The sequence below is a fragment of the Chitinophaga sp. YR573 genome (assembly GCF_900110995.1).
Taxonomy (GTDB): Bacteria; Bacteroidota; Bacteroidia; order Chitinophagales; family Chitinophagaceae; genus Chitinophaga.
In genome coordinates this window covers 4,298,888-4,529,573 of the sequence record NZ_FOJF01000001.1, presented here as the reverse complement: position 1 = coordinate 4,529,573, position 230,686 = coordinate 4,298,888, and the positions used below count along the sequence as shown (strand labels likewise).

General features: G+C 42.2%; 188 protein-coding genes and 1 pseudogene (2 of these 189 cut by a window edge). 73 read left to right on the top strand and 116 right to left on the bottom strand.

From position 1 onward, the window contains the following. The 11 genes from BMW86_RS18915 to BMW86_RS18865 all read right to left on the bottom strand — a co-directional run. Window positions 1-1,479, bottom strand: the 5' portion of a protein-coding gene (locus tag BMW86_RS18915) for an oligosaccharide flippase family protein (RefSeq protein WP_089783273.1). It extends 12 nt beyond the left edge of the window; 1,479 of the gene's 1,491 nt are visible here — the first part of the coding sequence; its start codon is at window positions 1,477-1,479; its stop codon lies beyond the left edge, outside the window. A gap of 11 nt (window positions 1,480-1,490) precedes the next feature. Next, window positions 1,491-2,495: a polysaccharide pyruvyl transferase family protein gene (locus BMW86_RS18910; RefSeq protein ID WP_089783272.1), complete on the bottom strand. Its 1,005-nt coding sequence runs from the start codon at window positions 2,493-2,495 to the stop codon at window positions 1,491-1,493. A 13-nt stretch (window positions 2,496-2,508) separates the two neighbouring features. Further along, a complete protein-coding gene (locus tag BMW86_RS18905) occupies window positions 2,509-3,690 on the bottom strand; it encodes an acyltransferase family protein (protein WP_089783271.1) in 1,182 nt (393 codons plus the stop codon). Next, on the bottom strand, window positions 3,690-4,787 hold the full coding sequence (gmd, locus tag BMW86_RS18900; RefSeq protein ID WP_089783270.1) for a GDP-mannose 4,6-dehydratase: 1,098 nt from the start codon (window positions 4,785-4,787) through the stop codon (window positions 3,690-3,692). The genes BMW86_RS18905 and gmd overlap by 1 nt, the downstream gene beginning before the upstream one ends. Before the next feature lie 33 nt (window positions 4,788-4,820). After that, window positions 4,821-6,170 carry a UDP-glucose dehydrogenase family protein gene (locus BMW86_RS18895; RefSeq protein ID WP_089783269.1) on the bottom strand — a complete coding sequence of 450 codons (1,350 nt, stop codon included), beginning with the start codon at window positions 6,168-6,170 and terminating at the stop codon, window positions 4,821-4,823. Between the two features lie 9 nt (window positions 6,171-6,179). Continuing rightward, on the bottom strand, window positions 6,180-7,121 hold the full coding sequence (locus BMW86_RS18890; protein ID WP_089783268.1) for a GDP-L-fucose synthase: 942 nt from the start codon (window positions 7,119-7,121) through the stop codon (window positions 6,180-6,182). 9 nt (window positions 7,122-7,130) lie between these two features. Next, a complete protein-coding gene (locus BMW86_RS18885) occupies window positions 7,131-8,150 on the bottom strand; it encodes a mannose-1-phosphate guanylyltransferase (protein ID WP_089783267.1) in 1,020 nt (339 codons plus the stop codon). Between the two features lie 36 nt (window positions 8,151-8,186). Beyond that, the gene (locus BMW86_RS18880; RefSeq protein ID WP_089783730.1) at window positions 8,187-8,723 is read right to left on the bottom strand and encodes a UpxY family transcription antiterminator; all 537 of its coding nucleotides are present in this window, start codon (window positions 8,721-8,723) and stop codon (window positions 8,187-8,189) included. Window positions 8,724-8,883: 160 nt separating this feature from the next. Then, window positions 8,884-11,268 (bottom strand): GumC family protein, encoded by a 2,385-nt coding sequence (locus BMW86_RS18875; protein WP_089783266.1) that lies wholly within the window; start codon window positions 11,266-11,268, stop codon window positions 8,884-8,886. Between the two features lie 45 nt (window positions 11,269-11,313). Then, window positions 11,314-12,111: a polysaccharide biosynthesis/export family protein gene (locus BMW86_RS18870; RefSeq protein WP_255372947.1), complete on the bottom strand. Its 798-nt coding sequence runs from the start codon at window positions 12,109-12,111 to the stop codon at window positions 11,314-11,316. Between the two features lie 165 nt (window positions 12,112-12,276). Further along, window positions 12,277-12,957, bottom strand: coding sequence for a response regulator (locus tag BMW86_RS18865; protein ID WP_089783264.1), 681 nt, complete (start codon window positions 12,955-12,957; stop codon window positions 12,277-12,279). A 433-nt stretch (window positions 12,958-13,390) separates the two neighbouring features. On the opposite strand from BMW86_RS18865, the gene BMW86_RS18860 reads away from it, so the two are divergent. Then, complete coding sequence (locus BMW86_RS18860; RefSeq protein WP_089783263.1) at window positions 13,391-14,128, top strand: sensor histidine kinase; 738 nt, start codon at window positions 13,391-13,393, stop codon at window positions 14,126-14,128. A gap of 10 nt (window positions 14,129-14,138) precedes the next feature. Continuing rightward, a complete protein-coding gene (locus BMW86_RS18855; protein WP_089783262.1) occupies window positions 14,139-14,504 on the top strand; it encodes a response regulator in 366 nt (121 codons plus the stop codon). Here BMW86_RS18855 and BMW86_RS18850 read toward each other — a convergent pair. After that, window positions 14,497-16,056 carry a T9SS type B sorting domain-containing protein gene (locus BMW86_RS18850; protein WP_177189307.1) on the bottom strand — a complete coding sequence of 520 codons (1,560 nt, stop codon included), beginning with the start codon at window positions 16,054-16,056 and terminating at the stop codon, window positions 14,497-14,499. The genes BMW86_RS18855 and BMW86_RS18850 overlap by 8 nt on opposite strands. Window positions 16,057-16,460: 404 nt before the next feature. On the opposite strand from BMW86_RS18850, the gene BMW86_RS18845 reads away from it, so the two are divergent. Continuing rightward, window positions 16,461-17,189 carry a hypothetical protein gene (locus BMW86_RS18845; RefSeq protein ID WP_089783260.1) on the top strand — a complete coding sequence of 243 codons (729 nt, stop codon included), beginning with the start codon at window positions 16,461-16,463 and terminating at the stop codon, window positions 17,187-17,189. 32 nt (window positions 17,190-17,221) lie between these two features. Here BMW86_RS18845 and BMW86_RS18840 read toward each other — a convergent pair whose 3' ends face one another. Further along, window positions 17,222-17,860: a class I SAM-dependent methyltransferase gene (locus tag BMW86_RS18840; protein WP_089783259.1), complete on the bottom strand. Its 639-nt coding sequence runs from the start codon at window positions 17,858-17,860 to the stop codon at window positions 17,222-17,224. 156 nt (window positions 17,861-18,016) lie between these two features. Next, window positions 18,017-19,000 (bottom strand): LuxE/PaaK family acyltransferase, encoded by a 984-nt coding sequence (locus tag BMW86_RS18835; RefSeq protein WP_089783258.1) that lies wholly within the window; start codon window positions 18,998-19,000, stop codon window positions 18,017-18,019. Between the two features lie 150 nt (window positions 19,001-19,150). On the opposite strand from BMW86_RS18835, the gene BMW86_RS18830 reads away from it, so the two are divergent. The 5 genes from BMW86_RS18830 to bioB all read left to right on the top strand — a co-directional run bounded on the left by BMW86_RS18830 (window position 19,151) and on the right by bioB (window position 24,258). Further along, a complete protein-coding gene (locus BMW86_RS18830) occupies window positions 19,151-19,591 on the top strand; it encodes a hypothetical protein (RefSeq protein ID WP_089783257.1) in 441 nt (146 codons plus the stop codon). Between the two features lie 84 nt (window positions 19,592-19,675). Then, window positions 19,676-21,214 carry an acyl-CoA carboxylase subunit beta gene (locus tag BMW86_RS18825; RefSeq protein ID WP_089783256.1) on the top strand — a complete coding sequence of 513 codons (1,539 nt, stop codon included), beginning with the start codon at window positions 19,676-19,678 and terminating at the stop codon, window positions 21,212-21,214. A gap of 3 nt (window positions 21,215-21,217) precedes the next feature. Continuing rightward, window positions 21,218-22,096, top strand: coding sequence for a UbiA prenyltransferase family protein (locus tag BMW86_RS18820; protein WP_089783255.1), 879 nt, complete (start codon window positions 21,218-21,220; stop codon window positions 22,094-22,096). Then, window positions 22,089-23,189 (top strand): M42 family metallopeptidase, encoded by a 1,101-nt coding sequence (locus BMW86_RS18815; RefSeq protein WP_089783254.1) that lies wholly within the window; start codon window positions 22,089-22,091, stop codon window positions 23,187-23,189. Before BMW86_RS18820 ends, BMW86_RS18815 begins: the two co-directional genes overlap by 8 nt. A gap of 70 nt (window positions 23,190-23,259) precedes the next feature. After that, window positions 23,260-24,258: a biotin synthase BioB gene (gene bioB / locus BMW86_RS18810; protein WP_089783253.1), complete on the top strand. Its 999-nt coding sequence runs from the start codon at window positions 23,260-23,262 to the stop codon at window positions 24,256-24,258. A gap of 92 nt (window positions 24,259-24,350) precedes the next feature. Here bioB and BMW86_RS18805 read toward each other — a convergent pair whose 3' ends face one another. From BMW86_RS18805 to BMW86_RS18790, 5 genes are read right to left on the bottom strand one after another with little or no spacing between them, the layout of a single operon-like run. Then, a complete protein-coding gene (locus BMW86_RS18805; protein ID WP_177189306.1) occupies window positions 24,351-25,139 on the bottom strand; it encodes an ABC transporter ATP-binding protein in 789 nt (262 codons plus the stop codon). Beyond that, on the bottom strand, window positions 25,136-25,909 hold the full coding sequence (locus BMW86_RS32570) for an ABC transporter permease (RefSeq protein ID WP_143056620.1): 774 nt from the start codon (window positions 25,907-25,909) through the stop codon (window positions 25,136-25,138). Before BMW86_RS32570 ends, BMW86_RS18805 begins: the two co-directional genes overlap by 4 nt. 55 nt (window positions 25,910-25,964) lie before the next feature. Further along, window positions 25,965-27,731 carry an OmpA family protein gene (locus BMW86_RS18800; protein ID WP_089783251.1) on the bottom strand — a complete coding sequence of 589 codons (1,767 nt, stop codon included), beginning with the start codon at window positions 27,729-27,731 and terminating at the stop codon, window positions 25,965-25,967. Between the two features lie 36 nt (window positions 27,732-27,767). Further along, window positions 27,768-28,745, bottom strand: a complete 978-nt coding sequence (locus BMW86_RS18795) for a hypothetical protein (protein WP_089783250.1) — start codon at window positions 28,743-28,745, stop codon at window positions 27,768-27,770. A gap of 10 nt (window positions 28,746-28,755) precedes the next feature. Further along, window positions 28,756-29,373 carry a hypothetical protein gene (locus BMW86_RS18790; protein ID WP_089783249.1) on the bottom strand — a complete coding sequence of 206 codons (618 nt, stop codon included), beginning with the start codon at window positions 29,371-29,373 and terminating at the stop codon, window positions 28,756-28,758. A 639-nt stretch (window positions 29,374-30,012) separates the two neighbouring features. On the opposite strand from BMW86_RS18790, the gene BMW86_RS18785 reads away from it, so the two are divergent. Next, window positions 30,013-30,708, top strand: coding sequence for a DUF3800 domain-containing protein (locus tag BMW86_RS18785; protein WP_089783248.1), 696 nt, complete (start codon window positions 30,013-30,015; stop codon window positions 30,706-30,708). Between the two features lie 29 nt (window positions 30,709-30,737). After that, a complete protein-coding gene (locus BMW86_RS18780) occupies window positions 30,738-31,160 on the top strand; it encodes a hypothetical protein (protein WP_143056619.1) in 423 nt (140 codons plus the stop codon). A gap of 97 nt (window positions 31,161-31,257) precedes the next feature. Here BMW86_RS18780 and aroQ read toward each other — a convergent pair whose 3' ends face one another. The 3 genes from aroQ to ytxJ form a co-directional block, all read right to left on the bottom strand. After that, the gene (aroQ, locus tag BMW86_RS18775; protein WP_089783246.1) at window positions 31,258-31,671 is read right to left on the bottom strand and encodes a type II 3-dehydroquinate dehydratase; all 414 of its coding nucleotides are present in this window, start codon (window positions 31,669-31,671) and stop codon (window positions 31,258-31,260) included. Window positions 31,672-31,680: 9 nt separating this feature from the next. Continuing rightward, window positions 31,681-32,244, bottom strand: a complete 564-nt coding sequence (locus BMW86_RS18770) for a UbiX family flavin prenyltransferase (protein ID WP_089783245.1) — start codon at window positions 32,242-32,244, stop codon at window positions 31,681-31,683. Window positions 32,245-32,337: 93 nt separating this feature from the next. Beyond that, complete coding sequence (gene ytxJ, locus BMW86_RS18765) at window positions 32,338-32,667, bottom strand: bacillithiol system redox-active protein YtxJ (protein WP_089783244.1); 330 nt, start codon at window positions 32,665-32,667, stop codon at window positions 32,338-32,340. Between the two features lie 325 nt (window positions 32,668-32,992). On the opposite strand from ytxJ, the gene BMW86_RS18755 reads away from it, so the two are divergent. The 5 genes from BMW86_RS18755 to BMW86_RS18735 all read left to right on the top strand — a co-directional run bounded on the left by BMW86_RS18755 (window position 32,993) and on the right by BMW86_RS18735 (window position 37,431). Continuing rightward, entirely contained in the window at window positions 32,993-34,345 is a 1,353-nt protein-coding gene (locus BMW86_RS18755) for a UDP-N-acetylmuramate--L-alanine ligase (RefSeq protein ID WP_089783242.1), read from the top strand. 9 nt (window positions 34,346-34,354) lie between these two features. Continuing rightward, on the top strand, window positions 34,355-35,128 hold the full coding sequence (locus BMW86_RS18750; protein ID WP_089783241.1) for a 3'-5' exonuclease: 774 nt from the start codon (window positions 34,355-34,357) through the stop codon (window positions 35,126-35,128). Window positions 35,129-35,196: 68 nt separating this feature from the next. Further along, window positions 35,197-35,943, top strand: coding sequence for a polyprenol monophosphomannose synthase (locus BMW86_RS18745; RefSeq protein ID WP_089783240.1), 747 nt, complete (start codon window positions 35,197-35,199; stop codon window positions 35,941-35,943). Between the two features lie 3 nt (window positions 35,944-35,946). Beyond that, entirely contained in the window at window positions 35,947-36,813 is an 867-nt protein-coding gene (locus BMW86_RS18740; protein ID WP_089783239.1) for a DMT family transporter, read from the top strand. Between the two features lie 18 nt (window positions 36,814-36,831). Then, window positions 36,832-37,431, top strand: a complete 600-nt coding sequence (locus BMW86_RS18735) for a GNAT family N-acetyltransferase (protein WP_089783238.1) — start codon at window positions 36,832-36,834, stop codon at window positions 37,429-37,431. 56 nt (window positions 37,432-37,487) lie between these two features. On the opposite strand, the gene BMW86_RS18730 is transcribed toward BMW86_RS18735, so the two are convergent. The 3 genes from BMW86_RS18730 to BMW86_RS18720 are packed head-to-tail and all read right to left on the bottom strand — an operon-like array spanning window position 37,488 to window position 39,660. Then, on the bottom strand, window positions 37,488-38,750 hold the full coding sequence (locus BMW86_RS18730; protein ID WP_089783237.1) for an MFS transporter: 1,263 nt from the start codon (window positions 38,748-38,750) through the stop codon (window positions 37,488-37,490). A 48-nt stretch (window positions 38,751-38,798) separates the two neighbouring features. After that, window positions 38,799-39,032 (bottom strand): hypothetical protein, encoded by a 234-nt coding sequence (locus tag BMW86_RS18725; RefSeq protein WP_089783236.1) that lies wholly within the window; start codon window positions 39,030-39,032, stop codon window positions 38,799-38,801. Window positions 39,033-39,069: 37 nt separating this feature from the next. Beyond that, window positions 39,070-39,660, bottom strand: coding sequence for a TetR/AcrR family transcriptional regulator (locus BMW86_RS18720; protein ID WP_089783235.1), 591 nt, complete (start codon window positions 39,658-39,660; stop codon window positions 39,070-39,072). A gap of 201 nt (window positions 39,661-39,861) precedes the next feature. Between BMW86_RS18720 and BMW86_RS18715 the strand changes: the two genes are divergently transcribed. Further along, the gene (locus tag BMW86_RS18715) at window positions 39,862-42,294 is read left to right on the top strand and encodes an ABC transporter permease (RefSeq protein ID WP_089783234.1); all 2,433 of its coding nucleotides are present in this window, start codon (window positions 39,862-39,864) and stop codon (window positions 42,292-42,294) included. A 40-nt stretch (window positions 42,295-42,334) separates the two neighbouring features. Here the strand turns inward: BMW86_RS18715 and BMW86_RS18710 are convergent, their stop codons facing one another. Genes BMW86_RS18710 through BMW86_RS18700 form a run of 3 tightly spaced genes read right to left on the bottom strand, consistent with a single transcriptional unit; the run spans window position 42,335 to window position 43,653 of the window. After that, window positions 42,335-42,628 (bottom strand): hypothetical protein, encoded by a 294-nt coding sequence (locus BMW86_RS18710; protein WP_089783233.1) that lies wholly within the window; start codon window positions 42,626-42,628, stop codon window positions 42,335-42,337. Between the two features lie 12 nt (window positions 42,629-42,640). Next, the gene (locus BMW86_RS18705) at window positions 42,641-42,874 is read right to left on the bottom strand and encodes a hypothetical protein (protein WP_218149163.1); all 234 of its coding nucleotides are present in this window, start codon (window positions 42,872-42,874) and stop codon (window positions 42,641-42,643) included. Continuing rightward, window positions 42,871-43,653, bottom strand: coding sequence for a toxin-antitoxin system YwqK family antitoxin (locus BMW86_RS18700; RefSeq protein ID WP_089783232.1), 783 nt, complete (start codon window positions 43,651-43,653; stop codon window positions 42,871-42,873). The genes BMW86_RS18705 and BMW86_RS18700 overlap by 4 nt, the downstream gene beginning before the upstream one ends. A 149-nt stretch (window positions 43,654-43,802) precedes the next feature. Here BMW86_RS18700 and BMW86_RS18695 point away from each other — a divergent pair, with 149 nt between their 5' ends. Then, on the top strand, window positions 43,803-44,612 hold the full coding sequence (locus BMW86_RS18695; RefSeq protein ID WP_089783231.1) for an acetolactate decarboxylase: 810 nt from the start codon (window positions 43,803-43,805) through the stop codon (window positions 44,610-44,612). Window positions 44,613-44,717: 105 nt separating this feature from the next. Here BMW86_RS18695 and BMW86_RS18690 read toward each other — a convergent pair whose 3' ends face one another. After that, on the bottom strand, window positions 44,718-45,539 hold the full coding sequence (locus tag BMW86_RS18690) for an alpha/beta fold hydrolase (protein ID WP_218149162.1): 822 nt from the start codon (window positions 45,537-45,539) through the stop codon (window positions 44,718-44,720). 85 nt (window positions 45,540-45,624) lie between these two features. Here BMW86_RS18690 and BMW86_RS18685 point away from each other — a divergent pair, with 85 nt between their 5' ends. Beyond that, complete coding sequence (locus BMW86_RS18685; RefSeq protein ID WP_089783230.1) at window positions 45,625-46,443, top strand: AraC family transcriptional regulator; 819 nt, start codon at window positions 45,625-45,627, stop codon at window positions 46,441-46,443. Window positions 46,444-46,449: 6 nt separating this feature from the next. Continuing rightward, complete coding sequence (locus tag BMW86_RS18680) at window positions 46,450-46,974, top strand: DUF4269 domain-containing protein (protein WP_089783229.1); 525 nt, start codon at window positions 46,450-46,452, stop codon at window positions 46,972-46,974. Window positions 46,975-47,034: 60 nt separating this feature from the next. Here the strand turns inward: BMW86_RS18680 and BMW86_RS18675 are convergent, their stop codons facing one another. Further along, window positions 47,035-48,528 carry a hypothetical protein gene (locus BMW86_RS18675; RefSeq protein WP_177189305.1) on the bottom strand — a complete coding sequence of 498 codons (1,494 nt, stop codon included), beginning with the start codon at window positions 48,526-48,528 and terminating at the stop codon, window positions 47,035-47,037. 117 nt (window positions 48,529-48,645) lie between these two features. Then, a complete protein-coding gene (locus tag BMW86_RS18670) occupies window positions 48,646-48,972 on the bottom strand; it encodes a hypothetical protein (RefSeq protein ID WP_089783227.1) in 327 nt (108 codons plus the stop codon). Between the two features lie 298 nt (window positions 48,973-49,270). Between BMW86_RS18670 and BMW86_RS18665 the strand changes: the two genes are divergently transcribed. Together BMW86_RS18665 and BMW86_RS18660 are read left to right on the top strand one after the other, a co-directional pair. Then, on the top strand, window positions 49,271-49,858 hold the full coding sequence (locus tag BMW86_RS18665) for a DUF6088 family protein (RefSeq protein ID WP_089783226.1): 588 nt from the start codon (window positions 49,271-49,273) through the stop codon (window positions 49,856-49,858). Window position 49,859: 1 nt separating this feature from the next. After that, complete coding sequence (locus BMW86_RS18660; RefSeq protein WP_089783225.1) at window positions 49,860-50,816, top strand: nucleotidyl transferase AbiEii/AbiGii toxin family protein; 957 nt, start codon at window positions 49,860-49,862, stop codon at window positions 50,814-50,816. Between the two features lie 36 nt (window positions 50,817-50,852). Here BMW86_RS18660 and BMW86_RS18655 read toward each other — a convergent pair whose 3' ends face one another. Further along, entirely contained in the window at window positions 50,853-51,146 is a 294-nt protein-coding gene (locus BMW86_RS18655; RefSeq protein WP_089783224.1) for a helix-turn-helix domain-containing protein, read from the bottom strand. A gap of 361 nt (window positions 51,147-51,507) precedes the next feature. On the opposite strand from BMW86_RS18655, the gene BMW86_RS18650 reads away from it, so the two are divergent. The 5 genes from BMW86_RS18650 to BMW86_RS18630 all read left to right on the top strand — a co-directional run bounded on the left by BMW86_RS18650 (window position 51,508) and on the right by BMW86_RS18630 (window position 57,043). Beyond that, on the top strand, window positions 51,508-52,071 hold the full coding sequence (locus tag BMW86_RS18650) for a hypothetical protein (protein ID WP_089783223.1): 564 nt from the start codon (window positions 51,508-51,510) through the stop codon (window positions 52,069-52,071). 53 nt (window positions 52,072-52,124) lie between these two features. Beyond that, window positions 52,125-54,734: an alpha/beta hydrolase family protein gene (locus BMW86_RS18645; RefSeq protein ID WP_089783222.1), complete on the top strand. Its 2,610-nt coding sequence runs from the start codon at window positions 52,125-52,127 to the stop codon at window positions 54,732-54,734. Between the two features lie 258 nt (window positions 54,735-54,992). After that, window positions 54,993-55,808 (top strand): DUF6597 domain-containing transcriptional factor, encoded by an 816-nt coding sequence (locus tag BMW86_RS18640; RefSeq protein WP_089783221.1) that lies wholly within the window; start codon window positions 54,993-54,995, stop codon window positions 55,806-55,808. A 69-nt stretch (window positions 55,809-55,877) separates the two neighbouring features. Further along, the gene (locus tag BMW86_RS18635; RefSeq protein ID WP_089783220.1) at window positions 55,878-56,363 is read left to right on the top strand and encodes a cupin domain-containing protein; all 486 of its coding nucleotides are present in this window, start codon (window positions 55,878-55,880) and stop codon (window positions 56,361-56,363) included. A gap of 65 nt (window positions 56,364-56,428) precedes the next feature. After that, on the top strand, window positions 56,429-57,043 hold the full coding sequence (locus BMW86_RS18630) for a DUF4230 domain-containing protein (protein ID WP_089783219.1): 615 nt from the start codon (window positions 56,429-56,431) through the stop codon (window positions 57,041-57,043). Between the two features lie 6 nt (window positions 57,044-57,049). Here the strand turns inward: BMW86_RS18630 and BMW86_RS18625 are convergent, their stop codons facing one another. Beyond that, window positions 57,050-57,769 carry a hypothetical protein gene (locus tag BMW86_RS18625; RefSeq protein ID WP_089783218.1) on the bottom strand — a complete coding sequence of 240 codons (720 nt, stop codon included), beginning with the start codon at window positions 57,767-57,769 and terminating at the stop codon, window positions 57,050-57,052. A 247-nt stretch (window positions 57,770-58,016) separates the two neighbouring features. On the opposite strand from BMW86_RS18625, the gene BMW86_RS18620 reads away from it, so the two are divergent. Further along, entirely contained in the window at window positions 58,017-58,349 is a 333-nt protein-coding gene (locus BMW86_RS18620) for an RNA recognition motif domain-containing protein (protein WP_089783217.1), read from the top strand. 519 nt (window positions 58,350-58,868) lie between these two features. Then, window positions 58,869-60,050 carry an ATP-binding protein gene (locus tag BMW86_RS18615; RefSeq protein WP_089783216.1) on the top strand — a complete coding sequence of 394 codons (1,182 nt, stop codon included), beginning with the start codon at window positions 58,869-58,871 and terminating at the stop codon, window positions 60,048-60,050. Between the two features lie 50 nt (window positions 60,051-60,100). Here BMW86_RS18615 and BMW86_RS18610 read toward each other — a convergent pair whose 3' ends face one another. The 6 genes from BMW86_RS18610 to BMW86_RS18585 all read right to left on the bottom strand — a co-directional run bounded on the left by BMW86_RS18610 (window position 60,101) and on the right by BMW86_RS18585 (window position 71,376). Beyond that, entirely contained in the window at window positions 60,101-61,462 is a 1,362-nt protein-coding gene (locus BMW86_RS18610) for a dihydrolipoamide acetyltransferase family protein (RefSeq protein WP_089783215.1), read from the bottom strand. Between the two features lie 41 nt (window positions 61,463-61,503). Continuing rightward, window positions 61,504-62,760, bottom strand: a complete 1,257-nt coding sequence (locus tag BMW86_RS18605) for a CinA family nicotinamide mononucleotide deamidase-related protein (protein WP_089783214.1) — start codon at window positions 62,758-62,760, stop codon at window positions 61,504-61,506. An 11-nt stretch (window positions 62,761-62,771) separates the two neighbouring features. Continuing rightward, window positions 62,772-63,185, bottom strand: coding sequence for an acyl-CoA thioesterase (locus BMW86_RS18600; RefSeq protein WP_089783213.1), 414 nt, complete (start codon window positions 63,183-63,185; stop codon window positions 62,772-62,774). Window positions 63,186-63,375: 190 nt separating this feature from the next. Next, a complete protein-coding gene (locus tag BMW86_RS18595; protein ID WP_089783212.1) occupies window positions 63,376-65,370 on the bottom strand; it encodes an OmpA family protein in 1,995 nt (664 codons plus the stop codon). A gap of 39 nt (window positions 65,371-65,409) precedes the next feature. Continuing rightward, window positions 65,410-66,387: a PorP/SprF family type IX secretion system membrane protein gene (locus BMW86_RS18590; protein ID WP_089783211.1), complete on the bottom strand. Its 978-nt coding sequence runs from the start codon at window positions 66,385-66,387 to the stop codon at window positions 65,410-65,412. A gap of 66 nt (window positions 66,388-66,453) precedes the next feature. After that, entirely contained in the window at window positions 66,454-71,376 is a 4,923-nt protein-coding gene (locus tag BMW86_RS18585; RefSeq protein ID WP_089783210.1) for an Ig-like domain-containing protein, read from the bottom strand. Between the two features lie 349 nt (window positions 71,377-71,725). Here BMW86_RS18585 and BMW86_RS18580 point away from each other — a divergent pair, with 349 nt between their 5' ends. Further along, window positions 71,726-72,391 carry a response regulator gene (locus BMW86_RS18580; RefSeq protein ID WP_143056618.1) on the top strand — a complete coding sequence of 222 codons (666 nt, stop codon included), beginning with the start codon at window positions 71,726-71,728 and terminating at the stop codon, window positions 72,389-72,391. Here the strand turns inward: BMW86_RS18580 and BMW86_RS18575 are convergent. Both BMW86_RS18575 and BMW86_RS18570 read right to left on the bottom strand, forming a co-directional pair. After that, window positions 72,384-75,437, bottom strand: coding sequence for an ATP-binding protein (locus BMW86_RS18575; protein WP_089783208.1), 3,054 nt, complete (start codon window positions 75,435-75,437; stop codon window positions 72,384-72,386). The genes BMW86_RS18580 and BMW86_RS18575 overlap by 8 nt on opposite strands. Before the next feature lie 45 nt (window positions 75,438-75,482). Further along, window positions 75,483-75,893 carry a DoxX family protein gene (locus BMW86_RS18570; protein WP_089783207.1) on the bottom strand — a complete coding sequence of 137 codons (411 nt, stop codon included), beginning with the start codon at window positions 75,891-75,893 and terminating at the stop codon, window positions 75,483-75,485. 425 nt (window positions 75,894-76,318) lie between these two features. Between BMW86_RS18570 and BMW86_RS18565 the strand changes: the two genes are divergently transcribed. After that, the gene (locus BMW86_RS18565) at window positions 76,319-77,251 is read left to right on the top strand and encodes a hypothetical protein (RefSeq protein WP_089783206.1); all 933 of its coding nucleotides are present in this window, start codon (window positions 76,319-76,321) and stop codon (window positions 77,249-77,251) included. Between the two features lie 87 nt (window positions 77,252-77,338). Here the strand turns inward: BMW86_RS18565 and BMW86_RS18560 are convergent, their stop codons facing one another. The 3 genes from BMW86_RS18560 to BMW86_RS32565 form a co-directional block, all read right to left on the bottom strand. Then, window positions 77,339-78,781: a hypothetical protein gene (locus BMW86_RS18560; protein ID WP_089783205.1), complete on the bottom strand. Its 1,443-nt coding sequence runs from the start codon at window positions 78,779-78,781 to the stop codon at window positions 77,339-77,341. A 37-nt stretch (window positions 78,782-78,818) separates the two neighbouring features. Beyond that, window positions 78,819-79,340, bottom strand: coding sequence for an RNA polymerase sigma factor (locus BMW86_RS18555; RefSeq protein WP_410492560.1), 522 nt, complete (start codon window positions 79,338-79,340; stop codon window positions 78,819-78,821). Window positions 79,341-79,510: 170 nt separating this feature from the next. Then, on the bottom strand, window positions 79,511-79,876 hold the full coding sequence (locus BMW86_RS32565; RefSeq protein WP_143056617.1) for a hypothetical protein: 366 nt from the start codon (window positions 79,874-79,876) through the stop codon (window positions 79,511-79,513). A gap of 279 nt (window positions 79,877-80,155) precedes the next feature. On the opposite strand from BMW86_RS32565, the gene BMW86_RS18550 reads away from it, so the two are divergent. From BMW86_RS18550 to BMW86_RS18540, 3 genes are all read left to right on the top strand, one after another. Beyond that, on the top strand, window positions 80,156-83,227 hold the full coding sequence (locus tag BMW86_RS18550) for a tetratricopeptide repeat protein (RefSeq protein ID WP_089783204.1): 3,072 nt from the start codon (window positions 80,156-80,158) through the stop codon (window positions 83,225-83,227). Window positions 83,228-83,247: 20 nt separating this feature from the next. Then, window positions 83,248-84,882: a TonB-dependent receptor gene (locus BMW86_RS18545; RefSeq protein WP_089783203.1), complete on the top strand. Its 1,635-nt coding sequence runs from the start codon at window positions 83,248-83,250 to the stop codon at window positions 84,880-84,882. A 102-nt stretch (window positions 84,883-84,984) separates the two neighbouring features. Then, window positions 84,985-85,947: an HU domain-containing protein gene (locus BMW86_RS18540; protein ID WP_143056616.1), complete on the top strand. Its 963-nt coding sequence runs from the start codon at window positions 84,985-84,987 to the stop codon at window positions 85,945-85,947. A gap of 55 nt (window positions 85,948-86,002) precedes the next feature. Here BMW86_RS18540 and BMW86_RS18535 read toward each other — a convergent pair whose 3' ends face one another. Further along, window positions 86,003-86,896 (bottom strand): SDR family oxidoreductase, encoded by an 894-nt coding sequence (locus BMW86_RS18535; RefSeq protein WP_089783201.1) that lies wholly within the window; start codon window positions 86,894-86,896, stop codon window positions 86,003-86,005. Between the two features lie 129 nt (window positions 86,897-87,025). After that, window positions 87,026-89,089 carry a prolyl oligopeptidase family serine peptidase gene (locus BMW86_RS18530; protein ID WP_089783726.1) on the bottom strand — a complete coding sequence of 688 codons (2,064 nt, stop codon included), beginning with the start codon at window positions 89,087-89,089 and terminating at the stop codon, window positions 87,026-87,028. Window positions 89,090-89,484: 395 nt separating this feature from the next. On the opposite strand from BMW86_RS18530, the gene pfkA reads away from it, so the two are divergent. Beyond that, window positions 89,485-90,465, top strand: a complete 981-nt coding sequence (gene pfkA / locus BMW86_RS18525; protein ID WP_089783200.1) for a 6-phosphofructokinase — start codon at window positions 89,485-89,487, stop codon at window positions 90,463-90,465. Between the two features lie 11 nt (window positions 90,466-90,476). Further along, on the top strand, window positions 90,477-91,967 hold the full coding sequence (gene pyk, locus BMW86_RS18520) for a pyruvate kinase (protein WP_177189304.1): 1,491 nt from the start codon (window positions 90,477-90,479) through the stop codon (window positions 91,965-91,967). A gap of 144 nt (window positions 91,968-92,111) precedes the next feature. On the opposite strand, the gene BMW86_RS18515 is transcribed toward pyk, so the two are convergent. Further along, window positions 92,112-94,940 carry a TonB-dependent receptor gene (locus BMW86_RS18515; protein ID WP_177189303.1) on the bottom strand — a complete coding sequence of 943 codons (2,829 nt, stop codon included), beginning with the start codon at window positions 94,938-94,940 and terminating at the stop codon, window positions 92,112-92,114. A 139-nt stretch (window positions 94,941-95,079) separates the two neighbouring features. Between BMW86_RS18515 and BMW86_RS18510 the strand changes: the two genes are divergently transcribed. From BMW86_RS18510 to BMW86_RS18500, 3 genes are all read left to right on the top strand, one after another. Next, window positions 95,080-96,438 (top strand): NAD-dependent succinate-semialdehyde dehydrogenase, encoded by a 1,359-nt coding sequence (locus BMW86_RS18510; RefSeq protein WP_089783724.1) that lies wholly within the window; start codon window positions 95,080-95,082, stop codon window positions 96,436-96,438. A 96-nt stretch (window positions 96,439-96,534) separates the two neighbouring features. Further along, the gene (coaA, locus tag BMW86_RS18505) at window positions 96,535-97,482 is read left to right on the top strand and encodes a type I pantothenate kinase (protein ID WP_089783198.1); all 948 of its coding nucleotides are present in this window, start codon (window positions 96,535-96,537) and stop codon (window positions 97,480-97,482) included. Beyond that, a complete protein-coding gene (locus tag BMW86_RS18500) occupies window positions 97,482-98,048 on the top strand; it encodes a Crp/Fnr family transcriptional regulator (RefSeq protein WP_089783197.1) in 567 nt (188 codons plus the stop codon). Before coaA ends, BMW86_RS18500 begins: the two co-directional genes overlap by 1 nt. Here the strand turns inward: BMW86_RS18500 and BMW86_RS18495 are convergent. Next, the gene (locus BMW86_RS18495) at window positions 98,037-98,480 is read right to left on the bottom strand and encodes a DoxX family protein (protein WP_089783723.1); all 444 of its coding nucleotides are present in this window, start codon (window positions 98,478-98,480) and stop codon (window positions 98,037-98,039) included. The two genes, BMW86_RS18500 and BMW86_RS18495, sit on opposite strands and share 12 nt — an antisense overlap. A gap of 149 nt (window positions 98,481-98,629) precedes the next feature. Here BMW86_RS18495 and BMW86_RS18490 point away from each other — a divergent pair, with 149 nt between their 5' ends. Further along, the gene (locus tag BMW86_RS18490) at window positions 98,630-99,160 is read left to right on the top strand and encodes a YceI family protein (protein ID WP_089783196.1); all 531 of its coding nucleotides are present in this window, start codon (window positions 98,630-98,632) and stop codon (window positions 99,158-99,160) included. Window positions 99,161-99,245: 85 nt separating this feature from the next. Here the strand turns inward: BMW86_RS18490 and tssD (BMW86_RS18485) are convergent, their stop codons facing one another. The 5 genes from tssD (BMW86_RS18485) to BMW86_RS18465 form a co-directional block, all read right to left on the bottom strand. Next, complete coding sequence (tssD, locus tag BMW86_RS18485; protein WP_089783195.1) at window positions 99,246-99,635, bottom strand: type VI secretion system tube protein TssD; 390 nt, start codon at window positions 99,633-99,635, stop codon at window positions 99,246-99,248. Between the two features lie 229 nt (window positions 99,636-99,864). Beyond that, window positions 99,865-100,377 carry a type VI secretion system TssO gene (gene tssO / locus BMW86_RS18480; RefSeq protein ID WP_089783194.1) on the bottom strand — a complete coding sequence of 171 codons (513 nt, stop codon included), beginning with the start codon at window positions 100,375-100,377 and terminating at the stop codon, window positions 99,865-99,867. A gap of 33 nt (window positions 100,378-100,410) precedes the next feature. Continuing rightward, window positions 100,411-101,586 carry a hypothetical protein gene (locus tag BMW86_RS18475; protein ID WP_089783193.1) on the bottom strand — a complete coding sequence of 392 codons (1,176 nt, stop codon included), beginning with the start codon at window positions 101,584-101,586 and terminating at the stop codon, window positions 100,411-100,413. A 10-nt stretch (window positions 101,587-101,596) separates the two neighbouring features. Then, entirely contained in the window at window positions 101,597-102,451 is an 855-nt protein-coding gene (locus BMW86_RS18470; RefSeq protein ID WP_089783192.1) for a TssN family type VI secretion system protein, read from the bottom strand. A 57-nt stretch (window positions 102,452-102,508) separates the two neighbouring features. Further along, window positions 102,509-103,465 (bottom strand): type VI secretion system baseplate subunit TssG, encoded by a 957-nt coding sequence (locus BMW86_RS18465; RefSeq protein WP_089783191.1) that lies wholly within the window; start codon window positions 103,463-103,465, stop codon window positions 102,509-102,511. A 150-nt stretch (window positions 103,466-103,615) separates the two neighbouring features. Between BMW86_RS18465 and BMW86_RS18460 the strand changes: the two genes are divergently transcribed. From BMW86_RS18460 to BMW86_RS18450, 3 genes are read left to right on the top strand one after another with little or no spacing between them, the layout of a single operon-like run. Next, a complete protein-coding gene (locus BMW86_RS18460) occupies window positions 103,616-104,683 on the top strand; it encodes a PKD domain-containing protein (RefSeq protein ID WP_089783190.1) in 1,068 nt (355 codons plus the stop codon). Window positions 104,684-104,688: 5 nt separating this feature from the next. Then, entirely contained in the window at window positions 104,689-105,117 is a 429-nt protein-coding gene (locus tag BMW86_RS18455) for a GPW/gp25 family protein (RefSeq protein ID WP_177189302.1), read from the top strand. A gap of 10 nt (window positions 105,118-105,127) precedes the next feature. After that, entirely contained in the window at window positions 105,128-106,960 is a 1,833-nt protein-coding gene (locus BMW86_RS18450; RefSeq protein WP_089783188.1) for a type VI secretion system baseplate subunit TssF, read from the top strand. 1 nt (window position 106,961) lies between these two features. Here the strand turns inward: BMW86_RS18450 and BMW86_RS18445 are convergent, their stop codons facing one another. From BMW86_RS18445 to BMW86_RS18425, 5 genes are all read right to left on the bottom strand, one after another. After that, the gene (locus BMW86_RS18445) at window positions 106,962-107,990 is read right to left on the bottom strand and encodes a lytic transglycosylase domain-containing protein (protein ID WP_089783187.1); all 1,029 of its coding nucleotides are present in this window, start codon (window positions 107,988-107,990) and stop codon (window positions 106,962-106,964) included. Between the two features lie 3 nt (window positions 107,991-107,993). Then, complete coding sequence (locus tag BMW86_RS18440; protein WP_089783186.1) at window positions 107,994-108,854, bottom strand: hypothetical protein; 861 nt, start codon at window positions 108,852-108,854, stop codon at window positions 107,994-107,996. 259 nt (window positions 108,855-109,113) lie between these two features. Further along, window positions 109,114-110,490 carry a DUF5458 family protein gene (locus BMW86_RS18435; protein ID WP_089783185.1) on the bottom strand — a complete coding sequence of 459 codons (1,377 nt, stop codon included), beginning with the start codon at window positions 110,488-110,490 and terminating at the stop codon, window positions 109,114-109,116. Window positions 110,491-110,508: 18 nt separating this feature from the next. Further along, on the bottom strand, window positions 110,509-110,958 hold the full coding sequence (locus tag BMW86_RS18430; protein ID WP_089783184.1) for a hypothetical protein: 450 nt from the start codon (window positions 110,956-110,958) through the stop codon (window positions 110,509-110,511). A gap of 39 nt (window positions 110,959-110,997) precedes the next feature. Beyond that, window positions 110,998-113,445 carry an AAA family ATPase gene (locus BMW86_RS18425; RefSeq protein ID WP_089783183.1) on the bottom strand — a complete coding sequence of 816 codons (2,448 nt, stop codon included), beginning with the start codon at window positions 113,443-113,445 and terminating at the stop codon, window positions 110,998-111,000. A gap of 425 nt (window positions 113,446-113,870) precedes the next feature. Between BMW86_RS18425 and tssD (BMW86_RS18420) the strand changes: the two genes are divergently transcribed. The 8 genes from tssD (BMW86_RS18420) to BMW86_RS18385 are packed head-to-tail and all read left to right on the top strand — an operon-like array spanning window position 113,871 to window position 124,078. After that, window positions 113,871-114,263, top strand: a complete 393-nt coding sequence (gene tssD, locus BMW86_RS18420) for a type VI secretion system tube protein TssD (RefSeq protein WP_089783182.1) — start codon at window positions 113,871-113,873, stop codon at window positions 114,261-114,263. A gap of 11 nt (window positions 114,264-114,274) precedes the next feature. Beyond that, on the top strand, window positions 114,275-114,772 hold the full coding sequence (locus BMW86_RS18415; protein WP_089783181.1) for a type VI secretion system amidase effector protein Tae4: 498 nt from the start codon (window positions 114,275-114,277) through the stop codon (window positions 114,770-114,772). A gap of 5 nt (window positions 114,773-114,777) precedes the next feature. After that, window positions 114,778-115,551: a hypothetical protein gene (locus BMW86_RS18410; RefSeq protein WP_089783180.1), complete on the top strand. Its 774-nt coding sequence runs from the start codon at window positions 114,778-114,780 to the stop codon at window positions 115,549-115,551. Window positions 115,552-115,563: 12 nt separating this feature from the next. Continuing rightward, window positions 115,564-117,411, top strand: a complete 1,848-nt coding sequence (locus tag BMW86_RS18405; protein WP_089783179.1) for a type VI secretion system Vgr family protein — start codon at window positions 115,564-115,566, stop codon at window positions 117,409-117,411. Between the two features lie 8 nt (window positions 117,412-117,419). Beyond that, window positions 117,420-118,760 carry a hypothetical protein gene (locus BMW86_RS18400; RefSeq protein WP_089783178.1) on the top strand — a complete coding sequence of 447 codons (1,341 nt, stop codon included), beginning with the start codon at window positions 117,420-117,422 and terminating at the stop codon, window positions 118,758-118,760. Window positions 118,761-118,770: 10 nt separating this feature from the next. After that, complete coding sequence (locus BMW86_RS18395) at window positions 118,771-122,913, top strand: RHS repeat-associated core domain-containing protein (RefSeq protein ID WP_089783177.1); 4,143 nt, start codon at window positions 118,771-118,773, stop codon at window positions 122,911-122,913. A gap of 21 nt (window positions 122,914-122,934) precedes the next feature. Beyond that, the gene (locus BMW86_RS18390) at window positions 122,935-123,501 is read left to right on the top strand and encodes a hypothetical protein (RefSeq protein WP_089783176.1); all 567 of its coding nucleotides are present in this window, start codon (window positions 122,935-122,937) and stop codon (window positions 123,499-123,501) included. A 13-nt stretch (window positions 123,502-123,514) separates the two neighbouring features. Next, complete coding sequence (locus BMW86_RS18385; RefSeq protein WP_089783175.1) at window positions 123,515-124,078, top strand: DUF416 family protein; 564 nt, start codon at window positions 123,515-123,517, stop codon at window positions 124,076-124,078. A gap of 67 nt (window positions 124,079-124,145) precedes the next feature. Here the strand turns inward: BMW86_RS18385 and BMW86_RS18380 are convergent, their stop codons facing one another. After that, a complete protein-coding gene (locus BMW86_RS18380; RefSeq protein ID WP_089783174.1) occupies window positions 124,146-124,991 on the bottom strand; it encodes a DUF1266 domain-containing protein in 846 nt (281 codons plus the stop codon). A 285-nt stretch (window positions 124,992-125,276) separates the two neighbouring features. On the opposite strand from BMW86_RS18380, the gene BMW86_RS18375 reads away from it, so the two are divergent. After that, window positions 125,277-125,912: a redoxin domain-containing protein gene (locus BMW86_RS18375; RefSeq protein WP_089783173.1), complete on the top strand. Its 636-nt coding sequence runs from the start codon at window positions 125,277-125,279 to the stop codon at window positions 125,910-125,912. 64 nt (window positions 125,913-125,976) lie between these two features. Continuing rightward, window positions 125,977-126,240, top strand: coding sequence for a hypothetical protein (locus BMW86_RS18370; RefSeq protein ID WP_089783172.1), 264 nt, complete (start codon window positions 125,977-125,979; stop codon window positions 126,238-126,240). Here the strand turns inward: BMW86_RS18370 and BMW86_RS18365 are convergent. From BMW86_RS18365 to dnaK, 3 genes are all read right to left on the bottom strand, one after another. Next, window positions 126,224-127,447, bottom strand: a complete 1,224-nt coding sequence (locus tag BMW86_RS18365; RefSeq protein WP_089783171.1) for a DUF6807 domain-containing protein — start codon at window positions 127,445-127,447, stop codon at window positions 126,224-126,226. The two genes, BMW86_RS18370 and BMW86_RS18365, sit on opposite strands and share 17 nt — an antisense overlap. Before the next feature lie 17 nt (window positions 127,448-127,464). Beyond that, on the bottom strand, window positions 127,465-128,478 hold the full coding sequence (locus BMW86_RS18360; RefSeq protein WP_089783170.1) for a dipeptide epimerase: 1,014 nt from the start codon (window positions 128,476-128,478) through the stop codon (window positions 127,465-127,467). Between the two features lie 90 nt (window positions 128,479-128,568). Further along, the gene (gene dnaK / locus BMW86_RS18355; protein ID WP_089783169.1) at window positions 128,569-130,473 is read right to left on the bottom strand and encodes a molecular chaperone DnaK; all 1,905 of its coding nucleotides are present in this window, start codon (window positions 130,471-130,473) and stop codon (window positions 128,569-128,571) included. A 179-nt stretch (window positions 130,474-130,652) separates the two neighbouring features. On the opposite strand from dnaK, the gene BMW86_RS18350 reads away from it, so the two are divergent. The 3 genes from BMW86_RS18350 (at window position 130,653) to BMW86_RS18340 (ending at window position 134,728) form a co-directional block, all read left to right on the top strand. Further along, the gene (locus BMW86_RS18350; RefSeq protein ID WP_089783168.1) at window positions 130,653-131,993 is read left to right on the top strand and encodes an OmpA family protein; all 1,341 of its coding nucleotides are present in this window, start codon (window positions 130,653-130,655) and stop codon (window positions 131,991-131,993) included. 74 nt (window positions 131,994-132,067) lie between these two features. Further along, window positions 132,068-132,685 carry a porin family protein gene (locus tag BMW86_RS18345; RefSeq protein WP_177189301.1) on the top strand — a complete coding sequence of 206 codons (618 nt, stop codon included), beginning with the start codon at window positions 132,068-132,070 and terminating at the stop codon, window positions 132,683-132,685. Between the two features lie 114 nt (window positions 132,686-132,799). After that, a complete protein-coding gene (locus BMW86_RS18340; RefSeq protein ID WP_089783166.1) occupies window positions 132,800-134,728 on the top strand; it encodes an arginine--tRNA ligase in 1,929 nt (642 codons plus the stop codon). Window positions 134,729-134,832: 104 nt separating this feature from the next. Here the strand turns inward: BMW86_RS18340 and BMW86_RS18335 are convergent, their stop codons facing one another. The 6 genes from BMW86_RS18335 to BMW86_RS18310 form a co-directional block, all read right to left on the bottom strand. Next, window positions 134,833-135,744, bottom strand: a complete 912-nt coding sequence (locus tag BMW86_RS18335; RefSeq protein ID WP_089783165.1) for a tetratricopeptide repeat protein — start codon at window positions 135,742-135,744, stop codon at window positions 134,833-134,835. 47 nt (window positions 135,745-135,791) lie between these two features. Further along, entirely contained in the window at window positions 135,792-136,280 is a 489-nt protein-coding gene (locus BMW86_RS18330) for a cytidine deaminase (RefSeq protein WP_089783164.1), read from the bottom strand. A 67-nt stretch (window positions 136,281-136,347) separates the two neighbouring features. Next, the gene (gene lepB, locus BMW86_RS18325) at window positions 136,348-137,529 is read right to left on the bottom strand and encodes a signal peptidase I (RefSeq protein WP_089783163.1); all 1,182 of its coding nucleotides are present in this window, start codon (window positions 137,527-137,529) and stop codon (window positions 136,348-136,350) included. 106 nt (window positions 137,530-137,635) lie between these two features. Then, window positions 137,636-137,854, bottom strand: coding sequence for a hypothetical protein (locus BMW86_RS18320; protein WP_089783162.1), 219 nt, complete (start codon window positions 137,852-137,854; stop codon window positions 137,636-137,638). 94 nt (window positions 137,855-137,948) lie between these two features. Continuing rightward, the gene (locus BMW86_RS18315; protein ID WP_089783161.1) at window positions 137,949-138,608 is read right to left on the bottom strand and encodes an alpha/beta fold hydrolase; all 660 of its coding nucleotides are present in this window, start codon (window positions 138,606-138,608) and stop codon (window positions 137,949-137,951) included. After that, window positions 138,601-139,785, bottom strand: coding sequence for a sigma-54-dependent transcriptional regulator (locus tag BMW86_RS18310; protein WP_089783160.1), 1,185 nt, complete (start codon window positions 139,783-139,785; stop codon window positions 138,601-138,603). The genes BMW86_RS18315 and BMW86_RS18310 overlap by 8 nt, the downstream gene beginning before the upstream one ends. 153 nt (window positions 139,786-139,938) lie before the next feature. Here BMW86_RS18310 and BMW86_RS18305 point away from each other — a divergent pair, with 153 nt between their 5' ends. Both BMW86_RS18305 and cysM read left to right on the top strand, forming a co-directional pair. Further along, on the top strand, window positions 139,939-140,754 hold the full coding sequence (locus BMW86_RS18305; RefSeq protein ID WP_089783159.1) for a serine O-acetyltransferase: 816 nt from the start codon (window positions 139,939-139,941) through the stop codon (window positions 140,752-140,754). 6 nt (window positions 140,755-140,760) lie between these two features. Continuing rightward, window positions 140,761-141,642: a cysteine synthase CysM gene (cysM, locus tag BMW86_RS18300; RefSeq protein ID WP_089783158.1), complete on the top strand. Its 882-nt coding sequence runs from the start codon at window positions 140,761-140,763 to the stop codon at window positions 141,640-141,642. 134 nt (window positions 141,643-141,776) lie between these two features. Here the strand turns inward: cysM and BMW86_RS18295 are convergent, their stop codons facing one another. Then, window positions 141,777-142,760, bottom strand: a complete 984-nt coding sequence (locus BMW86_RS18295) for a pyruvate dehydrogenase complex E1 component subunit beta (RefSeq protein ID WP_089783157.1) — start codon at window positions 142,758-142,760, stop codon at window positions 141,777-141,779. Window positions 142,761-143,036: 276 nt separating this feature from the next. Between BMW86_RS18295 and BMW86_RS18290 the strand changes: the two genes are divergently transcribed. Then, a complete protein-coding gene (locus BMW86_RS18290; RefSeq protein ID WP_143056614.1) occupies window positions 143,037-143,672 on the top strand; it encodes a hypothetical protein in 636 nt (211 codons plus the stop codon). A 4-nt stretch (window positions 143,673-143,676) separates the two neighbouring features. On the opposite strand, the gene BMW86_RS18285 is transcribed toward BMW86_RS18290, so the two are convergent. The 6 genes from BMW86_RS18285 to BMW86_RS18260 all read right to left on the bottom strand — a co-directional run bounded on the left by BMW86_RS18285 (window position 143,677) and on the right by BMW86_RS18260 (window position 153,246). Next, window positions 143,677-144,849, bottom strand: coding sequence for an acetyl-CoA C-acyltransferase (locus tag BMW86_RS18285; RefSeq protein WP_089783155.1), 1,173 nt, complete (start codon window positions 144,847-144,849; stop codon window positions 143,677-143,679). Window positions 144,850-145,031: 182 nt separating this feature from the next. Further along, window positions 145,032-146,495: an RICIN domain-containing protein gene (locus tag BMW86_RS18280; RefSeq protein ID WP_089783154.1), complete on the bottom strand. Its 1,464-nt coding sequence runs from the start codon at window positions 146,493-146,495 to the stop codon at window positions 145,032-145,034. A gap of 153 nt (window positions 146,496-146,648) precedes the next feature. Continuing rightward, window positions 146,649-148,202, bottom strand: a complete 1,554-nt coding sequence (locus BMW86_RS18275; RefSeq protein WP_089783153.1) for a RagB/SusD family nutrient uptake outer membrane protein — start codon at window positions 148,200-148,202, stop codon at window positions 146,649-146,651. 10 nt (window positions 148,203-148,212) lie between these two features. Then, window positions 148,213-151,566 carry a SusC/RagA family TonB-linked outer membrane protein gene (locus BMW86_RS18270; RefSeq protein ID WP_177189300.1) on the bottom strand — a complete coding sequence of 1,118 codons (3,354 nt, stop codon included), beginning with the start codon at window positions 151,564-151,566 and terminating at the stop codon, window positions 148,213-148,215. A gap of 28 nt (window positions 151,567-151,594) precedes the next feature. Further along, window positions 151,595-152,626 (bottom strand): FecR family protein, encoded by a 1,032-nt coding sequence (locus tag BMW86_RS18265; RefSeq protein WP_089783151.1) that lies wholly within the window; start codon window positions 152,624-152,626, stop codon window positions 151,595-151,597. 65 nt (window positions 152,627-152,691) lie between these two features. Next, complete coding sequence (locus BMW86_RS18260; RefSeq protein ID WP_143056613.1) at window positions 152,692-153,246, bottom strand: RNA polymerase sigma factor; 555 nt, start codon at window positions 153,244-153,246, stop codon at window positions 152,692-152,694. 388 nt (window positions 153,247-153,634) lie between these two features. On the opposite strand from BMW86_RS18260, the gene BMW86_RS18255 reads away from it, so the two are divergent. From BMW86_RS18255 to BMW86_RS18235, 5 genes are all read left to right on the top strand, one after another. After that, window positions 153,635-154,231, top strand: coding sequence for an RNA polymerase sigma factor (locus BMW86_RS18255; RefSeq protein WP_089783149.1), 597 nt, complete (start codon window positions 153,635-153,637; stop codon window positions 154,229-154,231). An 88-nt stretch (window positions 154,232-154,319) separates the two neighbouring features. Next, on the top strand, window positions 154,320-155,459 hold the full coding sequence (locus tag BMW86_RS18250) for a FecR family protein (RefSeq protein WP_089783148.1): 1,140 nt from the start codon (window positions 154,320-154,322) through the stop codon (window positions 155,457-155,459). A gap of 147 nt (window positions 155,460-155,606) precedes the next feature. Beyond that, window positions 155,607-159,020, top strand: a complete 3,414-nt coding sequence (locus tag BMW86_RS18245; protein WP_089783147.1) for a SusC/RagA family TonB-linked outer membrane protein — start codon at window positions 155,607-155,609, stop codon at window positions 159,018-159,020. Between the two features lie 24 nt (window positions 159,021-159,044). Beyond that, window positions 159,045-160,511, top strand: coding sequence for a RagB/SusD family nutrient uptake outer membrane protein (locus tag BMW86_RS18240; protein ID WP_089783146.1), 1,467 nt, complete (start codon window positions 159,045-159,047; stop codon window positions 160,509-160,511). Between the two features lie 101 nt (window positions 160,512-160,612). After that, window positions 160,613-161,917 carry a tetratricopeptide repeat protein gene (locus BMW86_RS18235; RefSeq protein ID WP_089783145.1) on the top strand — a complete coding sequence of 435 codons (1,305 nt, stop codon included), beginning with the start codon at window positions 160,613-160,615 and terminating at the stop codon, window positions 161,915-161,917. A gap of 414 nt (window positions 161,918-162,331) precedes the next feature. On the opposite strand, the gene BMW86_RS18225 is transcribed toward BMW86_RS18235, so the two are convergent. Beyond that, a complete protein-coding gene (locus BMW86_RS18225) occupies window positions 162,332-162,580 on the bottom strand; it encodes a hypothetical protein (protein ID WP_089783143.1) in 249 nt (82 codons plus the stop codon). An 882-nt stretch (window positions 162,581-163,462) separates the two neighbouring features. On the opposite strand from BMW86_RS18225, the gene BMW86_RS18220 reads away from it, so the two are divergent. Continuing rightward, window positions 163,463-163,720, top strand: coding sequence for a hypothetical protein (locus tag BMW86_RS18220; RefSeq protein WP_089783142.1), 258 nt, complete (start codon window positions 163,463-163,465; stop codon window positions 163,718-163,720). A gap of 36 nt (window positions 163,721-163,756) precedes the next feature. On the opposite strand, the gene BMW86_RS18215 is transcribed toward BMW86_RS18220, so the two are convergent. From BMW86_RS18215 to BMW86_RS18205, 3 genes are all read right to left on the bottom strand, one after another. Next, on the bottom strand, window positions 163,757-166,384 hold the full coding sequence (locus BMW86_RS18215; protein WP_089783141.1) for an alpha/beta hydrolase family protein: 2,628 nt from the start codon (window positions 166,382-166,384) through the stop codon (window positions 163,757-163,759). Window positions 166,385-166,993: 609 nt separating this feature from the next. Beyond that, the gene (locus tag BMW86_RS18210; protein ID WP_089783140.1) at window positions 166,994-167,245 is read right to left on the bottom strand and encodes a hypothetical protein; all 252 of its coding nucleotides are present in this window, start codon (window positions 167,243-167,245) and stop codon (window positions 166,994-166,996) included. 144 nt (window positions 167,246-167,389) lie between these two features. Further along, entirely contained in the window at window positions 167,390-170,017 is a 2,628-nt protein-coding gene (locus tag BMW86_RS18205; protein ID WP_089783139.1) for an alpha/beta hydrolase family protein, read from the bottom strand. 504 nt (window positions 170,018-170,521) lie between these two features. On the opposite strand from BMW86_RS18205, the gene BMW86_RS18200 reads away from it, so the two are divergent. Then, window positions 170,522-170,860, top strand: coding sequence for a hypothetical protein (locus BMW86_RS18200; protein WP_143056612.1), 339 nt, complete (start codon window positions 170,522-170,524; stop codon window positions 170,858-170,860). A gap of 71 nt (window positions 170,861-170,931) precedes the next feature. Here BMW86_RS18200 and BMW86_RS18195 read toward each other — a convergent pair whose 3' ends face one another. Next, window positions 170,932-171,618: a DUF3575 domain-containing protein gene (locus BMW86_RS18195; protein ID WP_089783137.1), complete on the bottom strand. Its 687-nt coding sequence runs from the start codon at window positions 171,616-171,618 to the stop codon at window positions 170,932-170,934. Between the two features lie 185 nt (window positions 171,619-171,803). Here BMW86_RS18195 and dnaG point away from each other — a divergent pair, with 185 nt between their 5' ends. Beyond that, the gene (dnaG, locus tag BMW86_RS18190; protein WP_089783136.1) at window positions 171,804-173,780 is read left to right on the top strand and encodes a DNA primase; all 1,977 of its coding nucleotides are present in this window, start codon (window positions 171,804-171,806) and stop codon (window positions 173,778-173,780) included. Here dnaG and BMW86_RS18185 read toward each other — a convergent pair. The 5 genes from BMW86_RS18185 to BMW86_RS18165 all read right to left on the bottom strand — a co-directional run bounded on the left by BMW86_RS18185 (window position 173,767) and on the right by BMW86_RS18165 (window position 177,266). Beyond that, window positions 173,767-174,276 carry a dihydrofolate reductase gene (locus BMW86_RS18185; RefSeq protein ID WP_089783135.1) on the bottom strand — a complete coding sequence of 170 codons (510 nt, stop codon included), beginning with the start codon at window positions 174,274-174,276 and terminating at the stop codon, window positions 173,767-173,769. The genes dnaG and BMW86_RS18185 overlap by 14 nt on opposite strands. A 25-nt stretch (window positions 174,277-174,301) precedes the next feature. Then, window positions 174,302-175,096 carry a thymidylate synthase gene (locus tag BMW86_RS18180; RefSeq protein WP_089783134.1) on the bottom strand — a complete coding sequence of 265 codons (795 nt, stop codon included), beginning with the start codon at window positions 175,094-175,096 and terminating at the stop codon, window positions 174,302-174,304. Window positions 175,097-175,119: 23 nt separating this feature from the next. Next, a complete protein-coding gene (locus tag BMW86_RS18175; protein ID WP_143056611.1) occupies window positions 175,120-175,524 on the bottom strand; it encodes a hypothetical protein in 405 nt (134 codons plus the stop codon). A gap of 75 nt (window positions 175,525-175,599) precedes the next feature. Further along, a complete protein-coding gene (locus BMW86_RS18170) occupies window positions 175,600-176,040 on the bottom strand; it encodes a hypothetical protein (RefSeq protein ID WP_089783132.1) in 441 nt (146 codons plus the stop codon). Between the two features lie 47 nt (window positions 176,041-176,087). Next, window positions 176,088-177,266, bottom strand: coding sequence for a proline dehydrogenase family protein (locus tag BMW86_RS18165; RefSeq protein WP_089783131.1), 1,179 nt, complete (start codon window positions 177,264-177,266; stop codon window positions 176,088-176,090). A 159-nt stretch (window positions 177,267-177,425) separates the two neighbouring features. Here BMW86_RS18165 and BMW86_RS18160 point away from each other — a divergent pair, with 159 nt between their 5' ends. Beyond that, window positions 177,426-178,220 (top strand): FecR family protein, encoded by a 795-nt coding sequence (locus BMW86_RS18160; protein WP_089783130.1) that lies wholly within the window; start codon window positions 177,426-177,428, stop codon window positions 178,218-178,220. A gap of 88 nt (window positions 178,221-178,308) precedes the next feature. On the opposite strand, the gene BMW86_RS18155 is transcribed toward BMW86_RS18160, so the two are convergent. The 15 genes and pseudogenes from BMW86_RS18155 to BMW86_RS18085 form a co-directional block, all read right to left on the bottom strand. Then, window positions 178,309-179,340, bottom strand: coding sequence for a sugar phosphate isomerase/epimerase family protein (locus BMW86_RS18155; protein WP_089783129.1), 1,032 nt, complete (start codon window positions 179,338-179,340; stop codon window positions 178,309-178,311). Between the two features lie 238 nt (window positions 179,341-179,578). Further along, complete coding sequence (locus BMW86_RS18150; protein WP_089783128.1) at window positions 179,579-180,427, bottom strand: hypothetical protein; 849 nt, start codon at window positions 180,425-180,427, stop codon at window positions 179,579-179,581. Window positions 180,428-180,789: 362 nt separating this feature from the next. Continuing rightward, window positions 180,790-182,166 carry an IPT/TIG domain-containing protein gene (locus tag BMW86_RS18145; protein ID WP_177189299.1) on the bottom strand — a complete coding sequence of 459 codons (1,377 nt, stop codon included), beginning with the start codon at window positions 182,164-182,166 and terminating at the stop codon, window positions 180,790-180,792. 170 nt (window positions 182,167-182,336) lie between these two features. After that, window positions 182,337-182,495: pseudogene (locus BMW86_RS33360) on the bottom strand (glycoside hydrolase family 99-like domain-containing protein); the annotation flags it as partial. 24 nt (window positions 182,496-182,519) lie between these two features. After that, on the bottom strand, window positions 182,520-183,527 hold the full coding sequence (locus BMW86_RS18135) for a bile acid:sodium symporter family protein (RefSeq protein WP_089783126.1): 1,008 nt from the start codon (window positions 183,525-183,527) through the stop codon (window positions 182,520-182,522). A 26-nt stretch (window positions 183,528-183,553) separates the two neighbouring features. Beyond that, window positions 183,554-184,471, bottom strand: coding sequence for an RraA family protein (locus BMW86_RS18130; RefSeq protein ID WP_089783125.1), 918 nt, complete (start codon window positions 184,469-184,471; stop codon window positions 183,554-183,556). A gap of 78 nt (window positions 184,472-184,549) precedes the next feature. Next, on the bottom strand, window positions 184,550-185,791 hold the full coding sequence (locus BMW86_RS18125) for an amidohydrolase/deacetylase family metallohydrolase (protein WP_089783124.1): 1,242 nt from the start codon (window positions 185,789-185,791) through the stop codon (window positions 184,550-184,552). Between the two features lie 110 nt (window positions 185,792-185,901). Beyond that, entirely contained in the window at window positions 185,902-187,125 is a 1,224-nt protein-coding gene (locus BMW86_RS18120) for an aminotransferase class V-fold PLP-dependent enzyme (protein ID WP_089783123.1), read from the bottom strand. A gap of 12 nt (window positions 187,126-187,137) precedes the next feature. Next, the gene (locus BMW86_RS18115; protein WP_089783122.1) at window positions 187,138-187,593 is read right to left on the bottom strand and encodes a RidA family protein; all 456 of its coding nucleotides are present in this window, start codon (window positions 187,591-187,593) and stop codon (window positions 187,138-187,140) included. 197 nt (window positions 187,594-187,790) lie between these two features. Then, the gene (locus BMW86_RS18110; protein WP_255372945.1) at window positions 187,791-189,275 is read right to left on the bottom strand and encodes a SusD/RagB family nutrient-binding outer membrane lipoprotein; all 1,485 of its coding nucleotides are present in this window, start codon (window positions 189,273-189,275) and stop codon (window positions 187,791-187,793) included. Between the two features lie 56 nt (window positions 189,276-189,331). Then, on the bottom strand, window positions 189,332-192,772 hold the full coding sequence (locus tag BMW86_RS18105) for a SusC/RagA family TonB-linked outer membrane protein (protein WP_089783120.1): 3,441 nt from the start codon (window positions 192,770-192,772) through the stop codon (window positions 189,332-189,334). 33 nt (window positions 192,773-192,805) lie between these two features. After that, window positions 192,806-193,825 (bottom strand): FecR family protein, encoded by a 1,020-nt coding sequence (locus BMW86_RS18100; protein ID WP_089783119.1) that lies wholly within the window; start codon window positions 193,823-193,825, stop codon window positions 192,806-192,808. Window positions 193,826-193,870: 45 nt separating this feature from the next. Beyond that, on the bottom strand, window positions 193,871-194,491 hold the full coding sequence (locus BMW86_RS18095; RefSeq protein WP_255372944.1) for an RNA polymerase sigma factor: 621 nt from the start codon (window positions 194,489-194,491) through the stop codon (window positions 193,871-193,873). Window positions 194,492-194,647: 156 nt separating this feature from the next. Beyond that, window positions 194,648-195,715 carry an acyltransferase family protein gene (locus BMW86_RS18090; protein WP_089783118.1) on the bottom strand — a complete coding sequence of 356 codons (1,068 nt, stop codon included), beginning with the start codon at window positions 195,713-195,715 and terminating at the stop codon, window positions 194,648-194,650. A gap of 229 nt (window positions 195,716-195,944) precedes the next feature. After that, window positions 195,945-198,353, bottom strand: a complete 2,409-nt coding sequence (locus BMW86_RS18085; protein WP_089783117.1) for a TonB-dependent receptor — start codon at window positions 198,351-198,353, stop codon at window positions 195,945-195,947. A 219-nt stretch (window positions 198,354-198,572) separates the two neighbouring features. Between BMW86_RS18085 and BMW86_RS18080 the strand changes: the two genes are divergently transcribed. Then, window positions 198,573-198,935 (top strand): hypothetical protein, encoded by a 363-nt coding sequence (locus tag BMW86_RS18080; RefSeq protein ID WP_089783116.1) that lies wholly within the window; start codon window positions 198,573-198,575, stop codon window positions 198,933-198,935. Window positions 198,936-198,986: 51 nt separating this feature from the next. Here BMW86_RS18080 and BMW86_RS18075 read toward each other — a convergent pair whose 3' ends face one another. From BMW86_RS18075 to BMW86_RS18050, 6 genes are all read right to left on the bottom strand, one after another. Then, window positions 198,987-200,258 (bottom strand): calcium-binding protein, encoded by a 1,272-nt coding sequence (locus tag BMW86_RS18075; RefSeq protein WP_089783115.1) that lies wholly within the window; start codon window positions 200,256-200,258, stop codon window positions 198,987-198,989. Between the two features lies 1 nt (window position 200,259). Continuing rightward, window positions 200,260-200,799 (bottom strand): redoxin domain-containing protein, encoded by a 540-nt coding sequence (locus tag BMW86_RS18070; RefSeq protein ID WP_177189298.1) that lies wholly within the window; start codon window positions 200,797-200,799, stop codon window positions 200,260-200,262. 89 nt (window positions 200,800-200,888) lie between these two features. Next, window positions 200,889-202,565 carry a SusD/RagB family nutrient-binding outer membrane lipoprotein gene (locus tag BMW86_RS18065; protein WP_089783113.1) on the bottom strand — a complete coding sequence of 559 codons (1,677 nt, stop codon included), beginning with the start codon at window positions 202,563-202,565 and terminating at the stop codon, window positions 200,889-200,891. Between the two features lie 12 nt (window positions 202,566-202,577). After that, window positions 202,578-206,186 carry a SusC/RagA family TonB-linked outer membrane protein gene (locus BMW86_RS18060; RefSeq protein WP_218149161.1) on the bottom strand — a complete coding sequence of 1,203 codons (3,609 nt, stop codon included), beginning with the start codon at window positions 206,184-206,186 and terminating at the stop codon, window positions 202,578-202,580. Between the two features lie 111 nt (window positions 206,187-206,297). Then, complete coding sequence (locus BMW86_RS18055) at window positions 206,298-207,425, bottom strand: FecR family protein (protein ID WP_089783112.1); 1,128 nt, start codon at window positions 207,423-207,425, stop codon at window positions 206,298-206,300. Between the two features lie 44 nt (window positions 207,426-207,469). Further along, window positions 207,470-208,042, bottom strand: coding sequence for an RNA polymerase sigma factor (locus tag BMW86_RS18050; RefSeq protein ID WP_089783111.1), 573 nt, complete (start codon window positions 208,040-208,042; stop codon window positions 207,470-207,472). 259 nt (window positions 208,043-208,301) lie between these two features. On the opposite strand from BMW86_RS18050, the gene BMW86_RS18045 reads away from it, so the two are divergent. Beyond that, window positions 208,302-209,177, top strand: coding sequence for a CPBP family intramembrane glutamic endopeptidase (locus BMW86_RS18045; protein WP_089783110.1), 876 nt, complete (start codon window positions 208,302-208,304; stop codon window positions 209,175-209,177). Window positions 209,178-209,203: 26 nt separating this feature from the next. After that, window positions 209,204-209,620, top strand: coding sequence for a hypothetical protein (locus BMW86_RS18040; protein ID WP_089783109.1), 417 nt, complete (start codon window positions 209,204-209,206; stop codon window positions 209,618-209,620). Window positions 209,621-209,654: 34 nt separating this feature from the next. On the opposite strand, the gene BMW86_RS18035 is transcribed toward BMW86_RS18040, so the two are convergent. Together BMW86_RS18035 and BMW86_RS18030 are read right to left on the bottom strand one after the other, a co-directional pair. After that, on the bottom strand, window positions 209,655-211,115 hold the full coding sequence (locus BMW86_RS18035) for a RagB/SusD family nutrient uptake outer membrane protein (RefSeq protein ID WP_089783108.1): 1,461 nt from the start codon (window positions 211,113-211,115) through the stop codon (window positions 209,655-209,657). Window positions 211,116-211,132: 17 nt separating this feature from the next. Continuing rightward, window positions 211,133-214,372, bottom strand: coding sequence for a SusC/RagA family TonB-linked outer membrane protein (locus BMW86_RS18030; RefSeq protein WP_089783107.1), 3,240 nt, complete (start codon window positions 214,370-214,372; stop codon window positions 211,133-211,135). 297 nt (window positions 214,373-214,669) lie between these two features. Here BMW86_RS18030 and BMW86_RS18020 point away from each other — a divergent pair, with 297 nt between their 5' ends. Continuing rightward, window positions 214,670-216,001, top strand: a complete 1,332-nt coding sequence (locus BMW86_RS18020) for a hypothetical protein (protein ID WP_143056610.1) — start codon at window positions 214,670-214,672, stop codon at window positions 215,999-216,001. Between the two features lie 42 nt (window positions 216,002-216,043). Here BMW86_RS18020 and BMW86_RS18015 read toward each other — a convergent pair whose 3' ends face one another. Then, window positions 216,044-217,444, bottom strand: coding sequence for an alpha-L-fucosidase (locus BMW86_RS18015; protein WP_089783104.1), 1,401 nt, complete (start codon window positions 217,442-217,444; stop codon window positions 216,044-216,046). Between the two features lie 231 nt (window positions 217,445-217,675). Between BMW86_RS18015 and BMW86_RS18010 the strand changes: the two genes are divergently transcribed. After that, window positions 217,676-218,530 (top strand): OmpA/MotB family protein, encoded by an 855-nt coding sequence (locus tag BMW86_RS18010; protein WP_089783103.1) that lies wholly within the window; start codon window positions 217,676-217,678, stop codon window positions 218,528-218,530. Between the two features lie 236 nt (window positions 218,531-218,766). On the opposite strand, the gene BMW86_RS18005 is transcribed toward BMW86_RS18010, so the two are convergent. Further along, window positions 218,767-221,388, bottom strand: coding sequence for a TonB-dependent receptor (locus BMW86_RS18005; protein ID WP_089783102.1), 2,622 nt, complete (start codon window positions 221,386-221,388; stop codon window positions 218,767-218,769). 393 nt (window positions 221,389-221,781) lie between these two features. Here BMW86_RS18005 and BMW86_RS18000 point away from each other — a divergent pair, with 393 nt between their 5' ends. Continuing rightward, a complete protein-coding gene (locus BMW86_RS18000; RefSeq protein ID WP_089783101.1) occupies window positions 221,782-223,881 on the top strand; it encodes an ATP-binding protein in 2,100 nt (699 codons plus the stop codon). A gap of 3 nt (window positions 223,882-223,884) precedes the next feature. On the opposite strand, the gene BMW86_RS17995 is transcribed toward BMW86_RS18000, so the two are convergent. From BMW86_RS17995 to BMW86_RS17970, 6 genes are all read right to left on the bottom strand, one after another. Continuing rightward, window positions 223,885-224,472 carry a sigma-70 family RNA polymerase sigma factor gene (locus tag BMW86_RS17995; RefSeq protein WP_089783100.1) on the bottom strand — a complete coding sequence of 196 codons (588 nt, stop codon included), beginning with the start codon at window positions 224,470-224,472 and terminating at the stop codon, window positions 223,885-223,887. 102 nt (window positions 224,473-224,574) lie between these two features. Beyond that, window positions 224,575-225,138: a hypothetical protein gene (locus BMW86_RS17990; protein WP_143056609.1), complete on the bottom strand. Its 564-nt coding sequence runs from the start codon at window positions 225,136-225,138 to the stop codon at window positions 224,575-224,577. A 64-nt stretch (window positions 225,139-225,202) separates the two neighbouring features. Continuing rightward, window positions 225,203-226,234, bottom strand: a complete 1,032-nt coding sequence (locus BMW86_RS17985) for a PorP/SprF family type IX secretion system membrane protein (protein WP_089783721.1) — start codon at window positions 226,232-226,234, stop codon at window positions 225,203-225,205. Between the two features lie 10 nt (window positions 226,235-226,244). Next, complete coding sequence (locus BMW86_RS17980) at window positions 226,245-228,017, bottom strand: OmpA family protein (protein ID WP_089783098.1); 1,773 nt, start codon at window positions 228,015-228,017, stop codon at window positions 226,245-226,247. Between the two features lie 25 nt (window positions 228,018-228,042). Beyond that, window positions 228,043-229,050: a PorP/SprF family type IX secretion system membrane protein gene (locus BMW86_RS17975; protein ID WP_089783097.1), complete on the bottom strand. Its 1,008-nt coding sequence runs from the start codon at window positions 229,048-229,050 to the stop codon at window positions 228,043-228,045. Window positions 229,051-229,071: 21 nt separating this feature from the next. Next, on the bottom strand, window positions 229,072-230,686 hold the final stretch of the coding sequence (locus tag BMW86_RS17970) for a PKD domain-containing protein (RefSeq protein WP_089783096.1). Its footprint extends 2,540 nt past the window's final position; only the last 1,615 of its 4,155 coding nucleotides appear in the window; its start codon lies beyond the right edge, outside the window; it ends in the stop codon at window positions 229,072-229,074.

The window sequence follows — 230,686 nt, the reverse complement described above, 5'->3', positions numbered from 1 at the left end:
TAATAATTTTCTGACGCCGCTGTTAACCGGTAATCTGTCCAGTATTAACCGGCGGATCTCCTGGAAGGTATCCTGCATGAATACATACACACCTAATCCATACAGCGTACTGCCCACCAGTGAAATGATGATCATCACCGGTATAGGACTCAATCCTTCATACATAAACCGGAAGAAGTACCAGCAACTGCCATAACTGAGTAAGGCCAGCGGAATAGGTATCACAAACATCTGCAGGGTTTCCTGCAAGGTTCCGCCCAATAACTTGAATCCTTTATACAACCAGTAAGGACTGATAATCACATAGTATAAAGAAACAGCGGTAGCAGTGCCGTATACGCCCCATTTAAATGTACCTGCTACTATCAGCACTATCATAAATAACAAAGAGTAAAACGACTGTTTCGCCATATCAGCAAACTTCCCTTTCAAACGGAACGGTGTAGACCATAACCAGGCTACTGCCCGGAATGCCATCCCTATAGATAAGATTTCTACAAGCGCAGTTGTGTCTACCCATTTTGATGAAAGAAATACTCTTACTATCCAGAAAGCGGTGGCACCCTGCCATATTGCAAAGGCTGCGCCAAACACTGAGAGATAAGTAACACTCCTCTTGTACATATCTTTCGCACGCTTACTATCCTGTATGGAAGCCAGACTGGGAAACAATACCGAAGGCAGGTTATTGGCTACGAAACCTATCACCTGTATGGATAAACTGAATGCCATGTAATAGATCCCTACTACCGACTTGCTTACCCATATCCCCAGTGTGATATAATCTGCCTGGTCCATGATACGCTGTACCACAGAATGTACCAGCGACCAGGAACTGCTTACTGTTAAATACTTCCAGCGTTTCAGATGAATCTTAAACAGGATATTCAGATGAGTAACCCTGTATTTCACAATCAGCGACACCGCAGAGACGATCAATGGTGGTATTACAAAGCTGTACACCCCAAAGCCCATAAAGGCCAGTATCACCGTCATCACCATCGTCATCACGGTTTCCATTACACGTATCAGCGACAATGTCTTGAAGTCCAGGTCTATCCGCATCTTGGTCAGTGGTATCACACTCAGCGCATCCATCGGCGTGGTGAATGCATAAAAAGACACCAGGATAAAAATGTTATGATCATGATATACTTTGCTACCAACAAATCCCAGTATCAGCAACAGGAAAAAAGAAATGATACCAAAGATCCAGGAGATACCGTAAGACAAAGGCAGCCAGTTGTGAAAACTCTTCTGCCTTCTTACCAGTACATCATTTAAGCCAAACTGTTGTATGATCAAACCAATGCTGGTAACTGTATACACAAGGCTGATCAATCCAAACTGTTCTGGTACCAGTAACCAGGCCAATACAATCTGTCCTAAAATGCTCGTCAGCTTCGTAGCGCCTGTCTGTAACAGCATCCAGCTGATACTGTTAAAGACATGCTTACCTGAAATATTATTCTTACTCAAGACTTTGTTTCTTAGAATGCCGACTTAATAAATGAAGACAGTTTCTCTGCTTCTGTATCAATGATCTCCATGTTAGGATACATGATACCATTGTCTTTTTTATGATCAAATCCCAGCCTGTTAAAGATGCCTGCTCTTGGGCTGTTGGTAAACAGACGCGCAGGTTTTCCAAAGGCCAGGCTTACTGCACATGAGTGCACCCTGTCTGAGATAGTAAAGGCAGCAGACTTATACAATGCCAGGTAAGACAACAGGTTAAAACTCACAAAAGAGTTAGGCTGTGCAAACGTAATATGATTGAACTTGGTAGATACTTCCTGTTGTACTCTCACGATCTTATGCCCGTTCACCATATCCTGTTTAGGACGCAGACTGTTAAAGTGTCTTGAAAAGCGATGATCAATACCAAAGAAATTCTTCTTACGCTCCAGCTCTATATTGGTAATATCTACCTCTCCTTTTACTTTATATACAGGTTCCAGCTCTCTGTAAAAACTGCTGATAAAGAATTTAAAATCTTCATCCAGCTGATCTACCGGTAACATTTTATTTACCAGGAAGGCAGTACAGATACCATTGTAACTGTTCTTCACATAGTCTTTGAACTTCTTATAAGTCTCCTCATCACGGGAGGATAAGAACAGCGGAGGGAACTTCTGGAAGAACTCACCGGTTTCCTTACGCAGCTCTTCTGATATACCTGCTGAAGAGGCACTGATCAATGCATACTGCTGACCGGCAGCTTTCAGATCAATGATCTTCTGCCTGTAGTTAGTCAGGATCTGACGGATCATTGGTCCGGAGAAGATGTGCAGGTCGGCCGACTGGTAATTCATCAGGTGCAGGGCATTCTGCTTCTGCTTTAAAGATTTCGGACGGAATGCTCTGTAAATAGGGCCTTCTTCCATTAACACGGTCGCCTCAGGATACAGTTGTTTGATCAGGACGAATAACGCGCTCTGGTAAAAGCCATCTCCGATGTTATTCCAGGTGGAGTTCTCTACTAATATTTTCATTTTTTGATAAGATTTATTTTACCATAGCCGGCACTACGTCCGGTTGTTTTAATGGAACTCTTTTAGCAGCAGATACAAATGGTTTTTCAACTATAAAATGTAATCCGTATGCTATTATCACTACGCCAATCACTGCCAGCCATACATATACAAATGACTTCGGCATTACGTTATTTGTTGCTTTCAATAATATACCATTTGCAAGAATCAGCAGCGGTGCATGAATGAGGTACAATGTGTAGGAGCAGTCACCCAGCCACTTCAGTTTACCGAAAGACTGTACAATCCTTTTATCCCTGTAATCCAGCAACAATACCAGCAATCCTGTAAATCCAAAAGCAACGATCTGGTCTTTTAACAGGTTATTGATACCTGATGTATGGATGAGAGGAATCAGAGGAATGATAACAGCCAGCGGATAAAGGAAATACCGTTTGATCTGTACCCTGCCGTTATAAATATCCGCGACAAAACCACCTACCCACCAGGAAAGTAAACAGGCTACTACCTGGTCGAACAAAACAAATCCTGTATGAAATCCAATTAAATAAATCAGGAAGATCCCACTAAGACCGATTAATGTAAACCAGGGACTTTTCCGGTTAAAGAAAAGTAATACGGGATACAACATATAAAAGTACCACTCGTATTTAAGCGACCAGATACTGCCATTAGACCCAAACACCGGCACATAAGCATCCTGCAGAAAGAATATATTACCAATCAGTGAAGACCATGAATGCACAAACACGATGTTCTGATTAACCAGTGGAAGCGGTGTTGTATGCGTATAAATCGAGTATTGATTATGCGCAACAATGCTGTCACAGATGAAAGTCAATGCAAAAACAAAGAGATATGGAGGCATGATCCTCTTTAATCTTTTAAAAAAGTAAGACCCGAAAGAAAAGGGTGCTTCTTCTCCTTTACTCAACTGTAAAGAATATCTCAGATGAATGACAAAACCCGATAACACAAAAAAGAATAACACCATTTCATGTCCGTATTTGAATACAGACATGCCTATTGCCAGCATTTTTCCGGCGGTTGAATAGGTATGTGATAACTGTTTGAAATTATCACCTCCTTCCCATAACAGCCAGCGGGCATGCCCGGTAGCTACGTACAAGGCAGCAAGCCCACGTAACCCATCGAGAAAAGAAAGCGATTTTTTAACGGGTAGTTTCATGATCATTATCCTATCAGGTGTTCAAGTTGTGTTACATTTCTTTTGCGGAATAATTCCACATCAGACAACATCATCTCTCTTACCAGTTCTGCCAGGTCGTACTTAGGTTCCCAGCCCAGTTTTGTTTTCGCTTTTGTAGGATCACCTATCAGCAATTCCACTTCTGTAGGACGGAAATAAGCAGCATCTACAGCTACCACTTCTTTACCTATTGGCAGAATGAAATCTTTGTTACGGCAGGCAGTTACTACGGCTACTTCTTCTGCACCCTTACCGGTAAATTCCAGTTCTATACCCAGTTCATCAAATGCCATTCTTACAAAGTCGCGCACCGGTGTAGTGATACCAGTAGCAATCACATAATCTTCTGCCACATCCTGTTGCAGGATACGCCACATAGCCTCTACATAATCTTTAGCATGTCCCCAGTCGCGGCGTGCATCCAGGTTACCCAGGTATAATTTTTCCTGCAGGCCCAGTGCAATAGCAGCGGCACCACGGGTGATTTTACGGGTAACAAATGTTTCACCACGCAGCGGACTTTCATGATTAAACAGGATACCGTTGCAGGCATACATACCATATGCTTCGCGGTAGTTTACTGTAATCCAGTAACCATATAATTTAGCTACTGCATATGGGCTACGTGGGTAGAAAGGAGTCGTTTCCCTTTGAGGCACTTCCTGTACCAGACCATATAACTCAGAAGTACTGGCCTGATAGATACGTGTTTTATTTTCCAGCTTTAATATGCGGATTGCTTCCAGCAAACGCAGGGTACCAATACCATCTGCATTGGCAGTATATTCAGGTGTATCGAAGCTCACTTTCACATGGCTCATCGCGGCCAGGTTATAAATTTCATCAGGTTGTGTTTCCTGGATGATACGAATCAGGTTGGTGCTGTCGGTCATATCGCCATAATGCAGTTTGAAACGAACATCCGGGCTGTGAGGGTCCTGATACAGATGATCTATTCTTTCTGTATTGATCAGGGATGCACGACGTTTAACACCGTGTACCATATATCCTTTTTCAAGCAGCAGTTCTGCCAGGTAGGCACCGTCTTGTCCGTTTACACCAGTAATTAAGGCAACTTTCATACAATTATATTTTAGAGAGGTGATGGTTAAATATTAATACTGTTTTATAGTACTCATTATTGAGCGGGGAGAAATACCGATTCCATAACTGCTGAAGCCATTCTTCTGCAGGAAGTTGAGGTCATAAATATTTCTGCCATCAAATACTACAGGGGCATTGAGTAAGTTTTTTACGCGGGGCCAGTCGGGCAAACGGAATTCATTCCATTCTGTGATGAGTATTACTGCATCTGCACCAGTGGCAGCAGCATACATATCTGTACACCATTCTACCTCATTACCCAGTTCCCTGCGGGCTTCCGGCATAGCCACCGGATCAAACACCTGCACTTTGGCGCCTGCCTCTAATAAAGAGGCGATCAGTACCAGGCTGGATGCTTCCCTCATATCGTCTGTGTTAGGCTTAAATGAGAGGCCCCAGATGCCGAATACCTTACCGGCCAACTGACCTTCGAAATGCCGCCGGATCTTCTCAAACATCACTTTCTTCTGATCATCGTTCACGGCTTCCACCGCTTCCAGAATGCGCAGTTTATGCCCATACTCTTTGCCGGTCTGCGCCAGTGCCTTTACATCTTTGGGAAAGCAGGAGCCACCATACCCGATACCAGGGTAGATGAAACTATGTCCGATGCGGGGATCAGTACCGATACCCTTACGCACCATATTCACATCTGCACCTACCAGATCGCAGAGGTTGGCGATATCATTGATGAAAGAAATTTTAGTAGCCAGTAAAGCATTGGCAGCGTATTTCGTCATTTCAGCGGAAGCAATATCCATGAATACGATAGGCCGCCCATTTAACAGGAACGGATGATACAACTGTTCCAGTACACTCTTTGCACGTTCGGAGTTAATACCTATTACAATACGGTCGGGTTTCAGGAAGTCCTGCACGGCAGCACCCTCTTTCAGGAACTCAGGATTAGACGCTACATCATAATCCATCAGTGCATCGCGGGACATCATCGCTTCTTTGATAGTCCTGTTTACTTTCACCGCAGTGCCTACAGGCACTGTGCTTTTAGTCACTACCACCAGGTAATCAGTCATGGAATCACCTATATCTTTTGCTACCTGCAATACGTATTTCAGGTCGGCACTACCATCTTCACCCGGAGGAGTTCCTACAGCAATAAATGCTACCGCAGCTCCTGCAATGACAGATGCCAGATCCGTACTGAAAGACAAGCGTCCGTTTTCATAATTGCGGGTTACAATCTCTTCAAGGCCTGGTTCATAAATGGGCAGAATACCCTTTTGCAGGTTGACGATCTTTTCAGCATTTACATCCACACAAACCACCTCAGTACCTACTTCTGCGAGGCAGGCACCTGTAACCAGACCAACATACCCTGTACCTATTACTACTACTTTCATAATTAAGTATTAACTGATTACCAAATGACGTTTGCGTAAGAAATCTGCATATGCCTGTACCAGTCCTTCTTTCAGCTCTACACTATGATTCCATCCAAGGCTATGTAGTTTTGAAACATCCATTAATTTTCTTGGTGTGCCATCGGGTTTGGAAGGATCGAATACCAGTTTGCCTTCATAACAAACTACCTCTTTCACTGTCTCTGCCAGTTCACGGATACTCAGATCTTCTCCCGTACCAATGTTCACCAGTTCTTTCTCATCATAATGCAGCATCAGGTATACACAGGCATCTGCCAGGTCATCTGCGAACATGAATTCACGGCGTGGTGTACCAGTACCCCAAACGGTTACACTGGGTTTCCCCGCTTCTTTTGCTTCATGAAAACGCCTGATCAGTGCAGGTAATACATGAGAGTTTTCAGGATGGTAATTATCGCCTATGCCATACAGATTGGTAGGCATTACACTGATGAAATTACATCCGTACTGATCACGGTAAGCTTCGCATAATTTGATACCTGCAATCTTTGCAACAGCATAAGGTTCGTTGGTAGGTTCCAGCGGACCTGTTAACAGACTGTTTTCCTGTAGTGGCTGTGGCGCCATTTTAGGATAGATGCAGGAGCTACCCAGGAACATCAGTTTTTTTACCCCATGTTTCCAGGATGCATGAATGATATTCGCTTCTATCATCAGGTTCTCATACAGGAACTCTGCACGGTAAGTATTGTTGGCATGAATCCCTCCTACTTTAGCAGCAGCAAGAAATACATAATCCGGTTGTTCCAGTGCAAAGAAATTTCCTACTTCCGCCTGTGAACGGAGATCCAGCTCAGCTGAACTCCTTGTTACAATATTTTTATATCCCAATAATTCCAGCCTTCTTTTTATAGCGCTGCCTACCATTCCACGGTGACCAGCTATATATATTTTATCATTCAGTTGCATAAGTTGATTTTATAGTAATTCAGGTCTGTTTTCTTTTACCCACTGATGAAGTTGTTTCACATCCTGGCCATTGCCTTTCTGTAAGATCAGCAGTACCTCAGGTGTATTCACTACTACTACATTCTCCACGCCCACCAGTGCTACCAGTTTATCTTTTCCTATTACAATGCTATTCACAGGATCGCTTTCTATAAACACTGCCTGGTGATTGCTGTAACGGTAATGATTGGCCAGCGCATGCGCCAGTGCTTCATAACCGCCAACATCACTCCAGTCCATGGCACTGGGCACCACCTTCACGATATCACTCTTTTCCAGTACGGCATAATCAATACTATCCGAAGGAATTGCTTCCATTACAGACAACGGGATCGCTCCTGTTTCCAGCCATGCTGCTGCGGCAACTGCGGCAGCAGCATAAATCGCGGGTGCATGTAAGGACAACTGTTCCAGCAATACACCAGCCTTACCACAAAAGATACCGCTGTTCCACAGGTAGTCACCGCTTTCAAGCATAGCAGCAGCAGTAACAGCATCCGGTTTTTCGGTAAAGCGTATCACATCGTGATCTGCATACTGAATATAACCGTACCCTGTTTCAGCGTAAGTGGGCTGTAATCCTATGGTTACAAGATGCCCGGCGGCAGCCAGCTTTTCGGCAGTAAAAATGGTGTGTGAATACAGATCCGGAGTTCCGATGAGGTGATCTGCGGGTGTAATGAGCAGTATAGTATCCGGTGAAGTGGTAAAGGCGGCCAATGCAATGGCAGCAGCGGTATTCCGGCCTATAGGCTCTGCTATCAGCGATACTGATAAGGCGCCTGAATCAGCCAGTTGTTCCGCTACTACATCAGCCTGTTGTTCATTCACAATAGCCACTACGCTGTCACATGCAAAACGATTACGTAACCAGGTGAGTTGTAATAAACTTTGCCCGTCAAACAGGGGTAACAGCTGTTTGGGTGTCTGCCGGTTTGATAACGGCCAGAGACGGGTTCCTGATCCGCCGCATAGTATAATATGTTGCATGGTAGATAGAAAGTATTTATGAATAGGAGGAAGCGCTTACATAGAAGCATTCACCGGAGCAATCACCTGACTGTTGATCAGCATCATTTCGCTTTTCTTCACAGTGGCAGTCAATGCAAAACCCATGCTGTACAACACTACTTTCACAGTGTTCTTGGCAGCTTCGATTACTCTTCCACGCTGATACATCAGCGGACCGGAAGTAATCTGGATGAGATCATTCTCATGAATGGGAAAGCTTTCAACTTCTACATCCTGGTATTCCTGCAAAAAGCTCCTGATCTGTTGAATCTCATGATCAGGAATACGGGCAGGTTTACCCAGCCAATAAACGAAGTTGACAATACCACTTGTTTCGCGAATGGTCGTTTTCAGTGATTCAGGAATACGTACGAATACGTATGATTTGAAAAGAGGTTCTTCGACAATCTTTTTACGGTCGCTCCACTGGTGCGTGACCCTGTTAATGGGGCAATAAGTTTCAACCTGTTTACGAATTAGGGCATCTGCCACTTTCTTTTCCCATCTGGGTTTGGTATACACCGCATACCAGTTGTTTGGACTTAGTTCCATGGGCATGATTTAAATGGTTAATTAATCGCAATAGTCTGATATGGAATTTATAAAGGCAAGAGGGTGGAATGGGTTAACCGGGAGCATAGCTTCGCCTCCTCAGTCACATGAGTGCCTTTTTAATGCATAGATGGTTCTTCAATTTTAAGATATGGTTTGATCAGGATTTGGCATTAAAGAGCTTGTTAAAGCGCTTTTTCCTGATGTTGCCATTTTTATGTTCGTCTGTATATCCGTAGCCGTAACCAAGTCCGTTTCCGTAACCATAGCCATTGCTATAGCCCGATGCGTAACCGGCCAGACCACGGGATTTGATCCCGTTAAAAACGATGTTCAGTTTACCCAGGTCCTGCTGTTCATACAACTCATCAATCATCTTCAGGTAGAACTTAGGTGTGCGCTGATGGCGTACCACATACAGGGTTGCATCAGCAAACGGAGCCAGTAAGCGGGCGTCTGTAACCGGGCCTACCGGAGCTGTATCTATGATGATATAATCAAAAGTAGCTCTCAGTGTGGTCAGCAGGTGTTCCAGTCTACCATTCAATACCAGCTCTGTTGGATTGGGTGGTATCACCCCGCAGGATAAAAGGTGAAAATAATCATTGCCTTCTATCGGTTTCTTCAGGATGTCTCCCAGTACTGCATGCCCTGCCAGGTAATTACTGATCCCCGGCTGAACAGATACGTTCAGCATCTTACTCACTTTAGGCTTGCGAAGGTCAAACTCCAGCAATACTACTTTCTTCTTCATTAAAGAAAGACTGATAGCCAGGTTGATGGCGATAAAGCTTTTTCCTTCCCCGGAAATGGAAGAGGTAATCAGCAGCGTTTTATGCTCTTCGTTCACTCCTATGTAAGACAGGGCGGTACGTAATGCCCTGAATTGCTCTGCAACAGGGGTACGTTTGCCTTCTGTGATCGCAATGGGGTGTGCCTCCTCATCCTGCATGATCTCCGCCAGAATCGGCGCAGAAGTGCCTTTTTCGATATCCGCCCGGAACATCACCTCACTGTTAAACATTTCCTTGACGGTGATAAACCCAGCTACCAGTGCCAGGCCCCCCAGTAAGGATAAACCCAGTATCATGGATCTGCGTGGGCTAAAAGGGAAAGAATCCGCTTCTGCCACATCTACCACCCTGCTGTCTGAAATAGCTGCTGCATATTGCAAAGCCGTTTCCTCCCGCTTCTCCAATAAGAAAGTATAAATATTATTCTTGATGGCCTGTTGCCTGCTTACTTCCAGTAATGCTTTTTCTTTTCCGGGTACACTTTGGAGAACGCCCATATACTTACCATTCTCTGCCGTCAGTTTCTCTTTCCCGGCTTTCAGGTTAGAACGTAAGTTGCGCACATTTTGCACTACAGCAGGAGCTAAGCGGCTGGCCTGGCTGGTCAGACTAGCCAGCAGCGGACTGTTTTCCCCTGTTGTTTTGCGAAGCCGTGCCAGTTCCATTTCTGTTTCAGATAGTTTACTCACCAGCTCCAGTAACACGGGATCTGTTAATCCCAATGTAGCCGGCACCATGCTCTCCCCCTCTTTCCTGCCTGATACATAATTCTCTATGGAATCAAGTACAGACAGTTGCATATTCACTTCATTCAGTTTACTATCATTCTCCTTTACACTTTCCAGGAATAACTTACCCTGTTCACTCAGGTCTACGATACCTTCTTTTGTTTTAAATTTCGCCATTTCAGATTCTACCTGTCCCAGTTCCCCTGTCACTATACGCAGACGTCCTTCCACAAAATCCATTGTTTTGGTCGCCGTCTTATTCTTATCATCGATAGCGGCCGCATCATACACCCGCATCAGTTCATTCAATATCGCTTCTCCCCTGGATGGCACCACATCATTGTATTCCAGTCCTATTACATTTGCCAGTTTGTTGATCTGCGATACTTTCAGGTTGCCTGCAAACTGTACTGCCAGTAATTTCTCACCGGAGATATGCAGGAAGTAATCATGTTTCCCTGTAAAAACATTACCTGGCAAGAACACCATTTTCCCCCAGGGAGTAGACACCGTATCGTTTAAAGGATATGGTTTACCATCTACAAACACGCGCCGGTTAGCTACATCATATTTCAGCGGTACCAGTTTATTCATCAGCGGACCAATCATTTCAGGCTGCAGGAATACCGGCTTAACGGGTATTGTTTTATAGAGTACCACATCTTTTATCTGTCCATGTTCAATGACTTCTCCATACATGTTCAGATTTCTGATCACTTCTCTTGCCAGTGTTTTTGATTTCAGTATTTCGATTTCATTATCTATCTGTTTACTGGAACCAAAGAGGTCAAGTGTTTCTATCATGGAAGATCCCATTCCTTTCTGATCATCTTTAATCAGTAAAGAAGCAGCGATCCTGTACATCGGAGTAGTATAGCGCAGGTACACAAACGCACCTGCAACGGCCAGTGCGCCTATCAGTATGAACAGGGGCCAATAAGGCAGGTACCTGTTTTTTACCAGTTCAAACAGGTCTGTTTGGTCATCCTGTTGCTTCCGTATATCTGTTTTCTTTCTTTGCATGTAATTACGGGGCAAGGTTTAAAAAGATTGGTTAAAACTCAGGGGCTAATTAAGTATCAGCCTGTCCAGGATAATCACCAGTAATGATAAACTACTGAGGACGATCGGTATTACTTGTTTAGCTCTGTCTGAACCGCCAACCTTTGCCTTGTTGGGTTCTACGTATACAACATCATTAGAGCGCAGATAATAATAGGGAGATGAAAATATTTCCTTATTATTCAGATTCAGCCTTTTTATTGTCCGCACTCCATCTGTTTCACGTATTAATAGTACATTATCTTTCTTTCCAAAAACGGTGATATCACCAGCGAGGCCCAGTGCCTCCATAATGGTTATTTTCTCATTCCCCACATTTACAACTGTTGGTTTCCCCACCTCTCCCAGCACCGTTACACGATAGTTCAGGAAACGGATACTCACTACCGGATCTACCAGTAATTTTTTCTGTTCAAGCTGATCATGCAGATACCTGGTCAATTCACTTTTCGTAAGGCCATCAGCCTTCACCTGTCCTAATACCGGGTACTGTATAAATCCCTGTTCACTAACGAGGAAACCTACGGCCTGTGGGCCACTGGTGGCTGCGCCGCCAATGTTGGCCATACTGGGTGTATTATATATTACTGCATCATCAACATTCATGCTGCTCACTGTAATCTGCAGTATATCATTCTTCTGGATCACTGGTTCGAAATTGCCTGCAACCGGTGCGATAACTGTATCCGGAAGATCCCTGAAATAAACCGAACTCTTAGTACTGACACATGACGAAAACAAACAGCAAATAACGATCGGCACAATAATGATAAGGTTTGAATAAGCCTTTCTTAAAAACATCATTCCAATTTAAAGTTGAAGGTTAGCGTCCGCGCTTTTCCAGCATTACAATATTAGTACAACAATGATGCGCGAAGTATTACTCACTAGAGTATAAATGCTTCTTATAACACGAATGTGCTTACTAACTATAGTAGTACCTTTTTAATCGTCGCGGTCGGCGTATAATTAAAGTATATCTAAACAATTATTAACAAAAGCACTGATTAGTAACAAACTAACCAAACTATTGGACCATATTTTGGAAATAAGCTCTGATTTGGTGGCAACATTCAGCTTTTGATATACTTTTTTAAGATGTTGATTTACAGTAAAAACTGTTACGAACAACTTATCCGCCATCTCCTTATATGAGTAGCCTTCTTTTAACAATGCCAGCAGCTCATACTCCCTTTTGGTGAGTTTGTGCCTGATATCTTCTAATGGATCTTTATTAATATGGCTGATTAACAAATGTGCTGCTTTGGGTGACAATGTACCTCCTTCACTGATCGTGTCTAAGATAGAATGATAGATCTCCATCAGACGACTGGTCTTTATTATATAACCATTGGCGCCCTGACGTATAGATTCAATCACATAGTGTTTTCCATCATGACCGGAAAGCACAATGATCTTGGACTCAGGATAGATGCGTTTTAACTCCTGCATCCCCTGTATGCCTGATTCTCCGGGTAATGAAATGTCTAATAAAATCACATTTACATCTTCACCTTTAAACGGCAGCTCTCTAAATTCTTCCATCGATTTACATGCAAATACAACTTTGCATTCCTGAAAATCTTCCAGAAACTCTCTGTAATTATTCAGCTGGAAATAGTTATCCTCTATTATTCCAATGTTGATCATAGGGTCAATGTTAGCAAAAGGTTCGGTTCAATAATTATATGGCACAAGTCGACAATCAGTAATCAAAAATGGTTCCAAAAATGGTCTGGTCCCTACTAAAAGAAATAACTACTTATTTTAATAATGATTACATATTACCTTAAAAGCATCTATAGTTATACGGCTCTTATTATGATAAATTCTATGTAACAACTTGGGTAGGGTCTATGGGATAAGATAGCAACAAACGCTTATTCTCGCATAAATGTAAAACAAATATTATAAACTATTGACTAGATAATTATCTAACAATTAGCTATATTGTCGTGAGCAAATATAAAAAAAGACCAAGTCATTAAAACTGGGGTGTGGAATTTTAAGATAAAGTTAATGTGAACAAATTTCTACATGCACCAATATAACATATGCCATAAAAATGCGTTAACCACTGGATATGCCGAACCTTAAGACAGTGAATGACAACAATAATACCGAAGACACTTCCTCTTTGCTGGACAACACCAGCAATCTTATTGCTATTATTTCTCATGAATTCAAAACACCATTAACAGCTATTTCATCTGCCGCAGATCTCATTGCAGCAAAACTGCATATAGATAATTATATGGACCCGTTCTATAAAAAGAACATATCCAAAATAACGACAGAGATCTTTAAATTAAACAGCATACTGGATGAAATCCTTACCATGAGTAATATCATTTCAAACAGTATAGAGATAAAAAAAGAATTAACAGACGTTCACGAAATACTACAGGAATTAAAAGCACAATACTTCACCGACAGGAAAGATGCCCGGACATTCAAGATTAAAGTGTCTGGTACACACGTTAAAATACATGCAGATAAAAAACAATTATCTACCATATTTTCCAATCTCCTGAATAATGCACTGAAGTTTTCCCATAAAAAAATGCCGGTTGTAGAATTGAAGTATGAGGAACATGCTGTCATTATTATTATAGAAGATGATGGCATCGGCATCCCTGCTGCTGATATTCCTCACCTGTTCCAGCCATTTTACAGAGGCAGTAATGTAGACAGCATAGAAGGCACAGGCCTGGGACTACATATCGTAAGGAACTTTGTTACCGCTAATAATGGAAAGATTTTTGTTACCAGTGAGCTGGATCAAGGAACTATATTCACATTAGAATTTCCATACCCCTGATATTCCCGTTATGAGTAGCACAATATTATTGATTGAAGATAAACCTGGATTACTTGATACAGTACAGAGTTTACTGGAACTCCACGATTATGCAGTGATCACTGCTACTAACGGACAGGAAGGCGTAGATCTTGCCCGCACTCATCATCCGGACCTCGTCATTAGTGATATCTATATGCCAATACTAAATGGCTATCAACTGCTGGAACAATTTCAACAGGACGAACAACTACATAAAATACCGGTGATCATACTCAGTGCTAAAACTGCAGAAGAAGAAATGAATCTGGCTTATCAGAAAGGCGCTGCGGGTTACATCACCAAACCATTCCTCTTTACCAGTCTGCACGAGAACATAAAAAAACTGCTTACCTGAGCAACATCAGACTACCGGTAAACTCTTTCTTCTCATTATTCCTGTCATTAAATGTGCATACATAAATAAATGCCTGTGGCTGATTATTAGCCCCATCCCATCCTGCATTAGGATCAGAAGTACGGAATACCAGTCCGCCCCAGCGGTTATATACACTCATCTCATAGTTCTTCACCGCATCATAAATCTTTGGTTTGAACACATCATTATTCCCGTCTCCATTCGGACTAAATGCTGAAGGTATTACCACCAGGCAATTCTGCCAGGGTGAAGTGATACTGGCATTACCATCCAGGTTACATCCATTGGCATCCTTTACTTCATACTGGTAATAACCGGCCTTCAGATTAGTAAGGGTACTCTCCTCTTTCCAGTCCTCATTATATAAACGGTATTTGTAAGGCGCCGTGCCTCCTTCTACCTTTAAAACAATCTTACCATCATTGGTTTCACTACAGCTACAGGATACAGTAGATGCCTTTGTCAGTTGTAATGGCGCAGGTTCTTTCACTGTTACATGAAAACTGTCCCAGCATTCTTCATCTTTTACCGTCACAGTATAATCTCCCGGATATACATTCGTAAAAACGGAATTGTCCAGTCCTTTTACTTCATCCATGTAAAAATGGTAAGGCGGCACACCACCGGTTACATCCAGTTTAATCTCGTTAGTATTATCGCCGTTGCAGGCAGAAGTAGTAACATTCACTTTAGCAGTGAGATCGGATTCAGGAACAATTACCTGTCCGCTTCCACTGATACCATTCGCGGCTGTGATAGCCACTGTATATGTACCGGCAGCCAGGTTTTGTACCTGTGCAGTAGTGTAGTTACCAGGTGTCCACAGATATGTAAAAGGCGCCTGCCCGCTGTTTACTTTCACTGCAACAGTTCCGGTGCTCACACGTTTACAACTGGAAGATGCGGAGAGTTCAGTTTTGAGTATTTCTCTGATAGTAGAAAAATTATCCATCAGCACGGCAGAACCGAAAGTACTTTTATCACAGTCTTCTGTAGGGTCTGCCCAGCAGGAGAGATAAGTATAATTTTTAGAAGGCATCAGCACAGCTTTATAATGCTTCCAGGTAGTGTCTGTAAACACACCCGATCTCCATAGTACTTCAGCAGTATCTCCGGGCGTATTTCCACCGTAAATCACGAGGCTGCCGTAACATGCCTTATATAAGTAACTAGGTGCGTAAGCAAGGTCTAATGACAGCGAATACGCCATACCTCCCAGCAGTTCTCCCGGTAATTGTTGAGCCAGCCCTTCCCTGTAATTGGGGCCGCTATGCAGTCCTGCATAAGTTTTACCTTCTGATGCAGGGAGTTTAATATTAAAAACACCGGGTAATATATCAGGTGTATTGGAAGCTGCACACCAGCCTGCTGGTATGGAATCCCTTCCGGGATTACCTTCAAATGACGGGTTCTTTAAAATGATATTCTGGGCATAAATAGTATTACAGAAAACAATGCAACTGAAAAGTATAAAGTAATAACATGCCCTTCCCCATATCTGTATGGATACAGGTTTACACTTGCGGCTCATAGGATACATAAGTCTAAAAAATAAGTATGAATTGCCTTTCGATCAATGTCTGACTTGCGGACACAGATATATCATGTCCTCATAGGATCCGTTCTTTCACAGGTATATAAAGGAATATTGGCTATTCCTTCATAAATGGTTTTGGTAATTGCATTCCCAGGAATAATATAAAGATACAATATATTTTTATATAATATATGGATAATGAGAATTTAACGTATCTGAAATGTAAATGTTCTCTTAAAATTTAACATACGTCCGCAGTACGTTGCCTTCCTCCTGTTTTTTTTGGGATTTTAATACTATATTGTACCAAAGGAAATTTGCGCTACCTATGCCCATACTACTAATTATAACAGGTGTGCCAGTGATATATGTAATTTTTAATGATAAAAGCCTGTAGAATGAAAAATGAATCACCGTCCGTTACATCCACTTACTTCATTGAGTTAATCAAAGCTTATTTACAAGGAACAAAAACAAGGAAAGAGATTCTGGAAGAGACTACTGAAGTATTAGAATTTGATAGTTTTCTGTTGATGGAAGATGGTATTGATGTTACCTATCTTTTAACGGAAGCTGCCCGTGATATGAGCGAAACTTTCTATCTGGATATTGTCAATAATATCAATCATTCTACGGATACAGTACCTACCCGTGCGGGTGTTATTCATCATTTGCAGGCTTTGTTACAGGGAGGAATTTCTAAACAGGATCTGCTGGAATGGGCTACCTGGTACAGTATAGATGAAGACCAGCTGAGTGCCGGTATCTTTGATGATTTTACTGTTGAATTTTTCTGTCTCGATTTTCTGCCTGCTTATTTTGCAGAACTGAGCAACAAAAATTTCAGACAGGTACTGCAGCTGTTTACGATGAATGTGAATGATCCACTGAAAGAAAAAATAGCGATCCTACTTTTACTGGAAAAAGAAAGACAGCCTTTTCTTTTCTTCCTGCGTAATTATATTCAAAGCTCAAATTCTATTGATACGCTGGACCTTTACCTGATGAAAAAGTTTGGGATGGATCATCAGAGTTTTCCCTATATGCAGGAATTAACGGAGCTAAAAGGACATCCGGAAAAACTGGAAGTTTTACTGGAAAAAGTGATGCTACAAACAGAACATTAAATAAATAACGGACTGTTTGTAGCCCCATAATATTATTTGATTGCTTCTAACGCAACTGCATTTTCAAACCTGCCCTGAGACTCTACAAGTTTAAACATCTCATCTTCAGAATCATTAAACTTTGCAGGCCTTACTCTACTGAATCCTACTTTATATAATATATTACTGAGAGATAGTGTATCCCACATATACAGGTGGTCACTATTCCCCATCGTATTCTGTAACAGACCGGCCAGTCCGCGTTTCCGTTGTTTTTTACCCAGTCTTGTTTTCTCCAGGAACTTTGTATTTGCCTCATCATCATTGTTAGACAAATCCTGTACATATTCCCTGGCTGCCTTTTCCAGATCAGGCACTACACAACGGAAAATCCCTCCTGGTTTTAAATAACGGAATGTGTAGTTTACTGCCGTCATGAAATCTTCATAAGATAAATGTTCCAGTACATGAGAGCAGTAAACACCATCGCAGGAATTATCTGCAATACCGGGTAATCCTTTCAGAATATCTCCCTGCAATACGTTGTCAGGAAAAGTAACATGCATACGATGTTTTAATAAATTGCCAATCAGGGGTAATTGTTGGATACGGAGGGTGGGTGACGCATCAAAGTTTTTCCATCCTTGGGGTGATGAGAAACCACAGCCATATTGTACGTACAAGCTACTCATGGAATTATGGAATTATAAATTAGAGAAATGTGTGGGGGTCTTTCAGTTTTGTCAACCAGTGCTGATGATTCTTATAACGTCGAATATACACCAATTTAGAACATATTGGCTATCAAGGGTATTATTTATATGAGTAGATTATAAAAATAACAAATACTATCCTACCATCAGACTACAACCTCTCAAAGCTGAATTATCCAGCCTGCCCAGTACTTCAAATGTACCATGATCATGTAAACGGCCGATATCTTCTGTAGCAATGAACGCACAGGAATCCAGGTTAGCGAGGTCCACCACGTTAATTACTCCGGCGGCCTGTTCTTCATATAACTGGAAAGGATCATTTTCATCCCGCACCAGCACTTTCATCCAGGGTGGACAGTGAAAAAATCCCTGTTCATAGGAATATGCCTGAGACAGCAACTCCGTCATGCCATACTCTGCATGGATGGCCTTACATCCCAGCCTTTCCTGTAAAAATGCATGTACCTGCTGCCTTGTCCATTCTTCCCGGCGGCCTTTCATCCCCCCGGTCTCCATTACAATCGTATTTTCCAGGCGCAGGGCATATTGTTCGGCAAAGTCCAGCAAGCCGAAGGTCACTCCTATCAGCAATGTTTTCTGTCCGCGGGATTCCAGCTCCTGTAACTTCTGAGATAACTTATCGTGTTCATACAGGTAAAAGCCACTGGCTTCATGCCGGCTGCGTTTCACCATGTTCTGCACCATATATACCAGGGAAGAATGTTTTCGTTCCAGGTAGGAAGGCAGCAATCCCAGGATCACGAAATCTTCCACAGGACCGTAAAACCTTTCGAAAGTGGCGATAAAACTCTTTTCGTATAGGCCAGCGTCCTTTACCAGGTGACGGCTGTTAACCGTTTGCGTAGTCCCGCTGCTTTCAAACACCAGCTCCGGCTCAAACGTTCCGCAGGTAACGCTATGTGTTTTAAAGAACTGTATAGGCAGAAAGGGGATCTGATGTAAAGTCTTTACAGACTCCGGTTTTATATGCAGGGCATCAGTATAGGCCTGGTACAGGGCATTTTCCCGGTACTGATAACGAAATACTTCCAGGGCTGCCGCTTCTAGGCCCTGCTCCTGTAGTGAAAATATAGATGCTGTATTAATGCCGCTCATAGTCGCCTTCTTTAAAACCGCACAAATTTAGGTTATATCTTTAATTAGGCCGCTAACGTAACAAACAAGACATAAATTACGTTATTATACAGTGGCCGGGGTTAGCCTTGCATATTAGCTATAATTAAAAATTTAATGTAGGTTTGTTATATGAAGAAAATGCTTTTTTTATCCCTGTTTGCTTTGACGGCTATCACCGCCTGTAAGAAGGATTCACTGGGTACTAAACCTGTAATTACCTTCAAATCTTACTCTTCCGTGCCCATAAGTTCCTCTTATGGACTGGATATTACTTTCGAGGTAAAAGACGGGGACGGGGATATTGAAAACAGCTTCAACTTTGCAGCTATCTACGATACCCAACCAACGGATACTGCTTTTGAAAGTCGTCCCATGCCGGAACTGGATGCCCACAAAGGCACCAAACTTACCGCGGAAGTAGTGCTACACCTGGTAGGAACAGACTTTCCCCAAACGGGAGCCAATCCGATTCCTAAAGACAGTGTTCACTACCTCGTATATATAGTGGATGATGCAAACAATCATAGTGACACCATCGTTACTCCTAAAGTAGAAGTACAATACCAATAAATATTCTTAGGTTTGAAAGCCTGATAATTGAAATTAAACCTTCAATTATCAGGCTTTCAGTCTTTAACACCTCAAAGCGATTCCATGGACAAAATTGAAGAACTGCAGCAACGCATCGCTGCCGCCTCCCTCGGTGGTGGTGAAGCAAGGATATCCTCCCAGCATAAAAAGGGCAAACTGACCGCCCGCGAAAGACTTACCCTGCTCATGGATGAAGGCTCCTTTGAAGAGCTGGACATGTTTGTACATAACCGTAACCGCGGACTTACCACCGACCAGGAACAGTTTCCCGGAGATGGGGTGGTAACCGGCTATGGTACTATCAATGGCCGCCTCACCTACGTATTCTCACAGGACTTTACCGTATATGGTGGCAGCCTCTCCGAACCGCATGCCCGTAAAATATGCAAGATCATGGACCTTGCCATGCAGAACGGCGCTCCCGTAGTAGGACTCAATGACAGCGGCGGTGCCCGTATTCAGGAAGGTGTGGTAAGCCTGGGTGGATATGCAGACATCTTCTACCGCAATACCCGCGCTTCCGGTGTTATCCCACAGATTTCCGCCGTAATGGGCCCCTGTGCCGGTGGTGCTGTATACTCCCCTGCCATTACAGACTTCATCCTGATGGTGGAAGAAACTTCCTATATGTTCGTAACCGGCCCTAACGTCGTTAAGACCGTTACCCATGAAGAAGTAACTTCCGAAGAACTGGGCGGTGCACATACCCATGCTTCTAAAAGCGGGGTTACCCACTTCGCCTGTGCCAATGAAGTGGAATGCATCCAGAATATCCGTCAGTTACTCAGTTATGTGCCACAGAACTGTGAAGAAGATGCACCCGTATACCCTTACACCCCTTCCGACGAAACAAGGACCACACTCAATACCCTGATCCCTGAGAGCTCCAATCAGCCTTATGATATGAAGGAAGTGATTGCCCAGGTGACAGATACCGATAGCTTCTTTGAAGTACACCGCGATTATGCAGAGAACATCCTGGTGGGCTTTGCCCGTATAGCCGGCCGCAGCATTGGCATCGTAGCCAATCAGCCGGGACACCTGGCAGGTGTGCTGGATATAAAGGCTTCCGTGAAAGGCGCCCGCTTTACCCGTTTCTGCGATGCATTCAATGTGCCCCTGCTGGTACTGGTAGACGTACCGGGCTTCTTACCGGGTACCGACCAGGAATGGAACGGCATCATCACCAACGGGGCTAAACTCCTGTTTGCGCTTAGTGAGGCCACTGTTCCCAAAATCACCGTTACCACCCGTAAAGCCTATGGGGGCGCTTACTGTGTAATGAACTCCAAACACATCGGTGCCGATCTCAATTTTGCTTTCCCTCAGGCGGAAATTGCCGTAATGGGACCTAAAGGCGCAGTAGAGATCATCTATAAAAAAGAAATTGATGCTGCGGAAGATCCTGAAGCACGCATGAATGAACTGGTGGCTGAATACACGGAACGCTTTGCCAATCCTTACCTGGCGGCTGAAAAAGGATATATTGATGAGGTTATAATACCAGATCAGATGCGTATTAAACTGATCAAAGGCTTTGCAATGCTGGAAAATAAAGTTGTAACATTGCCCCGGAAAAAACATGGGAATATCCCGTTATAAATTATGTTCCGGGCGCTGTTAAACTTTATCATCTTCTCTTCCATATATGTTGCATGTTGTGCCGTACTCATGATATGGCAAACCAATACATTGTTTCATATCAGGGATGTAAATGACGACTTCTACATCTTCGTATTCTTTGCGACCATCTGTAGTTATAACTTCCACTGGTACCTGACTCCGGCAGACTATTCCGCCTCAGAGAGGATCCTCTGGGGTGCCAGGCATAAGGCCCTACAGTTATCGCTTTGCGCAGTGGGTGGTATAGGTGCGGCCTATAGCTTCTGGTTCTTAAAGGCCCATTGGCTGCCTTTGGGCGGTGCTGCCATCCTTACCTTTCTGTATTCTGCCCCTAAGCTACCACAGCGGGCTTTTGTATGGCTGCGTAAGATAGCTATCGGTAAAACGGTGTTCCTTTCTTTTGTATGGACTTACGTGACCACATTGCTACCTGTATTCATTGCAGGACAGTCTGTTACGCTTTCTTTAACGGCCTATACCCTTCACCGGTTCTTCCTGGTATACGCCATCTGTATGCTCTTCGATTACCGGGATCTTGATGCAGATAAGAGGGAAGGGATCCGTTCGCTGATCACCTACCTCAGCAAGCCCAACCTCAAACGTTTATATTATTGCTCATTGATATGCTCGGCAGTTTTTGCCTTTTGTTTCCCTTTACCGTTGATGTTGTTCCTGCTCGCGCCGGTGCTGATAACCGCGCTGCTTACACGTTACACGATGCACACACGTTCTGATCTCTTTTATTATAGTGTGCTGGATGGCATGGTAATGTTATCTGCACTGCTACATATCCTGGCAGTTAAAAGCTGCTGGCTAATTCCTTACTTTTGCACAATCATTAACAACAACAGCAATGTCTAAGAAGCAAAAATCTATACTTAGCAAGGAAGCGCTTACGTTCCTGCGCAACTACCTTAATAACCCTTCTCCTACCGGTTTTGAAAAGGAAGGACAAAGACTGTGGCTGGAATATTTACAGCCCTATATTGATGAACATTATGTAGATGCTTATGGGTCGGCAGTAGGTATCATCAATCCCAAAGCTCCTTTTAAAGTAGTGATAGAAGCGCATGCTGATGAAATATCCTGGTTCGTAAATTATATATCTCCGGAAGGACTTATCTATGTTATCCGCAATGGTGGCTCCGATCAGCAGATCGCGCCGTCCAAACGCGTAAATATCCATACAGCGAATGGTTCCGTGAAGGCCGTATTTGGCTGGCCGGCTATCCATACCCGTATGCGTGGCGGAGAAGGTAAAGAACCCCAGCCTAAGGTAGATAACATCTTCCTGGACTGTGGCGCCCGCTCCCGTAAGGAAGTAGACGACCTGGGTATCCATGTGGGCTGTGTGGTTACTTTTGAGGATGGTTTTGAAGAACTGGCGCACGACTACTACGTATGCCGCGCTATCGATAACCGCATTGGCGGATTTATGATCGCTGAAGTGGCCCGTATGCTGAAAGAGAAAAAACAGTCCCTCCCTTTTGGCCTGTATATCGTGAATGCGGTACAGGAAGAAGTAGGGCTGCGTGGGGCTGAAATGATTGCTAAACGCATCAAAGCTGATGTAGCTATCATTACCGATGTGACCCATGATACCACCACTCCTATGATCAATAAGAATATTGAAGGGGAGATCAAGTGTGGCGGCGGACCCAGTATCACTTACGGCCCTGCTGTACATAATATCCTCAGGGACCTTATTATCAAGACGGCTAAAAAGAACGATATTCCTCACCAGCTGCATGCGGTTAGCCGCAGCACCGGTACAGATACGGATGCTTTTGCTTACTCAAATGACGGTACTCCGTCTGCGCTTATCAGCCTGCCACTGCGGTATATGCATACCACAGTAGAAATGGTAAAAAAGGATGATATAGAGAACACTATTCACCTGATTTATCAGACTTTGCTGAATATTACGCCTAAAACGAACTTTAAGTACCTCTAAGACAACACTTTGAGGCATTAAACTTTTTTAATACTTTTTTTTGTAGGTTTGCTATTCAAATTAGATTATTATGCAAGATGTGCAGATCCGTCACGACTGGACCATTGAAGAAATAAGAGAAATCTATAATACACCATTGCTGGAGCTCGTGTTCCGTGCTGCTTCTGTTCACAGACAAACACAGGATACCGCAGAAGTACAGGTTTGTACCCTGCTTTCCATCAAAACCGGCGGTTGCTCCGAAGATTGTTCCTACTGCCCACAGGCAGCCCGTTATAATACAGATATCAACGTTCACGGCCTTCTGCAGAAAGATGCAGTACTGGCATACGCGCAGAAAGCCCGCGAAGCAGGCTCTACCCGCTTCTGTATGGGTGCTGCCTGGAGAGAAGTACGCGATAACCGCGACTTTGACCGCGTGCTGGACATGGTAAAAGGTGTAAACGAAATGGGTATGGAAGTTTGCTGTACGCTGGGTATGCTTACAGAAAACCAGGCACAGAAACTGGCTGATGCCGGTCTGTATGCTTACAACCACAACCTGGATACCTCCGGCGAATACTACGAACAAATCATCACTACCCGTACATACGACGACCGCTTACGTACCCTTGAAAACGTACAGAAAGCAGGTGTTAGCGTATGCTGCGGTGGTATCATCGGCCTCGGTGAATCTCACGAAGACCGCATAGGTATGCTGCATACTCTCAGCAACCTGGCTAAACATCCGGATTCCGTGCCCATCAACGCATTGACCCGCGTAAAAGGTACGCCACTGGAAAACATGCCTAAAGTAGCCTTCTGGGATATGGTACGCATGATCGCTACTACCCGCCTGGTAATACCTAAGGCAATGGTACGCCTCAGTGCTGGTCGTGCTGAAATGAGCATTGCTGAACAGGCAATGTGTTTCATGGCAGGCGCCAACTCCATCTTCACCGGTGAGAAACTTTTAACTACAGACAACCCTTCCTTTGAAGAAGATCATATGATGTTCGAACTGCTGGGCCTGAAAGCAAGAGCTGCTTTCAAAGACCACGAAGTACAGGAAGCAATTACCTTATCATAAGAAGTAATTACGTATAATGAAAAGGCCCCGCAGAATCTGCGGGGCTTTTTCATTATGCAAATGTGCCTTTATCTTCCAGGCTGATATTTACTTTACAAACTAGCCTTTATCTCATCCAGTGTATCTGCAAACGCCTTATGTCTGCGTACATCCTTATGCCAGGCAAGATCCCTCTCAATCAAATCTATCTCCTTTTTAATCGTAGATCCTCCTTCTTCTTTACCCAGTATATACACCGTATCAGATATCGCTACACTTGTCTCAATATCATGAGAAACAATAATCAGCGTATTCAATTCATCTGCCACTGATACCTGTAACAACATATCCACTACTTTATCCAATACACAAACATCCAACCCTGAAAACGGCTCATCAAACAATAAGAACTTAGACCCTTTCAACAACTGCTGCATAATACTGGCCCGCTGACGCTGCCCACCAGATAACTGCTGAGGATATTTATGCAGACAGGCAGTAATATCAAATGCTGCTGCCCACTTCTCTATCGCTTCCTTTTCATTCCCTTTTAAAACAGGGTTCTGACTGGTAGCCATTCTAAGCGACTGATAAATAGTCTTCCACTCAAACAGGTAATAATGCTGAAACACTACCCCCATATCCCCTGCCTGCACCTGTTTATTACCATCAATGATAATACTACCGGATGTCGGTTGCTGCAAGCCCGCCAGTAAGCGGAACAACTGCGTTTTACCTACCCCGCTCCTGCCTAATAAAGACACTACCTGTCCCTGTTCCACACCAGGACGCATAATGTTTTTAATAGTGAAATTGATATCGTGTAACACAGGAGTATCTCTATAATTCAGGCAAACATCTGTAGCCTGTAAGAGTACCTGTTGTTTAGTATATGCTGTCATTTTGTTGCTAATGTAGTGTAAGGAAATAACCATCTGCGCATGATAGTAAGTAAGGCATCGAAGAATAATCCCAGTAAGAAAATAACCAGTTGCAGTGCCAGTACATTCGTTAAATCATTGTACTTATTATACTTGATCAATAAAGCGCCAATCCCACCTTCACTCATATTCAACCCTTCTACCATTGTAATCATCAACCATGCAATGGCAAAGTTCTGTTGTAATATCTCCAGTACTTTATCTGCCTTCCCCACAATAATCACTTCGTATAAAGTACGCCAGTTACTATAACCAAGTGTTTTGCATAAGTCATATTCCTGCTGATGAATATGCACTATCACTGATAAAAAAGAAGTAACGAAAAAAGGGACAATACCAAAGATCAGTAACCAGAGCTTTAATGCGCTACCGTTTTGTGTAAGCAATGTAAACACGAATATCAATCCGGCTAAGGTGAGATAACGGCACTTCACTATAAACTCCGCAATACTTCTGAAAAATGGCAACACAGATAAATAAGCAAAAAACAACGTGATGATAATGGCATAGAGCATTGCTTTTAAAGTAAGCACCAGACTTACCAGCACATTATCTATCAGCAATTTTGTAGTGGATAAATGTACCAGCGCAGCAGCTACTTTACCAGGCTGCGGCATTAATCCGTTAGAAGTAGTATGCCACAATACCAGCGCCAGCACTACCTGTAACAACGCCATGATTATAAACGTCTGACTATTGATTACAGCAAAAGGTTGAAATATCTTTTTCATATAAATAATTAGGGAAGAATAGCCACTGCGTAATGCAGTGGCTATATAATAATGATTACTCACCCAGCACTATTTCCACTCTTCTGTTCTGACTCCTGCCAGCCTCTGTAGCATTAGATACCAGTGGTTTTGCAGCACCATATCCTTTCGCTTCCAGACGGTTTTCTGTAAGACCTTTCTTCAGCAGATAATCTTTTACAGCAGCCGCACGTTTCTCAGACAAAGGCACATTCACCGCATCTGAACCACTATTATCTGTATGACCATACACACCTACTTTCAACCCTTCAGCTACTACAGCTGATTCAAAAATTTCATCCAGTAATTTGTAAGAAGAAGACCTGATTACAGCAGAACCGGTTTCAAACTCGATACTGTAAGATTTAGAGGATACTTCAGAAGTGATTTCAGAAGCATACTTCGTCTCGATCGCTTTACCTTCCAGCAATTCAGGGTGATTAGAGATCACAGAGAACAGGAAAGATTTGTCTACCGCTTTTTCGTAAGGCATGAATGAAGGCATTAATGCAGGATACATTTTCACCATCAGGCTACCAAAGGTGTTGTACACCGCTTTATACCTGTCTATCTTATCATTACCTAATCCATATGTATTGGCCATATCCTGTAAGTTAAATACCGCTGAACCACCTAACGTTACTTTCAATCCCTGTATATCCTTTTCTTCTACACCATTGAAGTATTTCAACCAGTAAGCAGCATCCTGCTCGTTATACACTTCAGCACTTACCTTAGCAGCAAACTCTTTTGCATCATTAAAAGAACGTACCTGGTCACCAGCCTGTGCCAGTGCGATGATGATGTTTTCAACGTCTGTCCTGTGATCATTCGCCCATTTCTTAATGGTGATCGTCTGATTAGACATCTGTGAAGCATACTGTCTGGTGCTGGCAATTGTTACCAGTCCGCCTTTTTTAACAGATACGTTCACATCACCGGGAGTCCAGGTGGCTACTGCATCCACACCTACAGTGGTATCTTTACCGGTAGTTTTACCATTGGCTACTATCTTACGGCTTTCGGTATAACTAGCAATATATTTATTAGGTGCATCCAGGAAGTCATTCGCAGCAATGATGTTGATAGCAGCAGCATCGTAGGTAGTTTCATCAGGGTTTACCTTTAAACCATTATCACCGGCCCATTTCAGGAGTATATTAATATCCCCGTCACGTAACACACCGGCCACACATTTACCGATAGCTGACTTAGGGTCAACCTTCCATTGCTGAGGACCCATTACCTGGTCTTCACCATATGATTTACCATGTGTTACAGGGATAATCACAGGCTGATATTCCGCACCCAGCGTTTCCAGTTCTTTAGACAATGAAGTCATGAAAGCTGGCATACCATCTCCCATGAATGTAATCATCACACCAGCAGTAGAAGGATTGCTTTTATAGTCCTGTGCAAATTTTACTAAATCTGCCATTTGCTTATTACAATCATCCTGACGGGTATAAGTGATATCGAGTTTCATCTTATCAAATAAAGAACCCGTTGTAGTACGTGTACCACCGTTAGCGTACATGGCAGAGAACTGGCTGTTCCAGGCCATACGTAACCAGGTGATCTGTGTTCCGCCATTTGCAGATGGGGTATTGCCTGGTAAAGCTAATTTAACAGCATTGCTACTTAAGGATGCTTCAGGCGCATCGGGCAATACTACTTTACCGAGTTCCAGCGATTCGCTCACCTGTTTGGGACGACCCTGGTACCATCTTACAGTTACTATTCCAATTGCTACTACTGCAACGATAATGAATATCTTTCCGGCGGGTTTTAATTTAAGTGTCATTGGTATTTGGATTTAATTATGTTTTAAAAAAATTGTTTAGTCTAATAAACCGCGATATCTGTCGGGTACATTTACTCCTTTCAATCTTCCGCTATCACTGTTTTTATCCAGTGCAGATTGCGTGTAATTAAAATCGGACTGCATGTTGAAACTGCTGATCAGTTCTATTGCCTGTGCGGATTTCGCTTTATCTTCCAGCACTTTATCATCCATAAAGCGGGAGGTTACATCTATCGCAGATTTGATGTGACCAATCTTTTCACCTATCCGTACTTTCAGTATGGCCAGCGCTTTTTCAGCATCTCTGTTTAAGGCATCATCACCTTTGAATGCTTTCATCGCACTGCTTACGGCAGATAAGCCGGTGGTAACAGAGTAGTACAGATCTTTCTTTGCTTCAAGGTCAAGTTTCGCATCTTCCAGCATGATACCACTCTCTTCATAAGCGGCATCAGCAAAGGAAACCAGCTTGTTCAGGTCACCTACTATCGGCGTTACATTGTCTATATATTCCCTGCAACGGATCACGTTGTTGGCATACAGATCTATGTGCCTGCTGTTGGTATTTTCCTGCTGCAGAATCTTTACCTTTTGTACATTCAGTTGCAGCTCTTTTTCCTTTTCTTTCAGCTTATCCATCAATTCACTTTGTTTACCTTTTAATCTTCCTGTTTGTTTGAACAGGGTGTTCCTGTCTTCATATCCCTGATCGATCTTTGCCTGTAAAATGGCGAAGGGATTCAGTTCTATAGCCAGACCAATAGAATAATTGGCAATGAATTCTGATAAATATTTCAATGCTCTCCAAAACTTTTTATTGGTAAACAGCATTAACAGAAAGGCCAGTATTACGCCACCTACTATGAGGTTGATCAGGTTCCAGGTAACGTTTACCAGCCATGGTAATACATAGGTTGTGAACGCATATCCTAAACTTGCAAAGAGCGAGATACCTATAACGGTGGTGGCCACATTTTTTGGCTCAGATAACCAGTTTGTTTTTAATTCAGTCATTGTGTAGGTTTTAAAGTATGTGTAACTTGATCTTTTCTATATCCTGCAATAATTTCTGTTTACTGCTTTCCAGTGCGGCGCTGTAACCTGCAGCACTGTTTCCGATCTTCGTTTCATTCTCTTCAATTTCCCTGGTCAATAGTTCCATCTGTTGTTGCAGATTGACTATCTCCTGTGATAATTTCTGAATACGGTCACGGGCTTCTTCCATCTCCTTTTTCCTGCTTTGTACTTTTTCAGCTAAAGCAGCATCTATGGTGTTATGAAAGGCTACCCCATCTGCATCCAGTATCTGCACGTATTCCAGTGCAGAGGATAACAGTTTCCCTTTGTTAAGACCTTGTACCTGCAAGCCTGCAAAAGCGGCGCAATAGCGGGCTTTTTCATCTGCAATTACCTGCATGGCTTCTGTCATTTTCGAGAACTCGTAATAATCAGGACCGGGAAGGTTTGCGTCAGCAAACAACTTGTTAAAGTAGTCGCTGAATTTGTTACCTGCGTCTGTGGGAGTGTGCACTGCTGCATTGTTTTCAGCAGTATGCACAGGAACCTGCGTTTCTGTTTTAGTTGCATCCGTGTCGGACAGCTCTACAAAAGCAGACAGGATTTTTTTACCAAATGAAGGCATAGTGTTGGGTTTATGAGAGGTGATTAAATACAAGCAGGCATAGCTCTCCCATCACAACTTTTCGTTGTTTATTTTTTAATATAAAAGGGCATGAAGATGCAGGAATAGCAACCTATACAGCCGATCTTATGTTAGTAAAAAAGATGGAGAGATTTGTAGTTTAGCTACTGATGGAGAACTTAATTAAATCTTGTAGGAAGTTCTTGTAATTATAACCCTCTTGAGAAACCGGGCTATTAATTGTTTTCATTTTTCGTTGGAGACTAGCTCCGTTTTAGTTTGATCTAGTAAAGGTATATACTAGTTAGCATTTCCTTAACAAATACCAATATGAGTGGTAGAAATACACATATAGATGGTAAATTTACTGGTACAAATGGTAATATAGAGGTATAAGAGGAAATATAGCTGGATAAACGGACATATAGTCTATAAACCTGATGTTATAAAGAAGTGCTTTCAAATCAACCAATTAAACAAAACTTAGTACGATTATCAGTTTGATAATCGTCAAACAATTCTATTTCTTTCATCAAAAGTTAATCTGTTTTTTTAAGTATTTTACATAGTCTTAGACAACCTTTTCAAATTTGCTTTTAAGATTATGTTGTTAAAGGTTAAAGTATAAACGAAAATGATATGGAATTTGAAGTTTATTGTGATGAAAGTGGGTTAGAGGCCTTATCAAATAAGGAGGCTCATAAATATACTGCCATTGGAAGTATTTGGCTTCCTGCTGAATATAGGGCAGAATTCAAGGCTTGTTTAAGTGAAGTAAAAAATAAATACAATATAAAAGGAGAATTAAAATGGAATAAAATTTCTCCATCTTATTTGCCTGCTTATGAGGAGGTAATCAATTACTTCTTCGAGGCAGACTATTTACGTTTCAGAGTTATTTTAATTGAATCAAGTAAGGCCGATGCCTTGACTTTCCATAATGGAGATATAGAATTAGGGTTTTACAAATTTTACTATCAATTATTACATCATTGGTTATTTGATAATAACAATTACAATATTTTTATTGATCTAAAAGTTAACCGAAACAAAGGCAGGTTAAAAGAATTAAAAAAATTACTGCACGAAAGCAATAGGACTTCCACCGTAGTTCAGGTCCAGGCACTACCTTCAGAACAATCATCAGGAATACAACTGGCAGATATTCTAACAGGTCTTGTATCTGCAAAGTTTAGACAGGAAATTACCAGTGAAGCCAAGAAGAAATTGGTATCTATAGTAGAACAAAATCACTTACATAAAGCGATAGGTGCTACTTCTAAGTGGGAAGAGAAATTCAATGTATTCAAAATTGAAATGGAGGGCGGCTGGTAATGAAATATGTGAGAATTCGATCTTATGAAATGAGCGAAGCTCAATTGAGAAAAACATGGTCAGATACTTATTGTGATCGTGCAAATCCTATTTATACTTTTGATGGAATTTTGGTACAATTTTATTCAGAAATGTTTGACCATGCTTTTTATGAAAGTGCAAACAGAAAAATGAAAGATAAATCTGTGTTATCCTTAAACAGATGTGAAAAGATCCATTGGATAAAAGATGCTCTTCAGGATCCGGATTCAGTTTTGAAAAAAGGGTGGGATACTAAGACTAAAAGTTATGATGGGAACAGACGTGTAGCAGTAGTAAAAGGAAATTATGTAGTTGTAATAAACATAATATCAGAAGCTGTAGCCAGATTCATAACGGCTTATCAGATAGATGATGATGAAAATTTAAATAAACTTTTGAGCGGACCTGATTATGATAGGGCAAAAAAATAACGCTGATTAGCTGGTTCAGCGTTAGAGACCTTTGTAGGTTCCAGACCAAGGGTAAAGAACACTACAAATGTACTAAATATTTTCTAAAAATGTTATTCTACAGGAAATAGGCCACTCCTAACGCATATCCTTTCATACCCAATCCACAGATACTACCTACGCATGCAGCTGCTATCATACTTGTATGACGGAACTCTTCACGCGCATGTATATTACTGATATGCATTTCTACTACAGGTGTTTTAATCGCTGCAATCGCATCCCGGATAGCTACAGATGTATGCGTATATCCACCGGCGTTAAATACTATCCCATCATAAGAAAACCCAATCTCATGCAGATGATCAATCAATCCACCTTCTGAATTACTCTGAAAATAAGTTAATTCAACAGAAGGATATAACGCCTTCAGTTTAACAAAATAATCTTCAAAAGATTCGTTGCCGTAAATCCCTGGTTCCCGCTTTCCCAGCAGGTTTAAATTAGGTCCGTTAATGATTGCGATCTTCATGATTATAATTTATTTGGTCCCCCATCTGAAGGTGGTTTGTTCAATACCTGCAAGGTCCAGTACACGGTCTACTACAGTAGCGGCTACTTCTTCCAGGGTTTTAGGCACGCTGTAGAAAGAAGGTGTTGCCGGACAGATAATCCCGCCTGCCTCGGTAACAGTCACCATATTCCGGAGATGCATCAGGTTGTAAGGTGTTTCCCTCACTACACAAATCAGTTTACGTCTTTCTTTTAATACAACATCTGCTGCCCGGGTAATCAGGTCATTGGAAATACCGGTAGCTATGCGCCCCAGCGTTCCCATAGAACATGGACAGATGATCATGGTATCAAACCTGCCGGAACCGGAGGCAAATGGTGCGTGAAAATCCTGTTGTGTATATAATTTGAAAGGTAAATCAGTATAATCTTTACTACCCAGTTCTGTTTCCCACACAGTTCTGGCGTTTTCCGTCAGCACAAGGGCTACTTCATCCGTCTGGGCAGCAGCTGCCTGCAGCTTGTTCAACAGCTGACGAGCATAAATGGACCCACTGGCCCCCGTAACCGCCACTACTATACGATGTCTCATGGGGCAAATCTAGTATTATAAACACAAAAATCCCGGGAATTTCCCGGGACTAATTTCTTTGGATAAATAGAATTTGGCTTCTTATATCTTGCCTCAGTTGGCGTGTGCTTCCAGTTCTTCCATACGGATTCCCCCATGGCTTTCATCGTATACACATTCCCCGTTGCGAATCAATAATACCTGCGGAGATTCATGCCCTATGGCAAAATCTGCTGCCACTTTGTTGGATAAATCACGGAAACGGATCAGATCCAGGTAGTAAAAGGAAATATTTTCTGGCTTGGAGCCCCTTTCCAGCCTGGACTTTGCAACCGCACTGATCGAACAGCGTGTACTGTGTTTAAAGATAACCACAGACTTTTCTGCTGATGCTGCTTTAATTTCTGATAATTGCGTTTCTGTAGTTAAAGGTATCCAATTCATTAACAATCCTTGCTGTTTGCCGTGTGTGTCACCTTGCCAATCTTCATCGGACAACCTAACTTATTCTGTGATGCACACGATGTTACGAAAGCTGCAAAGATAAAGATAAGTGCAGCCCTGCCCAAAACTTTAAGAAAAGATACTTGCATAAAGGGATGTTTAATTGATAAATGAAATTTCATAGGGAATGGCGATATCGCTTTTTTAATCGTCATTTGTAACGTTACTTTGCAAATATAAAAATTATATTAAAATTTTTATCTATAATATCGGTCCTTTTTCCCTGATTACATAAATATAACGCAAAAACACCGGCATTGTTTATATGACAAAAGTACATTTTATTGCGGTAGGCGGAAGTGTTATGCACCAACTGGCGATAGCACTGAAAATTAAAGGTTACCAGGTAACCGGCAGCGATGATGAAATCTTCGAACCGGCCCTCAGCAACCTTAAACAGGCAGGTATCTTACCGGCTACCATGGGTTGGGACGAGTCCCGTGTCACCCCCGATATCGATGCCGTGATCCTGGGAATGCACGCCAGGGCCGACAATCCGGAACTGCTCAAAGCTAAACAGCTGAATCTCAAGATCTACTCCTTCCCGGAATATATCTACCAGGAAAGCCTGCAAAAGAAGCGCGTAGCCATCGGAGGCAGTCATGGTAAAACTACCACTACCGCCATGATTATGCACGTATTGCAACAGGCTGGTACTAAATTCGACTATCTCGTAGGCGCCAGGCTGGCAGGATTCTCCCAGTCTGTCAATATCACCGACGCTCCTTTAATTGTATGCGAAGCTGATGAATACCCTGCTTCTGTCATCGAAAAAAGGCCGAAATTCCATTTCCTGCACCCACATATCGCCGTATTAACCGGCATTGCCTGGGACCATATCAACGTATTCCCTACCTACGATAACTACCTGGAGCAGTTTGCCATTTTCTTACGCACCATAGAAAAAGGCCAAACTCTCATCTATAACAGCACTGATCCTGAACTGGTTAAGCTGGTAAACGCCGAAGGCGGCCACCTCAACCTGATCCCGTACAATGTGCCGGAACATAAAATCGTCAACGGTACCACTACCGTTACCTTTGGTGATCACAGCTCTGCCCTGGAAGTATTCGGCGACCATAATCTGCTGAATATGCACGCGGCAAGACTGGTTTGTAATCAGTTAGGAATCGATGATGCTACATTTCTGAAAGCGATCGCTACCTTTACCGGAGCTGCGAAACGACTGGAACTGGTGGGCAAGAATGATCATTGCGCTATTTACCGCGACTTTGCCCATGCTCCTTCCAAAGTAAAAGCTACCATGGAAGCGCTGAAAGAGCAGTATCCACAGCGTAAACTTATTGCCGTACTGGAATTACATACCTATAGCAGCCTGAACGCTGACTTCATGGTACAATACCAGGGGGCAATGGACAAAGCAGATGTACCAGTTGTTTTTTACAGCAGTCATGCACTGGAAATCAAAAGGATGCCTAACCTGGAACCCGATGTGGTAGCCCAGGGTTTTGGCAGGGCCGATCTTGAAATCTTTAATAAAAGAGATCATTTACTGGCATTCCTGGACAAACAACAATACGATAACACTAACTTACTCCTCATGAGTTCAGGCGATTATGAGGGATTAGACCTAAATTCGCTGAAAAAGTATCTCTAAATTTTTGTCATGCCCTCATTGCAATTGAAAAGGCCACTGGCCGTTATTGATCTTGAAACGACTGGCACCAATGTGGCCACTGACCGTATCATAGAAATCGCTATCATAAAAGTATTCCCGGACAAGAGCATTCAGTCCAAGGTGAAACGTATTCACCCGGGCATGCCTATTCCGCCATCCTCTACGGCTATTCATGGCATTAGTGATGATGATATTAAAGATGCTCCCACCTTTAAACAGGCGGCCAATGAACTGCGTCAGTTCATGGAGAACTGTGATATAGCGGGTTATAACTCAAACCGTTTCGATATTCCCTTACTGGTAGAAGAGTTCCTTCGCACCGGCCTCGAATTTGACGTGAAAGACCGCAAATTCGTAGACGTGCAGAAAATCTTCCACCTGATGGAAAAACGTACGCTCGCTGCTGCTTACAAATTTTACTGCGATAAGAACCTGGAGAATGCACATAGCGCTGAGGCTGACGCCCTGGCTACCTATGAAATCCTGGAAGCCCAGTTACTCCGTTACGATCAGCTGCAATCTGAAGTAGAACAACTGGCAGACTTTACCAAAGAAGATGAATATGTGGACTTTGCCAGAAGAATGGTGATGCAGAACGGTGTAGAGGTATTCAACTTCGGCAAGTACAAAGGACGGCCTGTAAAAGACGTATTAAAGATTGAGCCTCAGTATTATGACTGGATGATGAAAGCCGACTTTCCGCTGAATACCAAGCAGAAACTCACAGATATTTATCACAGTATGATGTTAAAAAAGATTTAATATTCAAAAAACACTTACTTTCTTTAGGTATTATACTAATTTCGCAGCCTTAAACAACAATTTGCTGATTGGAAAAGCTTGTCATCATTCCGACGTACAATGAAAAGGATAATATCCGCAAGATCATTGACGCTGTGTTTTCTCTGCAACAAGATTTTCATATCCTGATTGTGGACGACGGTTCGCCAGATGGTACCGGTAATATCGTTAAATCTATACAGAAAGAACATCCTACGGAACTCTTCCTGTCAGAAAGAAGCGGTAAACAGGGATTAGGCACTGCCTATATCCACGGTTTCAAATGGGCGCTGGAAAAGGGATATAACTATATATTCGAGATGGACGCCGATTTCTCTCATAACCCGGCCGACCTGGTAAGGCTATACGATGCCTGCGCTAAGGAAGGGGGTGATGTGGCTGTTGGTTCCCGCTATGTAAAAGGCGGTCGCACAGAAAACTGGCCATGGGACAGAGCTGTGCTCTCCTACGGGGCTTCCGTATACGTACGTTTTGTTACCTGGATTCATGTAAAAGATGCCACAGCAGGTTTTGTTTGCTACAGACGGCCTGTACTGGAAGCCATCAACCTGGATGCTATCCGCTTCGTAGGTTACGCCTTTCAGATAGAGATGAAATTCACTGCCTGGAAACTGGGCTTCCTTATCAAGGAAGTTCCGATCACCTTTAAAGACCGTAAAGAAGGATATTCCAAGATGAGTAAAGGGATTGTGAAAGAAGGGATTCTCGGGGTACTAAAGATTCAATGGGAAAGCCTGTTCCGCAAGTACGAAAGAAGAGTAAGGAACAGCATATAATAAATGAAAAAATCACTGATACAATTACACCTGTCGGTATTTCTGGCAGGTTTTACGGGTATACTGGGAAAACTCATCACGCTCAACGAAGGTCTGCTGGTCTGGTACAGACTGTTATTCACCATCATCACTTTATATGTAATATTCCGCTGGAAACGCATGCTCTCAAAGCTGTCGTTTAAACAGATCGTACCCATTGGCCTCACCGGCATTGTGGTAATGCTGCACTGGCTGTTCTTTTACGGAAGCATTAAATATTCGAACGTATCCATCGCTGTAGTCTGCTTTTCACTCACCAGTCTTTTCACTGCTATTCTGGATCCGCTGATCAACCGTTACCGGATGGATAAAACCGAACTGTTGCTGAGTGGCATCACCTTATTCGGTATCCTGCTCATTTTCCATTTCGACGCGGAATATCGCACTGGTATCATTCTGGGTATTATATGCGCCTTATTCGGTGCGTTGTTCACCATCTTCAATAAACGCCTGATCAGCAAACACGATACGCCTACCATCACTTTTTATGAATTGTCTATCGGATGGCTGGCGCTAACATTAGCCCTCCCCTTTTACCTGCACGTATTCCCGCAGCCGTTTGAGATACCTGCTGTACATGACCTGTTATACCTGCTTATCTTATCATGGGCCTGTACTGTCTGTATGTTCATGCTGCTGATGAGCGCTCTTACAAAGATCTCTCCCTTTACCGTTAATCTTACTTTTAACCTGGAGCCGGTATACAGCATTATTCTCGCCTTCATTATCTTCAAAGAGAACAAGGAGCTGACACCTGCATTTTACGCCGGACTAGCCTGCATCCTCTTATCTGTGCTGCTGCAAATGCGCCGGGTACAGAAAGCGGTATAATTATGTATTTTTATTCTTATGAAAGCACCCTGGATTACCCACCCAACAATTCTAAAGGGTCAGACGGTTGATCTGATACCTCTTGAAAAAGAACATTTTGAGGAGTTATACCTTGCGGCATCCGATAAAAAACTATGGGAGCTTATCCCTGTCGACTGTTCAATACGGGAAAAGTTTACAGCAGCATATACTACCGCTCTGACTGAAAGAGACAAAGGCAATCATTACCCTTTTATCATCTATCATAAACAAACTCAAAAGATAATCGGTTCTACAAGATTATTTGACATCTTTCCTGATGATAAAAAACTGGAAATTGGCTGGAGCTGGATAATAGAAAAATATTGGGGCACCGTAGTAAATCTGGAATGCAAGTTATTATTACTGACTTATTGCTTTGATGTTTTAAAAGCAAGACGGGTACAGATAAAAACGGATCAGAATAATATCCGTTCCAGGAAAGCAATAGAAAAAATTGGCGGGCAGTTTGAAGGGATTTTAAGAAAGGATAGGATTAAGGATGATGGTACTTCAAGAAGTGCAGCTTACTATAGCATTATAGATGATGAATGGGAAGGTGTGAAAGAAAGATTACAAGGGATGATAAATGAGAAATAATCATCCAGAGAAACTGCCTCTATATCTTTGCAAAGACATAGAGGCAGTTTTGTTTATTAGACTTCCATCATCGTATCCACTTTCGGCATAACAGTTTTAGCAGTCTTTGCTTTTACTATTTTGCTTACCCGTCCTAACATAAAAATACAGATCACCGAAATACCGATAGCTACCCAACCCAACGTATCATAATGTTCCAGCGGACTGAATTTATCTTTCTGTATAACGATCATTCCTCCAAAGGCTGCGGCCACTCCTCCGGCAATCTGCTGCAGGGATGAATTGATACTCATAAAGGCCCCTCTGTCTTCCATTTCAGGCACACCGGTAATGAGTGCCATTGATGGTATCATACGGCCCATAATACCCGCTATCATCAATACATTTAAACCCATGACGATCCACAAAGGATTTACAGTAAGATGTGTGTAAAAAGCTATCAGCGCCATCATGAACAGAGAGGCGCCTGCAGCCAGACGGAATCTGTCGGTTTTATCGCTCAACCAACCTACTACAGGCATCACGAACAATGATCCAACACCGGATACCATGAACAGCCAGGGCAATTGCTCCGCTGTAACACCCAGGTTATTGATAGCAAAGGCACTACCGAAAGGCATCATCATAAAACCACCAATAGAGAGCAGTGCAGTAGCAGAGAATCCAATACGGTAGTTTCTTTTGGCAATTGTATGCCAGAGATGTAGCACCGCGCTCTTATCATGCTGTAAAGTAAGATGACCTGTAATAGGCTTTAAGCCGAACGCGATCAGGATCATTATGATGATGGCTATGCCTGCTACCAGGAAAAATGGTGCTTCCCATCCCCAGGCATTGGCGAGATAAAGGCCGATAGGGATACCTAACACCTGGCTGACGCCAAAGCCCATTTGTGTAAATCCCATTACCCGGCCACGCTGTTGTATTGTAAAAATATCCGTAATAATAGCCATAGAAATGGAGCCGATCACTCCGCCAAACAGACCCGTGATAATACGGGCTGCTACCAGCATGGGATAAGTAGTAGCAAAGCCACAGCATATAGTTCCCAGGATAAAACCTCCATAAAAGAAAACGAATAATTTTTTACGGTCAAAGCGGTCAGCAAAGCCTGCTGTCAACAATCCGGAAATACCGGCGCTGAATGCATAGGCAGATACAACCCATCCAAATGCTGCAGGCTTGATGTTCATCGATTTCATCAGCATATCACCTAATGGCGACAGGATCATAAAATCCAATACAACCGAAAATTGTGTCAATGTAAGTAACGCAACGACAAATACCTGGTATGAAGAAAATTTGTTCTCATTTTTCATGGTTTGAAAGTTTGTGTTTTTAAGGGATATATTTCGTTAGAAAGAATTTCAGGTGGTCAGCTCCTCACAGGTATAATTCAACCTGGAAATGATCAGGATAATGTCTGCATAGCTGAGATGCCAGGATATTATACGTAATACACAGTCTACATCCTCCTGATCAATATTCCACTGCTCAATCAGATGATGGTTATCCAACACTGTTTTTACAGCAAACAGATCACTTTCGGCTGCGATATTGGTTTTACATATTAGGATATGTTCAGGAATATGGTTACACATAAGTGAGCATTCATTTACTTATCAAGACAAAAAAAACTTATTTTTTCAACGCTTTTATAACATAATTAAAAGTTTCCTTCATGATTTTCTCGGAAAAAACAAACTTCTTCCCGCTAAAAGTATGTTCATCCTGATGAAATTTTACCAGGGAATAGAGCGGTGCCAGTGCTACTGACCAAAAGACCTCCATGGAAATCTCATTTATTTCCCCGTTTTTTATGGCATTTTTCACGAAAGGACCCGCTTTCTTTTTCATTTCGTCAGAAATCGCTTTCAGCATTTGTTCCCGGTAGGTAGAATTACGCAGCTGATCATAAAAAGAAGCGCCCACCTGATTGTTCAAAGCATATTTCGCCCGGTTTTTCCATTGGATCCAAAGCCCCTTTTCAAAAGGCATATCAGCCTCAAAACCTTCCAGGGTAGCACCACACATCCTTAACCCCTCTTCTACGCTAATCTGGTTGATCAGATCATCTTTATCCTTGTAATAAATATAAATAGTAGCAGGAGACACGCCAGCCGCTTTAGCCAGCCTGTTTATACCGAAATTCTCCAACCCTTCGTTGGTGATCATTTCGATGGCCTTTTCACGAATGCCTTGTATTTTATTCTCGTCGCGTGGTCTCATGTACCACAAATATAAATGAGCGATCGCTCATTTAAAAATATTTTATCAAAAAAAGAACAAATTTGTCTTTGGGGAAATAGTATATCGGTAAAAGCTATTGAATATCCGGTTAAAGAAATGATTTAGACGGTGAAATTTTATAACTGAACACTCATTGTACCAAAACCGGACAAGTATGTTTAAATGGAAAATCATAAATAATTGATTGATAACAAAATCAGAAGCTGGCATTTTTTTAGTGCGCTGCATTATATGATCAAAACCTATGTAAGAATCGCCTATCGGAATCTGAGGAAGCATAAATTCTATCTGGCGTTAAATATATTGGGGTTATCCCTGGGTATTGCGGGTGGACTGGTATTATTCCAGTTCATCAGTTATCATTTGAGTTTTGACAGGTATCACAAGAATGAGGCGCAATTATACAGAGTTGTAACTGATTTACATTTACCAGACGGCTCTGTTGAATCTGAACAGGGAACCCCATTAGGGCTTACTGAAGCTTTACAAAATGAGATCCCCCGGATAAAAGACCAGGCCGTATTATTAAAGGCACATTCTCTTACTATTGGTGTGCAGTTGAAACTATTTACAGAACATGAAAATATTGCGTTTGCCGACAAACACTGGTTTAATCTTTTTGACTATACATGGGAGAAAGGGAACGCCGCAACATCATTAACTGAACCCAATACTGCTGTTATTACCCAGCAACTGGCGACAAAATATTTTGGAAAACAAGACCCCATCGGCCAGATCATCAGATTGGATAATAAATATACGGTGACTGTTACAGGAGTATTGAAAGATTATCCTGCCAATACAGACACAAAAATAGATCTCTTCTTATCCCGCCCATCCTTTAAAATATTCTATCCGGATGCTGAAGAAAATATGACTAGAAACTGGGGGGCTATCAACAAAACTACCAACTCATATATATGGTTACCTGATGATGTTCCTGGTAAAAGAATAGAGGAGGCCATGGATCATATCAAGAAAAAGTATTTTGCAAAGGATATAGAATCAGTCTATCATTTCCATTTACAAAAATTAAAGGAAGTACATTTTGATAGTCGTTACGGCGGTGTAATGGACAAAACATTGCTTGGCACATTAACGATCGTAGGCCTCTTCCTTGTAATTATTGCATGTTTCAATTTTATTAATCTGGCTACTGCTCAAAGTACGAAACGGGCCAAAGAGATTGGTACCCGGAAAGTGTTGGGAAGTACGCCCATAGCTATATTTTCCCAATTCATGACTGAAACTGTGTGTATTACGCTCCTTGCTACTATCCTCTCATTTATATGGATCAGACTTTCTCTTCCTTTAATTAACGACTGGCTGCAAATCAAGCTGGGGTTTAATTTACTACAAGACCGGAGCCTGTTTTTATGTACTATTCTTCTTTTGGGATTTGTAATATTGGTAAGTGGTTTTTACCCGGCAATTATTCTGAGTCGTTTTAAACCAGTAGATGCGTTAAAAAAACAAGTATCTAGTGTCCGTACAGCATTTTATAGAAAGGCTTTAATCGTAATTCAGAATGTGGTAGCGCAGGTATTGATTGTTTGCACCCTCATCATCACACTTCAGATAAGACATTTAAAGAATACTGACATTGGTTTTAATAAAGATGCTGTTCTTATGGTCCCCCTTCCGGACAAGAGTGAATTACCCTATCTGGACCATGAATTAAGAAAAAACCAGGAGATAAAATCTGTGAGTTTCTGTTTGCAGGCACCTTCTTCGGACATGAATATAGGAGGATCTATCAAATTTGATAATAAACCCTGGGAAGATTATATTGTTCGTACGATCATAGCTGATACAGCCTACCTTAATACGTTTCAATTGAAGCTTTTATCCGGCAGGAACATGCAGGCAAGTGATACAGTCAGGGAATTTATAGTTAACGAAACATTTCTTCATAAATTAGGCATCAAAGACCCACAGCAGGTTATAGGTCATCAGTTGGTTGCCGGTGGATTGCAGGACCATTCGAGAACCATTGTTGGAGTAGTAAAGGATTTCAACGTTCATTCGCTGTATACAGCTATTGAGCCATTGTTAATCACTACGAAACGGGATTCATATCAATATGCAGCTATAAAACTTAACGTCAAAGATCATATTGCTGCACAACAGAAGATCCGGAAAATCTGGCAGGCAGCTTATCCTGAAAACGTTTTTGAATATCATTATCTGGATGAGCAGATCGATAATTTTTATCATAAAGAGGATTTGTTAAATAAACTCATTAATACAACAGCAGCAATCGCCATTATCATCAGTTGCTTAGGTTTGCTAGGGCTTATTTCTTTCTTTACTACTCAACGCACTAAAGAGATCGGCATCCGGAAAGTACTTGGCGCAAACATTACAACCATTGTATATCTTCTGTCAAAAGACTTTTTGAAACTGATATTATTATCGATTGTTATTGCTTCGCCTATTGCCTGGTATCTGATGAATCAATGGTTACAGGATTTTGCTTACCGGGTCAATATTAGCTGGTGGATATTTGTTGTGGCGGGGTTTGCATCCATCTTAATTGCATTGGTTACAGTAAGTTACCAGTCGCTTAAAGCAGCTTTTACTAATCCTGTTGATAGTCTGAAGATGGAATAGTCTGATGATGATTAACCTGATTTTCAATTAATAATATCCGCTATTTTACTTTTATCAGATAAAGTGAAAGGCAGAAAGTATACTGGATTACCTCAAGAAACTTCCACCTTATTGGTTCTTTATTAAATTTATCGGTATCTATACTCCAGCCATAAGGCGCAGCCTCGATACTATTGACATAAGCGGCTCTTTCAGCTGCTGTTTGGGATTGTGCCACGCCACTTTCCAATGAATGAAGACTCGCTTCATTCCAATTATAAAACAGGCTAATGATGCCGGTGTGAATTGGATGCATCACACTGGCCATGTATAGATAAAAATTTATTAGTATCATATTTTCACTATTTCATCTGTGTGCGACAGCAACTAAAACAGATTTATTCTGTAGAAGTTGTTCCTGTACCATTACGTGAGCGCCAGGAATAAATTCCCAGGTTTCATCTTCCGGATCATACAATTCAGAACCTTCCAATTGATAAATATTATCTTCTATCTGCAAAGCCGGCACAGGACGATAGACCGTCGTACCTTCATTTAATAATCTTACATAAATATTGTCCGTCATAATTTTAGTATTCATTTTAATTGATTCAGTGTAAAACTGGATACAACTTCTTTGACCAGATTTTCATAAACAGAATACTTATTTTTATTTACAAAAAATGATACAAGATATAATGAGTCCGCATGTACAAGGTTATACTGCAATACGGTTAGATCCTTACCCTCGGCGAGGACATGCTGCATAACTTCCTTCCCCTTTATATTATTTATATCCACCTCTTTTAAAGATAAGACTTCTATTTTGTAGCCTAAATTTGATCTCGCTTTTCTGATGTTTTCATTGATGACGCTATCAAGATTTCTATGATCATAATTGAAAATCATAATGTTAAAATTAGCATCGCTACTGCTGTCAGGACTAAATCCAGCCAGAGGTATATTATCACCAAGTTGTTCCTTTTTTACCCAATCAGCAGGTACATTTATTTTTAGTACCCTGTTATAAAAAATATCCCATTCTATCTGATAAGTACTATCCTTATTATTGTAATGCCACGGTCCCTTTTTTAGTCCATCATCATAATATCCCTGAGCCTTCAATGTTTTATTTTCATAATAATAAGTCCAGTTTCCAATGCGAATTCCATTCAATAATTCTCCCTGACTTTCTATCTGACCATTTTTATAATATCCAATCCATTTGATATGAGCCTTATCAGCTATCGCCCGACTCTTAATCTCCCCGCTTTCATAATATTCTTTCACTTCTTTGTTATAATTACAGCAAAGAGTGCAAAGCATAATTATTACGGATCCATACATATATTTAATCATTTCTACATTTTTTCTCGTCATATAGTTGTAAAGATTCTATTTTGTCAATTTCACTAAAACAATGAGGCAAAGAATAATCTCACAACACTAAATATAGAAAATAAAATATGATACAAAGATGTGATTTCCTTTAAAACACTATCTTTATTCCCTTGAAACAACACAATACTATGCGCCTTATCAATAGCTTATCCATTATCATTCTTGCTATTACGATACTATCTGCTACTCCTCCTTCGGATACCAAAAAGGGTATTCCTCCGGGTGGTACTCTCTTCACTGCGGGTGTTGGTGCTGGTCTTATCGGTGGTCTTTACAATGGCTTTTACCCTTATAAATTGCTTAAAAAGCATGGGGATTTTGGTCTTGGTGCTCCGGACAAACTGGATGGAGAGCTTATGGTTTTTCAGGGAAAGATATATCAGACGCAAAACAGCGGTAAGACATTTTTAGTAGATGATAAGCAGTTAACGCCTTTTGCAATGGTGAACTTCTTTCATCCTGATATCAGGATAACTCCCAATAAAGCCATGAACAAGGCGGAGCTTTTCCATTACCTGGATAGTATATTAACCAATACAAACGGTATGTACGCTATTCATATCAGCGGAAAATTCAGTTATGTAAAAACCAGAGCATTCCCGCCTGTTAAGGAAGATGATCATATGCCATTGGCTAGTATGCTCAACCTGCAACATTTCTTTGAATTTACAGGCGCTCAGGGCGATTTAATAGGATATCGTCTGCCCTCATTCATGGACAATACGAATATTGCTGGCTATCACTTCCATTACTTATCGCAGCAAAAAGATGCAGGCGGACATATCATAGATGTAAAAACAGAGAATATAGTAATCGAAATTGATATACTCGACAGTTATACGATACAGGTTCCTGCAACAAAAGACTTCCAGCATTTTGATTTTAAAAAGAACAGGGAAGAGGATATAAAGAGTGTAGAGCGGGGAGGGAAAAATTAAGAAGAAGACTACCGAAGGCAGATTAGTATCCTCAGTAGACTGACGCAATTAATGTAAATTGCGTCAGTCTGTTGTGATAAAGATAATATTTGAGTTAACAGATATTTAATGTATAAACGCCAATACCAATTCCAGAAACTTCTCCGGCTGTTCCTCCACAATATAATGCCCGCATTCAGCAAGACTTACAGATTGAATATCTCCATCTGCTATTTTCTGCATGGCCCTACCCACATTTACACCTTGCGATTGCTCTCCTCCAATGGCTAAAATTGGAATACTTAGTTTATGCTGATAGGATTTATTCCGTTCTGCACTCTCCCGAAAAGATCTATAATAACCGAACCCATTACGCAATCTTTCCTTCCCTGTATAAGCTGCTACATAAATGCTGATATCATCTGCCGTGATTGCATTTTTAACTGTTGTTTTACGGGTAAAATACCAGTTCAGATATTCCTTCTCTTTACCTTCTATTAAGAACTCAGGCATCCCTTCAATAGCATGGAAATAAAATTGCCAGATCTTATTCGCATTTAAAGGAGAAAATACCTCATCCGGAATTAACCCCGGGATACCAGCATCCAGGATAATTAAAGACTGAAGCATGGACTCATATTCAAGCGCAAAGGTAGTCGCTACCCAGGCTCCTACATCATGCCCTACTAAATGAATATTACTAAGGTTTAGCTGGTCACAGAAGGATTTAATGAGCATGGCTACAGTAATGGTATCAGCAGCAGGCGTAGCATTGACATTCCCCATCCCCGGCAGGTCAACTGCAAAAACATGGTAATGTTTAGCCAACTCGGGGAATACCTTCCGCCATATATGAGAAGTCTGCGGCCACCCATGCAATAAAATCATAGGATCACCATGTCCGCTTTCGTAATAAGTAACCGGAATATCGTCTACTATTATTTCCATTCTGTTTTAATTATGAAAGCAAAGCTCAGGAAAACCAGAAGAAGTAAACTTGCATTTATAGCGTATAAACTTGTAACTTTAAAGCATGGACACGCTGAGGCAATTCGAAACTTTGATCATAAATGATTATGAGGCAGACATTTCTCCTTTTGCAACACATGTACATACTTACTATGAACTGATCTATATCTATAAAGGCAACGGGGCTCATTTTCTAAACGACAATAACATCTCCTATAAAAGCGGGGATCTGTTTTTAATATCTCCGGAAGATAAACATCACTTTGAGGTTAAACAAACCACCAGATTCGTAGTCATCAAATTTACCGATAGCTACTTTAAAGAAGGCGCACTGGATATTTTCCCCGAAACCATCATGCGACTGAAATTCTTAAAAGAAGTGAAGCTTGAATTCAAAAATCCTCACAAGTCTTTACTGCAAAACACTATCCGCAATATTGTTGTTTATAAAGAATCAGAAAACTTAGCTACTTCACCTTATATTTACCTGCAGCTTTTATCAGTTTTTGGATTGATTAAAGAAGTTATCCTTAAATATAACGATATTGGCTCTCCGGGATTGGCTGATAAAGAAGCACTCCTTTCATTTATTCATCAAAACATATATGATCCTAAAAAATATCAGGTAAAAAATATCGCTAAGCATTTTAACATATCAGCTACTTATTTCGGCGATTATTTCAAACGAAATTTCAATGTAAGCTATCGTTATTACATCAATCAATACCGCACCACGTTAATTGAAAAAAGGATTGAAGGTGGAAAGGTAAACATGAAGCAAATTGCGGAGGAGTTTGGATTTAACGACGAAAGTCATCTTTCAAACTATTTTAAAAAACGTCATCAGTTAAGACCTTCTGTATATCGGAAGAAAAATATTTAAGATCATATGGAAGCAAATAATTTTGATACTATAGAATACCTGCAACATGGCAATACTAAACAAAAGGAAGTCTATGGTGTATTAGTAAAGAGTGGGATTATGGAAGCCCTGCATCAATACGATCCGTTACTTGTCGGTACTATTCCTATTAATATTGATATTGAAGACAGTGATATTGATATCATCTGTTATTATGATGATTCATCAGAGTTTTCCGGTAATCTTATTATCATGTTTCAGGACCTGGATGATTTTGAAATTACAGAAAGTGAAGATAATGATGCCATCATAGCCCATTTCACCATCGACAATTTTAAATTTGAAATTTTCGCACAGGATATTCCTACCAGGCAGCAGTCGGCTTACAGGCATATGATGATTGAACATGCCATATTATCTAAACACGGAGAAGCATTCCGGCAGGAAATCATCAATTTAAAAAATCAGGGAATGGAAACAGAACCTGCCTTTGGTGTTTTGTTAGGACTTGAGAATGATCCATATGAAGAGCTGCTGAACTATGTGATTTAAAAATCTTCAAAAAAGAGCGGGGCATCAGATACATGTGTATCGGATGGCCCGCTTACTATATTACTCAACAGTAATTGTTGCTGTCATCATTTGATCTCCTGCCCCTCCAAGGCTTTTAATTTTTTGCACAGGTATCTGCACAACAGAAGGGGATATGACCTTCATATCTTCAACGAGACCCATAAAGTTTTGATCCTTCAAATCAATGACTTTCGTTCTTTTTACAGTGCCATCGGCCTCAATTACTGCGCCAACAAGCACTGCGTTTTTATACACACTTGAACCAAGAGGTTTCAGTGCTATATCACGATTGAGGTTCTCCTCATTATCATTGTAAAAAATGATCGTTTTCCCTTTTGAGGAAAAAGCAAAATAGCTATCCCCCATAGTAGAGCCGGCACTAACCCTGTATTTGGGTATCCTGGAAAATGAAGTCTGTTTATTATCAAAATAAATATTCAGGATCCCCCCGGCAAATTTATATGCAGCTTTTGAGGTCATATCCTCGCTTCTGAACTCGGCCACCATGCTAATACCCTCCCCTGTTTCGACTAATTGAGAAGAAAATTGCGGGTATATACCATATTTTTTCCCTTTGGTACTACCCCAGCCATCATTAGCAAATTGCTCAACAATGCCAGAGGGGAAAGGGCTTTTCTTCGCGACAGCTAACTTAAAACCTGTAGTAGTTATATTGCTTTTAAATACCCCTGCCAGGTTATCCGTCTGGTCAAAATAAGTGCCTGCTATATATATTGAATCACTTTGTTTTGAGGGCAGTAAAAGCACTTCAGCAGGCCAGGCATTCTCTATAGTCAAAGTTTTGTGTAAAGGAGTTCCTGTTTGTTTAAATATCACAATATCGGCTATCGTTTTCACTTTACCCACGTAACTCAGATAAACAATCCCTGCATTATCTATTATTTCCGATTGGATCTCTTTATCCGTAATTTCGGCAATGGTCTCATTCTTACCCCATACCACATTCAACTGCTCATCCAGGCGGGAAAGATAGAATTGTTCTTTACCTGCCCCAACAAAAAGCAGTACTTTTTTACGGTCAGGTGAATATTTAAAAAGAACTTTTTTTGCAGCCAGGCCATTCATTAAGGGGAGTGAAAGCCCCATACTCTTACTGGCAGCAAGCACTTTGGGCGAGCTTACTTCTAAAGTCAGTGGGTTTACCTCAACAGCCATAATATTACCAATATTATTTTTTTCCGCAGGTTCCACATATATAAACCATATCTTATCACCTATTTTCTCTAAGGAGGAATAAATGATACTACTATATGCGTTATCACCCCCCGAAAGCTTGTTTTCTTTTGTCACTTTCAGATCCTTATCATACTGTATCAGTGTAACTGTCATTCTGTATTTGTTCCAGTTCATTCCTGAGACATTTTTATCTTCTTTCTTAATGCCAATATATCCTCTGCCGGGTACAGGTATATTTGAAAAATTAGGATTGTTTTCCGACATAGATACATGAAATTGTTGCGCTATGGTTTTCATACAGCATAGGCAGATCATTACAGTAACAGCTAGTTTCATTTTTTTGGTATAGGTTTGGGTGAATAAACAGTAATTTATGAATTTTAAATCATATGACAGATCATTGTTGACGGCCAGTTAACACAATATGGCTTTAAGTAAGTCGGCTTCAAAAAATTATGCATTTTTTATTGCAAACACTTTATTCATATCTAACTCCAGTTTCTTTGCCACTGCAGAGAATATTTTATCAAACTCAGGATCGAATTTTATGTTTTCATCAAACCACTCTTTTGTAAATATTCCGTCGTACTCATCACCAGTATTTTCTCCCTGCCATTTCATGTTTTTATGAATCAGGGCTGTCCAGTAATCAATTCTCTCTTCTAAAGATTTCTTTGGATACTCTTCCTTTCTGAATTTTTCGAATGCTTTATAATTATTCTTTGATTTCTCGGTCAGAAGTTTGAGTGCATTTTTCTCTTCTTCAGATAATTTTTCCATGTTTTAATTCTGCTTTAGGATTGTAATCAATCATCCTTGTAATTATAGCACAAAATGCTCGATTTACGAGGGCCAATACTATAAACATTATAAAAAATCAATAAATGATCGGTAGTAATATATTTCAAGTTAAAGATATCCGATCTGCTTAATTATTTTAAGAATCTTTTACACATCACTAAATTTATATAAAATATTGAATTACAACGTAATAATATAATTAATTGCATGATTTTTACATTACAATTATTACATTTAAATCGAAAAATGCTATCTTTACTGAGAAAGGAAATTTATAATGACCAAGCTACAGGAGCTAAAAAAGCACTTAAAAAAAGGTAAAGTATACCGTCGAACAGAGTTGGCGCAATGGTCAAAATCTATTGACAGACATCTTGATGAACTTGTGCAAGACGAAACTTTACAAAAGTTATCTCAGGGTGTATATTACTTTCCAAAAGAAACCGCATTTGGGAAAACACCACCCGAAGAAGAGGTTCTCATTCGCAGTTTTCTGAAAGATGATCGTTTTTTAATTACCTCACCAAATGCTTATAACAGTTTAGGTGTAGGCACTACTCAACTCTACAACACGAGAACGGTATATAATCATAAGCGTCATGGTGAATTTAAACTAGGTAACAGAGTATTCATTTTTAAGTTAACACACCATTTTCCTGCTAAAGCAACTCAGGAATTTTTGCTAGTAGATCTGGCGAACAATCTTGAAAAACTAGCAGAAGATCATATACAAATTTCAAAAAATATATTATCCAGAGCTTACACTATGGATATAAAAAAATTAAAGCATGCTGTTTCATTATACGGAAACGCTAAGGCCAAAAAATTATTAATGCCAGTGGTGAATAAAACTGAAAACCTGTAACATGTCAACAAATTACCTTCACAATCATAAAGATTTTCCAGATCTATTGCGTATACTGGAAGATGAAACTGGCATACTAGCAGGCTTAATTGAAAAAGATTACTGGATAATGCACGCATTGTATGGATTGAAAACATCAGGTTTCAATTTTGAACTTAAAGGAGGAACATCCTTATCTAAAGGATATCAAATTATTGATCGCTTTTCTGAAGATATAGATATACATATTAAGCCTCCTACAAATTTTGGGATTAACGAAAATCCTAAAAATACAAAGCCCGCTAATGTAGAAGCCCGGAGAAAATTTTATGATTGGTTAGCCGAAACCATTAAAATGGATGGTATTATTTCCGTTGAGCGGGATCATGCATTCGATGATACAGTTTATTATCGAAGTGGCGGTATCAGATTACATTATGAAAGTAAAACAGATCATATTAATGGAATAAAAAACGGTATTTTACTTGAAGCAGGGTTTGATACAGTTACACCAAATATAAACCGTACAATAAGTTCCTGGGCTTATGATAAAACAAAAGAAAATAAATCCATCAGCATTATAGATAATAGAGCAATTGATATCGCTTGTTATCACCCTGGTTATACCTTTGTTGAAAAGCTTCAAACTGTTGCGACGAAATTTCGTCAGAAACAAAATGGAGAAAATGATCGCCCGAATTTTATGAGGCAATACTATGATATCTATTGCCTTTTAGGGAATGAAGAAGTTCAAAAATTCATCGGAACTCAGGAATATGAGACCCATAAGCAAAAAAGATTCCCTGCTGCTGATTTAGAAATTCCTATACCTCAAAACGAATCTTTTCTGCTTAACACTCCAGAATTAAGGGGTGAATTTAAACAACGATATGTCGAAACAGCAGCTCTTTATTATAAAGGACAACCCACTTTCGACGACATTCTCAGCAGAATAAAAGAACACCTTCACAAACTATAGATGCTGTTTTTAAGTTTACCTGATAGATGTAAGTATTTACTTCGCCCCTCCATCTACAGCATCATTACTCAGACATTCATTCATATCAATATACGAGACAACAGGCACCTTATTCATTGCTAAAGATAAATAGACCAACTTACTAATCTTATCATCGAAATCCCCATTTAAAACATCAGAAATATATTCTCTTGTTACTCCCAGTTCTACCGCCAATTGTGTTTTATTCAGATTATTATTTTTTATATACTGTTCTGTGAGATTAAAAATTCCATTCTGAATTTTCATTAACCAATATTCCCTGCTTCTTAATAATTCTTCCCTTTTCATTTATTGTTTTTTAAAGAGCGAAAATCTGATCCAGATCATACGCTGCGAAGAAAGAAAAAATTACCTAATAATATGTTAACCCATAGTTATTCAGAACAAATAGGTACAAGTACTCAATTAATAAACTTCTGATCTCCCTCAAAATCCTATATCCCTTCATCACTGAAAGCTCATTCCTACAGCACTCTTACATCATTCCTATATCGTTTGGATATAGGAATGCCGGTAGAATGATATAGGAATGCTATAGGAGTGATGAAGGAATGATGAAAGAATATCAGTACCAGAATGTGTTTCGAAGCTTTTTTTTCATTAAATTGCTGAGGTAATTGTATTGTATAACCCCAAACACAAATTAACCATGGCAAGAGCAGATAATAACCTGTTTATGTCCAATCTATCCGGTACGATTGGCAACCAGATGACCATCAGACAAAGAGGTGGATCCACTATCGTTTCAAAAAAGCAGAAAAAGAGTAAAAAACGATCTACTGAAGCACAACTGGAAGTCCAGGAAACCTTCAATGAGTCAACGTTATATGCAAAGAAGGTGATGCTTGACCCGGATCTGAAAGCACTCTATAAGGCAGTAGCACTACCAGGACAAAATGCCTATAACATGGCAATAAGAGATGCTCTCAACCCTCCTGAAATAAAAAGCGTTATAACGGATAATTACACCGGCAAAACCGGCGATCAGATCGTAGTACGCGCTATAGACGTTTTCAGGGTATTCCAGGTAGTAGTGGCTATTTATACCGCCGCAGGTACATTACTGGAAAAAGGGAATGCCGTTATGGGCAGAAACAGCATTGACTGGACCTACACCGCCACAAAGAAAAACACAAACCCGAAAGGCGGGAAAATAATAGCCATGGCAGAAGACCTGCCCGGTAATGAAACTTATAGCGAAATTTCCATATGACCGCTCGTCTATAAATCCATTACCCGTAATCCTATTTTTTTTACATTGGACATATGAAAAGGATTACGACGTGTATAATGCTGCTCTTCTCCCTGTATACCTATGCCCAGAAGAAACCACTGGACCATTCCGTATACGATAGCTGGCAGAATATAGGCAGTAAGATCATCAGCGATAATGGTCAATGGATAGCCTATACCATCACCCCGCAGGAAGGTGATGCGACTCTCATTGTCTATAACAGTAAAACACAACTGGCCATCCCCAGAGGTTATAACCCGGTGATCACAAAAGACAACCAGTATCTCGTCTTTGCGATTAAACCACCGTTTGCTGTTACAAGACAAGCGAAGATTAAAAAGAAAAAGGCATCAGAGATGCCTAAAGACTCTTTAGGGGTCATTACACTGTCCAGTGAGGCTGTATGGAAAACAGCCGCTGTAAGGTCCTTTAAAACGCCGGAAAAGGGCAGTGGAGTGATTACTTATCTACAGGAGAAACCTCAGTATGATAGTACCAGCGGAACACTGGTGATTATGTATCCGAATATAGCAGATACAGTGAAAGATGTACAGGAGTATGCTTTCAGTAAGCCAGGTAACAAACTGCTGATAGCAACGAAGACAGGCGTACTGTTATGGGATGTAGCTACACATAAAGCGGATACGGTAAGCAGAGGCATAGGTACACGCAAACAATTCGCTTTTGATGAGGAAGGAAAACAGGCCGCCTGGTACAGCACAAGGGATAGCATTAAACAATTGTACTATTACACACAGGATACAGGGAAAATTATTGTAGAGAAAGATGTGAGTCCTGATGGAAAAATATGGTTCAGCAGAAACGGAGAACGGTTGTTCTTTGGAACAGCACAGGCACCTGCACCCAAAGATACCAACATCGTGGATTTTGAAGTAGCAAAGGTGGATATCTGGAATTATAAAGATGATTACCTGCAACCCATGCAGCTTAAAAATACAGATAAAGAACTAAAGAGAAATTATCTCGCGGTGTATTATCCTGCTAATGCCAAATTAATTCAGCTGGCAGATAAAGACATGGAAAATGTATTACCGGCAGATGAAGGGAACAGTAACTATGCACTCGGATATACTGATAAAGGAGAACGTGTAGCCATGCAATGGACTGGTCATACATTGAAAACATCCTGGCTGATAAATTTAAACGATGGTACACGTAAACAGGTAAAAGAACACCTGGATAGTACCAGTGTTATCTCTCCTGATGGGAAATATATTCTCTGGTATGATGTACAGCAAAGGCATTGGTTTACGTATGAAAATGCTACAGGTATTACACGTAATATCAGTGCATTGATACCAACAGCCATGTATGAAGAAGATGATGATCATCCGGATGCACCCGGGCCATATGGTGTAGCTGTATGGGAAGCGAAAGACCAGTTTGTGTATATCTATGACCGTTATGATATATGGAAGATAGATCCGGTTGCCAAACAGCCGCCAGTAGCTATCACAGAAGGACGTAAAAACAGATTACGCTTCAGATATATTTCTCTGGATAAAGAAGAACGTTATATAGTACCCGGTCAGCAGTTACTACTGGAAACGTTTAATGATGTAACGAAAGAGAACGGATTGTATCTGAATAAAAAGAAAATAATGATGGGGCCATTCACCATCAATACCCCTGTGAAAGCGAAAAATGCAGACGTATACATCTATATAAAAGGAAGTTATTTATTATCTCCTGATATCTATCTGAATAATAATTTCAAAAAAGAAATACAGCTCAGTCATATCAATCCTCAGCAACAACAATACAACTGGGGTACTGCTGAATTGTTTAAATGGACAGCATACAATGGTAAACAGGCAGAAGGGATTTTATACAAACCAGAAGATTTTGACAGCACAAAGAAATACCCGGTAATACTTTACTTCTATGAAAAACTCACAGAAGACATGTATGCTTATATACCTCCTGCTCCTACTCCATCAAGACTGAATATTTCTTTCTTTGTAAGCAGAGGATATATAGTACTGGCTCCTGATATTACATATGAGAACGGGCATCCGGGAAAAAGCGCATATAACTATATCGTAAGCGGCGCAAGGGCATTAGCCCAAAACACCTGGGCAGATAGTTTGCATATGGGTATACAGGGACAAAGCTGGGGTGGTTACCAGGTAGCTTATCTCGTTACACAAACGAACCTGTTCAAAGCTGCCTGGGCTGGTGCTCCCGTAGCCAATATGACCAGCGCCTACGGTGGTATCCGCTGGGAAACAGGCATGAACAGGCAGTTCCAGTATGAACGCTCTCAAAGCAGGATCGGTGCTACACTGTGGGATAAACCGGAATTATATATTGAGAACTCTCCCCTCTTTCATCTGCCCAATGTAAACACACCTGTTGCTATTATGAGTAATGATGCAGATGGAGCAGTACCCTGGTACCAGGGCATAGAACTGTTTACAGGATTGAGAAGACTGGGCAAACCCGTTTGGCTGCTCAATTACAACAATGAGGCACATAACCTGGTACTAAGACAGAACAGAAAAGATATACAACGCCGTGAACAGCAATTCTTTGATCACTTTTTAAAGGATGCTCCTGCACCTGAATGGATGGAAACAGGCGTACCTGCTACTGAAAAAGGGAAAAACTGGGGATGGTAAAATGATAACACAATGAACTGCAACTGCTTATAAAACTGTTAAAAACACAACACAATGAGCAGCAGTTCACTACGTTAAAAACCGGCCAGGATACCCGTTCATGGCCGGTTTTTAACATTTTCATAACGCAACAAACTGTCTTTCAATACAATCAAATTATATTTTTTTATATACTTACATTCTGTTATGTTTGTATTGAAAACTTGGTGGCCCTAAGCGCCCGTGTGGATATCTCGTAATACAGCATATTCAGATCCTATGAACTTCCGTATCTATCACCCAGCCGCTGCGCTGGCACCCTATGTAAAGCATTATTACCATTTGCAGAATGCGCAAAGTGGTTTGATTAATCTGCCTCAGAACCTTTTTTCTCTTGGAGACCTGTACATGGTATTCCTGCAGGAAGGAGAAGTGACATTTCAACCAAGCCAGCATGCTTCCTTCACCTTACCTTCAGCTTCAGTAGTCGGACATTTTACCTGTCATCACCAGATAAGGGTGAAAGGACCTGTAAAAATGACTGTGGTGCAACTGAACGCCTATGGCTGTTATAAGCTGGCTGGTCTGGACATGTCTGCCTTCAACAACTACTACCGCGATCTGCAGAAACATAATCATGCCGGCTGGCATCAGCTGTCGCAGGACTTAGCAGCTACTGCTGATCCTATCAGTCTGGATGTTACGCTGAACAACGCTTTCACTACTATGATCGCAGAGAATGGTCATTCTCTGAAACAGGTAGATGAAGTGGCTGATTACATGGTCCGCCACCAGGGTTATATCAATATAGACCGGTTGACAAGAAAATTCAAGACTTCCCGTCCTACCCTGGAAAGGAAGTTCATGGAAGTGATTGGCATTACCCCACAACTGTATGCACGTATGCTCCGTTTCAGAGATGCTATGCGTAACATGCAGAAAATGAATGTGGAACAATGGCAGTCATTCATCACTACCAACGATTATTACAATCATGCACAGTTCATACAGGACTTCCAGTTCTTTAAAGGGGAAACACCTGTAACGGAAAATATGCCGATTATTACGCAAATGCGTCCTATGGCTGTTGCCTGAACATCTTATAAACATATTATTAAGCAGTCTGCTGTATAGCAGACTGCTTTTTTTATTTATCTTCGGGATATGTCCACTTCTTCCAATGCTGCCTATTGGCGCGAACATCTGCAGTTACAGCCCCATGTTGAAGGGGGTGCTTTCAGGGAAACTTACCGTTCCCCTGCGATGTCGGGTAACAGGAACGCCTCTACCGGTATTTACTTTTTACTGGAGGATCATGTGTTCTCTGCCTTTCATCGTATAGCCTCTGATGAGATGTGGCATTTTTATGACGGAAACCCGTTACATATCTATGAGATAGACCCTTCCGGGAACCTTACCATACATAAACTGGGACTGAATATTCATCTGGGAGAATATCCCCAGCTGGTCATTACCGCAGGTAACTGGTTTGCTTCACGTGTAGCAGGAGAACAGGGCTTCACCCTGGTGGGATGTACCGTGGCACCGGGGTTCGACTTTGCCGACTTTGAAATGGGCAGCCGGAAAATGCTGCTGGAAACCTATCCGCAACATGCAGAGCTGATACAACAACTTACGAGAGAAGAATAACTTCAGCTATTTTTAATATTTTGCAGTTATCGCAGGGCATTCATCATTTTCCTTAGTTTTCCGTTATGAAAAGATTTTTTCGTTTCATTTTCTTTACATCACTCGTAATACTGATCTTCTGGCTGGGTAAGCAATACGGCAGCAAGAGCGTCAATCAAAGCATCCTTTCCAATAGTCTGATCGTTAAAGAGATAGCAGAACTGGCCAGCCTGGACGTACAGGGGGTAGCTAATATCAAACGCAGTAATATTGAGGAAGATGGTACCTGGACAAGCAACATGAAAAAGGCTTTCCTGGAGAATACCATCTGGGTATCTGTACCTTATGAAGCTAAATATGGGGTGGATGTGAGTGAAAAGAATTTTCACATCACATTGTCTGATAAGAAGATCATGGTAAAGCTGCCGGAGCCTCACCTGCTGAGTTATGAGCTGAAAGTAGACAAGATGGAGACTGCCAACCGCAAGGGATGGCTTTTGTTCCAGGATGATGAAACTTATACAGACGTACAAAAGAAACTATACCAGACTTCCAGGGAGCAACTGGAAAACAATCAACTATACCTCACCCAGTCGAAGGATAAGATCACTAAGATCATTAAGCAATATTACCAGCCATTTCTCGCCGATCATCAGCTGGAGATTACCTTTGATAACAAAGCCTATAATACGCTGAAATAAGGCCGTTTAAGCCGCATTTTTAGTGATGTATTTCACCAGGCAGCGCTTGGCGATCGGCAATAACGTTTCTTCTACCGGGAACACCAGTTTTGTATCTACACGGTACACTGCAGGATTGGGCAGTTTTTTACGCTGCCGGATCAGACTGGTTTTGATATGTTCGCAGGTATGCACCAGGTCCTTGATGTAGGTATCGATGTATTGCGTGTGAATGCCCCTGTACTTCTCGTCATGGCGCTCAAAGATACTCAGGCGGTATTCATACACCAGCGTCTGACGGTGGCCGCCATCGCACAGAAACAGGTATCCTTCCTGGGTATCCAGGGGAATGAGACCTACGGGGGAGATATTCAGGCTGTCTTCGACGAATTCATAGATTTCTGCACCTTCTTTGATGGTGAAGTTCAGCTTATGGATGGCAAACTGGATGATGCTTTCCAGTTCCTGCATCAGTTCGTCGTCTGCGATCATCTGTTCGTAGAGGAGTTGCAGGCGTTCGATGTTGATAGCTGTCAGGCGTTTAGGGAACTGTTGCTGCAGGAATTGTTTGTTCTCTTTGAAGGCCACGAGGTTGTTATAATGGAAGACAACATCCGCCAGCTGGGGATACAACTTATTTTCATTGAAATGACGGTTAATATGTTGCAGGTAGGCCAGTAAGGCGTATTTTTTCTGCTCAAAGTCGATATAACCGTCTGCAAACCAGGTTTCGCTCAGACTACTCATAGTAATAAAATTTAATGGATCGTTACTATTAATTTACGAAAAATGATGCAATTATCTATATAACATACGTGGTAATTTAGGCTTAAAGAAAATTTAAAAAGGGGGTAAAAGTCTTGCTATATGGGGTATTGGCACTGTAAAAATGACTTGTTTGAGTGCATTGTTAAATTATTTCTACGTGCTATGTATTTATTGAACTTATTTCTTTATCTTCAATATTATTTTTCATTTTTTTAATTTTTTAGTCATGAACATTTACGTAGCCAACCTGCACTACAGGTTGAACGATGAGGACCTTCACCAGATATTCAGCGAATTTGGCGAAGTGACTTCCGCTAAAATTATCAAGGACCATGAAACAGGCCGTTCACGCGGTTTCGGTTTCGTCGAGATGGCCAACCAGGAAGAAGGTAGCAAGGCTATGGACAGTTTGAACGGAACTGAAATTGAAGGCAAACAGCTGATGGTAAACGAAGCAAGACCTAAACAACCGAATAATAACTCTAGAGGTGGTGGATTTGGTGGTAACCGTGGCGGCGGCGGTGGATACGGCGGCGGCGGCGGTCGTGGTCGTTATTAATTCTGTTGACCAAAGCTCATTCGGTCAAGAAATTTATTAAGAAAGCCCCGGGCAATTTGCTTCGGGGCTTTTTTAATGATGAGTTGTTTTGTTAGTCTTCAATGTTTGTTCCTGTCAATAACATGATGTTATGATAGCGGAGATTCTTACCCCTGAATCTTTGTAAATAGTAGTCCAGATTAAGCTTCACATGTGGCTCGTGAGAGAGCTATATAACCTGCACGTTTATACTAAATCATGATGCGCAATGAGGTAATTGTGTGGTAAGAAGTTGTATGCTTATAGAAAAGTATGATATAGAATAAAACCGGAAAAAGCATTTTCTATCCCCAATTTTATGATGAAAATTTACATGCAGGCCCCCTAACGAAATAGACTATACTATTTTATTAAATAGCATTTTTACATGTTGACATCTCTCCTTCTGATAGCCTTAACAGCACTTCATATATATTAATATTTACATAAATTATAGTATTCATCCTTGCAAATCGAACATTTTATGTTATAATTGCAAGGATGATTGAACGAAAAGCTAAAGCAGAAATTATACAATTGCTGGAAGAATTCTCCGCTGTTGGGGTTTTAGGGCCACGTCAGGTGGGTAAAACCACCCTTGCGGAAGCTATTGCCAGCTCTTTCGAATTAAAACATATTTACCTGGACCTCGAAAGCCCTTCCGACCAGGCAAAATTGAATGAACCGGAGAGTTATTTTGAACTACACAAAGGGAAACTAATTGTCCTGGATGAAATCCAGCGTGTTCCTGAGCTATTTCAGATATTACGGGGGGTAATAGACCGGCAACGAAGAGAAGGTCATAAAACAGGACAGTTTCTCATTCTGGGATCTGCATCTCTGGATCTTTTGAAACAATCATCCGAATCTCTTGCAGGACGAATTGCTTATAAAGAATTATCTGGCTTAACAGCATCCGAAATTAATCAGACACAATGGTCTGATCAGGACCAACTATGGAACAGAGGTGGTTTCCCGGACAGTTTCCTGGCCAAAAGTGACGAAGCAAGTTTACGCTGGCGAATGAACTTTATCAGTACTTACCTGGAAAGGGATGTACCACAATTTGGCCCACGCATACCAGCAACCAGTTTAAGGCTTTTATGGACAATGTTAGCCCATAGTCAGGGTGGACAGATCAATATTGCACAAATAGGCGCTAACCTTGGTGTATCAGTTACAACAGCCAAACGATATATTGAGCTACTGGAAGATTTACTATTGATCAGAACATTACGTCCATGGTCGGGTAATATTGGAAAACGGCTTGTTAAAGCACCCAAAGTTTATATCCGGGATAGTGGTTTAACCCATGCGTTGCTGAATCTCACAACACTGGACGATATTCTGGGACATCCGGTTGTAGGAGCCAGCTGGGAAGGTTTTGTTATAGAAAATCTGATATCGTGTTTACCTATTGGAGTAACACCTTGGTTTTACAGAACATCGGCAGGAGCTGAAATAGATCTTGTACTTGAACAAAGTCCGAAGAAAAAATATGCTATTGAGATTAAGCGATCATTATCTCCATCTGTGTCAAAAGGATTCCATCTGGGATGTGAAGACATTCAGGCAACAGAGCGGTTTATCGTATACCCTGGAAAGGAAAGGATTCCCGCAGCTCATGGTATCACTATTATGCCTTTAGTTGATATGATGAATGAGTTATGCGAAATGAAATAAAAAAAGCCCGACTCCTTACACAGAAGCCGGGCTAAAAAAAAAGCGTTCTATTAATACTCTCTGTGAGAATCGAAATGTTCCAGTTCAGATGCAATAGCACTCAGGAAGGTAGATCCTAATGCACCATCCACAACACGGTGATCATAAGAAAGAGAGAGATACATCATATGACGGATCGCAATCGTATCACCATGTTCTGTTTCTATTACAACAGGACGCTTCTTGATAGTACCCACCGCCAGGATAGCTACCTGCGGCTGGTTGATAATAGGCGTTCCTGCCAGGCTGCCGAAGCTGCCGACATTCGTTAAGGTAATAGTACCATTCTGTGTAGCATCCGGTTTCAGGCGGTTCTGACGGGCAGCAGAGGCCAGGTTGTTCACCTGTTTGGTAAGGCCCACCAGGTTCAGCATGTCTGCATTACGGATCACAGGAACGATCAGGTTACCCGTTGGTAATGCCGTAGCCATACCCACATTGATATCCTTCTTGATAATGATCTTATCACCATCCAATGAACTGTTCAGCAGCGGATACTTTTTAATACACTTCACCAGTGCTTCTATAAACAACGGAGTAAAGGTGATCTTCTCTCCTTCCCTCTTTTCAAAGTCTTTCTTTACCTGGTCGCGCCAACGGACCATATTGGTTACGTCTGCCTCAGCAAAGCTGGTTACATGCGGACTGGTATGTTTGCTGCGCACCATATGATCTGCGATCATCTTACGCATACGGTCCATCTCTATGATCTCCACATTACCGCCGTAATTATGGCTGCTGCCATTACTGCTAACAGGATGCTGTATTGTTACAGATGGTGTAGTAGTATGTGCCACAGGAGCTTCTGCCGGTTTAGGCGGAGCCACATGCGGAGTAGCAACAGGAGCGGTAACAGCTGGAACAGCACCCTTGCCCTTGTTCTCAACATACTGCAGAATGTCTTTTTTAGTGACACGGCCTTCATTGCCGGTGCCAACAATTTTTTCCAGTTCTGCAAAGTTGATCCCTTCCTGCTGTGCGATCGTCAGCACCAGCGGAGAATAGAAACGGGCGCCACCAGTCACAAACTGGGGTTCAGTGTGTTCAACTGCCTGAGGAACTTCCTCTTCCGACGGCGCTTCTTCTGCCGGTTCAGTAGTCTCAGGTTCCGGCTCAGCCGCAGGTTCCTCTGCGCTGGTATTAATACGCGCAATGACAGCACCTACAGGTACTACGTCATTTTCTGCATAAAGTAGTTCGGTAATTTCTCCATCTGCGATAGAAGGTACTTCACTGTCCACCTTATCGGTAGCAATTTCAAGCAGGGTTTCCTCAGCTTTTACCTGATCCCCCGGCTTTTTATGCCAACGTAATATGGTGGCTTCCATAATACTTTCCCCCATTTTGGGCATTACCAGTTCTACAATGGCCATAAGATTGTTGTTTTGCTTTTTGGTATGGAAACAAAAGTAAGTTAAACTATCAACTTCCTCAATTCATTCATCGCATAGGCCGCTGTCAATTGAATATTACTGTAGCGGTCGTACCGGAGCTGGAACTTTACCGCTACCAGGTTTCCCGCACTACCAGCCGCTATCCATACAGTCCCAACGGGCTTTTCAGGGGTACCGCCATCGGGGCCCATGATGCCGGAAACTGCTATTATATAATCGGTTTTTAATCTATGTAACGCCCCCGCTGCCATTTCAAGTACCACCTGTTCACTGACCGCACCATAGGCATTGAGAGTGGCCGACTGTACCCCCAGCAGCTGCATCTTCATCTCATTGGAGTAACTCACAATACTGCCGGAATACCAGGCAGAACTACCCGGGATGAGAGTCATACTATGGGAAATGTACCCGCCGGTGCAACTTTCTGCGGTGCCTACGGTTTTATGGGAAGCCATTAAGGCACGCCCTATTACTTCCGCCATAGAGATATCCTGGTCTGCCACGGTGATGTCGGGCAAAAGAGCTTTCATCTGGTGGAACAAGATAGATAACTCAGCAGCAGTGGAGACTTTGTCGGCTCCCTGTGCGGTAAGGCGGAGTTTCAGGAGTCCGTAGGCTGGCAGGTAAGCCAGTTTGATATGAGAAGGTAAACCAGCTTCAAAGTCTACCAGTCTTTCGGCAACGAAAGACTCGCCCATACCGGAAGTAATCAACGTCTGGTGGACTACGGCAGGCGTGTTGAAATAATCCCGTAGCTTAGGCAGCACATGGGCTTCCATCAGACCTTTCATTTCATGGGGGACGCCCGGCATGGAGACATAAATCCTGCCATCCTTCTCGAACCACATGCCCGGAGCGGTGCCACGGGTATTATGCAGTACCGTGCAGACATCTGGTACCAGGGACTGGTCCACATTCCTTTGCAGCGTAGGTAATCCCCTGCTTTCGAAGAACTCCATCACCTGACGATAGGTGATCTCATCCCGCACCAGCTTTCCACCGAAATATTCCGTTAATACCGGTTTCGTAATATCATCGGCCGTAGGACCTAATCCACCTGTAATCAGTACAATATCTGATACCGCACCTTCTTTTTCCAGCGCTTCCAGAATGGCTTCCTTTACGTCCCCGATAGCTACCCGGCGCTGTACCCAGATCCCCATTGCATTCAGCTGCTGCGCCATCCAGGCAGAGTTGGTATCTATCGTTTGTCCGATCAGCAGTTCGTCACCTATAGTGATAATGCTGACAGTTACCTTTGCCAGTTCCTCGTCCATAATCAATGCTATTATTTTTCAAAAAAGGGAGCCAGTCGCTCCATCATTACCGGAGGCATTCCATATTTCGTTTTGGTGTCTGCATGCAGGAACACCAGGGTAGTGACCCCTATATTCAGCAATTCTCCTTTTTCATTGTACAGTTCTGAGTGGAACTGTATCTTATGACTAACAGGTAATTCTTTGAGTATAGTCTTTACTGTTATCAGATCATCGTAATAAGCAGGTCGCAGGTATTTAACATTTAACTCTGCCACTGGCATAATAATACCCTGTTTTTCCAACTCTGCATAAGTGAATCCCAGTGTTCGGATCGCTTCTGCCCTTCCTACTTCGTAATACAGTGCGTAATTACCATAATACAGATATCCCATCTGATCAGTTTCTCCGTAGCGCACACGGATGTCCGTTGTTGATATAAACATTTAGATGTATAAAATTATAGAATGGAAAAGTATAGAAAAAATATCAACAGGCAAAAGAAAGCGGGAATATTGTCTTCACAATTAGAATACAGCGGATTGCGGGGAGTGGGTTAACTGTATATTGTTCGATGGCAATAAACAGGGAGCGCCTAACTGAATGCTTAGATCGCCCCCCGATTGCAGCTTGCCATTACTTATTTAATATTGTAAATTCTGATCTGCGATTGGCCAGATGTTCTTCTTCTGAACAACGTACCCCATTGGCACAACGATTCAATAACCGGGTTTCTCCATATCCCTTTGCCACCAGACGATTACTGGCAATCCCCTTTTTGATCAGGTATGCCACAATAGATTCCGCACGGCGTTGGGATAACTTCAGGTTATAGCTGTCGCTCGCCCTGGAGTCTGTATGGGTAGCTATTTCGACATTCCAGGTAGAATTATCCTGTAGCAATTTTACCAGCTTATCCAATTCCGTTGCTGTACCTGGTTTGATATCTGCTTTAGCTACATCAAAATAAACGTTTTCAAGTTTAAATGTTTTATTAGGGACAGGCTGAGGCTCAGGGATTTTTTCCGGAACCTTTTCGGGGGCCTCCAGCATGGCATCATAGCGTAGATCACGTGATACTGATAATCCCTTTGTTGTTACAACGTCTCCTGTTACTGAATTATAATCCGTTTTTGCCACGCTTAATTCATATGATGATATGCTATCCAGCATAACATGATAGTGACCTTCTTCATCTGTCACAACTTTCAGTGGTATACCCGTTTCTTTGTTGTTGATTGTTACTTCTGCATTGGATAATGGTTTATTGGTTTTTTTGTCCAGTATATGACCGGACAAACTAAACAACAATATTCTTGCAGGAATAAAACGGTAAATATCATCATTCCCTTTTCCACCTGGTCTGTTAGAAGAGAAGTATATAGTCGTGCTGTCTAAAGCCGGTGCAAAATCGTCCTGGGGGCTATTTACCGGGATTCCCATATTCTTTGTTACCCAACGACCACTGGTTTTAATAGCTTTATAAATATCGAGTCCACCAATTCCGGGCTGTCCATCGGAAGCAAAATAAAATGTACCGGCTTTATCAAATACAGGTGTACGTTCATTACCCTGTGTATTGATTTCCGGCCCCATATTTACCGGCGTCTGCCATTTGCCATTTTCATCTACATGACTATAATAGATATCTGTGCCACCATATCCCTTATCTCCATAGTCAGCCACAAAATAAAGCTCCTGACCATCCGGGCTTATAAAAGGATCGCCCACCGGATAATTAAAGATGCCATTATAAGGAAATGGGGAAGACTGCTGCCATCTACCCGTGGCCGAATCCCATTGCTGTTCCATCACCTCGACATTTAATGTATAAGGTTCATCCTTTCCCAGCAGGGTACGTCCTTTCTTTTTCAGATCGGTTACCGCGTAATAAAGCTTTCTGCCATCGGCCGTATAACTGGCATTTGCGCTATGATAATCTCCATTGATATTGCGTGCAAGTAACTTTGTACTACTGCTATCCTGCCCGTTATTTTCATACAGATGCAGATAACTGTTGCCCGTCCAGCCATAGTATTTTTTCCTGATGTTAGTGGTGCTAAAAAAAGGGGTATGTTGCAGGGAATCATATGGGCGATCAGAGGCAAAAATAATTACGCCCTTGTTAAACGCTGTACCCCAATCAGACCACTGACTGTTCAATGCGTTTAAATTGTCCAGCGTCCCTTTAGCGGGTGATGATAGCCACTTAGCTGCGCTGTCACAACCGCTACGCATATTCTCTGCTGTTTTATCACCGTTCTTTTTATTTAAGTAACTATCCAGCATCTCTCTGGCGGCTGCATAATTGTTGTTGTTCATCAGTATTCCTGCATAATGTATTTCATCAGCAGCAGTGTGGTCCTGCATCGTCACCAATTTCGCATACCATGGTTCGGCTAGGGTGTAAGCACTCATCAGACGATAACTGTCAGCCATTCCACGAGCCGCAGCCGATGTTGCTTTTTTCTTATATGCTTTTTCATACAATGGTATGGCTTCCGCATAATTATACAACCTGGCCTGACTGTCAGCCTGCTTTTTGATATATTGCCCCTGTGTTGTTTTAAACATTAACACTGCCACCATTATGCTTAACAATGCGGGAAGATTATAGTTTCTTTTATCCATAATGACTTCTATATTTTATAAAAACCGTATTGCTTTCTGTTAAAAATATCTTGGAGACAACATCCTTGCCTTCGGACCTGCGAAAAAATAACTCAGTGAGAGTTCATGAGTAGTGTAGCTGGTTGCTCCCGTTCCATTTAAAGTCTGATCATAAGCATAACCTATCCTCAGTTTGCTATTGACGAATATTTCAACCATTCCCACAACAGCCCCCGCCTTGGTAACCGACTTATCTATATTGCTTCTGTTGAATAAAGCGCTGCGGTAACCGGCACCTATCCATAGTTTCTGGTCCAGCAGGAAAAAGGCATTCAAGTCCATACTGGTAGGGCCTGCAAAATCTTCTTTTATCAGGATGGAAGGTTTCATTAACACCTGATCTGACAACGCTAACAATCCACCTACGGTAAAATACAGGTGTGGTTTTAGCGGTACATAATTCTTCAACCCACCGGATTTCTGAAACGAACCTGTTATCAGATTATCAGCAGATATTCCACTGTAGAATCGTTCACTGTTATAAAAAATACCGACACGTACATCAGGCATAGAAGCCGTTTTCTTTGCATTCATTAACATAACGTCTGTCTGGGAGGCAGGATTCAATGCTTCCATATTCAGTCTCTGCTGCATAAACCCCGCGCCTATACCAATAGCCAGTGTCTTCTCCCCGGTTACATCCACAGGAATACGGTAAGCATAACTTCCGTATAAAGCTGTGTTTTTCTGTGCGCCTAACTGGTCGTTCATTACCTGCAGACCTAATCCTACGCGGTTATTATTCACAGTACCATCTGCTGCTGCAGAAAAGGTTTTAGGTGCACCGGGAAATCCGGCCCATTGTGTGCGGTAAAATACATTTACATTCCACTGTTCCCGGTAACCTGCATAAGCAGGGTTGATATATAACCCATTGAACATATACTGGCTAAACTGCACATCCTGCTGGCTATGCGCCGGAAAGTATGACAGCGCACATATTAACAGGAGAATAATCTTCGTAAAGTTTTTATTCATGATTTCTTTTTTTCTTTTTAGGTAAGACTGCCGGCGTATACACCGGCAGTCCCTGACAGTTAATTTTTATCGCATCAGCATCACATAACCATTTATCGTATGCCATGTACCGTTAGATTCCTGTACCTTCAGGGTATAGTAATACGTACCAGCATTCAGTCCCTGTCCGTCCCAATCTCCCTGGTAATTCCTGCTTTTATAGAGCACATTATTCCAACGGTTGAAAATGATGACCTCATTCTGTGAATATTTTTCCAATCCTTTAATCACTAACTTATCATTGTTACCATCTCCATTAGGCGTAATCACATTAGGAATGTCCAGGTTATTGGGTGTTACTGTTACATTTACTGCTACCACATTACTCCAGTTACCGGCACCATCCTGCACCTTATAAGTAAATGCATCAGGACCGGAATAACCCGCTGCTGGTGTATACTCTACTGTTCCATCTGCATTCACCTTTACAGTTCCGTGCGCAGGCTGATCTACTATTTCCAATGTTGAAGGCACTATCGGACTTGCGCCTTCACCTGGTGTATCGTTGTTAAGTACCGGTATTGTAACATTCTCACCTGCTTTAAGTGTTGTTACGTCAGCTGTTGCTACAGGCGGTGTTGTTGCAGGAGCGGTTACTGTTACATTTACTGTTGCCACATTGCTCCAGTTGCCTGCACCATCTTCCACCTTATACGTAAATGCATCTGGCCCGGAATAACCAGCTGCTGGTGTGTACACTACTGTGCCATCTGCATTCACTGTTACTGTTCCATGTGCTGGTGGAGTTACGATTGTCAGTGTCGAAGGCACTATCGGATTTGTTCCTGCATTGTCATTGTTCAGCACAGGAATCGTTACATTATTATCTGCGGAGAGTGTTGTTGCATCATCTGTAGCTACCGGTGGTGTAGCTGGAGGAGCTGTTACTGTTACGTTTACTGTTGCTACATTGCTCCAATTACCAGCACCATCGCTCACCTTATATGTAAATGCATCTGGCCCGGAATAACCCGCTGCTGGTGTATACTTTACTGTACCATCTGCATTCACCTGCACTGTTCCATGGACAGGTGGAGTTACTATTGTCAGTGTTGAAGGCACTATCGGATTTGTTCCTGCATTGTCATTGTTCAGCACAGGAATCGTTACATTATTATCTGCTGTAAGATTCGTTACATCATCTGTCGCTACTGGTGGTGTAGCAGCAGGAGCTGTTACTGTTACGTTTACGGTTGCTACATTGCTCCAATTACCGGCACCGTCCTGTACTTTATATGTAAATGCATCAGGCCCGGAATAACCCGCAGCTGGCGTATACACAACTGTGCCATCTGCGTTCACTGTTACTGTTCCATGTGCAGGCGGAGTTACGATTGTCAGTGTCGAAGGCACTATCGGATTTGTTCCTGCATTGTCATTGTTCAGCACAGGAATCGTTACATTATTATCTGCTGTAAGATTCGTTGCATCATCTGTAGCTACTGGCGGTGTAGCTGGAGGAGCTGTTACTGTTACGTTTACTGTTGCTACATTGCTCCAATTACCAGCACCATCGCTCACCTTATACGTAAATGCATCAGGCCCGGAATAACCCGCAGCTGGCGTATACACAACTGTGCCATCTGCGTTCACTGTTACTGTTCCATGTGCAGGCGGAGCCACTATTGTCACAGAGGAAGGCACTATAGGATTGGTACCTGCATTGTCATTGTTCAATACAGAAATGGTGACATTATTACCTGCAGTGAGAGTTGTTGCATCATCTGTAGCTACTGGTGGTATAGCTGTTACTGTTACGTTTACTGTTGCTACGTTGCTCCAGTTACCAGCACCATCGCTCACCTTATATGTAAATGCATCAGGACCGGAATAACCCGCTGCTGAGGTATACTTTACTGTACCATCTGCATTCACCACTACTGTTCCATGTGCAGGCTGAGCCACTATTGTCACAGAGGAAGGCACTATCGGATTCGATCCTGCATTATCATTGTTCAGCACAGGGATGGTGACATTATTATCTGCGTTGAGGGTTGTTGCATCATCTGTAGCTACCGGTGGTGTAGCTGGAGGCGCTGTTACTGTTACGTTTACTGTTGCTACGTTGCTCCAATTACCGGCACCGTCCTGTACTTTATATGTAAATGCATCTGGCCCGGAATAACCCGCTGCTGGTGTGTACACTACTGTGCCATCTGCATTCACTGTTACTGTTCCATGTACAGGCTGAGCCACTATTGTCACAGAGGAAGGCACTATCGGATTTGTTCCTGCATTGTCATTGTTCAGCACAGGAATCGTTACATTATTATCTGCGTTGAGAGTTGTTGCATCATCTGTAGCTACTGGTGGTATAGCTGTTACTGTTACATTTACCGTGGCCACATTACTCCAGTTACCAGCACCATCTCCCACTTTATATGTAAATGCATCAGATCCGGAATAACCAGCAGTAGGTGTATACTTTACTGTACCATCTGCATTCACCACCACCGTACCATGTGCAGGCTGAGCCACTATTGTCACAGAGGAAGGCACTATCGGATTGGTACCTGCATTGTCGTTGTTAAGTACAGAAATTGTTACGTTACTATCTGCATTGAGAGTTGTTGCATCATCTGTAGCTACTGGTGGTGTTACAGGAACCGCTGTAATAGACGGTGCCGTACATGCCGCACAAGTCGCATCCGGATCAGGGGTACTGCTTGTTACGGCCGCGGTGTTACTTAAGCTACCGCTAAAAGTACCCGGCGTCTGTACCGTAATAGTATAAGTGACTACCGCACCATTAGGCAGGGTGGTAATTATTTCATTCAGATCACCAGTACCACTGGTAGTAGGAAGTGTTACCGTTCCGGTAGTTACATCAGCTGTCCAGGAACTGATGGTAGTCCCGGTGGGAGCCACATCTGTGACGTTTACATTTGTTGCATCACTTGGACCATTGTTGGTTACAACAATTGTATAAACCACTGCGTCGCCGGGAGTGAAACTTGTCTGAGTAACATTCTTCAAACTTTTCACTGTAACTATATCTGCACTGGGAGTTACTGTAACTGAATTATTGTATTTAATATTATTACAAGACTCTGTACTGGTGCCATTCAAACATTCCACATGAGGATCTGTAGGAGGAACAGCTGCATCAGGATTTGTAGCATCAGGATCTGTCACATCATTTGGCCGCATTATACTGGCTTCCATATTTATAGTACTTCCAGCCAGCGCCGCCCCAGCCTTACCTGTGACATTAAAGGTAATAACACAACCATTGGGTAAATCCAGCAATGCGGTATAATTACCTGAACCATCTATCGCCGGACTATTCACAGTACCACAGCTGGTAGTGAAAGTTACATTTGAGATAGTAAAGCCTGCAGGTACTTTAAATGTAAACGGAGCTCCACTTACATCACTGGGGCCATTATTAACAACTGAAACCGTATAAGAAACTGGTTGTCCTGCCGCTACTGTTGTAGCGGAACCAGCGGGCGCCACACTTTGTACAGCCAGATCTGATTGCCTGATACTAAGCGTAGTACTCTGGCTGACCATATCTCCCAGGATATAAGTCCAGGTATCCATGGTCCTGTTATTCCCGTAATTACTACTCCATTTATGCCCGTTAGTGTTGCTGGAAATACCGGTACCGCTATTACCATTAAACTGTGGGGAAGATGCCCCTGTACCTCCCGCAAAACCACTATCATCCCAGTAAACGTCATCACTTTTTACAGACCCGTCATCATTCAACTGTTCAAGGATAGTACCATTAGGATTATACTCTACGTCAATAAAGGGGAAATGCACCTCTGCCCCCTGCAACTGTATGTTTGCAGTAACAGACGCATTACCCAGAGAAGGAGCCGTTCCTGCACCATCCTTACCATCCCAGAACACGGAATTGCTGCCCGCCACTGCCGATCCGATGATCGTCCGCGTTACAAAACTGCCTGAACCTGTTAAAGTGACCCGGAAAGTACCTGCCTGGTTAGCATCAAACTTAATATAAGCACCCTTGCTGCTCACCTGTCCGGTAGTTCCTTCCACTCCATCAATACTGATACCGCTTACAGTAGGTATTACCTTAGGCACTTTAAGCCAGGTACTGCCTCCTCCCGGTAAAGCAGCTGATTGTGGCAGATCAGCAGCTGGTGTTGTGTAAAATATTTTCTGGGTAATGCTCTGAGCACCATCTACAGTTCTCGGATCTTTAGTAGGGATGTTGGCAGTAGCATTTAAACTCTTATAGGATGGAGGTGCAGCATCACCAGTACCGGTGGTAATCCCCTTGTTATTTACAAAAAAGACAAAACCGATACCGGCCTGTCCGTTATTGTTCACCTTATAAGTATAACCATCACTTGTTTGTACAAATAATTTACCGTAGTAACTTCCATTGGTTACATACATATTCATTACGGTAGCATACACACGACCCGGAATAAGCGCACTGGAAGCGTCTATTACTGAAATATCCCAGGCAGCAATAGCATTTGTATTATTTTGTGTCCAGTTAGCATTGGCGGCTACGGTAGCCCCATTGGAAGTATTCTGGGTGAGATCGCCAGAGGGCAGCAATTCCACTTTCCATAAGCCACCCTGACTGCTACCCGCTACCTGTGTAAAAGGGGTATACCCTCCTACTGGCCCCAGGAGTTCCCCTGCACGATTAGCAATCTGGCCGGTAGCAGATCCTATTGTAGAAGTATATACCGTACCATCCGGCGCTGTAAACCTGATCTGTCCCTGGCCTACACCCTGCGCACTGGAAGCAGCTGCCACCGTTTCACCGGGATTAACAAATACATAGTGTGTACCTAATGATGTAAAAGGCCAGCCGGCGGAAACAGTACTGGTAGAACTCATTAAGAAAGCCCTGTCTCCTGTTGCACCACTGGGATAAAGGTCCTTTGAGCCATCTGCATAACTATTAAGACATGCGAATAAACACAACAACGTTAAAGCTGTTTTGTAAAATTTGTTCATAGATATCAAATAAGTTTTTAAAAGGATTTACCATGCAATTGCCTGGTATCAAAGGGATTTTCACAGGATAGCTTTTATCTTGTTCCAATATTGGGATATACTTTGTTTACGATTTTACACAGGTATTCATGACCGCCCGCTTAAATGGCAGTAAAAGGATTATCAATAAGTCTATTGTTTAATTTTTTAACAGTACATTACTCTTTAAAGAAGTTGTCCGTAAACAAACTATATATTTAACGGGGCAAAGGTAGATTCGGACCAATTATACATCTGTAGTAAGACCCTACTACAGATGTAGTAATAATACTACATTTAAATAGCGGTGTATAAGGAATACTCTCTATCTTTGCAACGCATTATGCCGGAATACCTGATGATCAATATCTTAGTTGCCGATGACCATTCGATTGTCCGTTATGGTCTTAAGAAGATAATAGCCAACCTCCCCATATCTGCCACCGTAACAACCGTTGAAGCATTCGATGATGTAATTGTTATGATGGCAAAACAATCCTTTGACTTGCTGATATTAGATATCAATCTGCCAGGAGGTAACAGTATTCAAATGCTGGACGCTGTGAAACTTCAGCAACCCGATACAATGGTGCTTATCTTTTCTGCATACGATGAGAAAATATTTGCTATTGATTATTTGCTGGCTGGTGCGGACGGTTATCTCAGCAAAAACTCTACAGAGGAAGAAACGAAACTGGCTATCCAAACACTTTTAAACCGGGAGAAGTACATGAGCCCATCCACCCGCCGGATGATGCTTAACAGATTAGACCAGCGGAAAGATCCGGAGACGAATCCCTTTGATGCACTTTCTATACGGGAAGTCGAAGTAATGAGCCTGTTAATGAAAGGCATTCCGTTATTAAAAATAGCGGAAATGCTGCATTTACAGATCTCTACCGTGAGTACTTATAAAACACGCATTTTTGCAAAACTGGAAATCAACTCTATCATAGAATTGCTGGAAAAAATCAGATTTTATAATATTTCTATCTGATAACAGTCAGTGTGATATCTACAACAGTTCCATAGCCGTTATTCGAACTTACGCTCATATTGCCATTGATCAGTTGTAAAAGCTCCATCACCATTATTAATCCAATACCATCATGGGAAGCCGGCTTGCCCTCCATAATGGGGACTCCCATTCTATATTGATCAATCCAGTTAATTATAGCTGGCGACATTCCTACCCCGGTATCAATAAACCGGATAAGTATCTCTTCCTCATTACAAAATGTTTCTAATTGTATAGACCCTTTCCGGGTATATTTTACAGCATTATCAATGAGATTATGTATTACTATCGCCAGCAGTTGCCTGTTAACCAGCACAACAGTATGAAGTGCTGTATTATTGATGATAGTAATTTCCTTGGCCCGGGAAACTACCCGGAAGATATTCGCTTTCTCTTCCAGCAGCTCTCCGAGATCTACCATTTCCAGAGATGAAACGTCATCCATGAATTGTGACTTCAGATACTGGATCAGGTTCTCTACAAGATGGAACATGCTGTACAGGCTTTCATAAATAACGTTCCGTTCATCTTTCCCGATCCCATTTCTCTGTTCATCTCCTTTGCCAATTACCTGCATCATATATTTCAACGGCGTTTTCAGATCGTGCGAAATAGCCGCAATTAATCGTTGCTGAATAAATCCCTGTCTGCGCAATTGCTGTTCAGAGGTCTGAAGATTGTCCAGCGTTTCTTTTAATTCGCGGGTGCGCTCCGTTACCCGCAATGCCAGTACCTGATTTTTACTTTCCACTCTCCTCACCCGTAACCAGGAGAATGCAAACCCCGCCAGCAGGACTGCAATCCCCATCAGTATCCTGAACCAGATGGTTTCATAGAATGCTTTCTCCACCAGAATAGTAAATACTTTTTCCGTTATATTATTTTTGCCAAAACCATTCAATTTACGGATCCGGAGAATATATTTTCCTGAATGCATAGATGAGAATTCTATGATCCTGTTAGTACTCATCTCTAACCATAGTTCCTTATCGTATTTTCCCTCCTCTTCCAGCGAATAATACAGATGTAAATTTTGGGGATCTCCGAAATACGGTGTGCTGATTGAAAGCCTTACATTCCGGAAATTGTCAGGCAGGTTAATGACTCCTTTCGCATCCATTATTTTTGCATCCAACTCTATCTGGTCTATAAATATTTCCCTCTCCGGCAACTCTGCCCGTATTTTAGAGGGGGTGAAATATACCAGACCATCCAGGGAGGGCAAAGAGATATCTCCGTTCTGCAATTGCAGCGCACAGGGTTGACAACCACCGTTGAATTCATTGGTATTAAAGCCCTGTTCTTTTCCATAATAAAGATAGAATAAGTCCTTCAGCCTCCCTGCTGCAAAATCCAGTGCATCCCGGTAACTTGTCTGAAAGAGTCCGTTATTGGTCGTGATCCAGAGATAGCCCTGATCATCCATCACAATGCAATGGGCCGTTTCCAAATATTTTTTCTGATCCGCCGGAAGATTTACAAGACGTCCGTCTTTATACAGAAAGACCCCGTGATCATAAGTTGTGATCCATACTTCCTTATCTGAAGGTGCATAAAGGCTTCGTATATAAAGATTGTTAAGTCCTGGTACAGTATCAATCTTACGCGTTGATAAATCAATACGTGACAACCCCTTTTGCGTCGCAGTCCATAACACATGCTGATCACCCCTGGTGATATAGGTAATATCTTTCACTACTGCCGTGTATAATTGCAGTTGTGGACTGTCAGCCGCTGTTTCCAGAAAATATAATCCGCTTCTTTTCATTCCTACCCACAAACGGCCATTCTTATCTATATATAACTGGTTAATTTCATCATCTAGTTTTTGTTTCCATAACAGAGTCGTAAAATCGCCGTTAAACTTCAATAATTCTTTATGGTTTTTGTACCAGTAGTTCCCGTTAAAATCCCGTGTGATACTATATCTATCAGGGAACTCTACTTTACTCAGTCGTGGCGCCAGGGTCTTTTTTCCGGTAATGGGGTCCAATACCATCCCCAGCGGTGTTACAATACTATGCTCTCCGAAGGGAGCCTGTGCATAATATACTTCATCTTCTTCTCTTCCGGCTTTTAAGCACCTGAACTGCTGCTGGCTGCATATATACAATCCCCTGGTAACACTACCCAGGAAAATCCGGTGATGTATTTCATCATGATAAACAGCTAAAATCCTGTTCTTCTTAAAATCCAATCCTCTCATGACCAATGTGGACCGTATGGTAGATGAGTCAGACAATTCCAGTCTGTAGAAGGACTCATCTAAATAAAGGAACAATTGTCCGGCCCCAAAATTCCAGTATATTTCCGGTTGTTTTTTAAGAGAGTGCCATCCGGGATTCTGTAACAGATCTCCTGTGAGATTGAGCTTATAAGCTCCTTCCCGTTTAAGCAGGATGAATTGCCCGTTTTTTTCAAAATAACAAAGCTGATCCTTCAGTGTAAATGAGCGACCTGGATAGGGATGCGGGTAGCTCATTTTGTAACGTTCCATCCCTCCTTTCATAAATCTGATGGTATCCCCTCTGATATCAAAATATGCATCCGATTCTGCAGGTATCAGATAACTGGCTGCACGGGCCTCATTTAAAAACACGTTGGGCAAGCCATTAACAGGATAAATATTTGATACATCATTGAACCACAGGTAATCAAAATCTCCAGGAGCAGTAACAAGTAAATCTGCCCTTCCATTGTGAACAGCCATCACCTCATTCCTTATTGTCCTTGCCAGGATACCATTTTTCTTTGCGTTGGGATAAATATAATGCATACGGCTGCTTTGTATGCCAGTATTGCTGGTGCCGAAATTCAAAAAACGGTTCCCGTCAAATCTTACCAACCCATTTTCAGTAGCCATCCATATAAACCCATTTTCATCCGGCATAATGTATTTTACACTGTTCTGCGGTAGTCCGTCCTGGTCAGTAAAGTGATGTATGGTATATGGCTCCTGTTGCTGATTGGCAAAAGACAGGTTTATCTGTATCAGGATAAAGGAAAGGGATAAAATGAATTTCATTCGAACGTTCTTGTTTACTACGGCACTCTCAATATTTAACCGGTCTTATTTGCCAAGTAATTTATCTACGCTGGCTTTTCCCGGTCCTGCGAAGAGGATAACTAAGAACGCACAGAGATACATGATGGGTAATTCCCTATCTCCTATTGAGGCATGTTGTTTTATCATAAAAACGACTACACCCATGGTAATTACCAGTGGGATAGCTGCCAGACGGGTTAGTAATCCCAATACTAATAAAATAGAACAGATCCCTTCCGCAAAGGCTACCAGTGAGAAGGACAATGTTGAACCTATCTTAAAAGGATCAGGGAAGCCATATCGTAAGGTGGAGTATTTTATCAGCTTTTCATAACCATGCTGAAAGAAAATCAACCCGCCAAATACTACGCGAAGCAGGAAAAGAGAAAGGTTTACTGATCCGTTTGTGTAGCCTGTGGAAAATAGTTTTTTCATATAGACAGATTTGATTCACAAAAATAATTATCCCTCAAAACATGCTGGATGTTGCGGGCCAAAAATAGAATTAATTATGATTATCTCCACTTGACAATTATATCTGAAATAATATAATCAAATTTTTGAATACAAAAAACTGGATAGTTTATACTAATTACGTTAATATTGTATTAGCCCAACATTATCTGCTTAGATAATGATATTGATAACCATACTGTGTTTTGATAACCATATTGCTGCTTAAATAATGATACTGCTGCTTAATTAATCATACTGTGTCAGATAACTATGCTGCTGCTTAATTAATGCCGGATAACCATCTGCATAGATACTTGTATTGCTGCTTAATGACCATATAACCTATAATCATTGAAAAACCCATGATTCTCCTGGTTAGCCAATTCACCTTTTAATTAACACCAATGAAAACCCAACATCTGAAAACTTCCCTCTTAGTAGTTTGTGTTCCATTATTCATCTGGAGCTGTAAAAAAGACCAGCAGAATAGCCAGGAACAACAACCTCAATCAAATGTGAATCAAGCACGTGTTCGTGAACAACTAGATTCTACCATCACGTTCTGGAATGGACAGGCGGTAGTAGATATCAAGCTCACCGGTTATCGTTTTATTAACGAAACCATCAATCCTGAACTATTAAGAAGTACAAAAGAACAATTATTGAATGAGGATAATCTGATACCATATTTTGATGGTACAGATGCATCGTCTTTCACCCTGCGTACTATCAGCGAAAGGAACCAGGAACTCACAACTGCACGTCAGGCCGGAGATGAGAAGGCTGTGGATCTCCGTGTAAAGTTAGGTTCTGCTCTTGATACTTTAGTCCGGCTGGGACAAGGTCTTGTAGAACTAACCTGGAGCAGTAAAGGAAAACAATTCACTACAACAGCTGTGTATAATGCACAGGGACTTGTTTATGATAATGTACTGGCAAACATGTTTCTTCTGAAAGAAGATAATTCGGACTCAAAGGATAGTAATGCCAGGACTGCCTATACATCAACAGTTAGAAATGTTACGATTAAATGGTTATGGGGTAGCACACGCGGGAAAGTAGTGATTAAACATACTATCCTTGTAGAGAATGGAAAGATAGTCGCCCATTCAGGTTCTACTGATGCATGGATGAATGTAGGAAGTGCTGCTGCTAAATGGGCCCGTTATAAACGTACCAATACTTACTCACAAATTTCCTGGGGATATGGATGGGCTACGCCTACCGCTGACTTCGAGATTAAAGCCAGCAAGGATCCTGTAGAGTTTACCGTGTCTTTAAGTGGCGTTGGCTCTAAAGGTCGTGGTAGCGGAATCCACCTTTATTATTTGAATTAATCTCAGAAGTCACACTTTCTCCGTTGGCTAACCGGACGCCAAAAGCATATACGTTCTTACAGAATGTATATGCTTTTGGTGTGTCTGCTACCTTATCCTTCTCCGTAACAGGAATTCCACCTGCAACCGCCTGCCTAAATCACTGGCAGACTTATTCAACGGGACAGCAGTACGCAGTCCCATTTGCCATTTGGGAATATCATAATGCAATTCAATAGTACCGGTAAATATAAAACGGGGATACCCTTTCCAGTCGTCTTTTGTAGCCGCAAGAACGGTAGTCGTATCGTACTTTGTTTGCGTAACAATTGCCTTCTGCCACCAGGCCCCTCCTATACCGCCACTGATAGTCCAGTTTTTATACAGCGGATAATGGTATTGTAAGGTGATCCCTGATCCAAATTGTTTAACCATCTTTCTTTTAACAGTGACGCCCAGCGTATCCCCCGGTGCAGTGCTATCTGGATTTGAAGGTGAAACAGTCAGTGGTAACAGCAGACTGGTAAATGGTTGCAGATCTGCGGATACAGATGATTTTCCTATCTTCTTTTCTATACGTATTGAAGGGATTAAATTCCTGTAAAACTGGTTGTTGCCTTTAGGATCAGCCGAATAATACTTACTACCGTAGAGTGGTATAGGCGTGTTTAATTGTCCCCAAAAACTCCATGTCCTTACCTTTGGATGATCTTTTTTATCAGCTGTCTGAAGAGGTGATATCTGCATATCTTTATGCATTAATTTCTTCGGATCTTCTTTATGTAAAGGAAGAGTAGATAAATTTAATGCTGTACGGGAAAATCCGGGAGAAGAACCATATATCCAGGGAGTTCCGGGAGCAGAAGAAGGAGTTCCTGCAAATGAGTTTTGATTATCATCTGTAATAAAATCTTCTTTCTGTTTCTCTGTTTTATGCTTCTGATTCTTTTTACCTGTGTTTAGTATCTCTGTTTTATGTTTATTATTTTTTGTACTTGTTATCTCTTTTTTATTCTTGTTATCTGCATTTAGGATCTCTGTTTTATTCGCATTATTTCTTGTGTCTGATATGTCTTTTTTATTCCTATTATTTGTATTTACTATCTCTGTTTTATTCGCATTATTTCTTGTGTCTGATATCTCTTTTTTATTCCTATTATTTGTATTTAGTATCTCTGTTTTATTCGTATTATTTTTTGTATCTGATATCTCTCCGGTCTTTACATCTGACAGATGATTTTTATTAATTTCTGATATAGTATCTGCATTGATCAAAGAATTATCAACTGATATATTATGAGCAACTTTATTTTGTTTATTATTTACATATAGACTAGCATCATCCTGTCCTTTCAAAGAAATCTTTGAAACACTTTCCTCTCCCCCTTTTAAAGAAAACATCAGCATCACCATAACGAGCACCTTCAGCCCCGGCAACCTGTTATATCTAACAGACGTCACCGGCAACTCAGCATCCAGCAATTGCTCCATGCCTGCCCAGGCCCGATCCACAGAAGGGATCGGGATAGGCGGCTTGCCCCCCTCTGACATTTCTTTATTTAAATAATGCTCATCCACTATACTGGAATTATTTTTTAGAATGATATTTCAGCAACACAGGTTTCATCTTCATCCTGGTTTCACTCAGGTGCCATTTCACTGTTCCTGCACTTAATTGTAATTGTCCACAAATCTCATTAATCGAAAAGCCCTCTAAGTAATACAACACACATACAGCCCTTGTCCCTGGTGGTAATACCTGTAATAACTGGTAGATATCCTTCCATTCCAGGTCTGAAAGAGGATTATCAGCACCGGCAATAACAAGGTCTGTCATATCTGAAGAAGTAAATGTGTAGGTATGATCCCTTTTCAGTTTATCACAAGCCGCATTCCGCACAATAGTATATACCCAGTTAAAAAATGCCCCCTTATCCTCATTATACTGTCCAATGTTCTTAAAAACTTTCAACATTCCATCATTCAAAGCTTCCACTGCGTCATTTTCATCTTTAAAGAATTTTTTGCATAAGAGGTACAGGGCCGGGTAAAACTTACGATAAAGTTTTTCCTGACCACCACGATCATTAATCAAACACTTATGAATCAATTCCTGAATGTCTTCCAACTGATGCCTTACATATATGCGTACAGAACAAGGTGTTATTATCAAGCACTTAAACCGGTCACAAAAGTGACCGGCAATATTTAAATGCTTACATAAAAATACTGACCCAATTTAATCAGCTCTTAAACGAAAATATTTTACCAATAGTTACATTATCCATGTCTTACAGATAATGAATCATGGTTAGGGAAGCTGTCTATCGGTGGATATACTGGTGGATATACCGGTGGATTAAAAGGCGTATCTATCGGATTGTGAGGAAATGTATCGTACGGTGGGTACGGCACTGTATCATGCGGGAAATGAGGAATTGTGTCATGCGGAATCGTATCGTGCGGATGACAATGAACGGAATCATGTGGTAATGAATCAGTTGGGTGATGAGGTATGGTATCTGTTAAGGTATCTTTCAAGCCTAAAGCATTTAAAGTAGGGTTGATAGAACTTTCCTTTTTACAGGATGTGAGATATGCCATCGCTGCCGTGATAACTAATAAAAAACAAAGCATTTTCTTCATAGAATTGTGATTTACCATTATAAACTGGTAACAAAAGACTAAAGGTTGGGTAGTTTGAGAAAAAAATACTTTTAGCCCTACCACAGGCGTTATCATTGAAATTCAGGTTCATAGTGAGAAATTGGTTTGATTCTTGAGAAGTTAAACCTTTCCCGAAATAGCTATATTTGCTCCTGTTTATGTTACCCTGAAGGCATTACGTATTGATTCTGAATGGAAAATAATTCCGTTCAGGATTCGTTTTAAAACGCATATTTAAGTTTATAACAGGTTAAAAGCATGCAATTAATAAGAAAGTTTCTTGTTCCAGGACATTTGTTTTTATTCATGATTACCCTGGGTATACTGACTGTACCTGCGGCAAAAGCCCAGCAAACAAGGATCTACACAGATCCTGATAAAGTATTTAAAGATGCCCAGCAGCTTTTCCAACAGGAGAAGTACGCAGTTGCCATGCAGCTGTTTAAGCAAACCATCGATAATATCGGCTACTTCCAGGAAACCAGCCGTAGCCTGGTGAAAACAGACGCTGTATATTATTATACCGTTTGTGCCCTGAAACTGGGACAACCTAATGCTGAAAAACTGGCGCTCGACTTCCTGGCCCTTTATAATAACAATGCCCGGGAACAACTCGTTAGTTATCAACTGGCTAAATACTATTTCCACCAGAATAAGCTGAAAGAAGCCATTCCCCTGTATGAAAAGGCCAACATAGAAAATCTTTCCAACAGCGAAATCGCAGAAGCCAAATTCGAACTGGCCTATTGCTATTTCAACGTGAAAGACTTCCAGAAAGCACAGCCTCTATTCGGGTCTATCAAGGAAATCCCCGGTAAATATTATATACCGGCCAATTACTACTACGGCTTCATCGCTTATTATAATCATCAGTACATAGATGCATTGACCAGCTTCCAGCGTGTAGTCAATGATCCTAAATACAGCAATATCGTTCCTTACTATATTGCCGAAATCTATTACTTCCAGGGTAAACGCGATCAGTTGATCAGCTATGCAGAACCTCTTGTGAAAAAAGGCGGCCTGTATTATGAAGCTGAAATGAAACAATTGCTGGGACAGGCTTACTTCGAAAGAAAAGAGTATCAGAAAGCACTGAACTATCTCCAGGAATACCAGGATAATGCAGAATCTGTACGGAAAGAAGATATCTACCAGCTGTCTTACAGTTACTACCAGACTGGCAACTTCGCCAAAGCGATCAGCGGATTCAAACAACTGAGCAGCGAGAAAGACTCACTGGGACAAAACTCCATGTACCTGCTGGGAGATTGTTACCTGCGTACCGGTCAGAAAGCCAATGCACGTAACGCCTTCGCCTTCTGCGCCCGTAACAGCGCTAATGCACAGCAACAGGAAATTTCCCGCTTCAACTACGGCAAACTCTCTTATGAACTGGGCTATCAGGATGCTGCTATCACGGAGCTGACCAGCTTCGTAGGCACCTATCCGCAATCAGCCTATAATAAGGAAGCCCGCGAGATACTCGTTAACCTGCTGGTGAATACCAACAACTATAAGGATGCCCTTTCTATTATAGAAAACATCCCCGACAAAACACCTACCGTACAGAAAGCCTACCAGAAAGTGGCATATGGACGCGCTACAGAGCTGATCAACGACCAGCAACTGGCAGAAGCAGACCGGCTGCTGGATATCGCGCTTAAAAATCCTTACGATAATAATGTAACGCAACTGGCCCATTTCTGGAAAGCAGAAATAGCCATGCGTCAGAATAATACTGATGCCGCTATCTCCCACCTGAACACCTACCTTACCGGTGCTGTTCCTGCTTCCGGAGAAGCCAATGCACAAACGGCCAGTTATAATATGGGTTATAACCTGCTGAAAAAAGAAGATTATACAAGAGCATTACAGCATTTCGAAGCGGCACAAAGGACTACCGGTCCGAATGCAGCCCGTATCACCAATGATGCTATCATCCGTAGTGCTGACTGTTACTACATGCTGAAAGACTATCCAAAGGCGACTGCATTGTACGACAAGATCATCAACGGTAACCTGCCAGGTTCTGATTACGCTACCTATCAGAAAAGTATCATCCTCGGCATACAGGGTAAACAGGCAGAGAAACTGAGCATGCTGAAACAACTGGGTGATAAATTCCCAACGTCTAACTTCAGCAATGATGCAGACCTGGAAATCGCCAATACTTATCTTGCCCAGGAAAAATATACAGAAGCGATCCCTTATCTGGACAATGTACTACGGAAACAACCTAATGGTCCGAATGCACCAAGGGCATTGCTGAAGCTTGGATTATGCTACTACAATAAAGATAATGAGGATAAAGCGCTGACCTATTACCGTCAGGTAGTAGAGAAGTTCCCTAACTCTCCTGAAGCAAATGAAGCCCTGAGCAGTGTGAAAGATATTTATGTAGGACAGGGTAAAACAGATGCTTATGTGGCTTTATTAAAATCTACCGGCAGAACGGTGAGCACCTCTGTAGAGGATTCCCTCACGTATGCTACGGCAGAAAGTAAGTTCATGAGCAATGACTGCGCAGGCGCTACCGTTGCTTTCAACAACTACTTACAGAAATATCCTAACGGACAGTTTGTGTTACCGGCTCAGTTCTATAAATCAGAATGTGCCTATAACAACAAGGATTATACAAATGCCTTACCGGGTTATGAGTTCGTGTTATCAAAGAATAACAGTCTGTATGCAGAACGTTCTGCCTTACAGGCAGCCAACATCAACTTCTTCCAGCAGAAGAACTATGAAAAGGCCCGTACTTACTACCTGCAGTTACAGGACCTTTCCACTACCAAGGAAAATACCTTCACCGCTACCCGTGGCCTGCTGCGCAGCAACTACCAGTTGAAACACTGGGATGAGGTGAGCAATTATGCAGAGATACTGTTGTCCAGTTCCAACATCAGTACAGATGATCAGATTACCGGTCATTTTTATCTGGGTCGTGCAGAGCAGGAACAGAGCCAGTATGATGACGCTATTAAAGAATACAAAGTGGCTGCCGGTATGACCAAATCCGAGATTGGCGCCGAAGCCCGTTATAATATCGCCTGGTGCCTGTTCCAGAAAAATGATCTGACCAATGCCGAGAAAGCCGGTTTTGATGTGATCAAGAACACACCGGGTTATGAGCAGTGGGTAGCTAAATCCTATATTCTGTTAGGAGACATCTATGCACAGCAAAAGGACTATTTCAATGCGAAAGCCACTTATCAGAGTATTGCTGAGAATTGCACCATCCCTGCGTTGAAACAGGAAGCAAAAGATAAACTGGCCAAAGCAGAAGCTGACGAAAAATCAGCATCTAAAATGAAATCCAATAAATAATTTACCGAATTACGATCAGCATGAACGTGTATATCAAACATATAAACCGTTTTTTGACAGTGGCAGGATGTGTTTTCCTGCAACAACAGGCACATGCCCAGGAAACGCTCAAGCAGGAAACCATCGACATCATTTCCAATTACAGGCCCAAGCTGCGGGATGCGGCTAAACTGAACCTGACGGCTTCCCTGCCGGGTTTTGATACTACCCGTCCCAAGTTACAGTACCAGGTACCTGCGCTGAACCTGTACTTTATGTACCAGCCGGTTCCCCTGAAACCACTGGCACTGGGGAAGGATTCTCTGGATAAATTACAGAACAACTTTATCAAAGCAGGCTTTGGTAATCTTAGCACACCACTGATACAGGCAGGTTTTGGCAGTGGCAGGAATGATAAGTACAACTTTGGGATCTATGGTAGTTATACCGGTTCCAAAGGGGATATCAAAAACCAGGACTACAGTGCGCTGAACGTTCTGGCCTCCGGTACCTACTTCACTCCTATCCTTGAAGTAAACGGTGCCATCGGTTTTGACCGTAATGAAGTGCATTATTATGGCTACGATCATAGCCTCTATACTTTCAGTAAAGGCGATGTGAAACAGGCTTTCAGTCAGTTCACCGCACAGGCAGGCGTGAAGAACCGTCCTTTGAACGACTGGGCCTTCAAGTTTGAACCATCTGCCAAATTCATCTACTTCTCCGACTCCTACAAACGTAAAGAGCCTACCGTGATCATTAAAGTACCGGTGAGCAAACAGCTGTTTGAGGACATTTATATCCGTGCTGAAGGCGTGTTTGACCTGTCTTCCTATAAACAGGATGATCAGCCTCAGTTCAATAACAACGTAGTGGCTATACATCCTGCCCTGGAAATCATCAAACCAAGGTTTGTATTACATGCAGGTGTAAATCCTACCTGGACTAACAAGAAGTTCTACCTGTTGCCGGATATCGTGAACGAATCACATATCATCTATAAGAAGGTAATCCTGAGCAGCGGATGGACCTCTTACATCAATAAGAACAGCTATCGCAACCTGGTTAACCAGAATCCGTTCCTGGCTTCTTATGGTTCCGGTATCCTCAATACCCGTGTAGAAGAGAAATACACCGGTATCAAAGGAACGCTGGGCAGTCACTTTAACTATAATACCAAGTTTGCCGCCGTTACTTATTACAATATGCCGTTATTCGTGAATGACAGTCTGGATGGTAAAACTTTTTATACAAAGAACGAAGAAGAGCTGAAAGCATTTAATTTGCATGCAGAGGTTGGTTATATCCAGGAAGAGAAATTCCAGGTACGTGCAAGTGTTGACTGGTTCAATTATACCAAGCAGAAAACGGAAGTAAAACCATGGGGACTGGTGCCTTTCCAATTCGATGCCTTTGCGCAATACACGATTGCAAAGAAGCTGCATCTCAATACCAACCTGTATTTCCTGGGTAGCAGTTACTACCAGTTACCGAATAAAGACTTTGCAAAAAACAAGAGTGCATGGGACATGAATGCAGGGGCTAATTACGATATAGGTAAGAATTTTAATCTCTGGATAAATGCAAATAATCTCTTTAATTCGCACTATCAAAGGTGGAATGGATATCAATCTTATGGGTTGAATTTGGTCGGGGGTGTGATGATTAAATTTTAAAGTTGTAAAATTGCGCTCTGAATGGCTAATTGGGTATATTAGATAACCCAATTAGCCATTTATACGTTTGAGTCATTGTCATAATAGGAATATTTACTATACTTGGTACTAGAACAATACATACAAGAAGTTTTATATAGACAGCAGAATTGCAGTCTCCCAAAAATCGGAACTTTTACAGTTCAGCATACGTCTGCGCGTTTTGATGTAACAGATAATACTATTGAGCCCCCGGGCGAGAAAGTCGTGTTCGAAGAGAACTGGACAGACGATGGCAGATGCGCCGAATGGATAGCACAGCGGGAAAACCTCGTACTGTCTATTGCGCGGCTCAAGATGGACAAATACATCGATGAACTGAAGGCTACCCTGCAAACGGGCAGACCGGTGGTAATACCCGGCGTGGGACAACTACAGGCCAATACCATTGGCATTATCTCCTTTGTACCGGAAGTGATGCCTGTTACCATGGAGACCCTGCATGTGAAACCTGTGATACGCACGGATGTAAGTCATAAGATAACGGTGGGGAATACCGAAATGGTGGGCACTACAGTGATGAACCACTTAACAGCTTCTCCTGATCATACCTCTTCTACTGCTGAATACCCGGATTTCCCGGAGAGCGGCTCCCGCTTCCGCTGGTGGTGGGTGGTAGCGCCTGTTGGGGCTTTGCTGTTTGCCTGGCTCATCTGGTGGCTGGCGGAACGCCAGGATGCCAATGCCAATAAAGCGGCGGAAGTAGCCAGTGCGGCAGTGGATACCATGAAGATGAAGGAAGAGGTTAAACAGGTGGATACATTGCCACCGGCGCCTCCTGTGTCTGATACGATAGCGTATTATGCGGTGGTAGAGACTTTCAAAAACAAGACGCTGGCAGAGAAAAAGTATGCCACACGCATGAAGAATTCATCTAATAAAATAAGTTATCAGTTACAGTATACTGCTGCGGATTCTTCTATTTGGGAGATAGTAATACCACTCCGCAGTGTTCCGGCGGATACTACAAAAATGAAAGATTCAATCAGAAACTTAATTACTCAGAAAGTAAATCTGCACTTTTAAGGGGTTGAAGTTTTTAAAGCTTTTGGGGCTGGATATTCTCAGATATCTGGCCCTTTTATATTTCCCGGGCTACTATATCCAGTCCTTCTTCAAAGCTGTGGGGCTTATAACCTAATTCCTTTACTGCTTTATCTATCACAAAACCTGTTTTAGCGGGGCGTTTTGCCGGCTGGGTAAAGGTTTTTGCATCTACCTGTTCCAGCATCTGGGGATTTAATTTGAAATATCCGGCTGTTTGCACCGCCATTTCGTAAGGGGTGAGTGTTTCACTTCCTGAGATATGATAGATACCGGTAGCCTTTTTATCTGCTACCAGCTTACATCCTGCTGCCAGGTCCTGTACCAGCGTGGGGGTACGCCACTGGTCAGTCACTACTTTCAGCTTCTTACCCTGTTCCAGGTTATTCTTTACCCAGGTGATGATGTTACTGCGTTTAGGATCTGCGGCTACACCGTATACAAGTACTGTACGAACTATAGACCAGGCCAGTTTGCTATTCTTTACCAGGCGCTCTGCGGCCACTTTACTGGCTCCGTAATAACTAAGCGGGTTTACTGCATCTTCTTCCGCATAAGGGCCCTGCAGGCCATCAAATACAAAGTCCGTAGATAAGAACAGGAAAAAGGTATTCGTTTTTTCAGCAGCCTGAATGAGGTAACGTGTAGCACTGACATTGATATCCCAGCAGGCATCTTTGTTTCGCTCGCAATCATCTACCTGCGTCATCGCCGCAGCATGGACTAATACATCGGGCTTGTGTTTTTCCAGCAGGTGCTGGACACTTGTTGCGTCCCTCAGGTTAGTAGCTTCGTAAGTGTATCCATCCTGAACTGGCAGGCGGTTGGGGCCTCTTCCGGTTGCGATGACTGTATACCGGCTATCCTGTAAAAAAACCGGTATCAGGTGTTGGCCCAGTAATCCATTGCTTCCTGTTATTAATACCTTCATAACAGTAAATTACTGATTTTATCAATCACAAAGAAAAAGGGCTGACCTGGTTTGATTTTTTTGTGATGGTGCGATGCACCATCACAAAAAAATGGAAGGGGTTTTGCGGGGCTGCACCCAGGTTTGTAGTTATTTCACGGTCATCCCTAAGTTATACATGGTAAAAGCCCAGATATCTGTGGCTTCATCAATCAGCTTGGAGGTAGGTTTCCCTGCGCCATGGCCGGCTTGAGTATCTATACGTATAAGCGTTGGGTTAGGGCCGGCATTAGCTGCCTGTAAGGTAGCTGCGAACTTAAAGGAGTGCGCAGGCACTACACGGTCGTCATGATCGGCAGTGGTAACCAGTGTAGCCGGGTACGTCGTACCTGGTTTCAGGTTATGCAGCGGGGAATATTTAATCAGGTAAGGGAACTGGTCTGCTTTCTCACTGCTGCCATATTCCACTACCCATGCCCAGCCAATCGTGAATAACTGGTAGCGCAGCATGTCCATCACACCTACTGCCGGCAGCGCTACTTTAAAGAGTTCCGGGCGTTGCGTCATACAGGCGCCTACAAGCAGGCCACCGTTAGAACCACCGCGGATAGCAATATGCGCAGAACTGGTGTATTTCTCTTTGATCAGGTATTCTGCTGCCCCGATAAAGTCGTCGAACACGTTCTGTTTGTGTTCCATCATCCCGGCTTTGTGCCAGGCCTCTCCATATTCACTGCCACCACGCAGGCAAACCACTGCAAGAATCCCTCCCTGTTCCATGAAAAACAGGTTAGATACACCGAAGGCCGGTGTCTGCGGAATATTAAATCCACCATAACCATACAGCAATACAGGATTATCCCCCGTATTCTTTATTCCTTTTTTATAAGACAGGAAGATGGGTACACGGGTACCATCTTTACTATTAAAGAATACCTGTTTGGTTTCGTAATCATCCGGATTGAACTTCACTTCCGGTTTGCTGAAAAACTCAGACTTACCGGTTTTGATATCATATTTATATACCATACCCGGAGATACATAGGAAGTAAAGCTGTAGAAAAACTCCTTATCCTTTTTTTCTCCACCGAAGCCGGAAGAAGTACCAATACCCGGCAGGGTGATCTCCCGCTCCAGTTTACCTCCGTAGCTGTACTGGTATACTTTGGTAGAAGCATCTTTCAGATAACTGGGGAATAACCAGCCACCGGCAGTACCTACTCCCTGCAGCACTTCTTTCCTCTCAGGAATGATCTCTTTCCAGTTTTCTTTTTCAGGATGTTTGGGATCTACCAGTACTACCTTATAATTAGGTGCATCCTGATTGGTGTGCATCAGCAGTTTATCTCCATCATTATCTATTACAGATGGTTCATAATCAAAGCCTTTCACCAGCAGTTTGAAGTCTGTCTGAGTAGGGTCTTTCATATCCCGGTACCAGAGTTCCGTACCGGAAGTACCTTCTGAGGTGTGTAATATTAAGAAGCGTTCATCTTCGGTGACACCCACTCCGGCATTACGCAGGGGGTGTTCTTTATCCTGGTGGATCAGTTCATCCTTGTCCTGGGTGGTACCTATTGCATGATAATATACTTTATGGAACTCGTTCTTTTTGGAGAGTTTGCTGGATTCATCGGGTTTATCATAACGGCTGTAATAGAAGCCATGACCGCGCCAGGAGATGCCGCTGAACTTGATCCAGTCGAGGGTATCTGCCAGCAATCCTTTGGTTTCTACGTCCATAACAAACGCCTGTTGCCAGTCGGACCCTGCCTTTGCCAGCAGGTAAGCCGCATATTTCCCATCTTTAGAAAAAGAGACAGCGCCGAGGGCTACGGTCCCGTTTGCAGAGAGTTTATTGGGATCTATAAAGACTTCCGGAGTAGCATCCAGGGTTTTGTGGCGGTATAATATAGCCTGGTTTTGCAGGCCATCGTTCTTATAGAAGTAATAATAATTGCCTTTTTTGAAGGGAGCGCCTATACGGGGATAATTCCAGAGCACTTCAAGGCGTTTCTTAATAGCGTCCCGAAAGGGTATCTTTGCAAGATAAGACTGTGTCACTGTGTTCTCTTCCTGTACCCAGGCCTTTGTATCGGCACTGTTATCATCTTCGAGCCAGCGGTAAGGGTCCGCTATAGTAGTACCGTGATAATTATCCGTCACATCCGTTTTACGGGTTTGCGGATAGCTGATGCCTGATTGTTGAGCCATTACTGTTCCGGTTGTTATAAAAAAGCATAAAATAGAAAAGAAGAATAAACTTTTTAATTTTCTTTCTGTATTTAAATTATACATATGTGTATTTTTAAAAAAATTAAGGCTGTTGGTTAACTAAAATTGAAATTTTTGCTTAATTCATCAGAATACTATTAGAAACAAAAGGCAAAATGTTATTTTTGTGCGCCCGTTTGATATTTTTTAGCAATTTATGCATAAGCAGCGTGATTCTCAGGAAAAAACGAGCGAATGGGTAAAAATTGAGAAGTGTGAATGATGAATGCGTTTCATGACACGTTCGGGGGATATCGGGGTAAAACAGGATCAAATCAACGTAGGGGTTCCCTGAATCCATAGACAAAAACGTAGAGAGGGAAATAAACATAACTATGAAAAAAGTTAATAACATTGCAGTCCTAACTTCGGGCGGAGATGCGCCAGGCATGAATGCTGCTGTTCGTGCCGTTGTGAGGACGGGAATTTACCATCAGCTGAATGTGTATGGTGTTATGTATGGTTACAGGGGAATGCTGAAAAACGAGATTTTCCCTTTGGAATCCAAATCTGTAGCCAACATTATTCAGAGAGGCGGCACTATTCTCAAAACAGCCCGCTGTAAAGAGTTCCATGAGTACGAGGGACGGAAAAAAGCCTACGAAAATTTAAAGAAACACAATATTGACGGCCTGGTAGTGATTGGCGGGGACGGTTCCTTCAACGGAGCGTACAAGCTGAGCCAGGAGTTTGATATCCCGTGCATAGGTTTACCCGGTACCATTGATAAGGACATTGCAGGAACAGATTTTACTATTGGTTTTGACACGGCTGTGAACACTGCTGTAGACGCGATCGACAAGATCCGTGATACAGCTGATGCGCACGACCGCTTATTTATAATAGAGGTAATGGGCCGTGATGCCGGTTATATAGCCCTGCACAGTGGTATTTCTACCGGTGCAGAGCATATTATGACTCCGGAACACCTGATTGACGTACAGGATATCATTGAGGATCTGCAGGCGAATGAACGCCGCCGTAAGATGGTGAACATCATTGTGGTAGCAGAAGGTTCTACCGCAGGAGGTGCTGAGGAAGTGGCCAGGCAGATCAAGGAACAATGTCTTCAGCTGGATACCCGTGTGACCATCTTAGGTCATATACAGCGTGGTGGTTCTCCTACCTGCCAGGACCGTATCCTGGCCAGCCGTATGGGTTACGCTGCTGTAGAAGCATTGCTGGAAGGTACATCCAATGTGATGGTAGGTATTGTAAACAACAAAATTCACTATACTCCGCTGGAACAGGCCATTAAGGCGAAAGAACACATTGATCCTGAATGGTTAAAGATCACTAAAATACTTGCGAGTTAAAAAATAGAGCTATGAGTACAAACGATTTATCGAAATACGTAAACAAACAGATGGACCATAAGGCTTCCAGGGCACATTCTCAACACAAAACAAAAATCGTTGCTACCGTTGGACCAGCATGCGATACCTACGAAGGATTACTGGCACTGGTAAGGGCCGGCGTTAATGTATTCCGTCTGAATTTTTCACATGGCTCTCACGAGGATAAGCTGCGTATTATAAAGCTGATCCGCCAAATCAACACTACAGAACCTTATAACGTTGCCATCCTGGCCGACTTACAAGGTCCTAAACTGCGTGTTGGTGAAATTGAAAATAATGCACTGCCACTGGTTCCCGGACAGATCCTCACGTTCGTGAACGAAAAAGTGGTAGGTAATGCAACAAAAATATATGTTTCTTACCCTGACCTGCACAAGGATATCAAACCTGGTCAGAAAATCCTGCTGGACGATGGTAAGATCGAAACTATTGTAAAAGAAGTAACCGCTGCCGGCGAAATCAAAGCAATCGTATCCTTCCCGGGTGTACTTTCTTCCAAGAAAGGTTTCAACCTGCCAGATACCCAGGTTTCCCTGCCTGCACTGACAGAAAAAGATGAAGTTGACTTACAGTTCATCATCGATCACGAATGTGACTGGGTTGCCCTGTCTTTTGTTAGACATGTAGATGACCTGCTGTTACTCCGCAAACGCCTGAAAGAACGTGATTCTAAAATAAAGGTGATCTCTAAAATCGAGAAGCCAGAGGCTATCGCTAATCTGAAAGAAATTATCTGGGAAAGTGATGGCGTAATGATCGCCCGTGGTGACCTGGGTGTGGAACTGCCGGTTGAGCAGATCCCAATGATCCAGAAAGATATCATCCGTAAATGTATTCACCGTGCGAAACCGGTAATCGTTGCTACCCAGATGATGGAAAGCATGATCGACCGTACCCGTCCTAACCGTAGCGAAATCACTGACGTAGCGAACGCTGTACTGGAAGGTGCTGATGCTGTGATGCTGAGCGGTGAAACTGCTACCGGTCAATTCCCTGAGCTGGTTATCCAGACTATGAAGAAAATCATTGACGAAGTAGAAAAAGAAGACATCGTTTACAACCGTAACCTGATTCCTCACCGTCACTCCCCTTCCTTCCTGAGCGATGCACTGTGTTATAATGCCTGTAAAATGGCAGAAGACCTGGATGCTGATGCCCTGATCGGTATGACACAGAGCGGTTACACCGGCTTTATGCTAAGTAGCTACCGTCCACGCTCTCCGCTGTATGTATTTACCAAAGAGAAATCCCTGGTAAATCAGCTGAGCCTTAGCTGGGGTGTACGCGCTTTCTATTATGGAGAAGAAGAAAGCCTTGATAATATCATCGCTGACCAGATCGGTATCCTGAAAGAAAGAGGTTTCCTGAAAGTTGATGACGTGGTTGTTAATACTGGTAGCACACCGGTTAAACAGCATCTGCCAACTAATACAATTAAGATTACAAAGGTGACTGAGTAATTTTATTTATGTTATAAAAAGGAAAGCCTTCCCGGATGGGAAGGCTTTCCTTTTTATGATTTTTTGGTGATAGTGCTGCGCACCATCACCAAAAAATTAAAGGGTCTTTGCAGGGCTTCGCCCTGCACCCAAAATGGCACCCGTTTAAAAGTTGAGGACTACTCTTGTAAACAACCTGATACCATTGAAGCCCATCTGAACAGGGTCCCAGGCACCACCGGCTTCACCATCAAAAGCAGAGTTTTTAGCTGCTTGTACAACGCCTAAATCAGGATGTACATTGAAGATATTATCTGCGCCGATGAACCAGTTGATATGAGAAGAGAATTTATAACTGGCGTAAAGGTCTGTCACCATCTTACCCTTGTAATTGAATTGCTCAGGTAACAGGGTACCATCAGCATCACTTTCTACCTGTGGATTAATACCAGTACCGGCCAGGTCTCCTGCAAAACCATAACCCAGCAGTTCTATCTTACCGAAGTAAGTGAGGTGTGTACCCACACTCAGTTTATTTACGCCATATTCCAGGTTTACACCCAGTTTCACCGGCGGTGCAGATGCTAATACAAACTTCTCTTCACGATCACTGAAGAACTCTTTCTGATGCAGGTAACTATCATTCAGAGAACCGGGCACATTTACTTTATCAATATTCATGTGTTGAATATTACCCGTAAATAATCCCCTGAAATGCTGATTACCCCAGCGTTTATTATAATCAATTACGATATCTATACCTGTGTTGGTTGTATTTACTGCATTCGCAAAGAACTGCGCATTGTCAATACGTAAATCATTCAAAGCATTATAAAATGCAGGTGATAAAGTAGTATCTCCCTTATTAAACTGTCCGGATAATACGATCCTGTCCTTTACTTTCACGAGATAACCATCAATAGTAATCGTTAATTCGCTCAGTGGTTTCCAGGAGAAACCAAGACTTGCATTCACAGATTTTTCCTGTTTCAGATCAGGAATACCTGCTGCTTTTGTAATAGGATCATAGTTAGGGGCAATCTTTACTTCAGAGATAGTACCACCCTGTACGTTCGTAAACTGAGAGCTGTAATTGATCTGTTGTAAGGATGGTGCACGGAAACCAGTACTTATAGATCCCCTGATATTAAAGTTATGAGTGAGCTTGTAACGGGAAGCCAGTTTGTAAGTGCTGGTAAATCCAAAGTCACTGTAATTCTCTGCACGGATAGCAGCGCCTATCAACCATTTCTTGGTCACATCCAGTTCTGCATCAACAAAACCAGCAATGTTGGAACGGTCTGCACTCACTACATCTGTAGGTCTGTAACCAGGGAATCCCTGGGAACCTGTGGCTTTGAAAAAAGTAGGATCGTAGTTCGTGTATGATGCTGCTTCTCCTGCATAAATCTTATAATTCTCATAACGGTATTCCGCACCAAAAGCCAGGTTTAACCCTGCTGCTACTGTTGGAATAGATTTATCGAAAGTAAGGTTGGCCGTATTCTGTAAGAAGGAGAAACCGCCATCATCAAAGTGTGTCTGGTTTGGTCCGAGAGAGGCGTTAAATGTTTTATCTCCGTAGAAATGGAAGTTGTTTTTACCAAGTGTATTACTCAGGTCCCAGTTCCAGTTGTTACCCAGTTCACCTTTGATACCTACCGCTCCGGATGCATCACTGATATGCGTCTGAATATGCGGATCGTATACGGTGTCTAAAGGTCCGCCGCCGGGAGTAGCTACGGAATACATGATATCCTTATTGAAGATCACATTACCATTGGCGTCTGTAGGGAAACGATCAGGATGCGCACTTGCAAAAGGGTTGTACCCGTGTAATGTTCTTGTGTAAGCATATGCATCAGAGGATTTATAGTTATATCCGCCGAAAGCATAAAAAGTAGTACGGCCATCTGCAAAGGGAACTTCCATATTGATCATTCCACCACCGGTGGTTTTGGAAGCATCTCCGTTAGATCTTCTTACTGCATTTACAGGCAGACCGTTTTTATCCGCCAGGTTGGTATCCAGTGCCTGACGGTATGTTTTACCCTGTACGAGGAAGTTACCTGAGAAGTTCAGGAAGCCACCCTGTTTACCTAAAGGAACACCATAACTGATACCGAACGTACCGGTATTACCATCTATAGGGTTGCTGTATTTGTATTGATTCTGATCACGACCAAAATAAGTATTGTATTTATGATCATAATAACCTGCGTAACCCGCATTGATATAAAGATGATTGACATCCTTTTTGAGGATCAGATTGATAACACCTGCAATGGCATCAGAACCATATTGAGCAGAGGCACCATCACGTAATATTTCAACACGGTCTATCGCTGCTTCCGGAATGGCATTCAGGTCGGTTCCTGAGTTACCACGGCCACGGGTCCCAAATACGGCCACGAAGGCTGTCTGGTGTCTCCTTTTGCCATTTACCAGTACCAGTGTCTGGTCCGGTCCAAGCCCCCTGAGTGTAGCCAGGTCTATCTGATCAGCACCATCACTACCACTTTGTTTGTTATAGTTGAAAGAGGGAGCGGCCATATTTAATACAGCGGTGAGGTCCATTTTTGCGGTAGGCAAAGAGGATTGTGAGAGGTTGATGATATCTACGGGTACAGGCGTTTCCGTTTTCGCCCTTCCACCCCCACGTGTACCTACCAGTACTACCTGGTTCAGTTCAGATACGTTGGATATAAGCTGAATATCGATGTTTGTACGACCATTCACCGGCTGTGACTGTGCAATGAAACCGATGGCACTTATTTCCAGCACATCATCACTTTTGGCTTCGATGGAAAAGGTACCTTCTTTACTGGTGAGCGTACCTGTGCTGGTTAATTTAATTCTTACAGTGATCCCTTCCAGCGGAACGCCTGTGGTAGCATCAGTAACCTTCCCGGTAACTTTTAGTTTCTGGGCATAAGACATTGAAAAGAAAAAAAGTAGCATTGCTACCAGACTTAGACTCCTGATTGACATCATAAATGGTGGATTTGGGTTATGTCTAAATATAAACATTTTCCATAGGTTCAACAACGTGGCGAACTGAAATGTTCAGATGTCTTACATTTACACTCCACGTAGCGGCATGTATGTTGCCGTAAAAAGTAAAACTGGTTTTATGAGTACTTTCAAGAGTATTAATCCATACACACAGGAAACCATCGCTGAGTATGCTGCTCATACAGAAGCGGAGATAGAACAATTGCTGGCATGGGGTCACCAGACCTTCCGCCAGACAAGACAGATCCCTTTGCAGCAACGCTGTGACCACATGCTGAAACTGGCAGCTCTCTTAAAAGAACAGGCAGATGTACACGCCGCAATCATTACCAGGGAGATGGGAAAAACCTTGAAAGAGGCAAAAGCAGAGGTGTTGAAATGTGCCGTTTCTGCGGAATATTATGCACAACATATCGCAGAGATGCTGCAATATAAACCGGTGAATTCCGATGGGCAGCAGAGTTATGTTGCCTATGAACCCAAGGGTATCGTGCTGGCTATTATGCCCTGGAATTTCCCTTACTGGCAGGTATTCCGTTTTGCCATTCCGAATATACTAGCGGGTAATACAGGTTTACTCAAACATGCCAGTAATGTCAGCGGCTGTGCCCTGGCTATAGAAAAGCTGTTCCTGGAAGCGGGTTTCCCGGAGGGCTCTTTCCAGGCAGTGCTGATTAATTCCAAAAATATTGAGCCGCTGATAGCAGATACACGTGTACAGGGGGTAACGCTTACGGGCAGTACGGGTGCGGGCATGAGCGTGGCCGCATTAGCCGGGAAATACATTAAAAAGACAGTGCTGGAACTGGGTGGCAGCGACCCTTTTATCGTGCTGAAAGATGCGAACATTGAAGAAGCTGCGAAGATTGCAGTGAAAGCACGTATGCAGAATGCGGGGCAGTCCTGTATTGCAGCCAAACGCTGGATAGTGGAGCAGTCAATATCAGGTGATTTCACAGACCGGGTGAGTGCCTTACTGGGGCAGATGAAACAGGGAGACCCTTTCCTGGCAGATACGGATATGGGTCCTATGGCAAGGCCGGACCTGGCTACCGAGTTATCCCAGCAGATGCGTAAAACGATTGCCCAGGGGGCTTCTCTTATATTGGGTGGCAAACAGGATTCAGCGAACTTCTCACCTACCCTGCTGACCGGCGTGCAGCCCCGTATGACCGCTTTTGACGAGGAGACTTTCGGCCCGCTGGCTGTGATTATCAGCGCAAATGACGAGCAGCATGCGATTCAGCTGGCCAACCAGACACCTTTCGGACTGGGGGCTGCTTTGTGGACTACCGACCTTGATAAGGCGAAGAAGCTGGCTACTCAGATTGAGAGCGGGAATGTGTTTATCAATGCGATGGTACGGTCAGATGCGCGTTTGCCTTTTGGAGGCGTTAAACAATCCGGCTATGGAAGAGAGCTGTCAGTAGAGGGAACACATGAGTTTTTGAATGTAAAAACGGTTTATATCGCCTGATTACCGGCTATCCAGTGATCACATATCAATTTTTGAATGTTTGAAGGGTTTATATAGCTTGCACCTGTATTTATCGCAAACGGCAACAAAATCGGCATGACCAGGAATAATTACGCTCCCTATATTACTATTACACGGGAAGAATGGGCTAAGAGAAGCGATGATCCAATGTTACATCTGTTAAAGGATATAGATGCGTTACACGGATTGAATGAGCCGCTGACAACAGAAGAAATTACACAGATCTACGTTCCGCTGTCGCGGTTGTTAAACCTGTATGTAACTGCTGCGCAGGGTTTACATGCTGCTACCAACAGTTTCCTGGGCAGCCAGGTACATAAAGTTCCTTACATCATTGGCATTGCCGGTAGTGTGGCTGTAGGCAAAAGTACTACAGCCCGTGTATTACAACGGCTGCTGGCCGCCTGGCCCAATCATCCGCGGATAGCGCTGGTGACGACTGACGGGTTCCTTTATCCGAACAGGATACTGGAACAGAAAGGTATCATGAACCGTAAAGGTTTTCCTGAGAGTTATGATATCCGCCGCCTGATCCAGTTCCTGGCCAGTGTGAAATCGGGCAAAGGGAAGGTGACAGCGCCGGTTTACAGTCATCTTGAGTATGATATACTGCCTAATGAATTACAGACCATAGAATCGCCCGATATTGTGATTGTAGAGGGAGTGAACGTGTTACAGGTGAGACCCCGTCAGCCACAGGTACAAAGGGAACCTGCCATCTTCGTATCCGACTTCTTCGACTTCTCCATTTATGTGGATGCGGAAGAAAAAGATCTACAGGAGTGGTATGTAGAACGTTTCAAATCTTTGCGCAGGACGGCCTTCCAGAATCCTGATTCATATTTCCACCGTTATGCACATCTTTCTGATGCAGAGTCTGAGGACTTTGCCAGGGGTATCTGGAATGAGATCAATAAACCTAATCTTGAATTAAATATTATGCCTACACGTTTCAGGGCAAGTTTAATTCTTGAAAAAGGAAGTCATCACTTTGTTCAGTCACTCAAACTGAGAAAAACCTGATGCCTGATATCACTGTTGTGAAAAACGCTTTATCCCAAATGGACCCTGGTGCTGGTGATAACTGGCATTTATTTGAACCTTTACTGCAGGAAGTCCATTTCAATACCGGCGAATATCTTGCCCGTGCCGGGAGAATATCAACAGCTATTTATTTTATTTCCGAAGGAATTGTAAGGGTATGTACCGATGAAGTATCCCTTGATTTTGCCTTTCCCGGGATGTTTTCCACTGCTTATGCATCTTTTATTACACAAACTCCTTCTGCGGTTAATATAGAGGCGATAACGCCTGTAAGCGGCTTTGTTTTTTATTATGATGCTTTGCAGGTGTTATATCGTCAAAGCCATGCTGCTGAACGGACCGGCAGGTTATTGGCCGAGTATCAGTATTTAAGAAAATATCAGCGTGAGTTATCCTTTCTTCAGTATTCTGCACAGGAAAGGTATTTACAGTTGCTGGAAGAATATCCTCAGATAGTACAGCAGGTCCCTGTGAAATATGTGGCTTCTTTTCTGGGTATTAAACCAGAGAGTTTAAGCCGGATCAGAAAGAATCTAAAGGGATAACCAGATCCAGGCTATATATACTGGCTGAAAAGCCAGTCTGCTCCAGGTATACCAGGGTTTTGCAGGTAAACCGCCCGGGGCAGGTAACTGCTTTACCGCTACATAAATATTTGCAGGGAACATAAGTATCAGCAGGATGGTTAATCCCCAGGCTGCATACCACTGTGTGGCAGGAAATAATAACCCGGCCCCCAGGATGATCTCCCCTATTCCACTAAGGATAACGAGTTGTAAAGCATAGGGTAACCAGGGTTCTATCATGTAAGTGAGTTTCCTGGGGGTCAGGACATGCATACACCCTATCATAATGAACATACAGGCCGCAGCAATACCTGCGTCATGCGGGAAATGTAACAGGTAAGGCAGGTGAAAAATGAAGCCTGTTAAGAGTAATAACAGACTGATTGATAATAAACCAGATAGGAATGCCATTTTGTTTTTGTTTATACAAAGTTCCGGTTTATACATATGCGCCGGACTAACATATGTTAGGTTCCGGTATTAACAATTATTTATAGGTATCATTTTTGCAGTCAAGATGTATAACGAATACATTTGTTTCGAATCTAAAAAGAGTACTAATGAAAAAAGCCCTTTATCCGATAGCGGCATTATTGATTGTCATTGCATCAGCATTTACTTTTCTTCCTGCACAGGATTACAAAATAGCTGATGGTTATTCTGTTAAGTTTTCTGCATCCGGCGCATCCGGAATATTCAGAACATTAAAAGGAGATATTTCTTTTGATGAAAAAAATCTAGCTGCTTCAAAGTTTAATGTTACGATTGATGTTACTTCTATCAATACAGGAAATGGATTGAAGAATACACATGCAAAAGGTGGTAACTGGTTTGATGCAAAGAAATACCCTGAGATTAAATTTGTATCCAAAGAGATTGTAAAATCCGGTACTGGTTATACGGCGAAAGGAACACTTGAAATGCATGGTGTGAAAAAAGACTTCAGTATTCCTTTTACATTTGTAAAGAACGGAAACGGTGGTACGTTTAGTGGAAAATTTGATGTAAACCGCACTGACTTTGGCATTGGCAGCCCAGGTGGAAAGGTAGATGATATAATAAAACTGGAAGTATCTGTACCAGTAAACTAATAACTACTTATTCGAGTAAATATAAAAAACCCGGACAAATCGTCCGGGTTTTTTTAGGCATAATTTTGATTAACAAATCATACCATTACTTAACCCATTCATTAACATGGGTTGCGTTGCCCATACTTAATTCACGGGCAGAAATGGTGAAAGCAACAGTCATCGGATTCTGATTGTCAGCGTCAAAAGACTCTTCAAACTTTACCAGATAACCTTCTTTAAAAGAAAGCTTTTTCGACACTGCGTCTGTGTCTCTTTTGTAGAAAGTAACGGTGCCATCTTTGCGTTCAAAGCTGTTCACCATCCACTCAAAAAGATCAGTTTCACCAGTTGATTCGACAACTAAACGGATGCGGCCTCCACGGGTTATGGCAGATGGACGGCCTGTAGCATCAACTTCCTGGGTGAGGTCGTAGCTGCAATGTTTTACGTTTAATTTTTTGCCAGCTACTTCAAACACTGATTTGAAAGACATGGGTTAAATGTTTAAGGTTTACAATAAAAAATAATAGTCAACGAGGTATTTATTTATCTATTTATTTATATGCTTCAAAAATAAAATAAATATCCTGTATGGACAAGGTTAACAATGGGGTAAATGCAGACTTTAACACATGAATATTAATATAATTCGTTTATTTTTTAATATGAATAAGGGCCAGCAGCCGGGGTTGCAGCCATTGGCCCTCATAAGTAATTCATCTTTAGCGAGATCGCATGAGTTGTCTGTTATAGTCAAGTTCGTTTCTCGCATTTTCCAATTCCTTATTGATATCATTGATCTTTTCTTTCAACTCTGCAATAGTTTGCTGTGCATTCTGCAAACCACGTAACTGCTGTTTGCTTTGTTGCAACAACAGACAATTCTGAATGATGTTTGCATATAGTCCATAATGGCTTACCACATCTTTAGGGATAGAATTACGCATGTTTACGAGGTCCTGTGCAATCACCTGATCTATGTAATTCGCATTCTGATTAGGCAAATTTATAGAATCGAGGTTGTTCCTTACCTTCTCCAGCTTTTGCAGAAAATCGGCCTGGAAAGCCTGTTCCTGACGGAATGTGCTCAACTGTTTGCGCAGTTCTGCATTCTCCCTGGCAGGCACCTGGAAATTAAAGAAGATAGCCAGTACGAAAAGGCCCACTGTGGTGACAAAAAATAACAGGAACCATAAGAATGCAGAGGTCCTCTCACGTTTATTAAGTACGCGCATGTATTTATCGTGTTGTTAAATTAATATATTGAGTTAATCTGTGAAGAACCAGCGTTTGGTTTTATGCTTACGTATATATTCAGCATCTTCTGCAGATTCTTCTTTTACAAATATTCCGCTATCCATTTTACGACCGATGTAATCCAGTCTGCTCAGGCTTTCAAACAGCTTATTCATTGCACGTACAAACGGTATCATAGGTTGCAGGCATTCTCTTACATCAATATGTTTATAGCGGATATTGGCGCAGTTTACCATCAGTGTTTCCAGTTCTCCCTGTCTCAGTTCACACCATTCTGATAAATAATTCAGCAGTTCTTCTTTACCGGCACTCGCTCTCTGATCGATGGCATTCTTCATGGTGCGTGCCAGTCCGGCCACTACTTCCAGCATAGCAGCAGGCGACTGATAAAGACCCAGCCAGCGGAACTGTGAGATGCGTGTACTGAGGTACTGCGTAATTCTTTCTGTAATGTATAACACTACCTGTGCAAGGTCGTTGTTCTGATTACGTGCATATATTTTCTGTACGATGTTCACACCATACAATTCCAGTTGTCCGAGGAACTGATCCAGTTCCTGGTGCAGGTCCGTCAATGCAGGATGTGAGGACACCATTGAACAGGGTGGAATGTAATCATCATCCAGCTGCGGACGCCCATCAATGATAGAGATACGGCCCAGCACCATCTGGTAACTGCCCAGTTGTCCGTTTGGCAACTGTGATACAGGTGCTACGTATAAATTGTATTCCGGCGTAGCGTATGGCAATCTTGGCGGATCTTCCGTGAGTAAAGGTTCTCCGCTGGGTTGCCTGTTAAAGGGGTTTACCTGTATCAGGATATAATATACGTTTTCTGTATGCTGAGGGTCCCAGTTATATACTGCTTCGGGAAAAGTGGTTGCATATTTCAATGAATGAACGGTATGTTCAGGTATTTCAATGCGGGCACCACCGGGCGTTACAGCACGGCATTCCGTTAATTTGATACGCCATTGCTGCTGATTATCTGCGATGAACCAGCAACGCAAAGATTCTTTGCTTTCTGCCTTTGCCGGTAACAGTCCATAGTTCTGTGCATGCAACCCGCCGGAAATAGCATCTCTTATCTGATCCAGCATTGCATTTTCTGTATCGATAAAATGCTGCTTTTTTATTTTCATGCCATCTACCCAGTTAACGGGGAAATGTTTAAGCGGCTCTGCCATTTTTAAATATTTAATTGATTACTACTCTGCTGCATATGATGACGCTGTTCTCCCTCATACCATTCATGAATACCGGTTTTTCAGGGTCCAGTGTGCTGGCTATACCCAGCCATCTGGATTTGAGGTGGAATACCCAGCCATAGGGCTGTCCGTTGGCATCCATGATATCAATAGGTGTATTCGGGTATTTGTCGTTGTAGTCTGCTACAAAATGATAGAACAGGTCTCCCAGGTCCATCTTGATAGGAGTACGTGCCCTGAAATAAGTACGGTCTTCATCCGCACTTTTCTTTTCCAGTTCAAAACCTACTACGATGATATCCCGCATATCATCTTCATTCACTTCCGGCTGATCCTGGTAAGCGGGGTATTGCCACCATTTATGGAGCTTCACCGGTATGGCCATCATCCTTTCGAAAGTCTTGTATACAAATGTGGGCAATGCAAAAACTAACAGGCAGGTGAGCATGGGGTAATAGAGAAAATCTCCCTGTGTGAAGAGGTATTGCACCAGCACGAATCCTATACCACCAAATAACCAGATGGCTATAATAAAGGCCAGTTCGGAGCCAAGCGTGTTTTCATTTGCCCAGAAATGAGTGTACATGAGATGACAATGTACTACTCCAAGCCCCATGAACCACACCTGGTAAAACAAGTATTGGTTCATCAGGTTCTGGTGTGTAAAAAGAAAAGGAATGGAACTGATCACGGCATATGCAAGGGTCATACCTGCGAGATACCACAATGCCTTTTTCTTATATAACGTAAAGTTTTTAATATAACGTCCCAGCAGTCCCACTATCAATGCGCCGATAGCGATCACCAGTGCCAGTACAAAGTAGATTTTACCTCTGATCATCATAGTTATTCAAAGTAGGGTTAAGTATGGTTTAAATGCAAAAATAGTTCCATTTAATGCCTATAGATAAAAATTGTAGCCCATAATGCCTTCTTTAGGCTGGTTATCAGCCACTACTATTTTTTTCTCTTCGGGATGGGGTTCCAGCACTGTTTCCACTTCCACATCTGCAGGCAACAGAAAGCCCAGGCATACTTCCAGTAATTTACCATAAGGTTGCCAGGGCAGGAAATCGTATATACGCCGCTGTTGCAGGGGACCTATTGTTACTTTTACACGGGGCATATCCGTGTAGAAAAGATTGCCTGTCATGGTATCTATTCCAAGACGGCATTCTCCCAGTCCGGTCTGTATACCTGCCGGTACAGCGCTTGAACCGTTTTCTGCTGTGACACGAACGGGTTCATCCAGAATAGCTTGTAAGTATAATTGAACGAGTGGCAGGTTACCTGCTATACGATGAATATACGGTAATAGTTTTACCAGCCTGTTCACACCTGTGGAAGGCAAGCCGGTGGGGATACCCCAGAAGGACAGGAAAAGCTGATCAGCATCTTTCCCGAAAGCATCAAACAGCAAGTGTTTTTCGCGTTGTTCCAGGAATACACGTTGTAAAAAAAACTCATGTTCTATGGGGCGGAAAAACTTGCGTGCTTCCTGTTGTTCCTTCTGCTGTTTTTTATAATTGGCCACCATGTCGCTGACAGCACGCTGTTGTTTCTGCGGTGTAAACTCATGGAAAAGTCCTTCGGGAAGACGGTCATAAATCCCATCGCGGGATAATGTTAATGTAATAAAGGGATGATAGGGTTGTGAATCATCCAATTGTGCATCTAAAATATCTTTATTAAAAGCACGTGTAAAAACGTTCTGCATTTGTACCGCCACTTCATCTTCCTGCACATGATTATCCAGTAGTTCACCTACAACGACTTCTGCACGTACATCGTAATGTAAGCGCCTGATATGGTCTATCACTTCTTCCAGCACATTGGCTTTTTGGGCATTATTTAACATCAACTGGTTAATTTAGGTTTTCCTCACTTTGGGTTCTGGGTCACATTCCGCTTTTCAAATGTTAAAATTTCAATAGCGAATGTAGGTTGTTTAGCAATTTATCTAAAAAAATATTTAAAATTGCATAAATACGAAAAACCCAAAGAACCCATGACCCCACGCAAGTCAACAAACGAGCGAAAAGTGAGTACGTACACACCATTTCGTAAGATTACAAGCCATATCGACCCAATGGTACTGTATACGTTCCTTTCTTTACTGGCAATCAGTATTGTCATACTGGCCTTCCAGGTTTCCGGCAAGGAAGATTGCAGCAAGGGCAGCATATTACTGTCCAGCCAGCAGAATGCAAAAAAACACAATTCATTTACCACCGGTGAGGTGATTACTTTCAAAGCAGACAATACCGGTAAAACCCGTGCAGACATTTCCTGGGATTTTGGTGATTCTACCGACCAGGCACAGGGTTTGCAGGTATACCACGCTTTTAATAAAGCAGGCAGTTACACGGTAACTGTGCGGGGCGGAAAGTGCAGCTGGCATCAGGAAGTGGTAGTGGTGAACGCTATTCAGGACAATGTTCCTCTTCCATCATCCGACCTGTTCCCTGTGATAGAAGGCCCTTCTGAAACGCTTGCAGGACGCCCTGTGACCTTTACCAACCATTCTTCCAATGCTACCAAATGGCAATGGCGTTTGTTGCAGAACGGCGCTGAAACGCATAGCGGAAAATCAGTTGTGTATACATTCTCCTCACCAGGTGAACGCATTTTAACCCTGATCGTGAACGGGGATACCAGCAAGATGGTGACAAAACACATACAGGTGTTTGCTTCACAGCCAGCACGCCGTAATGAGCATTTTGAACCCATGCCTTTCCCTGAAGAGCCGAAACCGGCAGATAATGCTGCTGCGGCACAACCAGTGCCGGAAAAGCCTAAAACGCCGTCTATTTCGGATGATGAGTTTAAGTTTATGCTGGCCCAGGTGATAGATAAGCAAAAGAGTGCGGGCGACTTCTCTCCTTTCCTCTGTAATAACCTTAACGCAAATGTATTACTGAATGATAAGGATACCGACTCGTTCTCTCATTTCTGCTCCCGCATCCGTGGTAAGAAACGCTTTAAAATAGAGCTGGTGAACCTGATCAAAGATCAGAATGGTTGTGTGAAAGAGATCCGTATCAGATATGATAAGAAATTCCTGGGTATATTCTAATGATCATGAAACAATATTATAAACTGCCACTGGACTTTTCCCGCATGCTGCAAAAGAAGGACCTTCCTGATTGCAACCTGGAAGAGTCTGTGGCCCAGCATATACAATTGCTCATTACTACCGTACTGGGTGAGAATAAAGATGATCCTCAATATGGCTGTCAGCTCTGGGATTCTGATTTTGATATCCGCGCTTCCAATAACGAAGTGAAAGAGTCTGTAGAGCTGGCTATCAAAGCCTCTATTATACGATATGAGAAAAGATTATCACAGATAAGAGTAGTTGCCATGGTGAGCCAGGAAGAATTTCCTTCAGCCACTTCCCGCAAAGTGAAGAAGAAAATAAGAGTAACAGTAACGGGTGTACTGGCACGGAATAAAACCCCTTTTCACTATAATAGTTTCTTTTATGTAAGCCCGTTGTCTTACGATTAAACTTATTGTCATGGCGAAAGAACAAAAAGAAAGAATAAAAGACCGGATGCTGAAAACTGCTGCCAGATTATGGGGATACCCGGATGCTGAAGTAGAAACATCTTTTGACCCTATCGTACAGTTGCTCTTAGAGGCTTGTGCGAGTGAGCTGGAAAAGATTTCCGGGGAAGTGGACGTATCACATGCACGACTGGTGGAAAGACTGGCGCAGATCATGATGCCGGAGCCTATTACCAGCAGTCAGCCTGCGTATGGCATCCTGCATGCCAGCAGTAATGAAACAACGACTACGCTTACACCTGATCACCAGTTTTTTTATACACTAAGGAACGGGTTTAACAGTCAGGATTTGTTTTTCATGCCAGTGGCGCAGCATAAGTTGTTCCGCGGGCAGGTGAAGTATATGGCAATAGGGAATAAACTCTATGAAAGCAAAGAGCAGTGGTTTAAGGAACAGGTGTTACAGGGGACTTTGCAAACAAATACCCCACCGAATCATTTGTGGCTGGGGCTGAATATGGAAGGCACACCTTCTTCTCTGGAAGGATTGTCTTTGTTTTTTGATCTGAGGAATGTGCATCAGCAGGAGATGTTTTATTACTATCTGCCTTTGTCCCACGTTTTTATAGGTAATACTGAACTCACTTTTAAAAGCGGGTACAGTCATAGCCGTGCTTCTGCGGAAGAAGACCTGGATGCGATTATGCAGCCGGCTTTTGATACGAACAGCAAGTATAGCCAGCAGGTATTACAGCGTTTTCGCCGGCACTTTTTAACAGTCACCAGCAGTATAGGCTTACCGCCTCAGCAACCGGCACCGGCTACTTTGCAGCAGATATTCGGGAATAGCTTTGCCCCTTATAATAATGAGATCTGCTGGATACGGGTGGAATTCCCGGAGACTATCCGTCATTCTCTTTTAGAAGACCTGTTTTGTTCGATTAACTGTTTTCCGGTGATTAACAAAAAGGTGAATGAGCAGTCGCAACGTCTGAATAAGTACCTCAACATTATGCCCCTGCATACTGCGGATATTTATTTTGATGTGAAGCGGGTGTATGATACCAGTGGATTTGACTACCATGTAAGGAACTTTACTACGGCCGGAGAAATGCAGGAAGGAGAACTGGTGATCCGTAGCAGTGGAATAGGCAGGTTTGATTCCAGGGAAGCCAAGGAGATCATTGCATACCTGATAGAGGTCATCAGGGATGAGAGTGCAATGTTTGAAGAAGTGCGGAATGATTATGTGGCCAGCAGAATGCGGGAGTTACACCAGTTAATTGCTTCTCTGGAAGAACAGTTGCAGCCCGGTACCAACAGGGGGAACATTCCTTACCTGATGATCAAGCCAAGGGAGAATGCAGACTATCTGTTCTTAGAGTTTTATACAACCAATGGTAGTATTGCAAATAACATCCGCATGGGTAGTCATTTGCAGGAGTATGGCAGTATACAGGTAAAACCGGGTACTATCACCCTGTTGTCGAATACCCAGGGAGGAAAAGACAGGTTGAATATAGATGAGAAGATCAATCTTTACCGGTATCATTTGTTAAGTCGTAACCGGGTGGTGACACCGGAAGATATTAAAGCATTGTGCAGGGCTGTGTTGGGTAAAGAAGTGCGTGAGGTAGCTATATCAAAAGGTGTAACAGTGAAGCAGGGTTCTACGGAAGGCTATAGCAGAACAATGGATATTAAGATCCTGCTGTCAAAGCCGGCGGAACATTATGCCGCGGGAAATCTTGTTTATCTGAAAGATGAGTTGTTAACACAGTTGCAGGAGCACTCTGCGAATAATTATCCTTACAGGATATTTATGAATGAAGTGCTGATGTAAATTATATTTGTTTTAAACGGACATCGCCGCCTGATTTGAGAACGTCAGGCGGTACTCCTTTGTTTCCCCCTTTATCACACAAGACTATTGTGTTTCCAAATCCCAAATCTACATAAATACGGTTGCTGACCAGCCATCCTCTTCCTGACAATTTTGTATTTTTCCTGATATAGACTCCATTTGATTGTAAATCATCTAACAGTAAGATACTTACCAGCTGTCCATCCTGGAAGCCTATATTGCTTTGCAGCCGTGCAGCATATGCGATGTAGGTAGTTTTACTGCTGCTTTGTTTGCCCATGTTGATACGGATGCTCTTGAAATCATTATTCGAAGCTGCGGGAGCTGAGGAGAATACAGATCCATTAACAGTACTCTTATCAAATACATTATATCCGAAACCAGGCATATAGAGTTCCGGGCTTTCGAAGAGTTGTTTGATGGCAATGATCTTGTAGAGATATTGCGCTGTTTCACTATTCAGCATCAGCTGATAATAATCCTTACTCCCCTGTCTTTTTACATTACGGGAAATATTACCCGCACCTGCATTATAAGCAGCGGCGGCCAATGTCCATGAATGTAACTGTTCATGTAACTGTTGTAAATAACGACAGGCGGCGTGGGTAGACTTGAGTAAGTGATTGCGTTCATCGTTATTATAACTTACATCCAGTCCTAATGCAGCAGCTGTTGCCGGCATAAACTGCCATACGCCCTGGGCTCCCACAGGAGAAGTGGCATTTGTAAAGCCACTTTCTACTACGGGCAGGTATTTAAAATCTTCAGGTATATTGTATTGCTGTAAAATGGGAATAATGAGGGGGAAATATATATCTGTTTTTGCTTTCAGGAAAGGCAGGAAATTACGGTGACGTAAGTTGCCTTTTATTACATCCATTAAACGGTAAGAGACAAACTCTTTTTCCAGAGGAACGGATTCTCCACAAAAATTTACCTGTTGGGCATTGACTGTTATTACCGCAAAGCAGCAGATTACAAACAATATATGACGGGTATAATAACGCATGTTTTATTTACTGATCATATACTTAGGGAAAGCACTTACGGGTGTGTATAGTACTACCTGATCTTTATTCAGTCCGTTATAAATCACCATAATCACTTCATCATTCTTTTTAAAAACCGGGGCTGTTGTTACATACACCAGTTGTTGTTCGCCTCTGGCAGCCAATGTAGTATTAGCTTTTCTATAAAGAACCGGCATTGGATTAAGCACCGCAGAATCCTTCACTGTTTTATGCATCAGCGTTGTTTTGCCAATGATGTAAGGATCGTTTGTCCGGTTTTTAATGTGGAAGCAGAAGTATACCAGGCTATCCAGTATCATTACCTGTGAGAAATTGAGCGTGATACCATCTGCCGTTGTTTCGTACTGATGGCTGACCCTTTTCTGCTGCATAAAGTCGCTGGCTATACGGCTTACCGTTACAGTATCAATATTTGATGTAACTGCCGGCTCTTCTTCCTCTTCCGGTGTTGCAGATTGCTGCGGCTGTTCTGTACCTTTTGCCGCGCCACCTTTAGCAGGAGACAGCGTATACTTTAAACGGGAAAGGTCTACCTTATCCCGGAATGCGAGGATCATGTAGTGGATATTCTCTCCTTCACGAATGACCAGGTTCGTTGTTCTTGGATTGGCAACGATGGGCCTTATGAACACGATAGTTCCATCTACAATCCGGTAATCATAATCTGAATTTTTACCATCTCCAATTTGAAATGTACTTATCGCAGCTCCACAGGTGATAAGGGTGACAGCGCCTTTAGTTGTAATAATGCTATCTGTCTGTTTTTGTCCAAGCACGCTATTCCAAAACAATAAACAGCAGAAGACTGTTAACGCATGCTTCATCTGATAATTCTTTTCCATTCTATTTAACTACAAGATGATTTGCAATCAAAGCTCCGTTAGGAGCTTCGTGTTTGTAGCAAATAAATTGTGATATTTAATTTAGACTCCATAGGAGTCCCCTATTTTACTACTTTAAGGGGACTCCTACGGAGTCTGTTTTACTTAGTGTGTCATATTTCTACAAACACGGGGCTCCTAACGGAGCCAGATTACTTAGTATATATGAATAGACATTTTTCACAAGCAATAACCTTCTGATGGTGCTTGCTACTTGAAATCATGATTTATCCTGTTCATATTCAGTATCCCACTCGTTGTTCATATCTTCTCCTTTATGTCCTTCCATTTTAATCAGGAAGTTCTTTGCAGGGAAATATGGTTTGAGGTGAATATCCAGGTGGATTAAGTCTTTTTGAATAGTATCCTGTTCAAAGCGGCGGATATTGAAATCCTCTATCAGTTTTTCCGGACCGGTAATACTGTCCAGGAAACGGATGATCTGCTTCATCAGGTCTTTTCGGGTATTGGCATTGAAGTTTTCGAAAGCGCGACGGTTAAGGAAGTCCATCAGTACTTTTGTAACGTAGTCAAATACACGTACAACGGAGTAAGTCTGTAAACCAAGGTTATCTCCGTTGAATAATGTTTTCGCACTAAAGGCCATTACCTTACCATACTCCTTTACCATAGGGATCAATCCCATTTTTTCCAGGCTGGCAATTTCACTTTTCTTCAGTTCGAATTTCACGCCATCTACCTCATTGATACCACCGAATTTCTTACCGGCAGTTACCTGAGACATCAGTGTTTTATAGATCTTACCTGCCAGTGCACCGGAAGGTGGAATATAGAGATTATCCTCTTCATGAATTTCATCAAACTTACCACGACCAACCAGCCAGTTACAGGACATGATCACATTGGAACGATGTACTTCACCACCGGTAAGGTTAGCGAGTTCAAACATTTCCATCACATCGTCCGGTGCATCCAGGTGAGAGAAATCTGTTACCAGCATCGCTTTATTTTCATACGCGATCTTGGCCCATTTTTCTATCACTTTATTGGACCCTAAGTAACCGGGTATTACCAGCAGACTATAGTTACCACGCAGGTCTAAACGGTCGTAGTTCGATACCAGTTCCTGTTGCACCGCATCGATGAAACGTGTGTTGTCCAGATCTTTTAACTGATCCGGATCAGCATTGATGAAGGCAACGTTCTTTACTTTATCTGACTCTGTGTTTTTAAAGAACAGGGCCACGTTACGATAGGATTGTTCCAGTTCGCGGGTGCTTTCCACTGCCTCTGACAGGTTATTGGTGAGAATTCTGTCTGCCTGTTCGGAATGTTCTGTACAGAAGCTGACCATATCAGGCAGGTCCTGAGCTTCTGTCAGTACTTTCTCCCACAGTTCCAGGGTTTTTCTCAGCTTTTCCCTTTCACTCTTTTTGGAGCTTTCTGTTAAAAATATATTACGACGTGCTTTACGTTCGGGATTGATATTCTGTATGCCTTCGATCGTACCTTCCAGCAGATCGAACCCGCCGTATTTGGCCAATGTATCCAAACTTTGATCAAGGGATGCAGATTGCTGACCGGGAGTGGCCTGAAGCTGATCCTGTGACTCCGGTTGTTTTTGTAATTCTGCCATATGATAATGAATTATGGGTTATTTGTTGTTTTTCAGATCAGCCAGTAATGACTTTACAGAAGTTAGTAATGCCTGTCTTGCTGCAGGATCTGCCAGTGCGCTTTTCAATATCTTATTTGTTTTAAGATGTTTCATGATTTTGAGGTACTGTTCCTTTTCGGTGGACAGGTTATTCAAAAAATCGCTTTGGGCAGTGATACCTTTTACACCAAAGTCCCCAAGGTTATGGAACTCCAGACTTTCGGGTACTGTGCGGCCTTCTGCGTCATGAAAAAGCATGTTAACGGAAGGTTTGTAGTTCTCAAACACATCCTCTACACTTGTTAATCCCTGTACTATTTCCGGTTTAACAGGTGTTTGCTGGGTTAACTTTTCAGCAAACAATGTCCGGTTGTGAGAGATTTCAATAATGGCCTCATTAGCGTCGAGTCTTACTTCGTTACCGCCAATTCCGTAATTATCATTCATATTAAGTGGTTTTTACAACAATAAATGCTCTATGGTATCTTACAATTCTGATGCTACTATGTCCCATTGCAGCTCCCCGTTCTTATCTATATCCAGTTTAACTGCCGTATGGGGTTGCAGGCTACCTTCAATAATCATCCTTGACAATGGTTTTCGCAGGCGGCTGCGGATTACTTCTTTTAACGGTCTTGCCCCGTATAAGGGGGAATAACCTTCTGCGGCCAGTTGCTGTCTTGCTGCCAGCGAAACCTCTAAGGAGATCTGCTGCTGTTTCAGCAATTGCAGTAAGTGTTGCAGATGAATATCGAAGATCTTCACCACATTTTCCTGTTGAATCGGGCCAAACGGAACAATCTCTGTTAAGCGGCCCAGGAATTCAGGGCGGAAGTGACGCGTCATCAGTTCCATTAACTGTTGCGAAGGTGGGATAACACCCTGGCGGAACGACTGCGTAATCACATCGCTACCTATATTGGAAGTGAACAGAATAAGGGCATTGGAAAAATCACCTGTTTTACCAAGACGGTCGTGTAATTTACCTTCATCCATTATCTGCAGAAAAATGTCGAATACGGAAGGGTGTGCTTTTTCAATCTCATCGAACAATACAACGGCATAGGGTTGCTGGCGGATCTTGTTTACCAGTAAACCTCCTTCCTCATAACCTACATAACCCGGGGGCGCACCATACAGGAGAGCAGCAGAATGCTCTTCCTTAAACTCAGACATATCAAACCGGATCATGGACCGCTCATCCTGGAACAAGAAGTCTGCCAAAGATTTGGCCAGTTCCGTCTTACCCGTACCCGTTGGCCCCAGGAAGAAGAACGAACCTATTGGTTGTCCCGGCCGGCTCAATCCTGAGCGGGATTCCAGGATAGCTTCGGCTACTGTTTTAAGCGCATGGTCCTGTCCGACTACACGCTTTTGCAGTTCTTTGTCCATGTTAACCAGTCGCTCCCTTTCCCCGGATTGGATCTTACCCAGGGGAATACCGGTGCTTTCTGCAATCATGGTGGCCAGGTCTGTTGTTGTAACCGCAGTGGCCTTATTTTGCACTATAGGTTCCAACTGTTCAATCAGATTGAGCAGAATGGCCTTTAAAGTGCCCGTATCTTCGATTTTAGAGATCTCCTGGTCTATCTGTAGCCTTGTAATCAATAAGGCGCTTAAACGCTGCCTTAATTGCTGATACCACCAGAGTAATTCCGGACGGCTATCCCCTGCAACTTCCAGTTTGGTTTTCAGATCGGCAAGAATTTGCTCACCGGTATCCTGTGTAGTACGTACGGCTGCCAGGGTACGGTCCATCAAATTAATGGCACTGTCCGGCAGACTGCGTTCTTTGAGATAACGGCGGGCGAGGCGGATAGCATCTGCTATCACTTCATGATCAGCAGTTAGTCCGTAGTAGCTTTCGTAGTCAGGTACTACTGCCTGGATCATACGGGCAGCGAGTGCTTCATCCGGTTCTGATAAAGTGATTGTTTCAAAGCAGTGACGCAGCAGGCTGTCTGGTTCTATCAGCTTGCGGAAACCTTCCGGGGTGCTGGTACCAACAACCGTGATATCACCTTTACCGAGGGCAGCTTTTAATACGTTGGCGATGCCGCCGGCTGTATTGGGTTGCTTATCAAGTAAGGTATGCAGATTGTCTATAAATAATATGTGCCGGCCGGCAGTTTGTAATTGCTGAATGATTTGTTGCAGGCGGTCTTCCAGTTCGTTTTTATAAGCAGCACCGGCGATGAATGTACCATAGTCCAGTGTGTATACATCGGTATTATGTAATTGTGATGGCGCCTGTTTATTAATGATGGCACGTGCCAGTGCAGTAGCCATAGATGTTTTGCCTATACCTCCCTCTCCTATCAGCAGGATGCTGGAACGTCCCTTACGGGTAAGGATTTCTATCATGGTACGCACCTCTGCATCCCGGCCTGCGAGTGCATGTTCAGATTGCAGACGTTGCGGATCAGTAAGGCGATAGATATACCTGAGTGCGGTCGTTTTACCAGTACCGTTAGACTTCGCTGCAGGTTGTGCCGCAGTCTTACTGAAATGAGTAAGTAACTGTTCACGTTGCAACGGGAATGTCTTCAACTGCTCATATGAAAATCCTACTCCGGGGGTACTTAATGCTATCAGTACGCACCAGGCATCTGCTGCATCAAGGTCGTATTCCAGTCTTACCGCATCTGCTTCCTGTAATACGTTAGCAGCGTGTTCATCCGGTTCAGGCTCATCAGATGGTCTTGTTGCTTTAGGCAAACTATCCAGTCGTACTTCTGCCCATTCTTCCAGGTAATAGATATCAATATCCATGGCCTGTAAAGAAGCAGATAAATTTATTTCTCTATGTAAACATGCGAGTAACAGGTGCGCAGGAGTATAATGCACATGATGGTGTTCTTTTGCGAGGGCTTGTGCAATGCGAATGGTGGCCTGCACTTCCGGAGCATATATTGTATACGTAGCCAGGGTCATTAGTTAACTTATAGGTTTTTCCGTTTATTATTTAAAAAGGGTTACGATTATATGGGCATTATTAACAGGGATAAAGATACAGCTAAAATGTATATGAATTATTTATTACGCTGTTGAAATGCGCTATAGGGGCTTATATGAGTGCTGTAAATATAGCAGTGTATGTGTAATCACTTTTATACACTGCTATGTCAATTACAGTTAAGCAATTCTCAATCAATCATCTTTATCAGAGTTAACCATTTTAAACAAATATCAATTAATAATCATTTTAGATAAAAGTAACATATTATACCATTATAAATTACTCCCTGTTATCAGTTAATTTTTTCAAAATGATGCTGATTATCTGGCAGAATAATTTATTTTCGTACCGACCATTTGTCTTTATTTGTAGTTATAGTTAATCCAAAAACCTAACAAGTATGTCATTCAAAGCAGTAATGCGATTAGACGGAGAAGAAATCAACGTACTGGATTGCCAATTTTCTTTTTCGCAACATACAGATCATAACGGAAAACCCGCTGCCCGACCCACAGGAGGCTCACTCACAGTATTACTTGAATCAGATGGTAATACATCATTGTTCGACTGGATGATATCCAATACACAGACTAAAAGTGGCAGTATTGTTTTCTTTCGCCGTGATGCGATGTCTAAAATGAAAGAGCTGAAATTTACTGATGCTTATTGTGTAGAATACTTTGAGCATTTTCATGCAAGTGGTGAAATACCTATGCAGATAAAACTGGTACTCTCTGCGAGAGAAGTACAACTGGGCAGTTCCACGTTTCAGAACCCCTGGCCTCAGGCTTAATTTTACACATAATGGGAATCAAGAAATTTCCGTCTTTCAGCACATTATGGAGTAGCTATCCGCATGACAGGGATGCTCCTCCCGGTAGTAGCCACGCAATGCCGTGTGATGAGAAAGACCGCAATGGAATTTATCAGTACGAAAACCAGTGCGCTATCAGGATGTCGTACTGTCTTATTAAATCAGGAGTAAGCCTGGCCAATTATACAGACCCCAAATGCACCCACGGATATGCAAGGGGCGCTGAAAGCCTGGCTACCTGGATATGGCGTAATTATGGTAAACCTGTGATCATCGATTGTAGTAATGCTGCACAGAAAAACGATTTCATCAGTAATCAGTACTGGTCTAAAAACGGCATTATCTTCTTCAAGGATTTTTACGGAACAAATAATTCAGGAGATCATATAGATCTGTTATATCACGTAAACGCACAGATACAGACAGCCACCGGAGATTATACGAATGATAATCGTGTGAAACAGATCTGGTTCTGGGAAGTAAATTAAAGTGTATGAAAAGATCCATTTTGTATATAACCCTTTTACTGGCATTTGCTACTTCTGCTATTGCACAAACTGTGACAGTAGACAACGCAGTATGGATGCCTAAAAGTTATTTGGATGCCCGCAAACAGCATCCCCCGGAAGACTCCTTCTGGAAAGCAGTAGACTTTTCCAAATACCTCAGCCCTATCTCTTCTCTGCGTATTCTGTCCAACAACGTCAGTATCTATACATATGGTGCGGAATATTTCCCTGTACATATCAGCAGGGAAAAAGTACTGCCCGACAGAAAGATATGGCAACTGGATAAACCCATCTTTAATGGCGGACAATCTTCTTTGTTTGAAGATGCATCCTTTACATTAATCAGTCATAATAATAAAGAAGATCTGTGGCTGGGTATTGGTCGTAAAGATGGAAGAACAGATTCTGTACAGTTTGCAAAAGTACCTAAAGAAAAGACAGGCACTCCTTTATGGATGCATACCAATAACTATCTCGCTTACTATTTCAGAGGCAAACAATTTGACGTATATGATGGCAATGGTAAACTGTTATATGACAATATACATACCGATGCAAACGGGAACCTTAGCGGGTTACCGGGATACAATGCCTGGACCATCACATCCGGCAGCACTTTTCAGTTAACATCCAACAAACAGGGAGTAATTACTTTCTCTGGCTTTAATGTAGCATTCAATGGTGCAGATGTTGTACTGCATCCCCAACAAAAGGACGGACTTCTTAGCAAGCCTCTTATTCTGAAAGAAAAGAATTAAAATATTAACATCATGGCGCTTAATACAAAAACTTCTTTTTCCATTGCCGGACAACAGTTCGAAACGTTTCATACGATAGAACTGCGACAATACATTAATGGTCATCACGATTTTGAGATATATGTCAGCTATGACTGGTTTGAAAAACTGGGTGGAGGTATTTCAGGTGCCGCTACCAAATTCCTGGGAGAAGAAGTAGAGATCAATGTGGCACCGGCAGAGCAACTGTCTGGTGTAAAAAACCTGATCTTCAAAGGAATTGTGATGAATATTACCACTGGTAAACAGGGCGATGGCACACATGGTCATTGTATCATCAAAGGACAAAGCCCGAGTATACTACTGGAAGATGATCCGCACATTGCTGCATTTGAAAATAAATCATTGTCGGATATTGTTTCCACTACTGTAAAGAGCTATCCTCCTAATGTACTCAGAACGACTATCAGTCCGGAGACTAAAGAAGCACAGAAGTATATTGTTCAGTATAAAGAAACTTCTTATTCTTTTATCAAGAGATTGTCTGAAAGATATGGGGAGTGGTTTTTCTATGATGGACAGCAACAGATCTTTGGTAAATATACACCACAGAAAACAGTACTCACTCACCAGGTAGATTTACTTGATTTTAATATTGAATTATCCGTGCGGCCGAATAATGCACGTCTTAACGGATACGACTATCGCCAGGATACAGTGGTGGAAGATAATACCCAGGCGAAAGAAGTAGGTAAGATGAATGCCTATTCGCAACATGCACATGAAATAAGCACGAAGTTATACAGCCGCGAAGGTTTATATAAAATGAACTATGCCTTTAACAGCAGTGCCAAATCCCAGATAGATAAGATGACCATGCTGAAGAAAAAAGGGCAGCTGGCGAAGATGGTCGTATTAAAAGGCAGCAGTACCAATCCTTCTTTCCGTATTGGCGATACTGTTAGTATCAATGAATCTGCTTTTTCACAGGAACAGCATCATGGGGAATTTATGGTAACAGGCGTACGTCATTACTGTAGCGCCAATGGCAGCTATCATAATATGTTTGAAGGCATACCCGCTGATGTTGCTACTCCGCATGTAGACCTTAGTAATATCCCCTACTGCGAACCGCAATCTGCAACTGTAGTAGAAAATAATGATCCTAAAGGATTAGGACGTATTAAGGTGAAGTTCCGCTGGATGCAGCAGGGACAAACACCCTGGATAAGGGTGGTATCTTCTTCCGGTGGTGGAGATAAAGGGTTGTTTATTATGCCTGAAGTAGGAGAAGAAATTATAGCGGAATTTGAAGGCGGTAATGCTGAACAGCCTTTTGTAATAGGCAGTACATATAATGGTAAGGCCAAGAGCAGTTACGGTAATGCAGGCAATGATGTGAAAGCGCTTAAAACACGCAGTGGTAATATGATTGTACTGAATGATGCCGCAGGCAGTGTAACCGTTACTGATAAAAACGGCAGCTCTATGGCGATGGATGGTGCCGGCAATATTACTATCAATTCACAGACACTGGTGACCGTAAAAACAGATGATCATATTATAGTGGATGCGCCTAATAAGATAGAGTTTATCTCCAAAGAAATCCATATTAAAGGATCCGAACTCGTAGTGATAGGAGAAGGCCCTGCACAGATTACAATAGATAATAAAGCGAATAAAATAGATACGGCAGCAGATAAAGTCACCACTACAGCAGATACACTGCATGAGATGATCAGTACTGCTAATATGAAGCTGAATGCAGAACACTATGAGGTAGTAGGAAAAACCAAAGTAGATATCAGCAGTCTGAGTATTAAAATGAATGGCAATACCACTACTGATATAGTGGGTGGAATGGTGAACATTAACTGTTAAGCTGTATCATGAATGAACATAACCCAATAGCCCAACTGGTCAATAATATACAACGTGCCTGGCTGGAAAAGATAAGCGGCAAACCTGCTCTGAAGCTGGTGCGAATGGTGATAAAACCAGAAGAATCGCGTGTATATGAAGGTTTCGTAAAACTGGAATCTTCTGCACATGGCAGCTTACCCGAAGTATTCGTTACCCACCTTACTGATTTCGAAGATGAAGATACTTACAGTGCAGCGCTTATAAAAGACTGGCTGGAAACTTACAATAACAGTACTGCCCTGCTACAGGAAATGGAGCAGCGTAATGCTGGTTTTACATGGGACCCCAAACCTTTTGCACAGGGAAAAAGTGATGAGGATTTATTGCGGATGCTGGCCTCTTTTCAACGTGCTTTACCTGCGAAACAACAACTGGTATTAGTGCTTTTACCCAGACAGGTCAGCAATACCCGTGACATGAGGAACTGGCTGACGACCATCCTTAAAAAAGGTATCCCATCAGGTGTGAAATTACTGGTACTGGACCATCTGAATAATGAACAGTTCGCAATGCACGACCGGCAATTCCCGGATATGTTATGTACTATTCATGTGCCTATGGACCTGCATGCAGCCATTCGTAAACTAGGCGGCAGCGGCGATCCTAACAACCCCGAGATCATGATGCGCAAGTGCGTGTTTGAAATGGGGGAAGCACTCAAAGATAAAGATGTAAAACGTCTGCATCGCTGGGGACAGGCGGCGCTGGACTGCACCCAGAAAAGCGGTAACAAGGGATTGTTTGCTACTGCGCATATTATGTATGCAGGTATGCTCTTCCATTTTAAAAGAGATCCGCAGATACCGTTGTTGCTGGAACGCGGACAACGTATATCCAAACAGGGGGTACAACAGGGCGATACAGCCTGTTTACCGTTGCTGGTACAGTTTTATGGTTATCAGGGCGCCTATGCGCAGATACGCAGGCGCTTTACAGAAGCCATTAACTGGTTTATACAACAGGCAGAGATGGCACAGCTGCATAACTTCTCCCAACAGGCTTTAAATGCCTGGTATCAGGCAGCAGAGTTATGCCGTCGCAAAGATGCCGGTCGGTATTATGATATCCTGGAAAAGGGCTATCTGGCCGGGTTACCATTGTCTGATGAAGAAGTAAGTGCATCGATATATATCTATCTCTTGCGTGACTATTACGATTATGCGCATTCTAAAAAAATGACCGACGTGATCAATGGCATCGATGAAAAGATGGGACGTTTATTCGGGACCGATTGGAAAACTGATGTTGATACCATCCGGAAAAACCGGATGCCTATGAACCTGCCTCTGGAAATGGAGAACCTTTAAAAAAACAAGTATGCTGGTTAGTAATAAACACTTTATTCCGGTTATAGGACTGGATATACATATTGTCATATTATTCGGCTTCCCTATTCCTCTGCCTCATCCTTACATAGGATTTGTGCTGGACCCCATGGATTATATTCCGTTTATAGGCGCTACTACCAAAGTGAATCATGTACCCAGAGGGGTGAGCGATACCAGTGGTATCATCGTCATTCTCTTTCATATTCCTATGGGTGGCCCCTGGTTGCTGGCTCCTATGATTGGTCATGATTCCGTGAACTTCTTTGGCAGTAAAAAGGTAATGGTGGAAGGAAGGATGCTGAGTCCTTCCGGGCATATGCTGATGACCTGTAATGATATCGGTTTGCCGCTTTCTTTAAAACCAGGTAAGAAGCTGAAGCCTATTCCCAGTATGTACCTGCCTACCTCCTTTTCTATCCCCCTCTCCTTTGGTAAACCGGTAATGGTTGGTGGTCCTTTTGTACCTGACTGGGCCGGCGTGTTAATGAACCTGGTAATGTCCTTTGGTTTTGGTGCGCTGATGAAAGGTTTAGGTAAAATCGGACGTAAACTGACAAGTAAATTTAATCATGCACTGAAAGGAAAATTAGGCAGTAATAAACTGAGTAAGTTCCTGTGCAAAAAAGGCTTTGAGCCGGTAGACCTGGTGCAGGGTATTGTGATATATGATGGTCTTGATTTTGAACTGCCGGGGCCTATCACCTTAATATGGAAACGTTCCTGGAACAGTGACAGTTCTCATGAAGGATTACTGGGACATGGTACACATTTGTCTTATGATATGCGTGTGCATGAATTTGCAGAAGAAGGTGCTACAGCGGTATTATTAGAAGATGGACGCAGTGCGATGTTTGATTTGCTTCCTTTTAGTGGTGACAATGAATATAACCGTCATGAGAAGCTGACATTAACGCGGAGTGATATCGATGAATACCAGTTGTACAACCATGAGGAACAACGGTATTATACATTCCGTAAAACACATCCTGCAGAGAAACAGTACCGGCTTTCATCCATACATAACAAGGCAGGTTTTATCATCACCCTGCATTATAACAGTAAAGGTCATCTGCTGCGTGTAACGGACAGCGTTGGCAGGCATTTACATATTGAGAATGATAAAGCAGGACGTATTACCAGTGTTACTGCACATCATCGTGGAGAGGAACAACTGATGGTATCTTATGCTTATAATGAGGATGGAGATCTGATCACTATTACGGATGCACTGGAACAATCCAATCATATTGTTTTTCATAAGCACCTGATGGTAGAGAAACAAGACCGTACAGGCCAACGCTTTTACTGGGAGTATGACGCGAAAAAACGTTGTGTGCATACATGGGGTGATGGTGGATTACTGGAAGGTTTCATTGAATATTATCCGCAGGAAGGATATAATCTTGTGACTAATTCTCTGGGGCAAACATCTACTTATTATTATACTCCGGACTTTGTTGTTCATCAGATAAAAGATGCTTTAGGTAATTCTACTTTCACCAACTATACACCAGAATTTGAGATATACCAGGAGATTGATGAAGAAGGTACACTCTCCGGTTATACTTATGATGAAAGAGGTAATCTGGCATCTGTAGTACAACCAGATGGCAACGCTTATTCATTCTCTTATAATGAAGATGGTAATATGATACTGGGTGCAGACCCTGAAGGGAACAGCAGTTCTTATATCTATTATCCGTCTAATGGGTTGCTGCATACAGTGACGAAACCTGATGGCACGATACAGGTATTCCGCTACAATCAACAGCAGTTGTTGTCCCGTGTGGAAGACCTCAATGACAATGCTACGCTGATGGAATATGATGAGGATTTTAACCTTGTTTCCATGGTATTACCTGATGGAGGTATTGCACACTGGACCTATGATGTATGGGGACAATGCACCAGCAGCAGTAATCCGTTAAATCAGAAACAAACCTACCGTTATGATAACCTGGGACGTGTTACCACAATGGAAACACCGGATGGTAATTATACGCAACTGGAATATGATGCCTATGACCAGGTATTACGTGCCAGCGATAAACATCATGATGTACGTTTTACTTATACGCCATTAGGCAGTGTGAGAACGAGAGAGGAGCATGGGGCTAAAACAAATTATGTGTACGATACGGAAGACCAGCTTCATACTATTGTGAATGAGCTGGGAGAAACGTATCGCTTTGTTCGCAACGCACGCGGAGAAATTATACAGGAAACAGGATTTGATGGTATTACACATCGTTTCATAAGGGATACTACCGGTAAGGTTTTGAAGGTAGAACGGCCGGATGGAAAGACTACACTGTATGAATATGATTATGCGGGTATGCTGGTACGCAGTGAGCAACATGACGGCAGCTGGTCTACGTTCAACTATGACCGCAACGGGCAGCTGATTGAAGCCGTGAATGAAAATACTACGGTACAGTTTAAGCGGGACCCTTTAGGACGTGTAGTAGAAGAATGGCAGAACGGGCATATTGTAAAGAGCAGTTATGATGTAAATGGTAAACGCACATCCCTGCAAAGTTCTCTTGGCGCGAAGATACAGTTGCATCGTAACAATATGGGAGATGTGACTACCATGAAAGCCTATGCTGCAGGATTAAAAGATGCATGGTCTGTAGAAATACAGTATAACCTGCTGGGGCTTGAAACAGAAAGGATCTTAACTGGTGGAGTTACCAGCAGTATGACCTATGACCAGGCAGGTATGCCAGCTTCTCATACGGTGAATAATAAAACGCGTACCACACGCAAATGTTATTATCGCTGGGATGTGAATCAGCGGTTGAAACAGCTGGTGAATGCAATGAATAACAGTACTGCTAAATTCGGACATGACGACTTTGGCAACCTTGCGTGGGCGCAGTATGAAGATGGGCAGTTTGATTACCGTCAGCCGGATAAGACGGGCAACCTGTATCGTGCAGCTACGCATAAAGACCGTAAATACAGTGCCGGAGGACAGGTGAAAGAAACACCTGAAGCCCGCTTTGAATATGATGCAGAGGGATTTTTAGTGAAGAAGATCATGGCTGATCATAAAGTATGGTTGTATGAGTGGTCTGCCAAGGGAAAGCTGACGAAGGTAACAAGGCCGGATAATAAAACGGTGACGTTTGAGTATGATGCACTGGGCAGAAGAACAGCGAAGATATTCCAGCAAAAGATTACCCGATGGGTATGGGATAATGATAGCCCTTTGCATGAGTGGGTATATACGGCTGATGAGAGACCTCAGACAGTGATAGATGAGCTGGGCAATATCACGGTATCACCAGAACCGGTGCCGGAGGAAACGCTGATCACCTGGGTGTTTGAAGGTGATTCTCATATTCCGGTTGCTAAGATTATCAACGGAAAACAATATTCAATTATTTCTGATTATTTGGGTACTCCCTGTCAGGCATATGATGAAGCGGGAGAAAACATCTGGTCCTGCGAATTGGATATTTATGGAAAGGTACGTAAGTTAGCAGGATCGAAAGGATTCATTCCCTTCAGGTATCAGGGTCAGTATGAGGATGTTGAAACCGGGCTATATTATAATAGGTTCAGATATTATAGTCCGGATGAAGGAAGTTATATCAGCAAAGATCCGATAGGACTGGATGGTGGCAGCAGGGCTTACAGTTATGTAAATGATCCCAATGCAGATTTTGATTTTCTGGGGCTGCATCCGATTTTTGATGAAGATTTAGCTAAAATTGCCAGGGAAGCACATAACGCGCTTAAACGCAATATACCAGATAAACCTGAAATAGGTTTTAACCAATCCACTGTATCTATTGGAGAGGGGACATTACCTAGTGGAGAGAAACAATTGTTTGCCTCCGGTAATGGAGCTAAGCTGACACCGAAGCAGAGACAGATATTGATAGATCATGGTATTCCTGCAGAGAATATTTATAGTGGGGTTGCCAAGATGGAACAACCGAGACCTACCAGTAAAGTAAAAAGCGTACGGAAAGCGTATAATCTCAATAACCACGCAGAAAGGGTTATTATCAGGAATGCGCCTGAAGGCACCAAGTTTAAGAAATGGGGTATTTCATGGGGGCCTAATCAGAAGAATGCGGCTTGTGACAATTGTAAACCTCATGTGAAATGTGCTTCGTAGATATATTCATAAAATAATAGTATGGCATTACCTTATGTAACATATACGAAAACGGTAAAGAATGATTTAACGACGCTTCCATTTGAGAAATTACTTTTCTTTGGGACCTGGTGTTGTGAATATCTTGACAATAAATATGGTAATTATTTGGATGAACTGGGATTTGTGAAAGAGCATGCAGTAATAAGTAATGCTATCGTGTTTCTTTGGGGGGTTATTGACAGTAATGCAGTGATTGATGAAGCAGCAGTAAAGAAACATTTGAAGCCGCTGCTGAATATAGATGTGGATTATGAGTTTGATTTTGCTAAGCCAAAGGATTGTGGTGTATTAAAGTTAATGGAAGGGACTGAGCGTATGCTGAACTATCTGAAAAAGAAAAATACGGAAGATGTACTGGCCTGCGCTTATTATCCATTGGACGTACTGAATGCATTTAAAAACAGTAAACTTGATCCTTATACGACTCCGATGAAGAGTGGTATTGATGATCCGTATTTTAAGGAAGAACTGGACACGCAGCAAAAACTGCTTGCTTATTTAAAAGATCATAACGTAACAAGCGCTGATAAACATCTTTACAGATAATAATAAAACAGAAATGCAATTAACTTATACCTCGTTTGACAAAACAATTACAGAAGATTTTAAACAGCTTCCATCTGAAAAGTTATTGTTCTTTGGCACCTGGTGCAGCCAGTACCTGTATTCTAAATATGCAAAATATCTGAAAGAGAAAGATGATGTTGAAGGGTATGCCGTATTAACAGATGCGTTGTCATACCTGTGGACAGTAGTTGATAATCCTTCTGCTATTGATGAATCAATTGTGGATTCGCACATTGATAATCTGCATACGATAGATATTGATGATTTTGAGCTGGAAGAAACCAATGATACCGGTATCATGAAAGTGATGGAATGCCTGGAGAGTGCGCTGGTATATATTGAAGAGCAAAACTATGAGTTCATTGTAGCCTGTGCGTATTTTCCGCTGGATGTAGTGGATATTATTCTAACCAATGATCTTGGACTGGATACGAATGATCCGAATAAACATATTGATCATCCTATATCGAAAGAAGAGTTTGATACGCAGTTTAAAATGATAGAGTATTTGAAGAAGAATGAGGTGACGAGTAGTGATAAAAATATTTTCAGATAAGAGCAATTTTTTAGTGATGGTGCTTCGCACCATCACTAAAAAATTGAAGGGGCTTTGCCCTGCACCCTTAGTTTATAGACATATATTTATAGATACTGTAATCTCCTGTCATCATATCTGCTACATCTTTCGCATATTGTGGCGTATCTGTTTCTCCCCCACCCCAGAATGCACGACCCAGTAAGAAGTCTTTATAATAAGCCTGCCAGCTGCTATAACTCTGTTGTGCGGCGAGACCTGCTTTTTTCAGCCATGCGGTAGCTTCATCTCTTGTAAGGTAACCTGCCTGGTAGCCTATACAGATATTGTTTACATAACGGGCATAATCCCATGCTTTGATACCAGCTTTGCTGAAGTCGTTGTAATTAGCTTTAATGAATGCCAGTCCTAGTACAGATGCTTTATCAAGATCATATTTTTTAAGATCGATCTTTTCTACATCGGCATTAGCTCCACCATTTTCGTCCAGTATTTTGCGCAGGAAGGCATATTGTGTTTGATGACCTTCATCCAGTAACCAGTTGAGATCTGTTTCCAGGTCGGCTTTACTGTTTACTTCCCAGTATTTGGATAATGTACTTTTAGCGTCTGCGCCTCCGGGATCGTCCTGAGGTTTGAAGGGGAAGATAAAGTACTGGCTGTAGGCTTTCTGGATGCTTTTGGTAAATGCAGCGGTACCGGGTGTGCCCTGCGCTATCGGTCTGATCATATTATTAAATACATTGTCTGCACCGCCATAACCGTGAAAGAAATATACGCCAGCCAGCAGAAATGGGTATAACTCATTGTCTTTGATAACAGTAACTTCCTTTGTACTGTCTATACTCTCTTGTGTTCCTTTTTTACCGGAAGAATTACAGGCAGCAATGCTGGTGGACAGTAAGATTAATGTAACTAACTTTTTTCCCGTCATTTTTAGATTTTTTCTATTTCCTCGTTTATATATACCTAATAATCAACCATCTAATAAATACCCTACAAAACTTGTAGGGTGTTGAATAATTATCCCTATCTTTGATGTGTTAATAAGAGGCAACTAACAAAAATAATTTAAATATGCCTAACCATACAACTCGAACACTGAATAATAAGATTGTTACTTTATATGCCATCCAGGGCGTCTGTTGTTGCTGTTGATAACTGTTTCTTAAAAATCAATACAACCATTCTCATTTCACCAACCTATTAAACTAATTTTATGTTGAATAACAACAGATACGCGGACCTTCTCCCTGAATTTGAACTGGATATAGTACGTAAAGCACCCCAGGAAAAAACACCGATCAAACCTTTAGTTGCAGGAGATACTCTTCCTTCTTTTCATATACATAAGAAAAACATTATTTCCCGTGCGGACATCTTAAAAACTGTAAATGGTTCATTACCAATTGCACAGTTGCTGGAACGTCCGTTGGTAATTGCTTTCCATTCTGTACATTGGAATGGATATGGTCAGCGTCGTCTGGAAGCATTAAAAGATATCTATGCAGATATCCGTGTAATGGGTGGTAGCCTTCTGGTTGCTACTGCTGAAGACAAAGCCACTTTTGACTATACTACACAGGAACTGCAATTACCATTTGCAACGATCTTTGATCAGCATAATCATATTGCAAAGAAAGCGGGCATTTATTCTTCTACCGATCCTATCTGGGACAGGGTAGCTGGTATTGAAGAAGATGTTGCTATTCCTGCTATATATGTAATAACGCCTTCTTTGAAAATTACTTATGCTACTACGGATGCGTGGTTTGAAAAAGGGCTGCCTGCAAGAGAACTGCTTTCTGCGGTATATGAAGCCAGTCAGGAAGAAGCACACAGAATTGCCATTTAATTAACCATGATCATATAACTGAGTCACCCTGTTTTGGGGTGACTTTTTTTTTGTATATTGATACATGCCTGAAAAAGAAAAATCTACCTGGCTCTCCGTAATAATGAGTATTGGCGTTATCATGATGGGCGTCGGATTTGCCATTGTCCGTTATATCCAGTTCTTTGAGAAGGGAGATAACGGATTTAGCCCACGTATTACGCGTATAGAGCTTTATATCTACAGAGCTGTTGGCCCTTCAGGTCTTATTACTGCATTTATCCTAATGGCCATTGCAGGGCTTTATTATACGATTTATCATATCAGAGCTATCAGAAGGCAGCAGTAACCTTTACTACCGGTGGATGGGCAAATGCCTGCCATGCGTTTTCTGCTTCTGCTGCGGTGATATCGTTTTCGTAGACCATGATACGATAACGCTGTCTGTATTCTTTCCCGTATTCCAGGTTCCATGGTTTCATCTTTGTGGGACTATAATTCAGCATGATCTCTCCTCTTTCAGTATTCTCCGGCCATACGCGTAAAGGCTGCGGAAAATCGTAGTTATCCGGGGCACATAATACCAGGATACCCGCTTTTGTGTTGCCGGTGATCTTTATCCAGCGGGCGCGGGTACTATCTGCGTTGATGCGGGTCTTTCCTTCAGAGGTGAGGACTTTGCTGTTGGTAGCGTTCCAGTCGGCAGTAGCTCTAAATCCGAAGCCGCCGCCGTAGCGGTATTGCAACAACTCTATCGGACTGGAAACACAGGAGAGTGTAGAGGTGAAATCCCATATGCGACGGGTGGTATCTGAGCCACAGCTGTAAGCGCGGATATCCCAGATTTCGTGTAGGGCGGTTTTCTCTCTGGTGACATGATCCTGCAGGGCTTTGAAGCCACACCAGATATCACCCTGCGTCTGGCTGAGGAAACTGATGAAGCGTACGGTGCCTTCTTTCTTTTGAAGGTTCCAGAAGTCGGTTTCTTTACCTTCGAATTCGGTGTGTGTCCAGGGATTCCAGATACCGACATGATGCCAGTGTCCCTGTGGATGTATGTTGGTGAGGACTTGTCCGTTGGGTGACCAGAGAGGATGGATAAAGCCGCTTCTTCTATAGACGGTGTCTACACCGGCAGGTGGATTTACAACAGCGTAGTTGTATTGTAATAAGTGGTGGTTATGCTCTTGTAGTATCAGAGATCCGGAACTGTCTATCGCCAGCATGGCCGGCGGGATTCTTACCTGTTGTACCACTGCCAGTTTTTGTGGATCGATCTTTATTAGTTCGAATATTCTCTGGGAACCAGGTTTGTTGATACCATCCAACAACCAGGAGATCTGATGCGGGCCTGATTGAAAAGCTACTGGAATATGCCGGGTCCCTTTTACTTCCTGTAGTTGCAGGATATCACTTTCTGAGAAAGTAACGTCACAGCTTACAGGGATGTTTGTACGACTGTATTTCCCGGATTCAACAACGAAACGGGCAATTGTTTGTGCATGCAGTACATGTGCTGCCAGGCAGCAGGTTAATAACAAAGAGAGTTTTCTCATAACGGGTTATAATGGGTTTATTTTATCAGTATTGCTCCGGTACCGGGCCTGTCTGCATAGATGATCTTTCCATCAATAATCTTTATACCATCTGCTGTATCTTCTGCTAATAATAAAGGGCCGTCCATATCTACATAATCCAGATAAGGAAGCAGGTGTGCAACAGCAGAAGTACCTACAGTACTTTCATTCATGCTGCCGGTCATTACCTGCATACCCAATCGTTTCGCGTGGGTGATCATCCTGCGGGCAGGAGTGATACCACCGCATTTGGTAAGTTTTATGTTGATACCGTGGAAGTAGCCTTTACACTGTGCAACGTCCGATTCTATAATACAGCTTTCATCTGCGATCAGTGGAAGGGCTGACTGTTCGAATACTTTTTTCATACCATCCAGGTCGGCAGCAGGCATTGGCTGTTCGATGAACTCCACTCCCAGTGATACAAAAGCTGTTGCATTACGCAGTGTTTCATCTACGCCCCAGGCACAGTTGGCATCTACACGGAATATAGCATCTGTATGCCGGCGCAGTTCCTTTATAATGGCAATATCGTCTTTTGTACCGAGTTTGATTTTATAAATGGGCCATGGGAATTCTTTTAGTTTACTGACCATGTTCTCTATGGTATCTATCCCGATGGTATAATCTGTTAATGGATTATCAGAGATATCCAGACCCCATACTTCGTATAATTTTTTGTTCAGTGACTTTGCGTAGAGATCATGGGCAGCAAGGTCTAAAGCACATAGTGCGAACAGGTTGTCTTTGAAAAGCGGGTATAGTAATTCCCAGAATTCTTCCGGGGTTGTTAATGGGAGGCTTTCGATGAATGAGCGGTGAGCGTTGATATCTTGCATCAGGCGCGGCACGGTCATGTTGTAATAGGAGTTATCTGCAGTTTCACCTAATCCGGTGAGGCCATTCTGTTCCAGTGCTACAACGAGTAAGGGTTGTACATCTTTGGATTTACGGGAGATGGTAAAAGTATGTTTAAACTTTAATTCAAATGGATGTAATGTCAGTTGCATAATTACAAAATAAGAAGAAAAGCGGGATTGTATAACGCAAAAATGCCGCGAAGGTCATTCGCGGCATTTTGCTTTATACTTTAGTGTATGCTATTTCACTTCTTCAAACTCTGCATCGGTTACACCTTCACTTCCACCGGTATTACCCTGTGGTTGTTCCTGCTGGCCACCGCCACCGTTTGCCTGACCGTCCTGAGTAGCTTTGTACAGCTCTTCAGAAGCAGCGGTCCATGCTGTGTTCAACTCTGTTGTAGCAGCATCTACCTGTGCAATATCCTGTGTTTTATGAGCAGTTCTCAACTTTTCCAGTGCAGCTTCAATCGGTGCTTTTTTATCAGCAGGGATCTTATCGCCATATTCCTTTAACTGTTTTTCAGTCTGGAAGATAAGGCTGTCTGCCTGGTTCATTTTTTCGATCTGATCACGTTGTGCTTTATCTGCAGATTCGTTTGCTTTAGCTTCGGCTTTCATCTTTTCGATTTCTTCCTTGCTAAGACCGCTACCTGCTTCGATACGGATGTTCTGAGTTTTTCCGGTGCCTTTGTCCTTTGCAGTTACGTGCAGGATACCATTGGCATCGATATCGAAGGTTACTTCGATCTGCGGTACACCACGTTGTGCTGGTGGGATATCATTCAGAATGAAGCGACCGAGTGTACGGTTCTGAGAAGCCAAAGGACGTTCGCCCTGCAGTACGTGAATTTCAACGCTAGGCTGGTTATCAGCAGCAGTAGAGTATGTTTCAGACTTCTTGCTTGGAATAGTTGTGTTAGACTCGATCAGTTTAGAGAATACTCCACCCATTGTTTCGATACCGAGAGACAATGGAGTAACGTCCAGTAACAGTACGTCTTTCACTTCACCTGTCAGTACACCACCCTGAATAGCAGCACCTACGGCAACTACTTCATCAGGATTTACGCTTCTGTTGGCTTTTTTGCCAAAGAACTTTTCAACAACTTCCTGGATCTTAGGAATACGGGTAGAACCACCTACCAATATTACTTCATCGATTTCAGATGTATTATAACCAGCATCTTTCAGCGCTTGTCTGCAAGGTCCCAGTGTTCTTTCAACCAGTGCATCGCTCAGTTGTTCGAATTTAGCACGGGTTAATTTCTTTACCAGGTGTTTAGGAACGCCGTCAACAGCAGTGATGTAAGGCAGGTTGATTTCTGTTTCCTGAGAAGAAGACAGTTCAACTTTTGCTTTTTCAGATGCTTCTTTTAAACGCTGCCATGACATTGGGTCTTTGTGCAGGTCTACCGCTTCATCTTTCTTAAACTCATCTGCTAACCAGTCCATGATCACTTTATCGAAGTCATCACCACCTAAGTGAGTATCACCGTTGGTAGATTTTACTTCAAATACGCCTTCTCCGAGGTCCAGGATGGAGATATCGAATGTACCACCACCTAAGTCGAATACAGCTATTTTGCTGTCATGATGTTTTTTATCCAGTCCATAAGCCAGTGCAGCTGCAGTTGGCTCATTGATTATACGACGTACTGTAAGACCTGCGATTTCACCCGCTTCTTTAGTAGCCTGACGCTGAGCATCATTGAAGTAAGCCGGAACAGTGATAACTGCTTCGGTAACTTCCTGGCCCAGGTAATCTTCAGCTGTTTTTTTCATTTTCTGCAGGATCATCGCAGAAATTTCCTGCGGTGTATAGAACCTGCCATCGATATCAATACGTGTAGTATTGTTATCACCACGAACTACTTTATAGCTCACGTGGCTTATTTCACCGGCAACTTCGTCAAAGTGACGACCCATGAAACGTTTCACGGACTGAATGGTGTTCACCGGGTTAGTGATCGCTTGTCTTTTAGCAGGATCACCTACTTTTCTTTCCCCGTTCTTTAAGAACGCCACTACGGAAGGCGTAGTTCTACGGCCTTCGTCATTTGCAATTACTACTGGTTCATTGCCCTCCATAACGGATACGCATGAGTTGGTAGTTCCTAAGTCAATGCCTATTATTTTTCCCATAATGATTAATATTCTCGATTGTAGTTGTAGATAGATTTGTCTTCCTGTGACCAAATGTCAATGATTATGCCAACGGGGGTTGTTATGCAAATATGTCAGTTACATCTGACAGTTCGAACAAATGGCCGGTTACCAGGGTTATACATACACTAGTAATATACACTAACCCCTGATTTATAATGAGAAAGCATTCAATTTTCCACGTTGCCATTGTGCTTATCCTTTTCATACCCCTGTTAAGTAAGGCCCAAACAGGCATTTTCACGGATGGCCCTGGTTACCGGAGATGGTCGGTAGGTATTAATGGCGGTATGCTGGCACCTGTGGCGGTCACGGGCGGTAATAATGATTTTACGAAATGGAAGGCTTCTGCCGGTTATGGCGCTTACATAAAGTGGCAGTTATTACATGCATTAGGCTTTCGTGCTGACTATGTAAGTGGCAAGCTGACAGGCAATAATGACCGTAAACTGGGGAACGGGAGTGTTCCGGACCGGGAGATTAATTCCTTTGATACCAGGTTAAAGTATGCTGCAAGCCTGAGTGCGGTAGTGAATGTAGCTACCATTAACTGGCTGTACCGTCACAATTTTGTGCAGGCTTATTTATCTGCCGGCGGTGGTATAACCGGTTATTCTCCCAGGATTACCAATAAAAGCGGGGTTACTACTGACTATAAGCCCGGCGCTAATAATCTAAAGGAGTTTTTTATCCCGGTAGGTGCGGGCCTCAAGTTTAAGTTATCGCCGGTAGTAAATATTGATCTTGGTTATACTATGTATTATGTGGATGGGGATCAGCTGGATGGTTATAACTATGGCACCAACAACGATAAATATTCCTATGGGTATGCCGGACTGGAAATCAGCCTGGGTAGCAGTAACAAATTCCAGCTGGCCTGGCAGAACCCTGCTAAGGTAATGTATGACGACATGGTAGAACAAAAGGCCAGGTTGAAGCAGGAGCTGGAGACAGTGAATGCCAACAATGTGAGGTTAAGTGCTGATGTAGACAAACTGCTGAGAGATACTGACGGGGATGGGGTCTCCGATTACTTTGATAGATGCCCGAATACAGCGGCAGGTGAGAAAGTAGATGGTTCCGGGTGTGATTTGCCGAAGGATACTACGCCCAGGCAGTTGATTACCAAAATCACTAATAATATTACAGAAGACGACAGAAGGCTGGTACATGAGGCGATAGAAAACCTTGAATTTGAATTTGGTAAGGCGGCTATCAAACCAACCTCTTTCCCTTCCCTGAACGGGGTTGCTAAATTACTCATTACTAAGGGCTTCAGTTTGAAATTAGGCGGTCATACAGATAATGTAGGCAGCGCTGAAAGGAATATGATCGTATCTAAAAACAGGGCAGAATCTGTGAAGCAGTACCTGGTAACACAGGGTGCCAATCCGTCCAGGATAGAGGCCGTAGGTTATGGTGCTGATCAGCCTATAGCCGATAATAAAACAGATGCCGGCAGACAAAAGAACAGACGGGTAGAGTTTACGTTATATTGATTGCCCTCACATGATAAAATTAAATAATGCCTGGTATGAAATTTGATAATACTGGGAAAAAATTATACCCTATCATGAAGAAAATCTTACTTACTGTAGTTATTGCCTCCGGCGCATTATTTACTGCTAAAGCACAAGATGTAACTTTTGGCGTAAAAGGCGGTTTGAATATCGCGAAACTGACCAGCGTTGATGATACCAAAGTTCGCCCTTCTGTATATATCGGAGGTTTGGTAAACATTGCGTTTAATGAAAGTTTATCTATCCAGCCTGAATTACTGTATTCAGGACAAGGTGATAAGTATGATGTAAATAACGTTACAGTCACTGATAAAGTAAACTATATTACTCTGCCAGTGATGATGCAGTACCGTATTGTTCCCGAGTTTTATCTGGAAGCAGGTGGCCAGTTGGGTCTTCTTGTAGCTTCAAAAACAAAAATGGCTAAGGTAACAGTAGATGTAAAAGATCAGACCAGCTCTGCGGATTTTGGTCTTGGTTTTGGTGTAGGCTACCAGTTCCCTATTGGGTTAGGTATCGGTGCCCGGTATATGTTTGGCCTGACTAATACTTATAAAGATAATAGCGGCACCTTTAATGGTACTAACGCTAAGAACTCTGTTGCACAGATAGGTGTGTTCTATACATTCAATCAGGGTTTCCATAAGTCTTCTAAAAAGAAGCATAAATAATTTAATTGGCTGACTAAAAAGCAGTGTCATCAACGTTTTGAGTGACAGTCTGGCTTTTTAGTCGGCCTTTTTGTATACCTTTGCTGTTACTTTTCGCATTAACAGTTATTCAGCATGAGTGTTGTACAAAACATCAGAACGGCTGCAGCCGCAGCCATCAAGGCTCTTTACGAACAGGCAATCCCGGCAAAGGACATTGCGATCAATACCACAAAACCCGAATTTGCAGGTGAATATACCATCCTGGTATTTCCTTTCACCAAATTCAGCAAACTGAAACCCGAAGAAACCGGGGAACAGCTGGGTACTTATCTTACAACTCATTACCCCGACCTGGTAGCGGGATTCAATGTGATCAAAGGTTTTCTTAACCTGGAAATCCGTGAACAATACTGGGCTCAATACTTACAACAGCATTTTAATAACCGCAATATTGGTAAGAAACCAGCTAATGGTAAAAAGATAATGGTAGAGTACTCCTCTCCCAATACTAATAAACCATTACACCTGGGTCACCTGCGTAATAATTTCCTGGGTTATGCTATTGCAGAAATCCTCAAAGCCAATGGTTATGAGGTAATCAAAGCGAACCTGGTGAATGACAGGGGTATTCATATCTGTAAGTCCATGCTGGCCTGGCAGTTGTTTGCTCATGGAGATACGCCGAAATCAAGTGGTATTAAAGGAGATCACCTGGTAGGTGATTATTACGTAAAATTTGAAGGCATCCTGAAAGAACAGGCGGAACCTATCGTAGCCCGCATTCTTAAAAATGACTTCAAGGATATTGAAGGCGTTGATTTGCTGAAGGTAGAGAAACTGGTGAATGCTTTTCATAAACCAGAGGTTCAACAAGATAAGGAGAAGAGCGCCAAACTGCTGGATGATATCAAAGAGGTAGCACGTAAGAGTACTGAGATCATGCAACAGGCGAAGATCATGTTGCAGCAGTGGGAAGCCGGCAATCCGGAAGTAAGGGCTTTGTGGAGTACGATGAACAGCTGGGTGTATGAGGGTTTTGAACAAACCTATACTCGCCTGGGTATCAACTTCGACAAGATGTATTATGAGAGTAATACATACCTGCTTGGGAAAGACCTGGTAGAAGAAGGATTACGTAAAGGCGTATTATTTAAGAAAGAAGATAATTCCGTGTGGATTGATCTGACAGCTGAAGGGCTGGACGAGAAATTACTGCTTCGGGGCGATGGTACTTCTGTATATATGACCCAGGACCTGGGTACTGCCCGTCTTAAATACGATGACTATAAAATGGATCAGAGTATTTATGTGGTAGCGGATGAGCAGAATCATCACTTTAAAGTGTTGCAGCTGATCATGAAGAAACTGCAGGAGCCTAGTGCTGATGGTATCTTCCACCTGTCTTATGGTATGGTGGAATTACCGCATGGACGAATGAAGAGCCGTGAAGGGACTGTTGTTGATGCGGATGACCTGATAGATGAAATGATCTCTGCTTCCGAGCAGCAGACATTGGCTGCCGGGAAAGCCAAAGACTTTAGTGAGGATGAACTGAAAGGACTGTACGAAATGATTGGTATAGGGGCAATGAAGTTTTTCTTATTAAGGGTAGATCCTAAAAAGAAGATGGTATTTGACCCAAAAGAGTCTATAGATCTGCATGGATTTACCAGTACGTTTGTACAGTATGCGCATGCACGTATCAAATCGATTTTACGTGATGTGGAACTGAATACGGATAAGCTGGAAGGGTTCTGTCATAAGGGCAGCCTGCTGCCATTAGAGAAAGCACTGATTGTTTTAACCGAGCAGTTTGATACTGTGCTGGAAGATGCGGAGAAAGAAATGAGTCCTTCGGTGATTGCGAGTTATGCGTTTCAGTTAGCACAGCAGTTTAACTCTTTTTATGCGGAGAAAGTTGAAGGAAAGTATACTTATTCTATACGTGAAGCGGAGTCTCGTGAGAAACAGAAGTTACGTACGCAATTGGCGATGTTGACTGCGAGGACGATTGAGCGGAGTATGAAGTTGTTGGGGATTGATGTTCCGGAGAAGATGTAAGAGATTTCACAAAGCGCCTTCGGCGCTTTGTGGTAAAAAACGGGTCCCCCGCCTACGGCGGGGGACCCGTTTTGATTTAGGGAATGCCTGCGGCGGCCCCCTTTTTAATTAGATATAAGTGCGTTGTCGCAAAGTACTTCACCTTTGGCGGATTCGCCGTTACCGATATATGATTTTCCCAGCATGAAACGTGCGAATGCGTTGGCTGGCTGTAATGACAGTAACCTGTTCCAGTAAATAATGGCTTTACCGTAGTTGTTGCTGCTATAATAGTTATGTGCGAGGGCCTGTAGGGCCTGTGTATCATCAGGGCGCAGGGTAAGGCATGCTTCCAGATGACGGATACCTATCTCTGTTTGTTTGATTTGTAAGTAGGATGTGCCTGTGTTCAGGTGAAAATCTGCATTGGCAGGATAGCCCTTGGCGGCAGCCAGTTCAAAGGCAGTTACCGCTGCGGGGAAGTTTTTAGTGTTGAAATAAAAACCTGCCAGTGTATAGGTGATGCCTGCATCGGCAGGTGTTTCTTTTTGTGCTTCCAGCAATATGGAAATTGCTTTCTTCTGTTGTCCCTGTTTGTAATAACACAATGCTTTCAGGCGTGTCATCTGCGAGACTCCTGCCTGACAGGCCTGTTCTGCATAGTTGAGCGCATCTTCATAGTCCTGCTGTTCGAAGAAGATGTTAGCCAGGGAGCTGAGGGCTTCCGGCTGTGTAGGTGCCTGTTGCAGTACCTGCCGGAACTGTTGTTTGGCGGCAGGTAAATCGTGCATTAATACGTAGACATTACCCAGCTGCAGATAAGCCGCTGTAAACCCGCTGTCCTTCCGGATAGCAGCGCTGAAGCATTGTTCTGCTGCACTGAGACGGCCGGATTTGATGCAAAGCATCCCTTCTTTATACAGTGCTTTGGCCTTATTGCTATATAGTGCATTGACTTTATTGCCCGGAGAGACAAAAGCAGATGGCGTAATAAAAAATGCCTGAAATAGCAGACACAGAATAGGAACTTTTAGCATAGTGGGTTGTCGAGACACCACAATGTAGTTAAATTTTATGTTATATATTATTTCATATCCTCTGAAGAAAACCCGAAGGGCAATAAGTGCCTGGCTGTCTGGATGATATATACGGGGCCGGTCTGGCCGCCCATGATAAGACGAATAGGTTGATGCTGCCTGTTTTCCTGTTCGGAGAGTGATTGCCGGCAGATACCACATGGAGAAATGGGCGCATCACTGCTGCCGTTCAGGTTATGATAGCTGATAGCGATGGTGTCCACAGCAACTCCGGGTTGAATGGAAGAGGCGGCAGACAAGGCTACGCGTTCGGCGCAGATACCTGCAGGGAAAGAGGCATTTTCCTGGTTGGTGCCATGCACAAGTATTCCGTTAGAAAGCTTGATTACAGCGCCTACATTAAACTTTGAATAGGGTGCATATGCCTGTGCGGTTACATTCCTTGCTTCCTGTAACAGATGCAGGTCTTCTGAAGAAAGGGCCGAGCTATCCGGGTAAGAGAGATATTCGAATGAGGAGTATTTGCGTGGGTCCATAAAATAAAAATACGAATTACAAATGATGTAATTCATCATTTGTAATTCGCAGCTACTATTTGTGTAGTTATTTAATTGCTTTGAAGAGGCGGCTCCAGCGGATGCTGCCTTTACCGTAGCTCATCCAGATCAGCCAGGCTTTACCTACTACGTGATCTTCAGGAACGAAGCCCCAGTAACGGGAATCCAGTGAGTTATCACGGTTATCCCCCATCATCCAGTAGTAATTCATTTTGAAAGTATATGAATCAGCTGGTTTGTTGTTGATGTAGATCTGACCATTTTTGATTTCCATTGTATTTTCCTCGTATACACGGATAATGCGGTCATAGATAGCAATATTGTTGCTGTCTATTTTTATGGTAACCCCTTTTTTAGGGATCCAGAGAGGACCGAAGTTGTGTTCTGTCCATTTGTAACGGGCAGTATCGTGCGGAAATACATCCACCAGCATGGAAGCCTGATTTACGTATGGTCTGAGTTCTGTAACAACCGGCCATGATTTAAGCGTAGATGCTGCTTCTGCTGTAAGGTTGTATTTGAATTTGCTTGAATCGTAACGTCCTTCCGGAGAGGGGTCGATATCCAGTTCATCCAGCCTGGAAGAGTTTAACTCATCTCCATTCGTTCTCACCCAGTATTTACGTTCACTTCCCGGAGGGATAGGCGCCTGTTTTCCATCGATAAATACTACACCATCTTTAATGCTGATAGTATCTCCGGCAACAGCCATACAACGTTTTATATAGTTTTCTCTTTTATCTACGGGACGGGATACCACATGATTCTGTTCCCAAACGGTTTCCCTGGTCTGGTAACGGATCAACTGATAGTAGCTCTGTTCCTGTTGTTCCAGGGCTACAGTATCGCCTTCGGGGAAGTTGAACACCACAACATCGTAGCGTTGTACATCTGAAAACCCGGGTAAACGGCGGTATTTCCATTTAACAGCTTCTGAATAGGCTTTTGAATATTTAGTGAAGGGCAGGGTATGGTGTGTAAAAGGAACTGCCAGGGGTGTCATCGGAACACGGGGTCCGTAACTGATCTTGCTAACGAACAGAAAATCGTTCACCAGCAAAGTTTTTTCCATAGATGGGGTAGGAATTGTGTACGCCTCAAAAATAAAAGTGCGTATCAAGGTAGCAGCGATGATTGCGAATATAGCAGCATCAAACCACTCTCTTACGGCAGATTTCTTCTTCTTTGGCTGACCCTCTTTGTTTCTCTTCCAAAAAGCCAGGTTCATTAAGATTTGTTTAAGATATTTTAAAAGAACAAATATAATATTCTACTGTCTACAAGCACATTAATGCCTTGCAAAAGTTTTGCTAAAATAAGTGGATTATATTGATTTAGTCGTTTTTTTTACATCCGAAATAATGGGTAATGGCCCATGTGAGGTGCATGAGCAACTGATTATCCAGGGTAGGCGGTACTGAAAGTGGTTCTGCCACTCCTTCTTTCACGATAAATGGTATCTGATCATTCTTCAGTTGAGCAATGACCAGGTCTTTACTGCTTTTCTTTATAGAAACGCCTACGTTCCCCAGCTTAAGGCGAATTACTCTCATCGTATAGGTTTTTAGTGGCTAACAATGTGGCAACTAAATTAAGGTTAATTAGTAAGACATATTGTAATTATTAATATGATTATCATTCTGATAATCAGGGGAGCAATTCTTTATTGAGGATCTCATTGATCTGTGCTGCGCGGTTATGGACCATAAAATGGCCGCCACCGGCAATGATATGGGTAGGTTTTACATTGCGGACAGGGAAAGGCAGGTCTTTATTGCCATGGATATGGATAAGGGAAGACGGGATAAAGTCGTTTTTCCAATGGATAACAGCGGGGATAGCCCAGCGCATATAGTCGTAGGATGTTTTTTGCATGTAGTCGTTCATCAACTGCCTGTCTTCTTCTGTTTCTATATTCAGGAAGTGTTTTACGATGAAGGTCCTGCGCCCGAAAAGGAGTTTATCAGGGAGCCTGAGGAGGGAAAGCAGGCCCAGTCGCTTTACCCAGCCAAAGTAGCCGGGTTTTTCGCGGGTATGTTTGATACTGCTTACTAAAATGACTTTATCTATTGGGCGCTGGCGGGCAATTTCCAGGCTTATCATGCCTCCGAAGGAGACACCCAGTAAGGATGGGTTATCGTGTTCAATACCTTCTGCCATCCGGGTGGCATAATCTGCAATAGATTCGCCGGGAATGGTAGGTAACCAGTGGAGATGGTGTACGGTGTACCCTTCCGGGAAACGCAGGTATCTGAAAATGCGTTCATCCGAACCCATCCCACTGATGAGGTAAATGTGTTTATGCATTTACCCCTTTCTTATCTCTTACCGGGACTACATAGTCGTATACATCTTCTGCTGTAATCGTTTTGCCGGACAGGATGACCAGTCTTGCTACTACGTTACCCAGTTCGCGGATGTTACCCGACCAGTTGTGCTGTTGCAGTCCTTTCATAGCATCTTTCTCTATGGTTTTGCGGGCCATGCCATACTCCTGGCAGCTGCTTTCCAGGAAATGTTCAACCAGCAGGGGAATATCGTCGCGACGCTCATTCAGAGAAGGAACGTGGATCAATATCACGCTGAGGCGATGGTATAAGTCGAGGCGGAAGTTCTTCTCATCTACCTCTTTCAACAGATCTTTGTTAGTCGCAGCTACTACGCGTACATCCACACTGATCTCCTTATCTCCACCTACGCGGGTGATCTTACCTTCCTGTAAAGCCCGGAGTACTTTAGCCTGAGCGCTGAGGCTCATATCGCCGATTTCGTCCAGGAACAGTGTACCACCGCTGGCCTGTTCGAATTTACCGATACGTTGTTTTACGGCAGATGTGAAGGAACCCTTCTCATGGCCAAACAGTTCGCTTTCAATCAGTTCACTTGGGATAGCGGCACAGTTCACCTCAACGATAGGACCACTGGCACGGCTGCTGCGTTCGTGCAGCCAGCGGGCAACCAGCTCCTTACCTACCCCGTTCTCACCGGTTACCAGTACACGGGCATCGGTAGGCGCTACCTTTTCGATGGTTTCTTTTATTTTGACGATAGGTGCAGAGACTCCTATCATTTCCTGCGTTTTGTTCACCTTACGGCGCAGTGTTTTGGTTTCTGTCACCAATGTAGTCTTATCCATTGCATTACGCAATGTGATAAGCAGGCGGTTCAGGTCCGGGGGTTTGGAGATATAATCGTAGGCCCCTTTCTTTACCGCATCAACAGCGGTATCAATATTACCGTGGCCGGATACCATGATGATAGGAATATCCGGGTTTGTCTCCTTTGCTTTTTCAAGGAATTCAAGCCCGTCCATTTTAGGCATCTTGATATCGCACAGAATAGCATCATACTGCTTTTCCTTAAACATCTTAAATCCTTCTGCACCATCCGCAGCCTCATCTACCTTATAGCCTTCGTAGCTAAGGATCTCGGATAAAGTTTTACGAATACTTTTTTCATCATCAATTATCAGAATGTTGGCCATATCGTTATTTTAGTAAGCAACAGGCAAATTTAGGAGATTTAGTTGATTAGTTTAACATCGATTATTCCATCAAACCGATGAACTAAAGCTACTTTATCACGGTTAATGCGTAATTTCAATATCTGAAAGAAGATATCCTGTAATTTCTTGCATATGCAACAACTTTTAGAAGAATTAAAGAGGAGGCATCTGCTTGCCATGGCAACTGCATACCCTCCTACAGCGGCGGTGAACGAATTTGCGAACAATTTCATTAACTGGTTATTTCCCGAATATATGGGCAAAGTGATGCCCGATATTGTATTGGTAGAGGAATATGCGCATATGCTGCAGGTAGAATTGCAACACCTGCTGGAACCGATGCAGTCACAATTGCCTGCTGATGCTGTACAACTGAGCCAGGAATTCATGTCTCATGCTCCTGCTATTTATGATGCCCTTACAAAAGATGCGGAAGCGCTTTACCAGGGAGACCCGGCTGCGACCTGCCTCTATGAGGTGATACGCGCTTATCCCGGTTTTGCGGCCATTGCCTTTTACCGTATAGCACATACCCTGCACAAGCTGCACATTCCGTTACTGCCCCGTATGATTACGGAGCAGGCGCATAGCCGTACCGGCATTGATATTCATCCGGCGGCAGTGATCGCTCCTTATTTCTGCATGGACCATGGTACAGGTATCGTGATAGGCGAAACCACCATTATCGGGTCTCATGTAAAGATTTACCAGGGCGTTACCCTGGGAGCGCTGAGTGTGGACAAGGATATGGCACGCAGTAAACGACATCCTACCATAGAAGACCATGTAGTGATTTATGCCGGGGCTACGATCCTGGGCGGAGATACCGTAGTAGGTCATCATAGCGTGATAGGTGGCAATGTGTGGTTAATTAAAAGTACTGCCCCATTCAGCCGTGTGTATTACAAGGCGGATGGCAGTATGAATTTCATTGAAAACAGTTATTAATTTGTGATGGCTTCAATATTAGATCTTGTGGGCAATACGCCCATGGTGGCTCTGAAACATATCAGCGCAAACCCCAATGTAACGATTTACGCTAAGTTAGAAGGAAACAACCCCGGTGGCAGTGTGAAAGACAGAGCCGCCTATGGCATGATCAAAGGGGCGCTGGACCGTGGGGAAATTACGCCCGGGATTAAGCTGATAGAGGCGACCAGCGGGAATACAGGCATTGCGCTGGCGATGATTGCCAGCCTGTTTGGTGTGGAGATAGAACTGGTAATGCCCGAAGATGCTACCCGCGAGCGGGTACTGACCATGGAAGCCTTTGGCGCTAAAGTAATATTGACTCCGAAAGAGGCATCGATGGAAGGGTCTATTGATTATGCCAATGAGCAGGTGGCAAAGGGTGGTTACCTGATGCTGAACCAGTTTGCCAATCCGGATAACTACAACATGCACTATAAGACAACCGGTCCTGAGATATGGCGGGATACACAGGGTACTATTACCCATTTTGTGAGTGCGATGGGTACTACCGGTACGATTATGGGGGTATCTAAGTTCCTGAAGGAGCAGCGTGAGAATGTGCAGATCGTTGGTTGTCAGCCTACTGAGGGATCTAAGATCCCGGGAATCAGGAAATGGCCGGAAGCTTATCTTCCTAAAATCTTTGATAAATCGAGGGTAGACAGGACGATGGATATATCTGAGGAAGAAGCCCGTGATATGACCAGGCACCTGGCACGTGAGGAAGGCGTATTCTGTGGGATGAGCAGTGGTGGTTCTGTATCAGCAGCTCAGAGGATATCTAAAGAACTGGATAAGGGGGTTATTGTTTGTATTATCTGCGACCGGGGAGACCGGTATTTGTCTTCGGACTTGTTTGGATGATGTAAAAGTGCGCGGTTAATACGGCGGAGAGTGGACGGAGAGTAGACGGAGACAGGAAGGAGCCTCGCATTAACGTATAAAAAGGAAAGGCCCGCTGATATCAGCGGGCCTTTCCTTTTTATAGTGTGTTACACTTATTTCTTCATGTACATCACTTCCTTTACCAGTTTCACGGTACGCTCGATATCGGGCAGGTACAGTTTCACCAGGTTAGGCGCGTAGTGCATAGGAGCATCTACAGCAGTGATACGACGGATTGGAGCATCCAGGTAGTCGAAACCTTCTTTCTGGATACGGTAAGAAATCTCGGAAGAGATGCTGGCGAATGGCCATTGTTCTTCCACGATCACCAGGCGGTTGGTTTTCTTTACTGATTCCAGGATAGTAAACCAGTCCAGCGGACGGATAGTACGTAAGTCAATTACTTCAGCCTCAATACCTTCCTTAGCCAGTTCTTCTGCTGCACCCAAAGCTACTTTCATCATTTTGTTGAAAGAAACGATGGTTACGTCTTTACCAGCACGTTTGATATCAGCTTTACCGATAGGGATAAGGTACTCTTCTTCAGGTACATCACCTAATTCACCGTACATCTGCTCGCTTTCCATGAAAACAACCGGGTCGTTATCACGGATAGCTGATTTCAGCAAACCTTTAGCGTCGTATGGGTTAGAAACTGATATTACTTTTAAACCGGGGATATTAGCATAATAGCTTTCAAAAGCGGTAGAGTGTTGTGCACCCAGCTGACCGGCAGAACCATTTGGTCCGCGGAAAACGATAGGGCAACCTACCTGTCCACCACTCATTGCCAGCATTTTAGAGGCTGTATTCAGGATCTGGTCAAGTGCTAATACCGCAAAGTTCCAGGTCATGAATTCCAGTACCGGGCGAAGACCGTTCTGTGCGGCACCAACGCCGATTGCAGTGAATCCCAGCTCGGCAATAGGTGTATCTATTACTCTCTTAGCCCCAAATTCGTCCAGCATTCCCTGGCTAACTTTATAGGCCCCATTGTATTCGGCTACTTCCTCTCCCATCAGGAAAACCCGCTCGTCACGGCGCATTTCTTCCTGCAGGGCTTCTCGTAATGCTTGTCTGAAAGCTATCTGACGCATGCTGTTACTCTTAAAGTTTGAAAGTTTAAAAACACCTTTCTATAAAGGCAGGGGCAAAATTATCGTTTGTTGGTGAAAAAGCAAAGGAAATGTTTAGGGGGTAGCGACTCAGTTTGATTTATTTTGATCAAATTTTGGTCAAAGAGCAATTTTTTATGATAGTGCTTCGCACCATCACAAAAAATTGAGGGGGTTTTGCAGGGCTTCGTCCTGCACCCAAAAATCTATCATTGTATATTTAAAATATAATATATATTAGCAGTAATATCCTGTCCTATGTTTACCATTACTGTCCTATCCGGTTGTTTCCTGGCAGCCATTTCCTGCAAGATAAAAAAGGTGAAAGTACCTATGATCACCGGTTTACTCTGGTATTTCCACTTCGTATTCCTCTTCTTTGCTGCTTTATGCCTGTTGCTACTGATCAGCGGATATGGGTTTAAGGGTAGTTATACGGAGCGGGTATTCTTTACATTCTATGCAGGTTCGGGGATTGTACTGTATGGGCTAACGCCACAGGATACTTCCGGCAAGTTTGCCTATCTCACCTGCTTCTTTGGTTTTCCTTTCCTGCTGATATTTGGGTTACTGCTGCCACCACTGCGTCTTTTTACCGTGGTAATGGGACTGGGGCTGCTGGCCGATGGCCATCTGGAATCTTATAAAATAGATGATGATTATGCCTTGCAGGCTAAAACCGTAGAGATTTTAAACAGGGAACCTGATTATAGCCTGGTAGAAGATAAATACTGGTTATTTGAAAAAAATACCCGATTTGATGTGCCTTATGGCATCCGCGGACTTAAAATGGAGAAAACCGGTAAAGACAGTGTTCGTATGCAATTCAGGGCAATGGAAGATGCAGGCAGACTGGGGAACCGGATCGATACCATCATCAGCCTGCATCAGTAATTATTTATATTCTTTCAATAATGATAGCGCTGGCTCCACCTCCGCCATTACAGATACCAGCAACGCCATAACGGGCCTTGTTGTGATGTAATATGAAGTTGAGTGTAACTACGATACGGGCACCGCTGCAACCAATAGGATGCCCCATTGCTACTGCTCCGCCCCATACATTCACTTTGCCGGGTTCCATACCCAAATCGCGTTCGTTGGCGATAGGTACACAGGAAAATGCTTCGTTGATCTCTGCAAAATCCATATCGGCTACTGTCAGTCTGGCTTTAGCCAATGCTTTATTGATGGCTTTTACGGGTGTGGTGGTAAACCATTCCGGGGCCTGTGAAGCATCAGCAAAACTGATGATCTTTGCCAGTGGCTTTAATCCCAGTTCCTTCAGCTTTTCACCGCTTACCAGTACTACCGCTGCTGCTCCATCGTTGAGGTTGGAAGCATTGGCGGCGGTAATGGTACCATCTTTCTGGAAAGTAGGTTTAAGGGTTGGGATCTTATCGAAGTTGACTTTCCTGTAATCTTCATCTTCGGTAACCGTCACTACCTGTTTGCCTGGTACTTCTATGGGAATGATCTCGTTTTTAAAGTAACCGCTTTCTGTGGCGGTAGCTGCCCGGCGATAGCTTTGAATAGCGTATTCGTCCTGGTCCTGGCGGGAGATCTTGTATTCTGTGGCGCAGAGTTCTGCGGCGTTACCCATGTGGAAGTCCTTGTAAGGGTCCCAGAGACCATCGCGGATAATGCCGTCGGTAACAGCACCATGTCCCAGGCGATAGCCGTTACGGGCCTTATCCAGGTAATAGGGAACGTTACTCATGCTTTCCATGCCACCTGCCACTACCAGGTCGTTATCACCCAGCATGATGCTCTGTGCGGCGAGCATGATCGCTTTCATACCGGAGGCACATACTTTATTAACGGTTGTACAGGGAACATTTACAGGTACACCTGCGTAAATGCTGGCCTGATTGGCCGGTGCCTGCCCCAGGTTTGCACTGAGTACATTGCCCATGTAAATTTCGTTGACTTCTGAGGCTGCCACTCCTGCCCTTTCCAGTGCATTCTTGATGGCGATAGCCCCTAATTGTGTAGCGGGTAAAGCGGCCAATGCACCGTTAAAAGAGCCTATGGGCGTGCGTACTGCTGAAACTATAAATACTTCTTTCATCCGTGAGACTTTTTGTAAGATTGAGTTGGTATACTTCAAATATAAAGGAAAAGAGGATGATATGTTTCAGGTAGTCTCAAAGAGCAATTTTTATGTGATGGGGCTTCGCTCCATCACATAAAAATTAAAAGGGTATTGCAGGGCTTCGCCCTGCAATACCCAAAAATTATCTTTATTATAAATTATAGTACAACGATTGACCATTGTTGGTTATAGCTTGAACCACTATACCATTGTTGCATACCCGAGCCATTAGCCGTTAGACCACCTGTATCAAGACATTTACCGGTAGCGAGGTTAATTATTTTATAGTAACCGCTTCCAACAGAAACAATTGACCAGCGCTGGCTGGTATTACTAAAGCTTAAGGCCTTCTGCAGAACAGCAGAACCGTCGGTAGTATTACTGCCTACGTCAAGGCAGTTTTTTCCGGTAACGCAACTTAATGTATAATAACCGGCTGTATAGCTCAGATTCCATTGCTGATTGGCGCTGGTACCATCAGCCCATTGTGCTACAGTTGCACCGTCTGTTGTGCTGCCCAGGTTATCGAGCATAAGGCCGCTGGCCCGGTTCTTTAGTTTAATTCTTCCATCAGCAATTGGCCCCTGCCATTTTGGTGCGGTACTAAGCCCCCATGCCCATCTGAACATGTTAGCACAACCCGGGTTCACCTCTGTAACATTCGTGTTTGATACATACCAGCGATATGTGTCAATATCATTTACACCTGACCAGGCGATAGTCCCCATCTGATTATCTTTTGAATATGCCAAACCTCCTGTTAAGAATGCCTGGTCTTCATATACTCCCGTATCCCACTGCCACCAGAAACTAACATTACGGTATGTTTCAACACCGATTTCCGTAATAACAGTTCTTGCTGCATATGAGCCTACTTTACCTGATACTATATTATAGTAACTTGACCATACGTTATACGATCCATAAAACCACCAATAGCAATGAAGCCCGAGATAATGGCTGGTTAACCGGCTATCATTCCCTACGGTGATTACTTCTCCCGCATATCCGGTACCATCTAAAATACATTTCCAGGAAACAGGATGAAGTGTATTCAGGAAATTGGCATACAGATTACATAAATCAGTACCTGAATAATCTACAGGTTCGTTTATGGGTTCATAATATACAGATCCATTGTTCTTATAAACAGTGTCAACCTGTTTCCACATCGTGTACCATTGTGTAGTGTCGGGCACATGATGCACTCCGTCTGGCCAGTAACAAAGAACCACATTACAGCCGTTCGCTACAATTGCATTAATAGCCGCCTGATATACCGGCCAATAAGTGGAATTGCTCGCGGTTAGAGGGGTGATCGGCATTCGAATTGTTGTACCACCGCTTGCTTTTAAAGAATCAGAAATACGCTTTGCAACAATAGCCGCATTTGTTGCTGTTATTGTAGATGTCAAGCCACTGGGTGTGACTACTCTTGAGGGGGCCTCGTTACCGTTAGGGTCTGCCCAGTTTATCCCCCGGAAACCATTTGTATTTGCAGTAGCGGTACCTGCCACTGCAACAGAAGTAGAAAGTGGTTTTTGTAAAACCGTTTCTTTCTTTGAACAACCGGCCAAAACTGCCAGTGAACAAATTAACAGAACAAAGATGTTGTTTTTCATGTGGATTGTATTTATGTGTGGAATGAATAAACTAATACATACAATACTGTAGGGGCTCAGCTTGATTTATTTGGGTCAAAGAGCATTTTTATTGTGATGGTGCGAATGCACCATCACAATAAAAATGAAAGGGTTTTGCAGGGCACTCAAAAATCAATAGCCAGGGTTATTTGGCAACAGATTTTTATTTATATCAATATCACCCTGGGGAACGGGCCACAACCATGCTTTTGTTGCATCGAAAGTCCTCGTTTCCATTTTAACCTGTTTAAAGGTCCATGTTGCAGAGCTTGAAGGATCTGAAAGTAAGGATTTATCGTAGCCATAAACATCGTGCACCAGGGAAGCATCCTGCCATCTTAACATATCAGCATAGCGTGTTCCTTCATTATAAAATTCTACTCTCCTTTCATGTCGTACAATAGCCCTTAACTGGGTCTGATTCAATCCTGTTCCTTCAACAGCTTCCACTGTTGGCATATTTACCCTGGCTCTGACTTTATCAATCAAAGTATAAATTTCCTGATCTGTACTTCCTGATTCGATAAGTGCTTCTGCACGCATCAGGTATACATCAGCATAACGCATTAAAATCGTGTTCAGCGAACAATTATTAACATCAGCAATACCAATACTGGCATTTTTACGTGGTCTTGCACCACAAGGCACCTGATCGAGGGAAGGTATAAATGTTCCTGAACCGAATTGCGAACCTGGTAACACCACTGATGCAGCTAATCGTGGATCACGATTCACAAAAGGATTTTGCGCATCATAACCTGAGGCTGCATCCGTAATCGGCAATCCATTCTGCATGTAATAAGAATTAATCAGGTCGGCCGTAACATTTGCTGTGGGCCAGCTGGTAAGCGACAAGGCTGCCGATGGCCATGGTTGAGCCTGTGTTGTAGGGATATATTGAATATCAAAAATAACCTCTATATTATTTTCATGGGCTTCAGTGAATGTGCCTGCATAGTCGGGGTATAAATCGTACGCTGCAAGATTTATAACATCCTGGGCTGCCTGTGCAGCATCCGTCCATTTTTGGTTTGCAAGCAAAACTTTTGCTTTATAAGCAAGTGCAGCTCCTTTTGTAGCACGACCAACATCTGTTCCTGAATAGGAAGCAGGAAGAGCTGCTGCTGCTTCATTAAAGTCTGAAATAATTTGAGTAAGCACGTCAGCTTTAGCACTTCTTGACACATAAGCATCTGATAATGCCAGTACTTTCGTAATAAGCGGAACATCCCCGAAATAAGCGATCAGGTCACCATAAGCATAACCTCTCAAAAATTTAGCTTCGGCAGACATGGCTGTTTTTATATCATCACTTACGGTTGCAGTGGTAATGTCCTGAAGAAATTCGTTGACTCTTGATATGATGTTATAATCCTGCGTCCATTTAGCATAGGGCGCCCAACTTGAGGAGTTTGTAAGCCACTCACCCACTTCTTTCGATCCCTGCCATGAATCCTGGCAATAACCGTTATCCGACATAAAGTCGAACTGATAAAAATGTGCCGGTGTGGCATTGGGCTGAATAGCGTTATAAATGCCTATCAGGGCCATTTTGCATTGTGTCTCATTCTGAAAGAATGTAGAAGGCGATAGTTGGTCCTTTGGCGTTTTATTCAAAAGATCCTTTGAGCAACCTGTAAAAAGCAATACTGAAAGGAGAAAAGTGATTTTATGTAAGTTCTTCATAACTGTTCAATTAAAAATTAACATTTACACCCATCGTCATTACGCGAACCTGCGGGAAGGCCTGAGCTCTGGTCTGACCAACTGTCTGTTCAGGATCAAAACCTTTGAATTTGGTAATGGTAAAGGCATTTTGCACATTTCCATAAAGTCTGAGCGATTTGATACCCGCACGGGAAAGAATCTTTGGACTTATGGAGTAACCCAGTTCAACATTTTTCAGACGTAAATACGACGCATCTTCCATGTAAAAAGATGAATGAATGCCATTGCGGACACCGTCCAGGGTCAGTCGTGGTAAAGTATTAGATGGATTTTGTGGTGTCCATCTGTTAAGCCACCATGAGCCCATATTAGCAAAACCACTGAATGGAGAAGCTATCTCATAGTAAGTATATCCCTGAATACCCTTAACCCCTTGTAAGAAGAAACCAACATCAAATCCTTTCCATTCTGCATTGAAATTGAAGGCATAGGTAAGATCAGGAAACTGGCTTCCAATTATTTCCCTGTCATTATTCATATCAACTACGTTATCCTTATTCAGGTCTTTATACTTGATATCACCAGGTTGCGCTGTATAGTTAGAGACCTTTACTACTCCGGGTTTCATCGTGTAAGTGCGATCGGCGTATGCTACTGTAGGATCGCTGTTGTTTTGCCAGGTAAAATCGGAGATCTGGTAAATTCCGTCCATTTTATACCCATAGAATGAATTGATAGCAGCACCTACTTTAATCGCTTTAGGAGAAGTAAGCTGCTCAGCAACATTCATACTGGTTATTTTATTTACTATATGAGAAGCATTCAAAGTTCCTCTCAATTTAAGACCATTTGAAAACTCCTTTCTGTAGGTCAGAGATGCTTCTATACCCTTGTTCTGTACTTCTCCGGCATTTGCATATGGTGCAGATAATGCCATTGTAAGCGGTATAGGTTGAATCAGCAATAAGTTTTTTGTTCTCTTGTCGAAATAGTCTGCAGTAAATTCAAAACCATTTTTCATAACCAGATCCACACCAAAGTCAAGCTGTTGAGCAGTTTCCCAGGTCAACTGTTTATTGGTCATAGCAGTAACAGCTACTCCTGAATATAAAGTACCACCAAGAGAATAGTTCTGTCCTGAGCTTAAAATATCGCTTCCGTTGTAATAAGTGTTTATGTTTTGATTACCCAATCTACCCCATGAAGCACGCAATTTAAGATGGCTAAGCCAGTCCAGCTTTTCCATAAATCTTTCTTTTGACATTACCCAGCCTCCGGAAAAAGAAGGGAATGTGCCCCATTGATTTCCCTGAGAAAACCTGGATGAACCGTCTCTTCTGATATTTGCTTCAAACAGATATTTGCCGTCGAAATTATAATTGATACGTCCAAAATAGGAACGCAATCCAAGATCGTAACTGCCTGCATTATTGGTTTGTGTAGAAGCATCTCCGAGGCTAAGTACCCGCTGCGTGTTATTAACGAAGTTGGCACGGTAACCGCTTTCCCAGTCATAAGTGAATTCCTCTTCGGAATAACCTCCGAGTATATTAAACTCATGTTTTCCGATCGCCTTGTTATACTTTAAGAGTGAAGTCATTAATGTCTGAACATCTGTTTCATCGGTAACGGTTAAATTGGAAGCTAAATCAGTGGTAGTACCACTTTCATTATACAATGTTACATTTGCATGGAAAGCATTCGCCTTTGAAGAAGTCACATTATATCCGTAAGTAATCTGGGCGCTTAAGCCATTCAGGATCTTATATTCACCTTCTATTTGTCCGCTGAAATTGTAACGTTTTGTTTGTGCGGTGCTTCCTTCTTTAATTTCACCATAGAAATTCCGTTCTCCATTTACAGACACCCATTGTCCATTTGCGTTTTGTAAGGGATGAATAGGCGCAAGCGATGCATACCATTCAGCACTCCACAGATCTGTAGGTTCATTTTTAACACCAAGATTACCGGCTAATTTTGATGAAACTCTTAACCTTTTATCTTTTAAGAAATAGGCATCAATATTTGAGCGGAAGTCTGTCTTCTTATAATTGGTCCCTACAAGCACACCATTCTGGTTCAATTGACCAACCATTAATGCATAGTTAATATTATCAGTTCCACCTGCAAGGCTCAGGCGATGATTCCGGGTGGACGCATCTCCATAGTATACCTTAAAATAATCGATGTCCGGGAACATCGGATCATTATGTGCCGCATATTTCTGAATGGTAGCATCAGTATATACAACTGCACCTCCTGAATTTAAAGATGCCTCATTATACAGTGTTGTATAGTCAACAGAGTTTAAGACCTTCGGTAATCTGGTTGGGCTTTGTGTGCCGATATAGGCGTTATAATTAATTCTTAATTTTCCGACAGTGCCTTTTTTAGTAGTCACCAGAATTACGCCATTAGCAGCCCTGCTACCATAAATGGAAGATGAAGCCGCATCTTTCAACACAGACATGGACTGGATATCGTTTGCACTAACATCGTTTATATTTCCAGGAACTCCGTCTATTAATACCAGTGGAGAATTATCACCAAATGTACCTACACCACGTATATCAATGACAGCGCCATCATCACCCGGCTTTCCTGAATTTTGCAGCGCATATACACCAGCAACGGTACCCTGCAGGGCCATACCGGCATTCGTTAATGGCCGGGTTTCCATATCTTCCATTTTAACTACTCCAACAGCGCCTGTTAAATTTGCTTTCTTTTGTGTACCATAACCAACCACCACTACATCGTTCAATGTTACTTTAGATTCATTCAACACTACTGTGATGTCTGAGGTATTCGTCACTTTTATTTCAACGTTTTGGTAACCAACATACCTGATTTCTAACACATCACCTGGCTTCGCATTAATTTTGAATTTGCCATTTTCATCAGTTGTTGTGCCTATACTAGTTCCTTTTACTAAAACCACTGCTTTAAAAACAGGTTGTCCATTTTTGTCAACCACTTTTCCGCTCACTTCTGTTTGTGGTTGAGCTGCTGTAGTATTCTTCTGATTCTTCTGAGGCGGTATTACTGTAACTATATTTTTCGACCATTCAAAAGAAGCGCCAGATTGTTTATTTATTTCGGAAAGAAGTTCTTTTAATTTGAGTTTCTTAGCCGATACTTCTACTGACTCATTTACATTCAATTCCAAAGCATCATAGGCAAACCTCACACCGGTCTGCGTTTCCGCGATAGTAAAAAGTTCAGCTAATGAAAACTTCTTTTTATTCAGTTTAACAATAGTGCCAATATAATCCTGATCTCTCTCAACAGGTCCGGCTTTTGCATTGTAATACAGGGAAATCGCTATCATTAGGAAAAGTACATGCAATACTTTCCCTCTGAGTATAGCTAGTCTACTCATGGCATTGTTCATTTAGTGTTAGGAATATTTAGTGAATCGTTATTACATTTCCGTTGGTTGTAAATGAAAGTTGTTTTGACAGGCAAATACTTTTTACTAGTTCTTGTGCTGAGATTCTGGTAAATGATCCATTAAATCTGAACTCCTTTTTATGGCTTAGATTTATTAGCCGGATATTGTACATCTTATCAAAGCGGTCGGCTATCTCCTTAAAATCTGCATTCTTAAATACGACAATGCCCTGTCTCCATCCTGTTTCTTCATTTATATCGAACTTCTTTTTCCTGAGCGATAAATCTGACATATTTAAAACGCCCATTTCGGAAGGTGTTAATTCTATTGTTTGTTTGTCTTCAGTGTTCACCCCAACCTTACCCGTGACCAATGCCACCTTTGCCTGGCCTTTATCCGGGTAACACTGCAAATTGAAAGAAGTACCGAGTACGGTAATAGTGAGGTTTTTGGTGATTACGTGGAATGGATGTTGCGGATCTTGTTGCACGTTGAAAAACGCTTCGCCAGTTAGTTGCACTTCCCTTGAGGAGTCTGTAAATTTCGACGGATATGTCAACTTACTATCAGCATTCAGCTCTACTACTGAACTATCGGGAAGTGTAATTTTTGCGAACTGACCTTTGGGGACGTATTTTTCTATCATCGTCACCTTTTCTGACTCAAGAGAAGCAGATTTCGGCAAGGCTATATACACAATAGCACCTATTGCTGCAAAGACCAGGGCACCGGCTATTCTTCTTCTGAATTTTCGTGGTTTAACAGCTATGTCCGGTTCTTCATTGTGGCATAAATCGCTATCCAATGAAAGGGCATTTAATGCATAGGCAAGGCGTTGCTGTTCTTTCTGAAATTCAGATTCGGAAATCCGCACGGAGAAGGCATCAATATAATTGTTGGCTGATATAATAATGTCCAGTTTTTCAGGATGAAGTATTATCCATTCTGACCAAAATCTAATATCTTCTTCATTGTCCCTATAATAATAACGTAGATATGACTCATCTGTGATGAAATCCACAACGTGGTATAATAAATAGTCCTTCATTCCGTGGTTTACTTAATAGTAAGACGGAAGAACCAGCGTTTTTTACCGTAAAATTTTAAGATTTTTTAAGAAATATGTTTGGTGGAGAAGTGATGCCTGAGACGTTTAACTGCCTCATATATGCAATTGTAGATCGTACGTTGCTCGCAACCAATCAGTTGCGCAATTTCTTCGTAGTTTTTATTTTCAAAAAAACGTAAGCGGATTACCTCTTTTTGTTTATTGGTTAAATAGGAAAGCGCTTCTTTAAGGGTTTTACGGACTGCTTCCTGCTCCTGAAAAGCAATAATGACTTCCTCATATGAAAGTTCCTGTCCGGCATCCATCCCTAAGAAGGCGGTTTCAAGCTGAGATTCTTTCTTTAAAGCATCAATTACCTTTCGACGTACGCAGGTGTTGAGGTAGCCGCCAACAGAAGTTACTGGCGGAAGTTTGTCGCGATTCACCCAGATACTCATGAAGGCTTCATGAATACTGTCTTTTACCATATCCCGATGTGTACAAATAGAGAAATTTGCAGAAAAAAGGTTGTTATAAAATGAATTATACAACTCTTTTAATGCATTCACATCTCCCGCCCTCATGCAGTCCCAAAGCTCGGTGATCTTAAATGTTTGCAATGTAGTGTTATGGCACGTGGATAATAAGTATCAAATTAACACTTATTTTATTTTAAACAAATTTTTTTTACCTGGTGGGGGGATTTTTGCCTGAAAGGGTTTTATCCTGCAATAGGATTCAATATGGATTTTCCAGCTACGTTCGGATAATGCCCGGGAGTTTTTATGCCTGGATATTCACCTGGTGCAATATTGAATAATTGGCCCCAATATTAACTTGTTATTAACCATTCCCGAGGCGATAAAGCCTAATTTTATGTCATTGCGATAGATGATCAATCTGATCCTTCTGATATATCTTTATCAAGATATTTGTTTTTAGCATTCTAAGTATATAACTTAGGCTTCGATTGTCAGGTGGAGAAGCCACAGCAATACATTTAAGTACATGAGATCCAATTATAAATCTTATTCTGATGCTCAACTTACAGAGTTATTAATTCTGGAAGATGACTGTGCATTTGAAGAAATTTATACCCGCTATTGGGGGATACTCTACAACTTTGCACGTAGAACCCTTCGCGATGATGATCAGGCAAAAGACGTAATACAGGAAGTGTTTGTGAAACTGTATGAAAAAATGGGTGGATTGTACAACCAATCTATCCGTTCTTACCTCTATACCAGTGTGCTGCACAACATACTGGATTTATACGACCACCAAAAAGTGCGTATTAACTACATTGCAGCTTTCAGGGACTTCTACAACCGGGGAGAAAACGTTACAGAAAATCAGGTAAGAGAAAACGAACTCAAACGGCTGATTGAAAAAGAAATAGCTAACCTGCCTACCAAGATGCGCACCATCTTTGAAATGAGCCGCAAGCAATACCTTACCCATCAGCAGATTGCTGACCGTATAGGCGTGTCTGAAGGAACCGTGAGAAACCAGGTGTACAATGCCCTGAACAAACTACGTTCCAGGCTCTCCTGTATGTTTTTTCTTCAGCTCATGTCTACCATCCTATGGTTCAATAGATTATAATCGGATAAAAATATTTTCTACCAATCTATGAGTACGGATTAGCAGAACCGTTATAGTCTGTAGCGTACCAACTATATACGATTGTCAGATGAATGATCAAGAGATATTAGATTTATTCCGAAAGTACCGGGAAGGCAGCTGCACACCGGCTGAATCCGCATGGGTAGAAAGCTGGATTCTGGATTATATCGAGAATACTCCTGAAGCGGGTATGATTCCTGCATATGAGGCCACCAAAAAAGAAATTTGGAACAGGCTCGGCATTAAACGTCAGAAAAGCAACTACACTCCTATTTTACAATATGCGGCAGCAATCCTGCTTGCCATTGGCATTTCATGGGGTTCATATTACCTCTTCATCCATAAAACTACACCTCAAAACCAAATTGTTATTGATATAAAGCCAGGCGGGAACAGCGCAGTACTCACCCTGGCAGATGGAAAAACGATCAGACTGGACAGCGCCAGCAACGGAACGGTAGCTACCTTACCTAGTGGCGTGCTGATCACGAACAGCGCCAGCAATGGCGTAGTAAGCTATCAAGAACACAGCGAAACGGAGGGAGTCTATCGCAATACCAAATCTGAACGTTTCAACAAGATTAACACACCTGCAGGAGGCCAATATCAATTGATTCTCCCCGATGGAACGCGCGTTTTTTTAAACGCATTAAGCTACTTAGAATTCCCTTCCCGTTTCGCTGGTTCAGAACGAAAAGTAAACCTGGTTGGCGAAGCCTACTTCGAAGTCACCAAAGATCCCAAAAGACCATTTATTGTATCAACCAGAGAACAACAGTTAACAGTATTAGGTACACATTTTAATGTAAGTGCCTACCCCGGCGAAATTCAAAAAACTACACTTGCCGAAGGCAGTGTAGAATTACTTCTTCATCCCTCAACAATAACTGGCATCCGTCAGTTGTTAAAACCCAATCAACAAGCACTGCTTTTATCAAGCGGATTTCAGGTAAAGGAAATTGATGCATCAGAAGCTACCGCCTGGAAAGACGGCAATTTTGTGTTTACACAACTGTCGCTTCGGGAGGCTCTTTTGCAAATCAGCAGGTGGTATGTAGTAGAGGTAAACATTGCCGATATTCCAGACACCAGCATAAGCGGTCAGTTTCCCAGAACATTCACCTTACAACAAGTACTCCAGGGTATACAGAAGGGTACTGGTATAAAAATTCAATTAAAAGATGGGGAGTTAAAATATCTCAGATAAAAACAGCTTAGAAAACAACATCAACCAAAAACCGTGGCATAAAAAAACCGAATCCCAATTAACGGTTGGAATCCGGCAAAGTCAGCTTTTATGACCATGCACCACAGAGAGTAGTAACAATATCTAAAACCAACTAAACACAAATTTATGAATTTTCAAATTCATACTGGTAAAGGTATGCGCTTTATTTTGCCAAAAAGCGGATCTTCCAGCCAGCAACTAAAAAAATGTATTGTAGTGATGAAACTCACCGTACTACTTATAATCATTTTTAATCTGCAAGTGTCAGCTACTGCCTATTCACAGCAACGGGTGACGCTAGAGTATAAAAATGCTCCCTTTAGCAAGGTCATGAAATCCATCCTGAAGCAAACCGGCTTAGGATTCATTACCGGTGCTACTGCAGACCTCAACAATGCCAAACCAGTAACCATTACTCTCAAATCAGCTACTATTGAAGAAACGCTACAAAAACTATTTAAAGATCAGCCTTTTACCTATACTGTAGAGAATAAGTTTATTATTATAACACCCAGGGTCGAAGAAAAAAAAACAGAACCCGGTAAGGCCACAGATCAGCCACATAACCTGACCGGTACCGTGCTTGACCAGGACGGCAAGCCGCTAGAAGGAGCTACTGTGCTGCTCAAAGGCACCAACCAAGGCACCAGTACAGACCAAAATGGCCACTTTACTTTAAACAATGTACCAGAAAGCGGAGCACTGCTTATTAGAATGCTGGGCCATGAAACCGTTACTGTACCTTATCAAAACGGAATTATTAAAACTATCGTACTCAGAGAAGTAGATGCAGATTTGAACACTGTTCAGGTAATCGCTTATGGAGAGGTTAAGAAAAAATACAGTACCAGTAACATTGGTTCGGTAACAGCAAAGGAAATCGCTGATCAACCAGTTACTAATCCACTCTTGGCACTCCAAGGGCGAGTTCCGGGATTGTTCGTGAATCAACAGTCTGGTGTATCTGCTAGTGGAGTAGACGTAAATATACAAGGATTGAACAGTTTAAGATCAAATGCAAATGGGCCATTATATGTTATAGATGGTGTTCCATACAATCCAGCATTTCCTGGTGCCGCAGGGAATTTAATGGGTGGTGCAATTAATGGTGGTTCGTTAGGGTCAAGTATGTTTAATTTTATTAACCCGGCTGATATCGAAAGCATCAGTGTACTGAAAGATGCAGATGCGACTGCTGTTTATGGTTCACGCGCAGCCAATGGCGCAATCCTGATTACCACAAAAAAGGGCAAGTCCGGAAAGACACAGGTGAACATCAATGCCCGTAATGGCTGGGGCCAGATCGATCATAAACTCAAAATGCTAAACACACAGCAGTATCTTGATTTACGTAAGGAGGCTTATGTAAACGCAGGGCGACCTATCCCAACATCAGCCAATACGCCAAATCCTAATAGTTCAAATTATGATCTCACTGTCTATGATCAAAATAAATATACTGACTGGCAAAAAGTACTAGTGGGCGGGACCGCTCACTTTACAGACATACAGGCATCTGTATCAGGAGGTACTGATTATACCCAGTTTTTAGTAGGATACAATTACAATAGACAATCAACTGTATATAACGACAATAAGGCCGATTTGAAAGGCAATATCCATTTTAATCTGAATCATAGTTCCCGCGATAGCAAGTTCAAATATTTACTAACCGGGACTTATCTACAAGACAAAAATCAATTGAATAAATCCGACTTAATGGGTGTCGCGCTAACATTGGCACCAAATGCTCCGGATATTTACCTTTCGGACGGTACGGTAAATTGGGGCATTTTGCCTAGTAACCCGAACAATTACACTTTTTCAAATAATCCGATCCTTTCTACATTCGCAAAATTTACAGGCAATACTACTAATCTGGTCGCCAACAATACCATCAGTTACGAAATCATACCTGGCTTGCAATTGAAAGGAAGTATGGGATATACCAAATTAGTGATAGATGAACTTTCCATATCTCCCTCTACACTACTGCCGCCTCATTATCCTTTTGTAACCAGATCCGCAAGTTATCTCAATAAAACCGCTGCTACCTGGATCATCGAACCGCAGCTCACTTACGTGAAGGATACAAAAATAGGCAGGTTCGATGCGTTATTAGGAGGTACCCTTCAGCAAAATAAGTATGATGCACTTTGGCAAGCTGGCAGAGGTTATGCTGATGATGATAAACTGGCAAATTTGCAAGCGGCGACCACTATAACGATAAATAACGTTTATCAGTCCTTATATAGATACAGTGCTTTTTTTGGTCGCCTGAATTACCGTCTGGATGATAAGTACATTTTGAATTTTACTGCCAGAAGGGATGGCAGCAGCCGCTTTGGAGCGAATAGGAAGTTCCATAATTTTTATGCAATAGGTAGTGCCTGGCTGTTTGGAGATGAAAATATAGTAAAAGAAACTTTACCCTGGTTAAGCCAAGGTAAGCTAAGGGCCAACTATGGAACTACTGGAAACGATCAGATTGATGATTATGGATATTTAAGCACACTGGATAATCTCTCACTGGATATTCCATATCAAGATGCTCCCAGTCTTATTCCGACAAGCATTTCCAATCCATATTTACAATGGGAAGAAACCAAGAAATTGAATTTAGGCGTGGATCTTGGCTTTTTAAAGAACCGTATCAGTTTAGGAGTGAACTGGTACCGTAATCGTTCTTCTAATCAACTTATACTTAACCAACTCCCTATAACTACCGGTTTTCCATACATTCAGCGGAATTCTCCTGCCACAGTTCAAAATTCTGGTTTAGAAGCACAATTGGATGCCCGTGTTATTAAGATGAAGCACTTCAATTGGCATGCTTCTGTTAATTTCACTGCGAACAAGAACAAGCTGCTGGAATATCCAAATTTGAAAGTTAGCACTGATGCAAGCGCCCGCGTCATTGGTCAGCCAATTAATATCTACCATCTTTTTGAGTACGCAGGCGTAAATGCAACAACGGGTTTGTATGAATACATCAACAGTAAAGGTGAAAAAACGTCGGCACCAAATACCTCAGCTGATCGAACTATTCTCTTTGATCCTAATCCTAAATGGTATGGTGGTTTTTACAATACCTTTCAATACAAAGGGTTTCAATTAGATATTATGTTGCAATACGTAAGACAAAAGGCACAGAATTACCGATTTGGAAACCTCCCGGGTACAAATGTATCCAACCAGCCTGCTATAGTTGCTGATCATTGGCAAAAATCGGGTGACGTAAAAGACATTCAAAAAGTAACGGTTAATGCAGGAGAAATTTACACCTCTTACGCGGCTGCTTATGACAGTGATGCCGGGCGAAGCGACGCTTCCTATCTGCGCCTAAAAAACTTTTCATTTTCTTACAACTTACCTGCTCAATTGCTAAGTAGTGCCAAGATTTCCAATGCACGTATTTATCTGCAAGGACAAAATGTGTTTACGGTCACCAATTTTATAGGTACGGATCCTGAAACAAAATCACTGCTCAGGCTTCCGCCCCTACGGGTGTTCACAATTGGCTTGCAGGTGGGTATCTAATACAAATTCTTAATTCCAAACTCAATGAAAACAAAATATAAAAAACTAATTGCTTTTTTCGCTCCATTATTGCTTTCCGGATGTGAAAAATTTAATACGGTTGATACGCCAATCAATAAAACGAGTACAGAGAGCGCATTTACCAGCGATTTGAATGCTGCTGGGGTTGTCAATGGGATTTATGGCCAAATGTCAAACAACTATATTTTTGGCTATAATATTGGAGGTACTTGCTTCTTTGCTGAATTGTCTGCCGATAATTTAGTGATCAACCCAGATAGCAGAACGGATCTCAGCCCTTGGTATCAAAATTTTGTCGATCCAACCTATTCTTTTTCCGGAAGCAATTCATATTGGAACAATATATACACCCTGATGTATACTATTAATAGCTCGATCGAAGCATTAACAGATAATAAAAATCTCACACCAGCTGTCAATAAAAGACTGCTTGGGGAAGCCTATTTTTTGCGTAGCTTCTGTTATTTTTATTTGGTTAACCTTTATGGGGATGTGCCATTAATATTAACTTCAGATTATACTGCAAATATAAGGGTAGCTAGGAATAGCGTGTCAAGTGTATACGATCAGATCGTAACAGACCTTGGCAAGGCCGAAGGGTTGCTGGATAATACTTATGTAGGTGGGGATGCAGTAACGACAACTACTAAACGGCTCCGGCCAAATTTGGCTGCTGTTAATGCATTACAGGCAAGAGTATTTCTCTACCAAAAAAACTATGCAGGGGCAGAAGCTGCCGCTGCAAAAGTTATTGCTCAATCTGAACAATACGCTTTTACCGATTTAAATAGTACTTTTTTGGCAAATAGCAAGGAAACAATTTGGGCCTTACAGTCTGTAAACCTTGGGTATAACACGTTTGAGGCGTACTTGTATACGATAACAGACCAAGGAATAACGGACGCACAGCCAAGTTACCTATCAGCTTCGTTTATGAAAAGTTTTGAACCTGGAGATGATCGAAAAAACAAATGGACAGACAGTACTACGGTTAGTGGAATTGTATATCCCTATGTTTCAAAGTACAAAAGGAACTACCTGGATGGTTCTGCAAATTTAGAAGAATATCCTATTGTATTAAGATTCGCTGAACAATACCTAATTCGGGCAGAAGCCAGAAACGAACAAGGCAATACCACTGGTGCGGTAGATGATCTTAATGCATTGCGGGCCCGTTCAAGGGCAGCAGTTACGGCAGATATTCCAAATCCGTTACCTGATCTTTCCTCTTCACTTACAAAAGATCAATTGAAGCCAATCATATTAAACGAACGCCGAGTAGAGCTGTTCACAGAATGGGGGCATCGATGGTTCGATCTAAAAAGGTCATCTACTATGGACGCAATAATGATCGAGGCAGAAAAATATAAAGGTGGAACATGGGTAGCTTATAAATCATTGTATCCAATTCCTGTAAGTGAAATGCTCTTAAACGGCTTATTAACTCAAAATCCAGGCTATACCAAATAGATAACATTTTGTAATATTTTAAACACATTTCTGAAATTGTGGGAAACGAAGCAACCTCCTTCGTTCCCAGCAATTTCAGTTTATAGATCTAAACCTGAATTATGAGAAACATTGTCATGTTAATGTGCTGCCTTCTCCCACTTTGGACGAAGGCACAAAATAAAGAAATCAACTTCCAGACTTTTGAAAACTGGCAGCAGGTATTGGCTAAAGCCAAGGCTGAAAATAAAACCATCTTTGTTGATGCTTACGCAACCTGGTGTGGCCCCTGCAAAATGATGGATAAAGAAGTTTACACCAATCCGAAAGTTGCAGAATATGTTAATGCTAATTTCATTGCAATAAAAGTGCAGATGGATCAGGCAAAAAATGACCTCGATCACATAAAAGGATGGTATGCAGATGCTACGAAAATTCAAAAAAAATACCAGATTGAGGCAATGCCCGCTTTTTTGTTTTTAGATGCTGCGGGGAAACAAGTTTACAGGGGGCAGGGCTATCAACATGCGGAAGCCTTTCTTGCTTTTTTAAAAACTGCTAACGATCCTTTAGAAAACTACTCAGTAAAAGTAGATAAGTTTAAAAAAGGAATGCTGAGGGGAGACGACTTGCTTTGTTTAGCCATGCAAGCAAAAAAATATCATGATGATAGCCTTGCGGTTCAAATAGCTGGTAAGTTTAAGAAAACCGTGATTGACCACATAGAACCGGCTAAATTGCTTAACCCTGAATTGCTGGATTATTTGGCTTCCTTTTGTATATTACTATCAGTAAGCGATCCTATTACCAGATTTATGATTTCGCATCCACTTAGAGCTGATTCACTACTTGGGAAAAAAGGATTTTCATTGCAAATGACAGATTTTATCATTGGCAAAGATGAAATCAATCCCATTTTATACAAGAATAATAAAATTACTGATGAAGTTGTAAACTGGGAGGTCTGGGATAAAAAGTTATCGAAGGAGTACGGAACAAAAGGTGCTCAAAGATTATTAATTGGTTATAAGACAGAATGGTACCGTAATAAAGCAGATTGGGATAATTTTGTGAAATACTCAATTGAGAAACAAGAAATAAATGGCGTAGATACATCTTGGCTTGGAAGGGCAGGGCTTAATAACCTAGTCTATTTTACAATTTTAAAATATTCAGATAATCCGGTTTATTTAAACAAAGCTCTTGATTACATGCATCTGGCTATAGGGAATAATCAAAATGATGATGCTAAACTTGATACTTATGCCAATGTCCTGTATAAGTTGGGGAAAAAGGAAGAAGCCCTTGCTGTAGAAAATCGCGCACTTTCCATAGCCGAAAAACGAAAAGATTCAAATTCTGTGAAAGTCTTTCGGGAAACAATAGAAAAGATGCAAGGCAATCTTTCTGTACCAATTGTTGAATAATAAGTCATGAACGGTATAAAAAAGGTTTTATTTCACCAGAACAGGGATTATTAATACAGCTAAATGAGCCTTTAGAAGCAGATTTCAAGAGTGTAAAATCGCCCAAGTATTATGCCGACAGACTTGAATTCACCGAAAGGAACAATTAACAGAATATTAAAGCGGGAAATGAAAAAGATTTTATATGAGTTGATTCAGCAAAGGGTACATTTGGAAGCAGTTACCTTACTTAAAGAGACACACATGGATATTAAAGAAATTCCCTTTAAACTAGATATTTTTGATTCTTCATATTTTTCAAGGAATTAAAAAAAATCACTAAAATCGCATCATCAATATTTCGTCAAATTAAATTGCCTAAAGATATTGACATGATAGGTAAAAAAGCCGGAAGTTATCCGGCTTTTTTATAAATCAAGGAGCAGTATAAAGATTAATCTTAATTGGGCAGTCCCCAGCGATATCAGTAGCATAAGTAAAAGCAGTAGTAGGCTGGTTTAGAACCACTGTTGTTGTTGACAATTTATCAACCAATACACCACAAGTGGTTGTACCCGCTTCCCTTGTGAATACATGGGTTCCTGTTCTTACTTTGGAAGCGTAAACTCCACCAGCTACTGCTATCACAGCTATAGCTGCAAGCATTAATTTTGCACGTTTCATAAATTAATTTTTGTGAATTAACATGAGATTTTTCCCTACTCTTTTCTAAGGGTTTTCGGGTACTCCCTGCTTTAGTTCGCGCGAATAAAAGGATTATTAATGTTAGGTATTTCAGCAGTGTGCCGATGATCCTACCAAAGGCAGGCCCCCCCCTGAGATACTGATTTGTGAGTTTCCATATCGTGCAGGCATTTGCAAGTTTCTGCCATGTTACAAAAAAAGAAAAATTTAATAATTTATACATGCTGATCATTACGGGGTTCAAGTTGTGTAAGCATATGTATATACTTCTTTAATATGGTTTTAGGGTAGGACTTTTTTACTTGTGAAATTGGATTAACTATTTACCATCGTCCTACAATGTAAAGATCATAAAACACAATGAAGTGTTATATAGGAGATGGAGAATATTACTTTGGAGATCGCGATAGAAAATTAAGTACCCCCTTGATGATGCGCATAAAAAAGGGACAATGGAGATTGCCCCTTGATTCATTTCTGTTAAAATAAGTAATTCAAAAAAATTAGAAGCAACAAAAACTGAAGTTATGGTGCAGTGCTTACATTAGACCTCAATGGACAGGTATTATTGCTATTAGCATAAGAGAAGATGTACAAGTATTTACGGGCTCAAGGATTTTCATGTGGCTAAAGAAGAAATGAATGCTACGCTTGAGTTTGTTCAGAGTATCTTGTTCATTGATATTTATACCGGATCGGAAACAATAAGAATTTCATTTCATGACCTGTGGTAATCTTTTGATAGATACATATATTGATCAACACCATTGACGCTATAGATGTGCAGTCCCCACCACTGTGGCCCCATAGTAAGTAACATAACAGACCTTTATTAGATTATTAAACTAAAATCTGAGTAAGATGAGAAAAGCCAAACTGTTATTGTTGATAATTGCCGTATTTTCTCTGGTTGGCGGCACTTATGCATTTAATAAGATGCAGAGACACGGATTTCATGTATTCACGAGAGCAGCACTTACAACCACTTGTGGTGTATTGCGAGATGGGTTTACCACAACAACATTCGTTCTAGGTCAGCTTTCCATTAGTAATGACTTTGTTACTGATATCGCTGGGGACTGTCCAGTCAGGATTGGTTATTATACAGGTCTTTCATAATATGGGGGCCGAGAAACTCGGACCCATATTATGAAATTACTTTATGGGACTATCCATCCATTGAGGAATAGGCTGATCTTTCAGATAATGGTCAAAGAACTCTTTGACTTTATCCTGATAGTCGATTTGATGTTCCGTTTTTCTTATTGTATGGTCTTCACCCTCATATTGTAATAGCCAGACCGGTTTTTGCTGGCTTCGGAGCTGTACAAATAGCTCTATGCTATGCGATACAGAAACAGTTTGATCTCCCTCGTTATGCATCAATAATAAAGGGGTAGAAAAATTTTTTACAGCTTGAATTGGTGAATTATCATTGTAAATATTCGGAATGTCTTCTAGCCCTGCGTTCATTAACATTTGGCTTCTTACATAAGCATGGTTTAATCCCCCATAATCCCCATTCAAGCTGTTGGTATACTCCACCAGGTTTGAGATACCTGCTCCCGATACAGCTGCTGCAAATCTACTGGAATGGGTTACGATGTAGTCTGTCTCATAACCCCCACGGCTATGTCCCTTAATACCCATCCTGGTGGAATCTATCCAAGCAAATTGCTTTAAATAATCTGCGGCGGCATTAACACTCATTAATGCAGATTCACCTGGCTTATTGACGTCCAGATAAATATTGGGCATAAAGACAATGTAACCGTTACTTACCAATACTGGAACATTCAATCCAAGATTGCTTGGCTCTATATCAAGGGATTTATTTAACCCATTAGCCATTTCTAAGTAGTAATAAAAGATTACCGGGTATTTTTTCTTTGGATCAAAGTTCTCAGGCTTATAAATAATGCCCTGGCATTCACGACCTAATTGGTCGGGGTAGGTCGCCAGTTCTGCAGAGAGCCAGTTATATTTTTTTTCAGGGAAGCTATGAGATAAGGTATCCAGTTTTTTAAAATCGGTGGTGTACACAAAATTTGGAGAGGATTGTGCATTTCCGAGCTTGATTAAAAAGGCAGTCGCCTCATCTGCCTTTTTAACGTTTCTTGGAGGATCAATTAGACCAGAGGCTAATGCACTGCTGGTTTTAAACAACAACGCCAGTTTGCGGCTGTTATAATTGAAGGAATAAATTTCTTCTTCCTTTGTGCGAACGTTGAAAGCTCTCAGTAACCAAGAACCGCTTTTATCCAGTACTTTTTTATTTAAACCGGCAAAAATAATTTGATTTTTTTCGCCGATCCCATTGGTGATATTTCTAGGAGGTATTTTATTTTCAAGCTCAAGTTCCCAAAGATCATACATCCCGTGTACAATCACTTTATTTGTTCCTTTAATCCATCCAACCACACCAAAGGTTCCCTCTGGTCTTTCAGGTGATGGACGGGCTGCAAGTTGCAAAGTATGCAGTTCTTTATCTAAAATTTCACTAATAATTTGTGATTCCCCTTTTTTAACATCATAGCTTACATATTTTAAAAGTTCTGGGTCAAAATAAAGTAGAAAATTATTATCCGGTGAGAGTGAAATTACATTTATTGGCTTGGTGCAATTTTCTTTAATCGCTATTAATTGTCCTGTCTTTGAAATGCACAAATAATAAGAAACATGACCCCTATGGTTCCATAGTATATCTTCTGTTGAAGTTGTTGATGATTGAACAATAAAAATATCGCTATTGTCTCTTTCTAATGAACCGACATATGGGTGCTGATCACCAGAAAGAATTTGTTTGACTTGCTTTGTTAGAATGTTTAATTTGGTTAGATTATCATAATCGTGCCAGTAGTTGCCTCTTTTCTTTAATTCAGATAAAAGGTACAAATCCTTATAATTCCAGATAACCGGACCGGTCTTTTTTTGTCCAGATTCAGCCAATTTTGCCTCTAGGTTAAAAAACAGGTCTTGCCCATCTTCACTAAATCGCCAGGTTTGGTTAGTTGTGATCTTCAAATTTTCAGTAATGCCAACGCTTGTATCACTGGCTATCAATGCTGATGTTTTCCAACCTCTTTGATAATACCAAATCTCAGTTTGTCCCTTCTCTTTAGCCGTATCAAATGCCATGCGGTTACCAGATACATCAAAAATTAGGTTTTTACTCGGTACTCCTTGATAAATGATCTGTGACTGGGCTACATTAATATCTGTCCATTGTATGGTTTCCGTACCTAATTTTTCTGTTCTTATTTTTGAGACTATAACCGCTCCGTTCTTATTGAGGCTATATTCCTGTACGTTGTTCAACGTCAGTTTTAGCCCGGTTCTTAAATCCTCAGCAATTAATAAACTTGCTGCATCATTCAAAGTATAAATGAGCCAGTTCTTGGTGGCATAGCTGTATAGCTCATAACCTTTGCAATGAGGCACGGTAGTCACCTCAGTGCTTTGCAGTTTAAGTTTAATCAGGCTGTCACCCTGCATGGCAAACAGGTACTTACTATCGTGGCTAAATTTTAAATTTTTGAATCTGGCGGAGCGGTATTCCCAGGATTTATTAGTTGCTGTAATCACCCATGTATTGCCGCCCTGCGGTTCATTGTCTATCCGGTAATAGGCATATTGCCCATCGGCGCTAATGGTGCCATTGTCTACCGTAGTCCAGCTCAAATAACTGGTGTCGTTTACTAGTGGTTTTTGTGTACGTACTGTTTGGGCATAGCCCAATTGAAATGATAAAATAAGAGTAAGAAAAGAGAGAACCTGCTTCATTCGTAAGTCTAGTTAGTAAGGTTTTAAGTTATACGATTACCCTGCTATGTATTCGCAGTAATCATATAACGGTTCAGACTTGCAGAACTCACAGAACGGGGGAATATACTTAACAGATATTACCTTTAACTTCTAACGCCCACTTTCTTAATTTATAGACCAGTACAGAAGATGACAGATGATTAAGTTATACCACAGTAAATATTGTCCATACATTTAACGCCAATCTCTTCCTTGAAAGATATACATACGTCTCTACATGTTTACCTTGCCAGGCATCACCAAGCAGTATTAAGGCCCCTTCCCTAAGCCTCAGCTTTGTATGATACCTTTAAATAGCCGCCTAAACCGAATAAATTTGTCATGATGAATGTATCTCAAAGTCTAAACAGACCTAGAGCTTGTAGAGTTATTTAATCAGTCCAATAGACCTGCTTTTGAAGAAATATATGCGCGTTATTGGGCTTTTTTGTACAACTATGCAAAAAGAATCATAAAGACGGCCTAATGCTGGTCTATAAATTCACTCCACTTTCCAAACGATTGAGCATACAAATCTCCAGATATGATATATTATAAAAAGCCGGATAATTCCGGCTCTTTTATAAATCAAGGAGCTGTATAATATGGAATTTTATCTGGACATATTCCGGCTATATCTGTAACGTAGGTAGTACTAAGAGGAACTTGATTTGGAACCGCTGGCAATATGGAGCGTTGATCTACTTGTAAACCGCAAGTGGTTTGACCTGCAACTCTAATCCAGATACGACTTCCTACCCTTTGAGCTTTAAAAGCATAAGCTCCGCCTACTACTGCAAATATTGAGATGGCAGCGAGTAAAATTTTTGCACGTTTCATGATTTTATACTTATTAAATAAAGTAATTTCCTTACTCTTTTTTTAGGGTTTTCAGGTTGTCCCTTACAGATAAAGATCGTGATATATAGCAACATGGTGCGGCAGTAAACATAGGAGATCGGGAATATTTATTAATCCAGACATTTATTTTATTGAGTTTTTCATCCAATTGGCCATGGGCTGATTTTTCAAATAATGATCAAAAAAGTCTTTAACTTTATTTTGATAGTCAATCTGGTTTTCCGTTTTATTGATAACATGCCTTTCACCATCGTATTGCAACAGCCAGACCCGTTTTTGTTGGCTTCTAAGTTGTACAAACATTTCTATACTCTGTGATACAGAAACCGTTTGATCTCCATCGTTGTGCATTAAAAGCAAAGGTGTAGTTATATTTTTTACCGCTAGCATTGGTGAGTTATCATTATAAATTCTGGAATTATCAGCTATCCCAGCATTCATGAGCATTGTAGCTCTCACGTAGCCGTGATTCAGCCCTCCCAATTCCCCGTTTAAACTGTTGGTATATTCTATCAGGTTTGACATGCCTGCCCCCGATACAGCCGCAGCAAATCTAGCGGAATGGGTTACGATATAATCTGTCTCATAGCCCCCCCGGCTATGTCCTTTGATGCCCATCCTGGTCGAATCTATCCAGGCAAATTGTTTTAAATAATCAGCCGCAGCATTTACACTCATTAAGGCAGATTCCCCCGGCTTATTTACATCCAAATAAATATTGGGCATACAGACGATGTAACCATTGCTTACCAATACAGGAACATTTAATCCAATGTTGCTTGGTTCAATATCAAGGGGTTTATTTAACCCATTAACCATTTCTAAATAGTAGTAAAAGATTACCGGATATTTTTTCTTTGGATCAAAGTTTTCAGGTTTATAAACAATGCCTTGACATTCACGGCCAAATTGATCATGATAGGTAGCCAACTCAGAGGAAAGCCAGTTGTATTTCTTTTCTGGAAAGCTATGTGATAAGGTATCCAGTTTTTTAAAGTCTGTAGTGTAAACAAAATTTGGTGAGGTTTGTGAATTCCCCAGTTTGATTAAATAGGCAGATGTTTGGCCTGCCTTTTTAAGGTTTCTAGGGGAATCAGTTGGACTACTGGCTAATGCACTGGCTGTTTTAAATAAAAATGTTAGTTTGCCACTACTATAGTTTAAGGAATAAATCTCCTCTTCTTTTGTGTACATGTTGAAGGCTTTCAGCATCCACGGTTTATTCTTATCTAAAATTTTTTTATTTAAATTGGCAAATATGAGATGATTTTTATCGCCAATTCCATTTGTGATATTCCTGGGTGCAGTTGTATCTTCAAGATCTAGTTCCCATAGGTCATACATGCCATGTACAATCACTTTGTTAGTGCCTTTGAGCCATCCAACTATTCCAAAGGTTCCATTTGGAGCTTGGGGAGAAGGACGGACTACATATTGCACTGCCTGCAGTTCTTTTTCTAAATTTCGACTGATCATTTCCGACTTTCCTTTTTTAACATCATAGCTTATATACTTTAACAATTCAGGATCAAAATAAAGTAGAAAATTATTATCAGGGGAAAGCGACATTACATATATTGGCCTTGTACAATTTTTCTTAATTGGTATTAGCGCCCCAGTTTTTGCAAAACACAAGTAATAAGAAATATGTCCCATATTATCCCATACTAAGTCTTCCAACGATGCCGTAGAGGATTGGACAATAAAAACATCGGTATTTTCTTTTGTTTCCAAGCCAAAGTAAGGTATCTGATTACCAGAAAGAATTTGTTTAACTTGTTTTGTTTTGATGTTTAAAATGGTAAGGTTATCATCGTCATGCCAGTAGTTACCTCTTTTCTTTAATTCAGATAAAAGATACAAATCCTTGTAATTCCAGATATCAGGCCCCGTCTTTTTTGGAGCTGGTTCTACCGGTTTTGCTGCCAGGTTAAAAAACAGGTCTTGCCCATCCGCGCTAAATCGCCAGATTCTGTTGGTTGTGATTTTCAGGTTTTCAGCAATCCCAGCGCTTGTGTCGCTGGCTATCAGTTTTGATTCTTTCCAGTCTCTTTGGTAACACCTAATCTCGGTTTGTCCCTTGTCGTTAGTGGTATCAAATGCCATGCGGGTACCAGATGGGTTATAAATCAGGTTTTTGCTAGGTGTTCCCTTATAGATGATCAGGGACCGCCCAGTACTGAGGTCTGTCCATTGCATGGTTTCTATACCGGGAGTTTCTGTTTTTATCTTGCAAACTATAGCTCCTCCGTCTCTATTTATACTATATTCCTGTACGTTGTTCAACGTTCGTTTCAGACCAGTTCTTAAATCCTCCGCTATTAAAGAGCTTGCAGCAGCATCTAAGGTATAAACGAGCCAGTTGGTGGTGGCATAGCTGTATAACTCATAACCTTTGCAGTGTGGGATGGTCGTTACCTCGGTGCTATGCAGTTTAAGTTTGACCAGGCTGTCGCCCTGTATGGCGTAGAGGTACTTGCTGTCGGGACTAAAGTTGAGGTTGTTGTATTTAGTAGAACGAACTTCCCATTGCTTATCTGTTGATAAGATTACCCAGGTATTGCCACCTATGGGTTCATTTGCTATACGGTAAAAGGCGTACTGGCCGTTGGCGCTTATGGTGCCATTTTCTACAGTAGTCCAGCTCAAATAGCTGGTATCATTTACTAATGGTTTTTGTGTGTAAGCGTTTTGGGCAAAACTCAGTTGAAATGATAAAATAAGTATAAGAACAGAGGGAATCTGCTTCATCCATAAGTCTAGTTAGTAAGGTTTTAAGTTATACGATTACCCTGCTATGTATTTGCAGTAATTGTATAACGGTTCAGACTTGCGGGATTCATAGAACACGGGGAATGTTAATCTATAAGTGGGGCGTTTCTAAATGGAATTTCATCCACAAACCAGGGCAATCTTCCATTGCCTTGGTTTGTGTAATTATTAATTTTTTGTTTTAACCCTTTTCATAACGGTGATTTGAAGTTAATGAATTAGACTTATGTTGGGACACAGTACGATGGTATTATTACCAGATGTATAGGGTATAACGTATTTTATTTGGGAGGTACCATTTTTAGCACATAAAAGAAGTCGGTAGCTGATGCCACTGGTTTCTTTTATCTATATCGCATATCGTTCTTCCAACAGAGAGTAATATCCCTCTGTAGTTACAATAAAGTTCTAATGTAAGAACAGCATAACCTCTATTGCTTGATATCATTGGGTACCGTATATTGTAGACCAACAAATAAAACTATGAATACTCAACCAACCCCTAACAGACCCATTCTTATGGGCGCGATCTGCCTTGCTCTTGGCATTGGTCTTGTCTATTACTTTATTTGGCGCGTACTGGAGGCTATGGCTAATAAGCTGGAGATAACCTATTCTTATAAAGGAGTGGGCATAGGCCCCTTTTTTGTAGTGTTTGGTCTTTACCTGCTGATAGTACGTCCACCCAGCTTAAAGCCCAACGAGATGTCACCCCGGCAGCGTGTAGTGTATTGGGTAGTGGTTGGTGCGTCTTTTGTGTTAAGCGTATCTGTATTCATGTGGTTTAAACACCGGGCGGTAGAACTGGGATATGATCTTTAAAATCAGGCTAATAATAAAAAAGGAAAAGCTGTCTTAAATAAGACAGCTTTTCCTTTTTTATATAATCGGTTTTAGAAACGGACGCCGAATTTCAATCCCCAGCTGAGGTGTGGGTACATACCATCTTTCAGATCAAAAACACCATCATCATCATTGTAATCATTATCGTAAGCGCCATTAACATATGGTCTGCCGGTACGTTCTTTATGTCTTAAACCAACTCCTGCGTAAGGTTCAATAAAAATATGGCGTTCTTCATCTAAAAACTTCTGCATACCAATGTTGAAAGAACCAGCTATTATCTTTTTATGTTCGGTATAAGGTACCGGATCGACGGTTATATACTCTGTACCATTGTAATATTGTCCGCCACTTGTTGTTTTGTCGTAATGTACATCTTTGTACATCGCCATTAAACTGATATATCCCCTGAAGCTGCGACGGCGGCCTCCGAAATAATATTTGATCTGTGGCTGAATACGATAACCACTGTGGTTACCATCATCAGAACTATATACTTCAGGTAAAGTGTACATTATGGCGGTAGCATCTACAGCTACTGCCCAATTTAATGCAAACCGGTATTCCAGTCCTAAGGAAGGACCACCTTCCAGATCGAACAGGCTTAATACATTTGTGGATAACAGTACCCCTTGTGTTCTTGGGAATTGTCCTTCTTTGGGGTAGCGCGAACGTTGCCCATAAGACAAGTTTGCTAAAAAGATGATAGTACAGAAAATAGGTAGAAGTTTCTTCATGTAGTGTGTGTTAGTTAATATTAAACGGATGTAGGTTGCTGATTGTTACTTATATAGCTTAGAAAGGACAAATATAATACATTAAATCATAACGTATAATAAATGGGTTTTCATATCAAAAGAATCTCCTACTCTGCTATACCCTCAAAATTGACTAAGTTTGCATTTAGACCAGCAGAATAACATTGATTTCTCAACAGACCATACAGCAGATCCTTGCCCGCATTGACATTGTGGAGATTGTAGGCGATTTCGTGAAATTGAAGAAAAGAGGCGCCAATTACCTTGGTTTGTGCCCTTTTCACAACGAGAAATCCCCTTCTTTTACAGTTACTCCCAGCAAGGAGATTTATAAGTGCTTTGGATGCGGCGCTAGCGGCAATGCCATCAAATTCCTCATGGAACATGAGAAGTATTCCTATGTGGAAGCGCTTCGCTGGCTGGCACAGAAATACGATGTTACAGTAGAGGAGACAGAGGTAAGCGCAGAAGTTAAGCAACAGCAACAACTAGCTGACAGTCTGTATATTATCAACAACTTTGCCCGGGAATATTTTGCGGATACCCTGCTGAATACCGAAGAAGGACAGAATGTAGGGCTTAGTTATTTTGAAGAGAGGGGATTTACCCAGGAAACCATTCGTAAGTTCCAGCTGGGATACAGCATGAACGTTTGGGATGCTTTTACTAAAGCTGCCCTGGCCAAAGGATATAACCTTGATTATTTACAGAAGACAGGACTGGTAACCGTCCGCAATGAACAACCCGGAGATAACTACCGGGGCAGGGTGATCTTCCCTATTCATAATCAGAGCGGTAAAGTACTGGGGTTTGGTGCTCGTATTCTTGTAAAGAATGATCGTGCACCCAAGTATATCAACTCTCCTGAAAATGAAATTTATGTAAAGAACAGGGTACTGTATGGTACTTACTTTGCGCGTCATGCCATTGACAAACTGAATGAGTGTCTGCTGGTAGAAGGATATACGGACGTAATCTCCCTGCACCAGGCAGGGATAGAGAATGTGGTGGCGTCCAGTGGTACTTCTCTTACCCAGCATCAGCTTCGCCTGATAAAGAAATATACGAACAACCTCACTATCTTATTTGATGGTGATAATGCCGGTGTGAAAGCTGCATTACGCGGGCTGGACATGGCTATTGAGGAAGGGTTGAATGTAAAGCTGGTACTGATCCCCGATAAGGAAGACCCGGACAGCTATGTGCAAAAGATTGGAGCTCAGGCCTTCCGGGAATTTATAGCAGCCAACAAGCAGGACTTTATCCTGTTTAAGCTACAGATTACCTTACAGGATGCGGGTAATGATACAACCCGTAAGTCGCAACTTGTAAATGAGATTGCGGAAACTATTTCCAAGATCGATAAAACGGAAGACTTTACCCGGCAACAGGATTATATACGCCAGTGCAGCCAGGTATTGAAGATAGATGAACAGGGGCTGATCAACCTGGTGAATAAATTCATCCGGGAGCGTTTTCAGAAGAATGAAAAACAACAGGCCAGGGACCATGCAAATTCCCCTGCACCTGATGATGATTTGTCGCCGGAAGCAATTGCCGCTATGGAAGCCATGGAAGGCGTTGATAGTGGGCCTGTTAACTTCTTTAATCCGGATGAGAAACAGGAGAAAGAGCTGGTAAAGATCTTATTACGTTTTGGAGATCGTCCTTTCAGTGAAGAAGATAAAAATACTGTTGCGGATTATATTTTTCATCTGCCCTACGACTTTGAATCTCTTACAGACAGTGAGATCGTGAAAAGGATTTTAAGGGAATACAAGAAGATGTATGATGATGATAACCTGCCGGATAAGAAGTGGTTCCTCTATCATTCAGATCCTGAAATAGCGGCGGTTGTTGTGCATCTGATGGAAGATAAAGAGGCAGAGTTAAGTTCTAACTGGAAAGACCGTTACGAGATTGATACTATATTTGGAGATAATGCTTATTTACAGGATACTATCTCCACCACCAACTACCTCATACTGCGGAAGATAAGAAAGATGATGACGGAGAATCAGCAGGAAATGGAAAGATCTGCTGTTTATGAAGAGCAGGTGAGATGTATAGAGATGCATAAACACCTGAAACAACTGGAAACAGAACTTACACATGGATTGGGTACCGTTATTTTCCGGTAATCCTTTCCCATACCTGGAAGGTTAAAGCATACTCGTGCTTTTCATCCTTTTCATGACGCTCATTTTTAATCAGCTTCCATTCTTCCGGTTTTTCTTCGGGTTTGAACTCCGGGAAATAAGTATCTCCATGTACGGTTGCATGTACACGGGTGATGTATACTCTGTCTACTATATCTAATGCCAGTTTGAATATTTCACCACCACCGGTAACGAAGATCTCCTCTGTACCAAACGTCTTTGCTTTTTCAATACCTGCCTCTAAAGAAGATACCACTATCAATCCTTCACTATGAAAATCTTTCTGACGGGTGATCACGATATTTGGTCTGCCCGGTAGTACACGTCCCAGTTCATCGAATGATTTACGACCCATTACGATTGGTTTACCAATGGTAGTAGATTTGAAATATCTCATATCTACCGGCAGATGCCAGGGCAGATGATTATGTATACCTATTACGTTATTTTCTGAGGCTGCAACAATTATAGAGAGCATGCAAAGTATTAATTGGTAAATGATATTAAATGGCTACTGGTGCTTTAATATGAGGATGGAACTGGTAGTTGGTCAGTTCAAAATCTTCATATTTAAAGCTAAAGATATCTTTTACGTTCGGATTTATCTTTAATACCGGTAGATCGAAAGGCTTACGAACGAGTTGCAGCTTTGCCTGCTCTAAATGATTGCGGTAGAGGTGTACATCTCCGAAAGTATGAATGAAGTCACCGGGTTCCAGGCCACATACCTGCGCCATCATCATGGTGAGGATGGCATAAGAGGCGATGTTGAAAGGAACGCCAAGGAATACGTCTGCACTGCGCTGGTACAACTGACAGCTAAGACGGCCATTGGATACATAAAACTGGAAAAGGCAATGACAGGGACTTAATGCCATTTCAGGCAGATCTCCTACATTCCAGGCATTTACTATGATCCGGCGTGAATCCGGGTTGTTTTTGATAGTTTTTACGGCTTCACTGATCTGGTCTATTACACTTCCGTCCCTGGTTTCCCAGCTACGCCATTGTTTACCGTATACAGGGCCAAGGTCGCCGTTTTTATCGGCCCATTCATCCCAGATCTTTACACCATGTTCCTGCAGGTACTTTACATTCGTATCACCATTCAGGAACCACAGTAACTCATATATAATGGATTTCAGGTGCAGTTTTTTGGTTGTTACCAGCGGAAGCCCATCCCGGAGATCGAACCTCATTTGGTAACCAAAACAACTTATAGTCCCTGTGCCTGTCCGGTCAGTTTTTTCAGTCCCCTGATCCAGTATATGTTGTAGCAGATGAAGGTATTGTTCCATGAGGCAAAGTAACAAAAAAAATATCAAAGGGCGCCCAGTGGCTGCCTGATGTATTTCTCGCTGCAACCTTCAATACATCCCAGAAAATTCAACACGAGTGTATCTGGCGTAACTTTTACAAAATAAGAGGAGGTATCAGTGGTACCCTGTTTGTAGATTTTTAACAATGAGGTGTCTGTTCCCGGAGTAAACAGGTAATGATCCTGGTTGGTAGTATAGCTATGAAAACTCAAATCCGGGCTGAAATATATGGTTTTATTCTCTGTAGCAGGTGTCCATACTACCGGACCGGCACCCGGACTGTTCCAGTATTGGTATAATCTCCACATGCCTTGCAGTGCTTCGGTACTTGTAGGAGTGTGCTTTTCATCTTTTTTACAGGCAAACAAAATGAGGCATAGAATCGGGATGTACAGTGTGCATTTCATAATAGGTTTGGATTTATGTTGAAACTGGTACTGTACCGAAAAGGTTACAGCACCCTGATCCGGCATATGTTGTAGTTAATCGACTATGGTGCCGCTTCTTATGAATTTAGAACCGCAACCTTCAATACATCCAATGTTATTAAGATAAAGTGTATCAGTCGTAATCTTCAGGTAGTAATAAGCGGTATCCGCTTTATCATGCTGATATATTTTCAAGATGGTATCTAATGCAGCAGTTGTGCTTATGCCGGTCGTAATCATATAATGATCAAACTTGCCGGAATCACCATAACTCTGGAAGACATTCGCGCTGTAAAAGGCATAGCGGATATCTGCCGTAGCTGGCTGCCATATTACAGGGCCACCTGAAGATTGTGCATAAGAACTCAATTTCCATGCGCCCATTAAAGAGCTGTCAGTTGCAGGTAAACGGTGATTGGGCTTAGTCTCCTGATCTTTTTTGCATGCAAACACAATCAGGAACAGGGCCGGAAGGATATACAGTACACGTTTCATAATAGGCTTGGATTTATATCATTGAAACGGGTACTGCCGGGAAAAGGTTACAGCGCTCTTCTTTTCAGTTCGCGGCGGATGAGTCCCAGCTCACGGCCTACCTGTCCGGAAATAGACGTATTTTCCTGGGCGCGGCGCAGCAGGTATGGCATTACATCTTTTACCGGGCCGTAAGGCAGGTATTTGGATACATGGTAGCCGGCGTGTGCCAGGTTAAAAGTGATATTATCGCTCATCCCTAATAACTGGGAGAAGTTGACATGCGGATGCTGAGGTGGCAATTTTTGTTTGTCCAGCAGGCTGGCGGCCAGCATGGAGCTGTCTTCGTTGTGTGTACCGATGAATACGCCTAATCTGTCCAGGCGTTCCATACAGAAGCGCACAGCAGCGTCATAATCGCGGTCGGTAGCTTCCTTATCAGGCTGTATGGGAGAAGGATACCCCATTTCCAGGGCGCGTTTTCGTTCCTTTTCCATATAGGCACCACGTACCAGTTTAGCACCTAAAAGATAACTGCCCTGCTGCGCCTTATCGAAAGACTTTTGCAGGTAAAGGAGCCTGTCGTGACGGTATAACTGGAAAGTATTGTAGATGATAACGTTTTCTTTGTTGAAGCGGGACATGAGGTCGTCTGCGAGGTCGTCTACCGGTTGTTGGATCCAGGATTCCTCTGCATCTATGAGCAAACCTATTTTATGTTTGGCAGCAGCTTCTGCGATGGCCAGGATACGGCCTTTTACGCGGGTATACTCTTCCATTTCCTGTGGGCTGAGCGGGCTTCCTTCATGCAGTTTTTCCAGCAGCGAAAAACGTGCAAAACCGGTTACCTTGATAGCGATGAAGGGGATGCTGGGTTTACCCGCAGCATACTGGATAGCCCGGATAAATTCCGGTACTGCTTTATCATAATTATCTTCTCCTTCCATGGCCTCTACCCCATAATCCAGCGCTACTCCCACATGGTATTTTCCTAATCCTTCAGCAGTACGCGCTGCTTCTTCCAGGCTTTCCCCGCCGCAGAACTGGCTGAAAATGGTGCTTTTAATCAGTCCTTTTACAGGCAGATGCAGTTTAAAAGCCAGCGGTGTTAAGGCACCACCCAGCTTTACCAGCCAGGGTTTCCCCATACTGCTAAACAGGAAATCAGCTTTCTTTAAAGCGCGGTCTGATTTTGATTCAAAGGCAATGGCTGTATTCTCAAATGATAATGATAGCTGCTTATCCATGGGCCGCAAAGTTAATACCCCTCTCCTTATCCGCAAAAATTAGATAATATCAAAATAAGCCTATCTTTCATTAATTAAAGCATTAATAAAAAAGCGTTTATTTAAATCCATTACAGACTTTTCTTTATTTTTATACCTTCAACAAAATCAGTATTCCCAGTGCCTACTTCTAATACACCGAGCAATATCTTCCAGAGTAAATGGCTGTACCTGGTAGTTGTAGTAATACTTTCCGCCACCACTATAGCTGCCTGGTACTATCGCCAGGGGCATAATAAACCTGTATTACACCAGCTGCGTGATAAACAACAGGGGTATACCACTTACACCGGCACAGCGGGAGAACGTAAGAAAATCACCCTGCCTGATAATACCACTGTTATTCTAAACGGGAATACCCGGTTAATGGTACCGGACAGCTTTATGCGGCAACATGTGGTACTACTGGATGGAGAAGCTTATTTTGATGCACCCGGGCCGCTTATTGTAAAAACAAACATACTGATCATGACTACCCAGCCTGCTGCTGCTTTCAAAATCCGGTGTTTTGAATTACAACAGGGCGCTACGGCATACCTCGTAAGTGGTAAGGTACAGGTGACCAAATCCTATCTTTCTACTACCGATAATCAACCGGAGATACTGGGAAATGGTAATATGATCCTGGCTAATAAGGAGATCGATCTGATGGAAAAGGAAACGTATGTGCCACTGGAAATGAAGGAATGGCTGGATGAGAAAATGTCTTTCGAGAAAGAACCGTTTATGAACGTGATGCATAAACTGGAAGACTGGTACGGTACAGAGATTTATGTAGATGGGAATACCGCGGAAGTAGCCCCTGTTACTGCCAGCTTTGATCATGCTACACTTAGTCAGGCGCTGGATGATTTGCGTAAGCAGACTAAGTTTACTTATAAGATTAGTAATGAGAAAGTGAATATTACTTTTTAAAGAGTAATTTTTTGTAATGGTGCTTTCGCACCATTACAAAAAATTGAAGGGGTTTTACAGGGCTTCGCCCTGTACCCAAAAAATATAATCAGCTTAATTCTGCACCTACCTTCTTCAGTAATGCCAGTGTTTTGCGTACACCTTCATCTTCTGATAACTGTGCGCCTTCGTATTCTATCCCCACATGGCCGGTATATCCTGCATCTTTCACAATCTTCATCATCCTGAGATAATCTGTTTCTATGCAATTACCATTGATGTCAAAGTCGTGTGTTTTAGCGCTTACACCTTTTGCAAAAGGCATGAGTTCAGTTACACCTTCGTAACGGTCATATTCTTCCAGGCATTTTGTTTTGGCCCATGCTTCCGGTGTGTTGTTCTCTGGTTTGGTACGGTTGAGACAGAAGTTACCAAAATCGGGTAAAGTACCACAGTTTGGTCTGTTCACTGCTTTCATGACACTGGACAGCCATTTACCATTGGAAGAGTTACCACCATGGTTTTCTACTATTACATTGATATTGTGCGCATTACCAAATTCTGCCAGTTTGCCCAGGGCCTCCTCCGCTGCTTTTGCCACATCTTCTGCCTTTCCTTCTCCGGCAGCGTTTACACGGATGGCATGGCAGCCCAGGTATTCTGCTGCTTCTACCCATTTATAATGGTTCTCTACAGCTTTTAATCTCTTTTTAGGATCCGGATCTCCCATTTCACCTTCTCCATCGCACATGATCAATACGCTGCGAACTCCGTTATCGCTGCAACGTTTTTTAAGGTCTGCCAGGTAGGCTTTATCGTTTGCTTTATCTTTAAAGAACTGATTTACATACTCCACGGCTTCAATACCAAAGTCTTTCTTAGCCTTCGCCGGGAAATCCAGGTGAGACATTTTATTGGAAAACAGCGCCTGATGGAAGGACCATTCTGCCAGGGAAATCTTAAAAAAGAGTGGTTTTGCTTCTGAGGCACCGGGTAATGTAGCCGGAGCGGTACTGTCTTTGGCTGTTTTAGAGGAAGAACCACTGTTACAGGCAGCCAATACAGAGGGCAACATGCCGGCTCCCATTGTGTATAACGCCATTTGTCTCAGGAAATCCCTGCGGTGCTTTGGATTGTTCATATACGTGGGTTTTTTAAGTGCTGAATTATAACAAAATACAATTTATAGTGCAAATAAGGCATACTGATCAGGGTAAAATGTGAAAAATTATCCCAAAAGCATAGTTTTTTCACATTTTATTTCTACCTTATAGCTTCATATTCCCGTTTGTCTTTATTTTATAATTCCACCTGATGTACGCAAGTACCATCATATGTGATAACTAAAGCCGTACCAGGACTCGTCCGGTACGGCTTTTCTACTTAATTTTCAAGCGCCAGGTGGCATTTATCTTCCCCATTTTACGTCCTTCTGCCAGTTGTTCCTGGGTGGCTGTTTTTAAAAGATATTCCAGTGCGGTAGTTTTGGTGTGATCAGGTTCTGCTATTTTATCAATTACAAAACCGGCTTCATTGAAAAATGCTTCTGCGGCTTCGAAGCTGTCGAACTTATTATCTTCAATACGATGCTGATCGAAGAACTGCTGTAACTTATCATCCAGCCTTATTTTCATTTTCCCTTTCAGATAAATATCAGCGGTAATCCAGTAGCCGCCACGTTCCTCCAGCACTTTATGAATGATCCCCAGCAGTTTTTTCTTTTCTTCATCACCCAGGTACATCAGTAATCCTTCATTCACTATTACGATCTCTCCGGGAGGAAACCGGTTTACGATACTGGTAAACTGTTCTTCATCCAGTGCATTCAGCGGTATTGTTTCCAGGGTACCTTTGGCTTCAAAACCGCCCTGTTGCAGGGTAGTTACAAAGTTGATTTTTGTGGTGATAAGATCCGGCAGATCTGTATCGATATAGTAAACATCCCGTTGTTTTACAGCATCGAGACCACGGAATGAAAAGCCGGAAGATAATTCAAGGATGTTCTTTGCGGGGATGCCTTCCAGCAGCTGATCGATGCTGGCATAACGGGTTTCAAAATGTACCAGTCTTGCCCAGAAAGTGAATTCTTTACGGTCGTAATCCGGAATATATTGTTCAGGATAGGACATCAGTTCTGCTGCCTGCCGTGCATAAGGGATAGGGGTCATTCCCTTCATCAGCAGTAATGACATTGCTGAAGGGCTGATAGTATTGTAATTGCGCTCCATGATTGGTGTATGTTTTGGGTTAAGTATAACGTAGTTTGCCCTCCAAAGATAAGAAAAAGCCGCACCGGAAATTTGTCCGGTACGGCTTAGATATTTCCTGCATTCCCTGGACGTTTCCTACCTGCACGTATTTACCTACTCAGAACGTGCTAATACCGGTGCACCGGACATTAAACCTGTTGTACCTGATTAGAGTACTATCAAAGTATAGCTATGGAGTTATATTTTTTACAGTAAACGTTTCTGTAGTCCCTACGTATCGTGATAAAATAAGTATGCTTTCTTTATAGCTAAGTGTAAACAAAAAAACCTGTAATATTCAGACCCTGATCAGCGTATTACAGGGTATAGATACATGGTGTTTATTCAACAGTGAATGGTTCAGTCGTTTGAGCCTGGCCGCTTACCACAGTTACAATCACCCTATACGTTCTACCTTCCATTAAACCATTAGGTATACTTAACTTTATCTCATTCGCATTCGCCGATTTTATATAGGCAACATAGGTGCCTGCGCCAGTTGCAAAATCAACGAAACTAACTGAAGCGCTTACGCCTCCATTTATATTTTTCAGATTTGTCCCAGTAATAATCATTTCTGTATTCCAGCTTCCGGAATGAGGCGTGAAAGATGTGATAGTGGGAACAATCACCTCGAATAAATCAGGGGCTGTGGCTGTCATGCCAGCTACGGTAACCTTAACAGGATATTTTCCTGCAACCAGATTTCCGGGAACAGTCATAAATATTTCGGAATTGCCAGGTTGGGTTGTATTGGCTGTTACAGACTTATCACCAAATACAATCTGATCGGTCTTGTATGATTTCCTGAACCCTTTACCATATATGTTGAGAAATTGTCCGGAGAAACCTGATGTAACATCGATGGAGTCAATAACCGGTGCTTTTAACTGGAAATCATTTGCAGAGATAATCTGGGCATCACCGGACCCAAATTTAATTTTAACAGACGCAGCTTCTATCTCATCTGGAACAACAACCCTTACAGCAGTTTCAGAAGCACTCACCACCGTAGCATCTATGCTTCCAAAAAGAACCCTTAATGCTTCCGCATTATTGCCAAGATGCTCACCCTGGAGGGTAATCGTATCTCCAATAAATGCGGTTTGAGGTGAAAACCCGGTAAAAGTCGGCGGTGTAAAAGGTATCACATTGAACAACTCAGCAGCAGAAGCTTTCAACCCTGCCACCGTTACTGAAATAGCATATTTTCCTGTAGGAATGCTATCCGGCACTTTTATAGTTAAACTGCTGTTACTTTGATAAATGGCATTCACCAGTTTATCTCCAAAAGATATTTGTTTTGATTTGCTGAATCCGTTCCCTGTTATTGTTATTTGCTGGCCTATGGAACCTGCATTAGGAGAAACAGACCGGATCACCGGTGCTTTCAGCTTAAAATTGCTAACAAATTCATTATTAGCAGAAAACAAGTGGATTTTAACGGCTGCTTCTGCAATATCATCGGGTACAACAATTCTCGCAGATGTGTCAGATATGCCGATTATATTAGCCTGCACCGCTCCGAATTTAACCATTAACGTACGGATATCCGTACCGAGATTTTTGCCCGCAATGGTAATTGTATCACCTGTAAATGCAGTTAATGTAGAAGGGTCGTTATCTGGCGTTTGCGGATTAACATTATCCTTTTTGCTACATCCTATAAAAGTGAGTGTATAAATTAAGACTAAAACAAATGAGCCTCTTTTTTTCATCGTCATTAATTATTAAGAATTTAGGTTTTGCTGCCCATAAGACGGAGAATTTCAGAAACTTGCTACGTATCACGATAAAATAATGCTGTTTTTTTATTGTTGCTCAATGGATAGAAACAAAAAGCCCTGTAAATCAAATGATTTACAGGGCTTTGGAAGTTTTTAAATTTTTATCTTTTTTTTCCAAACACTTGTTGTACGGCATCCGGATAGCCATAGCCATGTTCCTTATCCGGTTCAAGGTAACTACCTTCTGCCCATTCGTTCCAGGCATTAATGGTGATAAATCCTCTCTCAACTGGTTTGAAAACTCTCCAATCCGGCTTAAGGTATTCTTCAAAGAATAGGGGAAATTAGTCTTTGGGAGGATGGCGATGCCACCAGGAAGCCAGCAGTGAACCTGTCACGTTCATCAAAGGACCGAATACAGCAGGTGCCAGTCCTACAGTAGCAATCTTTCCCATACTTTTGGCGATGGCAGATGCCAGTCCGCCGTTCTGCATACCTACTTCAATAGCAATGGTACGGCAGTCCTGTTCCTTCATTTTTATCAGTTTACATAACCAGTAACCTAATCCGTACCCGGACAAATTATGGATAAGGGAAGAGAGGATGAGTAACATCCCTACCTGTAACAGGCTATCACGTCCATGAGCCGTAATAATAACGATAATGAAAGCGATAGCTGTCATGGATACCTTAGGCATGATATTGTCCAACCATTTCATACGGCCTTTCAGGAAATGATTGAAAAGCAATCCGGCGGCAACGGGTAATATTACCATTTTGGTGATATCCCACATCATGGTGGTAACGCTGATATCAATGTAACTACCGGCCAGCCAGCGCATGAGGAACGGTGTAACCAAAGGGGCCAGCATTGTGGATACAGCCGTTAACGTTACAGACAGCGCCAGGTTGGCTTTGGCTAAATAAGAGATCACGTTTGATGCCATACCACAGGGCACAGTACCTATTAATATTACACCTGCGGCTATTTCCGGCGGGAAGTTGAAGAGGTGCGCCAGTCCCCAGCCGATGAAAGGCATGATAGTAAAATGACAGATTACACCGGTGAGTACACCCAGGGGCATTTTTATTACACCGTAGAAATCATGTAAGCTCATGGCCGTTCCCATTCCAAACATGATGATCTGTAATAAGGGAGTAATCAGTTTTGAAGATTCCCAGTCACCGATGTGTGTGAAATATTGCGGGTAGTATAAAGAAGTAGTAACGGCTGCGAAAATCATTAATGTGTATACGAAACCACGTGTTTGTTCTTTCCTGGAGAATATGATAGCCAGAATAATCCAGAAGGCTATGATAAAGGGTCCTGCGGAGGGCAATATTGAATTCATAATATAACGTTGGAATTTATTCTAGTTTACCATGTTCTCTTTTCGAGCATTTTGTCCAGTTCCTGCCTGGTCATGGGTGTTTTACCTGTTTGTTTGTGTTGCCATTCTATAAATGCGTTTCGAATGGCATCGGTCCAGTTGTTGTCTATTTCTCCAGGTGTGTAACGACCTGATTTCAGCATCTCAAATCCAAACTGGTCTTTTATGATGATAAAAGCAGCAATCTTAATTACCTTTTCTGCAAGATGAGCAGGGATGAATACGACGCCTTCTCTGGAAGTAAGGACCAGGTCTCCGGGAAGGACGATAGCGCGACCTATACGGATAGGTGTGTTTAGTCCGGTGAGCATAACGTTCTTTAGGTAAGAAGGGTCCCAGTCGCGTACAAAGGCGTTGAAGCCTACTATCTCTTCAAGGCCATCCACATCTCTTGCAGCAGCGTCGAATACTACGCCGGTACCGGTGCGGGCGTAGATAGCATTCCCTAAATTAGAGCCTATCAGAGTGCCCTCAGAGATTTTTCCGAAACCATCTGCTACATATACATCTCCTTTGCTTAATTGCTGGATAGGCCATGAATTGGTATTGCCTTTAAAGCCTTTCTCTGCTCCTCTTTCTTTTATGTGTTGTTCCACATCTGGTCTTGCAGGCATGAACATCGCTGTTACTGCACGACCTACAATAGGTTTATCAGGATGGATCATTTTCCATCCCCCTTCGAACTGGCAATGATAACCTTCTCCTTCCAGGATAGTCCATACATCATCGATGTTTACTTCTCTGGCCTGTTCTATCAGGGCATCGGGAATTTTAGGTCTTCCGTCCGGGAAACGATCCCCTTTCCATTCTGATGTGAGGAAAATCAGTTCATCCTTTGGTAATGTCTGCGCCCGCAATTTTGCGGGCAGCAGCAGTATCAAAGGAATTAAATACAAAAACTTCATACAGTAGATTTATATAGATGAATTCGGAACAGGAGACTCCTAACGGAGTCAAGTGATTGTTATACTACAAGCAGGAAACTATTCCTTGTCCTGCTTTACATTCGCTAAAGCATTCAGATCGTACACTATTTTACCTGCACGGACCGTTAGTTCACATACCAGTCTTTGCGTACCTTCCTGTCTGTTACCCATACCATCTGTGAAACCGAATTTACCTTTTTCAATACTCAGAATGGCAATATCTGCCACACTTTTTTCTGACAGGTTACCTAATTCTTCATGTTTAATCGCCAGTGCAGCTTCTGAGGTAACTGCTTTGATTAATGCAGGCATAGCCATTCCCATATTCAGAAACTTGTCCATTACATTCAGCTGGTCTTTCATCGCGCCATTCATGCTACCGGCATGGATGTCTGTACTGATGGTACTGGGAAAAAATCCTGCTTTTAAAGCCGGTATGGCCTGTGAATAATTGAAGCTGATACCACCATGGCCTACATCAAAGAAAATCCCTTTTTTACGGGCTTCCAGTACGAATGGCCGTAATTGTCCCATGCTGTCCACAATACTCATACGGCCTCTTACCTTTGCATAGGCATGTGTATAGATATCACCGGGGCGAAGATGGTCTCTGAAGAGTTCTTCCAGCGATAATGGCGGATTGCTGCCACCAAAGTCTATCATCACCGGTTTGTCTGTCAATACACCTGCTGCAACGGCTCTGTCCACCGGTGCCCATTCAGCGCCTTCATAATGTGCTACTTTGACGCCCACAATCAGGTTCCTGTATTGTTTGATGGTCAGTGCCGTCATCTTGGTATCCATATCAGAGAGATCCTGTTCGTACGGACCACCACGCATACCGCCACCTACTATATTGATGAATGCCAGCACTCTTGTTTTGGAATGTTTGATCGTCTGGTCATTGAATATTTCAAAGTTTCTCCAACCGGAGCTACCTGCATCTACGACTGTTGTTACACCACAACGGAAAGTGAATCCATCCGGAGCTACTGCATCAAAACTATTGTTGAGATAATGATTAGGAACGGTGCCAATGAAATCATGTGTGTGAATGTCTATCAGTCCGGGTGTAACATACATCCCCTTTGCATTAATTACTTTTGCAGCGGTAGCCGGATCTATATTTACAGCTACTTTTGCGATACTATCTCCTTTCACTGCGACATCCATTATCGCATCGATATTATTTTTCGGATCTATTACATGTCCGCCTTTTATCAGTAAAGTATATTCCTGTGCATTGGCAAGATGTACGCACGCTATGAGAAATAAAAAGCATTGGAAGAGCTTTCTCATTACTATTATTTTATTGAGACCTGAGAATAATAATACAGGACAGGACTGACAGCTTCATCCCACCATCAGCCCTGATAAGCCCTGCTGGTTGTGACTAAACACACCATGTATCAACCATGCGATAAAACCTTTTTCAATTGTGCAGCTACGATCTTTTCCTGACCGGGTATCAGCATCCATGTGGTGATACTGATGGCATGGTCCCCGGTACCACCTGCCACTTCTATAGAGGGAGATCCGCTGCGTAATTTTTCTTTTACATCTGCTGCTGTAAAAGGGACTTTCTTTGGATCCCAGGACACATGTAAAGTAGGAATGTGATTGGCGATAGCAGGTACCTTTACTTCTGTAACAACACCACTCACCGATTCAGCTGCATCTCCTATCAGTTTAATCTGCGATTCCCATAATTTCCATTCTTTATCATGATCGGTATTCAGGTAAGCTTCCAATGCTACCAGCATACCCAACACTTCTTCCTTATTTACCTTATAACCTCTTCCGATAGTATTACCTCTTGGAGGAGTACTTAATCTTGCAGCCTGAATGATTTTTTTATTGCCCAGCATCAACCCTGCACTTTGTGGGCCGCGTAATCCCTTACCACCAGAAAAACATACGATGTCATAACCCATCTTTGTATACTTAAACAGGTTGTCTACCGGAGGTACATCTGCAGCACAATCGATAATAGTGGGAATGTTATGCTTCTTTGCTATCTGCTGGAATTCTTCTACCTGTATTTTTCCATCGAAGTTATTTGCATTCAGGAAATACATCAGCGCTGTTTTTTCACTGATCGCATTTTCCAGTTCTTCCTTTGTATCGATGTATATTATTTTAAGACCGGTATTCTGGATAGCATGCGCGTAATCAATCCGGTGAGCGTTCTGCATGATCGCTTCCGTTTTCATACCATTCGCTTCCAGGAAAGGTAACAGCGGTACTTTCTTTTCATCCATGCCCGTGAGGATACCAGCAGCAGCCAATGTGATGGCAGATGCAGCACCTGAAGTAACCGTGGCATATTCACAATGTAACAGGTCCGCTATGCGCTGACCTACTTTATCGTGTAATTCATCCAGCATCACATATTCTTTGGAAGCATACTGAATGGCACTCAATACTTCCGGACGCATCAATGAGCCGGTCATAAAGGTATAGGTGCCGGCAGCATTGATAAATGTGCGGATACCCAGGTCTTTAAAGTAATCTTTCCCTGTTAAAGGCGCTTTTACAGGTTCGCCGGGAAAAGGCAATAGCTTAGCTGTGCCTGCAAATGCACCCAGGACGGGGAATGCAGACATATTCTTTAATAAGTCTCTGCGGTTCATAAAATAAAAGATTTATAAGGCGGCGATACAATCCATTTCTACGAGTGAGTTCCCCGGCACACCACCATATACGGCTACAGTTGTGCGTACAGGAGGATTAGCGCCGAAACGGCCTTTATATACTTCATTCATTCCTTTATAATCGTTCAGATCATGCAGGAATACACTTACTTTCAGTACTTTGTCCATAGAAGAACCCGCCTTCTTCAATTGTACTTCCATTTCTTTCAGTACAATTTCTGTATGCGATTTTATATCGCCTTCCACATGCGCACCGATACCGGCTATGAATACCATGTTACCATGGATTTTAAAACTGGAGAACAATGGTACATCCTGTTCGTATATCACATTACCTTTTACTGTTGTTTCCGGGATACCTGCTGCTTTTGCAACTGCGTTGATACCTGTGATACCTGCTACGGCAGCTACCATTTTCTTAAGTACGGATCTTCTTTGGTTTTGCATGATTGAGTAAATTTATAATTACGGGTTAAGAATTTAACAGTTGCTAACGGAACCTGTGTAGTATGGTATTTTGTTATACAGACGTTGCTGATGGAGAGCCTATATGTAATATACCATTTTTCGTCTATAAACAGAACGCTCCTGGTGGAAGATCTGTATGATCTGCTCCACCAGGAGCGTTCTGTTTTCAGCAATGTTTATTTATCCCACCATACGTGGGTAGTCATAGCATTTGGACCTTGTCTTGTTACAGCAGCCTGCAGGCTTGCGCTGTTCACGCTTTCCTCGGAAGGAGGATACAGCAGACGGCGTGGAATGGTACCACCTGTAGCATTACCCGGGATATTTACCGGGGTCAGTACCGGATACCCTGTACGACGCCAGTTGGCATGTATTTCCTGTTCATCCAGGAACATTGCGATCCACATCTGTGAGCCTATCTGCGCCAGTTTCTGATCGGTAGTACCAGTCAGCGGATTTGCTGCCTGGTAGGTTGCAACCCTGTCACTGGCAATCACACCGGCAGCGCCAAATAATGACCAGTTATGCATGGAAGACGCAATTGCTTCAGAGAAGGTAGTAGCAGCATCCCCGGCATACCAGCCTCTTACAGCGGCTTCTGCCAGTAACAGTTTTGTTTCAGCTGCGCTCATCACGATGAAAGGCGCAGTGTATTGTAAAATAGTAGCCGGATTAGGTTCTGATAAAGTGCCAAAATTATCTGGTTTTAACAGCAGGCCATTAGGCATACCCTGTTGCAGGGAAGAAGTTGTATCTGTTTTACCACCTGTCCATACCACAGCTATTGCACCCATACGTGGGTCATTGGTACTTTTCAGCACATCAATAAATGTTTTAGCGTACTTTCCACCTTCTGTATTGCCGGTACCGTTTGCAGCGCCATAATCATTGGATAATAAGCTGGCAGCAACGGGGTTTCTGTTGGAAGTACTGGTACCTGTATATTTCATAGTGGCAATATCTGCATCACTCGTAATCACACCACCTGCAATCGCTTTTGTTACCCATGTCTGTGCAAGAGTTGCGTCTGCTTTAGTCAAACGCATGCCTATGCGCAGCATCATGGAGTAAGCAAACTTTTTCCATTTTGTTACATCACCGCTGTAGATGTAGTCGCCTGCACCAAAGGTAGGCTGACTGGCATCCAGCGCCTGTGCAGATTCGTCCAGTTCTTTCAGCAGGTCTGCATAGATATCAGCCTGGGCATCATATTTAGGTGTAAAGATATTGCTGGCATATCCTTTTACTGCTTCAGAATAAGGAATATCTCCGTACAGGTCTGTCATGCGGTGCATAATATAAGCACGCATGATACGGGCGATGGATTTCTTATTTACAGAACTATCAACGGCTGTGATCACAGTAGCCATTTCAATTGCTGCTGTAGGATATCCTGTAGTGAAATAATCATAAGGGTAAGTACCCTGCTGGAAATAATATTTATCACCTAAACCAGGTACATCCTTATAAGTAGCAAAATGCTGCATAGAACCACCGGCAAATAACGCATCTGTAGAGAAGTAACTGTTACCCCAGGTATCCAGCAATGCCTTACTGAAAAGAAATTCCGGCTGGGCAACGGCAGAAGCATCCGGATTGATGTTCATATCCGCAAACCCCTTATCGCAGGACTGAAAAGCAAGTGTTGCTGTGACAGCCATATATATCAGATAATTAAATCGCATTTTCATAATAAAAAGTGTGTAAGCATGAACAATTAGAATTTCACCATCAGGTTTGCACCGAAGCTTCTTGTACGTGGAATACCGAATGCTTCAAAACCCTGTGCATTACCATTTGTGTAGCTTGATTCAGGATCAAAATTATCTGTCTTCTTATACAGTGTAAGCAGGTTACGCGCTACAAAAGAGATAGATGCACTCTGTACCACTGTCTGACCCTTTACAGGAATATTATAGCCTAATACTACCTGGCGTAATTTCACGAAACTGCCATCAAACAAAAACTGATCAGTGTAGTTCTTAGTATTATCCCAGTACAGACGTAATTCACTCACCGGTACTGTTCTGTTAAATGCTGCCCCTGTTTCATCTACACCATTCAGTACAATTCCTGTTTCTCTTCCAGGCAGTGTTTTCTTATGCAAGCCAAAACGTGTGGCATATACATCAGAACCAGAGAACACTTTATTACCAAACTTACCATCTACAAGAACATCCAATGAGAAGCGTTTGTAGTTAAAGGTATTTGTAAGACCCATTGTTAATGGAGGGACACCACTACCCAGGTTCATCAGACCACTCTTCAGTTCATATTTGGTAGTTGAGTTATACACACTCTCACCTTTCGCATTCTTTACAGCGGTATAACCTTTGATAGTACCATAAGATTCGCCTACAGCATTATGAATGAACGCCCAGTTACCAACACTTACTGCCATTTCCAGGGTATTCAGACCAGGCACCAGCTGTATAATTTCACTCTTGTTATAAGCAACGTTATAGCTGACATTCCAGGTGAAGTCTTTAGATTTTACAGGTGTACCTGTTAACAATACTTCTATCCCTTTATTAGATACTTTACCGATGTTCAACAATGCTTTGTTATAACCGGAAGCAGTAGAAATAGTTGTTTTGAGGATATCGTCTGTTGTTTGTTTGCTGTAATAAGTTACATCAAAGCCCAGGCGGTTGTTAAAGAACTGCGCTTCCAGACCTACTTCTGATGTAGTTGCGGTGAGTGGTTTCAGGTTTGAATTAGTTACCAGATTCTCATTATTATTCTTTGTAATTTCCTGTAATGCGGTACCCTGGTTACCACCCTGTACAATGCTGTAAGTCTGGTTCAGGATATAAGGATCAGGGGTAGCACCACCTACCTGTGCCCAGGAAGCACGCAGTTTTGCGAAGGTTACTACCTCCGGCATCTTAAAGGCATCAGACAGGATTACGCTGGTACCTACTGCAGGATAAAAAATGCTGTTATTCTTAGGACTCAGGGTAGAGAACCATTCCTGACGACCGGTAAGGGTCAGGAATACGATAGATTTATAATCCAGGTCTACTGATCCAAAAGCAGAGTTGTTCGCCACATTATTCCTGGCAACCGCTGTATTGCTGGTAGTCAGGTTTGTCATGCTATAGAAGAACGGTATGATAAACTGTGTACCTGTTACGGTGGTCGCGTTTGATTTGTACCTGCGGGCATTCATACCACCCAGTACATTCAACCCGATATTTCTAAGCAATTTGGTATTGTAGTTAGCAGTAATCATTGAGTTAGTTTCTGCTACATACGTTTTGATGGAAGTATATTCACCGGAAGCACCGTTTGTATAAACAGTACCTGTAGGAATGATACCTACGTAATCGTAGTTAAAGAAATCACGGCTCACTGTCCCTTTTACATAGAGGTTCTTTAACAGGTCGTACTTCACGCTGGCCTGACCGATAAAGCGGTTTTTACCATCGTTATTTTTAAACTTGTTTATTACGAAATAAGGGTTGGAAGCATATGGTGTTTCATTCCATTGAGTTTCACGACCGGAAGCATCATAACCAGGGTTCAGTGAACGGATATCAACGGTATTGGCAACCATGTAAACGCCCCAGTTAGGGTTACCAGTGGCATCCCCTGAACTGGAGCGGTTGTTTGCATTCTCAACATTGTATTGCGCTATAGCTTCTATTGTTGTTCTTTTACCCAGCTTGGCATTCAGGTTCAGGTTACCAATCTTTTTGTTGAAATCGGAATTAGGAACGATGCTTTTGCTGCTGACATTAGACAATGAGAAGCGGAAATTCAGTGCTTCACTTCCACCGTTAAAAGCTACAGTGTTGGTATAGGTAGAACCTGTACGATAGAAGTTTTTGATATTATTTTTCTGAGGAGAATAAGGATGTTCCTTACCATCAAACTGAATGTAAGGCAGGCCATCCATTTTGGCACCGAATGAACGACGGCCCCAGGATACAGCCTGACTCTGTGATGCTGGTTTTACACCACCATCACCTTGTCCGTAGATATATTGATAGTCCGGATATACAGCAGGTGTTTCTGCGGTGAAGGTAGTATTGTAATCTATACCAACACCTTTACGCGCACGACCTTTTTTGGTAGTGATCACAATTACACCGTTAGAAGCACGGGAACCGTACAGTGCAGCAGCAGTACCACCTTTCAGTACAGTGAGCGTTTCGATATCGTCCGGATTGATACCGCCGATACCATCACCTCTGTCTACGTTCTGACCACCACCACCGGTAGTAGGACTTCCACCCGGAGTAGTATTATCGATAGGCATACCGTTCACTACATACAGTGGCTGGTTATCACCTGCCAGGGAAGTATTACCACGGATAATTACACGGCTGGAACCACCAGGGCCGCTGGCCAGACTGGTAGCATTCACACCGGCAATTTTACCGCTCAGAGAGTTCGCAATATTTACTTCACGTGCCTGGGTAAAATCACTTCCTTTTACTTCTGTTACACTATATACCAGGGCTTTCTTTTCCTTCTTAATACCTAATGCCGTTACTACTACTTCAGATAAATCTTTGTTAGATTCTTTCAGACTGATGCTTACTGCAGCAGAAAGATCACTTACTGTGATTTCCTGTTTTTCAAATCCTACGGAAGAGATCACCAGTATTACCGGGGCAGCAGCATCTTTTATATTTAATTCAAAGACACCTTCACCGTTCGCAACAGTAGCAACGGAAGAATTGCCTTTCAGCATAATGGTAGCGCCTGGAACGGGATTACCATCCGGGCCCGTCACTTTACCTTTCAGCTTATCAGCCAGTATGCTGTTGCTTAAACCGGTATTGATCTGTGCATTATATATGGAGTATTGTGTTTTGTTGATACGCATGTAAGCCAGTCCAAAATCTGCCAGCAGCAGTTTTAAAGCGGCATCTGCGTCCATGGTCTCTGCTTTATCAAGTTGAGAAGTAGCAACAACTTTACCATCCAGTAAGCCTTCTTTATAAGCAATACGGATGTTCTGAAATTTCTTAAGTCTTACCAATGCATCCTTTAATGCAATGGTAGCATTCGCATGTTTTACAGGGATCGTTTCTGATTGCCGCATAGCATACATCACAGGCGTTTGTGCAGTGACCGGCATTGCTATACCAGGGATCAGGGCACAGGAGAGCAGCCCCAAAACGAAATTTTGGTTGAAAATGTTCATAGTTTTTTTTTACGTGTCCTAGTTTTTCAGCTACTACTTAACCGAAGAGATGACCAACTCTTTATCTGATGGCTGATTGATTGTTACGTTAAGTGTCGTGGTAATGACAGTCAATAGTTCCTCTACGTTAGTTACGTTTATATCACCTTCTATCTTTAGCTTTTTAAGTGATTCCTCCTTTACTTTAACAACGTATCCATAGTTATCCTGCAATGTTTCTATGATCTCGCCGAGCGTAGCATCTGTAAATGTGAGCTGCGTCTGTGTCCAGCGTTTGATCTTTTCAGGCTTATCCAGTTTTTTTGCAAGTACCAGTTGGTTGTCTGCGTACTCTATATAATCTCCGGGCAGCATTACAACAGCGCCTTTCTGATATCCTACTTTAATCTTACCTGTGATCAGTCCTACATTTGTTTTGCCATGGCGGCTTTTAATATTAAATGTAGTACCTAATACTTCTACAGTGATTCCGTTTGTATGTACTATGAATCGTTGTTCTGCTGATATTCTATTCAGGTGTTTTACATCAAACAGCGCCTCTCCTTCTACCCAGATCTCTCTTGGTTGTTTTTCATTCCATACCTTATTATAGGTAATGGAAGAAGATGCATTTAATGTAACTACTGAATGATCTGGTAATGTAATTGTTCTCTTCTCTCCAAAACCGGTTGCTACTATTTCCTGTGAAGATTTTCTATACTGGTTTATTAAATAATAACCTCCTACTGAAATCAGTAATGCAATGGCAGCGGCTTTCATCCAGGGACTTAACCAGCGTACACGTGCTACAGGCTGTGCTTCTATAGTAGCCGTGATCCTCTCCAGAAGATGTGCTTTATTATTCTTGTTTTCCCAAATCTCCTGTGAGCGATAAGTACGGATTACGTTTACCGCAAAATCAAAGTTCTTTGCTGCAGAAGGATATAACAATGAGAAGTTACTCCAGAATTGCGCGGCAGCGGCATCCTGTTCTTTCCCTGATACCCATTTTATGAAGGCATCATCATCCAGGAAATCCTGCAGCGTGTATTGTGAATATTTGTCATTGTTCATCACCTTATCCCCTATTTATTCTTATTATACATGACATGCTTAAAATTATCCCTCCAAAACCAAATTATTTTTTGGTAAAGTTTTACAGAGGAGGAAAAGGCAAAAGAATATGGTCAAAAAGCGTTTATCTGATACTTTTTGCAGATTGTCGAGGGCTTTGTACAGTAATTTATAAGTAGAACTCATATTGATGTCCATAATAACTGCAATCTCTTCATAGGACATTCCTTCATAGAAGCGGAGAAAGATAATCTCCTGCTGGCGTGCCGGTAAAGTGTTTACCAGTGCAATCACCTGTTTACGTAACTCCTGTTCTTCCTGCCTGAAGGAGGCATCAGGGATAAAGTTTACTTCAAAACCGTTGTCTCCGGCTTCTCCGTCTAATTCAACAAATTTGGATAATGACTGTATTTTCCTGAAAAGCGTAGAACGTAATGCTTTATACAGATAATTTTTTACTGATACCGGGTTGCCCAGTCTGGTGCGGGTAGTCCACAACCTTACAAAGAGATCATGCACAACATCCTGAATCAGGTCGGCATCTCTTGTAAACTTGCGGCCATAATTGTTCAACAGTTCGTAAAATTCACCATAGAGCGCTGTAAACGCGTCCCAATCGCCCTGTTTAAACGCATTCCACCATAACACGTGACTCTCGGATTGCATTGGCAATTAAATTTTGGAAGACGATGGATAATAATACGAAAAAATTACTTGTTCTAAGTAACATTTTTGGGGGAGCGGGCGGTATGGGGGCTATTTTGGATAAATGTAAGACGCCGGGATAACCCCGGCGTCTTGTTGCTGCTTCTTTGCTGCGAGTTAAACTTTGACAATAATATTCCTCTTATACATGATCCATACTGGAATGAGTAACAGCAGTACCAGGGTGATGGCAGCTGCCAGTGATGCGTTATATGGAGAGAGGAAAGGCATAAACCAGGATGAGGGGATACCACCAAATACCTGGGGAATCACACCAGATAATACATAGGCTGTAATGGCGTTGCGGCCAAATGCCACAAAGGGTGGTGTGATCTTCTTATATCCCTGTACATCTATCAGCCAGTAACTGGTTGCCAGGCCCATACAGGCCAGGCCGGCTGTATATAATACAAAGGAGCTGGTCCAGAGGGCCTTATTAATAGGGAAGAAACTATCCCATATTAATCCAAGTAATACCGAGATGAACCCGAACACAAACATCCAGGCTACCTTTTCGGCATCCTGCTTGTCTTTGCGACGAATCCAGTCGCCTACCATAATACCCAGCAATCCTGTGGAAAAGGCTGGCAGGGTACTTAAAATGCCTTCAGGGTCCCATGTTTTTGAATGTGCCCACAGGTGATGTTCTGTGAGGATGGTACGGTCTAACCAGGCACCCAGGTTAGTCTCCGGTTCCAGGTTGGCGGGTCCTATTCCGGGAACGGGAACGAAGGTCATCAGTAAATAATAGCCTGTCAGGAAGGATATACATAACCATATACGTGTTTTAGCGCTTGTTTTAAGATATAACAGGGAGATGACCAGGTATACTACCGCAATACGGGGTAATACGCCGGGAATCCTCATATTATAGAAGTCGAAATGAGGGATGAGCCGGAACAGCATACCTATTACAAAGATGATGATCGCCCTTTTGATAATGTGCATGATCAGTTTGCCGTGTCCGGCGGTATCCAGTATGCGGTTGCTGAGTGCGAAGGCTACAGATACGCCTACCATAAAAAGGAAAAAGGGGAATACCAGGTCTGTAGGTGTACATCCGTTCCATTTCGAATGTTCCAGTGGTGCGTATACATGGTCCCAGTCTCCGGGGTTGTTCACCAGGATCATACCGGCTACGGTAAGACCACGAAAAAAGTCAAGAGATAAGAGTCTTTGTTTCATTCAATCGTTTTGTTTTATTGCAGGTGCTGGCAGGATCGTAATAATGGCAGTTGTCCGGGTCCTGGCCTGCGACAACTGCCTGTCCCCCTCTGATCTTTTATGCTATAAGTTCTAATTGAATCCCATAGGTGTCCAAATAAAAATATAAAAAAATTGCAAGGAAAGTTTACTTTTTATTTTATAGATTATCATGCAATGGTACTTCCTGTTTATTAATCAGCCGGTAAAATTAATTCTCCATCGAAGGTGGATTATCCAGATAATTATTTTGCTCTTTTGTTTTCTTAAATTCCAGGTGGCCAAATTTATACGTAAAACTAATACCGAATGAACGGTAAGGAATCCTTGTTAAACTTGTGGAGATGTAATTGGCAGCATATACTGTTGTCAACTTGTTTACATATTTGTTGAAAGGATTTGTAGCCGTTAATCCAACTGATGCTTTTTTATTCCAGAATGGTTTTCTGAGTGCCAGGTTGTAAGTGAGAGATTGTGGCAATTTTCCCTGGATGGTATTAAGTGCTGAATTATAATTACCAAAAGCCTCTACGATCAGATCTTTAGGTAAACGATAAGAGGCATTCAGGTTAAAACGGTAATTCATTCCATTTGCCTGAGTACCATTTAATAAATTGTTTACTACCCGTTTCTGTGTTATCATTATATTTCCACGCAGCGTGAGGTCCTTTAAAGGTAAAGAACCCGAGATATTCACCGCTGAGTTATACTCCTCTCCTATATTCTGCCTGTTGGTAACAGATACGTTGGTATATACAGTATCTCCGGCCTGGTAGCTGGGATAAAAAATAGTATACGGTTTCAGATCATTGGTATTGATACGTTCTATCAGTGCAACATAAATGTTTCCGCCATTGCTGAATGTTTTACCAAAACCCAGTTCAATGTTGTTCCCTATTTCAGGTTTCAATAAAGGGTTACCGGTTGTGATGTTATAAGGATCACTCAGGTTGAGGAAAGGATTGAGTTCTCTGTATTCAGGTCTTTCGATGCGCCTGGTGTAAGCCAGTTTTACAAACCTGTCATTGCTGAGATTATGTGAGAAGATAATAGCGGGAACAACAGTATTGTAAGAAGGAATATGCGTACCAGGTAAATCAATCTTTATATCTGTATGTTCAAAACGGGCGCCTGCTTTTACATCAAGAAAGTTGAATAAGCTGAATGAAGCAGACAGGTAGCCTGCATATACTTTCATGTCATAATTAAACTGGTAAGATTGTAATGGTGAATGAATATATAACTTTTGCAACGTATCAAATACCTGTACATCTGTATTACTGCCTATCTTTTGCAAGGTAGTTTTAACACCGGTTTCGAACGTCAGGTTTTTATTTACTTTATGGGAGTAGTCGATGGAAAGATCATGCTCTATATCAGTACCAGGGTTGTTGCTGGAAGAACCGGTATAAGGGAAAACAGCGTTGTTATAAGTCTGCGATTGCAGGTATTCATTGCGTGGAGTACCGGAACTACCGCTGTAAAGGATAGTCAGTTCCTTTCTTTTGTATGCCAGACTCCAATCCAGAGAATGAATGGAGGAGTGATTGTTTGAGATACGTGTCCCCAACGAAACCTCATCCTGCTGCTGATTAATATTTCCTATATTCTGACTACCGAAATAACTATAACCGAAAGAACCTGACAGATTATCTTTTGATGTGAGATCCCAGTCGAACCCTATACCTGACTGATACCCTTTTCGTTTAAAGTCGGAATAACCGTTCTGCAAAAGGTGATTAGTTACTTTGTTGACGGTGTCGAAAGATTGACGATCCTGAGAATAAGGGGTACGGGAAGATAACTGCATATTGCCACTGAAGAAGGCATTCATTCCAAAATTACCTTGTCTTACATTGATATTCGCCGCGGCGTTCTCCAGGCGGGTACCTGCGGAAAGACTCAGATTTCCATTGATCCCCTTTGCCTTATTATCTTTTAAAATGATATTGATGATACCACCGGTCCCCTGTGCATCGTATTTTGCACCCGGACTGGTAATTGCTTCTATACTTTTTATTTGCGTAGCCGGAATGGAAGCCAGTGCATCGGCTAAGCTGTTGCCAAAAATACTGGAAGGTTTACCATTGATCAGGAAGCGGATATTTGAATTTCCCTGTAATTCCACATTCCCGTCTATATCCACATTTACCTGTGGTACTTTCCTCAACAAGTCAATGGCTGTTCCCCCTTGTGAAGTCACATCATTGGCTGCATTATATACAATCTTATCTATCTTATTCTCTACTAAAGGGGCTTGTGAAGTAACAGTGAAAGCCTGTAAAGATCTTCCGGAAGATACCAGTTTTACCAGCACCGGTTTACCGGGCGTAATATTTTTTATACTAAAAGTAGTATATCCTAAAAAATCGATGGAGAGATTGTAGCTGCCGACAGCCAAATCTGAAATCTGAAAAGTACCATCAGGAGCAGTAACCGCTCCTGTAATTATTTTACCTGAGCTGGCATCTGTTACCTTTACGCTGGCATATTCTACCGGCTGTAGGGTCAAGCTATCCTGTACTTTACCAGAGATGCGAGTACCTTTCTGGGCAAAGCCAGTGAGAAATACAATACAGGTTAGGAAAAATGTGAGTATTAGCAGATTCACTTGTCTCATGCCGCAAACCTAGACAGAGAATCTGTAGAAAATCTAAAGCTGTGTATTATTTAACTTGTCATATTCAATGTTGTCACGTTGTTTAATCCCTTTGAAAGATAGGCTGGTTATTGATTTAATAAGCCCCGTTAAAATATTTAACGGGGCTTATTTTTGGTTTGATTTATATTTTTCAGTTATTCAAAAAACTTATACATTAGATAAAACAAATGATTTTTTATGGGAAATGAGTTGAGACAAATTTTATCAAAGTTTGATTCCATTGATCAGAAGTTTGCTTCTATTGATCAGAAATTTGACTTTATGCATCAGAAGTTTGATATAATGAATCAAAAGTTCGATGTGATGGACAAAAAATTTGATGCGATAGATAGACGATTCGATCTTATGGATCAGAAATTCGATGCTATGGACCAGAGATTGGGATTTATGGATCGTAGATTTGATGCTATAGATCAAAACTTCTTCGTTATCAACACAAAATTAAGTGTTATCGATAACCGTTTGGAATCTATAGAAGACAGCATCGAAAGAATCGAGGAATGGGTTCCTTTCAGACAGTCTCTTCCTAAGAGAAACTGACCTTACATCATTTTAGCCCCTAACCTTTTTAACCCTGCGTTTTTTTAATATCTATAGTGCGATATTCTCATCCCCCTCTTTATAAGGCACATAAATCATCAGTAAAGTAAACATCTCATCTGACGCTCTCATATTCCCCGTAGAGAAGACAATCTTTGGTGGATTATTGGGATTGAAAGGATTACTGGCCGTATTGTCATATACACCTATCATATTGATTACTGAACCTGCCGGGATCTTTATCAGTTTCTTCATCCGGTATAACTCCTGCCATCTGAAATCCCAGTCGGGAATATGTACCAGGTTAATTGTATCATTCTCTGGTGTTACCGCATATGCATAAAACTCTTTGCCCAGATAATGCATATGTGGCCATACATACATGACAGACTGCGTTTCCTGTGTCTTTACTTTTAATTTAAATGTACTCACCTGTTTGGCAAACAATACAAATTTAGGTTTGATATCCTGCTCTGCAATTCCACCGGAACCTAAACTGATAATACGCACATTCCTTTCAACAGATTGTTTTTTAAAGAACAACTTTACACCTAACATTGATTCCTCATTGGCAGCAATAGCAGAATAATGTACGGTTAAGATCAGCACTCCCCTCTTTGGTAATACCCATCCAAACTGTTTAGGGTAAAATTCATTGGTAGTTCCCGGTATCCAGCCTGAATAATATACCATATCTTTTTCCAATGGTACATATTTTTTCTTCTCTATACCCGCAGTATCCGTATCTGTATCAATCATCCATGGCCCATCATGAATATCTTTATCCGGCACTGCATAAAAACCATAATTAAGATGATGGATGATCTTCTTATTATTGGCATATAACTCCACTCCTTCTATATTCTGTGTATCCGATAATTCAAAAGGAATTTTAAATACTACGAACTTCTCTTCATTTGTACCCTTCACTAAAAACGTAGAATCAATTTTTAAAAGCAGATCAGGGGTACGGTTTAATACCTCATTATTATTCGTTACCGCTTTCTTTTTCTTATCCGGTGCATTGTCTGCAATCCAGTTAAGGATAGTTGTTTTTTCTTCTGCCGTCAGCGATCTGTTATTGGCAAAATCCCTGTAGTGTACATCTGCTCTCCAGGGTGGCATGTAATTGGTTTCAACAACATGTTTGATAAAAGATATACGCTTTTTGATACTTTCATACGTTTCGAGAGAAAACGGTGCATCTCCACCACTGCGATGACAGGTAGTACATTTAGCTGTGATAATTTCCTGTGCGTTCATCTGGCCAAAGGAGATATGGCTGATGCAAATTAATGTTATCAGTAATAGGAATATCCTCATATTAATTATCGTTGATAAAACATCCGATTGGTTGTGTATAAGCAGGACTGGCAGGCGCTCCATCCATTGTATGTACGATCGCATCATCCAGATAACTGATCGTTGCCTTTTTTGTACTCTTCCCTAATCCTACTACCCAGTTATCTATCGCACCATTATATTTTAAACTACGTTTCTCATCATATAAAAAAACTTCAGGGGTTACTGTGGCATGGATGGCAGTAGTGAGCAATTTCTTTTTATCAGTTAATAAAGTAAAACTGATCGCGTACTTTTTTTGAAAGGTAAGATATTCTTCCTTTGTATATCCGTCTCCGGGGAAAACACCTATGATCGTTAATACATCATGGTATTTTTGAGACAGCTGATTGAGGGTAAGTGTATAGTTCTGACATAAGGGGCATTCCGGCGATAACCATACTATCGCCAGCATTTTAGTAGATACCTGTTTTAGCAAAAAGCCCTTCTCCCCCGAAATATTTTCCAGGTGAATAGTATTGATCTTCCTATCCTGTGCGGGTAGCTGCAGGTATAAGAACATTATCAATATGGACAGTATAGCTTTGTGGTACATAACGTAATAAGCAGAAAGCCCCTTCCGGAGCTTTCTGCAATATAATATAATTAAAATTATTGAACGTCCCACCATACTCTGCCGGTGATATCATCGGGTGTTGAGAAACCCGGATCTTTCAACATATCGTTAATCGCATCCAGTGCGTTCTGGTAATTTAAACTTGTAATAGAAGGATATGTTACCACAAAACGACGAGGCATTGGCAATGCTTCGTTATCCTGTGTAACGGTTTCCAGTTTCAGGATATTACCTGTGATTGAAGGAAAGCCAGTCCTTTTAATAGTAGCCCATGCTTCATTCTGGTTCTTGTAACAGTTGAGATATTCCTGTACACTGATCTGTTCCAGGGCATGCGCCGGATCATATACGATACCAGTTTGTGTTTTGTAGTTTGTTACTTCAGCACCTGTTAATGGCGTATAATCTACTACAGCTGCTTTTGAACCCATATCATCATAGGTAGCCAGGGAAGCATCAATACCATTGTAATACCATGTTTGTGCATCTTCTGTGGTTACACCTGTTACAGCTAACTCTGCCCGCATAAAACATACATCCGCATACGTGATGATAGGGAATATGATTTTGTTCTTGCTGGCAGAATTGTAATACAGGTTAGGCTGGATGAAAGAAGAATATCTTACGGTTGTTGAAACCCCCTGATAACTGAATACGAGATCTTTAAAATAATAAGCGTAGTTAACATCTGTAGTAGCGCCCGGATTGGCAAATTGTCCGCGGTATAATTGTCCGTCCCAGGCCAGTGTAGCAGGCAATACACCTTGTGCTTTGGCAGAGTCGAACATATCTTTGGTAAGCGGCGCTTTCTGGAATAATGTACGGATACGCGGATCAGCAGTATTCCACATAAAGTCCACCAGGTTCTTTGCACCGGAAACATCACTGTTACTCTGTGGGTTGTAGTTACCACCTGATGAGAAGTCGGTACCACCTACAAATTTCCAGTCTTCATCCGTGTTGCTGATCAAACCACCATCATCAGCCAGGATCTTTGTTACCAAAGTTTTCATTTTGGCAGGATCTCTTTTTGATAATCTCATAGCGATCCTTAAACGCAAACTGTTAGCCGCTTTAATCCAGCTGGCAACTTTTCCTGCATAATAAAGATCGTAGTTAGTGATGTCTGTCTGCGTAGCTGAAGGTGTTGTTTTTAAAATGGCTATACAGGCAGCTAACTGGTTATCCAGTGTATCGTACAAAGCAGATTGTGAATTGTAAGAGGGTGTCAGTAAACCGGTATACCTTGCTTTGAATGCTTCGGTATAAGCAATGCTACCCTGTACATCTGACACATAGAATGCATAATAAGCCAGTGGAATACCTGTGATAGCACGCAGGTAAACGTATCTCTGTTTTTCTGCATCAGGCAATGCATCTATCAGGTGTATTACATCCACCAGTTTGCTTCCTACATTGTTGTAGAAGTTACTGTAACGCTGGTTAAGGTTTCCTGAACCATTATAAACAGTACCGGCATTACCTGTGCGTGTAACGAAACTCTGTGTCCAGTAATACATGGCCCTGTTGTAATCGTAATAATACTCGAAGTCATTACTATTGATGTTTAACAGAGCAGCAGTAAACTCATACTCCGGACGGATAACAAGTACATCATCCGGATTAGTATTCATCTCTGCGAATTTATCACGGCTACATGAGGTGAAAAACACACCCAGCAGCAGGATGATCGTTATATGTTTTAAGCGCATAATTTTAAATTTTTAGAAACTGCCATTAATAGAAAATCCAAAGCTGCGGATATAAGGCATTGCAGACCCTTCCGTCATCGCATCAGATCCGGTACTGTTCAGGTTCTCAGGATTGATATGATCCTTTGCACTGTTGTACAGGTACATCAGGTTATTACCCATTACTGTTACCCTTAAACCATTCAGTTTAAGTCTGCTAACCAGTTTAGATGGCATGTCATAAGTAAGGCTTACCTGCTGCAGAGAGATCCATGAAGAGGTGAACATGGATGCTTCCCTGATACCATTCGCCCAGCTGTGGGTATTCTGATATAAAGAAGTAGCGGCGGTAGGATTTACCCAACCTTTATCATATGCTTCTTTCATGCTTACACCGGAAAGATCGTGACTGTTACCATCAAGTCCTGTGACAACTACACCTTGTCTGTATACACCATCCAGGATCACACCATTTTCCAGTGCAGTACCAGCAGCATTAGTGAAAGCCAGACCACCGGTTGCCTTTGTTCTGTAAGGCAGGGTGCTTTCGATGCTACCTAACCATGAACCCAGATCATGCGTTGTAGAATAGATAGTACCACCAATTTTGCTGTCCATTACAAAACCTAACTGCCAGTTTTTGTAATTGAAGTTATTGCGCCAGTTACCCAGGAAGTCTGGTGTAATATGTCCTACTACCGGTTGCTGAGAAGCACCCTGTGCGTAGTTCTGTGCTCTTACAAAAACAGAAGAACCTTTTGAATTGGTCATATTCAGTACACGCTTACCATTAGATGCTGCATGGGAACCATCGGAGTCTTTATAGTATGCATATCCATAACCGGCGATAACAGTTCCATAGTCACCACCCTTCTTCGCAATTACCTGGTAACCATCACCATAACCCAGTGATACATAATCAAGGTTATAAGGGAGTGTTAACACTTTGTTTCTATTACGTGTGTAATTGAAGTAAGTATCCCAGGTAAAGTTCTTCGTTTGTACAGGTGTTGCATTCAAACGGATTTCCCATCCCTGGTTGCGCACTTTACCTCCATTGATCAGTGTAGCAGATACACCTGATTCTATAGGTGCAGAGAAGCTGATGATCTGGCTTCTGCTATCCTGAGAATAATAAGTAATATCAGCACCTAAGCGGTTCCTGAAGAACTTTGCTTCCAGACCAGCTTCCAGTTTGGTAGAACGGGTTGGGGAAAGAGACTGGTTGGGTAATGTGTTAGAGCTAAATTTATAGTTTACAACAGATGCACCGTTTGCACTGTTATAAGGACTGTTAGCTGAATAAGCACCCGTATTGGCAGTATAAGCATTTGTACCACCACCTACGCTGGCATAAGACAAACGCAGTTTACCATAATCAAATGCTTTTGGCATTTTAAAGGCATCTGTGAATACCCACGCTATATCCACACCGGGATAGAAGTAAGAATAGTTACCATGACCATCATTGTACACCAGTGTAGAGTTCCAGTCGTTCCTCGCATACAGGTTCAATGTAAGGTAATCACGGTAAGTTAAACTACCCTGACCAAATGTTGAAGTAGTTTGCTGCTGATTAGGTGCATACTCTGTAACATTCGCTTTACCATTAGAATTAGATAAACGATAGATATCAGGAAGTACGTACCCATTCATAGAAGCATACATGCTTTTTGAAGTAGATTTCACTATTTCACCACCCGCCTGCAATAACATGGTAAAGTCACTGTTAAGCGTAGTGTTGTAGTTGAAGTTTGATCTGTAACGTTCTACTCTTGTATTGGAGGTAGTGGTTTCATAAGCAGGACTGCCAAAACCAACATCCTGTCCTCTTCTTTTATTTTCACCATTGATACCAATGTAATTCACACTCACGTTACCCTGCCAGTCTAATCCTTTTAATAAAGTAGCTTTCAGGTCAACGCTTCCGCGGAAGTTATTCTCTACCTGTGTATTGCTGTTCTGAAACAGGCTGTAGAAAACATAGGTTAATCCGGTTGGATCGTTTGCATTTACACCACCGTTCTGATCATCTATATAATGAGACATCCAGTACTTGGTATCATAGTTTCTTGAACCACCATATACGAAGTTACGCAGTGTACCATTACTTCCCACGTTGGCAGGGTTCCTTCCATTGCTTTGTACATAAGTAGCATTTGCATCTACCAGCAGTACACCAGCCAGTCTCTGTGTAGCCCTGAACGTGATGTTATTTCTTTTCAGATCGTTATTAGGGGTAACACCTTCTGAATAAAGATTTGAATAAGCCAAACGGTAAGTACCTCTTTCAGTAGCACCGGATACACCTACATTATAGTTACGTGTAACACCGGTACGGAATGCATCTAATGCATTGTGAGGACGGGGATTATTCAGGATTTTCTTGCCTGTGATATCGGTAACTGGCTGGCCTGTCATTTCAGGACCAAAATTATAGAAGTAGTTAGCCGGATTGATAGACAGGTTACCATCAGCATCTTTTAAAAAGTCATTCAAGCCAAAACCACCACCATACTTATTCTGTAAATCTACCGTCTTGTAAGGAGTAGCATATAACACATCTGCAGAGAAAGAAACACCAAGTCCTTTCTGGCTGTATCCTTTTTTAGTTTTGATGAGGATAACGCCATTGGATGCACGACTACCGTACAATGCTGTTACTGCACCACCTTTTAAGATACTGATAGACTCGATATCATCAGGGTTGATATCTTTCAGGATATTACCGAAGTCCTGGTCGCTGGCTTTATTTGGTGTTACCACGTTCTGGTCCATTACGATATCATCCAGTACGATCAGTGGCTGGTTACCGTAAGGATCCAGAGAAGAACTACCTCTTATCAGGAAACGGGTACTTGCCTGTGGGCCGCCCACGCCGGACTGTACCTGCAAACCTGCCACCATACCCTGCAATGCTGCAATAGGATTGATAGGGTTTGCACGTTTGATATCTTCACCGGATACCTGTGTAACAGCATATCCCAGGCTTCTTGTTTTACGGCTTTCACCGAAACCGGTCACTACTATTTCAGATAATGCACCTGCTTTGGATTGCAGCTGTATTTTCATTGGTCCGTCACTATTCGCCGCTACTTCTTTTGCTTCCATCCCTACGAAAGAGAACACCAGGATAGCACCCGCAGGAACATCCAGTGAAAAGGAACCATCAGCGGCTGTGGAAGTACCTTTAGTAGCGCCTTTTACATGTACAGAAACACCAGGTAATGCGTTCCCTTTTTCATCACGTACCACACCGGTTACTTTTTCCTGTGGGGCAGCCACTGTTACCTGTACGGGTTCTGTTACCGGTTTATGGCTTACAATGATGGTTTTATCTTCGATAGTATATGTGAGTGACTGATCTTTTAAACACAGGCTCATGACCTGTTCTATTGTTGCATCTTTTACGGAGATGTCAACGGGAGGGGCATTTTTAAGCAGTTTGTAATCGTACCAGAAAAGGTACCCTGTTTGTTGTTTAATTACTGCGAATACTTTTTCCAGAGGTACGTGTTTACCAGTATAGGTAATATTCTGCGAATAGCCATTCGCATTGATCTGCAGGCTAAAAACCAGCAGTAATAGTACAGTAAAGAAACGGTATCCAGGTCTGGTTTTACCGCGCATGGGCGTGTTCATACCTTGATGAGTTTTTGGTTAATAAATTGTCTTCATTGTGGTGTTGATAGGTATAAGTAAGGGGACTTAACCTGTTAAGTAGATTTTGTTCATGTATTGTCAGATTTTGGTTTATTCTTTTACTGTGATCTTTCTACCATCTACGGTAAAATGTACCTGACTGCGCTCCAGTATCTTCAGGATTACTGACAGATTAGCTTTCTTATCTAACTGTCCTACAAACATGAAATCAGGTACCTGATCTTTATACACTACTTCAATATCATACCAGCGTGACAGCTGGCGCATTACACTTTGCAGATCGGCTTTATTAAACTGGAAATAGCCATTTTTCCATGCGAGTGCGCTTTCTATATCGGGGTCTGGTACTAACTGCAGATTACCATTGGTTGATAATTCCGCCTGTTGTCCAGGCTGGAGTTTTTGGGAATGTCCGTCTCCGGATACGTTTACGGCACCTTCCAGTAAGGTTGTCTGAATGCTCTTTTCATCCGGATAGCTCATTACATTAAAGTGGGTGCCCAGCACCTCTACTTTCATCCTGTTTACGCTGACGATAAACGGTTTAGTTTTGTCCTTTGCTACTTCGAAATAGGCTTCGCCGGTGAGTTCCACCTGGCGGTCGTTTCCTGAGAATGCGGTAGGGAAGCGCAGGGAAGAAGCTGCGTTCATCCATACTTTGGTCCCATCCGGTAATACGATCTGAAATTGTCCCCCCCTTGGTGTAGTAATTTTATTATATGATACCTGCTGCGGGATAATACCTTTTGCCTGGTAGGCAAGTTGCCCGTTGTTTAATTTCAATATCGTGGTTGCCCCCTGTTTCCCCAGTGCTCCGTTTCCGGCGCTGTCCAGGCTGATCTGCTTACCATCGGCCAGGGTAAGGATGGCGTGATTACCACCTGGTGCCACATCGTTTTTAAAAGCTACCGTGACATGAATATCTACAGATTTACGGAAGATCAGTTTAGCGCCACCGCCCATTAAAAGTATAATGATAACAGCTGCTGCCGGCCACCAGATACGTCTTTGTCTGTGTTCGGTGATAGCAGCAAAGATTTCATCTGCCTTTTTATCCGACAGGGCGGTATCAGGGGTGAAATCATCCCAGAGTCCTTTCAATGACGCGTCCAGGTCAGCATCATTTGCTGACTTTGCAAGTAATTCCTGCAACTCCGTAATTTCTTCGGGTGTTGCGGTTCCGTTAAAATGCTTTTCGAGAAGCGTTTTTAGTGACATTCTACTATTATGACAAACTGCTAAGAGAAAAGGAGTAGTCGGATTTAAAAAAACTTTACGATAATGCCTACGATCATAACAATGTCCGCTTTATCCTTTAAGGCGGCTTTTAAAGTCTGTGTAGCCAGACTGAGGTGTTTTTTGACTGTCCCTATTGAAATCGATTGTTGACGGGCGATATCCTCATTGGAAAGCCCTTCGAAACGACTGAGTGTAAAAATCTTCTTTTGCTGTGGAGGGAGTTTGCCTAACTCCCTGGCTAATAATGATTGTAAGTTCTTGAAATCCACATCCTTTTCGGTGCATTCATCGGATTGGGGCTGTGCTGAAGTAATCTGAAATAGTAACGCTTTACGATAGACAATCTGTTTGGAGAGGTTAAAAGCATGATTTCTGGCGATAGTGAACAGGTAGGCATCAAAGTTTCTGATACCTGCCAGTTGCTCCCTCCCTATCCATATTTTCAAAAAGACTTCCTGTACGATATCTTCTGCTACTGTACGTTCATTGGATAAGCGTAGCATATACGCATAAAGCTTATCGCGGTGTGTATCAAACAGCACCCGGAAAGCCCTTTCATCACCTGCAATCACTTTATCCAATAATGTATTGTCCATGTTCTTTCATAAACGGGAGGGAAAATTTTGTTGTACCGGCTATCTGAGTCAAATATCGGGAAAAAAAAGAGGAAAATTCAGTACTGCCTAATCTGGTCTGTTATTGCTCTCCTCCAGACAGTTTTATTTATTTACAGGAATTTCCTACCGGTGATAATCTGTTGTTTTAGTGTTTCTTGTATATTAATAGCTTTGTATTCGGTCTGCATGCGATAAATATAGTAATTTTCATATCTTGTTTTTACTAAATTTCATTGCCATGAATCAACCCGTTAACCAGACCCGTAAAGCTATCTTGCTGTTCCTGTTTTTTACCTTCGCTATCAGTTCTATATTTTATGCAGCGATCATTCATACCGGTAAAATAGGTGGCGGAAGAGGATTATTTGTGACAGGACTAATGTGGTGTCCTGCTCTTTCCACATTTATCACTTCTCTCCTCTTAAAAAGAAAAATATCAGATCTGGCCTGGAAATGGGGAAATCCCAGATACCAGTTATGGAGTTACCTCACTCCCCTCCTGTATACGGCTCTTGCATACCTTATCATGTGGCTGACAGGCTGGGGTGGATTTTATGATAAAGAGTTTGTTAAAAAAATTGCCGAATCATTTGGGGCAGAACAGTTACCTGGCCCTGTGGTCATCCTGCTCTATTTCGTCCTTTATGGCCTTTTTGCGATTACAAAAAGTATGGCTAATGCTACAGGTGAAGAAATAGGATGGAGGGGATTTCTGGTGCCTGAATTATATAAGATCACCGGTTATACCCAAACATCACTGATTACAGGTTTTATCTGGGCCCTGTGGCATGTCCCCATCCTTCTTTTTGCGGATTATAACAGCGGCACTCCTGCATGGTATGGACTGAGTTGTTTTGCAGTGATGGTGGTGAGTTCAAGTTTTATATTTACCTGGTTCCGTCTGAAATCAGGGAGCCTGTGGACAGGTGTATTATTACATGCCAGTCATAACCTCTTCATCCAGGGCTTCTTTACACCATTAACTGTTGATACCGGTAAGACAAAGTATTTCTATGACGAGTTTGGTGTGGTACTACCAGTGATAACTTCCATATTAGCTATTTATTTCTGGAGCCGGCGCGGAGAATTAAACAAAACTGGTACGATTTTGTGAGTCTTATCTGCATAAACTGCACAAAAATGACAGACTCCCAGAAAGACTTAGCCATCATTGCCGGTGTAAGCGCCATTGCTGGTGCAAGGGCAGCACTTACACCAGCTCTGCTATTCCCCAATAACAAGGTATTTACGTTGATGGCTGCCGGGGAACTGTATGTTGATAAATTACCCGGTATTGGTGACCGTATCTCAAAAGAAGGGCTAATAGGCCGCAGTATTTCCGGTGCCATTACAGGAGCAGTAGTAAGCCACCGCAGACACAGAAGTCCCTGGTTAGGTGCCTTAATAGGCGCAGCAGCAGCTGTTACCGGCGCCTATATCACCTACTATGCAAGAAAACAGTTCGGTAAAAGAACAGGCAGCCCAGATCCCGTAGCCGGATTAGTAGAAGATGTAGCTATGATTTGCATAGGCAGCCTGTTGCTGGAAAAGAAATAACAAAGCCGGAGATTCCCCGGCTCTGTTGCTTTGTCTAATAATAACCCGGATTCTGTATATACAACCCCGCCTTCGCTGAGATCTCTACAGCAGGGACAGGATAGATGACGTAATCAGGAACTACTGTGCTGATGGTAGTAATACCATCACCGGCTATCCAGTTGTTCATAATAGTTATTGCATTACCGGAACGAACCAGGTCGTTCCAACGCAAGCCCTCTCCTAAAAATTCCTTTCTGCGTTCTTCGAACAGGCTTTCCAGTGTAACATCTGCTACCGGAGTTAAACCGGCCCTGTTACGCACCTGGTTCACGATATCTACTGCATCACTATGTGTACCAACACCATGTAAAATACATTCTGCTTTCATCAACAATACATCTGTATACCGTAACACGATATAATTGATTGGCCAGTCGGTACCGCTTGTGCCTCTTTTAGAATAGTCGATATATTTCTTTACGAAAGGAGCTGAATAACTCAACTGGATATTAAATGCTTTACGGATGTCTGTTGCATCATAAGAGGCAAGCAGGTTCTTTGAGATGTTAAAGTTACTCGCGCCATAACCATTCCCATAAGCATTGGAAATTCCCTGACCCGTCCAGTAAGCTACCGGCACTAAGAAACTGGGAAAGCCAGCTCCGTTAGAACTACTCATGAACTGAACATCAAAAATTACTTCCTTATTATTCTCATTGGTATAAGAAAAGATGGAAGCATAATCAGATAAGAATTGATAATTACCACTGTTGATGATCTCATTAAATAATGCCAGCGCTTTATCATATTCATTACTGTTGAGCCCCGGTCCTTTTACACCGTATGTAGCGCCGGAACGCGTGAGATATACCAGCCCAAGGATACCTTTTGCAGCATAAGAAGTAGCACGACCAACATCCGCACCAGTGTAAGTAGCAGGCAGATTAGCCGCCGCATATTCCAGGTCTGCGATAATAAAGGTGTAGACATCTTCTACAGAACTCCTGGGTACAGTTGCCACTTCTGTTGCCGTTAATGCTTTATCTATAATAGGTAATTGCCCATATAAGCGTAACGACTGGAAGTAATAAAAAGCACGCAGATAACGTGCTTCGGCAGTGATCCTTGTACGCAGGGAATCTGTCAGAACACTGCCTTTGCTGGCTAATGCATCCAGTACAGAGTTTGCATTGAAGATACCGTTGAAGTTATTACTCCAGGAACTTACAATGAAACCGGTAGTGGTGATGTTGGGAGAAAAATCGTTGATATTCTGCCAGTCGCGGTTACCATCAGATACCGCAGCAATGTCATCACTGCGCATTTCACTCAGCCATAAAGACTGACTGGGGTAATCTCTCAGTTTGCTATACACGCCATTAATAGCTTGCAGAAAATCGTTGCTATTGGTATAAAAGTTATCTGTAGTTGTATTTGATACAGGATTCTGATCCAGCTGTTTGGTACAACTGCTGAATACAGCTGCCGCAAAAAGTAGTAATATATATTTCATCGAATGATACTTTAAAATTAGAAGGTAAAGTTTACGCCCAAAGCCACAGTTTTACTCAAAGGCATGGCACCATAATCACCGGGCAAAGCATAACTGCTGTTACCGCTGTTATTGGTATTCTGTGCTTCAGGATTCACACCACCTTTGTATTTATCTCCGCTAAACCAGTTCTGTAATGAAATAGACGCTCTTGCAGCACCGATCGTTTTTGTTTTGATCAGTCCTTTCAGATTGTATCCTAATGTGATGTTCTGTATTCTCCAGAAGTCGGTAGAATATACCCAATCGGAAGTAACATAAGGAACCGTATAAGTAGAAGCAAATTTACCACGTGGAGCATTGTAGTTCTGATTCGCAGGAGTCCATCTGTCGCGCCATACACCTAATACATTCGCAGTAGTACTACCGGAGAAATCTATCGCCCTTCCAAAGTAAGACAGGATAGAACCGCCATGCTGTCCATACACCTGCACACCGAGATCAAAATCTTTGTACCTGAAATTGTTAGTGAACCCCCAGGTATATTTAGGTGTTGGCTGACCATATACCACACGGTCATCCGCATTGATCACACCATCTTTTTTAGCATCATAATATTTAGCATCCCCTACTGTTTCCTTGGCCAGTTTTGCTACGGTAGGATCTGCCATATCAGCTGCGGTTAAGATCCCCTGTGTCTTTGTTACATAATAACTGAACATCGGTAATCCTTTCTGTAAAATATATGGAGGATTGCTGCCACTGTAAGCTGAAGGAATGTAAATAGGTGCATCACTTTCTCCAAGAGATAATACCTTGTTACTGTTAAAAGCAATATTAAAGTTGGTATTCCACTGGAAGTCTTTAGTACGGATAGTCACTGTATTAATCCCCAGTTCAAGTCCCTTGTTCTCTACAGAACCGATGTTCTGTAAGCTGGTACTAAAACCACTGGCGGACAGTATGGGAAGATTCAGTAACAGGTCTGTGTTCTTTTTCCTGTACACATCGAAAGTTACATTCACCCTGTTGTGTAATACACTTGCATCAAAACCTGCATTGTAAGTATTAGAAGTTTCCCAGCGCAAAGCAGGATTAGCCAAACCGGCTACTACCTGTCCGTTGGCAACGGTAGCTGTATTACCACCAAAGCTATAGTTAGAACTGGATAATAAAGGGATAGAGTTATAATCACCGATATTATTATTACCGGATTTACCCCAGCTCAATCTCAGTTTAAGGTCATCAATAAAGTGTACCTGTTTTAAGAATGGCTCCTGGGAAATACGCCATCCTACAGATGCGGAAGGGAAAGTACCCCAGCGGTTATCTTCTCCGAATTTAGAAGAAGCATCCCTTCTTATACTGGCAGATACCAGGTATTTATTTTTAAAGTCGTACTGCACACGGCCGTAGTAAGAGAACAAAGTGTTATTGCTTTCAGTCGTATTACCGGTAACCGTCACACCAGCTGAATTAGGAATCGCATTGTTCAGTGTATTGATGATATTGTTGGCAAAACCACCTGCTGTATTGATGGTAAATGTTTCATAATGCACCGCATTATAAGATACCCCTGCTACGGCAGAAATGTTATGATTAGCAGCAATCGTTTTGCTATAGTTTAATGTGTTCTCATTCACAAAATTCTGTTTCTTGAAACCACTGTATGAGCCGGAAGCATTTTTACCGGGATTGGTAATCCTTTCCGTAGCAGCACCTACAGCTACATAATCCGGTACATACCTTTTGGCAGTCTGATTAGCTTCGTCATAATTAACAGTAGATTTCAGAAAGAGACCAGGGATTACCTGGTATTCTGCATAAACAGAGTTTAATATGCGGGTACCTTTTATTCTACTGATGGAATTGTTCAGATAAGCTACAGGGCTGATCAGTCTTGCACTACTCCATGTATAAGTCGGGTAGTTCCCGGCGCCTGTTAATACACCTGCACTGGATTCCACTACCGGAGACATTGTCACTGCCTTCATGATCTGGTTATCCTTTCCTTCTGCATCGGGTGCATTATTCACTGTATAACTGGGAGCTATATTAATACCGAATTTCAGTTTCTTACTGGCAATCGCTTCTATATTAGCACGGGCTCCGTAGTTTTTATACTGAGAGTTGAGTACTGTACCTGTCTGATCCAGATAATTACCGGAGAAAAAGTAATGTACAGTTTCTGATCCGCCACTGGCAGAAATCTCATAATTCTGGAAAGGAGCCGTTCTGAAAATTTCATCCTGCCAGTCCAGATACTGCAAACCGGGATGGCCTGGTAATGACCACCTTTCATCTGCCATATAAGAAGTATTGTATACACCGCTCGCCAGTCCAAGAATAGCCCTGCGCTGATCATTTGTCTGATCTGCAGTTCTTCCGCTACCGGAGTTTACCCAGTTGGTATTGGCCATTTCTGTCGCCATTTTCGTCCATTCATCAGCACTCAGGATATCTAATTTCTTTGCCACTTTACTGATACCAGTGGTTGCATTCAGACTTACTTTTACGTTACCTGCCTTTCCTCTTTTTGTTGTAATGATCACAACGCCATTGGCTGCACGGGAACCGTAAATAGCACCAGCCGCAGCATCTTTCAATACCTGTACACTTTCAATATCATTCGGACTGATACTGTTCAATGGGTTGTTGTTAAATCCACCACTTCCATTTGCGGTAGCTACGTCCAGCGGGAAACCATCTATTACATATAAAGGCTCTGTTCCTGCGGTAATGGATCCGGAACCACGCACCAGTATACTGAGGCCCTGTCCGGGCATCCCTGTTTGTTGTCTTACCTGCACACCGGGCATTTGTCCTATCAGCGCCTGCTCTACCCTGCCCAGCGGTTTCTCTATCAGATGTGTTGCATCAAGCGTAGTCACCGCACCCAGGATATCTCCTTTCTTTTGTGTTCCATAACCAACTACCACCACTTCATTTAAAGCACTTTGAGATGATCCCAGCTGTACCTGTAAGTTTTTACTACCGGCAGGCAACTCCTGCTTATCGTATCCTACATAGGAAAATACCAGCACAGCATCTTTATCGGGGACGGCTATCTGAAAGCTGCCATCTGCTGCGGTAGAAGTACCTTTTGATGTTCCTTTGATCTGTACACTCACACCGGGTAAAGCCTGCCCTTTATCATCGGTTACTTTTCCTTTTTTAATGTTTACATCCTGCGCATACAAACAGGCAGATACAAGCAAACAAATGATGAATAAGTACGGCGCACGAAGATCCCTTACACGCCTTCCATGTTTCTGCATTCTAAGTTGGTTTAATAAATAAACAAGGAATCCCCCTGGGCAATACAGATGTATTTCCCATACTAAAGTTGGTGGCAGAAGTACTGATGGATTATTTTATAATTATGGTTTTCTATTTACAATATGCTGGTCACATGCTGATTTCATTACAGAGTTGCAAATATACAAAGTCTACTCAATTAGTAGACAATAAATTTAAGGATGTTTTAACTATTTTGGAAAAACAAAATAGTCTGGGCACTTTGAACATATTTGTATATTGGCTGGCGAGATCCCTTAACCCAGTAATTTTTCCCAATGTCGCATGACCATGCATTAGTCAGATCCAATCAAACTGCAAGCCGTTCAGTTGCTGATAATCCATCTTCCAAAGGGATTTCGATGCCTGCTGTTGTCCCCTTGCAAAAAATGGGGGAAACGGAACCCTTTGCCGGGCAGGAAAGATATGTGCCGGAGACACCCTGGCATGTAGCGCAGTTACCTGTCAATAATCCGGTACAACGTAAGGTTATACCTCAGGGTACTGAACTGGACGAAGATATTCTGGCAGCTTTAGGTGAAATTGATAAATTGGTACAAATCGCTTATCTCTATCTTTGTAATAACCCGACTATTCCTCAATATGTGAGTCTTAATGGATACACATCCTATTGGCTGCAGCTATTAAAGTCAGAACAGATCGGGTACAATGCGTCAGAAGAAGCTGAGTTCAGTAAGTCGCTTTTGTCTGCAGCAGCAGGCTACGTAATTGAATCTATTGTAACAAACGATATAGGGGGAACTGTAAATGGTTATGCAGTAACAGCACAGGTTACCAAAGGAAATACCAGACCTGATCTGATTCTCTCTAAAGAGGGAAAAGAAGTTGCCTGGGTAGATATAACATCTTCTGGTGATGAAGGTCATGTAAAGAGAAAAGCAGGCAATTGGAAAAATAAGCCAAGTGCAGAAGTCACCTATATAAGTTTTACAGATGAGATGCTGAAAAAGTTCCTTGAGTCGGATCTTACAAAAATCGGACTTTCAGAAGAGGTACAATCCGGAGAATTAATACCTCCTCATCGCTCCTATGCAAACACGCATACTGATATAGAAGTGAGGAAACGTTTAAATGACGAAAAATCAAAACGAGTAAAAGCATTCCTGACAGGTCTTGAAGATGAAATGCCTCCTAAGCGACCGGAGAGTTTGAGGATGAAATATGTAAGGGAGGCGTGGAAAAAGGAATATAATTATGAGGATATTTCTCCAAAAGAAATATTATCTGTTTCCGCAACAGTTAGCTGGCACGGCAAGGATTACTTTAACTCAAAAGTAAAAAGCGCAAGCAGTCAGTTAGGCTGGAATATAATAAATGAAGCCATTGAAGATGAAGAAATTGAAATTGACAGAAGTAGTATAAAGCAAGAAAAGTTTACCGAGTCTTTTAAAGTATTTGGATCAAATTTAAAAGAATCTACTACACCGCAGGGTAAAGGAAAAGTCAAAAGACTGAAGGAAAAAACCAGGCAATCTACAGGTGGAATACCATATGATAATAAGGAAGTTTCCATTGATGATACCGCAGAAGCTTTTGCCGATTTGAACGTAAATGATGATGAAGAATATGAAGAAGAAGAAGAAATATAGCGGCCGTCTTTAAAAGTATCTGACGGCCGCCGTTAAAGTTATCTATCTTCTTTCATCATACACTCCCACTTCTGCTATAGCAGGAGCTGCGCTTGTTTCATCTATGAGGATACGCACGCGCCCACCCCATACTCTGTCGAAACGATGTATTTTTACACGACCTTCACTCTTGCTTGCAGGCAAAGGTTTCCACACACCATTTTCATTATACTCTAAGCGATACTTCTTAATATTATTGCCATCTTCTACGATGGTCACCATATTAAAGCTCTTATCCTTATCGAAATCTATTTCATACCATGGTTGTTTTACCGTTGGGTTAGACTGCCAGCTGCTTTTGAAATCATCATCATTCGCAAAATCCATGATGTTCATATCATCACTCCAACTGGAATTGCTGGGTTGATGTTTTGCAATGTTGGAAGAGATGATAGGAGATTCTGCCGGAGCCAGTGTTGGCAAAGGCCCTTCCGGTTTCCACATTTTACCTACCTCTTTCAATGCAGCTACCGCGTTATCATCAATCAAACCTTCACGGTTAGGTGCTACGTTCAGGATGAAGTTACACCATACCTTGTTTAACTCCAGCAGGTTGTTATTCACCAGTTTCACCGGGTCTTTTACAGGTGTAGTCGGGAAATTTGTTTTCCAGAACCAGGCAGTATTAATTGGCAGGCAGGATAATGCAGGCAACTTGTTGCTTTCTTTTGAAATGTGCTGACCAGCACCCTGTTCGTAAGACTTGATATCTGTGTAGAATAATGCTTCTGTCGGATATTTAGCCGCATTCAGGTCCATCACCAGGCAGTTAGGCTGCAGGGTTTTGATCAGGCGGTAAATCTCTTCAAAAGGAACATCATCATAAGAGATCCTGGACCATGGAGCATCCCATCCGTCTATGATCAGCGCTGTGATTTCTCCGTAGTTAGTCAGCAGTTCTGTCAGCTGAGCCTTTACCATTTCGATGTGCTTGTGTGTGATCTGGTTTGGACGCAGTTTGTGATGTGTGTCCAGGATAGAATAATACAACATCACTTTCAGACCTTTCGCTCTGAATGCAGTGGTGTATTCTTTTACCACATCTCTTTTAAGAGGACTGTTCATCACATTGTAGTCGGTAGTTTTTGTATCCCAGATACAAAAGCCGCTGTGATGTTTGGTGGTGAGACAACCATAAGACATATTAGCTGCCTTGGCAGTTGCCGCCCATTGATTACAATCCAGTTTGGTAGGATTGAATAAAGAGGCCGGTGCTTCCGGATCAGGCCAGTCCTGATTTGCAAAAGTTGGGATGTTAAAGTGAATAAACATACCAAAACGCAAATCAACGAATTGCTGCTGTAAGGTAGCCAGCGGAGTAGCCGCCTGCTTCACCTGCGCGTTCATTAATGCAGGTGTTAGCAAAAGCGTAGCTAACAGAACGTGTAATGAAATTTTCTTCATGTGTTATGAGACCTAAGTACGTGGTGAAAAAAAGTAATGTATGGTACTAAAATAAATGAAACATTGCTGGGATACCAGTGTTGCGAATACACTACAAATAAATGCGAAATTCTTATTAGTCAACGACTTTAACAATATTACAGCACAATCCGCTGCATAATGGCTTGGTTTTGGATTAAAGTGAACTGTATAATCGTCAAATAAGCGAATTAATATAAAAATGCAATACATATGAAACTTAGAGACATCTTATTAGCGTTATCCCTTCCGGTTATCTTATTTTCCTGTGTTCCTACAAGGAAATTTAAGGCTTCGGAAGCTAAATACTCTGCTTTATCCAGCCAATATGCTGATTTGCAGAGTAAATTACAAGACTGCCAGCGTACTATGCGCGACTCTACAGAGGCGTACAACCGCAGAAGTACTGTAAGTGACGAACGCGTAGAAGGACTGAAACAGAATAACAGCATATTGCTGAACCAGCTGAAAGATCTTTCTGTTATCACCGGTTCACAGGCGGAAAGCATCAAGAAATCACTGGATAATATAGGTGCGAAAGATGCTTACATTCAGGACCTGCAGTCTGCTATTGCCAGAAAAGACTCTCTGAATATGGCGCTGGTGATGAACCTGAAAGGTGCTATTGGCAACCTGGATGACAAGGATATCAATATCAAGGTTGAAAAAGGCGTAGTATATATTGATATCTCTGATAAACTGCTGTTTGAAAGCGGTAGCTATGATGTGACTGCCCGTGCAAAAGAAGTACTGGGTAAAGTAGCTAAAGTGCTGAACAACCAGCCTGATATTGAGTTCCTGGTAGAAGGCCATACAGACTCCAACCCATATAAGAAAGGTGTGTTACTGGACAACTGGGACCTGAGTGTGAAGAGAGCAACTGCTGTTACACGTATTTTACAGAATGATTATGCTATCGCTCCTGCACGTATCACAGCAGCAGGACGTAGTGAATATATTCCCGTATCAAGTAATGATACTCCGGAAGGACGCGCAGCTAACCGCCGCACACGTATCGTGATTTTACCTCAGCTTGACCAGTTCTTTAAGTTACTGGAAAAGAAATAACTATATTCCCTCTTAATGAAAAGGCCCCCTTATTGGGGGTCTTTTTTGTTTTAAGGGGGATCTCCCTATGTTCGAAAACCAGGATGAACCTGGCAGGTCACTATCTTAAGATACTTTGATCGGCTTCTGATCGGCTTCTGATAAGCTTTATCCTACGTTTATCTTACGTTCAAAGACGTAGGATAAACGTAGGATAAAGCTTATCAGAAGCCGATCAGAAACTTATCCGAAGCTCTTTACTTACTACCTTTAAACTTTTTAAGGTCCAGCTGTAGAGTGAACATAAAATAACGGCTTAGCAGATTATCCCGGCTTTCCGTAACAGTGTTACCACTGATAGCCTGGGATAAACGGGCATTTTCATCCAGCAGGTTAAATACCTGTGCCCTGGCGGTAAGTCTTTTCTTAAAAAACATCTTTTCGAAGAACACATTGGCCATCAGTGGATTACTACTCAAAGACCCACTATATCCGCTATTCAGCTGCTTACTGGCATCAAATCCAAATGCAAAGGTCTTCAGGAAATATACCTTTCCCACCAGATTGAATGTCCATGTAGTGATGTTGGTAGTATTATTATCCCCGGGGATATAAACGTTTTTGTTATACAGATAAGTCACCCCTCCCATTAATTCTATCCAGGGCAAAAGTATGTTACTCCTGGCAGACTGTGACATGGCCAGATTCCGGGCAAAATTCTTTACATCCTGCACATACAACACATTGTTATTATAAGAGGCTGTACCATCCAGGTAAAAATTATACTTCCCGTCCTGTATACGTTTCGACCAGCCATATACAAAACGATAGTTATAATCCCCGTCTGTATTCAGGTAATGTGTTTCCTGTTTTACTGTATTGAAGCTGTCTTTTACAGTTACTGTATTGGTAACGACTTTATCCTTTGTGTAATTAGCAGCCAGATGCAGGAACAGGGTATGTGTATTAGCCGTGTTTAAACTACGGTAGTTAAGGAATAAAGAATGAGTAAACCCCGGTTTTAACAAGGGATTCCCTATTATCGGAAACTCTGTATTGGTGAGATCAGGGGCAGGTTGTAACTGCTGATAACCAGGAAAGATAACAACCCCATTATAAAAAAGAGAGATAAACTGAGATCTCGGCAGCTTATACTGGATACGCAATACAGGTGCCAGCGGGGTACTATGCAGCTTTGTAGGAGCTTCCCCGTTCGTGCCGTGGCCAGATAAACCGGAAGGCATCAGACGAACTCCCAGGGTATAGTCGAACTTCTTCAGATTCTTCCGGAAGTTAAGTTCCAGCTGCTGCTGGGACATGTTATATTTAAACTCATTACTGAGCGCATCTATACGCTGTTGTTTTCCTTCCATATCCAGCCAGTCTGTTACCTGTGTATTATCAGACCTTGTATAATTGATCAGGTAACGTAACTCCATACTGGAAGTAGAATCAATAGGTTCAATCCAGGATACCTGCGCAGAGGTGATAAAATCATTATTCTGCTTGTTCAGTAACTGATGCAGAAGGGAATCCTTTGCCAGGGTACTATCTGCATTATAATACAGGATATTATTCATACCATCCTGGTCATTATCGTTATCCGTATAACTCATATACAGGCTGAGAGATAATACCCGTCCTTTTCTGTTGAAGCGGTGACTCCCAAACACTCCCGCCCCTATTACCGGTATCCTGTTGTTGATTATATTTTTTGTGAGCTGATCTTTTTTCTGATAACCTGTCTGCAAGGCAGAAACAACATTCACATTTTCTGCCGTATTCAGGCTCATATTCATATTAAAATTCAGCATATCACCATTAGCAGGTTTATACTCTGCTCCACCATAAAAAGCATAATTATTATTTCTGCTGTAACTACCGGTATTGTTAGCGATATACAGTGTTCCCTCATTGGTAACGGTTGTCACATTACTTAATGATTGTATATTACTGACCGTATGCCCCCCCATCAGGCTGGCATTGAGGGATAGGGCTTTAGTCGGCTGATCCCGGTAGTTAATAGTTGCATTGCTGTTGGTAGCAGTTCCCGCCAGGGCGCTTGTATTATTGGTATTGCCGGAAACAGACAGCTGGTGATCGCCATTAAAATAGTTGGCTAATAAGGCTGCATTATATCTGCCATCATTACCTGCCCCTACAATAGTCTGCATCTGAATGCCTTTATTCAATTCGGATTTAGTCTGGATATTGAGTACCTGTTGTGGCTCCCCGGACTTTCGCCCTGTCACTCTCGCCATATCCCCATAATCATCAACCAATTGTATTTTTTCTATCATATCCACTGGTAATATGCGGGTCAGCGTTTTAATATCATCTACCAGGTAATCTTTCCCGTTAATCCTTAGTTTGGTAATCTTTTTGCCCATCATCGTCACATTACCATCTTTATCTACATCCACGCCTGGCAGTCGTTTTAACAGGTCTTCCGCCACTGCATTCTCCCTTAAACGGAATTGACTTGCCCGGAATTCTATCGTATCTTCTTTTATAACAACCGGGGCCTGCTTCCCTCTGATAATCACTTCCTGTAAAGTACTGGTTTTCATTACCAGTATAATAACCGGCACATTTATCTGGCTTCCTGCATTGCGAAAGTCATATGATTTTGACCAGGTTTCATATCCCAGCACACTTACACGTAATGAAAAAACGGGCTGCTGTACCCCGGAAAATGTAAACCTTCCGGTTTCATTACTGGTAGTATGCAACGAATCTTTACCTGCTGTCAGCCATACATTGGCAGCAATAATCTCCTGGCCTGTGGTATCTTTTATTAAGCCGGTAACAGTAAAAGTTTGTGCCGACAAATGATGAAGGCTCAGGAAAAAGCAAACAAGCAGGCATATCCTCTTCATAAAGAATAAAAATGGAATTCATACAATCAGCGAAACGAGGATACCCGGGCTAATTACGGGTTAAAGGGTAACAACAATTTCAATTTCGGGTCTCCTGTAATGGGCATATGTATCCTCCGGCAATAGGCTCCTCTTATATTTATTATAATGAAATTAGTTTTTTTTAGGGAGAATCAGATCAAAAAGATACTACTGCATAGGGGCCGCAGCAGCAGGTTTATTAAAGATTTAACGGCTCAACCATAAACTTAATATGCGCTAATTTCGTATATTAATATAATTATGCATTTTATAAGGTAAAAAAGTGAGAAAAACGCTTAACTTACATTACATGCATTGTCACGTGTTAGCATTATACATAGAATGCATGAGCAACTTAACGCTTTTTAATTGATGGTTATTCTTATAAAAAAGAATAAATTTTACAGGCGACTTTTAGAGTGTGTATTTTTTTTATATATAATTGTAGCCATAACTGCCTGCCGGCAAGTAGGAGGAACTATTGATCATCCTGATTATTTTGATCCCCTTCTTAAACATGCAGACAGCTTATCGCTTCATGCTGAAAAAGGAAGCCCTATAAAATTTATTGATTCAATCTATAATAGTTATCCCGATGCGGGTATTGGTGATCTGTACAAGAAATACGACTTTAAAAGGAGCTATTTCTACGATAAGGATTATGCAATAGCCATGGTATATGTAGATAGTATATTGTTAATCCTGAAAAAACACTCCAAGGAAAAAGCATATAAAAAACTCTATGAAAATGCTATCCTTCAAAAGGGTGATATTCTGCAGGCAGAGAAAAGATACCCGGAAGCATTCCAGTATTATTACCAGGCTAAACAGATCGGTGAAAAAAGCGGGGATTCCCTTTTTGTAAGTGACTATCTCGGACAACTGGGCATGGTGTGTTATAAAGAGAAAAAGTACATGGATGCTGTGGTTTATTTCAAAAAATGCGTCCACATTCTCCGCAATGCAGATAACAGGGATTTTGTTGTTTTCGCTTCTGTTCAGGGCAATACGGATAATATTGCACTGAGTTATGACCGCGCCAATATGTACGACAGCGCTTTTCGTTACTATAGCCTGGCATTAGCCTATATCAGGAACAACGAAAGTAATTTCAGCGATGATTCCACCCACAGACGTTATATAGGTACCGCTAAAGGGGTCATCTATGGTAACCTCGCCTATGCGCATTACAGGCAGGAAGATTACGCTACAGCAGAAGCATTACTGAAAGAAAGTATCAGTATCAATATACAGCCTGGTTATGAAAACACAGATGCCCAGTTCATGCAACTGAGACTGGCTAATCTTTACATAAAAATGAACCGTCTGGATGAATGTAAAGAAACATTAGATCAGGTAAATACTTTCATCAATTCACATCTGCAACCCGACAGAGATCTGCGATTACGGTTACTGAAGATAGAGGAACGGTATTACGATAAATTAAATATGCCGGACAGTGCCTATAAATACCTGAAAGAATATACCACTATAAAAGATTCTCTTGATACAAAGAACCAGGCTGCACATGAAGTAGATGTGAATAATGAACTGGAGAACGTAGCAAGGCAACATGAGATCATCGCATTAAAAAGTGATGATCACCTGAAATCCATTCTGCTGGTCATCTTCTCTTTATTCTTAACATCTGTTATCGCCATCGCATTCCTTATCTGGAAAAACTGGAACCGTTCAAAACAGAATCTGCAACTGATGGCTGTACAAAATGAACGCCTCACCGTTGCTCTCCGCGCAGTAGAAGACAGAGACCAGGAAAATGCAGCACTCCTGAAAGTGATTGTACATGATCTCAAAAACCCTGTAGGCAATATCAGCGCTATAGCCGGATTATTACTGGAAGATGAGCATGCGGCGCCACTGGATAAGAGTATGTACCGGATGATACAGACGGCTTCCGGACAGGCATTTGAAATTATCAACCAGTTACTGGAAAGTAAAAACAAAGGAGAGCTGAAAGATCTGAAAACAGAATTAACAGATATACCCGTGTTACTGACGGAGTGTATAGATCTCCTTCAGTTTAAGGCATTAAAAAAGAAGCAGCGTATTAAAGTAGGAAAATTCCCACCGGGAATAGCCGTGCTTGACCGGGATAAAATATGGCAGCTGTTTACAAACCTCATAGACAATGCCATCAAATTCAGCCCGGATAAATCCGTGATCAGTATACATACCAAAAGGAATTTCGATACCTATACCATCATGGTACAAGACAGAGGTATCGGCATCCCGGACAACCTGAAAGACAAGGTATTTGAAATGCATACAGAGGCGGGCAGAACGGGTACCGCCGGTGAGAAATCTTTTGGCCTGGGATTATCTATTTCACGTAAGATTGTAGAGATCCACAAGGGTAAATTATGGTTCGAAAGTGAACCGGGAAAAGAAACCATCTTTTATATAGAGCTGCCGTGTTTACCTGTAACAGAAGCTGTTCCTGTGAACGCGTAGTATTCATACTGCTTCCAATGCTTCTTCTCTTTCCATAATCTTCCGCATATTCATAATAGCATAACGCACTCTCCCCAATGCTGTATTGATACCAACATTTACAGTTTGTGCAATTTCTTTAAAGCTGAGATCCGCGTAATAGCGAAGGATCAATGCCTCACGCTGAGCTTCGGGTAACTGGTCCAGCAATGCCTGTACTGCTGTATGTGTTTCTTTAATAATAATACGCTGTTCCTGGCTTTCTTCTTTCTGATGAATACTGTTTGAAATATCATCTTTATATACAACAGAGAAAGCAGGCCATGCATTCATCTTCCTGAAATGACTGATACAACAGTTATGGGCAATTCTCACAGCCCAGGCAATAAACCGGCTGTTATCGAGATAATGACCTTCATTAAAGGCATTGATTATTTTTATAAACACATCCTGAAAAATATCCTCTGCCAGGTACCTGTCTTTCACCAGCAACATGATAGTAGTAAAGATCCTGGTTTTATGGCGAGAGACTAATACAGAGAACGCACTGTCGTTCCCCGATCTGTATAATTTTATTAATTCTTCATCTGTCAGTTCACAATATCTTTTCATAGCATTGTTTTTTTTAGAATCCCCGGCAAGTGGTAAAAATTGGCTGCTTTCGATAAAGCAGCCCTGTAACTTGTGGTTTTGATGGAGATGGTCATTAGTAAACTAGTTCTTCCAGCCCATGTAGGCTTTTACTTTTGCATAATCATTCCAGTCGATTGCTTTAGCAGAACGGGCTGCTTCGCCACCTGGGATGATCACATATCTTACCTGTCTTCTGGCGGCACCATTTGAGTCAGTAACAGTACTTGGGTTTGCATTACTTACCAGTTCAATAATACCTTCCAGTGAATATTCTCTGATATAGGTACCTACTTCATCACTATAAGGCAAAGAAGTAACTGCAGGACTGGCTGGCGTACCAAAGTTCATGTACACTTTTACTACACCGGTATTTAATACGTCGGTAGTCAGTTTATCAGCAGTAATGTCGAAGAAATAGACTTCAGAAGTTGAATCATAAACATAGGATGCATCCATCCAGTCGGAATAAATCACACTTGCACTTCCTGCATCTCCCTGATCGCCTTTGTCGCCTTTATCACCTTTGGCACCGGTTGCACCAGCAGCACCAGCTGGTCCTGCATCACCTTTTTTAGAACAGGAAGTGGTACCTAATACAACAGACAACATACATGCAACGAAAAAGTAACCTGAAAGTTTTTTCATAAATAAAATTTTGGATTGAGTTAAAAAATGTCCTCTCCGCTTATTACGAAAGAGGGGTTAAAGTTTAAAAGTTATTTCTTGGGCATAGGTCGCCAAAGCGATTACCGATCAGAAAACCTATTAATATTTCGTGAGTACCTTTACTTACAACATTCAAAGACGATGTAGTGTAATCATATGAATACCCTATGTTGATAGTGGAACTGATGTTCACCCCCAGCATGGCAGCAAAGCCATCCTGGATACGGTAAGATCCACCCACCCACATTCTGTCGCGATACAGGAACTTGGCATTCACATCAAAACTTACAGGTGCTGCAGTTACCATTCTCACCATCACAGAAGGCAGCACACTTACATCTTCATTTATCCATGTACGGTAGCCTGCCGAGAAGAACAGGTGCGGTACCAGCTTTCCTCTGTAAAGAGAATCACCTACTACTTTACCTTCATCAAAACTCAGCTGCTGCGGAATGATGTTCTGTGCAGATGCTCCTATGTAGAAATCTGCACTGTACAACATCAAACCTGCATTCAATTCCGGTTTCCATTTATTCAGCAGCTGACTGGATGCCACAACAGGATCTCCTGCCTGCTGGAATTCCAGTGCAGAGGCATCAACAGAAACAGACTGCACACCAAATGAAATACCTCCACTGATACTTGTACGGGGAGAAAGTGCTATATGATGCGCATAAGTACCCGTAATGGAAAACCGGTTCAGCGGTCCTGTCTTATCGTTGAGGATAGTCAGTCCTGCACCGGCATGAGAAGGGGGTGTTTCATACTGCTGCCAGTAAGCCTTACCCCTGGGATTTTCTCCCGGTGGTGTTAAGCCTGTTATGCTGGCAGAAGGATAATCACTTTTCCTCAGCGGACCATGAATGGTTAAATAAGAAGTAACAGGCGCTCCGTTCAACCCAGCCCACTGATGCCTGTGGCTGGCCTTTACATCCCAATAGTTCTCAATACCTGCTACTGCAGGATTAATGATGAAAGTATTGAGGATGTATTGCGTGTAATGCGGTTGTTGCTGCGCACGGGTCCCTTCTGCTATCATCAACAGCAGCAACAAAAGCAGGTATGTTCTTTTCATAAGCATATTTTTACTGTTTGCCAACAACCTTAAACTCCGTTCTACGGTTCCTTGCCCTTCCTTCAGGATTGTCAGATCCGTCTGCATTTGTATTAGGAGCGATAGGATGAGTAGCCGCATATCCTTTGTATTGTAAACGGGATGGATCTATTCCTTTGCTCACCAGGTAGTCTACACAACTTTTTGCACGGGCTTCAGATAATGCCTGGTTCAGTTTATCAGAACCTTTGCTATCTGTATGTGCGCTTAATTCGATTACTAAATCAGCATGTTGTTGCAGCATCCCTGCCAGCCTGTCTAATGCAGGATAAGAAGCCGGTTGCAGATAAGACTGGCTGAAGTCGTAGTACACGTTATCCAGTACAGTTGGTACTTCTGCTGGTGGAGGAACTAATGTTACTACTGGTGGTTCCGGTTTTGGAGGTGGCGGCGGTGGTGGAATTGTTTTCTTCAGAGAGAATAATTCCAGGCAGCAGCTGGCATCACGGTCTGATGACAACCATACTGTTTCCAGGATATTATTTCCTTTGCTGTTGAAATAAATATCATCTTTTACCGAGTTAACAGGATAACCGAAATTGACTGGTTCCTGCCAGCTACCAGCGCTGTCTTTGGTATAAAAGAAATCATATCCGCCCATACCGATTCTGCCATCGGTAGAGAATACCAGTTCACCGGAAGCAGCATGATAATAAGGAGCCTGTTCATTCCAGGAAGTGTTCAGCACAGCACCCAGATTTTTTACAGAGAAAGGTGTTCCATCTGTATTCAGTTCAGCAGACCACAGATCAAATCCTCCCTGTCCTCCGGGTTTATCACTGGCAAATAACAGGCGTTTGCCATCAGGCATTACAAAAGGCTGCTGCGAGCTGTAACCAGGCGTATTCACCACGGTGTCCATGATAGCAGGTTCACTCCATGTATTGCCACTCTTTCTGCTGATGTAGATAGCAGATTTCTTCTTACCATCTTTTGTTACCCAGCGTGTCAGGTACAGTATGTTACCATCCGGACTAAGAGCAATAACACCCTGTTCTGCATCTTTAGGCTGAGGCACCGCAATACGGGTAATAGTATCGGGCTGACCATTCGCATAAGCTGCACCATAAATACGGTTGGTAAATAAATGGTTCTTTGCGCCGCTGTTATCTGGTCTTGTAGAAGTAAACAATAACAGGCTGTCGCCTAACCATACAGGCGCATAGTTCGCACCCTGCGGGTTCAGGGAAGAGGGTCCTTTTTCAACAGTGTATGTGGAGAGATCCGGACGGCGGATCTCCTGTACAATGAACCGCAGGTTCTGCAATTCTCTTGTAGCAGATTCACGGTAAGCATCCTGTGTAGTGTATGTATCCAGGAAATATTCAAATGCTTTTACGGCAAGATCATATCTGGCCAGTGCCCTTAAAGCCACTGCATAATGGTAAGGGGCCAGCGGGAACTGGGTCTTGTCAAACTCCAGTGCTTCCGCATACCAGGGCACTGCCTTTCCATAATCGTTCAGCAGGCGGTAACTCTCAGCCAGTTTATAAATGGCCTGCTGTTCGCTGCTTACTATTGCCTGTGTTTTCTTTGTAGAAGGTTGCGTTGTATAGGGTTTATATACCGCATGACTAACAATGGTCCTGTTACCTGCGAGGTATTTTTCATAATACTGTGCCGCAGAATTATAGTCTGCCTTCTTGTAATAATAGTCCGCTGCTTTGAGGTAATCATAAGCAAACTGACCTTTGCCTATTACTACCAGTGAAAACAATACTATTGTAAGAAAGATATTTTTCATGATGCTCTTTTGATGGGTTGATGTTTTACAGCCTTGGGCAAACAAATTCTACTTCCGGCGTTTTAAATATTTTCTTTCCGATGTAAATGAGAGAGATCTCAAAACTGTTAGAGCCTCTGACCATTTTACTCAGCTGTGAAGTATTTATATCGTAGCTGGCGCCCAGGGTAAAGTTTCTATAGGTAAAACCAGCATGGGTAGTGATGGCATCCTTGATCCTGTAGTTAACACCCAGTAAGAAATCAGTAGTAGGTGTAACATACATTTGTCCGTATGCACCCAGCATCTTTTCTTCCGCATTTCCCTGGCGCATATACAACAGGTTAGGCGTTACACTGAAAACATCCGTCAATGCTATCTTAACACCGGCATGCCCTGTAAAACGCATAGGGAAACGGGCATCTCCGGTAGCACTGAACTGGTCGGTAGGACGTGTAAGATGTGATACCGCAAAACCACCAAAGACATTATATTTCTTTCCTGGCTCGGCATCGTAATACAATACACCAGCACCTGCATCAAATGAAGAAGCAGAAGTTTTGCTGAAGCCATCTGCGCTTGGTGTACCCGGATTATAACCGGTAACCGGGTTCCACTGATCACCAAAGGTGAGTTTGGATGCATCAAACCTGCGTTGAATCAATCCAAACTGTAACCCGAATACCAGGCGATGTGTTTCATTGGCACCGAAGCGTACACCGGTATAAGAAGCGCTACCGTAAGCAGTAGTATAGTTATATCCACCATCTCCGGCACTCTGGTTCAATGCGCTGACACCGAAGTTGAATTGCTTGTTGGTAGTGAAATCGGCAGCAACACCATAGGTTGAAAAGGGGCTGCTGATATTTCCCCATTGGGTACGGTAAATAGCCGCCAGGCGGTAATTGCCGTCAAACGCACCGGTAAGGGCCGGATTTAACCAGGAGGGGTACACGTAGTACTGGGAGAAGTGCGGGTCCGCCTGTGCTTTTGCTGTATTACCTGTAGTAAGCAACAGTGGCCAGAGCAGGATGATAATGATGGTAGTTCTCATTGCGGTAAATATTTACATGGATTATTGTAGTATGGTAACAGCGCCTGATAATGGAGGGAATCCATTCTTCAGCTTGATGATATAATAGTAAGTAGCCAATGGCAGCATCTTGCCGCTGGAGGTACCGTCCCATGGAGTAGGATACCCTGTAGAACCGAATACTCTTTGTCCGTAACGGTTGAAGATCTCCACTGTACAACCCGGGTAATCTGCCAGGTTAGGGATTTCCCAGCGATCGTTGATTCCATCGCCATTAGGAGAAAACACATTCGGCACTTTTACCGGTTTGAATACTTTTACAGAGAGTTCGTCGCTTGCCGTACAATGTCCGAGTCCGGTAGCAGTCAGTACATACACCTGGTCTTCCATCGCAGCCAGTACCGGTCTTAATATATTCGCGTTGGAAAGCCCGTCAGGAGGTGACCACTGGAAAGTAAGTACAGTAGAATCATTGGCCGTTGGGTTAAACAGTACCTGTGTGCCCTGCGGAACAATGAAGGATGGTCCTGCATCTATCACCGGCTGTAAGTACACAATCACTTTTCCGGTGAATGGATCGGAGATACATCCTGCGCCGTTGGTAACTGTCAGCTGTACATCATAGTTACCGGGAACACTGTATCGTTTCACAGGGTTTGGATCGGTAGCTACAGAGCCATCACCGAACTGCCATGCCCATGTTTTGATATTGTTGTCTGCATCTGTACTCTGATCCGTGAATGTGTTATCTGCGCCTTCACATAAAGTATCGGGATACACCGTGAAGCCAGCTACCGGCTGAGTAAAGAATGCATCCAGCACCTGCGATTTACTGGCAGCACAACCATACAGAGAAGTGCTTGTCAGTTTCACTGTAAACGGACCAGTACTCTTGTAGATATGTGTAGGAGAAGCAATGATACCTGTAGCAGTGTTATCTCCGAAATCCCATACATAAGACAATGTTGAATGATCCGGAACAGTGCTTGCATTGGTGAAAACGGCTTTCCCTTCCGGCATACATATGGCAGTTGGCAATGCGAAATCAGGTACCGGCAACGGATGTACGGACACTGTTCTGGTAGCGGTATCGCTCACACAACTCTTGTCGCTGACCGCTACCAGTTTTACAGTGTAGGTATTCCATGCAGTATAGGTTTTATTAAATGCTGAATTATCGGTGTGTACTTCGTTTGTACCATCACCCAGCAACCATTTCCAGGAAGTGATATTACCGGCGGAGACAGTCGACTGGTCCGCAATAGCTACCTGTTGCCCCAGGCACACATTATCTGTGGCTGTGAAACTGGCAGCAGGTTTAGGATTTACAGTAATAGTAGAAGATATCGAATCAATACATCCTGTTCCTGATGTAAATACATACCATAAAGTATGTGTACCTACACCTGCAGCAGCAGGGTTAAAAATCCCGCTGGCATTGGTACCAGGACCTTTATATTTACCTGTTCCCGTAACGCCGTTCGTAACGCTGGCTTTGGCAACAGTAAGGATGCTGTTATCATTTACACATACAGGAGATAATGCCGTATAAGTAAGCCTTGGTTTCAGTTTAAACGTAGCGGATACAGTAGTATCTTTTGAACAACTTTTATCTGTTGTTATCTTGTATTTAATAGTATAAGTGCCGAATGAACTG

Excerpts from the sequence above, each read along its gene's own strand:
- BMW86_RS18040 (WP_089783109.1), top strand. The coding sequence starts at position 209,204 with ATGACAGACTCCCAGAAAGACTTAGCCATCATTGCCGGTGTAAGCGCC.
- BMW86_RS18110 (WP_255372945.1), bottom strand. The coding sequence starts at position 189,275 with ATGGCTGTCACAGCAACACTTGCTTTTCAGTCCTGCGATAAGGGGTTT.
- BMW86_RS18550 (WP_089783204.1), top strand. The coding sequence starts at position 80,156 with ATGCAATTAATAAGAAAGTTTCTTGTTCCAGGACATTTGTTTTTATTC.
- BMW86_RS18465 (WP_089783191.1), bottom strand. The coding sequence starts at position 103,465 with ATGTTAAATAATGCCCAAAAAGCCAATGTGCTGGAAGAAGTGATAGAC.
- BMW86_RS18425 (WP_089783183.1), bottom strand. The coding sequence starts at position 113,445 with ATGACCCTGGCTACGTATACAATATATGCTCCGGAAGTGCAGGCCACC.
- BMW86_RS18805 (WP_177189306.1), bottom strand. The coding sequence starts at position 25,139 with ATGACAGCATATACTAAACAACAGGTACTCTTACAGGCTACAGATGTT.
- BMW86_RS18785 (WP_089783248.1), top strand. The coding sequence starts at position 30,013 with ATGGAATTTGAAGTTTATTGTGATGAAAGTGGGTTAGAGGCCTTATCA.
- coaA (WP_089783198.1), top strand. The coding sequence starts at position 96,535 with ATGACCAGGAATAATTACGCTCCCTATATTACTATTACACGGGAAGAA.
- BMW86_RS18240 (WP_089783146.1), top strand. The coding sequence starts at position 159,045 with ATGAAAACAAAATATAAAAAACTAATTGCTTTTTTCGCTCCATTATTG.
- BMW86_RS32565 (WP_143056617.1), bottom strand. The coding sequence starts at position 79,876 with ATGAAGAAAATGCTTTGTTTTTTATTAGTTATCACGGCAGCGATGGCA.
- BMW86_RS18075 (WP_089783115.1), bottom strand. The coding sequence starts at position 200,258 with ATGAGGATATTCCTATTACTGATAACATTAATTTGCATCAGCCATATC.
- BMW86_RS18015 (WP_089783104.1), bottom strand. The coding sequence starts at position 217,444 with ATGAAGAAAATTTCATTACACGTTCTGTTAGCTACGCTTTTGCTAACA.
- BMW86_RS18750 (WP_089783241.1), top strand. The coding sequence starts at position 34,355 with ATGCCCTCATTGCAATTGAAAAGGCCACTGGCCGTTATTGATCTTGAA.
- BMW86_RS18320 (WP_089783162.1), bottom strand. The coding sequence starts at position 137,854 with ATGAGAGTAATTCGCCTTAAGCTGGGGAACGTAGGCGTTTCTATAAAG.
- BMW86_RS18200 (WP_143056612.1), top strand. The coding sequence starts at position 170,522 with ATGAATACTCAACCAACCCCTAACAGACCCATTCTTATGGGCGCGATC.
- BMW86_RS18380 (WP_089783174.1), bottom strand. The coding sequence starts at position 124,991 with ATGACGGGAAAAAAGTTAGTTACATTAATCTTACTGTCCACCAGCATT.
- tssD (WP_089783195.1), bottom strand. The coding sequence starts at position 99,635 with ATGTCTTTCAAATCAGTGTTTGAAGTAGCTGGCAAAAAATTAAACGTA.
- BMW86_RS18415 (WP_089783181.1), top strand. The coding sequence starts at position 114,275 with ATGGGAATCAAGAAATTTCCGTCTTTCAGCACATTATGGAGTAGCTAT.
- BMW86_RS18245 (WP_089783147.1), top strand. The coding sequence starts at position 155,607 with ATGAATTTTCAAATTCATACTGGTAAAGGTATGCGCTTTATTTTGCCA.
- BMW86_RS18770 (WP_089783245.1), bottom strand. The coding sequence starts at position 32,244 with ATGAGACATCGTATAGTAGTGGCGGTTACGGGGGCCAGTGGGTCCATT.
- BMW86_RS18600 (WP_089783213.1), bottom strand. The coding sequence starts at position 63,185 with ATGTTTATATCAACAACGGACATCCGTGTGCGCTACGGAGAAACTGAT.
- BMW86_RS18830 (WP_089783257.1), top strand. The coding sequence starts at position 19,151 with ATGAAGAAAATGCTTTTTTTATCCCTGTTTGCTTTGACGGCTATCACC.
- BMW86_RS18155 (WP_089783129.1), bottom strand. The coding sequence starts at position 179,340 with ATGAACAATCCAAAGCACCGCAGGGATTTCCTGAGACAAATGGCGTTA.
- BMW86_RS18445 (WP_089783187.1), bottom strand. The coding sequence starts at position 107,990 with ATGCGTTATTATACCCGTCATATATTGTTTGTAATCTGCTGCTTTGCG.
- BMW86_RS18470 (WP_089783192.1), bottom strand. The coding sequence starts at position 102,451 with ATGATGATCAGAGGTAAAATCTACTTTGTACTGGCACTGGTGATCGCT.
- BMW86_RS18275 (WP_089783153.1), bottom strand. The coding sequence starts at position 148,202 with ATGAAGAACTTACATAAAATCACTTTTCTCCTTTCAGTATTGCTTTTT.
- BMW86_RS18795 (WP_089783250.1), bottom strand. The coding sequence starts at position 28,745 with ATGACTGAATTAAAAACAAACTGGTTATCTGAGCCAAAAAATGTGGCC.
- BMW86_RS18840 (WP_089783259.1), bottom strand. The coding sequence starts at position 17,860 with ATGAGTAGCTTGTACGTACAATATGGCTGTGGTTTCTCATCACCCCAA.
- BMW86_RS18070 (WP_177189298.1), bottom strand. The coding sequence starts at position 200,799 with ATGTTCTTATACCTGCAGCTACCCGCACAGGATAGGAAGATCAATACT.
- BMW86_RS18510 (WP_089783724.1), top strand. The coding sequence starts at position 95,080 with ATGAGTACTTTCAAGAGTATTAATCCATACACACAGGAAACCATCGCT.
- BMW86_RS18105 (WP_089783120.1), bottom strand. The coding sequence starts at position 192,772 with ATGAACATTTTCAACCAAAATTTCGTTTTGGGGCTGCTCTCCTGTGCC.
- BMW86_RS18730 (WP_089783237.1), bottom strand. The coding sequence starts at position 38,750 with ATGAAAAATGAGAACAAATTTTCTTCATACCAGGTATTTGTCGTTGCG.
- BMW86_RS17980 (WP_089783098.1), bottom strand. The coding sequence starts at position 228,017 with ATGAAAAATATCTTTCTTACAATAGTATTGTTTTCACTGGTAGTAATA.
- BMW86_RS18050 (WP_089783111.1), bottom strand. The coding sequence starts at position 208,042 with ATGGACAATACATTATTGGATAAAGTGATTGCAGGTGATGAAAGGGCT.
- BMW86_RS18815 (WP_089783254.1), top strand. The coding sequence starts at position 22,089 with ATGTCTAAGAAGCAAAAATCTATACTTAGCAAGGAAGCGCTTACGTTC.
- BMW86_RS18495 (WP_089783723.1), bottom strand. The coding sequence starts at position 98,480 with ATGGCATTCCTATCTGGTTTATTATCAATCAGTCTGTTATTACTCTTA.
- BMW86_RS18395 (WP_089783177.1), top strand. The coding sequence starts at position 118,771 with ATGCTGGTTAGTAATAAACACTTTATTCCGGTTATAGGACTGGATATA.
- BMW86_RS18430 (WP_089783184.1), bottom strand. The coding sequence starts at position 110,958 with ATGAATGATAATTACGGAATTGGCGGTAACGAAGTAAGACTCGACGCT.
- BMW86_RS18000 (WP_089783101.1), top strand. The coding sequence starts at position 221,782 with ATGGTTATTCTTATAAAAAAGAATAAATTTTACAGGCGACTTTTAGAG.
- BMW86_RS18020 (WP_143056610.1), top strand. The coding sequence starts at position 214,670 with ATGTCGCATGACCATGCATTAGTCAGATCCAATCAAACTGCAAGCCGT.
- BMW86_RS18290 (WP_143056614.1), top strand. The coding sequence starts at position 143,037 with ATGTTTACCATTACTGTCCTATCCGGTTGTTTCCTGGCAGCCATTTCC.
- BMW86_RS18570 (WP_089783207.1), bottom strand. The coding sequence starts at position 75,893 with ATGAAAAAACTATTTTCCACAGGCTACACAAACGGATCAGTAAACCTT.
- BMW86_RS18130 (WP_089783125.1), bottom strand. The coding sequence starts at position 184,471 with ATGAAGTTTTTGTATTTAATTCCTTTGATACTGCTGCTGCCCGCAAAA.
- cysM (WP_089783158.1), top strand. The coding sequence starts at position 140,761 with ATGGCTTCAATATTAGATCTTGTGGGCAATACGCCCATGGTGGCTCTG.
- BMW86_RS18725 (WP_089783236.1), bottom strand. The coding sequence starts at position 39,032 with ATGTGTAACCATATTCCTGAACATATCCTAATATGTAAAACCAATATC.
- BMW86_RS18285 (WP_089783155.1), bottom strand. The coding sequence starts at position 144,849 with ATGAAAGAAGTATTTATAGTTTCAGCAGTACGCACGCCCATAGGCTCT.
- BMW86_RS18165 (WP_089783131.1), bottom strand. The coding sequence starts at position 177,266 with ATGGATAAGCAGCTATCATTATCATTTGAGAATACAGCCATTGCCTTT.
- BMW86_RS18085 (WP_089783117.1), bottom strand. The coding sequence starts at position 198,353 with ATGAGACAAGTGAATCTGCTAATACTCACATTTTTCCTAACCTGTATT.
- BMW86_RS18735 (WP_089783238.1), top strand. The coding sequence starts at position 36,832 with ATGAAAGCACCCTGGATTACCCACCCAACAATTCTAAAGGGTCAGACG.
- BMW86_RS18195 (WP_089783137.1), bottom strand. The coding sequence starts at position 171,618 with ATGAAGAAACTTCTACCTATTTTCTGTACTATCATCTTTTTAGCAAAC.
- BMW86_RS18585 (WP_089783210.1), bottom strand. The coding sequence starts at position 71,376 with ATGAACAAATTTTACAAAACAGCTTTAACGTTGTTGTGTTTATTCGCA.
- BMW86_RS18705 (WP_218149163.1), bottom strand. The coding sequence starts at position 42,874 with ATGAATACTAAAATTATGACGGACAATATTTATGTAAGATTATTAAAT.
- BMW86_RS18410 (WP_089783180.1), top strand. The coding sequence starts at position 114,778 with ATGAAAAGATCCATTTTGTATATAACCCTTTTACTGGCATTTGCTACT.
- BMW86_RS18610 (WP_089783215.1), bottom strand. The coding sequence starts at position 61,462 with ATGGCCATTGTAGAACTGGTAATGCCCAAAATGGGGGAAAGTATTATG.
- BMW86_RS18340 (WP_089783166.1), top strand. The coding sequence starts at position 132,800 with ATGAGTGTTGTACAAAACATCAGAACGGCTGCAGCCGCAGCCATCAAG.
- BMW86_RS18175 (WP_143056611.1), bottom strand. The coding sequence starts at position 175,524 with ATGAAATGCACACTGTACATCCCGATTCTATGCCTCATTTTGTTTGCC.
- BMW86_RS18045 (WP_089783110.1), top strand. The coding sequence starts at position 208,302 with ATGAATCAACCCGTTAACCAGACCCGTAAAGCTATCTTGCTGTTCCTG.
- BMW86_RS18700 (WP_089783232.1), bottom strand. The coding sequence starts at position 43,653 with ATGACGAGAAAAAATGTAGAAATGATTAAATATATGTATGGATCCGTA.
- BMW86_RS18560 (WP_089783205.1), bottom strand. The coding sequence starts at position 78,781 with ATGTCAGAGGGGGGCAAGCCGCCTATCCCGATCCCTTCTGTGGATCGG.
- BMW86_RS18885 (WP_089783267.1), bottom strand. The coding sequence starts at position 8,150 with ATGCAACATATTATACTATGCGGCGGATCAGGAACCCGTCTCTGGCCG.
- BMW86_RS18515 (WP_177189303.1), bottom strand. The coding sequence starts at position 94,940 with ATGATGTCAATCAGGAGTCTAAGTCTGGTAGCAATGCTACTTTTTTTC.
- BMW86_RS18180 (WP_089783134.1), bottom strand. The coding sequence starts at position 175,096 with ATGGAACAATACCTTCATCTGCTACAACATATACTGGATCAGGGGACT.
- tssD (WP_089783182.1), top strand. The coding sequence starts at position 113,871 with ATGTCATTCAAAGCAGTAATGCGATTAGACGGAGAAGAAATCAACGTA.
- BMW86_RS18720 (WP_089783235.1), bottom strand. The coding sequence starts at position 39,660 with ATGAGACCACGCGACGAGAATAAAATACAAGGCATTCGTGAAAAGGCC.
- pfkA (WP_089783200.1), top strand. The coding sequence starts at position 89,485 with ATGAAAAAAGTTAATAACATTGCAGTCCTAACTTCGGGCGGAGATGCG.
- BMW86_RS17990 (WP_143056609.1), bottom strand. The coding sequence starts at position 225,138 with ATGAAAAAACTTTCAGGTTACTTTTTCGTTGCATGTATGTTGTCTGTT.
- BMW86_RS18035 (WP_089783108.1), bottom strand. The coding sequence starts at position 211,115 with ATGAAATATATATTACTACTTTTTGCGGCAGCTGTATTCAGCAGTTGT.
- BMW86_RS18125 (WP_089783124.1), bottom strand. The coding sequence starts at position 185,791 with ATGAGAAAGCTCTTCCAATGCTTTTTATTTCTCATAGCGTGCGTACAT.
- BMW86_RS18305 (WP_089783159.1), top strand. The coding sequence starts at position 139,939 with ATGCAACAACTTTTAGAAGAATTAAAGAGGAGGCATCTGCTTGCCATG.
- BMW86_RS18665 (WP_089783226.1), top strand. The coding sequence starts at position 49,271 with ATGACCAAGCTACAGGAGCTAAAAAAGCACTTAAAAAAAGGTAAAGTA.
- BMW86_RS18800 (WP_089783251.1), bottom strand. The coding sequence starts at position 27,731 with ATGACACTTAAATTAAAACCCGCCGGAAAGATATTCATTATCGTTGCA.
- BMW86_RS18365 (WP_089783171.1), bottom strand. The coding sequence starts at position 127,447 with ATGAGAAAACTCTCTTTGTTATTAACCTGCTGCCTGGCAGCACATGTA.
- BMW86_RS18005 (WP_089783102.1), bottom strand. The coding sequence starts at position 221,388 with ATGAAGAGGATATGCCTGCTTGTTTGCTTTTTCCTGAGCCTTCATCAT.
- BMW86_RS18780 (WP_143056619.1), top strand. The coding sequence starts at position 30,738 with ATGAGCGAAGCTCAATTGAGAAAAACATGGTCAGATACTTATTGTGAT.
- BMW86_RS18235 (WP_089783145.1), top strand. The coding sequence starts at position 160,613 with ATGAGAAACATTGTCATGTTAATGTGCTGCCTTCTCCCACTTTGGACG.
- BMW86_RS18685 (WP_089783230.1), top strand. The coding sequence starts at position 45,625 with ATGGACACGCTGAGGCAATTCGAAACTTTGATCATAAATGATTATGAG.
- BMW86_RS18375 (WP_089783173.1), top strand. The coding sequence starts at position 125,277 with ATGTTGAATAACAACAGATACGCGGACCTTCTCCCTGAATTTGAACTG.
- BMW86_RS18225 (WP_089783143.1), bottom strand. The coding sequence starts at position 162,580 with ATGAAACGTGCAAAATTAATGCTTGCAGCTATAGCTGTGATAGCAGTA.
- BMW86_RS18100 (WP_089783119.1), bottom strand. The coding sequence starts at position 193,825 with ATGAACAATGACAAATATTCACAATACACGCTGCAGGATTTCCTGGAT.
- BMW86_RS18865 (WP_089783264.1), bottom strand. The coding sequence starts at position 12,957 with ATGATCAACATTGGAATAATAGAGGATAACTATTTCCAGCTGAATAAT.
- BMW86_RS18440 (WP_089783186.1), bottom strand. The coding sequence starts at position 108,854 with ATGGAAAAGAATTATCAGATGAAGCATGCGTTAACAGTCTTCTGCTGT.
- BMW86_RS18875 (WP_089783266.1), bottom strand. The coding sequence starts at position 11,268 with ATGCAAAGAAAGAAAACAGATATACGGAAGCAACAGGATGACCAAACA.
- aroQ (WP_089783246.1), bottom strand. The coding sequence starts at position 31,671 with ATGAAGATCGCAATCATTAACGGACCTAATTTAAACCTGCTGGGAAAG.
- BMW86_RS18545 (WP_089783203.1), top strand. The coding sequence starts at position 83,248 with ATGAACGTGTATATCAAACATATAAACCGTTTTTTGACAGTGGCAGGA.
- BMW86_RS18065 (WP_089783113.1), bottom strand. The coding sequence starts at position 202,565 with ATGCGCTTAAAACATATAACGATCATCCTGCTGCTGGGTGTGTTTTTC.
- BMW86_RS18010 (WP_089783103.1), top strand. The coding sequence starts at position 217,676 with ATGAAACTTAGAGACATCTTATTAGCGTTATCCCTTCCGGTTATCTTA.
- BMW86_RS18880 (WP_089783730.1), bottom strand. The coding sequence starts at position 8,723 with ATGGAACTAAGTCCAAACAACTGGTATGCGGTGTATACCAAACCCAGA.
- BMW86_RS18310 (WP_089783160.1), bottom strand. The coding sequence starts at position 139,785 with ATGGCCAACATTCTGATAATTGATGATGAAAAAAGTATTCGTAAAACT.
- BMW86_RS18670 (WP_089783227.1), bottom strand. The coding sequence starts at position 48,972 with ATGGAAAAATTATCTGAAGAAGAGAAAAATGCACTCAAACTTCTGACC.
- BMW86_RS18150 (WP_089783128.1), bottom strand. The coding sequence starts at position 180,427 with ATGGAGCGCAATTACAATACTATCAGCCCTTCAGCAATGTCATTACTG.
- BMW86_RS18845 (WP_089783260.1), top strand. The coding sequence starts at position 16,461 with ATGAAAAATGAATCACCGTCCGTTACATCCACTTACTTCATTGAGTTA.
- BMW86_RS18710 (WP_089783233.1), bottom strand. The coding sequence starts at position 42,628 with ATGATACTAATAAATTTTTATCTATACATGGCCAGTGTGATGCATCCA.
- BMW86_RS18055 (WP_089783112.1), bottom strand. The coding sequence starts at position 207,425 with ATGTCACTAAAAACGCTTCTCGAAAAGCATTTTAACGGAACCGCAACA.
- BMW86_RS18790 (WP_089783249.1), bottom strand. The coding sequence starts at position 29,373 with ATGCCTTCATTTGGTAAAAAAATCCTGTCTGCTTTTGTAGAGCTGTCC.
- bioB (WP_089783253.1), top strand. The coding sequence starts at position 23,260 with ATGCAAGATGTGCAGATCCGTCACGACTGGACCATTGAAGAAATAAGA.
- BMW86_RS18575 (WP_089783208.1), bottom strand. The coding sequence starts at position 75,437 with ATGAAATTCATTTTATCCCTTTCCTTTATCCTGATACAGATAAACCTG.
- BMW86_RS18385 (WP_089783175.1), top strand. The coding sequence starts at position 123,515 with ATGCAATTAACTTATACCTCGTTTGACAAAACAATTACAGAAGATTTT.
- BMW86_RS18655 (WP_089783224.1), bottom strand. The coding sequence starts at position 51,146 with ATGAAAAGGGAAGAATTATTAAGAAGCAGGGAATATTGGTTAATGAAA.
- BMW86_RS18590 (WP_089783211.1), bottom strand. The coding sequence starts at position 66,387 with ATGAATAAAAACTTTACGAAGATTATTCTCCTGTTAATATGTGCGCTG.
- BMW86_RS18205 (WP_089783139.1), bottom strand. The coding sequence starts at position 170,017 with ATGAAGCAGATTCCCTCTGTTCTTATACTTATTTTATCATTTCAACTG.
- BMW86_RS18695 (WP_089783231.1), top strand. The coding sequence starts at position 43,803 with ATGCGCCTTATCAATAGCTTATCCATTATCATTCTTGCTATTACGATA.
- BMW86_RS18620 (WP_089783217.1), top strand. The coding sequence starts at position 58,017 with ATGAACATTTACGTAGCCAACCTGCACTACAGGTTGAACGATGAGGAC.
- BMW86_RS18905 (WP_089783271.1), bottom strand. The coding sequence starts at position 3,690 with ATGATCATGAAACTACCCGTTAAAAAATCGCTTTCTTTTCTCGATGGG.
- BMW86_RS18115 (WP_089783122.1), bottom strand. The coding sequence starts at position 187,593 with ATGCAAAACCAAAGAAGATCCGTACTTAAGAAAATGGTAGCTGCCGTA.
- BMW86_RS18490 (WP_089783196.1), top strand. The coding sequence starts at position 98,630 with ATGAAAAAAGCCCTTTATCCGATAGCGGCATTATTGATTGTCATTGCA.
- BMW86_RS18820 (WP_089783255.1), top strand. The coding sequence starts at position 21,218 with ATGTTCCGGGCGCTGTTAAACTTTATCATCTTCTCTTCCATATATGTT.
- BMW86_RS18740 (WP_089783239.1), top strand. The coding sequence starts at position 35,947 with ATGAAAAAATCACTGATACAATTACACCTGTCGGTATTTCTGGCAGGT.
- BMW86_RS18870 (WP_255372947.1), bottom strand. The coding sequence starts at position 12,111 with ATGATGTTTTTAAGAAAGGCTTATTCAAACCTTATCATTATTGTGCCG.
- gmd (WP_089783270.1), bottom strand. The coding sequence starts at position 4,787 with ATGAAAGTTGCCTTAATTACTGGTGTAAACGGACAAGACGGTGCCTAC.
- BMW86_RS18080 (WP_089783116.1), top strand. The coding sequence starts at position 198,573 with ATGGGAAATGAGTTGAGACAAATTTTATCAAAGTTTGATTCCATTGAT.
- BMW86_RS18280 (WP_089783154.1), bottom strand. The coding sequence starts at position 146,495 with ATGAAAAACAACATCTTTGTTCTGTTAATTTGTTCACTGGCAGTTTTG.
- BMW86_RS18315 (WP_089783161.1), bottom strand. The coding sequence starts at position 138,608 with ATGCATAAACACATTTACCTCATCAGTGGGATGGGTTCGGATGAACGC.
- BMW86_RS18370 (WP_089783172.1), top strand. The coding sequence starts at position 125,977 with ATGCCTGAAAAAGAAAAATCTACCTGGCTCTCCGTAATAATGAGTATT.
- BMW86_RS18255 (WP_089783149.1), top strand. The coding sequence starts at position 153,635 with ATGAGATCCAATTATAAATCTTATTCTGATGCTCAACTTACAGAGTTA.
- BMW86_RS18640 (WP_089783221.1), top strand. The coding sequence starts at position 54,993 with ATGAACTTCCGTATCTATCACCCAGCCGCTGCGCTGGCACCCTATGTA.
- BMW86_RS18335 (WP_089783165.1), bottom strand. The coding sequence starts at position 135,744 with ATGCTAAAAGTTCCTATTCTGTGTCTGCTATTTCAGGCATTTTTTATT.
- ytxJ (WP_089783244.1), bottom strand. The coding sequence starts at position 32,667 with ATGAATTGGATACCTTTAACTACAGAAACGCAATTATCAGAAATTAAA.
- BMW86_RS18210 (WP_089783140.1), bottom strand. The coding sequence starts at position 167,245 with ATGAAACGTGCAAAAATTTTACTCGCTGCCATCTCAATATTTGCAGTA.
- BMW86_RS18835 (WP_089783258.1), bottom strand. The coding sequence starts at position 19,000 with ATGAGCGGCATTAATACAGCATCTATATTTTCACTACAGGAGCAGGGC.
- BMW86_RS18605 (WP_089783214.1), bottom strand. The coding sequence starts at position 62,760 with ATGGACGAGGAACTGGCAAAGGTAACTGTCAGCATTATCACTATAGGT.
- BMW86_RS18450 (WP_089783188.1), top strand. The coding sequence starts at position 105,128 with ATGGCGAAAGAACAAAAAGAAAGAATAAAAGACCGGATGCTGAAAACT.
- BMW86_RS18660 (WP_089783225.1), top strand. The coding sequence starts at position 49,860 with ATGTCAACAAATTACCTTCACAATCATAAAGATTTTCCAGATCTATTG.
- BMW86_RS18625 (WP_089783218.1), bottom strand. The coding sequence starts at position 57,769 with ATGAGTAGTCTGAGCGAAACCTGGTTTGCAGACGGTTATATCGACTTT.
- BMW86_RS18185 (WP_089783135.1), bottom strand. The coding sequence starts at position 174,276 with ATGCTCTCTATAATTGTTGCAGCCTCAGAAAATAACGTAATAGGTATA.
- BMW86_RS18135 (WP_089783126.1), bottom strand. The coding sequence starts at position 183,527 with ATGAATTCAATATTGCCCTCCGCAGGACCCTTTATCATAGCCTTCTGG.
- BMW86_RS18405 (WP_089783179.1), top strand. The coding sequence starts at position 115,564 with ATGGCGCTTAATACAAAAACTTCTTTTTCCATTGCCGGACAACAGTTC.
- BMW86_RS18910 (WP_089783272.1), bottom strand. The coding sequence starts at position 2,495 with ATGAAAATATTAGTAGAGAACTCCACCTGGAATAACATCGGAGATGGC.
- BMW86_RS18095 (WP_255372944.1), bottom strand. The coding sequence starts at position 194,491 with ATGCAATCCGAGAGTCACGTGTTATGGTGGAATGCGTTTAAACAGGGC.
- BMW86_RS18460 (WP_089783190.1), top strand. The coding sequence starts at position 103,616 with ATGACCCCACGCAAGTCAACAAACGAGCGAAAAGTGAGTACGTACACA.
- BMW86_RS18500 (WP_089783197.1), top strand. The coding sequence starts at position 97,482 with ATGCCTGATATCACTGTTGTGAAAAACGCTTTATCCCAAATGGACCCT.
- BMW86_RS18565 (WP_089783206.1), top strand. The coding sequence starts at position 76,319 with ATGAAAACCCAACATCTGAAAACTTCCCTCTTAGTAGTTTGTGTTCCA.
- BMW86_RS18455 (WP_177189302.1), top strand. The coding sequence starts at position 104,689 with ATGAAACAATATTATAAACTGCCACTGGACTTTTCCCGCATGCTGCAA.
- BMW86_RS18330 (WP_089783164.1), bottom strand. The coding sequence starts at position 136,280 with ATGGACCCACGCAAATACTCCTCATTCGAATATCTCTCTTACCCGGAT.
- BMW86_RS18170 (WP_089783132.1), bottom strand. The coding sequence starts at position 176,040 with ATGAAACGTGTACTGTATATCCTTCCGGCCCTGTTCCTGATTGTGTTT.
- BMW86_RS18675 (WP_177189305.1), bottom strand. The coding sequence starts at position 48,528 with ATGAAACTAGCTGTTACTGTAATGATCTGCCTATGCTGTATGAAAACC.
- BMW86_RS18120 (WP_089783123.1), bottom strand. The coding sequence starts at position 187,125 with ATGAACCGCAGAGACTTATTAAAGAATATGTCTGCATTCCCCGTCCTG.
- BMW86_RS18030 (WP_089783107.1), bottom strand. The coding sequence starts at position 214,372 with ATGCAGAAACATGGAAGGCGTGTAAGGGATCTTCGTGCGCCGTACTTA.
- BMW86_RS18250 (WP_089783148.1), top strand. The coding sequence starts at position 154,320 with ATGAATGATCAAGAGATATTAGATTTATTCCGAAAGTACCGGGAAGGC.
- BMW86_RS18595 (WP_089783212.1), bottom strand. The coding sequence starts at position 65,370 with ATGGATAAAAGAAACTATAATCTTCCCGCATTGTTAAGCATAATGGTG.
- BMW86_RS18145 (WP_177189299.1), bottom strand. The coding sequence starts at position 182,166 with ATGAAAAAAAGAGGCTCATTTGTTTTAGTCTTAATTTATACACTCACT.
- BMW86_RS18650 (WP_089783223.1), top strand. The coding sequence starts at position 51,508 with ATGGCAAGAGCAGATAATAACCTGTTTATGTCCAATCTATCCGGTACG.
- BMW86_RS18635 (WP_089783220.1), top strand. The coding sequence starts at position 55,878 with ATGTCCACTTCTTCCAATGCTGCCTATTGGCGCGAACATCTGCAGTTA.
- BMW86_RS17985 (WP_089783721.1), bottom strand. The coding sequence starts at position 226,234 with ATGAAAAGAACATACCTGCTTTTGTTGCTGCTGTTGATGATAGCAGAA.
- BMW86_RS18345 (WP_177189301.1), top strand. The coding sequence starts at position 132,068 with ATGAAGAAAATCTTACTTACTGTAGTTATTGCCTCCGGCGCATTATTT.
- BMW86_RS18645 (WP_089783222.1), top strand. The coding sequence starts at position 52,125 with ATGAAAAGGATTACGACGTGTATAATGCTGCTCTTCTCCCTGTATACC.
- BMW86_RS18475 (WP_089783193.1), bottom strand. The coding sequence starts at position 101,586 with ATGGCAGAGCCGCTTAAACATTTCCCCGTTAACTGGGTAGATGGCATG.
- pyk (WP_177189304.1), top strand. The coding sequence starts at position 90,477 with ATGAGTACAAACGATTTATCGAAATACGTAAACAAACAGATGGACCAT.
- BMW86_RS32570 (WP_143056620.1), bottom strand. The coding sequence starts at position 25,909 with ATGAAAAAGATATTTCAACCTTTTGCTGTAATCAATAGTCAGACGTTT.
- BMW86_RS18630 (WP_089783219.1), top strand. The coding sequence starts at position 56,429 with ATGAAAAGATTTTTTCGTTTCATTTTCTTTACATCACTCGTAATACTG.
- BMW86_RS18615 (WP_089783216.1), top strand. The coding sequence starts at position 58,869 with ATGATTGAACGAAAAGCTAAAGCAGAAATTATACAATTGCTGGAAGAA.
- lepB (WP_089783163.1), bottom strand. The coding sequence starts at position 137,529 with ATGAACCTGGCTTTTTGGAAGAGAAACAAAGAGGGTCAGCCAAAGAAG.
- BMW86_RS18690 (WP_218149162.1), bottom strand. The coding sequence starts at position 45,539 with ATGGAAATAATAGTAGACGATATTCCGGTTACTTATTACGAAAGCGGA.
- BMW86_RS18855 (WP_089783262.1), top strand. The coding sequence starts at position 14,139 with ATGAGTAGCACAATATTATTGATTGAAGATAAACCTGGATTACTTGAT.
- BMW86_RS18390 (WP_089783176.1), top strand. The coding sequence starts at position 122,935 with ATGGCATTACCTTATGTAACATATACGAAAACGGTAAAGAATGATTTA.
- BMW86_RS18215 (WP_089783141.1), bottom strand. The coding sequence starts at position 166,384 with ATGAAGCAGGTTCTCTCTTTTCTTACTCTTATTTTATCATTTCAATTG.
- BMW86_RS18890 (WP_089783268.1), bottom strand. The coding sequence starts at position 7,121 with ATGCAACTGAATGATAAAATATATATAGCTGGTCACCGTGGAATGGTA.
- BMW86_RS18680 (WP_089783229.1), top strand. The coding sequence starts at position 46,450 with ATGGAAGCAAATAATTTTGATACTATAGAATACCTGCAACATGGCAAT.
- BMW86_RS18825 (WP_089783256.1), top strand. The coding sequence starts at position 19,676 with ATGGACAAAATTGAAGAACTGCAGCAACGCATCGCTGCCGCCTCCCTC.
- BMW86_RS17995 (WP_089783100.1), bottom strand. The coding sequence starts at position 224,472 with ATGAAAAGATATTGTGAACTGACAGATGAAGAATTAATAAAATTATAC.
- BMW86_RS18755 (WP_089783242.1), top strand. The coding sequence starts at position 32,993 with ATGACAAAAGTACATTTTATTGCGGTAGGCGGAAGTGTTATGCACCAA.
- BMW86_RS18435 (WP_089783185.1), bottom strand. The coding sequence starts at position 110,490 with ATGGCAGAATTACAAAAACAACCGGAGTCACAGGATCAGCTTCAGGCC.
- tssO (WP_089783194.1), bottom strand. The coding sequence starts at position 100,377 with ATGCGCGTACTTAATAAACGTGAGAGGACCTCTGCATTCTTATGGTTC.
- BMW86_RS18530 (WP_089783726.1), bottom strand. The coding sequence starts at position 89,089 with ATGGCTCAACAATCAGGCATCAGCTATCCGCAAACCCGTAAAACGGAT.
- BMW86_RS18090 (WP_089783118.1), bottom strand. The coding sequence starts at position 195,715 with ATGAAACAAAGACTCTTATCTCTTGACTTTTTTCGTGGTCTTACCGTA.
- BMW86_RS18360 (WP_089783170.1), bottom strand. The coding sequence starts at position 128,478 with ATGCAACTGACATTACATCCATTTGAATTAAAGTTTAAACATACTTTT.
- BMW86_RS18535 (WP_089783201.1), bottom strand. The coding sequence starts at position 86,896 with ATGAAGGTATTAATAACAGGAAGCAATGGATTACTGGGCCAACACCTG.
- BMW86_RS18400 (WP_089783178.1), top strand. The coding sequence starts at position 117,420 with ATGAATGAACATAACCCAATAGCCCAACTGGTCAATAATATACAACGT.
- BMW86_RS18860 (WP_089783263.1), top strand. The coding sequence starts at position 13,391 with ATGCCGAACCTTAAGACAGTGAATGACAACAATAATACCGAAGACACT.
- BMW86_RS18850 (WP_177189307.1), bottom strand. The coding sequence starts at position 16,056 with ATGAGCCGCAAGTGTAAACCTGTATCCATACAGATATGGGGAAGGGCA.
- BMW86_RS18895 (WP_089783269.1), bottom strand. The coding sequence starts at position 6,170 with ATGAAAGTAGTAGTAATAGGTACAGGGTATGTTGGTCTGGTTACAGGT.
- BMW86_RS18060 (WP_218149161.1), bottom strand. The coding sequence starts at position 206,186 with ATGAACACGCCCATGCGCGGTAAAACCAGACCTGGATACCGTTTCTTT.
- BMW86_RS18350 (WP_089783168.1), top strand. The coding sequence starts at position 130,653 with ATGAGAAAGCATTCAATTTTCCACGTTGCCATTGTGCTTATCCTTTTC.
- BMW86_RS18270 (WP_177189300.1), bottom strand. The coding sequence starts at position 151,566 with ATGAGTAGACTAGCTATACTCAGAGGGAAAGTATTGCATGTACTTTTC.
- BMW86_RS18220 (WP_089783142.1), top strand. The coding sequence starts at position 163,463 with ATGAGAAAAGCCAAACTGTTATTGTTGATAATTGCCGTATTTTCTCTG.
- BMW86_RS18265 (WP_089783151.1), bottom strand. The coding sequence starts at position 152,626 with ATGAAGGACTATTTATTATACCACGTTGTGGATTTCATCACAGATGAG.
- BMW86_RS18295 (WP_089783157.1), bottom strand. The coding sequence starts at position 142,760 with ATGCGTCAGATAGCTTTCAGACAAGCATTACGAGAAGCCCTGCAGGAA.
- dnaK (WP_089783169.1), bottom strand. The coding sequence starts at position 130,473 with ATGGGAAAAATAATAGGCATTGACTTAGGAACTACCAACTCATGCGTA.
- BMW86_RS17975 (WP_089783097.1), bottom strand. The coding sequence starts at position 229,050 with ATGAGAACTACCATCATTATCATCCTGCTCTGGCCACTGTTGCTTACT.